This window comes from Streptomyces sp. PA03-3a (genome assembly GCF_033792735.1).
Lineage (GTDB): Bacteria > Actinomycetota > Actinomycetes > Streptomycetales > Streptomycetaceae > Actinacidiphila.
Genome location: NZ_JARAVM010000020.1, coordinates 1 through 170,572, shown reverse-complemented (window position 1 = coordinate 170,572; position 170,572 = coordinate 1). Strand labels below are relative to the sequence as shown.

Annotated in this window: 156 protein-coding genes and 2 pseudogenes; 77 read left to right on the top strand and 81 right to left on the bottom strand. The window is 73.5% G+C overall.

Features of this window, described 5'->3' with window-relative positions:
• The first annotated feature begins 254 nt into the window (after positions 1-254).
• Both PV342_RS24300 and PV342_RS24295 read left to right on the top strand, forming a co-directional pair.
• Complete coding sequence (locus tag PV342_RS24300; protein WP_500318673.1) at positions 255-1,709, top strand: glyceraldehyde-3-phosphate dehydrogenase; 1,455 nt, start codon at positions 255-257, stop codon at positions 1,707-1,709.
• Positions 1,710-1,835: 126 nt separating this feature from the next.
• The gene (locus PV342_RS24295) at positions 1,836-2,576 is read left to right on the top strand and encodes a GNAT family N-acetyltransferase (RefSeq protein WP_500318672.1); all 741 of its coding nucleotides are present in this window, start codon (positions 1,836-1,838) and stop codon (positions 2,574-2,576) included.
• A gap of 22 nt (positions 2,577-2,598) precedes the next feature.
• On the opposite strand, the gene PV342_RS24290 is transcribed toward PV342_RS24295, so the two are convergent.
• Positions 2,599-2,904 (bottom strand): TetR-like C-terminal domain-containing protein, encoded by a 306-nt coding sequence (locus PV342_RS24290; RefSeq protein WP_500318671.1) that lies wholly within the window; start codon positions 2,902-2,904, stop codon positions 2,599-2,601.
• A 252-nt stretch (positions 2,905-3,156) separates the two neighbouring features.
• Between PV342_RS24290 and PV342_RS24285 the strand changes: the two genes are divergently transcribed.
• The gene (locus PV342_RS24285) at positions 3,157-4,392 is read left to right on the top strand and encodes a serine/threonine-protein kinase (RefSeq protein ID WP_500318670.1); all 1,236 of its coding nucleotides are present in this window, start codon (positions 3,157-3,159) and stop codon (positions 4,390-4,392) included.
• An 11-nt stretch (positions 4,393-4,403) separates the two neighbouring features.
• Here PV342_RS24285 and PV342_RS24280 read toward each other — a convergent pair whose 3' ends face one another.
• Entirely contained in the window at positions 4,404-5,246 is an 843-nt protein-coding gene (locus PV342_RS24280) for an undecaprenyl-diphosphate phosphatase (RefSeq protein ID WP_018558665.1), read from the bottom strand.
• A 548-nt stretch (positions 5,247-5,794) separates the two neighbouring features.
• Between PV342_RS24280 and PV342_RS24275 the strand changes: the two genes are divergently transcribed.
• Positions 5,795-7,096, top strand: a complete 1,302-nt coding sequence (locus PV342_RS24275; protein WP_500318669.1) for a hemolysin family protein — start codon at positions 5,795-5,797, stop codon at positions 7,094-7,096.
• Positions 7,093-8,124 carry a hemolysin family protein gene (locus tag PV342_RS24270; RefSeq protein WP_386991694.1) on the top strand — a complete coding sequence of 344 codons (1,032 nt, stop codon included), beginning with the start codon at positions 7,093-7,095 and terminating at the stop codon, positions 8,122-8,124. Before PV342_RS24275 ends, PV342_RS24270 begins: the two co-directional genes overlap by 4 nt.
• A 155-nt stretch (positions 8,125-8,279) precedes the next feature.
• Here the strand turns inward: PV342_RS24270 and PV342_RS24265 are convergent, their stop codons facing one another.
• The 6 genes from PV342_RS24265 to PV342_RS24240 form a co-directional block, all read right to left on the bottom strand.
• Positions 8,280-8,519, bottom strand: coding sequence for a twin-arginine translocase TatA/TatE family subunit (locus tag PV342_RS24265; protein ID WP_361004872.1), 240 nt, complete (start codon positions 8,517-8,519; stop codon positions 8,280-8,282).
• 174 nt (positions 8,520-8,693) lie between these two features.
• Positions 8,694-11,291, bottom strand: a complete 2,598-nt coding sequence (locus PV342_RS24260; protein ID WP_500318668.1) for a Pls/PosA family non-ribosomal peptide synthetase — start codon at positions 11,289-11,291, stop codon at positions 8,694-8,696.
• A 259-nt stretch (positions 11,292-11,550) separates the two neighbouring features.
• Positions 11,551-12,975 (bottom strand): rifampin monooxygenase, encoded by a 1,425-nt coding sequence (rox, locus tag PV342_RS24255; protein ID WP_500318667.1) that lies wholly within the window; start codon positions 12,973-12,975, stop codon positions 11,551-11,553.
• 218 nt (positions 12,976-13,193) lie between these two features.
• Positions 13,194-13,781 (bottom strand): hypothetical protein, encoded by a 588-nt coding sequence (locus tag PV342_RS24250; protein ID WP_500318666.1) that lies wholly within the window; start codon positions 13,779-13,781, stop codon positions 13,194-13,196.
• 95 nt (positions 13,782-13,876) lie between these two features.
• Complete coding sequence (locus tag PV342_RS24245; protein ID WP_400808583.1) at positions 13,877-14,152, bottom strand: DUF2199 domain-containing protein; 276 nt, start codon at positions 14,150-14,152, stop codon at positions 13,877-13,879.
• Between the two features lie 441 nt (positions 14,153-14,593).
• Entirely contained in the window at positions 14,594-15,214 is a 621-nt protein-coding gene (locus PV342_RS24240) for an L-threonylcarbamoyladenylate synthase (protein WP_386991703.1), read from the bottom strand.
• A gap of 300 nt (positions 15,215-15,514) precedes the next feature.
• Between PV342_RS24240 and PV342_RS24235 the strand changes: the two genes are divergently transcribed.
• Positions 15,515-16,126, top strand: a complete 612-nt coding sequence (locus PV342_RS24235; RefSeq protein WP_400807758.1) for a PadR family transcriptional regulator — start codon at positions 15,515-15,517, stop codon at positions 16,124-16,126.
• Positions 16,127-16,274: 148 nt separating this feature from the next.
• On the opposite strand, the gene PV342_RS24230 is transcribed toward PV342_RS24235, so the two are convergent.
• The 3 genes from PV342_RS24230 to PV342_RS24220 form a co-directional block, all read right to left on the bottom strand.
• Entirely contained in the window at positions 16,275-16,892 is a 618-nt protein-coding gene (locus PV342_RS24230) for a PASTA domain-containing protein (RefSeq protein ID WP_500318665.1), read from the bottom strand.
• A 328-nt stretch (positions 16,893-17,220) separates the two neighbouring features.
• Positions 17,221-17,649 carry a type II toxin-antitoxin system Rv0910 family toxin gene (locus PV342_RS24225; RefSeq protein WP_500318664.1) on the bottom strand — a complete coding sequence of 143 codons (429 nt, stop codon included), beginning with the start codon at positions 17,647-17,649 and terminating at the stop codon, positions 17,221-17,223.
• Positions 17,650-17,821: 172 nt separating this feature from the next.
• Complete coding sequence (locus PV342_RS24220; RefSeq protein WP_400807751.1) at positions 17,822-19,117, bottom strand: ThuA domain-containing protein; 1,296 nt, start codon at positions 19,115-19,117, stop codon at positions 17,822-17,824.
• A 600-nt stretch (positions 19,118-19,717) separates the two neighbouring features.
• On the opposite strand from PV342_RS24220, the gene PV342_RS24215 reads away from it, so the two are divergent.
• The 3 genes from PV342_RS24215 to PV342_RS24205 all read left to right on the top strand — a co-directional run bounded on the left by PV342_RS24215 (position 19,718) and on the right by PV342_RS24205 (position 24,474).
• Entirely contained in the window at positions 19,718-21,949 is a 2,232-nt protein-coding gene (locus PV342_RS24215; protein WP_500318663.1) for a pectate lyase-like domain-containing protein, read from the top strand.
• 328 nt (positions 21,950-22,277) lie between these two features.
• Complete coding sequence (locus PV342_RS24210) at positions 22,278-23,705, top strand: RICIN domain-containing protein (protein WP_500318662.1); 1,428 nt, start codon at positions 22,278-22,280, stop codon at positions 23,703-23,705.
• A gap of 73 nt (positions 23,706-23,778) precedes the next feature.
• Positions 23,779-24,474: a pyridoxine/pyridoxamine 5'-phosphate oxidase gene (locus PV342_RS24205; RefSeq protein WP_400807746.1), complete on the top strand. Its 696-nt coding sequence runs from the start codon at positions 23,779-23,781 to the stop codon at positions 24,472-24,474.
• A gap of 4 nt (positions 24,475-24,478) precedes the next feature.
• On the opposite strand, the gene PV342_RS24200 is transcribed toward PV342_RS24205, so the two are convergent.
• On the bottom strand, positions 24,479-25,399 hold the full coding sequence (locus PV342_RS24200; RefSeq protein WP_433417480.1) for an AraC family transcriptional regulator: 921 nt from the start codon (positions 25,397-25,399) through the stop codon (positions 24,479-24,481).
• A gap of 153 nt (positions 25,400-25,552) precedes the next feature.
• Here PV342_RS24200 and PV342_RS24195 point away from each other — a divergent pair, with 153 nt between their 5' ends.
• The 4 genes from PV342_RS24195 to PV342_RS24180 all read left to right on the top strand — a co-directional run bounded on the left by PV342_RS24195 (position 25,553) and on the right by PV342_RS24180 (position 30,586).
• Positions 25,553-26,635 (top strand): aldo/keto reductase, encoded by a 1,083-nt coding sequence (locus PV342_RS24195; RefSeq protein WP_500318661.1) that lies wholly within the window; start codon positions 25,553-25,555, stop codon positions 26,633-26,635.
• Between the two features lie 152 nt (positions 26,636-26,787).
• Positions 26,788-27,345 (top strand): Clp protease N-terminal domain-containing protein, encoded by a 558-nt coding sequence (locus PV342_RS24190; RefSeq protein WP_400807737.1) that lies wholly within the window; start codon positions 26,788-26,790, stop codon positions 27,343-27,345.
• 12 nt (positions 27,346-27,357) lie between these two features.
• Entirely contained in the window at positions 27,358-28,350 is a 993-nt protein-coding gene (locus PV342_RS24185) for an EamA family transporter (RefSeq protein ID WP_500318660.1), read from the top strand.
• A 715-nt stretch (positions 28,351-29,065) separates the two neighbouring features.
• The gene (locus PV342_RS24180) at positions 29,066-30,586 is read left to right on the top strand and encodes an FG-GAP repeat protein (protein ID WP_500318659.1); all 1,521 of its coding nucleotides are present in this window, start codon (positions 29,066-29,068) and stop codon (positions 30,584-30,586) included.
• An 8-nt stretch (positions 30,587-30,594) separates the two neighbouring features.
• On the opposite strand, the gene PV342_RS24175 is transcribed toward PV342_RS24180, so the two are convergent.
• Both PV342_RS24175 and PV342_RS24170 read right to left on the bottom strand, forming a co-directional pair.
• Positions 30,595-31,233 carry an FMN-binding negative transcriptional regulator gene (locus PV342_RS24175; RefSeq protein ID WP_400807728.1) on the bottom strand — a complete coding sequence of 213 codons (639 nt, stop codon included), beginning with the start codon at positions 31,231-31,233 and terminating at the stop codon, positions 30,595-30,597.
• A gap of 14 nt (positions 31,234-31,247) precedes the next feature.
• The gene (locus PV342_RS24170) at positions 31,248-31,919 is read right to left on the bottom strand and encodes a pyridoxamine 5'-phosphate oxidase family protein (RefSeq protein ID WP_361004822.1); all 672 of its coding nucleotides are present in this window, start codon (positions 31,917-31,919) and stop codon (positions 31,248-31,250) included.
• A 26-nt stretch (positions 31,920-31,945) separates the two neighbouring features.
• Between PV342_RS24170 and PV342_RS24165 the strand changes: the two genes are divergently transcribed.
• Positions 31,946-33,286 carry an aminotransferase class I/II-fold pyridoxal phosphate-dependent enzyme gene (locus PV342_RS24165; RefSeq protein ID WP_400807723.1) on the top strand — a complete coding sequence of 447 codons (1,341 nt, stop codon included), beginning with the start codon at positions 31,946-31,948 and terminating at the stop codon, positions 33,284-33,286.
• 19 nt (positions 33,287-33,305) lie between these two features.
• On the opposite strand, the gene PV342_RS24160 is transcribed toward PV342_RS24165, so the two are convergent.
• Positions 33,306-34,295 carry a DMT family transporter gene (locus PV342_RS24160; RefSeq protein ID WP_018558644.1) on the bottom strand — a complete coding sequence of 330 codons (990 nt, stop codon included), beginning with the start codon at positions 34,293-34,295 and terminating at the stop codon, positions 33,306-33,308.
• Between the two features lie 68 nt (positions 34,296-34,363).
• On the opposite strand from PV342_RS24160, the gene PV342_RS24155 reads away from it, so the two are divergent.
• Together PV342_RS24155 and PV342_RS24150 are read left to right on the top strand one after the other, a co-directional pair.
• The gene (locus PV342_RS24155; protein ID WP_386991723.1) at positions 34,364-35,278 is read left to right on the top strand and encodes a LysR family transcriptional regulator; all 915 of its coding nucleotides are present in this window, start codon (positions 34,364-34,366) and stop codon (positions 35,276-35,278) included.
• Positions 35,279-35,290: 12 nt separating this feature from the next.
• A complete protein-coding gene (locus tag PV342_RS24150) occupies positions 35,291-36,136 on the top strand; it encodes a hypothetical protein (protein WP_500318658.1) in 846 nt (281 codons plus the stop codon).
• On the opposite strand, the gene PV342_RS24145 is transcribed toward PV342_RS24150, so the two are convergent.
• Entirely contained in the window at positions 36,133-36,603 is a 471-nt protein-coding gene (locus PV342_RS24145; protein WP_400807715.1) for a pyridoxamine 5'-phosphate oxidase family protein, read from the bottom strand. The genes PV342_RS24150 and PV342_RS24145 overlap by 4 nt on opposite strands.
• An 85-nt stretch (positions 36,604-36,688) precedes the next feature.
• Between PV342_RS24145 and PV342_RS24140 the strand changes: the two genes are divergently transcribed.
• The gene (locus PV342_RS24140; protein ID WP_500318657.1) at positions 36,689-37,381 is read left to right on the top strand and encodes an isochorismatase family protein; all 693 of its coding nucleotides are present in this window, start codon (positions 36,689-36,691) and stop codon (positions 37,379-37,381) included.
• On the opposite strand, the gene PV342_RS24135 is transcribed toward PV342_RS24140, so the two are convergent.
• Entirely contained in the window at positions 37,347-37,829 is a 483-nt protein-coding gene (locus tag PV342_RS24135) for a Rieske (2Fe-2S) protein (RefSeq protein ID WP_400807710.1), read from the bottom strand. The genes PV342_RS24140 and PV342_RS24135 overlap by 35 nt on opposite strands.
• A 202-nt stretch (positions 37,830-38,031) precedes the next feature.
• Here PV342_RS24135 and PV342_RS24130 point away from each other — a divergent pair, with 202 nt between their 5' ends.
• From PV342_RS24130 to PV342_RS24110, 5 genes are all read left to right on the top strand, one after another.
• On the top strand, positions 38,032-38,850 hold the full coding sequence (locus PV342_RS24130; RefSeq protein ID WP_386991731.1) for a HipA family kinase: 819 nt from the start codon (positions 38,032-38,034) through the stop codon (positions 38,848-38,850).
• Between the two features lie 47 nt (positions 38,851-38,897).
• Positions 38,898-39,239: a DUF3037 domain-containing protein gene (locus PV342_RS24125; protein ID WP_051102031.1), complete on the top strand. Its 342-nt coding sequence runs from the start codon at positions 38,898-38,900 to the stop codon at positions 39,237-39,239.
• 119 nt (positions 39,240-39,358) lie between these two features.
• A complete protein-coding gene (gene fabG / locus PV342_RS24120; RefSeq protein ID WP_018558636.1) occupies positions 39,359-40,120 on the top strand; it encodes a 3-oxoacyl-ACP reductase FabG in 762 nt (253 codons plus the stop codon).
• A gap of 22 nt (positions 40,121-40,142) precedes the next feature.
• A complete protein-coding gene (locus PV342_RS24115) occupies positions 40,143-40,904 on the top strand; it encodes an SDR family oxidoreductase (RefSeq protein WP_089224549.1) in 762 nt (253 codons plus the stop codon).
• 177 nt (positions 40,905-41,081) lie between these two features.
• Complete coding sequence (locus PV342_RS24110) at positions 41,082-41,762, top strand: uracil-DNA glycosylase (protein WP_089224550.1); 681 nt, start codon at positions 41,082-41,084, stop codon at positions 41,760-41,762.
• Positions 41,763-41,831: 69 nt separating this feature from the next.
• On the opposite strand, the gene PV342_RS24105 is transcribed toward PV342_RS24110, so the two are convergent.
• Positions 41,832-42,341: a DinB family protein gene (locus PV342_RS24105; RefSeq protein WP_400807705.1), complete on the bottom strand. Its 510-nt coding sequence runs from the start codon at positions 42,339-42,341 to the stop codon at positions 41,832-41,834.
• A 40-nt stretch (positions 42,342-42,381) separates the two neighbouring features.
• Positions 42,382-42,978 (bottom strand): TetR/AcrR family transcriptional regulator, encoded by a 597-nt coding sequence (locus tag PV342_RS24100; protein ID WP_400807704.1) that lies wholly within the window; start codon positions 42,976-42,978, stop codon positions 42,382-42,384.
• 589 nt (positions 42,979-43,567) lie between these two features.
• Between PV342_RS24100 and PV342_RS24095 the strand changes: the two genes are divergently transcribed.
• The gene (locus PV342_RS24095) at positions 43,568-44,779 is read left to right on the top strand and encodes an FAD-dependent monooxygenase (protein WP_386991741.1); all 1,212 of its coding nucleotides are present in this window, start codon (positions 43,568-43,570) and stop codon (positions 44,777-44,779) included.
• Between the two features lie 13 nt (positions 44,780-44,792).
• Positions 44,793-45,707, top strand: a complete 915-nt coding sequence (locus tag PV342_RS24090; protein ID WP_018558632.1) for a Gfo/Idh/MocA family protein — start codon at positions 44,793-44,795, stop codon at positions 45,705-45,707.
• Here PV342_RS24090 and lnt read toward each other — a convergent pair.
• On the bottom strand, positions 45,679-47,208 hold the full coding sequence (gene lnt / locus PV342_RS24085) for an apolipoprotein N-acyltransferase (protein WP_500318656.1): 1,530 nt from the start codon (positions 47,206-47,208) through the stop codon (positions 45,679-45,681). The two genes, PV342_RS24090 and lnt, sit on opposite strands and share 29 nt — an antisense overlap.
• Positions 47,209-47,448: 240 nt before the next feature.
• On the opposite strand from lnt, the pseudogene PV342_RS24080 reads away from it, so the two are divergent.
• A pseudogene (locus tag PV342_RS24080) lies at positions 47,449-48,067 on the top strand (ATP-binding SpoIIE family protein phosphatase); the annotation flags it as partial.
• 99 nt (positions 48,068-48,166) lie between these two features.
• Here PV342_RS24080 and PV342_RS24075 read toward each other — a convergent pair.
• On the bottom strand, positions 48,167-48,877 hold the full coding sequence (locus PV342_RS24075; protein ID WP_500318655.1) for a hypothetical protein: 711 nt from the start codon (positions 48,875-48,877) through the stop codon (positions 48,167-48,169).
• Between the two features lie 148 nt (positions 48,878-49,025).
• Between PV342_RS24075 and PV342_RS24070 the strand changes: the two genes are divergently transcribed.
• The 4 genes from PV342_RS24070 (at position 49,026) to PV342_RS24055 (ending at position 52,444) form a co-directional block, all read left to right on the top strand.
• Positions 49,026-49,901, top strand: a complete 876-nt coding sequence (locus PV342_RS24070; protein ID WP_500318654.1) for an Fpg/Nei family DNA glycosylase — start codon at positions 49,026-49,028, stop codon at positions 49,899-49,901.
• 63 nt (positions 49,902-49,964) lie between these two features.
• A complete protein-coding gene (locus PV342_RS24065) occupies positions 49,965-50,576 on the top strand; it encodes an NAD(P)-dependent oxidoreductase (RefSeq protein ID WP_386991749.1) in 612 nt (203 codons plus the stop codon).
• A 90-nt stretch (positions 50,577-50,666) separates the two neighbouring features.
• Positions 50,667-51,206: a DoxX family protein gene (locus tag PV342_RS24060; protein WP_400807695.1), complete on the top strand. Its 540-nt coding sequence runs from the start codon at positions 50,667-50,669 to the stop codon at positions 51,204-51,206.
• Between the two features lie 74 nt (positions 51,207-51,280).
• The gene (locus PV342_RS24055) at positions 51,281-52,444 is read left to right on the top strand and encodes a lactate 2-monooxygenase (RefSeq protein WP_400807693.1); all 1,164 of its coding nucleotides are present in this window, start codon (positions 51,281-51,283) and stop codon (positions 52,442-52,444) included.
• Positions 52,445-52,455: 11 nt separating this feature from the next.
• Here PV342_RS24055 and PV342_RS24050 read toward each other — a convergent pair whose 3' ends face one another.
• Complete coding sequence (locus tag PV342_RS24050; RefSeq protein ID WP_500318653.1) at positions 52,456-53,187, bottom strand: class I SAM-dependent methyltransferase; 732 nt, start codon at positions 53,185-53,187, stop codon at positions 52,456-52,458.
• Positions 53,188-53,323: 136 nt separating this feature from the next.
• Here PV342_RS24050 and PV342_RS24045 point away from each other — a divergent pair, with 136 nt between their 5' ends.
• The gene (locus tag PV342_RS24045; protein ID WP_400807689.1) at positions 53,324-53,746 is read left to right on the top strand and encodes a VOC family protein; all 423 of its coding nucleotides are present in this window, start codon (positions 53,324-53,326) and stop codon (positions 53,744-53,746) included.
• Here PV342_RS24045 and PV342_RS24040 read toward each other — a convergent pair.
• Complete coding sequence (locus PV342_RS24040) at positions 53,721-55,634, bottom strand: PAS domain S-box protein (protein WP_400807686.1); 1,914 nt, start codon at positions 55,632-55,634, stop codon at positions 53,721-53,723. The two genes, PV342_RS24045 and PV342_RS24040, sit on opposite strands and share 26 nt — an antisense overlap.
• Before the next feature lie 239 nt (positions 55,635-55,873).
• Here PV342_RS24040 and PV342_RS24035 point away from each other — a divergent pair.
• Positions 55,874-58,285: pseudogene (locus PV342_RS24035) on the top strand (phosphoketolase family protein); the annotation flags it as partial.
• Between the two features lie 22 nt (positions 58,286-58,307).
• Here PV342_RS24035 and PV342_RS24030 read toward each other — a convergent pair.
• The 8 genes from PV342_RS24030 to PV342_RS23995 are packed head-to-tail and all read right to left on the bottom strand — an operon-like array spanning position 58,308 to position 62,740.
• On the bottom strand, positions 58,308-58,478 hold the full coding sequence (locus PV342_RS24030; protein WP_500318652.1) for a hypothetical protein: 171 nt from the start codon (positions 58,476-58,478) through the stop codon (positions 58,308-58,310).
• Positions 58,475-60,352, bottom strand: a complete 1,878-nt coding sequence (locus PV342_RS24025; RefSeq protein WP_400807681.1) for a complex I subunit 5 family protein — start codon at positions 60,350-60,352, stop codon at positions 58,475-58,477. Before PV342_RS24025 ends, PV342_RS24030 begins: the two co-directional genes overlap by 4 nt.
• Before the next feature lie 11 nt (positions 60,353-60,363).
• Complete coding sequence (locus tag PV342_RS24020) at positions 60,364-60,708, bottom strand: sodium:proton antiporter (protein ID WP_386991763.1); 345 nt, start codon at positions 60,706-60,708, stop codon at positions 60,364-60,366.
• A complete protein-coding gene (locus tag PV342_RS24015) occupies positions 60,705-61,433 on the bottom strand; it encodes an MnhB domain-containing protein (protein ID WP_400807679.1) in 729 nt (242 codons plus the stop codon). The genes PV342_RS24020 and PV342_RS24015 overlap by 4 nt, the downstream gene beginning before the upstream one ends.
• Positions 61,430-61,705 carry a Na(+)/H(+) antiporter subunit B gene (locus PV342_RS24010; RefSeq protein WP_400807676.1) on the bottom strand — a complete coding sequence of 92 codons (276 nt, stop codon included), beginning with the start codon at positions 61,703-61,705 and terminating at the stop codon, positions 61,430-61,432. The genes PV342_RS24015 and PV342_RS24010 overlap by 4 nt, the downstream gene beginning before the upstream one ends.
• On the bottom strand, positions 61,702-62,004 hold the full coding sequence (locus tag PV342_RS24005; RefSeq protein WP_386991768.1) for a monovalent cation/H(+) antiporter subunit G: 303 nt from the start codon (positions 62,002-62,004) through the stop codon (positions 61,702-61,704). Before PV342_RS24005 ends, PV342_RS24010 begins: the two co-directional genes overlap by 4 nt.
• A complete protein-coding gene (locus PV342_RS24000) occupies positions 62,001-62,279 on the bottom strand; it encodes an MrpF/PhaF family protein (RefSeq protein ID WP_400807673.1) in 279 nt (92 codons plus the stop codon). The genes PV342_RS24005 and PV342_RS24000 overlap by 4 nt, the downstream gene beginning before the upstream one ends.
• A complete protein-coding gene (locus PV342_RS23995; RefSeq protein ID WP_386991772.1) occupies positions 62,276-62,740 on the bottom strand; it encodes a Na+/H+ antiporter subunit E in 465 nt (154 codons plus the stop codon). Before PV342_RS23995 ends, PV342_RS24000 begins: the two co-directional genes overlap by 4 nt.
• 232 nt (positions 62,741-62,972) lie before the next feature.
• Here PV342_RS23995 and PV342_RS23990 point away from each other — a divergent pair, with 232 nt between their 5' ends.
• Positions 62,973-63,728, top strand: coding sequence for a DUF4097 family beta strand repeat-containing protein (locus tag PV342_RS23990; protein ID WP_500318651.1), 756 nt, complete (start codon positions 62,973-62,975; stop codon positions 63,726-63,728).
• Positions 63,729-63,779: 51 nt separating this feature from the next.
• On the opposite strand, the gene PV342_RS23985 is transcribed toward PV342_RS23990, so the two are convergent.
• From PV342_RS23985 to PV342_RS23970, 4 genes are all read right to left on the bottom strand, one after another.
• Positions 63,780-64,619 carry a carbohydrate ABC transporter permease gene (locus PV342_RS23985; RefSeq protein ID WP_386991776.1) on the bottom strand — a complete coding sequence of 280 codons (840 nt, stop codon included), beginning with the start codon at positions 64,617-64,619 and terminating at the stop codon, positions 63,780-63,782.
• The gene (locus PV342_RS23980; protein WP_400807760.1) at positions 64,616-65,500 is read right to left on the bottom strand and encodes a carbohydrate ABC transporter permease; all 885 of its coding nucleotides are present in this window, start codon (positions 65,498-65,500) and stop codon (positions 64,616-64,618) included. Before PV342_RS23980 ends, PV342_RS23985 begins: the two co-directional genes overlap by 4 nt.
• A 145-nt stretch (positions 65,501-65,645) precedes the next feature.
• Entirely contained in the window at positions 65,646-66,920 is a 1,275-nt protein-coding gene (locus PV342_RS23975; protein WP_400807668.1) for an ABC transporter substrate-binding protein, read from the bottom strand.
• 9 nt (positions 66,921-66,929) lie between these two features.
• Positions 66,930-67,982, bottom strand: coding sequence for a carbohydrate kinase family protein (locus PV342_RS23970; RefSeq protein WP_500318650.1), 1,053 nt, complete (start codon positions 67,980-67,982; stop codon positions 66,930-66,932).
• A gap of 195 nt (positions 67,983-68,177) precedes the next feature.
• Here PV342_RS23970 and PV342_RS23965 point away from each other — a divergent pair, with 195 nt between their 5' ends.
• Positions 68,178-68,930 (top strand): DeoR/GlpR family DNA-binding transcription regulator, encoded by a 753-nt coding sequence (locus tag PV342_RS23965; RefSeq protein ID WP_400807666.1) that lies wholly within the window; start codon positions 68,178-68,180, stop codon positions 68,928-68,930.
• 13 nt (positions 68,931-68,943) lie between these two features.
• On the opposite strand, the gene PV342_RS23960 is transcribed toward PV342_RS23965, so the two are convergent.
• Positions 68,944-70,149, bottom strand: coding sequence for an RNA-guided endonuclease InsQ/TnpB family protein (locus PV342_RS23960; RefSeq protein WP_500318649.1), 1,206 nt, complete (start codon positions 70,147-70,149; stop codon positions 68,944-68,946).
• A 143-nt stretch (positions 70,150-70,292) separates the two neighbouring features.
• Here PV342_RS23960 and PV342_RS23955 point away from each other — a divergent pair, with 143 nt between their 5' ends.
• The 4 genes from PV342_RS23955 to PV342_RS23940 all read left to right on the top strand — a co-directional run bounded on the left by PV342_RS23955 (position 70,293) and on the right by PV342_RS23940 (position 79,444).
• Positions 70,293-71,636 (top strand): 6-phospho-beta-glucosidase, encoded by a 1,344-nt coding sequence (locus tag PV342_RS23955; protein ID WP_406262629.1) that lies wholly within the window; start codon positions 70,293-70,295, stop codon positions 71,634-71,636.
• Between the two features lie 14 nt (positions 71,637-71,650).
• Positions 71,651-74,770, top strand: coding sequence for an alpha-mannosidase (locus tag PV342_RS23950; protein ID WP_400807658.1), 3,120 nt, complete (start codon positions 71,651-71,653; stop codon positions 74,768-74,770).
• 272 nt (positions 74,771-75,042) lie between these two features.
• Complete coding sequence (locus PV342_RS23945; RefSeq protein ID WP_500318648.1) at positions 75,043-78,033, top strand: glycoside hydrolase family 2 TIM barrel-domain containing protein; 2,991 nt, start codon at positions 75,043-75,045, stop codon at positions 78,031-78,033.
• A gap of 133 nt (positions 78,034-78,166) precedes the next feature.
• Entirely contained in the window at positions 78,167-79,444 is a 1,278-nt protein-coding gene (locus PV342_RS23940) for a glycoside hydrolase family 18 protein (RefSeq protein WP_500318647.1), read from the top strand.
• A gap of 66 nt (positions 79,445-79,510) precedes the next feature.
• On the opposite strand, the gene PV342_RS23935 is transcribed toward PV342_RS23940, so the two are convergent.
• Positions 79,511-80,248: a CAP domain-containing protein gene (locus PV342_RS23935; protein ID WP_396347150.1), complete on the bottom strand. Its 738-nt coding sequence runs from the start codon at positions 80,246-80,248 to the stop codon at positions 79,511-79,513.
• 446 nt (positions 80,249-80,694) lie between these two features.
• Between PV342_RS23935 and cobF the strand changes: the two genes are divergently transcribed.
• Together cobF and PV342_RS23925 are read left to right on the top strand one after the other, a co-directional pair.
• Positions 80,695-81,462: a precorrin-6A synthase (deacetylating) gene (gene cobF, locus PV342_RS23930; RefSeq protein ID WP_018558612.1), complete on the top strand. Its 768-nt coding sequence runs from the start codon at positions 80,695-80,697 to the stop codon at positions 81,460-81,462.
• A gap of 101 nt (positions 81,463-81,563) precedes the next feature.
• On the top strand, positions 81,564-82,973 hold the full coding sequence (locus PV342_RS23925) for an MFS transporter (RefSeq protein ID WP_500318646.1): 1,410 nt from the start codon (positions 81,564-81,566) through the stop codon (positions 82,971-82,973).
• A 231-nt stretch (positions 82,974-83,204) separates the two neighbouring features.
• On the opposite strand, the gene PV342_RS23920 is transcribed toward PV342_RS23925, so the two are convergent.
• Positions 83,205-84,410: a hypothetical protein gene (locus PV342_RS23920; protein WP_500318675.1), complete on the bottom strand. Its 1,206-nt coding sequence runs from the start codon at positions 84,408-84,410 to the stop codon at positions 83,205-83,207.
• Positions 84,411-84,644: 234 nt separating this feature from the next.
• Between PV342_RS23920 and PV342_RS23915 the strand changes: the two genes are divergently transcribed.
• Positions 84,645-86,414, top strand: coding sequence for an RNA ligase family protein (locus PV342_RS23915; RefSeq protein ID WP_500318645.1), 1,770 nt, complete (start codon positions 84,645-84,647; stop codon positions 86,412-86,414).
• Position 86,415: 1 nt separating this feature from the next.
• Positions 86,416-89,253 carry a poly(A) polymerase gene (locus tag PV342_RS23910; protein WP_500318644.1) on the top strand — a complete coding sequence of 946 codons (2,838 nt, stop codon included), beginning with the start codon at positions 86,416-86,418 and terminating at the stop codon, positions 89,251-89,253.
• An 18-nt stretch (positions 89,254-89,271) separates the two neighbouring features.
• On the opposite strand, the gene PV342_RS23905 is transcribed toward PV342_RS23910, so the two are convergent.
• On the bottom strand, positions 89,272-90,276 hold the full coding sequence (locus PV342_RS23905; protein WP_500318643.1) for a methyltransferase: 1,005 nt from the start codon (positions 90,274-90,276) through the stop codon (positions 89,272-89,274).
• Positions 90,277-90,434: 158 nt separating this feature from the next.
• Here PV342_RS23905 and PV342_RS23900 point away from each other — a divergent pair, with 158 nt between their 5' ends.
• Positions 90,435-91,754, top strand: a complete 1,320-nt coding sequence (locus tag PV342_RS23900) for an acyltransferase family protein (RefSeq protein WP_500318642.1) — start codon at positions 90,435-90,437, stop codon at positions 91,752-91,754.
• Between the two features lie 41 nt (positions 91,755-91,795).
• Here the strand turns inward: PV342_RS23900 and PV342_RS23895 are convergent, their stop codons facing one another.
• The 5 genes from PV342_RS23895 to PV342_RS23875 form a co-directional block, all read right to left on the bottom strand.
• Positions 91,796-92,188, bottom strand: a complete 393-nt coding sequence (locus PV342_RS23895; protein ID WP_400807641.1) for a DUF4259 domain-containing protein — start codon at positions 92,186-92,188, stop codon at positions 91,796-91,798.
• On the bottom strand, positions 92,185-92,844 hold the full coding sequence (locus PV342_RS23890) for a response regulator (RefSeq protein ID WP_361011760.1): 660 nt from the start codon (positions 92,842-92,844) through the stop codon (positions 92,185-92,187). The genes PV342_RS23895 and PV342_RS23890 overlap by 4 nt, the downstream gene beginning before the upstream one ends.
• Before the next feature lie 2 nt (positions 92,845-92,846).
• Positions 92,847-93,794, bottom strand: coding sequence for a sensor histidine kinase (locus PV342_RS23885; protein WP_500318641.1), 948 nt, complete (start codon positions 93,792-93,794; stop codon positions 92,847-92,849).
• A gap of 61 nt (positions 93,795-93,855) precedes the next feature.
• On the bottom strand, positions 93,856-95,073 hold the full coding sequence (locus tag PV342_RS23880) for a cation:proton antiporter (protein ID WP_500318640.1): 1,218 nt from the start codon (positions 95,071-95,073) through the stop codon (positions 93,856-93,858).
• Positions 95,074-95,077: 4 nt separating this feature from the next.
• Positions 95,078-95,563, bottom strand: a complete 486-nt coding sequence (locus tag PV342_RS23875) for a cation:proton antiporter regulatory subunit (RefSeq protein WP_472975024.1) — start codon at positions 95,561-95,563, stop codon at positions 95,078-95,080.
• A 320-nt stretch (positions 95,564-95,883) separates the two neighbouring features.
• Between PV342_RS23875 and PV342_RS23870 the strand changes: the two genes are divergently transcribed.
• Positions 95,884-96,654 (top strand): CAP domain-containing protein, encoded by a 771-nt coding sequence (locus tag PV342_RS23870; protein WP_400808101.1) that lies wholly within the window; start codon positions 95,884-95,886, stop codon positions 96,652-96,654.
• Positions 96,655-96,693: 39 nt separating this feature from the next.
• On the opposite strand, the gene PV342_RS23865 is transcribed toward PV342_RS23870, so the two are convergent.
• Both PV342_RS23865 and PV342_RS23860 read right to left on the bottom strand, forming a co-directional pair.
• Positions 96,694-98,055 (bottom strand): sensor histidine kinase, encoded by a 1,362-nt coding sequence (locus PV342_RS23865; RefSeq protein ID WP_400808103.1) that lies wholly within the window; start codon positions 98,053-98,055, stop codon positions 96,694-96,696.
• Positions 98,052-98,762: a response regulator transcription factor gene (locus PV342_RS23860; protein WP_500318639.1), complete on the bottom strand. Its 711-nt coding sequence runs from the start codon at positions 98,760-98,762 to the stop codon at positions 98,052-98,054. The genes PV342_RS23865 and PV342_RS23860 overlap by 4 nt, the downstream gene beginning before the upstream one ends.
• Positions 98,763-98,798: 36 nt before the next feature.
• On the opposite strand from PV342_RS23860, the gene PV342_RS23855 reads away from it, so the two are divergent.
• Entirely contained in the window at positions 98,799-99,374 is a 576-nt protein-coding gene (locus PV342_RS23855; protein ID WP_400808109.1) for a hypothetical protein, read from the top strand.
• A gap of 86 nt (positions 99,375-99,460) precedes the next feature.
• Positions 99,461-100,243, top strand: coding sequence for a FadR/GntR family transcriptional regulator (locus PV342_RS23850; RefSeq protein WP_400808111.1), 783 nt, complete (start codon positions 99,461-99,463; stop codon positions 100,241-100,243).
• On the opposite strand, the gene PV342_RS23845 is transcribed toward PV342_RS23850, so the two are convergent.
• The 8 genes from PV342_RS23845 to PV342_RS23810 form a co-directional block, all read right to left on the bottom strand.
• A complete protein-coding gene (locus PV342_RS23845; protein WP_500318638.1) occupies positions 100,228-101,064 on the bottom strand; it encodes an amidohydrolase family protein in 837 nt (278 codons plus the stop codon). The genes PV342_RS23850 and PV342_RS23845 overlap by 16 nt on opposite strands.
• Positions 101,061-101,399: an L-rhamnose mutarotase gene (locus PV342_RS23840; RefSeq protein WP_386991821.1), complete on the bottom strand. Its 339-nt coding sequence runs from the start codon at positions 101,397-101,399 to the stop codon at positions 101,061-101,063. Before PV342_RS23840 ends, PV342_RS23845 begins: the two co-directional genes overlap by 4 nt.
• Complete coding sequence (locus PV342_RS23835; protein ID WP_500318637.1) at positions 101,396-102,577, bottom strand: mandelate racemase/muconate lactonizing enzyme family protein; 1,182 nt, start codon at positions 102,575-102,577, stop codon at positions 101,396-101,398. Before PV342_RS23835 ends, PV342_RS23840 begins: the two co-directional genes overlap by 4 nt.
• A 31-nt stretch (positions 102,578-102,608) precedes the next feature.
• The gene (locus PV342_RS23830; protein WP_220093355.1) at positions 102,609-103,511 is read right to left on the bottom strand and encodes a carbohydrate ABC transporter permease; all 903 of its coding nucleotides are present in this window, start codon (positions 103,509-103,511) and stop codon (positions 102,609-102,611) included.
• A 2-nt stretch (positions 103,512-103,513) separates the two neighbouring features.
• Positions 103,514-104,467 (bottom strand): carbohydrate ABC transporter permease, encoded by a 954-nt coding sequence (locus PV342_RS23825; protein ID WP_400808121.1) that lies wholly within the window; start codon positions 104,465-104,467, stop codon positions 103,514-103,516.
• A gap of 1 nt (position 104,468) precedes the next feature.
• A complete protein-coding gene (locus PV342_RS23820) occupies positions 104,469-105,818 on the bottom strand; it encodes an ABC transporter substrate-binding protein (protein ID WP_386991826.1) in 1,350 nt (449 codons plus the stop codon).
• 898 nt (positions 105,819-106,716) lie between these two features.
• Entirely contained in the window at positions 106,717-107,478 is a 762-nt protein-coding gene (locus tag PV342_RS23815) for an SDR family oxidoreductase (RefSeq protein WP_361007003.1), read from the bottom strand.
• Positions 107,475-108,494 carry a zinc-dependent alcohol dehydrogenase gene (locus PV342_RS23810; RefSeq protein WP_500318636.1) on the bottom strand — a complete coding sequence of 340 codons (1,020 nt, stop codon included), beginning with the start codon at positions 108,492-108,494 and terminating at the stop codon, positions 107,475-107,477. The genes PV342_RS23815 and PV342_RS23810 overlap by 4 nt, the downstream gene beginning before the upstream one ends.
• Before the next feature lie 153 nt (positions 108,495-108,647).
• Here PV342_RS23810 and PV342_RS23805 point away from each other — a divergent pair, with 153 nt between their 5' ends.
• The 3 genes from PV342_RS23805 (at position 108,648) to PV342_RS23795 (ending at position 113,268) form a co-directional block, all read left to right on the top strand.
• Positions 108,648-109,646, top strand: a complete 999-nt coding sequence (locus tag PV342_RS23805) for an aldo/keto reductase (protein ID WP_400808245.1) — start codon at positions 108,648-108,650, stop codon at positions 109,644-109,646.
• Positions 109,647-109,738: 92 nt separating this feature from the next.
• Positions 109,739-112,396, top strand: a complete 2,658-nt coding sequence (locus tag PV342_RS23800; protein ID WP_400808125.1) for a right-handed parallel beta-helix repeat-containing protein — start codon at positions 109,739-109,741, stop codon at positions 112,394-112,396.
• A 257-nt stretch (positions 112,397-112,653) separates the two neighbouring features.
• Complete coding sequence (locus PV342_RS23795) at positions 112,654-113,268, top strand: flavin reductase family protein (RefSeq protein WP_018558582.1); 615 nt, start codon at positions 112,654-112,656, stop codon at positions 113,266-113,268.
• 53 nt (positions 113,269-113,321) lie between these two features.
• Here the strand turns inward: PV342_RS23795 and PV342_RS23790 are convergent, their stop codons facing one another.
• Positions 113,322-114,350, bottom strand: a complete 1,029-nt coding sequence (locus PV342_RS23790) for an aldo/keto reductase (protein ID WP_018558581.1) — start codon at positions 114,348-114,350, stop codon at positions 113,322-113,324.
• Positions 114,351-114,518: 168 nt separating this feature from the next.
• Between PV342_RS23790 and PV342_RS23785 the strand changes: the two genes are divergently transcribed.
• The gene (locus PV342_RS23785) at positions 114,519-115,082 is read left to right on the top strand and encodes a TetR/AcrR family transcriptional regulator (RefSeq protein WP_329189269.1); all 564 of its coding nucleotides are present in this window, start codon (positions 114,519-114,521) and stop codon (positions 115,080-115,082) included.
• Between the two features lie 7 nt (positions 115,083-115,089).
• Here PV342_RS23785 and PV342_RS23780 read toward each other — a convergent pair whose 3' ends face one another.
• From PV342_RS23780 to PV342_RS23765, 4 genes are all read right to left on the bottom strand, one after another.
• Positions 115,090-115,764, bottom strand: coding sequence for a response regulator (locus PV342_RS23780; protein WP_400808132.1), 675 nt, complete (start codon positions 115,762-115,764; stop codon positions 115,090-115,092).
• Positions 115,752-116,924, bottom strand: coding sequence for a sensor histidine kinase (locus PV342_RS23775; protein WP_400808134.1), 1,173 nt, complete (start codon positions 116,922-116,924; stop codon positions 115,752-115,754). The genes PV342_RS23780 and PV342_RS23775 overlap by 13 nt, the downstream gene beginning before the upstream one ends.
• Positions 116,925-117,319: 395 nt before the next feature.
• Positions 117,320-118,159, bottom strand: coding sequence for an oxidoreductase (locus PV342_RS23770; protein WP_500318635.1), 840 nt, complete (start codon positions 118,157-118,159; stop codon positions 117,320-117,322).
• A 169-nt stretch (positions 118,160-118,328) separates the two neighbouring features.
• Positions 118,329-118,997 (bottom strand): TVP38/TMEM64 family protein, encoded by a 669-nt coding sequence (locus PV342_RS23765; protein ID WP_400808139.1) that lies wholly within the window; start codon positions 118,995-118,997, stop codon positions 118,329-118,331.
• A 55-nt stretch (positions 118,998-119,052) separates the two neighbouring features.
• Between PV342_RS23765 and PV342_RS23760 the strand changes: the two genes are divergently transcribed.
• The 4 genes from PV342_RS23760 (at position 119,053) to PV342_RS23745 (ending at position 123,084) form a co-directional block, all read left to right on the top strand.
• A complete protein-coding gene (locus PV342_RS23760; RefSeq protein WP_500318634.1) occupies positions 119,053-119,760 on the top strand; it encodes a DNA alkylation repair protein in 708 nt (235 codons plus the stop codon).
• Positions 119,757-120,404 (top strand): class I SAM-dependent methyltransferase, encoded by a 648-nt coding sequence (locus PV342_RS23755; RefSeq protein WP_500318633.1) that lies wholly within the window; start codon positions 119,757-119,759, stop codon positions 120,402-120,404. Before PV342_RS23760 ends, PV342_RS23755 begins: the two co-directional genes overlap by 4 nt.
• A gap of 497 nt (positions 120,405-120,901) precedes the next feature.
• Complete coding sequence (gene tuf, locus PV342_RS23750) at positions 120,902-122,074, top strand: elongation factor Tu (protein ID WP_386991844.1); 1,173 nt, start codon at positions 120,902-120,904, stop codon at positions 122,072-122,074.
• Between the two features lie 155 nt (positions 122,075-122,229).
• Positions 122,230-123,084, top strand: a complete 855-nt coding sequence (locus tag PV342_RS23745) for a spermidine synthase (protein ID WP_400808146.1) — start codon at positions 122,230-122,232, stop codon at positions 123,082-123,084.
• Here PV342_RS23745 and PV342_RS23740 read toward each other — a convergent pair.
• Together PV342_RS23740 and PV342_RS23735 are read right to left on the bottom strand one after the other, a co-directional pair.
• Entirely contained in the window at positions 123,024-124,358 is a 1,335-nt protein-coding gene (locus PV342_RS23740; protein ID WP_400808149.1) for an MFS transporter, read from the bottom strand. The genes PV342_RS23745 and PV342_RS23740 overlap by 61 nt on opposite strands.
• A 102-nt stretch (positions 124,359-124,460) precedes the next feature.
• A complete protein-coding gene (locus PV342_RS23735; protein ID WP_400808150.1) occupies positions 124,461-125,426 on the bottom strand; it encodes a DUF8017 domain-containing protein in 966 nt (321 codons plus the stop codon).
• A gap of 73 nt (positions 125,427-125,499) precedes the next feature.
• Here PV342_RS23735 and PV342_RS23730 point away from each other — a divergent pair, with 73 nt between their 5' ends.
• From PV342_RS23730 to PV342_RS23720, 3 genes are all read left to right on the top strand, one after another.
• Positions 125,500-125,952 (top strand): DUF4442 domain-containing protein, encoded by a 453-nt coding sequence (locus PV342_RS23730; RefSeq protein WP_386991851.1) that lies wholly within the window; start codon positions 125,500-125,502, stop codon positions 125,950-125,952.
• A gap of 167 nt (positions 125,953-126,119) precedes the next feature.
• On the top strand, positions 126,120-126,323 hold the full coding sequence (locus PV342_RS23725) for a hypothetical protein (RefSeq protein ID WP_500318632.1): 204 nt from the start codon (positions 126,120-126,122) through the stop codon (positions 126,321-126,323).
• 113 nt (positions 126,324-126,436) lie between these two features.
• On the top strand, positions 126,437-127,096 hold the full coding sequence (locus tag PV342_RS23720) for a DedA family protein (protein WP_500318631.1): 660 nt from the start codon (positions 126,437-126,439) through the stop codon (positions 127,094-127,096).
• Between the two features lie 19 nt (positions 127,097-127,115).
• Here the strand turns inward: PV342_RS23720 and PV342_RS23715 are convergent, their stop codons facing one another.
• Positions 127,116-127,649 (bottom strand): gamma carbonic anhydrase family protein, encoded by a 534-nt coding sequence (locus tag PV342_RS23715; protein ID WP_400808161.1) that lies wholly within the window; start codon positions 127,647-127,649, stop codon positions 127,116-127,118.
• 56 nt (positions 127,650-127,705) lie between these two features.
• On the opposite strand from PV342_RS23715, the gene PV342_RS23710 reads away from it, so the two are divergent.
• From PV342_RS23710 to PV342_RS23700, 3 genes are all read left to right on the top strand, one after another.
• Entirely contained in the window at positions 127,706-128,626 is a 921-nt protein-coding gene (locus PV342_RS23710) for a pseudouridine-5'-phosphate glycosidase (RefSeq protein ID WP_419196523.1), read from the top strand.
• 40 nt (positions 128,627-128,666) lie between these two features.
• Positions 128,667-129,443 (top strand): acyltransferase, encoded by a 777-nt coding sequence (locus tag PV342_RS23705; RefSeq protein WP_400808165.1) that lies wholly within the window; start codon positions 128,667-128,669, stop codon positions 129,441-129,443.
• Positions 129,444-129,531: 88 nt separating this feature from the next.
• Complete coding sequence (locus PV342_RS23700; RefSeq protein ID WP_500318630.1) at positions 129,532-130,605, top strand: NAD(P)/FAD-dependent oxidoreductase; 1,074 nt, start codon at positions 129,532-129,534, stop codon at positions 130,603-130,605.
• A gap of 18 nt (positions 130,606-130,623) precedes the next feature.
• On the opposite strand, the gene PV342_RS23695 is transcribed toward PV342_RS23700, so the two are convergent.
• Positions 130,624-131,196, bottom strand: a complete 573-nt coding sequence (locus PV342_RS23695) for a cupin domain-containing protein (protein WP_361006967.1) — start codon at positions 131,194-131,196, stop codon at positions 130,624-130,626.
• A gap of 114 nt (positions 131,197-131,310) precedes the next feature.
• Here PV342_RS23695 and PV342_RS23690 point away from each other — a divergent pair, with 114 nt between their 5' ends.
• On the top strand, positions 131,311-131,868 hold the full coding sequence (locus PV342_RS23690; protein ID WP_386991862.1) for a YbaK/EbsC family protein: 558 nt from the start codon (positions 131,311-131,313) through the stop codon (positions 131,866-131,868).
• The gene (locus tag PV342_RS23685) at positions 131,865-132,689 is read left to right on the top strand and encodes a GNAT family N-acetyltransferase (protein ID WP_500318629.1); all 825 of its coding nucleotides are present in this window, start codon (positions 131,865-131,867) and stop codon (positions 132,687-132,689) included. Before PV342_RS23690 ends, PV342_RS23685 begins: the two co-directional genes overlap by 4 nt.
• Here PV342_RS23685 and PV342_RS23680 read toward each other — a convergent pair.
• Positions 132,664-133,194: a GNAT family N-acetyltransferase gene (locus PV342_RS23680; RefSeq protein WP_500318628.1), complete on the bottom strand. Its 531-nt coding sequence runs from the start codon at positions 133,192-133,194 to the stop codon at positions 132,664-132,666. The genes PV342_RS23685 and PV342_RS23680 overlap by 26 nt on opposite strands.
• Before the next feature lie 64 nt (positions 133,195-133,258).
• A complete protein-coding gene (locus tag PV342_RS23675; RefSeq protein ID WP_400808176.1) occupies positions 133,259-133,666 on the bottom strand; it encodes a CoA-binding protein in 408 nt (135 codons plus the stop codon).
• A gap of 72 nt (positions 133,667-133,738) precedes the next feature.
• Here PV342_RS23675 and PV342_RS23670 point away from each other — a divergent pair, with 72 nt between their 5' ends.
• Entirely contained in the window at positions 133,739-134,368 is a 630-nt protein-coding gene (locus PV342_RS23670; protein WP_018558556.1) for a YigZ family protein, read from the top strand.
• A gap of 106 nt (positions 134,369-134,474) precedes the next feature.
• Here the strand turns inward: PV342_RS23670 and PV342_RS23665 are convergent, their stop codons facing one another.
• Positions 134,475-136,106 carry a serine/threonine-protein kinase gene (locus tag PV342_RS23665; protein WP_400808178.1) on the bottom strand — a complete coding sequence of 544 codons (1,632 nt, stop codon included), beginning with the start codon at positions 136,104-136,106 and terminating at the stop codon, positions 134,475-134,477.
• Positions 136,107-136,297: 191 nt separating this feature from the next.
• Here PV342_RS23665 and PV342_RS23660 point away from each other — a divergent pair, with 191 nt between their 5' ends.
• Both PV342_RS23660 and PV342_RS23655 read left to right on the top strand, forming a co-directional pair.
• On the top strand, positions 136,298-137,458 hold the full coding sequence (locus tag PV342_RS23660; protein WP_400808180.1) for an exonuclease SbcCD subunit D: 1,161 nt from the start codon (positions 136,298-136,300) through the stop codon (positions 137,456-137,458).
• Positions 137,458-140,460, top strand: a complete 3,003-nt coding sequence (locus tag PV342_RS23655) for an AAA family ATPase (RefSeq protein WP_500318627.1) — start codon at positions 137,458-137,460, stop codon at positions 140,458-140,460. Before PV342_RS23660 ends, PV342_RS23655 begins: the two co-directional genes overlap by 1 nt.
• On the opposite strand, the gene PV342_RS23650 is transcribed toward PV342_RS23655, so the two are convergent.
• Positions 140,425-140,874, bottom strand: coding sequence for an Lrp/AsnC family transcriptional regulator (locus tag PV342_RS23650; RefSeq protein ID WP_329189301.1), 450 nt, complete (start codon positions 140,872-140,874; stop codon positions 140,425-140,427). The two genes, PV342_RS23655 and PV342_RS23650, sit on opposite strands and share 36 nt — an antisense overlap.
• Positions 140,875-140,977: 103 nt before the next feature.
• Here PV342_RS23650 and PV342_RS23645 point away from each other — a divergent pair, with 103 nt between their 5' ends.
• Complete coding sequence (locus PV342_RS23645) at positions 140,978-141,532, top strand: rhodanese-like domain-containing protein (RefSeq protein WP_500318674.1); 555 nt, start codon at positions 140,978-140,980, stop codon at positions 141,530-141,532.
• Between the two features lie 18 nt (positions 141,533-141,550).
• On the opposite strand, the gene PV342_RS23640 is transcribed toward PV342_RS23645, so the two are convergent.
• The 5 genes from PV342_RS23640 to PV342_RS23620 all read right to left on the bottom strand — a co-directional run bounded on the left by PV342_RS23640 (position 141,551) and on the right by PV342_RS23620 (position 145,507).
• Entirely contained in the window at positions 141,551-142,357 is an 807-nt protein-coding gene (locus PV342_RS23640) for an ATP-grasp domain-containing protein (protein WP_500318626.1), read from the bottom strand.
• 42 nt (positions 142,358-142,399) lie between these two features.
• Positions 142,400-142,942: a GNAT family N-acetyltransferase gene (locus PV342_RS23635; protein ID WP_400808194.1), complete on the bottom strand. Its 543-nt coding sequence runs from the start codon at positions 142,940-142,942 to the stop codon at positions 142,400-142,402.
• Positions 142,939-143,226, bottom strand: a complete 288-nt coding sequence (locus tag PV342_RS23630) for an ATP-grasp domain-containing protein (RefSeq protein WP_400808196.1) — start codon at positions 143,224-143,226, stop codon at positions 142,939-142,941. The genes PV342_RS23635 and PV342_RS23630 overlap by 4 nt, the downstream gene beginning before the upstream one ends.
• A gap of 73 nt (positions 143,227-143,299) precedes the next feature.
• The gene (locus tag PV342_RS23625) at positions 143,300-144,976 is read right to left on the bottom strand and encodes a DUF885 domain-containing protein (RefSeq protein ID WP_500318625.1); all 1,677 of its coding nucleotides are present in this window, start codon (positions 144,974-144,976) and stop codon (positions 143,300-143,302) included.
• A gap of 48 nt (positions 144,977-145,024) precedes the next feature.
• The gene (locus PV342_RS23620; RefSeq protein WP_400808202.1) at positions 145,025-145,507 is read right to left on the bottom strand and encodes an Lrp/AsnC family transcriptional regulator; all 483 of its coding nucleotides are present in this window, start codon (positions 145,505-145,507) and stop codon (positions 145,025-145,027) included.
• Between the two features lie 59 nt (positions 145,508-145,566).
• Here PV342_RS23620 and PV342_RS23615 point away from each other — a divergent pair, with 59 nt between their 5' ends.
• Complete coding sequence (locus PV342_RS23615) at positions 145,567-146,742, top strand: trans-sulfuration enzyme family protein (protein WP_400808205.1); 1,176 nt, start codon at positions 145,567-145,569, stop codon at positions 146,740-146,742.
• Here PV342_RS23615 and PV342_RS23610 read toward each other — a convergent pair.
• Both PV342_RS23610 and PV342_RS23605 read right to left on the bottom strand, forming a co-directional pair.
• Positions 146,696-148,066, bottom strand: coding sequence for a GNAT family N-acetyltransferase (locus PV342_RS23610; protein ID WP_500318624.1), 1,371 nt, complete (start codon positions 148,064-148,066; stop codon positions 146,696-146,698). The genes PV342_RS23615 and PV342_RS23610 overlap by 47 nt on opposite strands.
• A 76-nt stretch (positions 148,067-148,142) precedes the next feature.
• The gene (locus tag PV342_RS23605; RefSeq protein ID WP_400808210.1) at positions 148,143-148,664 is read right to left on the bottom strand and encodes a DUF1990 domain-containing protein; all 522 of its coding nucleotides are present in this window, start codon (positions 148,662-148,664) and stop codon (positions 148,143-148,145) included.
• 302 nt (positions 148,665-148,966) lie between these two features.
• Between PV342_RS23605 and PV342_RS23600 the strand changes: the two genes are divergently transcribed.
• Complete coding sequence (locus PV342_RS23600) at positions 148,967-149,755, top strand: acetoacetate decarboxylase family protein (protein ID WP_500318623.1); 789 nt, start codon at positions 148,967-148,969, stop codon at positions 149,753-149,755.
• A gap of 51 nt (positions 149,756-149,806) precedes the next feature.
• Complete coding sequence (locus PV342_RS23595; RefSeq protein ID WP_500318622.1) at positions 149,807-150,208, top strand: tautomerase family protein; 402 nt, start codon at positions 149,807-149,809, stop codon at positions 150,206-150,208.
• 44 nt (positions 150,209-150,252) lie between these two features.
• Here the strand turns inward: PV342_RS23595 and PV342_RS23590 are convergent, their stop codons facing one another.
• Positions 150,253-151,065: a DUF3152 domain-containing protein gene (locus PV342_RS23590; protein WP_400808219.1), complete on the bottom strand. Its 813-nt coding sequence runs from the start codon at positions 151,063-151,065 to the stop codon at positions 150,253-150,255.
• Positions 151,066-151,408: 343 nt separating this feature from the next.
• Here PV342_RS23590 and PV342_RS23585 point away from each other — a divergent pair, with 343 nt between their 5' ends.
• Both PV342_RS23585 and PV342_RS23580 read left to right on the top strand, forming a co-directional pair.
• Entirely contained in the window at positions 151,409-152,065 is a 657-nt protein-coding gene (locus PV342_RS23585) for a response regulator transcription factor (RefSeq protein WP_026250890.1), read from the top strand.
• Between the two features lie 252 nt (positions 152,066-152,317).
• Positions 152,318-154,321 carry a SpoIIE family protein phosphatase gene (locus PV342_RS23580; RefSeq protein ID WP_400808222.1) on the top strand — a complete coding sequence of 668 codons (2,004 nt, stop codon included), beginning with the start codon at positions 152,318-152,320 and terminating at the stop codon, positions 154,319-154,321.
• Between the two features lie 31 nt (positions 154,322-154,352).
• On the opposite strand, the gene PV342_RS23575 is transcribed toward PV342_RS23580, so the two are convergent.
• On the bottom strand, positions 154,353-155,525 hold the full coding sequence (locus PV342_RS23575; protein ID WP_500318621.1) for a sensor histidine kinase: 1,173 nt from the start codon (positions 155,523-155,525) through the stop codon (positions 154,353-154,355).
• A gap of 305 nt (positions 155,526-155,830) precedes the next feature.
• Between PV342_RS23575 and PV342_RS23570 the strand changes: the two genes are divergently transcribed.
• From PV342_RS23570 to PV342_RS23555, 4 genes are read left to right on the top strand one after another with little or no spacing between them, the layout of a single operon-like run.
• On the top strand, positions 155,831-156,376 hold the full coding sequence (locus tag PV342_RS23570; RefSeq protein WP_400808228.1) for a hypothetical protein: 546 nt from the start codon (positions 155,831-155,833) through the stop codon (positions 156,374-156,376).
• Positions 156,373-157,440, top strand: coding sequence for a peptidoglycan-binding protein (locus tag PV342_RS23565; protein WP_500318620.1), 1,068 nt, complete (start codon positions 156,373-156,375; stop codon positions 157,438-157,440). The genes PV342_RS23570 and PV342_RS23565 overlap by 4 nt, the downstream gene beginning before the upstream one ends.
• A complete protein-coding gene (locus PV342_RS23560; protein WP_400808233.1) occupies positions 157,437-158,222 on the top strand; it encodes an ABC transporter ATP-binding protein in 786 nt (261 codons plus the stop codon). Before PV342_RS23565 ends, PV342_RS23560 begins: the two co-directional genes overlap by 4 nt.
• Positions 158,222-159,460 carry an ABC transporter permease gene (locus PV342_RS23555; RefSeq protein ID WP_500318619.1) on the top strand — a complete coding sequence of 413 codons (1,239 nt, stop codon included), beginning with the start codon at positions 158,222-158,224 and terminating at the stop codon, positions 159,458-159,460. The genes PV342_RS23560 and PV342_RS23555 overlap by 1 nt, the downstream gene beginning before the upstream one ends.
• Positions 159,461-159,583: 123 nt before the next feature.
• On the opposite strand, the gene PV342_RS23550 is transcribed toward PV342_RS23555, so the two are convergent.
• Together PV342_RS23550 and PV342_RS23545 are read right to left on the bottom strand one after the other, a co-directional pair.
• Complete coding sequence (locus PV342_RS23550; protein WP_500318618.1) at positions 159,584-160,786, bottom strand: sensor histidine kinase; 1,203 nt, start codon at positions 160,784-160,786, stop codon at positions 159,584-159,586.
• Positions 160,787-161,233: 447 nt separating this feature from the next.
• Positions 161,234-161,848, bottom strand: a complete 615-nt coding sequence (locus tag PV342_RS23545) for a TetR/AcrR family transcriptional regulator (RefSeq protein ID WP_500318617.1) — start codon at positions 161,846-161,848, stop codon at positions 161,234-161,236.
• A 238-nt stretch (positions 161,849-162,086) separates the two neighbouring features.
• On the opposite strand from PV342_RS23545, the gene PV342_RS23540 reads away from it, so the two are divergent.
• A complete protein-coding gene (locus PV342_RS23540) occupies positions 162,087-163,274 on the top strand; it encodes a PucR family transcriptional regulator (protein WP_500318616.1) in 1,188 nt (395 codons plus the stop codon).
• A gap of 324 nt (positions 163,275-163,598) precedes the next feature.
• Here PV342_RS23540 and PV342_RS23535 read toward each other — a convergent pair whose 3' ends face one another.
• The 3 genes from PV342_RS23535 to PV342_RS23525 all read right to left on the bottom strand — a co-directional run bounded on the left by PV342_RS23535 (position 163,599) and on the right by PV342_RS23525 (position 167,064).
• Positions 163,599-164,333, bottom strand: a complete 735-nt coding sequence (locus tag PV342_RS23535; RefSeq protein ID WP_500318615.1) for an ABC transporter ATP-binding protein — start codon at positions 164,331-164,333, stop codon at positions 163,599-163,601.
• Between the two features lie 553 nt (positions 164,334-164,886).
• Positions 164,887-165,414 (bottom strand): hypothetical protein, encoded by a 528-nt coding sequence (locus PV342_RS23530; RefSeq protein WP_500318614.1) that lies wholly within the window; start codon positions 165,412-165,414, stop codon positions 164,887-164,889.
• Positions 165,415-166,941: 1,527 nt separating this feature from the next.
• Complete coding sequence (locus tag PV342_RS23525; RefSeq protein WP_500318613.1) at positions 166,942-167,064, bottom strand: hypothetical protein; 123 nt, start codon at positions 167,062-167,064, stop codon at positions 166,942-166,944.
• A gap of 129 nt (positions 167,065-167,193) precedes the next feature.
• Here PV342_RS23525 and PV342_RS23520 point away from each other — a divergent pair, with 129 nt between their 5' ends.
• Entirely contained in the window at positions 167,194-167,775 is a 582-nt protein-coding gene (locus PV342_RS23520) for an FtsX-like permease family protein (protein ID WP_500318612.1), read from the top strand.
• Between the two features lie 324 nt (positions 167,776-168,099).
• Positions 168,100-170,572 (top strand): hypothetical protein (locus PV342_RS23515; RefSeq protein ID WP_500318611.1); only part of this gene is annotated, 2,473 nt, incomplete at its 3' end.

Sequence of the window (170,572 nt, the reverse complement as noted above, 5' to 3'; positions counted from 1 at the left end):
GTGGCGGTCAGCGGCTCGGCGCCGGGGGAGCGGCACGAGGCCGTCTCCCGCGCGCTGCCCACCGGGGCGCGGGCGACCGTGGCCCCGCGGGCCGGCGACGGGTACCTCTACGACGTCCTGCTGCGGGCGAAGACCGGCTCGGCGGCCGTGGGCGTCGTCGCGGTCTCCTGAACGACGACGGGCGGGACCCGCGGAAAGCACGAGGTGGCGGTGTGGTTAACATATGAGCACCGCCTAGCTCGAAAGATGCGCCTGTGACTGTCAATGACGACTCGTTCACCGACTGGAAGCACCGCGAGGAGATCGCGGAATCGATGATTCCGATCATCGGGAAGCTGCACAGGGAGCGGGACGTGACCGTCCTGCTGCACAGCCGCTCCTTGGTGAACAAGTCGGTGATCAGCATCCTGAAGGCCCACCGCTTCGTCCGGCAGATCGCCGGACAGGAGCTCTCCGTCACCGAGACGCTGCCGTTCCTGCGGGCCCTGACCACACTCGACCTCGGCCCGTCCCAGATCGACCTCGGCATGCTCGCCGCGACCTACCGGGCCGACGACCGCGGGCTGTCCGTGGAGGAGTTCACCGCCGGAGCCGTCGCGGGCGCCACCGGTGCCAACAAGATCGAGCGCCGCGAGCCGCGCGACGTCGTCCTCTACGGATTCGGCCGCATCGGCCGTCTCCTGGCCCGGCTGCTGATCGAGAAGTCCGGTTCCGGCAACGGCCTGCGGCTGCGCGCCGTCGTCGTCCGCAAGGGCTCCGGCCGGGCCGCCGAAGACCTCGTCAAGCGCGCCTCGCTGCTGCGCCGCGACTCCATCCACGGCCAGTTCCAGGGCACGATCACCATCGACGAGGCGAACAGCACGATCATCGCCAACGGCAACGCGATCAAGGTGATCTACGCCGACGACCCGGCGTCGCTGGACTACACGGCGTACGGCATCAGGAACGCCATCCTCATCGACAACACCGGCAAGTGGCGGGACCGCGAGGGGCTTTCGCAGCACCTGCGTCCCGGCGTCGACAAGGTCGTCCTGACCGCGCCGGGCAAGGGGGACGTCCCCAACGTCGTCCACGGCGTCAACCACGACATGATCAAGCCGGACGAGCGGATCCTGTCCTGCGCCTCCTGCACCACCAACGCGATCGTGCCGCCGCTGAAGGCGATGGCGGACGAGTACGGCGTCCTGCGCGGCCACGTCGAGACGGTCCACTCGTTCACCAACGACCAGAACCTGCTCGACAACTACCACAGCTCCGACCGCCGCGGCCGCTCGGCGCCGCTCAACATGGTCATCACCGAGACCGGTGCCGCCTCGGCCGTCGCCAAGGCCCTGCCCGACCTCAAGGCGAGGATCACCGGCAGCTCCATCCGGGTGCCGGTGCCGGACGTCTCGATCGCGATCCTCAGCCTGCAGCTCGCCCGCGAGACCACTCGCGAGGAGGTCCTCGACCACCTCCGCGAGGTGTCGCTGACCTCGCCGCTCAAGCGCCAGATCGACTTCATCAGCGCCCCGGACGCCGTCTCCAGCGACTTCATCGGCTCGCGCCACGCCTCGATCGTCGACGCCGGCGCCACCAAGGTCGACGGCGACAACGCCATCCTCTACCTCTGGTACGACAACGAGTTCGGCTACTCGTGCCAGGTCATCCGGGTCGTCCAGCACGTCTCCGAGGTCGAGTACCCGACCTACCCGGCCGCGCGGGTCTGACCGTCCCGCCCGCCGGTACGCCGCGGCGGACCCCCGCGGCAAATCGTTTGCGCGCACCGGCGGGCGGCCCGCAGCATGGGCCGCATGAGAGCGATGGCGACAGCGGCGGGCGGGTACTGAGTGGCCGTGCACGAGGAGGAGCGCCTGGTCCTGCGCGGGCCGGGGGGACTGCCGCAACTGACGTACGTCGAGGGGGTCAGGGACGGCCGTCCCTGGGCCGACCTCGCGGAAGCGGTGGGACCGGACCCGGTGCCGGCCGTGCTCGCGGGCCTGCCGGGGTGGGCGGTGTCGGGCTCCGTCGAACTCGGGGAGCAGCTCGTACGGCACGGTGCCAGGGTCCTCCGGCACGCCCACGGGATGGAGCGCGACCTCGTCGCCGACCCCCCGCGGGCCGAGTGGGCCTCGTGGCCCCTGCCCGACGGGCTGCGCGCCGTCCCCTGCGACCGCTCGGCCGAGGAACTGTTCCCCGCCTGGCGCGCCGCCTTCGCGCCCGGTCACCCCGACCACCACGAGGGCAATGACCAGGAGGCCCTCGACGCCCAGCTGGCCCCGGTGCTGTCGGGCGCCGTGCTCGGGCCGGTCCTGCCGTGCAGCGCCCTGGCGGTCGACGAGGCCGACCGCGTCGTCGCCGGGGTCGTCGTGACGGACCGCGACGGCCTCCCGTGGGTCGCGACGGTCTTCCGGCGGCCGGATTCGCGTTACGCCGGTCTCGGCTCCCGGCTGCTGCGCCGGGTGCTGGCGGACGCGGCGATCGGCGGTCTCCCACGGATCGGCCTGGCGGTGAGCGACGCCAATCCCGCCCGCGGGCTGTACGAGCGGCTGGGGTTCGCCGTGACCGACACCTCCCTCACCGTCCTCGTCCCCTGAGCGGGCGGGCTCGGCGCCGGGGTCAGACGGCACTGGTGGAGCGGGCGTTCGACAGGGCGAGGCGGCGCTCGTGCGCCTCCTGCGGCAGCCGGCCGCTGCGCATGAGGGTGACCAGACCGTGCGGCCCGGTCCAGGAGGTCTCCGTGAGGACGTCCGGTGCGCCGTCGGCGCCCGCCACCGGCCCGACGGCGCGCGGCAGTTCACCGAACGCCTCGCGCAGGGCCGCCGGGGCCTCGGGTGTGGCGAAGGGCAGACCGGCGTGCCGCGTGAACATCGCGTCACAGAGGGCCGGCCGCCGCCGCGCGAACGCCGTGTACGCGCCGCCCACCGCCGGCGCGCCGCGGGCAGCACGCGTGCGCCGGCCCCGTGCGGGAGCGGCCGACACGGTCGGCAGCCGGGTTCTGATGCATCAAGTCCCCTGAGTGGCAGGCGCCTTCGCTCGGCGTGCCCGCCCGGTCGTTCCGGGGTTCCCCGGTGAGGTGCGGGTCATCGGCGGTTGCGGCCGCAGGTCACCGCGAGTGTGCGGGTGAAGTACCTTAAGGGGGGTCTGGTTTGGCTCGCGGGATCGAGGTCGTACGACGTGCTGGTGGCGGATCGGTATCGCTTGGACGCGCCCATCGGCCGCGGCGGCATGGGCGAGGTGTGGCGGGCGACCGACGAGGTGCTGGGGCGTCCCGTCGCGGTGAAGCTCCTGCTGGGTGACGGCTCGGACGCCTCCGCGGCCGCCCGCTTCCGGCTGGAGGCGCAGACGGCGGCGCGTCTGGGGCATCCGCACGTCGTGGCGGTCTTCGACTTCGGAGCCTGGGACGGGCGGTTCTTCCTCGTCATGGAACTGGTCGAGGGCGACAGCCTGGCCCAGTTGCTGGAGGCCGGGCACGTACTGGGCGCCGAACAGGTCGCGGTCGTCGCCGCGCAGGCCGCCGCGGGGCTGGCGGCCGCCCACCAGCAGGGCATCGTGCACCGCGACATCAAGCCGGGCAACCTGATGCTCGACGCCGCCGGTTCGCTCAAGATCGGTGACTTCGGCATAGCCCGGTTCGTCGACGATCCGGCCGCCGCGCTCACCATGACCGGGCAGATCGTCGGCACCAGCCTCTACCTCGCCCCCGAACGGGCCCTGGGCCAGAACGCGGGACCGGCCTCCGACGTGTACGCCCTCGGGTGCGTCCTCTACCAGCTGCTGACGGGCCGTACGCCGTTCCAGGGCGACAGCCCGACGGCCCTGCTCTACCAGCACATCGACAGTGCGCCCGTGCCGCCCTCGCAGCGGGGCGTCGACCTGCCCGCGGCGTTCGAGGGCTACCTGCTCGGGCTCCTGGCCAAGCAGCCGGAGGACCGGCCGGCGGCCCAGGACGTGGCCGACTGGTTCCGCACCGACGCCTGGCGCGCGCGTCCCGTCCCCCTCCCCCCGCCCGCCGGCGCCGCGTCGCGCGGCGCGGGCAACGCCACCCCGAACGACGCCGGGAGCAGGGCCGGTACCTCGGCGCTCGTGTCGCCGCCGGCGACGCGGCCGGCGCGCGGCGCGCGAGCGGCTGCGCCCAGGCGGCGGGCGGCCCCGGCGCAGCGCCGCAGCCCCGGCGAGTTCATCCGCTACCGGCCGCGCGTCGCGAGCGCCATCGCCGGGGTGGTGGCCTTCGTGGTGGCCGTGATCCTCGGCATGATCTGGTTCTCGCCGGAGAGCAGCTCCGCCAACACCCCCACCGACGGTCCGAGCGCGACGCCGACCCAGGGGGCCGGGTCCTCGCCCCAGGCCGTCACACCGTCCGCGGACGGGGGCGACGACCAGGGCGACGACGACGCGCAGGACGAGGACTGAGCCGGGCCGGGTCAGCCCACGTCGCCCGCGCCGGGCGCGACCGCGCCGACGGCGACCAGCCCGATGATCAGCGCGCCGAGCAGCACGCGGTAGATCACGAACGGCGTGAAGCTGTGCGTGGAGACGTACCTGAGGAACCAGGCGATGGCCGCGTAGCCCACGGCGAAGGCGATCCCGGTGGCGAGCAGCGTCGGGCCCCAGGCGGGGGCGGTCTCGCCGCCGATCTCGAACAGCTCCAGGGTGCCGGACGCGAGCACCGCGGGGATGGCCAGCAGGAAGGAGTAGCGGGCGGCCGCCTCACGGCTGTAGCCGAGGAAGAGCCCCGCGCTGATCGTCCCGCCGGAGCGGGACACGCCGGGGATGAGGGCGAGTGACTGGGCGAAGCCGTAGCCGAGGGCGTGCGGGAGTGTCAGCTCGCTGATGGGCTTGGCCTTGCGGATCGCCCGGGTGCGGTCGGCGACGGCGAGGACCAGTCCGAAGAGGATCAGCACGGTGCCGGTGATCCGCAGATCACGCAGTGACGTCTCGATGCTGTGCTGGAAGACGGCGCCGAGGACCGCGATGGGGATCGTCCCGACGATGACGAACCAGCCCATGCGGGCGTCGGGGTCCTTGCGCCGGTCGGGGACGAAGAGTGAGGTCGTCCAGGCCTTGACGATCGAGACGATGTCGCGGCGGAAGTAGATCAGCACGGCCGTCTCGGTGCCCAGCTGCGTCACGGCCGTGAAGGCGGACCCCGGGTCCTTCCAGCCGGCCAGGGCGGAGAACACGCGCAGGTGGGCGCTGGAGGATACGGGCAGGAACTCGGTGAGCCCCTGCAGCAGGCCGAGGACGGCGGCTTCGAACCAGGACATCGGGGGGTGACTCCACGGATGGTCGGGGCGGCACGTCCCGGCGGCGGCGCCGCCCGGGGACGTGCGGGACATGAGCTCGGACGGTGGCGGTGGCCGGACGGACGGGGTGCGGCGCGCGGTGGAGCCGGCTCCGGTGGCGCGGGCCGTGCCGCCGGCCGCGGCACGGCCCGCCGGAGAGCCGGGGGCGAGCGGGTCAGGAATCCCTGTCGTCCGCCCGTGGCCGTTGGAACACCATTGCGGCGTTCGCTCCTTCACCCGCGGTTCCGTCGGCCCCCTGCGGGCCACCCCGGGAACTACCGCGTCAGGTAAAGAAGTTCCCAAGACACCCACTTGGCCGAGCGGGCTTCGTCCGGTCACGGGGCTCGCCGCGGCGGCGGCACAAGGCCCGTCTTCATTGACGGCCGCCTTTGCGTGTCCTTTACCATGGGTGGACCCTGCCGTACCGAGCAAGAAGAAGGAGCCGCGGTTCCCGCGATGGACCATCCCCCGAGTACCGACCGTGTCATCCCCCGAGGGGCCCGCCGAAGCGCGGCGACGGGGGTGACACGGTGACCGAAGTCCTGCTCCTCCTGCTGGCCCTGCTGCTGACCCTGGCCTGCGCGGTGTTCGTCGCGGCGGAGTTCTCCCTGACCACGGTGGAGCGCGGCGAGCTGGAACGTTCCGCCGCCGCCGGTGAGCGCGGCGCGGACGGCGCCCTCAAGGCCGTGCGGCGGCTGACCCTGCAGCTGTCCGGCGCGCAGCTGGGCATCACGGTGACCTCGCTGGTCATCGGCATGCTCGCCGAGCCGTCCCTGTCGGTGCTGCTGAGCGGCCCGATCGAAGCCGTCGGCCTGCCCGAGGGGGCCGCGTCGATGACCGGGACGGTTCTGGGCGTCGTCGTCTCGACCGTGGTGCTGATGGTGATCGGCGAGCTGGTGCCCAAGAACTGGGCGATCTCCAGCCCGCTGGCCGTCGCCAAGGTGGTGGCGGGGCCGCAGCGCGGCTTCACCGCGGCCTTCTCACCGCTGATCAACCACCTCAACGACACCGCGAACCGCCTGGTGCGCCGCTTCGGTCTGGAACCGGCCGAGGAACTGGCCTCCGCCCGCACACCGGACGAGCTGCGGGCCCTGGCCCGCCACTCCGCCGCCGAGGGCGTGCTCGAACCGGACTCCGCCGAGCTCTTCGTCCGCACCCTCCACCTGAGCGAGCTGACCGCGGAGAACGTCATGACCCCGCGCGTGGACGTCCGGGCCCTGGAGGCCCACGCGACCGCCGCCGACGCCGCGGCCCTGTCGCTGTCCACCGGCCTGTCCCGCTTCCCCGTCTACCGGGACAGCCTCGACGAGGTCGTCGGCACCGTCCACATCCGCGACGTACTGGCCCTCCCGGCCGGCGAGCGCGCCGGCACGCCCGTCGGAGCCCTGGCCACCGCCCCGCTGCTCGTCCCCGACAGCCTGCCGGTGAACCGGCTGCTGGACCGGATGCGCAGGCGCCGCACCATGGCCGTCGTCATCGACGAATACGGGGGCACCGCCGGTGTCGTCACCGTCGAGGACGTCGTGGAGGAGGTCGTCGGCGACGTGCGCGACGAGCACGACCCCCAGCAGCGGCCCGACCTCGCCCCCGCGGGCGACGGGTCCTGGGAGGCCGACGGCAACATCCGCATGGACCAGCTCGCCGGCATCGGCCTGACCGCGTCCGACGGCCCGTACGAGACCGTCGCCGGTCTGCTGGCCGCCACCCTCGGCCGGATCCCCGCCCGGGGCGACGCCGCGGAGGTCGGCGGCTGGCGCTTCACCGTGCTCAGCGTCGACCACCACGTGGCCGAGCGGGTCCGTGTCGCACGCATCCCGGAGGAGGCCCGATGACCGCGCTGCAGCTCGCCGTCGGCGCCCTCACATTGCTGACGAACGCCTTCTTCGTGGGCGGCGAATTCGCCCTGATCTCCGTACGGCGCAGCCAGATCGAGCCGCGCGCGCAGGCCGGTGACAAGCGCGCCCGCACGGTGCTGTGGGGCCTGGAGCACCTGTCCGCCCTGCTGGCCACCGCGCAGCTGGGCATCACCGTCTCCTCGCTGGTGCTGGGCGCGGTCGCCGAACCCGCCATCGCGCACCTGCTGGAGCCGGGCTTCGAGGCCGCGCACGTCCCGCACGCGCTGGTGCACCCGATCTCGTTCGTGATCGCCCTCACGGTGGCCACCTACCTGCACATGCTCGTCGGCGAGATGGTGCCCAAGAACATCGCGCTGGCCGCGCCCGAGCGCTCCGCGCTGCTGCTCGGGCCGCCGCTGGTGGCCGTCACCCGCGCGCTGCGGCCGGTGGTCTTCGGCGTCAACGCCTTCGCCAACGCCCTGCTGCGGCTGCTGCGCGTCGAACCGAGGAACGAGGTCGCGGCGGTCTTCACCGACGACGAACTGGCCCGGCTGGTCCAGGACTCCAGCGCCGCCGGTCTGCTCGACGCCTCGGGCGGCGAGCGCCTGCGGGACGCCCTGGAACTGGGCAGCCGTCCGGTGGGGGAGATCCTCGTACCGGCCGGCCGCATGGTCACCGTCGGCGAGCGGGTCACCCCGGACGAACTGGAGCGGACCGCCACCGCCTCCGGCTACTCGCGCCTGCCGGTCACCGGCGCCGACGGCGGCGTCCTGGGCTTCCTGCACATCAAGGACACCCTCGGCGTCGCCGAACGCGACCGCCCCTTCCCCCGGAGCTCCCTCCACCCCGTCATCCGGCTGCGCCCCACCACCCCGCTGGACGACACGCTCACCGCCCTGCGGGCCGCGGGCACGCACCTGGCCGCCGTCACCGGGGACGAGGGCAGGCTGCTCGGCTACGTCACCATGGAGGACGTCCTCGAGGAACTCGTCGGCCCCGCCACGGAGGTCGGGGAGGCGGCCTGAGCCCCCGGCGGGCGTCCCCGCTACGGGGGCCTCCGGCGGGCGGCGCGGCGATCCCCGGCGTGACGATCCCCGGCGCGTGGAGGGTCGCCAGCGGTTCCGGGCCGGTGTTCCCGTCCGGGCTTCGGCCGTGCTTCGGCCGGGCGGCCGGGGAGGGCTCAGCGGCCGGTGCCGTCCACCTCGTCGGTCCTGCGGATGACGTCCCCGGGAGCCGCGCGGATGACCTGCGGGGCGGGCCGTTCGGCGGCCGGGTCGTCGTCCGCCTTCATGGCCGCCGCCTCGCTCTTGAGGATGCGGGTGGCCTTCCCGGCGGAGCGGACGAGGTCGGGGAGCTTCCTGACGCCGATCAGGACGACGACCACGACGAGCAGCAGGGCGAGTTCGCTGAGGCCGAACATCGGGAGGTCTCCTCCGGCTGGACGGGGCGCGGTGCGCCCGTGGTGACGACCCTGTGGAAACTACAGCACCGTAGGTCTCGGCGGAGCCCGGGCCGCCTCCCGGACCGGGCTCCCTCGTCTTCCGCGGCGCCGCGGAAGACGAGGTGCGGCGCCCGGAGTCCCCGCGCCGCGGCTTCAGCCGGGCCCAGCGGCCACGGCGTCCCGCATCTCCCGTGCCGGGTTGCCGCCCCAGCGGGCCCGCTCGGGCACCTCCTCGCCCTTCATCAGGAAGGAGTCGGCGGCGAGGACCGCCTCGTCGCCCATCGTCACGCCGTAGTGGACGAGGGCGCCGACGCCGACGGTGCAGCGGGTTCCCAGCGTGGTGCGGTCCGACTTGAAGGTGCCGTCCTCCTGCGAGTGGCACTGGATCCTGGTGCCCTCGTTGAGGACGCACTCGTCGCCGATGCTGACGAGGGACCGTTCCGGGACGTAGCAGCCGTCGTCGAAGACCCGGCTGCCGATCCGCACGCCGAGCAGCCGCCAGACGAGGGTCTTGAAGGGCGTGCCGTTGAACACCGCGATCGCCTCGGTCGGGTTGGTGATCTTCCAGTAGCGCTCGTGCCGCCAGAAGGGGCGTTCGTAGATCGAGCAGTACAGCGGCCGGAGGCCGTGCGGGCCGGTGGTGGCGCGTTCGGTCAGCACCATGCCGGCGACGGCGAACAGCACGGTGAGGACGTTGGCGAGCGCGATCACCGCGGGCCCGAAGGTGTCGTAGAGGTCCGCGGCGGCCGACACGACCAGGGCGACCGAGAAGAAGAACAGCCACCGCGACCCCAGGTGCAGGGCCATCGTGGCGGCGTTGTGCCGGTTCTTGGCCGCCAGGCGCCGCCGGAAGGTCGCACGGTCCGCGACGAGGTGGTCGAACCTGCTGTCCCGCAGGACGGACCGGGGGATCTCGAAGCTGGGCGAGCCGAGCAGGCCCACGCCCTCGCGGACCTCCCCGTCGAGCGGCACCATCACCTTGGTGGCCAGGAGGCAGTTGTCGCCGGTCCTGCCCCCGGCGGGGAAGGCGATGTAGTTGCCGAGGAAGTTGCGGGGGCCGATCGTCACCTCGGAGGTCCGGAAGGACGTACCGGTGTAGTCGGTGTTGATGACCGACAGCCCGTCGGCGATCATCGTCCCCCGGCCCACGCTGGTCAGGCAGGGGGTGTCCTGCCGCACCGTGAGACCGAAGTTGGAGCCGGTCTGCTCGACCTCGCCCAGGTCGTACCCGAGCCGGCTCAGGAACGGCACGATCGCCGAGCTGTCGCCGAACAGAACCTTGTGGAAGCGCCGGTTGGTGAGGAAGCCCACGGCCCGGTGCGCACCGTAGCGGAAGCCGAACAAGGGGTAGTCGCGGTCCGGCCGGACGACGAGGTTCAGCACGCGCGGGACCGTCACCGAGAGCAGGGCCCCCAGGACGACGACGCCGAAGAAGAACATCGCGGACGCGGCCAGCGCGTCGGCGTAGAACACCCAGCTCGTCAGCGCCGTCGGCCCGGGCTGCAGCAGCGAGCGGAACTGCGGGACGGCGGAGACCAGCAGGACGACGCCGCCGACGGCCAGGGGCACGTACAGGATCAGGGCCGTCAGCACCTGCGTCACGGCGTAGAGGGCCCTGCGGAGGGCCCCGCACCGGGCGGGGCCGGCCTCGCGGCGGTAGTCGACCGCGGTCGGCTGCGCCGGCGAACCGTGCCAGTGCTCCCCGTCGGGCACGGACTGGCCGGCGTGCAGCGAGGAGGAGTGGCCGAGCTGGGTGCCGTCGCCCATGGAGGTATCGATGTCGAGCACCGTCGCCTCGCCGACCAGAACGTCCCTGCCGAGGGTGACCGGCCCGGTCCGGATCACCCCGGACTGCGCCCGGTAGCAGTTGAGGAAGGCGTCCTTGCGGATCACCGTGCCGTCGCCGACGGTGAGCAGATCGGTGCAGACCGGTACGTGGCGGGTGAGGACCGTGACGCGCCGCCCGATCCTGGCGCCGAGCGCCCGCAGATAGAAGGAGTAGACCGGGGACCCGGTGAACAGCGCCAGCGGATTCGCCCGGATCAGCGTCTTGGCGCACCAGAAGCGGACGTACGCCAGGCTCCAGAGGCGGATCTCCCGTGGTCGCCACCGGCCGACCAGCACCCACTTGCCCAGGACCGGGAGCACGCACATCCCGAGGAAGACGGCGGCACCGAACACGACCGCCCGCAGGTAGGTGCCGACCAGCCCCGAGCCGCCCGAGATCCACTCCACGCCGCCCGCGAAGACGAGGGCCGTCGCGAAGGAGTACGCGAGGAAGAACAGCAGTTGCAACGTCGCGCACAGCGCGTAACGCGGTGTGCCGGTCGGGCTCCCCGGCGCGTCCGGTCCGTACGGTGCCTGCGCCGGGGATGCGGCGGGCGGGACGGCGGCCGGGGGCGGGGCGTCGACGAGGGCCGCCGCCAGGCTCCTGACGGTGGGATGGCGGTAGACGTCCTTGATGGAGACGGGAGGCACGTCCTGGCGCTTCCTGAGCCGGGCGCAGAAGCGCGCCATCACCATCGAGTCGGCGCCGAGGTCGGTGAAGAAGTTGCTGTCGAGCGGGACCCGCTCGGCCTGTACGACCGGGGCCAGGACCTCGGCGAGGATCCGTTCGCGGCCGGTGGCCGCGGACCGGCCGGGACCGGGGCCCGGACCGGGGTCCGCATCGGGACCGGCGTCGGGACCGGCGTCGCGGTCGGGATCGGGGTCGGGTCCGGGTGTCAGGACGTCGACCGGGATGTCCGCCATGGCGGCTCCATGAGGGGTGCGGACCGCGTGCGATCGAGCCGGGCACCGAGGCGGCATCGCCTCGGCCGACGTCCGGGCGCGCGATCCGGAAACAGTGGGTGGGTCATGTGTCCGTGATCGGAAGATATGTGTGCCGTACTCGCAGTCTCGGCCCCGGGCGTCGCGGATGCCAGTCGGCCGACCGGTCACCTTCGGCAACTCCTCGGCGGCGCCACGTGATACCCCCTGGTGAGGTGGTGCCGGGAGCAGCCGCACCGGCTCAGCGCGCGGGGGCGCCGAACCAGCGGAGGAGGGCGGCGTGCAGCTCGCACCCGTCCGCGCCGGCCCAGGCCACGTGGCCGTCGGGGCGCAGCAGCACGGCGGGGACGTCGAGTTCCCCGCTGACGTCGACGACGCGGTCGACCCGGTCCTCCCAGCCCGCCGGCGACAGCGTCCCGCCCCGGTCGAGCAGCAGACCGCGGCCGCCGTGCATCAGCCCGTACAGCCGCCCCCGGGTCAGCCCGACGTCACGCAGCCGCCGGCCGAGCAGTTCGTGGCCCTCGCCGAAGTCGTAGCGGATCCCGATCCCGGTGATCTTCTCGATCAGGTGCCGGTTCACCTCCTCGAAGCCGGCCAGTTCGGACAGCAGCCGGCGCACCGCCCGCGGACCCGGCTCGGTGGACAGCAGCTGCATCTGCGCGCGGGTGTTGTCCAGCACGTCGGCGGCCACCGGGTGACGCTCGGCGTGGTAGCTGTCCAGCAGCCTCTCAGGCGCCCAGCCGTTCACCGCGGCGGCGAGCTTCCAGCCCAGGTTGAACGCGTCCTGGATGCCCAGGTTGAGACCCTGCCCGCCGGTCGGCGGGTGGATGTGCGCCGCGTCACCGGCGAGCAGCACCCGGCCCACCCGATACCGCTCGGCCTGCCGGGTGGCATCGCCGAAGCGGGAGAGCCAGCGCGGCGAGTGCACGCCGAAGTCGGTGCCGGCGACCGCCCGCAGCCGCTCCCTGAACTCCTCCAGGGTCGGCGCCGCCCGGTCCTCGGCCACCCCGTCGGCCGGCACGACGAGGCAGTACCGCCCGTCGGGCTCGGGGATGACGCCGAACCGCTCCCGCGTCCTGCGGACCTCGGCCACCACGGCGGCAACCGTATCCGGCGGCGCGGCCACCTCCATCTCGCCCATCAGCGTCTCGACCCTGGAGGGCTCGCCGGGGAAACCGACCCCGAGCAGCCTGCGCACGGTGCTGCGCCCGCCGTCGCAGCCGACGAGGTAGCGCGAGCGCAGGCACGTCCCGTCGGCCAGTCCGGCGGTCACCCCGTCGTCGTCCTGACCCAGCGCGGTCAGTTCGCAGCCGCGCCGGATCTCGACGCCGAGTCCGGTGACGTGCTCGGTCAGCAGGCGCTCGGTGTCGGTCTGCCGGATGGCGAGGACGTACGAGTGGGCGGTGTCCAGCCGGTCCGGCCACCGCGTGGCGAGGCCGGCGAAGAACCCGCCGGACGTGACCTTCCTGCCGAGCGTGAGGAACCGGTCGAGCAGACCGCGCTGGTCCAGCACCTCGATGCTGCGCACGTGCAGGCCGCGCGAGCGGGTCTGGACGCTCGGCTCGACCTCCCTCTCCAGCACGAGCACCCGCACACCCTGCAGCCGCAGTTCTCCGGCCAGCATCAGCCCGGTCGGCCCGCCGCCGACGACGATGACGTCGATCATCAACACACCCGACCCCGTAGGTTTTGGCTCAGGGCGGTGATTCTGCGTCACGGCGGGGGCCTTGCCGCAAGGCCCCCGGTGGGCTATAGCTTGAAAGTGGCAAGGAGCGGGCGCTCCTTGCCATTTGCGTTGCCTTCCGCCTCGGCGGCCTTTCGTCGGACGTGCCCTACGGGCCTCCCGAGGCCGCGCCGCCCCCGACCCGCGGCCGGGATCAGCGCCTACTGCTCCACGGAGTCGTTCTTCTCGGTGTCGGCTTCGAAGTAGACGTCGAGGATCGCGTCGAACTCATTGCTCCAGGACCGCAGTTGCCGGCGGCTGGGTGCGTCGGCCCACGCCTCGAACCAGCGGCGCTCGGACAGGTAGACCGTGACGCCGAAGCGGCGCCCCCACGTGGGGACGTCGACCTCGACCGCACGGATCTCCTTCCAGAGGAACTCGGCCTCGGTGTCGTCCAGCCGGAAGGTGAGGCCGCGCCGGTCCGCCCGGATGGCCCCCCTGCGGTCCGCCGCCTCGAACTCCCGGTTCTCGCCGGTGCCTTCGGCGGCTTCCTCGTCGTCATCGTCGGTGTCGGTGTCGGTGTCGGTGTCGTTGTCGGTGGCGGACTCATCCGCGGCCGTGGCGGGCGACGGCACGGTGCCGGTCGTCACGTCCGCCGCGGCGTCGGACGCGCCGCCGGTCCCGGAGGCTGCCGCGGCCCCGGTTGTGTCGTCGTCATCCGGTTCCGGTACGAGGATGCCGGGGACGTATGCCGGATCTGTGCCGGCGGCCTGTACGAGCGGGATGTTCTGACCTCTGCTCTGTTCCACGGCGGGCAGTATGGCTGATCCGCCTGTGCGTGTGACACTCGCCCCGCTGTTCGGTCCGCGCGGGACCCCGTGCGGGAAGCCGGCGCGGTGGTCACTCAGGACGGATGCAGCACGGCCATGGCGATCTCGCGGACGCGGTCCTGGGTGATTCCGGTGCGCTGTTCGACGGCGAGCGGATGGTCGGTGGGCTCCAACTCTATGAAGGGCCGCGTGCCGACCGGCCGTGTGTGGGCGTTGGTCCTGAGATTGGTGGTGCCGGGGGAGTAGAGCGCGAGTTCCGTGCTGAGCCAACCGAAGCAGGGCTTCTCGGCCTCGCGCCCCTCGGTGTTCAGTAGCTCATGGGGAGCTCTGCGTGGTGGTCGCCGCAGCATGAACAGGTGAAACCGGGATCGGTGGACATGGGGCGAGCCCAGTGGCCCCGTACATCGGCTCCCTTGGGCCGCGGAACCGGTGCATCTTCGCTGGGACGGGGCGGCTGTCCCGTCCCAGTGAAGTTTGACCGTTCTCACTGAAGTTTGACCGGTGCCCCGCGTTCGCGGCTGTTGATGCTGCGAGGGGCGGGGCGACGGTGGCCACACCTGCGCGGGCCATCGGTGATGAGGCCCCGCGTACCCTAGCTGGGCCTGACCTGCAGTGACTTCTACGCGTCGGGGGTGCCGTCCTCGGTCGTGATGTCGACGGCTGTCCCCTGTACGGCGGTCATGCCGAGAAGCCTCCCGAGGAATCAGCGGCGGGAGGCTGGTGCCGTCGGCGCGGCATGCGCGTCTCATGCTGCAGGCACGATCCATACCTTCGTGACCGGCCTCGCGGCCTCACTCGAACCGCGAGGTGTCTCCCGCGCCCCGCCGTACGATCTCTGCCACGCCGCCGGAGAAGTCGACCACCGTCGTCGGCTCGGTGCCGCAGTCCCCGGAGTCGACCACGGCATCCACCACGTGATCGAGCCGATCCTTGATCTCCCAGCCCTGCGTCATCGGCTCCTCCTCGTCAGGCAGCAGCAGTGTGCTGGACAGCAGCGGCTCGCCCATTTCGGCCAGCAGCGCCTGGGTGACCACATGGTCCGGGATGCGCACACCCACGGTCCTCTTCTTCGGGTGCAGCAGCTTGCGCGGCACCTCACGGGTGGCCGGGAGGATGAAGGTGTAGCTGCCGGGCGTGGACGCCTTCACGGCCCGGAACACGTCATTGTCCACCTGCACGAACTGGCCCAGCTGCGCGAAGTCCCGGCACATCAACGTGAAGTGGTGCCGGTCGTCGAGGTGGCGGATCGAACGGATCCGGTCCATGCCGTCCCTGCTGCCCAGCCGGCAGCCCAGCGCGTAACAGGAGTCGGTGGGGTATGCGATGAGTCCTCCCGACCGCACCGCGTCGGCGACCTGGGCGATGCTGCGCGGCTGGGGGTTCTCGGGGTGAACGTCGAAGTACTTCGCCATCTGCCGAGCTTATGCCGTACCCGGGTGCCGCACTCACGGGGCCGCGCCCCGTCGTCGCAACTACCGATGCGGACACGGACACGACCTGCCACCCACGCTCCTGGACGACGCAGCCGGCAGCTGTGTCAGGTGAACCTTCGATGAGACGAACGGCTCAGTCGTCAATCTTCGGTGAGACCGGACCGGTGCATCTTCGCTGGGACAGGACACGGCTCCGCAGGTCGAAGGGCCTTGCTCTGCGACCGTTGCCGATATATCGTTGAGGTATCGCGACCGTACGACGATGGAAGGAGCGTCATCATGCGTTCCCATGGACACGGACACGTCGGACCCGGCCATCACGGCCGCGGCGACCATGAGCAGGAGGGGCGGCGCGCGGCGTTCGGCCCGTTCGGACCGCCGTTCGGCGGCGGGCCCTGGGGGCCCGGGCCGTGGCACGGCGGGCGGGGCGGCAGGGGAGGGCCGCGGGGCCGGGCGAGGCGCGGCGATGTGCGAGCCTCGATCCTGGCGCTGCTCGCCGACCGGCCCATGCACGGCTACGAGATGATCCAGGAGATCGCCGAGCGCAGCGGCGGCGCGTGGAAGCCGAGCCCCGGCTCGGTCTACCCGACACTGCAACTGCTCGAGGACGAGGGCCTGATCACCAGCGCGTCGGAGGGCGGCAAGAAGCTCTTCACGCTCACCGAGGCCGGCCGCACCGAGGCCGAGGCGGGCGCCGACGCCCCCTGGGAGGAGGCCGGGCGCGGCATCGACTGGGAGGCCATGAACGAGATCCGCAAGGCGGGCGCCGGCCTGGTCGACGCCTTCCGGCAGGTCTGGGCGACCGGTACGCCCGAGCAGCGCGACAAGGCGCTGACGGTGGTCAACGAGGCCCGCAAGAAGCTCTACCTGATCCTCGCCGACGAGGACTGACCCCTTCGTACGCCGGTGGTCCGGGACGCACATGCGTCCCGGACCACCGGCGTCGTGATGCGGCGCCGCGGAGACGTCGTTCAAGGTGCGATCCGACCGCGTGAACCGGACGCCGGGACGGCGAACGATCAAGCCGGCACACCCGGGACTACGGACAGGCCTCACCGAACTTGACGGCCTTGAAGACGACGGGCTGTCCCGTGAGCCCGCCTCCGGCGGCGGGCGACTGCGAGCACACCTTCCAGTTGCTCTCCACGAGGATGAAGCGGTCCTGCCCCGAGGCGTCCTGCGCTGTGATGCCCGTCGCGGGGGTGAGCGTCGTGCGGGCCACCTTCAGCGACGTGCCGGTGAGGTCCGGCATCGTCGCTCCCGCAGAGGCGGGCGCCGAGGCGTCCTGGCCGGGGCAGGACTCGTCGCGCTTGACGGCACCGAAGTCGACGGTGGCGGTGGTGGTCCGGCTGCCTGGGGCCGGGCGCTGGAAGCAGACCTTCCAGTCGCGGTCCCAGATCTGGTCGCGGCCGCGGCCCAGCGCGTCGTGCGAGTCCAGGCGGTAGAAGCCGAGCGACTGGGCCTTGTCCTGGGCGGCCTGCAGGCCCATGCCGGCGAACGAGGGCAGGTCGGCCGGTCCGGCCGGTCCGGCCGTGGCGGGGGTGCCCGCGGGGGCCCGGCCGTCGCCGGTCGTGCCGGCGCCGGCGGGATCGCAGGCCGTTGCGGCGGTGGCGAGGGCGGCGAGCGCTAGAGCGGCGGCGGCGCGGGCGATCTGCATGGGCGGGGCTCCCCTGTCGGTCCGTCGGCCCCTCATGGCCGGCGCAAGCGCTACCGTACCGGGGCACAACGGATCAATGCTCCGTCATCCACCTATGGGTGACGCCTGATCAGGAACACTCTCCCGGCACGCGGGGCGGCGGGCCTGCCCAGCACGCCGGGCGGCATCGACGGTGCGGCAACTCCGCTGAGGCCGAGCGCGGGACGTACCCCTTCACGGTGGGGGAGAGAGTGCCGACGCGGTGCTGCGTCCGCGACGGGCGCCGGGGGCCGCGAAGGTCACGCCACCCGCGGCCCCCGGCCCCCGGGTCGTCCCGGCCGGTCCAGGGCTACAAGACGAGACCGGCGAGCTTGCGCAGCGACCCGTTGAGGGCCGCGGTGGCGGTGTCCTTGAGCTTGCCCGCCATGAGGGCGACGGCCGCGCCGTTGAAGGAGCCCTCGATGCGGACGTCGGTCCGGTCGCCGTCCGGCGTCAGGCTGTGGCGGGTGAGCAGGTCCACGGCCATCGGGCCCTTGCCGGCGATCTCGAACCCGCGGCCGGGGTCCACCGACGTGACCTCCCAGTTCACCACGACGGGGAAGCCCATCAGCTTCATGTCCTCCCGGTACGTCGCGCCCGCCTCCAGCGGCTCGGGACCGCCGTCGGGGAAGCCGGTGTGCGTGGTGCTCCACTGCGTGTGCGGGTTGGAGTCGGTGAGGGTGTGCCAGACCTTCTCGGCCGGAGCCGGGATGCGGGCCTGCGCGGAGACCTCGGCCATACGACCACACTCCCTTGCGTCGGCGGGTGAGCGGAACGTAACCGCCGCGACCGGAGGTTTCCATACTGATGAGCCGTCAGAAATGGTGGGGACGGGTACGCGGTGCCGGACGCGGAGGTGCCGCCCCGGCCCGTCGTGGGGGCGGGGCGGCACCGGGATCCCGTCGCCCGGGTCAGGGACGGACGACGAGCTGGAAGGACTGCGCGGCCGAGCCGTCGCAGGTGCGCTGGACCAGCTGGGTGCCGCTCGGGTCGCCGGTGGGGGCGGTGAGGCACTTGCCGCTGTGGCGGGCGGTGAAGTGGTAGCGGCCGCCGGACTCGGCGACGGGCTTCCACTGCTGGTTGCCGCCGCCGCCGTACGTCCAGAGCTGGAGTGCGGCGTTGTCGGCGGTGGATACGTCGGTGACGTCCACGGCCTTCGTGGTGTCGTTGCGGGCGGCCAGGCGCCGGTAGCCGCTGTCGGTGGACAGCACGCGGAAGTCCTGCGCGGTGGTGGAGTTGCAGGTGTACTGCTGGATCGCGGTGCCGTTGGCCGTGCCGGCGGCGCGGGCGTCCACGCAGCGGCCGCTGCCGGCGTTGACCAGGGAGTACCAGGAGGTCTCGGATATCGGGTCGGTCGGGTCGGGGTCACCCGTGGAGCCGGTGCCGAGCCACTTGAGTCCGTCGAGGAGGAAGGTGTTCTGGGTGGCGCTGGCGAAGGTCGACGACAGGCCGGTGTTCGTGTCGTAGTTCATGGCGTTGTGGCCGAAGTTGGCGTACAGCATGCGGTACTTGGTGTTGGTCCACAGGATCGGGTAGTAGCCGCTGTACCACGACTGCCCGGGGTCGGTGCCCAGCGGGAAGCTGACCGGGTCGACGGACGCCAGGATGTCGATGTCCGGGTTGGTGCGCAGGTCGTTGCTCCAGCCGTACCACTCGCTCACCGACGAAGTGAACGTCGCCGGCAGGCGCGAGGTGGAGGGGTGGGTGCGGTCCTCGACGCGCAGGGTGGCGGTCGTGGGGCCCCAGGTGTTGGAGCGGAAGTTCCCGCTGCCGAGGAACTGGTTGTAGTACCAGGGCCAGCTCTGCGCGTTGTCCGTCCAGGCCGAGACGTGGAAGCCCATCCAGCCGCCGCCACCGCGCATGTACGCCTCGAAGCCGGCGCGCTGGGCGGCGCTTGTCGGGGCGTCGTCCAGGAACAGGACGACCTGGTACTGCCCGAGCGCGCTCGCGTCGGTCAGCAGGTTCCAGTTGGTCGTCGAGGTGTACGTGAAGCCGTTGGCGGCCCCGGCCTGCGGGAACCACTGGTTGGCTTCCTTGACGAAGTCGATGTGGGCGGCGTCCCAGGTGCCGTTGTAGAACGCCAGCACCTTGAAGGGGGTGGCGGCGGGGGCGGCCGTGGCGGGAGCGGCGACGGCTCCGACGAGGACGGCGAGCAGCAGTAACAGGCGGGCGGCGACGCGCCTGGCGGCGGTCGTGGCACGGGTCATGGGGGGAGGTCCTTCCCGGTCGGCGGGCGCGTGTGGGGGGCGCCGGTGGGGGAGCGGAGAGGGGGAGAGGTGGGGGGAGGCGGTGGGGAGGCCTTCTTCAACTCGTGATTTAAGGAGTGAAGGAAGGGCGCAGTCAAGACTTTGGTACAGACCAGTAATGTCCGCGCAGGTGGCCTCCGTTGATCGGCGGTTCCGGACGAGGGGTCCGGGGGTGCGGATCGGGCACGGCGGTCCGGTGGAGGGGGCGCGTTCAAGTGTTGTCCGGCCCGGGTCCGGCGGAACTGCCGGCCGTGGGGTTCCGTACCGGTCGCCAACTGCGCGGATGCCCCTGCTCGCTGATGAGTTCAGGCCCTGCCACGCATCCGGCGGCCTTCGGAATCCGTAGCGCGACCTCTTGACGTGTCCGCTGCAGAAGCCTAACTTCACGCCGTGAAGAAAGGTCGTTCCGGCCTTTGAGCCGCTGTCGCACGGCCGGGCGCGTGCGCCCGGCGACCCCCACCCCCCACCTCCACCATGCCCGGTCACGCCGCCGCACGCTTCGGCATGCCCGCTCCCACCCCCCCCACGGCGCCGCGCCCCGCGCGGCAACAGGAGTCATCCATGAGAACCCTCGGAGCGCCGCCCCGCGGCGCCACCGGACGCGGCCGGGTCCGGCGCAGCGTCGTACCGCTCGCGCTCGGCGCGCTCCTGGCCTCGGGGCTGTCCGCCGTCGTGCTGACCGCCCCGCAGGCCCAGGCCGCGAGCCTCCCCACCGGCTGGGTGACCGTCGCCGCCAAGCACAGCGGCAAGTGCGTCGACGCCGCCGCCGCGGGCACCGCCGACGGCACCGCGGTCCAGCAGTACGCGTGCAACGGCACCACCGCGCAGCAGTGGCAGTTCCAGCCGACCAGCGACGGCTACGTCCGCGTCAACAACCGCAACGACGCGAGCAAGGCCTGGGACGTCACCGACGTCTCCGTGGCGGACGCCGCACCGGTCCAGCTCTGGTCGTACTCGAACGGCGCCAACCAGCAGTGGCTGCCGGTCGAGGAGGCCGGCGGGAGCTACCACTTCGTGAACCGCAACAGCGGCAAGTGCCTCGACGTGCCCGCCGCGTCGGCCGCCGACGGCGCCCGCATCCAGCAGTACACCTGCAACGGCACGAGCGCGCAGTCCTTCAGCCTGGGCTCCACCGACTCCCCGCAGAACCCGCCGGGCACCCCCGACTTCGGCCCGAACGTCTCGGTCTTCGACCCGTCGATGTCCTCGGCCGCGATCCAGGGCCGGCTCAACCAGGTCTTCGGGCAGCAGGAGTCCAATCAGTTCGGTGCCCAGCGCTACGCCCTGCTCTTCAAGCCCGGCAGCTACGGCGTCGACGCCAACGTCGGCTTCTACACGCAGGTCGCGGGCCTGGGCCTGTCGCCGGACGACGTGACGATCAACGGCGCGGTGCACGCCGAGGCCGACTGGTTCCAGGGCAACGCCACCCAGAACTTCTGGCGCTCGGCGGAGAACCTCTCCGTCAACCCCTCCGGCGGCACCGACCGCTGGGCGGTCTCGCAGGCGGCCCCGTACCGCCGGATGCACGTCCGCGGCAACCTGCAGCTGGACGACGGCGGCTGGTCCAGCGGCGGCCTGATCGCCGACTCCAAGATCGACGGCCAGGTGCGCTCCGGCTCGCAGCAGCAGTGGCTGTCGCGGAACAGCCAGTGGGGCAGCTGGACGGGCTCGAACTGGAACATGGTCTTCGTCGGTGACGTCAACGCGCCCTCGAACAGCTTCCCGAACCCGCCCTACACCACCGTCGCGCAGTCGCCGGTGACCCGTGAGAAGCCGTTCCTGTACGTGGACTCGGCCGGCGCCTACAAGGTCTTCGTACCGTCGCTGCGCACCAACACCCAGGGCACGACCTGGGCGGGCGGCAACCCGGCGGGCAGCTCCCTGCCGATCGACCAGTTCTTCATCGTCAAGCCCGGAGCGACCGCCACCGACATCAACGGCGCGCTCGCCCAGGGGAAGAACCTGCTGTTCACGCCCGGCGTCTACCACCTCAACCAGACGCTGAACGTCAACCGCGCCGGCACCGTCGTGCTCGGTCTGGGTCTCGCGACCGTGATCCCGGACAACGGCATCACCGCGGTGAACGTCGCGGACGTCGACGGCGTGAAGATCGCCGGACTGCTCATCGACGCGGGCACCACCAACTCGCAGACACTGATGCAGGTCGGCCCCGCCGGATCGTCCGCGCGGCACACCGCGGACCCGACCTCGCTGCACGACGTCTTCTTCCGCATCGGCGGCGCGGGCGTCGGCAAGGCCTCCCAGAGCCTGGTGGTCAACAGCTCGGACGTCATCGGCGACCACATGTGGCTGTGGCGGGCCGACCACGGCAGCGGGGTGGGCTGGAACAGCAACACCGCCGCCAACGGCCTGATCGTCAACGGCACGAACGTGACGATGTACGGGCTGTTCGTGGAGCACTACCAGCAGCACCAGGTGATTTGGAACGGCAACGGCGGCCGTACGTACTTCTTCCAGAACGAGATGCCGTACGACCCGCCCAACCAGTCCGCCTGGATGAACGGCTCCACGCGCGGCTACGACGCCTACAAGGTCAGCCCGTCGGTGACCGGTCACGAGGCCTGGGGCCTGGGCAGCTACTGCTACTTCAACGTCAACCCGTCCGTCGTCGCCGACCGGGCCTTCGAGGTGCCCGCGGTGTCGGGGGTCCGCTTCCACAACATGGTGACGGTCTCGCTCGGCGGAACGGGCACGATCAGCCACGTCATCAACAACAGCGGAGGCCCGTCCAACTCCGCGAACAACGTGGCCAACCTCGTCTCCGGTCCCTGACCCCGGCCGGACGACACCAGGCGGGGCCGCCGCCGTCCGCACGGTGGGCGGCGGCGACCCCGCCACCAGGCATGCCCGCAGGCCCGCCGGCGGTCGTCGCGGCCCCCAACGAACCCGTGGCGCCGGGGTCTTGACGCGGGGCTGGTCTGGTCCATAGCGTCTGCGGCCATCAGCTGTTCATGTAGTGAGGCGATGTTCACCTACATGAACGGCTGTCTCGATCCCCCCAACCCCCGGTACCACCCCCCCCGCTCACCTCGGTACCACCCCCTCAACGGCTTGCCCCCCACGACGCGCACCCCGGGTGCGCACACGAAGGAGCCGTCCCGTGCTGAAATCCGCCGTCAGAGCCCTCACCGCGGCCCCCGCCGTCCTCGCCATGGCCGCCACCGCCGTCGTCGCCACCGGCGGCTCCGCGAGCGCCGCCGCCAATCCCGGCCCGGGCTTTCCCGCCCACTACGCCGCGCCCTACGTCGAGACCTGGAACTCGCCCTCGGCGATGACCAACGTGCGCAACGCGACGGGCCTGAAGTACTTCACGCTCGCCTTCGTCATCGACGGCGGCGGCTGCAACGCCATGTTCAACGGCGACACGCCCGTGACCGACGCCGGCTGGACCTCCGCGGTCAACTCCGTGCGGGCCGCCGGCGGCGACGTCATCGTCTCCTTCGGCGGCGCCTCCGGCACCGAGATCGGCCTGTCCTGTTCCAGCGTGTCCGCGCTCAAGGCCCAGTACAAGAAGGTCGTCGACGCCCTCAACCTCACCCGCGTCGACCTCGACGTCGAGGGCAGCGCGATCGCCGACACCGCGGCCAACGACCGCCGCAACAAGGCGCTCGCCCAGCTCCAGCAGGAGTACGCGGCGGCCGGGCGCAAGCTCGACGTCCAGTACACCCTGCCGGCCATGCCCAGCGGACTGGACGACAACGGGACGAAGCTGCTCTCCAACGCCAAGAGCAACGGGCTGAACGTCAACCTCGTCAACATCATGACGATGGACTACTACGACGGGACCCGCGACATGGGCAAGGCGGCCACCGACGCCGCCACCGCCCTGCGCAACCAGCTCGGCGCCATCTGGCCGGAGAAGTCCGACGCCCAGCTGTGGGCGATGGAGGGCAACACCCCGATGATCGGGGTCAACGACGACACCAGCGAGATCTTCACCACCGGCAACGCCACCACGCTCGCCGACTTCGCCAAGTCCAAGGGCATCCAGGAACTCGCCTTCTGGGCGCTCGGCCGCGACAAGGCGTGCGCCACCAACGGGCAGCTCTCCGACAGCTGCAGCGGCACCCCGCAGAGCGCCTGGCAGTTCTCCTCCGTCTTCAACACCGTGACCGGCGGCGGCACCACCCCGCCGCCCACCGGCTCCACCGGCCAGATCACCGGCCTCGGCGGCAAGTGCGTCGACGTCGCCGCCGCGAGCAGCGCCAACGGCACCGCCGTCCAGATGTACGACTGCAACGGCACCACCGCGCAGCAGTGGACGGTCGGCACCGACGGCACCGTGCGCGCCCTCGGCAAGTGCATGGACCTCACCGCCGCCGGCACCGCCAACGGCACCAAGGTCCAGCTGTACGACTGCAACGGCACCGGCGCCCAGGTCTGGCAGCCCGGCACCGGGGACACCCTGGTGAACCCCGCCTCCGGCAAGTGCCTGGACGTCACCGACAAGTCCACCGCCAACGGCGCCCGGCTGCAGATCTGGACCTGCGCCGGCGGCACCAACCAGCAGTTCCACCTCCCGGCCTGACAGGCCCCACCGCCGCCGCCCGGCGCACCGCGGAACCGCGGTGCGCCGGGCGGCCGCATGCCAGGATCGTTGCGTGACCGACGACCAGGCCCCCGTGACCGCCGACGCCCTCCGGGAGCGCATGCGCTCCGCGCCCGTCCTCGCCGGGCCCCTTCCCTCCTTCGACCCCGACGGCGCGGGTCCGGAACCGGGGCCGCTGTTCGCCCGCTGGCTCGCGTACGCGCTGGACGACGGCGTCCCGGAGCCGCACGTCATGACCCTCAGCACGGCGGACGCCGGCGGCCGGCCCTCCGCGCGGGTGCTCATGCTGCGCGGCGTCGACCTCGACCGCCCCGCCTTCGACTTCGCCTCGGACGCGGCCAGCCGCAAGGGCCGCGACCTGGCGGAGCGCCCCTGGGCAGCCCTCACCTGGTACTGGCCGCGGCACGGCCGGCAGATCCGGGTGACCGGACCGGTGGAGACCCTGGGCCGCGACGCCACCCGCCGCGACTTCCTCGGCCGCCGCGAGGCCTCCCGAGTGGCCGGCTTCACGGGCGTGATGAGTGCCCCCCTGGAGGACCGTGCGGCGTACGAGGAGGCGCGCCGCCGGGCCGCCGGGCACGTCGCCGCCCACCCCGACGACGTCCCCGAGGGCCACACCGTCTACCGCCTCGCCGCCGAGGAGGCCGAGTTCTGGCAGGCCGCCCCCGCCCAGGGCCACGTCCGCCTGCGCTACACCCGCGACCCCGCCGTCCCCGGCGGCTGGACGCGCACGCTGCTCTGGCCCTGACGCCTCACGGCAGGTGCCGCACGCCGGCGGGAGTGGCGGCGGCGCGCACGCGGGCGGCGTCCTGCCCGGGCGGGGCGCCGAAGAGGCGGCGGTACTCGCGGTTGAACTGGGTGGGGCTGGCGTAGCCGACGACATGGCCGACGCCGGCGACGTCGTCGGGGCGGGCCACGAGGAGCGAGCGGGCCTCCTGGAGGCGGATGCGTTTCTGGAACTGCAGCGGGCTCATGGTCGTCACGGCGCGGAAGTGCCGGTGGAAGGCGGAGGGGCTCATGCCGGCGAGGCGCGCGAGGTCGTCGATCCGCAGGGACTGCGCGTAGTTGTCGCGGATCCAGTGGATGGCCCGGCTGACGTGGGACAGACCGCTGTCGGCCAGGCCGATCTGGCGGACCATGGCGCCGTGCGGGCCGGTGAGCAGCCGCCACAGGATCTCGCGCTCGATCATCGGGGCGAGCACGGGGGCGTCCGCCGGGTGGTCGAGCAGCCGCAGCAGCCGCACCACGGCGTCGAGGAGGTCGGGTCCGGCCTCGCCGGTGGCGATCGCGGGCGGGTTGGACGCGGCCCTGGCCCGGCGGCCGGGCGGTGTCTCCAGCAGCAGCGGGGCGATGGCGGCCGCGCGCAGGACCAGCCCCATGCCCAGCGCGGGGTCCTGCGCGCTGACGTCCAGGTAGTGGCCGGTGACCGGCAGAACCGCGGTGACCAGCAGATACTGCCCCGCCCGGTAGTCGTGCACCTCCTCGCCGAGCAGCAGGCGCTTGCCGCCCCGGGCCATGACGACCAGCAGCGGTTCGGTCAGCGAGTAGTCCGGCGGGGCCGTCGCGACCCGCGACAGCAGCAGGCCGTCGATGGGGGTCCGCAAGGAGGGCCGGGCATGGGTCGCGACGAGGTCGCCGAGCTCGTCCAGCAGGACGCCGGGTGGGGTGCGCACACCTCACCGAACCATCCGCACCGGAAGCCGGCAAGCTCGATCAGGGCGAAGTCGGCAGGATCGGGCAAGAGCCCGCGCGGATCGGTCTACCCCGCCGGAGCGGCCTCCCGTTGCATGGAGGGGACAGAATCCGGCGCACGAAGGAGCACGTCCATGCCGCTCGACCACTACGTCACCCTCGGCCGGTCCGGCCTGCGGGTCAGCCCGTTCGCGCTCGGCGCGATGACCTTCGGCGAGGACCCCGGCGGTGCCGGGTGCAGCGTCGAGGAGTCCGAGAAGATCCTGGAGACCTACCTGGACCGCGGCGGGAACTTCGTCGACACCGCGAACTTCTACACCAACGGCCACTCGGAGCGGATCCTCGGCGACTGGTTCGCGGCCCACCCCGGGCGGCGCGAACACGTGGTGCTGGCGTCGAAGTTCTTCACCAACCTCTTCCCCGGCGACCCCAACGGGGGCGGCGCGGGCCGCGGTTCGATCGTCGCCCAGCTCGACGAGACCCTGCGCCGCCTGCGGACCGACTACCTGGACCTGTACTGGCTGCACAACTGGGACCGCCACACCCCCATCGAGGAGACGATGCGCACCCTCGACGACCTCGTGCGCGCGGGGAAGATCCGCTACATCGGATTCTCCAACACCCCCGCCTGGCTGACCGCGCAGGCGCAGACCACCGCGCTGCTCAAGGGCTGGACCCCGCTCATCGCGCTGCAGGTCGAGTACTCGCTGCTGGCCCGCACCGTGGAGGGGGAACTCGCCCCGCTCGCCCTCGACCAGGGCATGGCGCTCGTGCCGTGGAGCCCGCTGAAGAACGGCTTCCTGTCCGGAAAGTACCGGCGCGGCGGCGCGGTCGCCGACTCCGCCCGCACGGCGTTCGTCGGCGGTCCCGGCGAGGACGAGTTCCCCGTCATCGAGGAGGTCGCCGCCGTCGCCGACGAACTCGGCACCACCTCGGCCGCGGTGTCCCTGGCGTGGCTGCGCGCCCGCGAGGGCACCGTCGTGCCGATCGTCGGCGCGCGCCGCCTGGAACACCTCGAGGACAACCTCGCGGGCCTCGACACCGTCCTCGCGCCCGAGCACCTGCGGCGGCTGGACGAGGTGTCCGCCCCGGTCCTGGGCTACCCGGCGCCTCTGCACGGCGCGATGCGGGCGATGCTGCAGTTCGCGGGAACGACGGTCGACGGCCAGACCTCCGCGGTGTACCCGCCGCTGCTGCAGAGCGACGTCCGCTACTGAGGCGCCCGCGGCGCCCGGCCCCGGACCGGCTCCGGGGCCGCCGTCATCCCTGAGGAGGACACGTCGCACGGGCGCACCCCTCCGGCGCAGGACGGCGGAACGGTACCGCGTGGCGATGCCGCGGGGCGGTGCGGCCTGATGGGGTGGAGGGCGTGCACTGGAACGACTCGCGGCTCGGGGCCGAGCTGCGCACGGTGACCGCCGCGGGCCGGCGGCGCGCCACGAGGGACGGGGACCGGCAGGTGGACACCGCCCACCTTCTGCACTCCCTCCTCGAGGCCGACCCGATGGCGCGCGAGGCCGTCGACGCCGCGGCGGGTACGGCGGGTACGGCGGGCGCGGCCGGCGGCGGGCGGGTGGCGCGCGTCCTCGGCTACCTCGCGCAGCGCACCATCGGATACGGCATCGCCTGGCGGGACGCGGTGGAGGACGCCGGCGCGAGGACCGTGCTCACCGCCGTCGAAGCGCCCGGCTGGAGTCCGGCCGCAGCCGCGGCCCTGCGCGCGGCCGCCGGCCACGCCGCGGAACGGGGCGCGCCGCGGGCCGGCGGCACGGACCTGCTGGCCGCGCTCGTCGCCGACCAGGGCAGCCGGGCGGCGCAGGTGCTGAGGTCGGCGGGGGTCGAACCGCAGGTCCTGGCCGTGCGGCCACCCCTGCCGCGCGGCGCGAACGACAGCCGCTACCGGGATGACGGTCCTGTCGCGAGCTGACATCATGGCCCGATGCATGTGTCTCAGGGGAGGAACGCCGGGCTCTGGCTCGCGCTGGTTTCCGCGTTCGCGTTCGGCGGTTCGGGGGTGGCGGCCAAGCCGCTGATCGAGGCGGGGCTCGACCCGCTGCATGTGGTGTGGCTGCGCGTGACCGGCGCCACGCTCATCATGCTCCCCGTGGTGCTGCGGCACCGGGCGCTCCTGCTGCGCCGCCCCGGCCTGCTGCTCGGCTTCGGGCTGCTCGGTGTCGCCGGTGTCCAGACGCTCTACTTCGCGGCCATATCCCGCATCCCGGTCGGTGTCGCGATCCTCGTGGAGTTCCTCGGCCCGGCGCTGCTGCTCGGCTGGGTGCGCTTCGTCCAGCGCAGGGCGGTCAGCAAGGCCGCCGCGATCGGTGTCGTGCTCGCCGTCGGCGGCATGGCCGCGGTGGTCGAGGTGTGGTCCGGGCTCGCCTTCGACCCGCTGGGCCTGGCCCTCGCCTTCGGCGCCGCCTGCTGCCAGGTCAGCTACTTCGTGCTGGCCGACCACGGCAGCGACGGCGACGACGCCCCGGACCCGGTCGCCGTCATCGCGTACGGCCTGGCCATCGGCGCCGTCGTGCTGACCGCGGTCTCCCGCCCCTGGTCGATGGACTGGTCGGTGCTCACGCGGCAGGCGGCGCTCGGCGAGACGGACGTGCCCGCGGTCCTGCTCGTCGGCTGGGTCGTGCTGGTGGCCACCGTGCTCGCGTACCTGACCGGCGTGGTCGCCGTACGCCGGCTGTCACCGCAGGTGGCCGGGGTCGTCGCGTGCCTGGAAGCGGTGGTCGGCACCGTCTTCGCATGGGTGCTGCTCGGCGAACACCTCGGCACGCCGCAGATCATCGGCGGCACGCTCGTACTGGCGGGCGCGTTCGTCGCCCAGACCGCCAAGAAGCAGGGCCCGACGACGGTCGTGGCCTCGGGCAGCCCAGTCGACACCGGCACCGCCGCGCCTGCCAGACCGGTGTCCGGCGTGGGGCAGTAGCGCCGGCAGTTCGGCTGTCCCGCCGTCTCGCGCCCTGCGGGCGCACAGCGCCGGCTGCGGACGGGGGGCGGCGGTCCGGGGCGCTCGGCGGTGTGCGGGTGGGCGGGTGGCCTGGGTACCCGGAGCGGGCCGCGTCTTCGGTGCCTGGGTCTCGTTGCCGTCCTCGGATGCAGACGGCCGCTTCCACGCCTCCTGCCGGTGCCGGGCGCGCCCGCCGTGACGCGCCTCCGCGGCTGCTTCGGGGTGCTGCCGGTGGCTTGAGGGAGAACGGGCCCGCTTTCAGCGGCATGGACGTCGAAACAGAGCCCGATGCCGGGGAATCACCCGCAGACGCCGCTCACGGCGGGCCCGCCACACACCAAGAGTGGGCGTGGTCACCGGCCATCTGCACGCGCGGGCGGCGACGGGACCGGTACCGGACGAACAACCCGCCCCGCTCCGGCGTCTGCACCCAGGCCACCCACCCACCCGCGCACGGCCGACCAACCCCGGCCCCCCCCAACCCTCCCGTCCGCAGCCCGCCGCTGTCCGCACGAAGGGCGCGAGGCGAACCCGCGCCCGCCCACCGGCGTCACCACGCCCGACCGGCGACTGTCTCGCGTCCCCCTACAACCCTTTCCTCTCACGGCGTGTCAAAGACGGTGCCGGAGAAGGAAACGGGCTCTTTCCGGACACCCCCGCACCGCCCGGTCGTTCTTGAGTGAAGGAGCCGCTCATGCGCAAGAACCGCTCGGCTGCGGTCACCGCGGCGTCATTTCTCCTCATCACGGGCGCGGCCATCGCCACCGCGTCCCCTTCCGCCGCCGGGACCCCCGGCGGCACCCACGCGAGCGATCGCAACCGGGACTTCAACGGCGACGGGTACGAGGACGTGCTGACCGGCGCGCCCGGCGCCACGGTCGGCGGCCGTTCCGGCGCCGGTGCCGTCACCGTGCAGTACGGCGGCCCCAAGGGGGTCACCACCAGCGCCGGTGTCTTCAGCCAGAACACCTCCGGCGTGCCCGGCGCCGCAGAGACCGGCGACGCCTTCGGCCAGGCCGTGGCCAGCGGGGACCTCGACGGGGACGGGTACGACGACGCCGTCGTCGGCATCCCCGGCGAGGACCTGGGCGGCGTCGGCGCCGACGCGGGGGGCGTCGTGGTCCTGTGGGGCTCGGCGAAGGGGCTGTCCGGCGCCGCGAGCGACTGGCTGCAGTCCGTCAGCGCCATGAAGGGCGACCGGTTCGGCAGCGCCCTGGCCGCCGGGCACTTCACCACCTACGTCCCGGGTGACCTGCTCGCCGTGATCGACAAGGTGGGGCTGTCGATCTTCCAGTACGAGTCCGTGCCGCAGGGTGCCGCCCGCAAGGGCGGGGACGCGGGGACCTTCACGCCCTTCAAGGACCGGCGGCGCACGCCGCTCGCCCGGCAGTCGGAGGGGCCCGGCATCGCGCCCACCTCGCTGACGACCGGCGACTACGACGACAACGGCCTGGCCGACGTCGTCGTCTCCGGTGTCAGCCTGGGGAACGAGCCGGGCCACGGCTGGTCGTACGTCATCCTGAGCGACGACGTCGATCCGCTGCCCATCACCGCCCTGCGCGGCGGCCCCGTCGTCGCCTCCGGCGACGTCAACGGCGACGGCTTCGACGACCTGGTCACCGGGGAACCGCACAGCCCCGACGACGGCGGCGAGTTCGTGAACGGTGGCCAGGTGGGCGTCTACCACGGCAGCCGGGACGGGCTGGTGGGCCAGGAGGGACCGGGCACCCCGCCGTACTGGTGGACGCAGGACAACCCCGGTGTGCCGGGCGTCGCCGAGCGCGGTGACGGCTTCGGCGCCGACCTCTCCGTCGGCGACGTCAACCGCGACGGTTACGCCGACGTGGCGATCGGCTCCCCCGGAGAGGACATCGGCAGCGTCGCCGACGCGGGGGCCGTGTGGGTGCTGCGCGGTTCGGCGCGGGGTCTGACCGCCGCCGGTGTCCTGGACGTCAACCAGAACACCGCGGGCGTCCCGGGCACCGCCGAGAAGGCCGACAAGTTCGGCGGCCAGGTCTCCTTCACCGACCCCAACCGCGACGGCTACTACGGTCTGCTCGTCGGGGCCCCCGGTGAGAACACCGACGACGGCGTGGTGTGGGTGTTCTCGGCCGGGGCCGGCGGCCTCAAGCTGCCGGGGAGCTGGACGTACGGCGGCGGCTCGGTCGGCGCGCCCTACCAGAACGCCCGGTACGGCGCGGCGATGGACGACTAGGCCGCGGCCTAGCCGCGCTGCCCGAGGCGGCGCAACTGCCGGGTCCGGGCGGCCTCGTCGCCCGGACCACCGCGCTCCGCCAGCAGTTCGGTCACCCGCCGCTGCGTCTCGAGCGGCCGGTTCCCGCCGAACTTGAACTTGGCGCGGACGTCGGCGACCTCCAGCCGCAGCCCGCGGATGCCGGGCAGCATCCGGCCGAACGGCGCCTCGCCGGGGACGACGGGGGCGTGGTCGCCGCGCGGCTGGAAGTGGGCGAGCTGCCGGTGCAGGAGGTCCGCCTTCTCCTGCGGGTCGTCCACGAGGTGGGCCACGCAGAGCAGTTGCACGGCGGCGTAGTAGCTGGTGGGCGTGCCGTGCTCGGGCGGGGTGCCCTCGGGGGCGTGCCAGGCGCCGGGGATGAAGGCGTGGTCGCCGACGACGCTGAGCGTCACCCGGGGGTGGGCCTCGATCGCGTTCCAGAGCGGGTTGGGCCGGGCGAGGTGGGTGACCGCCTCACGCCGTGCGGCGTCGTAGGCGAAGTGCACCGGCTGGACGAACGGGGGTTCGCCGCCGAGTCCGTTGACGGCGAGCTGGCCGAAGTCGTGCTCGGCCAGCCAGTCCTGCCACTCGGCCTCGTCGACGGCGGCGTCCCAGGGGTGGACGAGCATGCGCGGGGCTCCCTTCAGCGCGTGGTGAGGTAGTCCGGGGCGGCGATCGACGGGTCGAGGTCGTCCGCGGGTTCGGGTGTTCCGTAGGCGCGGGTGACGGGCAGCACGCCCGTCCAGTGGGGGAGCGCCAGGTCCTCGGGGTCGTCGCCGGGGCCGCCGGTGCGCACCTTGGCCGAGACCTCGTGCAGGTCGAGGGCGATGACGGCGGTGGCGGCCAGTTCCTTGGCGTTGGCCGGGCGGGAGTCGGCGACCCGGCCGGGCACGATGTGGTCGACCAGGGCGTCCAGGGCGGCGGAGCGCTCGGCGGGGTCGGTGACCTGGCGGGCCACGCCGTGCACCACCACGGAGCGGTAGTTGATGGTGTGGTGGAAGGCGGAACGGGCCAGCACGAGCCCGTCCAGGTGCGTCACGGTCAGGCAGACCGGGAGCCCGGTGTCCTCGCCGGCGCCGCGCAACGGACGGGAGCCGGTGGAGCCGTGCACGTAGAGCCGCTCGCCGACGCGGGCGTAGAGGGTCGGCAGCACGACCGGCGCCCCGTCGCGGACGAAGCCGAGGTGGCAGAGGTAGTCCGCGTCGAGGATCGCGTGCACCAGCTCGCGGTCGTACGAGGCGCGCTCGCGGCTGCGGGTGGGGACGGTGCGGTCGGTGGGAGCGTACGCGTCGGCAGCGGAGGGCGTGGCGGACATGGCACGATCCTTTGCACTAGTGCATAATGCTGTTTGTGCTAGGAGAGTACACGTTCACCGGCCGGGGCGCAGCGGACATCGCGGCGAGCGTCGAACGGGCCATCGGCGAGGGCGCGCTCGCCCCCGGCGCCGCGCTGCCGCCGCTGCGGGAGCTCGCCGCCGGACTCGGCGTCAACCCCAACACCGTCGCCGCCGCCTACCGCCTGCTGCGCGACCGCGGCGTCATCGAGACCGCGGGCCGCCGCGGCAGCCGGGTGCGGCGGCGGCCGGCGACCACGGCGCGCGACGAGATCCGCCCGGAGGTGCCGCCCGGGGTGCGGGACCTGTCCACCGGCAATCCGGACACCGCGCTGCTGCCACCGCTCGCGGAGGCGCTGGCCGAGGCCGCGGCGCGCAACGCGCGGCAGCCCATGCTGTACGGGCACGCCCCGGTCGAGGAGGAGCTCGCCGCCCTGGCGCGGGCCGCCTTCGACGCCGACGGGGTGCCGGCCGGGCCGGTCGGGCTCACCTCCGGTTCGCTCGACGCCATGGAACGCGCGCTTACCGCCCACCTGCGGCCGGGGGACGCGGTGGCGGTGGAGGACCCGGGATGGGGCAGCGTCTTCGACCTCGTCCCGGCCCTCGGGCTGCGCGCCGTCCCGGTGGGCGTGGACGACGACGGGCCGCTCCCGCACGACGTCGACGCCGCCCTCCGGCAGGGCGCGCGGGCGCTGATCGTCACCGACCGCGGCCAGAACCCGACCGGCGCCACGCTCTCCGCGGCGCGCGCCGGCGAACTGCGCACGGTCCTGGGGGGCCACCCGCGGGTGCTCGTCATCGACGACGACCATGTGAACGGACTGACCGAGCTGCCCCTGCATCCGCTCGCCGGCAGCACCCCGCACTGGATGCTGGTCCGCTCCACCGCCAAGGCCTACGGCCCGGACCTGCGGCTGGCCGTGCTCACCGGCGACCCGGTCACCGTCGACCGGGTCCGCGGCCGCTACCGGCTGGGGCCCGGCTGGGTCAGCCATCTGCTGCAGCACACCGTCGCCCACCTCTGGCGCACCGGTGCGGTCGACGTCCCGGCCGTCTCCGCCGCCTACGCCGCGCGCCGCGACGCGCTGGTGCGGGCGCTGGCCGACCGGGGTGTCGCGGCGCACGGCCGCAGCGGCATGAACGTCTGGGTCCCGGTGCCGGACGAGACCGCGGCCGTCGCCCGGCTCCTGCAGTCGGGCTGGGCCGTGGCGCCCGGCGCGCGCTTCCGGCTGGACTCCCCGCCGGGCATCCGCGTCACCGTCTCGCCGGTCACGGTGGACGAGGTCCCGGCCCTGGCCGAGGCGGTCGCCGGCGCGGTCCGCCCGCTCCGCGCGGGGCGCTTCGGCTGACCGGGCGCGGACCGTGCGGTCAGCCCGCGGGGCGGCGCTGGGTCAGCGCCGCGCCGGCGAGCACCACAAGGGCGCCGACCGGTTCGTTCCACGTCAGGCGCTCGTTCAGCAGGGCGACGCCGGCCGCGGTCGCGATGACCGGGATCAGGTAGGTGACCATCGTGGCGATCGTCGGGCCCTTCTCCGCGACGATCCCGTACTGCAGCAGGAAGGCGATCCCGGTGCCCAGCGCGCCCAGCGCCACCACCGACAGCGTCGGCCACAGCGGGAACGAGGCGGGCACGGAGGTGAACAGCGGCGTCAGCACGGCCAGTTGGACGGTGCCGAGGAGCAGCTGCGCGGAGGACATCGACAGCGCCGAGTTGCCGCTGCCGCTCAGGGTGCGGCGCACGTAGATCCAGCCCACCGCGTAGCTCGCGGAGGCACCCAGCGCCATCGCGGTGCCCGCCGGGTCCGTCCCGGAGAAGCCCTGCCAGGCGCCGAGCACGGTCAGCACGCCGACGAAGCCGATGCCGACCCCCGCGACCCGCTGCCGGGTCGGCTTGTCGTCCGAGAGCGCCACCACCGACAGCACCATGCTCCACAGCGGGGTCGTGGCGTTGCATATCCCCGCGAGCGTCGACGGGATCGTCAGCTCCGCGTACGCGAAGAGTGTGAACGGCACTGTGTTCAGCAGCAGCGCGGCGACCGCCATGTGCCCCCAGGCGCGCGCGCCGCGCGGCAGCCGCTCCCGCTTCAGGGCGAAGGCGGCGGCCAGCACCGCGGTGCCGAACGCCATGCGGCCGAGCGCGACCTGCAGCGGGGCGTAGGCCTCGGTGCCCACCTTGATGAACAGGAAGCTGAAGCCCCAGATGAGCGCGAGCACCGCCCAGCTGACGCGCCAGTCGACGACGAGGCGGCGGCGCGCGGTGGCGGAGGGGGCGCCGGTGACGGCGGCCGGTGGGGCGCCGGCGGTGGAGGGGGCGGCCACGGCGTCCGGGCGGCGGGTGCTGGGTGCGCTCATGGCCATCACGATGACGGATCGAACCTCTTAGGACAAGTGAGAAAACCTGCCGCTGATCGCGTAGTGTTGCTTACATGTTGAACCTCGAGCGCCTGCGCATCCTGCACGCGATCTCCACCTACGGCTCGGTGAGCGCCGCGGCGGACGTCCTGCACGTGACGACCTCCGCCGTCTCCCAGCAGATGGGCAAGCTCGAACGCGAGACCGGACAGATCCTGCTCGCCAAGAACGGCCGAGGGGTCCGACTCACCGACGCCGGCCGGCTGCTGTCCGGGCACGCCGACCGCATCCTCTCCCTCGTCGAGCTCGCCCACTCCGACCTGGAGGCGCACCGCGGCGCCGCGGTCGGCGAACTGCGCATGGCGGCCTTCCCCACGTCGGTGCGCGGGCTGTTCCCGCAGGCGCTCGCCGCGACGCGGCGCGACCACCCCAAGCTGCGCGCGATGGTCCACGAGATGGAGCCCCAGGACGCGCTGGCCCGGCTCGTCCGCGGCGACATCGACCTCGCGGTCGTCCTCGACTGGTACAACAAGCCGCTGTCGCTGCCCGGGGGCCTGGCCAAGGAGCCGCTGCTCGACGACATCGCCGACGTCGTCGTCCCCGAGGGCCACCACCTGGCCGGCCGTGCCGAGGTCGACCTCGGCGAACTCGCCGACGACGACTGGATCGCCTGGCCGGACGGCGGCTTCTGCCACGAGTGGCTGCTGTTCACCCTGCGCGGCAAGGGCGTGGAACCGCGCATCGCCCACCACGCCGAGGAGCACCCCACGGTGCTGGCCCTCGTCGCCGCCGGCCTGGGCGTCGCCGTCGTCCCGCGCCTGGGCCGCGGCCCCCTCCCGGCCGGGGTCCGCGCCATCCGCGTACGGCACACCATGAAGCGCCACATCTACGCCGTCTGGCGCTCCGACGCCGACCGCCGCCCCGCCATCCGCGCCGCCGTCGACGCCCTGCGCCGGGCGGGGGAGGACGTGGCGGCCGCCGACGTCTGAGACCATCCCCGCATGGCTGACTGGGCGACGTACGTCCTCGTGCGCGAGGACGGCGGGCACGAGGTGTACGAGGCCCGCTTCGGCGCGATCGGTCTCGACCTCGACCTGCTCGCCGGTCCCGACGTCCTGGTGCAGGTCCTCCGGAAACGCCCCCGGGCCGAAGGCTGGCGCGACGAGGTGTGGTGCCAGGCGGCGGCGCTGATCGACCTGCGGCAGAGGGTGCTGCTGTTCTTCGCCTGGGAGGGGCCCGTCGTCGAACTGGGCCACCGCGCCGCCGTGTGGCAGGCGCTGCGACGCGCCTGGCCCGGCTGGCAGCTGCGCTGGACCTACGACGGTCCCGCCGAACTGCGTTCCCACCTCGGCCTGGATCCCGAGGCCGTACGGGAGACCGGCGGCTCGACCTGTCCGGACGGCGCCCTCGCGACCGGTGACGGGGAACTGGCCGAGCGCGATCCCATGATCCGGGTCGTCACGGTCGGCGCCGACCGCTGCCATCTGCTGTCCTCCGCCAACCACCACCCGGTGGCCGAAGGCCCGGCGCTGCTCGACCGGCTCGCGGGGGCGCCCGACCACGGGCGATGTGTCCTCGCCGCGGACTCCGGCCTCCATGTGGACCCGGCGCGGCGCCGGGTGGGCTGGTGGCTGCTCGGTGCCCAGGCCGGGGCGCCGCGGATGGCCTCGCGCTGGCGGGGGTGGACGGTGGAGTTCTGGGCGGACCACTGGGAGGAGCACGTCCGTGCCTCCGGCGGCCGTTTCACGCCCCCGCTCGTCGACCGTGACCAGGCACTCGCCGAACTCCGCGACGCCGCACGAGGACGGCGCTCCGCCCTCGGGGACGCGGTCGTGCGCGTGCCCTAGCCAGGGTCCGGCATCTTGCGGAAGTCCCAGGAGACCACGGCGTCCGGGGTCAGGCGGAGCCAGGCGTGGCGGCCGTCGTGGGGCATGGACTCCAGGCCGAAGTTCTTGGCGGCGAACAGCCGCTCGACGGCCTCCAGGCCCGGGTGGGGCTCGCCGGTGCGGGGCGCCTCGCCCACGAACTCCACGGTGCCGGAGAGTTCGACGCCGCGCAGGTCCCCGTACTCCGTGCCGTCGTCGACGACGACCGCGACGCGCGGGTCGCTCCGCAGGTCGGCCCAGCGGCGGCTGCGGACGATCGAGTACAGCCACAGGGACGTGCCGTCCCAGGCGAACCACAGGGCGCCCACGTGCGGGCGGCCGTCGGGCGAGACCGTGGCCACGCGGCAGGTGCGCTGCGCGCCGAGGAAGGCGTCGACCTCCTCGGCGGTCATCATGATCCGGCGTCCGCGGCGCTGTGCGACGGCCATGTGCGCCCCCACTTCCCAGTCTGACGTTCCGTCAGATATGGTCACTCGGGACGACGGTAGGGCACCCGCGCGCGAGGGGGCAAGCATGGCGGACGGCACTCGGCACCGGCGGCTCGACGCGCTCCTGACCCCCCGGTCCGCCGCCGTGCTCACCGTCGAGTGCCGGCGCGGGGTGGTCGGCCCGGGCGGCGCGCTGCCGGAACTCGCGGCCGCCGTACGCGCCTCCGGGGCGCTGGAGGCCACCGCGCGGCTGGTCGCCGCCGCCCACGCGGCGGGCGCCACCGTGGTGCACGCGGTCGCGGAACGCCGCGCCGACGGCCGCGGGTCCAGCCGCAACGCGCGGATCTTCCGCGCCGCCGAACGGCTCCCCGTACTGCAGGTCGCCGGCACGCCCGCCGTCGAGGTGGCCGAGGAGACAGCGGTCGGTGCCGGCGACCTCGTGGTGCGACGGCTGCACGGGCTGTCGCCGGTCGCCGGCACCGGCCTCGACGCCGTGCTGCGCAACCTCGGCGTGCGCACGGTCGTCGTCACCGGGGTGTCGGCCAATGTGGCCGTCCCCAACGCCGTCTTCGACGTGGTCAACCTCGGCTACGAGGCGGTCGTGCCCGCCGACGCCATCGCCGGGGTGCCGCAGTCGTACACCGCCGACATGCTCCGGCACACCCTCGCGTTGGTCGCCACGGTCACCACCGCCGACGAGGTGATCGGCAGCTGGGAACGGTCCGGGCCGGGTCCCGGGGGACTCAGGCCAGGGCCACTGAGTCCCCCTCCACCTTGATGTTCGCCGCCGCCAGCGGCTGGGTCGCCGGGCCGTTGGCCACGCTGCCGTCCTTGATGCTGAACTTGCTGCCGTGGCAGGGGCAGTTGATCGTGCCGCCCGCGATCTCGTTGACCGCGCAGCCCTGGTGGGTGCAGATCGCGGAGAAAGCCTTGAACGAGCCCGCCTCGGGCTGGCAGACGACGACCTTCTTGTCCGCGAAGATCTTGCCGCCGCCGACCGGGATCTCCGAGGTCTTGGCCAGCGCCGCCTCGGCCCCGCCGCCGGCGGGCGCCGACCCGCCGGCCCCCTGGTCGCCGCCCTGCGGGGGCGCCGCGGGGCTGTAGGCGCCCGCGGAGTCGTTGGAGTCGCCGCAGGCGGCCAGCGCGGCCGCGAGCCCCGCCGCACCCACTCCGGCGACCACGGCGCGGCGGGTCGGAGCCCCTGCGATGCCAGTCGTCTCGGCCATGCGTCACACATCCTGTTGCCTCGTCCGTTCCGGACCGCCTGCCGGGGCCCGGGAGCGTGGGTCACGCCCTGCCCTGTCGTACGGACGAGATGGGTGGGCCGTTCAACCATCCCCTGAAAATTCCACCCGGGGGCAGGGACCAGGGCCGGGACGGGGTGACGGCGGTCCGCGGCCGCCGGAGGCCGGTCATTAGGATGCGTCCATGGAGGAAGTGACAGGTATCCGCTACGTCACGCCGTTGCGTGAGGGCGGATCGGTGCCCGGTGTCGTCGAGGCCGACGACCTGGGGACGTATGTGGTGAAGTTCGTGGGTGCCGCACAGGGCCGCAAGGCGCTGGTGGCCGAGGTGATCGCGGGGGAGCTGGCCCGGCGGCTGGGGCTGCGGGTGCCGCTGCTGGTGCGGTTCCAGTTCGACCCGGTGATCGGGCTGGGCGAGCCGGACCAGGAGATCCAGGACCTGCTGAAGGCCAGCGGCGGCCTCAACCTCGGCATGGACTTCCTCCCGGGCGCGCTCGGCTTCGACCCGCTCGTCTTCGAGGTGGGATCCGCCGAGGCGGGGCGGATCGTGTGGTTCGACGCGCTCGTCGGCAACGTCGACCGCTCGTGGCGCAACCCGAACATGCTGGTCTGGCACCAGGATCTCTGGCTGATCGACCACGGCGCCTCGCTGATCTTCCACCACAACTGGAAGGGCGCCGACCAGGCCGCCGACAAGCCGTACGACGCCGCCGACCACGCGCTCGCCCGGTTCGCCCCCGACGTGGAGTCCGCCGCCCGCGACCTCGCCCCGCGCGTGGACGAGGCGCTGCTGCGCGAGGTCACCGCCCAGATCCCCGACGAGTGGCTCGTGGACGAGCCCGGCTTCGCGGGCCCCGACGAGGTGCGGCGCGCCTACGAGCGGGTGCTGCTGGCGCGCGCCGGCACCGTGGGCGAGCGGATCGTCCTCGCCCCGAAGCAGCAGGAGAAGCAGGCGCCGCCGGAGTGGCTGCGCACCTGGGTCGAGGGGAAGGCCGCCAAGTGAGCACGGCGAGCGGGCGCGATGTGTTCGAGTACGCGCTGGTGCGTGTGATGCCGCGGATCGAGCGCGGCGAGCTGATCAACGCGGGCGTGCTGGTCTACTGCCGGGCCAAGTCCTTCGTGGGCGCCCGCGTCCACCTGGACGAGACGCGGCTGCGCTGCCTCGACCCCGACGTGGACGTCGCGGGGGTGCGGGCCGCGCTGCGCGGCTACGAGGGCATCTGCGCGGGCGGCGATCGGGCCGGGCAGGCGGCGGAGGACGATCCGGGGCGGCGCTTCCGGTGGCTGACGGCGCCGCGCAGCACCATCGTGCAGCCGGGCCCCATCCACACCGGGCTGACCGAGGACCCGGAGGCCGAGGTGGACCGTCTGCTGGATCTTCTGGTGCGCTGAGCCACATCGGCGCGGTGGGCGTTGACACAGGGTCACTGCGCTCCTACGGTTTCGGCTACGGGACGTACTAAGCGGTCGCTCACCTGCGCGACCGCTCCCCACAGGGCTGAGGAGAGCAGATGTCGACCACCGAGCAGCGCGTAGCGATCGTGACAGGGGCGGCGCGCGGCATCGGCGCCGCCACCGCCGTGCGCCTGGCCGCGGAGGGCCGCGCCGTGGCCGTGCTGGACCTCGACGAGACCGCGTGCAAGGACACCGTCGAGCAGATCACCAAGGCGGGCGGCCGGGCCGTCGCCGTCGGTGCGGACGTCTCCGACGAGGAGCAGGTCGCGGCCGCGGTCGCGCGCGTCGCCGAGGAGCTCGGGGCGCCGACGATCCTCGTCAACAACGCCGGCGTGCTCCGCGACAACCTGCTGTTCAAGATGAGCGCGGCCGACTGGGACACGGTCATGAACGTGCACCTGCGCGGCGCCTTCCTGATGACCCGCGCCGTCCAGAAGCACATGGTGGACGCGAAGTTCGGCCGCGTGGTCAACCTGTCCTCCTCCTCAGCCCTCGGCAACCGCGGCCAGGCCAACTACTCCGCCGCCAAGGCCGGCCTGCAGGGCTTCACCAAGACCCTGGCGCACGAGCTCGGCAAGTTCGGCGTCACCGCCAACGCCGTCGCGCCCGGCTTCATCGCCACCGACATGACCGCCGCCACCGCCGCCCGCATCGGCATGGGATTCGAGGAGTTCCAGGCCGCGGCCGCCACCCAGATCCCGGTGCAGCGCGTCGGCAACCCGGACGACGTCGCCAACGCCATCGCCTTCTTCACCGGCGACGCCGCGGGCTTTGTCTCCGGACAGGTGCTGTACGTGGCCGGCGGCCCGCTCGACTGACCCGCGACAGGAGACCCGCATCATGAGCACCCAGCCCGAGAACGGCCGCGTCGCGATCGTCACCGGAGCCAGCCGCGGCATCGGCTACGGCATCGCCGAGGCCCTGGTCGCCCGCGGCGACCGGGTCGTCATCACCGGCCGCAACGAGGAGGCGCTGAAGGAGGCCGTCGAGCGCCTCGGCGCCGACCGGGCCCTCGGCGTGGCCGGCAAGGCCCACGACGAGGCGCACCAGGCCGAGGTCGTCGAGCGCACGATGGAGGCCTTCGGCCGCGTCGACTACCTCGCCAACAACGCCGGCACCAACCCGGTCTTCGGCCCGCTCGCCGAACTCGACCTCGGCGTCGCCCGCAAGGTCTTCGAGACCAACGTCGTCTCCGCGCTCGGCTTCGCCCAGCAGACCTACAAGGCGTGGATGAAGGAGAACGGCGGCGCGATCGTCAACATCGCCTCCATCGCGGGCATCAGCGCCTCCCCGTTCATCGGCGCGTACGGCATGAGCAAGGCCGCGATGGTCAACCTCACGCTGCAGCTCGCCTCCGAGATGGCGCCCGGCGTCCGCGCCAACGCCATCGCGCCCGCGGTCGTCAAGACCAGGTTCGCCTCCGCCCTGTACGAGGGCCGCGAGGAGCAGGCCGCGTCCGCGTACCCGCTGGGCCGGCTCGGCGTGCCCGAGGACATCGGCGGTGCCGCCGCCTTCCTGCTCTCGGACGCGGCCGCCTGGATCACCGGCCAGACCCTGGTCGTGGACGGCGGCATCTTCCTCAACGCCGGTGTCGGCGCCTGAGGTTCGGCTTCGTCCGCACCCCGACGCTCACCGTCCCCGGTGTCTGCCGTCGCTTCGGCGGCAGACACCGGGGGCGCGCGGCGCCGTCCGGCTCGGCGGACCCCCGGCCGGGCGGATTGTCAGTGCGGAACGGTACGTTCGTCCCCAGTAACGGATCGCGTACCGGAGGTTCCCGTCGTGCCCATCACGCTGCCCGAGTCCTGGCAGGCCGTCCTCGGTGAGGAGCTGGAGAAGCCCTACTTCACCCAGCTGACCGAGTTCGTGGAGGAGGAGCGCGGGAAGCACAAGGTCTTCCCGCCGCGCGAGCAGGTCTTCGCGGCTCTGGAGGCCACTCCCTACGACAAGGTGAAGGTGCTGGTCCTCGGCCAGGACCCGTACCACGGCGAGGGCCAGGGGCACGGCCTCTGCTTCTCCGTGCAGCCCGGTGTCAGGACGCCGCCCTCGCTGCGGAACATCTTCAAGGAGATGAAGGAGGAGTACGGCTACCCGGTGCCCGACAACGGCTATCTGATGCCGTGGGCCGAGCAGGGCGTACTGCTGCTCAACGCGGTGCTGACGGTGCGCGAGGCGGAGGCCAACTCCCACAAGGGCAAGGGCTGGGAGAAGTTCACCGACGCGGTCATCAAGGCCGTCGCGTCCCGGCCCGACCCGGCGGTCTTCGTGCTGTGGGGCAACTACGCCAAGAAGAAGCTGCCGCTGATCGACACCGAGCGGCACGCGGTCGTCCAGGGCGCCCACCCGTCGCCGCTGTCGGCCAAGCTCTTCCTGGGCAGCCGCCCCTTCACCCAGATCGACGAGGCGCTCAAGGCACAGGGCCACGACCCGGTGGACTGGCGCATCCCGGACCTGGGCAAGTGAGGCCCGGTCCGGGCCGGGCGGCGCACGGGGGTCGTCGCCCGGCCCGGACCGAGGGGGGCGCTCAGGACGTCAGTCGCCCGTGACCCCGTCGATGCGCTCGCGGATCAGGTCGGCATGGCCGTTGTGGCGGGCGTACTCCTCGATCATGTGGACGTAGATCCAGCGCAGGGAGACCTCGTCCTTGCCGCGCCGCAGCCCGGCGTCGTCGAGCGACCGGCCGCGGGTCACCTCGCGGGCGTGCGCGATCTCTGCGCGCCAGGTGGCGAACGCCTCGGCGGTGTCGGCCTCGTCGAGGTCGTGGAACTCGCCGTCGGGGTCCGCGTCGGTGCGGTAGAGCGGGGGCACGTCTTCCCCGGCGAGGGCGTCGCGGAACCAGCCGCGTTCGACGCACGCCATGTGCCGGACCAGGCCCAGCAGGGTGAGGTCGGACGGGGGCGCGGCGGCCGTGCGCAGTTGTTCGTCGTCCAGGCCGGCGCACTTCATCGCGAGGGTGTCGCGATGGAAGTCCAGCCAGCTCTCCAGCATGGTGCGCTCGTCGGCGATGTAGGGCGGGTCGGTGCGCTCCGGTGACGTCGTCATGGCCGCCATGATGGCGGGGGCCACCGACACCGTCCACGGGTCAACCGCCGGAGCCGGCGCCGAGCATCCCCCGCAGCAGGTCGGCCGCCCCTGCCCGCAACTCGGCCTCCGGCGGCGGTGACGCGGACCCCGCACCGGCGACGGAGTGGAACAGGACGCCGTCGCACCAGGCGATGAGGGACCGGGCGTGACGTTCCGGCTCGGCGGAGCCCACGGCGCGCAGCATGGTTTCCAGCTGTTCGCGGAAGACACGGCCGGCGGTGTCGTAGACCACGCGCAACTCGGGGCGCCGGGTGGCCTCCAGGGCGAGCTCCAGCCGAGCGCGGGTGAGGTCGCGGGCCTCGGTGACCGAGCGGTGCAGGAAGAACGCGAGCAGCGCCGCCAGGCCTTCGGGTCCCGGTGCGGGTGCGGGGGTCCCGGAGTCGTAGGCGGTCTGCGACTCGCGGAGGGCCAGCCTGTGGACCGCCGCCTCCAGCAGGGCCGCCCGGGTCCGGGCGTGGTTGGACGTCGAGCCCTGCGGCAGACCGGCCGCCTCGTCGACCGCACGGTGGGTCAGCCCCCGCATCCCGCGCTCGGCGAGCAGCGCGAGTGCGGTGTCGGCGATCAGCTCGGCCCGGGACGTCTGCGCGGTGCTCATGACGGCAACCTACCGGCCCCGGCATCCCGCCCCGTCCCGACCGCGAGGGCTGAGCGGTGTGGGCCGCCGACCGGTCCCGGCGTGGCCGGGTGCACTCGGCCCCGGGCGCCGGCCGGACGGCTCGGCCGATGATCGGTCCGCCCTCCGGGGTGACGACGTTCCCGGCCCTCGATGACCGGTGACCGCCGTCGGCCCTCGCCTCTGCATGGATTCGCGTGATGCCGCTTCCGGGCAGCCCGGCTGGGCGCCACGCGGTACCCGTGACGCGTGGCGCGTCCTGCGCGGCGGAGGGACCCGGGTGGGCTGCCTGCGGGGTCTGGCGGCTCCGGGTGGAGGTCTCGGGCGGGCGCCCGCAGCGTGGCCGGGGAGTCCGCTCCGCGCGTCTGTCGGCGGTGGCGCGTCGTGGCCGGGCCCACCGCCGTCGGCAGGGGCGATCCGCGCGCCCCGCCTGCGCCGTCGCGGTCGTCGGACCTGCCGTCCCCTTCGTGCAGCCGGTCCGGTGCGGGGCACGGCGTCCTGCCCCTCCCGCCCACTACAGGTGTAGTACGGTAACAACTACACCTGTAGTGCCCGGGAGGGAGCGGACACCATGAGCCGTACATCGCAGCAGCCGCACGCCGTCGTCGTCGGGGCCGGGATCGGGGGCCTGGCCGCCGCCGTGGCGTTGCGCCGGCGCGGCTGGCGGGTGACCGTCCTGGAGCGGGCGACGGCGCTCGAGCCGGTCGGCGCCGGGATCGGCATCGCGCCCAACGCCCTGCGCGCGCTGGACGTGCTCGGGGTGGGGGACGCGGTGCGTGCGATGGCCGCCTTCCAGGGCGAGGGCGGGCTGCGGCGGCCCGACGGGCGCTGGCTGTCGCGGACCAGCGGTGAGGCCGCGGCCGAACGCTTCGGTGGGCCCGTGGTCGTCGCGCACCGGGCGGAACTGGTCGCCGTGCTCGCGGGTCTGCTGCCCGACGGCGCGCTGCGCACCGGAACCCGGGTCGTGTCGGCGTCCCCCGAAGGGAGGGTCACCACCGAGGACGGGACGATCGACGCCGATCTGGTGGTCGCCGCCGACGGGATCAACTCCGCCGTGCGCGGCGCGCTCTTCCCGGAGCACCCGGGGCCGGGCTACAGCGGGTTCACCAGCTGGCGCACGGTCGTGCCGGCACCCGCCGCGTACCTGCCGCACGAGACCTGGGGGCGCGGCCGGCTGTGGGGCACCGTCCCGCTCACCGGCGGCCGCGTCTACTGCTACGCCACCGCCGTGACCCCGCCCGGCGGCCGGGCCCCGGACGGGGACGAACGCACCGAGCTGCGGAGGCTGTTCGGCGACTGGCACGACCCCGTGCCCGGGCTGATCGACTCCGCCGCCCCCGGGACCGTGCTGCGCAACGACGTCCACCACCTCGCCCGCCCGCTGCCCGCCTTCCATCAGGGGCGCGTCGCCCTGCTCGGCGACGCGGCGCACGCCATGACGCCCAACCTCGGGCAGGGCGGCTGCCAGGCCCTGGAGGACGCCGTCGTCCTCGCCCACCTCGCCGCCCCCGAGGCGGGGGAGCAGGCCGTCGCGCGCGCCCTCGCCGCGTACACCGCGCAGCGGCTGCCCCGCACGACCCGCGTCGTACGCCGCTCGTGGAGCGTCGGGAGGCTCACCACCTGGTCGTCCCGGCCCGCCGTCGCCCTGCGCGGCGCCCTGTTCGCCGGCGTCGACCTGGTCGGCCCGCGCCTGGCCCTGCGCAGCCTCGACGGGATCGCCGACTGGCGCCCGCCGACCGGCCCGTATGCTGCCGACGGCACTGGTCAGGCACGGCAGGCGTAGGCGGGAGCGGCACATGGAACCCCTCAGGATCGGGGTCATCGGACTCGGCGACATCGCGCGCAAGGCGTACCTGCCGGTGCTCACGGCCCAGCCGGGGGTGGAGCTGCACCTGCAGACCCGCACCCGCGCGACCCTCGACACCGTCGGCGACACCCACCGCGTCCCGGTCGCGCACCGCCACGAGACCCTCGACGCCCTGCTCGACCAGGGGCTCGACGGGGCGTTCGTGCACGCCCCCACCGAGACGCACGTCGAGATCACCGAACGCCTCATCGCCGCGGGCGTCCCCGTCTACGTCGACAAGCCGCTCGCCTACGACCTGGCCGGGGCCGAGCACCTGGTGCGGCTCGCCGAGGAGCGGGGCGTCGGGCTCACGGTCGGCTTCAACCGCCGCCACGCGCCGGGCTACGTGCAGTGCGCCGACCACCCGCGCGACCTGATCCTCATGCAGAAGAACCGCATCGGGCATCCGGAGACCGCGCGTACCGTCGTCTTCGACGACTTCATCCACGTCGTCGACACCCTGCGCTTCCTCCTCCCCGGCCCCGTCGAGCACACCGACGTCCGGGCCCGGGTCCGCGGCGGGCTGCTCCACCACGTCACGCTGCAGCTGTCCGGCGAAGGCTTCACCGCGATCGGCGTGATGAACCGCATGAGCGGCTCCAGCGAGGAGGTCCTGGAGGTCATGGGCCAGGACAGCAAGCGCCAGGTGTTCAACCTGGCCGAGGTCGTCGACCACAAGGGCCAGCCCACCGTCCGCCGCCGCGGCGACTGGGTGCCTGTCGCCCGCCAGCGCGGCATAGAGGGGATCGCCCTCGCGTTCCTCGACGCCGTACGGCACGGCAGACCCCTCGACGCCCGCGACGCGCTGCTCACCCACGAGCTGTGCGAGCGCGTCGTCACCGCCGTGACCGAGCAGACCTCCTGAGCGCCGCCTCGTAGGCCCCCGCCCCGGCCAGCAGCAGCACCGCCAGCCGGGGCACCCAGTCCCCGAGCCGGTCGTACGGGCTGCGCCCGGAGTCCAGCGGCACGTCGTACACCTGCGCCGCGCTGCGCGACGTTCCCAGCACCGGGCCGAGCCGCTCGCCGCGGGCGTCGTGGACCGCGCTGATCCCCGTCAGCGTCGCGTGCACCATCGGCCGCCAGGACTCCGCGGAGCGCAGCGCCGCCAGCGAGGCGTGCTGCGCGGGCGCCCAGCTGCCCTGGAAGGAGGACGTGGAGGACTGCGCCACCAGCAGCTGCGCCCCGTCGTCCGCGAGGTGGCGGCTCATGTCCGGGAAGGCCGACTCGAAGCACACCAGGGGGCCCAGCCGCACCGGGCCCGCGTCCATGACCACCTGGTGCTCGCCCCGGATCCGGTCCTCACCGGCCGCCCTGCCCACCGACGTGGCCCAGCCCAGCACGGTGCGGGCCGGGACGTACTCGCCGAAGGGCACCAGCCGCATCTTGTCGTAGCTCGGGCCGGCCGGCCCGTCCGGGCCCATCAGCACCGAGGTCTTGGATATCCCGAGGCCGTCCGCCCGCCGGGCGTCGACGTTGACCAGGATGTCGGCGCCGACGTCCCGGGACAGCGCGGCCAGCCGGCCTGCCAGATCGGGGCGCGCCGACAGGTCGAAGCCGACGCTGCTCTCCCCCCACACCACCAGGTCCACGCCCTTGCCCGCGAGGGCACGGGTCAGCCGCTCCCCACGGTCGAAGCGCGGCTGCGGCCCGTCGATCACCCCCGGCTGCACCACCGCCACCCGCACGGACTCCCCGCCGCGGGCCGGGGCCGGTGCCCAGGCCCACACCGCTGTCGTGCCCACCGCCGCGGCCGCCAGCACCGAGCCCGCGGCGGCCCGGGACGAGGGCACGGCGAGGAGCGCGGCCAGCGCCGTGTTGACCGCCACCACCAGGAAGCTGACCAGCCACACGCCCCCGATCGAGGCCAGCCGCAGCGCCGGCGCGACCTGCCACTGGCTCGCCCCCAGCAGGCCCCACGGCCCGCCCAGGTACTCCCACGACCGCACCAGCTCGACCAGCAGCCAGGCGCACGGCACCAGGACCGTCGCCGCCACCACTGAGCGGCGGCCGGGCGTGCCGCCGAGCAGCCGCCGCACCAGCCACCCCCAGGGCGCCCACAAGGCGCCCAGCAGCAGCGCTATCAGCACGATGAAGACGTGCAGGCTCGGGATCAGCCAGTGGTGCACGGCCACCATGAACCCGGCCCCGCCCAGCCACCCGTCCAGGGCGGCCCGCCGCCCGGTCGGCGCGGCGCGCGCCAGCAGCATCCACGGCACCAGGGCGACGTACGCCAGCCACCACAGCGACGGCGCGGGGAACGCCAGCGCGGGCAGCGCCCCCGCCGCCGCGGCCGCCGCGCCGCGCGTCCAGGGCGAGGCGGCGGGCCGGGGGGAGGCCGTCGGCGGGTCATCGACCTTCAGCGTCACCTGCGCCACTCCTCACACTCGCCTGGCCTCAGTCTCGTCCGTCGGGGCGGCGTTGCCCAGAGGGCGACAGCGCGTGAGCCGGCGGTTCCGTGCGGTGCGCGCCGCCGCCCCGCGGCGCACGCCGGTTGAGAGTGCCCCTGCGGGGGACCGTGGTGAGCGGGAACGGCCATGAGGACGAGGACGTACCCATGGGAAGGCGCACCGGCCTCGGGGAGCGCGGGGAGGGGGAGGAGCGCCACGGGCGGACTGCCCTTCGAGTCGGCTGAGTCAGAACCGCCCGAGGGCAGCCTGCCGGCCCTCTCCACCGACGGCCTGATCGAGTCGGCCGGACACGACGTCGACGCGGGGCTCACGACGCTCGCCCGGACGCTCACCCGGCCTGCCGGGAGCCTGGAGGAACTCTGCGACAACGTGCTGTACGGGCCGCTGCGGGACCGGCCCGGCGACGACATCGCCCTGCTGATCGCCCGCACCCGGGCGCTCGACGCGCGTCAGGTCGTCACATGGGAACTGCCCGACGAACCGGTCGTCGTCGCCGACGCGCGCGGCGCGGCCGGGGAGCACCGCGGGAATGGGGGCTCGGGGAGGCCGTGTTCATCACCGGACTGGTCGTCAGCGAGCTGGTGACCGAAGCGATCCGCTACGCCGGTGGCGGCCCGATCCAGCTCCGGCTGACCGCGACGCCACCTTGATCTGCGAGGTCTCCGACACCAGCAGCACCGCCCCGCACCCGCGCCGTGCCCGGAGCTTCCACGAGGGCGGCCGCGGGCTGCTGCTCGTCGCCCAGCTCACGCAGCGCTGGGGATCCCGGCGGACGCCCACCGGCAAGACGATCTGGGCCGAGCAGGCACTGCCCTGACGTCCCTGAGCGCGCCCGGCCCCGGTGCGGCACCCCTCCCCGGTGCGGCACCCGCCTCGGTGCGGCGCCGCACTGAAGCCGTGTCAGCCCGCAAGCGGCTCAGCCGCCCCGGGACCAGTCCCCCTGCCGGCCGCCGCCCCACCGGTCACCGCCGGAATCGCCGTGCCGGCCGGAGCCGCCGCCGGCGCGGTGCCGGCCGCCGAGGTGCCCCTGCTCGCCCGAGCGGTGCGCGGCGACGGCGCGGGCCACGGCCTCCTGCCAGTCCTGGCTGTCCCAGTCGCCGCTGACGCGGGCGTGGCGTCCCGGGGCGGGAGGGCCGTCCGGGACGTCCGTGCGCGCGGCGTCGCGGGCGCCGGATCCCGTACCCGTGCCGCTCGTGGGGGCGCCGGTGTCCGTGCCCCTGGACGCGGACTTCGTGACCGCCTCGGGGCTGGACTTCGGGGTCTCGGCGGCGACGGCGGCGCCCGCCGCGGTCGGCACCATGGTCTCCCCGACGACCCCGTCCGGTACGGTCCTGACCGGCTCCTGGGCGGCTTTCGCGACGTCGCCGGAGCCGCCGTGCGGCATCAGCATGGACAGCCCCGCGACGGCGCCGGTCGCCGTCAGCACGGCCGTGCCCACCGAGCTGCGGCCGGGCCCGCGGCGCTGCCCGCGGTGGCGGCCGCCGACGACCTCTCCGCTGATCACCCGGACCTCCGAGGCCTCACCGGCCTCCACCGGCTGCGGCCGGGGTATCACCTCGGTGGGGTCCAGCGCACCCGGGTCCGGGTGGCTCGGTGCCTCGGCGGGCAGGGGGAGAGAATCGGCCATGGCTGCGATCATTCACATCCGGCGGCCCGATGTCCAGTTCTCCCGAAGATCCAACTGTCCGCTCACAGCGCGGCATTGAACGCCGATACCGGGTGGGGCCGTCCGGACGCCGCTCGCACCCCGCCGCCCCGGGGCGCACACTGGTCGCATGCCGGAACTGCCCGAAGTCGAGGCCCTGGCCGGGTTCCTCTCCGACCGCATAGCCGGGCACGCCATCGCCCGGATCCTGCCCGTGGCGGTGAGCGTCCTCAAGACCTACGACCCGCCGCTGGACGCGCTGCACGGCCGTACCGTGACCTCCGTGGGGCGGCGCGGCAAGTTCCTCGTCCTCACCACCGACGACGGCGCGGGCCCGTACCTCGCCGTCCATCTGGCCCGGGGCGGCTGGCTGCGCTGGAAGGACGACCTGCCCACGACGGCGCCCCGCCCCGGCAAGGGCCCGCTCGCGCTGCGGCTGCTGATGGCGGAACCGGAGGGAGCCGGCTTCGACCTGACGGAGGCGGGGACCCAGAAGCGGCTGGCCGTCCACTGCGTCCGGGACCTCCAGGACGTCCCCGGCATCGCCCGGCTCGGCCCCGAGCCGCTCGGTCCCGCCTTCACCCGCGAGGTCTTCGCGGCCCTCCTCTCCGGCGAACGCCGCCGCATCAAGGGCGTCCTGCGCGACCAGGGCGTCATCGCCGGTGTCGGCAACGCCTATTCGGACGAGGTGCTGCACGCCGCCCGGATGTCGCCGTACGCGCTCGCCGCGAACCTCTCCGAGGAGGAGGTCAGCCGGTTGTACGAAGCGCTGCGCACCACCCTCCTGGACGCCGTCGAACGCTCCCGCGGTCTTGCCGCGGGCGACCTGAAGGGCGAGAAGAAGACCGGGCTGCGGGTGCACGGGCGCACCGGCGAACCGTGCCCCGTCTGCGGCGACACGATCCGCGAGGTCTCCTTCAGCGACTCATCCCTGCAGTACTGCCCCACCTGCCAGACCGGCGGGAAGCCGCTCGCCGACCGCAGGATGTCGCGGCTGCTGAAGTAGCCGCCCGGCGGGCGGTGGACCAGGATGGCCGGTGACCCGTCCCCGACCCGGAGCCGTGCCGACATGCGTATCGCGATCTTCGGAGCCACCGGCCATGTGGGACGCGAACTCCTCGCGCAGGCGCTCGCCTCGGGCCACGAGGTCACCGCCCTGGCCCGCGACCCCGCCGCGCTCCCCCCGCACGAACGGCTGACGGTGGTGCCCGGCGACGTCCGGGACCCCGAGGCCGTCGGCCGCGTCGTGGCGGGCACCGACGGGGTGCTCAGCGCCCTCGGCACGCGTTCCCCGCGCGGCGGGACCGTCTGCGCCGACGCGATGCGGCGCATCCTCCCCGCCATGCGGGCACTCGGCGTACGGCGGCTGGTGGCCGTCGGGGCGTACGGGTCGGGACCCGGCAGGCGCGGCGCGTACCGGGTCGCGACCTCGCTGGTCATCCCGGCCATCATGCGGGACAAGGACCGGCAGGAGGAGGTGATCCGCGCCGAGGGCGACCTGTGGACGATCGTGCGTCCCGCGGTCATCACCGGCGGCCGCTACTCCGGCGTCTACCGCACCGGACCCGATCTTCGGCTTGGCCTCGCCTCCCGGGTCAGCCGGGCCGACCTCGCCGACTTCATGCTCCGCGCCCTGGGCTCCGAGGACTGCGTACGGCAGGCCGTGGCCATCGCCTCCTGACCGCCCGGACGGCCCATCGCGGGCGGCGTGCCCCGCGGCGGGCGCCGAGACTGGCCGTACGCGTCCGCACCGCCCCGGAAGGACCCCGTCATGCTCAACAGCCGCCGCAAGGACCTCGGACTGCTCGCGCTGCGCCTCGGGGCGGGCGCGGTGCTCGTCGCGCACGGCACCCAGAAGCTCTTCGGCTGGTTCGGAGGTCACGGCCTGGAGGGCACCGGCGAGGCGATGGAGTCCATGGGCTTCCGGCCCGGCCGGCGCAGCGCGCTCGCCTCGGGCCTCGCCGAGGCGGGCGGCGGAACCCTGCTGGCGCTCGGGCTGGCCACCCCGGCCGCGGGCGCGGCCGCCGCCGGGGGGATGGCCGGCGCGGTCTCCGTGCACCTGCCGGCGGGCTTCTTCTCCGCCTCGGGCGGCTTCGAGTTCCCGGCCTTCCTGGGCTTCACGGCGGCCGCGATCGGCCTCGCGGGACCCGGCCGGTACTCCCTGGACCACCTGACCGGCGGCGTACTGGACTGCCCCTGGACGGTCGCGGCCTCCTTCGCGGCCAGCGCCGCCGCCGCCGCGCTGGTGATCTCCCGCCGAAACGCCGCCGTACGCGCCGACATGGCGGCCGAGCTGCCGGAAGAAGCCTGACCGGACGGTGGACGCGGCGGCCAGGCCCTGACACAGTCCTGCTCTCGGCACCGACAGACGGGACAGGGACAGGGATGGGCGACCGGGCGGACCACCAGTACGAGATCTACCTCAACGGGCTCGCCGGCGTGCTGCCCGCGCTCCCCACGGATCTGACGCGGCTGGAGGCACTGGCCGCCGAGCGCCTGGCCCCCGGCCCCTTCGGGTACGTCGCCGGCAGTGCGGGAAGCGGCCGTACGGAACGCGCCAACCGGGAGGCCCTGGACCGGCTGCGGATCGTGCCGCGCATGCTGCGCGACGTGTCGTCGCGCGACCTGTCGGTGGAGGTCCTCGGCCGCACGCTGAGCGCCCCGCTCGCGCTGGGCCCGGTCGGCGTCCTGTCGATCGTGCACCCCGACGCCGAGTGCGCGGCCGCCCGGGCCGCCGCGGCGCAGGGGGTGCCGTTCGTACTCTCCTCGGCGTCCAGCACGCCCATGGAGGACGTCGCCGAGGCCATGGGCGACGCCGAACGCTGGTTCCAGCTGTACTGGGCCAAGGACCGGGAGGTGACGCGCAGTTTCCTGGGCCGCGCCAGGGCCGCCGGGTACACGGCGCTGCTCGTCACCCTCGACACCCCGCTGCTCGCCTGGCGGCCCCGCGACCTGGACCAGGCGTACCTGCCCTTCCTCAAGGGCATCGGCACCGCCAACTACTTCACCGACCCCGCGTTCCTCGCCGGACTCGCCAAGCCCGTCGAGGAGGACCTGAACGCCGCCGTACTGCACTTCGTCGGCATGTTCGCCGACCCCGGCAAGACCTGGCCCGACCTCGCCTTCCTGCGCGAGAACTGGGACGGCCCCATCGTCCTCAAGGGCGTCCAGCACCCCGACGACGCCCGCCTGGCCGCCGACGCCGGCATGGACGGCGTCGTCGTCTCCAACCACGGCGGCCGCCAGGTGGGCGGCGCGATCGGCGCCGCCGACGCCCTCCCCGCGGTGGCCCGCGCCGTCGGCGACCGCCTCGCCGTCCTCTTCGACAGCGGCATCCGCACCGGCGACGACGTCTTCAAGGCTCTCGCCCTCGGCGCGTCCGCCGTGCTCCTCGGCCGCCCCTACGCCTACGGCCTCGGCCTCGGCGGCAGGGCGGGCGTCGAGCACGTCGTACGCTGCCTGCTCGCCGAGTTCGACCTCACCCTCGCCCTGTCGGGCCACTCCCGCCCGGGGGAACTCGGCCCGCAGTCGCTGCAGCAGGTCCCGTAGGCGGCGGGGTGTCAGGCAGGCGCCGTCGCGCCGGCGTCCTCGGGTTTGCGGACGCGGAAGGCGAACTGCCCGCAGTAGGTGAGCTTGCGCAGGTTCGCCAGGGCGGCGCCGCGCTTGGTCCGATGCGCCCAGGTGTCGATCTCGGCGTTCAGGGGTGACGCCTCGTCCCAGTACCGGCCGTACTCCGGCGGCCGCCCGTGGTACGAGCGCATGATGAGGGTCACCCCGTCCAGCGAGGGCCGGATCTCCTCCATGGCGAGTCCGGCCTCCTCGACCAGCACCCGGAAGCCGTACGGCGTGTAGTTCCAGAGGCTGAAGGAGTGGTAGGGCTCGAACTGCGAGGTGCTGCCGATGAAGACCCCGCCCGGCCGCAGCACCCGTCCGATCTCGGCCAGCAGTTCCCTCGGGCGGGAGACGTGCTCGAACACCTGGTGCGAGTAGACCAGCGGGAGGGCGCCGCTGCGGAAGGGCAGCCGGACGCCGTCGTAGTACAGGACGGGGTCGTCGCCGGGGGTGCGCTGCCGTGCCTCGGGGGAGCCGCTGATGTCGACGCCCACCCAGCGCACCCGCGGGTTGTGCCGGCGGAAGTACGCGGCGGAGCCGCCCCGGCCGCAGCCGAGGTCCACCACCCGGTCCGGTGCCCGGGGGGAGGTCATGGCCTCGTCGAGGTAGAAGCGCGACGTGACCTGGCGGGCGTGGTCGTCGGGGATGCAGTCGCGCATGAGCTCCCACAGGGTTGCCATGGACCCGATGCTACGGACGGGCCCCGGAGCGGGACCGGCGGCGCGCGGCCCTGGGGCGGGCCCGCACCGCCGTCCGGGCGCCGGGACTCGCGCAATGCGGACCGGAACTGACCGCGAGCCGCGCGAGCATGACGGTATGACATCGACATTCCGCGGTCTGGCCACCATCCGCTACCACGCCGAGGACCTCGCGGCCGCGAAGGCCTGGTACTCCGAACTGCTCGGCGTCGAGCCCTACTTCGACACCCCGGACGACATCGAGTTCCGCCTCGGCGACCACAGCCAGGAGCTGGGCGTCTCGCGTACGCCCTCGGCGCCCGCCGGCGTGGTCGCCTACTGGCACGTCGACGACGTCGGGGCGGTCTGGGAGCAACTGCTCTCCCTGGGGGCCCGCGCGCACGAGGCGCCGCGCGACCACGGCCACGACTTCGTCGCGGGCGCGGCCGTCGACCCCTTCGGGAACCTGATCGGCATGATGTACAACCCGCACTTCGCCGAGATGGCCGCGGCGCCCCGCGGCGGCGCCCCCGGCGTCACCCCTGCGCCAGCCGGAGGGTGAACCACACCGTCTTGCCCTCGCTCGACGGCCGCGTGCCCCAACCCGTGGCCAAGGCCTCCACCAGCAGCAGGCCGCGCCCCGACTCGTCGCCGAGTTCGGCCGGACGGCGCTGCGGGATGTGGGTGCTGTGGTCGGTGACCTCGACGGTGATCTCCCGGTCGGTACGGTGCAGCCGCAGTCGCAGCGGCCCCTGGGCGTGCCGGACGGCGTTGGTGAGGACCTCCGAGGCCAGCAGGCAGGCGGCGTCCGAGACGTCCGCGCAGCCCCACTGCGCCAGGGTCTCGCAGACGAAGCCGCGCCCGTCGGCGACCGCCGAGGGGACGGCCGTCACCTCCATGGCGGTCGAGGCGAGCGGTGCCTCGGGCAGCCGGGCCAGCAGCAGGGTGACGTCGTCGGCGTGGCCGTCGGCGTCGGGGCGCAGAGAGGCCAGCACCATGTCGGCGGCCTCCTCCAGCCCGGGGGCGCGGGCGAAGGCGGTACGCAGCTCCGCGCCCAGGCGGCGCAGCTGCTCGTCGATGTCGGAGCGGGGCGTCTCGACCAGCCCGTCGGTGTAGAGCACGAGCGTCGACCCCGCCGCCACGGGCAGGCACACCTGCTGGTGCGGCACGTCGCCGACACCGAGCGGCACGCTGATCGGCGCGGGCAGCTCCCGCACGGCGGCGTCGGGACCGGGATCCACCAGCAGTACCGGCAGATGGCCCGCCGAGCAGACCGTCACCTCGCCCGCGTCCGGGTCCACCACCAGGTAGCAGCAGGTGACGAGCTGGTCGGGCAGGTCGGCGACGAAGGCGTCGAGGGCCTGTATCAACTGCCGCGGGGGTATCCCGGTCTTGGCCAGCGCGCGGGCCGCCGACCGCAGTTGCCCCATCACCGCGGCGGCCTCGAGGCCGCGCCCCATCACGTCGCCGATGAGCACGCCCACCTGGCCTCCGCCCAGCGGGACGAGGTCGAACCAGTCGCCGCCGACGCCCGCGCCCTGAGTGGCGGGGAAGTAGCGGCTCGCGGTGCGCATGCCGGGCGGCTCGGGCGGCGACCCCATGAGGCTGCGCTGCAGGGTCAGCGCGATGTGCCGCTGCTGCCGGTACAGCTCCGTCAGCTCCTCCTCGGCACGCTTGAGGTCGGCGATGTCGCGCACGATGGAGCAGGCGCCCACGATGGCCCCGTCCCGACCGCGGATCGGCCAGAGGGTCACGTCGACGTCCAGCAGCCGCCCGGCGCTGGTCACCCGCAGCATCTCGAAGTGCTCGACCCGCTCGCCGCGGGCGAGCCGTTCCAGCAGGGTCGCGATCTCCTCCTTCAGGTGCTCCGGGGCCAGCATCGACACGTGCCGGCCGATCGCCTCCTCAGCCGAGTAGCCGTACAGCCGCTGCGCCGCGGCGTTCCAGTAGGTGATGCGGCCGTCGAGGGTCTTGGCGAGGATCGCGTCCTGGGACGACTCCACGAGCACCGCCAGCTCGTTGATGCGCTCCTCCGCGGCCTTGCGCTCGCTGACGTCGCGCACCGCGGCGGAGATCAGCAGGCCGTCGGCGGTCTGCAGCGGGCTGAGGCTGATCTCGACGGGGAACTCCCGGCCGTCCTTGCGCAGTCCGTACAGCTCCAGTCCGGCGCCCATCGGGCGCACCTGCTGGTTGTGCGCGTAGCCGTGCCGGTAGTCGGGGTGGTGGCCGCGGAAGCGATCGGGGACCAGCACCTCGACGGGGCGGCCCAGCAGTTCATGCCGGGTGTGGCCGAACAGGGACTCGGTCTGCGCGTTGACCAGTCTGATGACACCGGTGCCGTCCACGATGACCATCGCGTCCGGGGCCGCCTCGAGCAGCGCGCGGAACATCTCCTCGGCGGCCGGGTCGCCGACCGCCGGGGCCGCCGAGTCGGTCCGGGTCTCGTGCATCGTGGTCTCCCTGTCGATCCGGGCGTCCTTACGGGGCCGGTTCCGGGACCGTAGGGCCTGGGGACGGGCCGTGCCGGGGATGCGCCGAAAGCGGTCCGGTTCGCCCGAAACCGCTCAACGGGCGATCTTCCCTGCGTCCTCCTCCGGCACGGGCACTTCGGATCACGGCCCGTGTCGGACATCCCCCCGTCGTCCGGACCGACGGAAGAGGCCCCATCCGGCCCTAGCGGACCGTTGTCGCACATGGCGAGTCTGGGAAGGAGAGGTCTCCTGTACCCGACGTTTCGGAGGAAGCCATGCACGACGAGGAGCTCCGTGCCCTCGACGCCCATTGGCGCGCCGCGAACTACCTGGCGGTCGGCCAGATCTACCTGATGGGCAATCCGCTCCTGGCCGAACCGCTCCGCCCCGAACACGTGAAACCGCGGCTGCTGGGCCACTGGGGCACCTCGCCCGGCCTGAACCTCGTGTACACCCACCTGAACCGGGTGATCAAGGCCCGCGGGCAGCGGGAGCTCGCCGTCTGGGGACCGGGGCACGGCGGCCCGGCCGTCCTGGCGAACACGTGGCTGGAGGGCACGTACGCGCAGACCTACCCGGACGTCTCGCGTGACGCCGCGGGCATGGGCCGGCTCTTCCGGCAGTTCTCCTTCCCGGGGGGCGTGCCGAGCCACGTCGCGCCGGAGACCCCCGGCTCGATCCACGAGGGCGGTGAGCTCGGCTACTCCCTCTCGCACGCCTACGGTGCCGCCTTCGACCACCCCGAACTCGTCGTCACCTGTGTGATCGGCGACGGCGAGGCCGAGACGGGGCCGCTCGCCGCGTCCTGGCACTCCAACAAGTTCCTCGACCCCGTCCACGACGGGGCGGTCCTGCCCGTGCTGCACCTGAACGGCTACAAGATCGCCAACCCCACCGTGCTCGCCCGCGTCCCGGAGGGAGAACTCGACGAACTGCTGCGGGGCTACGGCCACGAACCGCTGCACGTCACCGGTGACGACCCGTTGGCCGTGCACACCGCCATGGCCGAGGCGATGGACACCGCCCTCGACCGGATCGCCGGGATCCAGGCCGCCGCGCGCGAGGGCGGGGAGCGCGGGCGTCCGCGCTGGCCGGTCATCGTGCTGCGCACGCCGAAGGGGTGGACCGGCCCGGCCGAGGTCGACGGCCTGCCCGTGGAGGGCACCTGGCGCGCCCACCAGGTGCCGCTGGCCGCGGTCCGCGACAACCCGCAGCACCTGCGGCAGCTCGAGGAGTGGATGCGCTCCTACCGGCCCCGGGAGCTGTTCGACGAGGACGGCGCGCCCACCGCGCAGGTGCTCGCCTGCGTCCCCGAGGGCGACCTGCGGCTCGGCGCCACCCCGTACGCCAACGGCGGGCTGCTGCTGCGCGACCTGCCCGTACCGCCGCTGGAGCGGTTCGCCGTCGAGGTCGACAAGCCGGGCGTCACCCTGCACGAGCCCACCCGGATCCTCGGGGGCCTGCTGGAGCGCGTCATGGCCGACACCGCCGGGCGCCGCGACTTCCGGCTCGTCGGCCCCGACGAGACCGCCTCCAACCGGCTGGAGGCGGTCTACGAGGCCTCCGGCAAGGCATGGCAGGCCGAGGTCCTTCCCGTCGACGAGAACCTCGACCGGCACGGCCGCGTCATGGAGATCCTGTCCGAGCACACCTGCCAGGGCTGGCTGGAGGGCTATCTGCTCACCGGCAGGCACGGGCTGTTCTCCTGCTACGAGGCCTTCGTCCACATCGTCGACTCGATGGTCAACCAGCACATCAAGTGGCTCCGCACGACGAGGGCGCTGCCCTGGCGCCGTCCCATCGCCTCCCTGAACTACCTGCTGACCTCGCACGTGTGGCGCCAGGACCACAACGGCTTCTCGCACCAGGACCCCGGCTTCATCGACCACATCCTCAACAAGGCGCCCGAGGTCGTGCGGGTCTACCTGCCGCCGGACGCCAACACCCTGCTGTCGACCGCCGAGCACGTGCTGCACAGCCGCGACTACGTCAACGTCGTCGTCGCCGGCAAGCAGCCCTGCTTCGACTGGCTCGACCTCGACGCCGCCCGCGCCCACTGCGCCCGGGGCGCCGGCGTCTGGCAGTGGGCGGGCACCGAGGACGGCACCCGCGAACCGGACGTCGTCCTCGCCTGCGCCGGTGACGTCCCCACCCAGGAGGTGCTGGCCGCCGCCTCGCTGATCCGCCGTCACCTGCCGGAGCTGGCCGTACGGGTGGTCAACGTGGTCGACCTCGCGCGGCTGGTGCCCAAGGACGAGCACCCGCACGGCATGGCCGACCCGGAGTACGACGCGCTCTTCACCCGCGACAAGCCGGTGATCTTCGCCTACCACGGCTATCCGTGGCTCATCCACCGCCTCGCCTACCGCCGTACCGGCCACGCCCACCTGCATGTGCGCGGCTACAAGGAGATCGGCACCACGACCACGCCCTTCGACATGGTCGTCCGCAACGACCTCGACCGCTTCCGGCTGGTCATGGACGTCATCGACCGCGTACCGGGGCTCGCCGTGCGGGCCGCGCCGGTACGGCAGCTGATGGAGGACTCCCGGCTGCGGCACCACGCGTGGATCCGCGAGCACGGCACGGACCTGCCCGAGGTCGCCGAGTGGACGTGGCCGGGGCGGTGACCGGCTGACCGGCAGCCGTGCCTCACGGCGCGCCGCCCGCGGCCGACGCGGGCGGCGCGTCCTGCTCCGCCTCCCCGAACCGCGCCAGTGCCGGCGCCCCCGCGATCGACAGCACAAAGCCGAGCGCGGCGAGCGGGGCCCGGTCGTGCCGCATGGCCCGGGGCGGGCGGTCCGCGCGACCGCCACGCGTCATCCGCCGCCCGCCTGCGCGCCGAAGGCGACGAGCAGCGCCGCGACACCGACGGCGAGCCAGGCGACGGAGTCCCCGGGCAGTCCCGAGTGCAGCCGCCGCAGCGGCACGACGGCCGTCCGGGTCACCGCGCCCGCGGCGGCACGGGCGCGCCGCGCGAGGGCGCCCGAGGCACCGGGGCCCCACACGGACGCCGCGGCCAGGGCCGCGGCGGCGCCCGTGGACAGCAGGCCCAGCAGCACGCCCTCCGGCGTCCAGTCGGCCGCCGGAGGGGGCTCGGCGGGAGCGGGCGCACGCGCCGGGCCGAGCGTCGCGGCGGCGTAGCCCGCGTGGTCGGTGAACACCGTCGCGGAACGGGCGAGGCAGGCGCCCACCGCCGGGACCGTGCCGACCGCGAGGCTGCCGAGGAGCAGCAGCGCCGGGACGGCGACCATCATCACCGGCAGGACCCGGCGCGGCCCGCGGATCTCCGGCTCCTCGCCCTCGCCGCTGGTCTCCGGCTCCCACGGGTGGGACGCGGGAGGCGCCCCGGCGCCGTGGAAGACCCGCAGCGCGGCACGCAGCACGGCGCCGCCGGTCACCGCCGAGGCCACGAGGTACACGGCGGGCAGCCACCCCAGCCAGTGCGCCGCCGCGTCCTCCGCCAGCGCCTTCCCCAGCCCCGTGCCGAACGGCGGCAGCCCGGCGAGCACCAGCCCGGCGAGCAGGAACAGCACGCCGGGCAGCACCAGTTGACGGGCCCTGCCGTGCAGTCCGTGCTCGTCGACCGAGCCGTACCGGTCCAGCAGCACCCCGGTGAGGCCGAACAGCGCTGCCTTGGCGCCGGCGTGCCCGGCGACGTACACGGCCGTGCCCGCGGTGCCCAGCGGGGTGAGGGTGGCCACGCCCACCAGGAACAGGCCCACGTGCGAGACGGTGGAGAAGGCCAGCAGCCGCTTCAGGTGCCGCTGCTGCCAGCACATCACCGCCCCCACCAGCGCGGTCAGCACCCCGAACGCCGTCAGGGTGTAGCGCAGCGCGTGCGGCGGGACGCCGCCGGGACCTGCGAAGACCGCCCAGTAGACGCGTGCGACCCCGTAGACGCCCAGCTCGACCATCACGCCCGACAGCAGCATGCAGACCGGGGTCGGCGCGACGGCGTGCGCGTCGGGCAGCCACAGATGGAAGGGGATCATCGCGGCCTTCACCAGCAGCCCCGTCACGACCAGCACGAAGCCGCACACCACGAGGGCGTCCGGCCCGCCGTGCCGGGCCAGTTCGCGTCCGATGGCGGCGAAGCCCAGCTCGCCGGTGCGCGCGTACAGCAGGCCGATGCCCATCAGGGAGGTGTACGCGCCGAGCGAGTTGACGAGGCCGAAGGTCAGGGCGCCCTGCAGCGGACGGGGGTCCTCGATCCGGTACCCGGTGAGGGCGTACGCGACCACGCCCATCAGCTCGAAGAAGACGAAGGCGTCGAAGAGGTCGCCGGTCAGGGCGAATCCGCACATGCCCGCGTCGAAGAGCAGCAGCAGCGCCGGGAAGTTCCCCGCGTGGTCGCCGCCCTGCTCGGCGTAGTAGCGCCACGAGTAGACCACCACCGCCAGCACCAGCACCGCCGCGAGCAGTGCGATCCCGCCGCCGACCCGGTCCGCGGCGAGGACGATGCCGACGCCGTGGCCGCCCGGAGGCTGCGGCCGCCAGCCGCCGAGCCACGCAACGGACAGCCCGTCGCCCGCGCCCGCCCACAGCGCCGCCACGACGACGACCTCCGCCGCGGCGCAGACCGTCGCCAGCACGTCGCAGCCCAGCCGCGGCAGCCATCGGCCGCACACGGCCAGCAGCACCGCGCCGAGCAGCGGAACGGCGACGGCGAGCGGCAGCAGGGCGTCCGGCCCCACGGTCGGCGCCCTCAGCCCTTCAGCCCGGTCAGCGACTCCGGGTCCAGGGTGCCGTGCCGTTTGCGCAACTGGATGACGAGGCTGAGCAGCAGCGCGGTCACCACCGCACCCACCACGACGTCGGTCAGGGCCATCGCCTGGACGACCGGGTCGACGACCGGGGTGCGCACGGAGGTGTCGGAGAAGACGGGGGCGGTCCCGCCGCGCCGGTAGCCGACGGCCAGCAGGAGCACGTACGTCCCGGCCTGGGTGACGCTCAGGCACCCCACGGCCTGGATCAGGTCGCGGCTGGTCACCAGGCCGTACATGCCGGCCAGGAACAGCCAGCCGGCCACGAGGTAGGGGAGCACGCTCACTTGTCCGTCACCTCCACGGCCTGGTCGAGGAAGGAGGCGAGCAGGACGACGACGCCCGAGCCCACCTCCACCCCGACGGCGGCGTTGACCAGCGGCACGAGTCCGCCCGAGGCCAGGTCGCGGAAGGCGCCCAGCGGCAGTGGGTTGGCCAGGTAGGCGCCGGCCACCGCGAGCCCCACCAGGCCCAGCGCCGTGAACGCCGCCGCCGCGAGGGCGTCCGTCACCTCCAGGACGGCCAGCGGGCGCACCCGGCCCAGCACCCGGAAGTCGGCGGCCACGTACGCCAGGTGCAGGCCCGAGGCCAGCACCACGCCCCCCTGGAATCCGCCGCCGGGGCTCAACTGGCCGTGCGCGACGACGTACCAGCCGGTCAGCAGCGCCACCGGCAGCAGCAGCGCGCCCAGCAGCCGGGTGGCCGGCAGCACCGTCCGCGGCGCCGGGACCACCTTGCGCTCGTCGCGGGCCAGTCGCAGCAGCACCGTGGCCCCCAGGACCGCCGCGAACAGCACCGACTCCTCGCCGAGGGTGTCGAAGGCCCGCTGGTCGAAGTTGACGGAGGAGACCGCGTTCGCCGTGTGCCGGGTCAGCGCCGCGGCGACCGCGCGCTCCCCGTAGGGATGGACGTCACCGCCGAACGGAGGCAGTTCGGCACAGGCCAGCACCCAGCCCGCGAACAGCACCGCGGCGGCGACGGCGAACAGCCGGATCCGCGTGCCGCGCCTCATCCGCGGTCCCTCCGGGGCCGCCCGGCCGCGGGCCCGCGCCGGACCCTGCGGACGGTGAGCAGGATCAGCAGCGGCGTCAGCACCGAGCCGACGGCCAGCTGCGACAGCGCCACGTCCGGCGCCTGGAACACGGTGAACAGCAGCGCGAGTGCCAGGCCCAGGAAGGCCAGCACGACCGACTGCCGTACCGGGTCGCGGGTCAGCACGGCCGCGGTGGCGGTCACCGCCACCAGCAGCAGCGCGACCACCACCAGCACATCGGTGCCCGTCACGCGGTGGGTCCCCTTCGCTCGTCCATGCGTACGGTCAGCCGCCCGAGTGCCATCGTGGTCACGGTGCCGCCGGCGGCCAGCAGGAGTCCGACGAACAGCAGCTTCAGGGCGGCGCGTCCCGGTCCCGTCTCCACCGCGAGCGCCAGCGCCACCAGCGGTGCGCCGAGCGCGCCGGCGGGCGAGAGGGCGTGCAGCCGGCGGTAGGGGCCGGGCAGCAGGACCAGCGCCGCCGCCGACAGCACGAGCACGGCGCAGCCCGCGGCCAGCAGCGCCAGCGCGATCACATGACGGGCCGTCATGTCGCTGCGCCACCGCCCTCGTGCGGCTCCCCGGCCAGGAAGCGGGTGAACACCAGCGTCCCCACCGGGCCCAGCACGGCGAGCACCAGCGCGAGGTCGGTGTAGGAGGAACGCCCGAACCCCTGGGCCAGCAGCAGGAGGACCACCGCGACCAGCGTCGTCGCCAGGCTCGTGCCGGCCAGCCGGACGTGCGCCGGCCCGCGCAGCGCCAGCCAGGCGCACGGCCCGAGCCCGGCGGTCATGAGTGCGCCGGCCGCGATCAGCCAGGCGTTCATCCCCGCACCTCCTCGGCGCCCAGCGCCCGTTCCATCGCCGACGCGCCGGCACCCAGCCGGTGCACCGTGACGACGCGTTCGCCGCTGTCGTCGACGTCCACCACGAGGGTGCCCGGGGTGGCGGACAGCATCGCCGTCGCCCATCCCGCCCCGACACCCCGGGGCAGGCGCAGCGTGTGGAGGCCGCCCCGGTGGGCCCGACCTCCGAAGGCCGCGACGGCCAGCCGCCAGGTCTCCGCGAGCACCGCGCCCGGCCAGGCGCGCGCCGCCCGGGCGGCGTACCGGGCACCGCCCGGCGTCGCGCCCGAAGCCCTGCGCACCGTGCGCGCGGCGATGCCCGCCGACAGCGCGCCGGCCGCGCCGACGGCGACCTCCAGCGGCGTGACGGGTCCGATCAGCACCACGTACAGGGCGAGCAGCACGAGCAGCCACCCCGCCGTCTCGGCCGCAGTGCGCCCCATCCTGCCCTCCCGGATCCGTCCGCCCCGTCCGCCAGGTCTACCGGCCGCGGCGCCCGGGGCCCGCCCCGCGCGCCGCCCGCGTGGCCGCTGCCACCCGTTCGCCGCACCGCGGTCGAAGCGCGTGTACCCGCGCATCGGCGGGCCAGTCACCCCTTCGGAGGATCGGGAATGCCTCCTTTGCGGCGTTATGCTCCGCATGGGGTGATGGTCGACGACGTACAAGGAGAAGGCAGTGGTGAAGAGTTGGCGCGCGATGGCGGTCGTCCTGGCACTTGCGGCGGCGGGGCTCCTGCCGTCCTGCGACGCGGGCGGCGACGGAGCGCCCGGTGCCGATGCCACCGGGTCCGCCGTCCCCTCGAGTCAGGCGTCATCCGGCGGCGCGACCGACGGGTCCTCCCCGCGCTCCTACGAGATCTCCGGCGCGAAGGCGCTCGACGTGCGCAACGAGAACGGTTCGGTGCGGATCACCGTGGGGAGCGGGCCGATGTCGGTGACCGAGACCCTGGAGTACGGCGCCGTGAAGCCGGCCACCCGCCATCGGGTCGAGGGCGGCACCCTGCGGCTGGTCGGCTCCGGGTGCGGGAACAGCCGGCCGTGCAGGGTCGACTACGTCGTCAGGGTGCCCCCCGCGACGCCCGTCACCGTCAGGGTGGACAACGGGGAGGCCGAGGCGGACGGCGTCACCGGCGCGGTCGACCTCGGCACGGGCAACGGCAGCGTCACCGGCACCGCCCTCGGCGCCCGCCGGGCATCCCTGACGAGCGAGAACGGCACGGTCGAGGCGAGCTTCGAGGCCGCACCGGAGGAGGTCACCGCCACGACCGGGAACGGCATGGTCACCGTCACCGTGCCCCCCGGAACCGCCTACGACGTGCGGGCCCGGACCGGCGTCGGGATGAGGCAGGTCAGCGTGCCGACCGATGCGTCCTCGTCGCGCAGGATCACCGCCACCACCGGGAACGGCATGGTCACGGTGCAGACGGGCTGACCGCCCGCCCGGGGCACCGCGGCGAACGGCGGTGCCCCGTGAGCCGGGCGGTCAGCCCCGGACGGCCCCCTCGGTCGCGCCCGCGATGAAGCCCCGGGCGAAGAGCGCGAAGACCAGCACCAGGGGCGCCGAGGCGAGGAGCACGGCGGCCATCACGACGCTGTAGTCCGTGGAGCGGCCGACGTTGAGCTGGGCCAGGGCGACCTGGAGGGTGATGTGCTCGGGGTTGACCAGGGCGATCAGCGGCCAGACGTAGTCGTTCCAGGCGTTGACGAAGGCGTAGATGCCGAGGAACGCCAGCGCCGGGCGGATCATCGGCAGCACCACGTGCCAGTACTGGCGCAGGAAGCCGCAGCCGTCCATGCGGGCGGCGTCGAGGAGTTCGTCGGGGACGCCCCCGCTGACGTACTGGCGCAGCCAGAAGATGCCGAAGGCGTTGGCCAGCGCGGGCGGGATGAGTGCCTTGAGCGTGCCGAGCCAGCCCAGGTGCATCATGATCAGGTACTGCGGGATGATCGCCAGCTGCAGCGGCAGCATCATGAAGACGAGCAGCACCCCGAAGAGCCACCTGCGCCCGGGGAAGTCGAACTTGGCGAAGGCGAAGGCCGCGATCGAGTCGACGAGGAGCACGAGCACGGTCGAGACGCTCGCGACCGCCAGCGTGTTGAGCATCGAGCCGAAGAAGTCGATGCTGTCGAGCACCGTGCGGACGTTGTCCAGCAGGTGCGGGCCGAAGGAGACCTTCGGCGGCGTGCGGTAGATGTCGCGGGTGGTGTTGGTCGCCATGACGATCGTCCAGTAGAACGGGAAGACCGAGACGAGCACAGCGACGATCAGCACGAGGTGCGCGGTGAGCCCCTTGGGGCGCAGCGACCGTACGGTGCGCGTCATGACTTCCTCCCGCGCTGGACGAGGCGCCAGTTGACGACGACGAGCACGAGGATGAGCACGAAGAACGCCCAGACGATGGCGGCCCCGTAGCCGAAGTCGTTGTTGGAGAACGCCGATTGGTAGAAGTAGAGCAAGGTGGTCAGACCCGCCTGGCCGGGGCCGCCGAGATTGGCGTTGGCCGCGTTGCTTCCGAAGAGGACCTGCGGCTCGGTGAAGCTCTGCAGGCCGTTGACGGTCGAGATGACGACCGTGAACAGGATGATCGGGCGCAGGATCGGGACCGTGATGCGCAGGAAGGTGCGCACCGGACCGGCCCCGTCGATCCGCGCCGCCTCGTAGACCTCGCCGGGGATGGCCTGCATCCCCGCCAGGTAGATGATCATGTTGTACCCGGTCCACTGCCAGGTCATCAGCAGCGCGATGACCAGCTTGACGGTCCACGGGTTGCTCATCCACTGGACCTCGGGCAGGCCGGCCATGTGCAGGATCGCGTTGACCAGGCCGAAGTTGTTGCTGAAGACCGCCCCGAAGAAGATCGCGATGGCCACGATCGAGGTGACGTTCGGCAGGAAGAGCGCGATCCGGTAGAAGGACTTGAAGCGCCGTACGGAGTTGAGCAGCGTGGCCAGAACCAGCGCCCCGAGGAGCGTCGGCACCGTCGACAGCACCCAGATGGCCAGGGTGTTGCGGATCGACAGCCAGAAGACCGGGTCGTCCATCAGGAAGCGGAACTGCTGCAGCCCGACGAACTGCATCTCGCCGATGCCGTCCCAGCGGTGGAAGGCCAGGTAGAGCGAGTAGAACACCGGCCAGAGCATGAAGACGCCGAAGACCAGGTAGAACGGCGAGATCGCCAGGTACTGCCGCCAGAAGGACAGCACCCGGCGCCGGTCGGCCCGGGCCGCCGGCCGGGGCAGGTGGTGCGCGGGCGCGGAGCGGCGCGGACGGAAGCGCGGCCGCCCCGGGCCGCCGCCGGTGGCGTCCACCGTGACGGAACCGGGGCCGGTGGTCGAAGGCGCCGCCATGTCAGCGCACGCCCTGCCGCTGCGCGATCTGCCTGGCCTGGGCCACCGCGTCCTTCCAGGCGTCGTCCGGCTTCTTGCCCTTGGTCTCGACGTTGGTCAGCTCCGTCTTGTACGTCGCCATCAGGGCCGCGTCCGCCGGGGCCTCGTACGCCGCCGGGATCGCCTTGGCGGCCGGCCCGAAGACGTCGATGGTCTTCTGGCCGCCGAAGTACGGATCGCCGGCCGTCATCTGCGGCATCGCGTACGCCGCGGGGGCGGCCGGGAAGATCGCGGCGTCGGCGAAGCCGCGGGCGTCGTTGGCGGGGCTCAGCAGCCAGCTGACGACCTTGAAGGCCTGCTCGGGGTTGCGGCACTGGCGCGGCAGCGCCAGGAACGAGCCGCCGAGGTTGGACGGACCGCCCGGCATCGGGGCCACGCGCCACTTGCCCTTGGAGTCGGGGGCGGCGGAGGAGATGTCCAGGGCGTGCCAGGCGGCGCCGAGTTCGGTCGCCAGCGTGCCCTTGGCGATGGCCGCGTTCCAGCTGTTGTCGTTGATCTTGGCGTCGAGGCCGAGCTCGTACGGCCGCACGGCCAGGTCCCAGGCGGCGCGGATGTGGTCCTGGTCGCCGACGAAGTGGTTGCCGCTGTCGACGAAGCGCTGCGTGCCCTGGCCGACGGCGATGTCGAAGACCGCGCTCGCGCTGTTGATCAGCGACGCCGACGGAACGGCCTTGTGCAGCTCCCGTCCGGCGTCGAACCAGTCGTCCCAGGTTTTGATCTGCGCCGCGACCTGTTCCGGCTCGGAGGGCAGCCCGGCCCGCTCGAAGAAGTCAGCGCGGTAGAACATCGCGGTGGGCCCGATGTCGATCGGGAAGCCGATCTGCCGGCCGTCCTCGCTGCGCGCCAGCTTGGTCTTCCACTCCAGGTACTGCGGGGCCACCTCCTTGAAGCCCAGGTCGTTGAGGTCCAGGAAGCGGTTGGCGTTGGGCAGGAAGGAGGCCATGTCCTCGCCCTTGATGCCGGTGATGTCGGGCACGGACTGGCCGCCGGTCAGCGTCGTGAGCAGCTTCTGCTTGAAGTCGCCGCCTATCTGCGCGGACTTCAGGGTCACTTCGGTGAAGTGCGCCTCGGCGTCCTTGACAACCTTGTCACTCAGCCCGCCGCCCCAGTACCAGAGCGTGAGGTTCTTGCCGTTCCTGGTGCCGCCCGCTCCGCCGCCACCGCACGCGGCGGTGAGGCCGGCGGCCGCGGCGGTGAGCACGGTCGCCTGCAGGAATCGTCTGCGGGAAAGGTCCACGGGGTTCTCCTACTGCTCGGGCTGATCGGCGGGGTGCGGGCCGGCGGCGGTCGTCGCGGCGGCCGGCACGGCGTGGTCGAGGAAGGCGTACGCGGAGCGCAGGTCGTCGTTGCCGGGGGAGTCGCGCACGGACCGCCACCAGCGGTCGACGGCGGCCAGGTCCGGTGCGGCGGCGGCGCCCCCGATCCGCCGCACGGACAGCGCGGCGACGAGGTTGGCGAAGCGCAGCCGGTCGGCGAGCGGCCGGCCGGCCAGGGTGGCGGCGACGAGCCCGGCCCCGAAGACGTCGCCGGCGCCGGTGGTGTCGACGGCGTCCACCGGGAGGCCGGCCACCGACGCGCTCTCGCCCGTCGTGGAGTCCACCGCCAGCGCCCCCCCGGCGCCGTCGGTGACCACGGCGAGCGGCACCAGGTCGGCCAGCCGGGACAGCGCCGCCCGCGGGGTGCCGGTGCGGGTGTAGGCCATCGCCTCCTCGGCGTTGGGCATGAAGGCGTGGCACAGGGCCAGCTGTTCCAGCACCGCCGGGCTCCAGCGCTCCGAGGGGTCCCAGCCGACGTCGGCGAAGACCAGGGTGCCCGCGGAGTGCGCGCGCCCCACCCACTCCAGCGGCTCGGCCCCGATGTGGGCGATCGCGGCCCGGCTGGGCGGCGGTTCGCCGATCATGGCGTCCGGGCCCAGCGGGGGCTCCTGGCCGTGGGTGACCAGCGCCCGGTCGCCGTCGTACGCGAGCGAGACGGTCACCGGGGTCGGCCACCCGGCGAAGCGGCGGGAGCGGGAGAGGTCGACGCCCTCGGTGACGGCCAGCTCGTGCCACAGATGCGTGCCGAGCAGGTCCTCGCCGAACGCCGCGGACAGCGACGTGCGCAGTCCCAGCCTGCGCAGCGCGACCGCGAAGTTGGCGATCCCGCCGGGCGACGTGCCCATGCCCTTGGTCCACACCTCGGCGCCCGGCGTGGGAGCCGAGGGGAGCCCGGTGAAACCCAGGTCGAAGAAGAGCAGACCTGACAGGAAGACATCGGCTGCCTCCTCCCGGGTGCTGCCGGCCTGTACCGACCGCGGCATTGCGACCTACCTCTCCAGGGGCACCGGCGCGGGGCGCCCGGTGCTTCGTGTCCCCCCGGTCCAGGCCCGGACGGGGGGACGCCCCGGCCTGAAGTACGCAAGAGCTTGCATGCTGTGCAGTGGTTTGACAAGGGTCAATCACAAACCTGCTCGACTTTGATTGACTTTGCAGAGAGCCCGGGTAGGGTTCGTGCCATGCTCCCCGACCGACGACATGAGCTGATCCTCCGCGCACTGCGGTCGGACGGCCCCACCTCGGTGACCGTGCTGGCCGAGCGGATCGGCGCCAGCCAGGCCACGATCCGCCGCGACCTCATCCAGCTCGAGGACGAGGGCCTGCTGAAGCGGGTCTACGGCGGCGCGGTCCCGCTGACCGGCGAGGACGATCCGTTCCCGGACGTCGCCGCCGTCCGCGTCGAGGCCAAGGACGCCATCGCCGTCCGCTGCGCCGAGATCATCAAGGACGGCGAGACCGTGCTGCTGGACATCGGGACCACCGCCCTGCGGGTCGCCCGGCACCTGCGCGGCCGCTCGCTCACGGTGATCACCAGCAACCTCGCGGTCTACGAGGAGCTGCAGGACGAGAAGGACGTCCAGCTGGTGCTGCTCGGCGGGGTCGTGCGCCGAGAGTACCGATCCCTGGTCGGCTTCCTCACCGAGGACAACCTGCGCCAGATCCGCGCCGACCGGCTGGTCCTGGGCACCAGCGGCATCCGCCCCAACGGGCAGATACTGGACACGACCGCCGTGGAGGTGCCCGTCAAACGGGCCATGATCGCGGCGAGCGACCAGGTGGTGCTCGCGGCGGACGCCGGGAAGTTCCCCGGCACCGGCATGGCCCGCGTGTGCGGGCCCGAGGACATCGACGTCGTGGTGACCAACGCCCCGGCGGACACGACGACCCGGACCTCGCTGCGCGAGGCGGGGGTGGAGGTGGTCGAAGTTTGACTTGTCCGACCGCCTACAGGCAGTGGATTCCAGCGGTCGCCCGTTGGGTTTCCTGCTTCGTCGCCGACTGCCCCGTCCAGGAGGAGTCCCGTTGAGGTCTTACGTCTGCTCCACAGGCAGCTACCGCCAGTCCGGCGGCCAGGACGTTCCTTGCAGCGTTCACATCGCGGTCATGCGTCGCGCCGCACCCGCACGTCCAGGTCCGGACGTGCGGCGGGATCTTCGCCCTCAGGGCTCCGCATGCGGAACACATCCTGCTGCTGGGGAACCAGCGGTCGACGACGATGAGGTCACGCCCGTACCAGGCGCACTTGTACTCCAGCATGGAGCGCAGTTCCGCCCACGAAGCGTCGGAGATGGCGCGCGCGAGCGTGCCGTTCTTCAGCATGTTGCGGACGGTCAGGTCCTCGATCACGACCGTTTGGTTCTCGCGGACGAGTCGAGTGGTGAGCTTGGGGAGAAAGTCGCGCCTGCGATCGGTGATCCGTGCATGGATCCTGGCCACCTTGCGTCGGCACTTGTCGTGATTGCGGGAACTTCTGGCCTTGCGGGCGAGCTCTCGTTGGGCCCTCGCGAGGCGGGCTCGGTCCCGGCGCTCGTGTCGGGGATTGGGGATCTTCTCTCCCGTGGAGAGGGCGACGAGGGAGGTGATTCCCATGTCGACGCCGACCGAGAGATCAGTGTCGGGTCCCGGGGCAATCGCGTCTTCGCACAGCATGGACACGAACCATCGTCCCGCACGGTCGCGGGACACCGTCACCGTCGTCGGCTCTGCCCCCGCAGGCAGGGGGCGGGACCAGCGAATGTCAAGTGGTGTCGTCATCTTGGCCAGCGTCAGATGACCTTTGCGCCACGTGAACGCGCTGCGGGTGTACTCCGCCGTGGCGCGCGACCGCTTCCGCGTTTTGAGGCGCGGGTACCGCGCCCGCCCGGCGAAGAAGTTCGTGAACGCGGTCTGCAGATGACGCAGTGTCTGCTGGAGGGGGACGGAGGAGACTTCGCACAGGAAGGCGAATTCCTCGGTCTTCTTCCACTCCGTCAGGCGGGTCGAGGACTGGCCGTACGACATGCGGAGCCGTTCGCTGTTCCAAGCGGCGGTACGTTCCTCCAGTGCTTTGTTGTACACGAGGCGGACGCAGCCGAACGTGCGGGACAGCTCTGCAGCCTGCTCGTCCGTGGGGTAGAAGCGGTATTTGAAGGCCCGTTTGACCTGCGTCACGCGACGTATTCCATCAATTCAGCTAGAACGCATGCGATTTGTTGCGCGATCGCAGTAGTGCGCTCCGCCATTTCGCGACTCCGATTCATGGATGCGTTTCCAAGCCCGGTTACAGCCGGGGGCTCCCACGCAAGGAGTTTGCGATGAAGCTCACGATTCTCGGCGGTGGCGGGTTCCGCGTCCCGCTGGTCCACCGCGCCCTGCTGGAGGACCGCGCGGAGGGCCGGGTCACCCACGTGACCCTGCACGACCTCGACCCCGCACGCCTGGACGCCATCGTCCGGGTGCTGCGGCAGCAGGCGCAGGGGTACCCCGACGCGCCAGGGATCACCGTCACCACCGACCTCGACGAGGCGGTCACCGGCGCCGACTTCGTCTTCTCCGCGATCCGCGTCGGCGGCCTCGCCGGACGCGTCGTCGACGAGCGCGTCGCCCTCGACGAGGGTGTCCTCGGCCAGGAGACGGTCGGCCCCGGCGGCATCGCCTACGGGCTGCGCACCATCCCCGTCGCCGTCGACATCGCCCGCCGCATCGCGCGGCTCGCCCCCGACGCCTGGGTCATCAACTTCACCAACCCCGCCGGGATGGTCACCGAGGCCATGTCCCACCACCTCGGCGACCGCGTCATCGGCATCTGCGACTCGCCCGTCGGCCTCGGCAGGAGGGTGGCGCGCGCCCTGGGGGTCGACCCGGACCGCGCCTGGTTCGACTACGCGGGCCTGAACCACCTCGGCTGGCTGCGCGCGGTGCGCGTGGACGGGGTCGACCTGCTCCCGCGCCTGCTGGCCGACGAGACGGCGCTCACCTCCTTCGAGGAGGGCAAGCTCTTCGGCGCCGAATGGCTGCGCACCCTGGGCTCGGTCCCCAACGAGTACCTGAACTACTACTACTCCAACCGCGAGACCGTGGCCGCCGCGCGCGACGCCGAGCACACCCGGGGCGCCTTCCTCCTGGAGCAGCAGCAGCGCTTCTACGAGACGATGCGCGCCCCGGGCACCGAGCCCTTCGCGGCCTGGGACGCCACCCGCCTGGAACGCGAGACGACCTACGGCGCCGACGTGCGCGAGGCCGCGGGAGCCGGCGAACGCGACTCGTGCGACCTGGAGTCCGGCGGCTACGAGAAGGTCGCCCTCGCCCTGATGCGGGCCATCGCCCTCGACGAGCGCACCACGCTGATCCTCAACGTCCGCAACCGCCGCGCCCTGGAGCCGCTCGACGCCGAGGCCGTCGTGGAGGTGCCCTGCCACGTGGACGCCAACGGCGCCCGCCCGATCGTCGGCGATCCGCTGCCCGGCCACGCCGTGGGCCTGGTCAGCTCCGTCAAGGCCGTCGAGCGCGACGTCATCCTGGCCGCCACCACCGGCGAGCGCGCCGCCGCCCTGCGGGCCTTCGCGCTGCACCCGCTCGTCGACTCCGTCGCCGTCGGCCGGCGTCTGCTCGACGGCTACCGCAAGCACGTACCCGAACTCGCCTACCTCCGGGACTGAGGGGACCAGCACCCATGCACGACGACCGCAAGCAGGTCGAGGCGCGCCTCGACCGCGTCCTCGAACAGCGCATCCGCCCGGCGGTGTACGCCGCGTCGGTGCCGCTGACGCTCACCGCGTGGCACGTGGACGGCGAACCCGTACCCGTGGCCGAGGCGTTGGCCGCCGGGTACGAGCCCTTCGCGGTCGGCGACCGCTGGGGCACCCCCTGGTCGACCAGCTGGATACGCGCCCTGGGCACCGTCCCCGAGCAGTGGGCCGGCCGGCGCGTCGAGGCCGTCTTCGACCTCGGCTTCATCGGCGACTGGCCCGGCGGCCAGGCCGAGGCCCTGGTGCACGACGCCTCCGGCACCCCGGTCAAGGGCATCGAACCGCGCAACCAGTACGTGCCCGTCGCGAACCCCGCGGCCGGCGGCGAGCCGGTGGAACTGCTGCTGGAGGCCGCCGCCAACCCCGACATCCTGGCGAAGGGCTTCCTACCGACCCCGCTCGGCGACCGGCTCACCGCGCCCGCGGAACCGCTGTACACGATGGCCCGCGCGGACCTCGCCGTCCTCGACGAGGACGTGTGGCACCTCGTCCTCGACATCGAGGTCGCGGGCGAGCTGATGCGTGAGCTGTCCACGGCCGAGCCGCGCCGCCACGAACTGCTGCGCGCCCTGGAGCGGATGCTCGACGCCCTTGACATCGCGGACGTCGCCGGCACCGCCGCCGCGGCCCGCGCCGAACTCGCCGGGGTGCTGTCCCGGCCCGCCCACGCCAGCGCCCACACGCTGTCCGCGGTCGGCCACGCCCACATCGACAGCGCGTGGCTGTGGCCGCTGCGCGAGACCAAGCGCAAGACCGCCCGCACCTTCTCCAACGTCACCGCGCTCGCCGCCGACTACCCGGAGCTGGTCTTCGCCTGCTCCCAGGCCCAGCAGTACGCCTGGGTCAAGGAGCGCGACCCGGAGGTGTACCGGCGCATGCAGGAGGCGGCGAAGGCCGGCAACTGGGTGCCGGTCGGCGGCATGTGGGTGGAGGCCGACGGCAACCTGCCGGGCGGCGAGGCGATGGCCCGCCAGCTGATCCACGGCAAGCGCTTCTTCGCCGAGGAGTTCGGCGTCGAGTGCCGGGGGGTGTGGCTGCCCGACTCCTTCGGCTACACCGGCGCGTACCCGCAGATCGCCCGGCTGGCCGGGATGGAGTGGTTCCTCACGCAGAAGATCTCGTGGAACCAGACGAACAAGATGCCGCACCACACCTTCTGGTGGGAGGGCATCGACGGCACCCGCATCTTCACGCACTTCCCGCCCGTCGACACCTACAACGCGGTGTTCTCCGGCGAGGAGATGGCCCACGCCGTGCGCAACTACGCCGACAAGGGCGGCGGCACGCGCTCCCTGGTCCCCTTCGGGCACGGCGACGGCGGGGGCGGCCCCACCCGCGAGATGCTGGAGAAGGCCCGGCGCCTGCGCGACCTGGAGGGCTCGGCCAAGGTCGTCGTCCAGGACCCGGACACCTTCTTCCGCGAGGCCCGGGCGGAGTACGAGGACGCCCCGGTGTGGTCCGGCGAGCTCTACCTGGAGCTGCACCGCGCCACCTACACCAGCCAGGCCCGCACCAAGTCCGGCAACCGGCGGGGCGAGCACCTGCTGCGCGAGGCCGAGTTGTGGGCGGCCACGGCCGCGCTGCGCGACCCCTCGTACGCGTACCCGTACGAGGACCTCGACCGGCTGTGGAAGACGGTCCTGCTCCACCAGTTCCACGACATCCTGCCCGGCTCCTCCATCGCCTGGGTGCACCGCGAGGCCGAGGCGACCTACGCCGGCCTGAAGGAGGAGCTGGAGGCGATCACCGCGACCGCCGCAGCGGTGGTGGCCGGCGACCCCGGCACCGGGCCGTCGGCGCCGTGGGTGTTCAACACCTCACCCCGGCCCCGGGCGGAGGTCGTCGCCGTACCGGCGGCGCCGGACGGGGCCGAGGGCCAGCCGCTCGCCGACGGCCGGGTGGCGGTCTTCGCCGAGCTGCCCGCCTCCGGGGCGGGGCCGGTCGTGGCGGCCGAGCCGGGCGGCAAGGTGACCGTCACCGGCCGTGTCCTGGACAACGGGCTGGTCCGCGTCGAACTCGACGACGACGGCCTGCTCACCTCGGTGTTCGACCTGACCGCGGGCCGAGAGGTGCTGGCCCCCGGCGAGCGCGGCAACCTGCTGCGGCTCCACACCGACCTGCCCAACCAGTGGGACGCCTGGGACATCGACCGGCACTACCGGCGGCAGTACACCGACCTGACGTCCGCGGACGCGATCACCGTCGTGGAGGAGGGCCCGCTGGTCGGCGCCATCCGCGTCGAGAGGTCCTTCGGGGGCTCCCGCCTCGCGCAGACCGTACGGCTGCGCGCGGGCAGCCCGCGGATCGACTTCGAGACGGAGATCGACTGGCACGAGAGCGAGAAGATCCTCAAGGCGGCCTTCCCGCTGGACGTGCACGCCGACCGGAGCGCCGCGGAGATCCAGTTCGGGCACGTCTTCCGGCCCACGCACACCAACACCAGCTGGGACGCGGCCCGTTTCGAGGTCTTCTGCCACCGGTGGGTGCACGTAGCGGAGCCCGGGTACGGCGTGGCCGTGCTCAACGACTCCACCTACGGCCACGACGTCACCCGCGCCTCCCGCGAGGACGGCGGCACCACCACGACGCTGCGGCTCAGCCTCGTGCGGGCGCCCCGCGTGCCCGACCCGCACGCCGACCAGGGCACGCACCGGATGACGTACGCGCTGCTGCCCGGCGCGGCCGTGGAGGACGCCGTGGCGGGCGGCTACGAGCTCAACCTGCCGTTGCGTGTCACCGCCGGGACGGCGGGCACCGGGCCGGTCGCGCCCCTGGTGACCCTGGACGGCACGCGGGCCGCGATCGAGGCGGTCAAGCTCGCCGACGACCGGTCCGGCGACGTGGTCGTGCGGCTGTACGAATCGCTGGGCGGGCGCGCCGAGACCACCCTGCGCGCCTCGTTCCCGGTGGAGCGGGTGCGGGTGACCGACCTGCTGGAACGCCCGCTGGAGGGGGAGAGCGCGCAGCTCGGGCCCGACGGAGGCGTCCGGGTGTCCCTGCGGCCTTTCCAGATCCTCACCCTGCGTCTCACACCGCGCGCGTAACCGCCCCACCGCCCGGAACGGTCCGGCCTCCCCCCGCCCGACCGTTCCGGCCGTCGGGGGCGTGCGCACCACGCCCGCCCCCGACGGCGCGCCGCCCGGCCGCCGCCCCGTGCCGTCGCAACTCGTCCTCCCCGGCGCCGTTCGCGCCGCACCGCGGGCCCCGGCCCGCGGCCGCCGGGCCACCCGGGCGACGCCGCCCCGGACCTCGTCGCCACGCGGCCCGCCGTCACCGCGCCCCACCGCGAACCGACCGCTCCCGGGAGGGAACCCCCATGCAGGACCGCCGCCCCGCAAGCGCAGAGCCCGCCGTTCCGATCGACCCGTGGGACGCCCCCGAGCTGACCGGCTGGCGCCGGCTGCCCATGCACGCCGTCGTCCGTCCCGACACGCCGCGCGTACCGCTGGACGGGCGCTGGCGCTTCCAGCTGCTGCCCACCCCGCGCACCCCGCTCGCCGACCGCTGGGCGGAGACGGACGTGCCCGGCTGCTGGACCGTCCAGGACTTCGAGGACGTCCACGGCGTGCGCGACCTGCCGCACTACACCAACGTGACGATGCCCTTCCCCGACCTGCCGCCCTCACCGCCGGCGGGGCGCAACCCGACCGGGGTGTACGAGCGGGTGGCCGTGATACCCGCCGACTGGGCGGGGCGGCGGGTCGTGCTCCACGTCGGGGCCGCCGAGAGCGTGCTGATCGCGCACGTCAACGGCACCGCCGTCGGGGTGGGCAAGGACTCCCACCTCGCCTCGGAGTTCGACGTCACGCACGCGGTGCGCCCGGGGGAGCGCAACACCGTGCGGCTGACGGTCGTCAAGTGGTCCGACGCGACCTTCCTGGAGGATCAGGACCAGTGGTGGCACGGCGGCATCACCCGCTCCGTCCACCTCTACGCCACCGACCCGCTCCACCTGGCGGACGTGGGGATCACGGCCGTGCCCGGCGGCAGCCTCGACGTCGCGGTCACGGTCCGCGGCGGGGCGGGCGCGCTCCCGGCGGGATGGAGCGTGTCGGGGCTGCTCCGCACCCCGGACGGCATCCTGCGGCTCCCCGCCGACGAGGCCTTCGCGCGAGCGAACGTCGCGAGCGAGCGCGTCTCGGACTTCCTGGGAGAGGCCCGTATCCGGGCAACCGTGCCCGGTGTGCGGCCGTGGAGCGCCGAGACGCCGCATCTGTACGACCTGACCGTGCGGTTGCACCGTGCGGACGGCAGCGTGGCCGACGAGTCGTGCCACCGCGTCGGGTTCCGCCGCGTGGAGATCTCCGGGGCCGACCTGCTGGTCAACGGCGTCCGGGTCTACTTCCGCGGGGTCAACCGGCACGACTTCCACCCGCTGACCGGGCGCGTGGTCGACGCCGATGAGATGCGGGCCGACCTGTGCCTGCTCAAGCGGCACGGCTTCAACGCCGTGCGCACCGCGCACTACCCGCCCGACCCCGCGCTGCTCCGCCTCGCCGACGAACTCGGCCTGTACGTCGTGGACGAGGCCGACATCGAGACCCACGACCACGCCCACGAGCTGGCCGACGACCCCCGCTACCTGGGGGCGTTCACCGACCGCGTGGCCCGGATGGTGCTGCGCGACCGCAACCACCCCAGTGTCGTCGTCTGGTCGCTGGGCAACGAGAGCGACCACGGCGCCAACCACGACGCCGCCGCGGGCTGGCTGCGGCGCACCGACCCCACCCGTCCCGTGCAGTACGAGGGCGCGATCAAGGACGCCTGGGAGGAGCCGCAGTCCGCGAGCGACATCATCTGCCCGATGTACGCCTCCATCGAGGAGATCACGGCCGGTCCGCACTCCAAGCCCCTGATCCTGTGCGAGTACTCGCACGCCATGGGCAACAGCAACGGCTCCCTGGCCGACTACTGGCGGGCCATCGAGTCCACCCCCGGTCTGCAGGGCGGCTTCGTCTGGGAGTTCCGGGACCACGGCATCCTCCAGCGGCTCACCGGGGACGGGGCCGGCCGCCCGGCCGGTCCCGGCGCCCCCGCCGACGCGTACGCCGACGGGGTGACGGCCCCCGGCTACCGCTGGGCGTACGGCGGGGACTTCGGCGACACCCCGCACGACGGCGCCTTCTGCGCCGACGGCCTGGTCCTGCCCGACCGGACGCCCAAGCCCGCGATGGCCGAGCACCGTGAGATCGCCGCCCCGCTGCGGCTGGAGCTCACCCCCGACCGCCGCGAGGCGCGGATCGCCAACCGGCAGCACTTCGCCTCTCTGGCGTGGCTGAGCGCGCGGTGGCACATCGGCGACCGCGGTACCGCCCCCGCGCGGCTGCCGGACCTCGCGCCGGGGGAGAGCGCGGTGGTGCCGCTGCCCACCAGCCTGCTGCCGCACGGCGACTCGCACCTGACGCTGCGCGTCACGACGGCGCGGGACCTGCCGTGGGCGCCGCGCGGCACGCTGGTGTGCGCCCCGCAGGTGGTGCTCGCCGAGGACCACCGGGACCTGCTCACCCGGGCGGGCGCCGTGCTCGCCGCGGACGGGGCGGGGGCGGTGCGACTCGACGACGCCGGACTGCTCAGGCATCCGCTGCTCACCGCCCCGCCCGTGCTGACGCTGTGGCGGGCCCCCACCGACAACGACGAGTGGGGCGGCATCGCCGCTCGCTGGCGCGCCTGGGGTCTGCACGCGCTGGAACGCACCCTGGTGTCGGTCGGCCGGGAGGGCGCGAGCGTGGTGGTGCGCTCGGCGTACGCGACGGACGGCGCGGGCACCGTCGGCCACGAGCAGGTCATCACGCCGCTGGCGGACGGGGGCCTGCTCGTCGACGAGACCGCGGTGCTGCCGGAGGCGCTGACCGACCTGCCGCGGGTCGGCACCGTCTTCGAGACCGTGGCGGGGCTCGACACCCTGGAATGGTTCGGGCGGGGCCCCGGCGAGACGTACCCCGACCGGTGCGCGGGCGCGACGGTGGGGCTCCACCGGGCGGACGTGGACGCGCTGTTCACGCCGTACCTGAGGCCGCAGGAGAGCGGCGGACGGCACGACGTGCGGCGCTTCACCCTCACCGGGGCCGCGCCGGGGATCGCCGTCCACCTGGACGTACCGCGCCAGGTGAGCGTCACCCGCCACCGCGCCGCGGAGCTCACGGCCGCCGCCCACCACGACGAACTCGTGCCGCGTGCCACGTGCGTGGTCCACCTGGACGCCGCCCACCGCGGGGTCGGTACCGCCTCCTGCGGCCCCGACACCCTTCCGGCGTACCGGGTGGGCCCGGGCACCCATCGCTGGTCGTGGACGCTGCAGCCGCTCTGACGGGAGGTCACCGGCACGTGAGCAGCGGGGACTTCCGGATTGGTGCAGACCATTGACCTCATTGGTCTAGTCCTTCTAGGGTGTCCCCGCACCCACGCGCGCTCACGACCGCTTCCTCACCAGAGGTGACTCCATGCCCAGACAGCAGGGATCACGGTTCCGCAGAGCCATGGTCGGCCTCGTCGCCGCCGGCACCGCGCTGCTCACCGCGAGCCTGGTCACCGGCCCCGCCGTGGCGCAGCCGGCCCCCGCGGCGGCGTCCCACGGCCACCACGCCCCGCACACCGCGGGAGCCTCGCCGAAAGTCGTCGGCTACTTCATCGACTGGGGCGTCTACGCCCGCGACTACCACGTCAAGAACATCGTCACCTCGGGCGCCGCCTCCCGGCTCACCCACATCAACTACGCCTTCGGCAACGTGACGGACGGAAAGTGCGCCGTCGGCGACCCCTGGGCGGACTACCAGAGGCCCTACGACGCGGCTGGCAGCGTCGACAGCGTCGCCGACGGCACCGAGGAAGGCGCGCTGCACGGCAACTTCAACCAGCTGCGCAAGCTGAAGAAGAAGTACCCGCACCTCAAGATCCTCTGGAGCTTCGGCGGCTGGACCTGGTCGCCCGGCTTCACCGAGGCCGCGGCCGACCCGAAGGCCTTCGCCGACTCCTGCTACGACGTGGTCGAGGACCCGCGCTGGGCCGACGTCTTCGACGGCATCGACCTCGACTGGGAGTACCCCAACGCCTGCGGCATGTCGTGCGACACCAGCGGCCCGAGCGCGTACAAGGACCTGATGGCCGCCGTTCGCCACCGCTTCGGCAAGAAGAACCTGGTCACCGCCGCCATCACGGCCGACGCCTCGGACGGCGGCAAGATCGACGCCGCCGACTACGCGGGCGCGGCGAAGTACGTCGACTGGTACAACCCCATGACCTACGACTACTTCGGCACCTGGTCCGCCACCGGCCCGACCGCCCCCCACTCGCCGCTCACGTCCTACCGCGGCATCCCGGCGAAGGGCGCCAACGCGGCGGCGACCGTCCACAAGCTGCGTGGCCTCGGCATCCCGGCCCGCAAGCTCCTGCTCGGCCTCGGCTTCTACGGCCGCGGCTGGACCGGTGTGACGCGGACGGCGCCCGGCGGCGACGCCACCGGCCCCGCCCCCGGCACCTGGGAGGCGGGCAGCGAGGACTACAAGGTCCTCAAGACCCACTGCCCTGCCACGCGGGTGGTCGCCGGCACCGCGTACGGCCGCTGCGGCGACGAGTGGTGGAGTTACGACACCCCACTCACCCTCCGGGGCAAGGCGGCCTGGGCGAAGTCGCAGGGACTCGGCGGCGCCTTCTTCTGGGAGCTCAGCGGCGACACCGCCGACGGTGAGCTGATCAACGCGCTCGGCCGCGGCCTGCGCTGATCCCACCGCACGCACGTCGTGAGGTCCGGCCGCCACGGGGGCGGCCGGGCCTCACGGCGTTCTGCTTCAGCGCGCGGCGCCGAAGTCCTGCGTCCAGTAGTTGCCGGGCTGCGCCAGCGCGATCCCTATTTCCTTGAAGGAGCAGTCCAGTATGTTCCGCTTGTGGCCGGGGCTGGCCATCCAGGCGCTCATCACACTGGAGGCGGAGGAGTAGCCGTAGGCCACGTTCTCGCCGTAGCGGCTCCAGTCGTAGCCCACCGAGGAGATGCGGTCGGCGGGTGACGAACCGTCGGAGCCGGTGTGCGACATGTTCCGGTGCGAGGCCATGTCCTTGCTGTGGTCCTGCGCGGCCTCGTTCAGCTTGGCGTTGACCTTCAGGGCCGTGCAGCCGGCCTTGGCCCGCTCCTGGTTCACCAGGTCGAGCACGGTGGCCGAGGCTCCCGTCAGCGTGGCGCCCGAACCCGCGGCCGGCGCGGCGGACGGTGCCGAAGAGGGCGCCGACGACGGCGCGGAGGCGGGGGCCGAGGGCGCGGCGGAGGGAGCCCAGGACGGCTTCCCGCCCCCCTGGCCGCCCTTCGTCCACGTCCCGTCGGAGGAGCCGTTCGCGGATCCGTTCCAGGACCCGCCCCACGAGCCGTGGTTCCAGCGGCCCTGGCCCTGCGCCTGGGACTGGGACCCGTCGTGCCGCGGGCCCTGCTGGCCGCCGACACAGGCCATGGCCACCGAGGGCACACCCACGGCGGCGACGGCGAGGGCTGCGACCGTTGTCTTCCGGAAGCGCATCGTCCGGCGGTGCTTCGTCATTGCGTGACCTCACTCGAAGGTTCGGTGTGCGTGTTCACGACCCGCCTGACTGCCATGACGGCTGGCGGGCCCGCCCATTGTGTGGACCGTCCCGAACATCGGGCAATGAAAGATCGGTACTACGCGGACTCGTAGCCGCGACGGCTCTTGCGCCCGGCGGGTGGGCGTGCCGCGCCTTCGTGTCCCTGTCCCGGACAAGACCTGATGGACCCTCAGTTCGCTGTCCCCGCCCCGGAAGCAGCCCGTGACGCCGAACGGATCGGAGGCCGTCGCCCCCCTGTGCGAATAATGTCCCATTCCGTTCCGGATAGAGGTTATATGCCGCGTGGGAGCCGGCTACTAAGTCGCACCGTAACCACCCAATCCAGCGTGAGGGACCTCACAGGGCCTCCCGGGAACAGTGCCGCGGTGGCCGTCACGGAGGCACCGCAGGGCACAATCACCGCATGCGACACATCCTCGTCATCGGCATCGGCGCGGGCGATCCCGAACACCTCACCCTTCAGGCGGTCAAGGCGATCGGCCGTACGGACGTCTTCCTCGTCCTCGGCAAACCGGAGGAGCGCCAGGACCTGATCCGTCTGCGCCGCCGGATGCTCGACGAGCACGCCCGCCCCGGCCACCGCCTCGTCGAGGTCCCCGACGCCGAGCGCGACCGCGGCGCACCCGGCTACGCGGAGGCCGTCGAGGACTGGCGCCGCCGCCGCGCCGACCTGGTGGCGGGCCTCCTCGACGCCCACCTCGGCCCCGGTGAGACCGGCGCCTTCCTGGTCTGGGGCGACCCCTCCCTGTACGACAGCGTGATCGCCGTCGTCGAGGAGGTGCTCGCCCGCCGGCCCGGCTCCTTCACCCACGAGGTCGTACCGGGCATCAGCAGCGTCGCCGCCCTCGCCGCCCGCCACCGCCTGACCCTCACCCGGGTCGGCCGCCCGCTGCAGATCACCACCGGACGCCGCCTCGCCGAGGGCTTTCCCGAGGACGCCGACGACGTGGTCGTGATGCTCGACGGCCGCGCCGCCTTCGCCGGGATCGACCCCGAGGGCCTCGACATCCACTACGGCGCCTACCTCGGTACCGAGGACGAGATCCTCCTGTCCGGACCGCTCGCCGAGACCTCCGAACGCATCCTCCGCGCCCGTACCGAGGCCCGGGAGCGCAAGGGCTGGATCATGGACACCTATCTGCTGCGCCGCCGCACCGACGAGCCGGGCTGAACCACGCGCAGCGCGCGGCGTACGGTCCTGCGATACGGACGTATCAGCCCTTACTGTGACATCCGGTACTGAGCCCCTGTGTACGGGATGAGGTCGAGGACGTGCCGTTCGCGGAGGCGGCCGGCGGTGGCGGGCCCGCGTCCGCCGCCGTGCCGGGCCCCGGTGCCGGGCCGTGGTCGCGGGCGCCGCTGCTCGCGGTGTGCGCCGGCTACTTCATGGTCATCCTTGACGTGACCGTCATCAACGTCGCGGTGCCCGTGGTGGGCCGCGAGCTGTCGGCCTCCCTCACCGGGATCCAGTGGATCACCGACGGGTACACGATGGTGTTCGCGGGCCTGCTGCTCACCGGCGGGGCGCTCGGCGACCGGCTCGGCAACCGCCGGGTCTTCTGCACCGGCGTGGCCGTGTTCACCGTGTCCTCCGCGGCGTGCGCGCTCGCACGGGACGCCCCGGCCCTGGTCGCCGCTCGGCTGGCCGAGGGACTCGGCGCCGCACTCATCGTGCCCGGCTCCCTGGCGCTGCTCCAGCAGGCCTACCCGCTCCCCGCCGCGCGGTCGCGGGCCGTCGGGCTGTGGGGCTCGATGGCCGGCATCGCCGCCTCCGCGGGGCCGCTGCTCGGCGGGCTGCTCGTGTCCACGGTGGGCTGGCGGTGGGTCTTCCTGGTCAACCTCCCCGTCGGCGTCGCCTGCCTGGTGCTGACGCTGCGGCACGTGGCGCCCTCGCCCCGGCGGGCCGACCGGGCGCTGGACTGGCCCGCGCAGTGCGCCGTCGTGGCCATGGTCGCCCTGCTGACCGCCGTGCTCAACGAGGCCGGGCGGCGCGGGTGGACCGATCCGGCGGTCCTCACCGGCGCCGGCCTCGCCCTCCTCGCCGCGGCGGCGTTCACGGTGCGTGAGCGGCTGGCCCGCGCACCCGCGATCCCGCCCCGCATGCTGCGCTCCCGGGCGGTCGGCGGCGGCTCGCTGACCGGGCTGCTGTTCAACTTCGCCTTCTACGGCATGGTGTTCACCGCCAGCCTCTCCTTCCAGCACCAGCGCGGCTACAGCGCGCTGGGCACCGGCCTCGCCCTCTTCCCGGCCGTGGCGACGACGATGTTCGCCTCCGTCCTGTCCGGGCGGCTGGCCCGCAGGACAGGGGACCGCCCGCTGGTCGTCAGCGGCATGCTGCTGGGCGCACTCGGACTCGCCGGCTGGGCCGCGGCCGGCCCCGACCCAGCCTACCCGCTGCTCGTCGCCCCCATGATGGCCGCGGGCTTCGGCACCTCCTTCGCCCTCACCGGCACGACCACCACCGTGATGGCGGCCGCACCCCCCGGCTGCTCGGGCACGGCCTCCGCGCTGTTCAACACCGCCCGCCAAATCGGCAGTGCCGCAGGTGTGGCCTTCGGCGGCACCCTCCTGGCCACCGCCGCCGACCAGGGCAGGGGCCTGCGCCTGTCCATGGCCGCCGGCGCCCTCGCCTACCTGACCGCCGCCGCCCTGGCCCTGCGGTGCGTCCCCCGGAAGTCCTAGGCTCTCCCCGCGCACCTGGTCGACGAGGCGGGACCGCCCCCGACGCGCCCGGTCCACCTCTGTCAGAACGATCCCGGCACGCGCGAGGACCCGCGAAGGGCGAGACGCTGCTGGGCGGTCACCGCGCTGCGCCTCCCGCGCCGCGCCGATGACGCGCACGGCGCAGCCCGAGGAGGGAGCCGACCGCACGACCTCGGCGAACGTCGGCGAACTCCGGTGGCGGGGGCGCCGTTACGTCGTCGCCTGCCGGCCCTGCGGCGAGGCCGCGTTCGTCCTGCAGCCGACCGCTCCCCGGCCGTCGTCGGGTTCCGGCTGCGCGGAACGGTCCCCGCCTTCGCGCGGTCGACTCCGGGCGGAGGGCCGGTCGCCCGAGGACGTCACCACGGGCACCGGTGAGGCCGGGAGCGGTGCCGCGCCCGCGTACCGTGCGACGAGGCTCAGCGGCGCCGGCTCGGGCGGCGCCGGCCGGACCCCGGTCGCCGACGGCGCGGGCCCCAGGCGCGACCAGCTCCGCTCGTCGCCCCACACCGAGAGCGGATCGACGTAGGGGCGCAGCAGACCGGTCAGCACCGGGTCACCGCGGCCCGCGAGTTCGTCCGAAGCCAGCTTCCGCGCCACCCCGGCGAGGAAGTCGGCGAGCTGGATGCGCGCGTCATGACGCGACTCGGCCAGCCGGAGCCCCGCCAGACGACGGCCCGGGGGCAGTGACGCGCCGAGCCGCGTGATCCGTTCCTCGGTGAGCGTGTTCTGCCGGTCGTGCACGATGTGCACCGGCGCCCCGCCCTCACCCCAGCGCGCGACCGTGCGCTCCAGCGCGGGGAAGAGCGGATCCAGCGGTTCCACCGCCCCTGGCTCGGCCGCGAGCCGCGCCCGGAACGCCTCCGCCCGGGGCCTCGCCCGCCGCAGCACCGCGAGGACCCCGGACGAACCCGCGTCCCCGCCGGGTGCCGGACGCAACTCCTCCAGCGCCCGGTAGAAGGCGTCGACGGGTGCTTCCCCGTCCTCGTGGTTCCTGCGGCGCACCAGGTCGTTGCCGGCCCGGAGGAACGCCCGCCACCCCGAGGGCTCCACGGCGCCGCGCCCCTCGCGGTAGAGCGCCGCCGCCGTGGCCGCCGCGGCAGGGCCGCCGTCCAGCACGTCGAGGACCGCCAGGAGCACGAAGTACGACTTGTCGACGAGGTGCACGGACGCATGACCGTGCAACGGGCCCGCGGGTCCCAGCAGCCACTCCAGCACCGCCCGGTGCTTCTCCCGCAGCAGGTGGTTGGCCTTGTACTCCTCCGCGGGAGACCTGATGCGCTCCCGTATCTCCCGCAGCGCCCCGGCGGCGGCGTCTCCCGCGACGCACACACCCGCGTGGGCGAAGACATCCGTGTTCCCGCTGATCAGGTTCTCGCCGTCCGAACCCGACTCGTCGCAGGCGACCTCCAGGAACATCACGCGCCCATCATCGCGTCCGCCCTCCGTCGCCACCACGCATTTTGCGGCCCCTCCCGGCTCGCGGGGGCGGCGACATCGTGCGCGGGACTCGAAAGCGCCACGCCCGCATCGACCGTCGCGTCCCGGAGTCCTCCCGCTCCGCGCGGGCGCCCCCGATTAAGCGATGGCTCCGCTGGTTCCCGCGCTTCTACAGTGAGCGCGCACCAGAACGTCACGGGGGATTCCGGCACCATGCGCACGCACTATCCACGCACACCGCATCTGCCCTGGTCGCCAGGGGCCACTCCCGACGACGTACGCGCCGGGGACCCCGGCGCGCTGCGGGGCCGCGAGGTCGTCGTCACCGAGAAGCTCGACGGCGAGAACACCACCCTCTACCGGGACGGGATGCACGCCCGGTCGCTCGACTCCGCCCACCACCCCTCCCGGGCGTGGGTCAAGGCGCTCCAGGGACGGATCGGCCCGCTCCTCCCGCCCGGCCTGCGGGTGTGCGGGGAGAATCTGTACGCCCGGCACTCCCTCGCCTACGAGGGCCTGGACAGCTGGTTCCACGGCTTCTCCGTCTGGGACGGCGACCGGTGCCTGGACTGGGACCGCACGGTCCGCTTCCTGCGGGGGCTCGGGATCCCGGTGCCGCCCGTGCTGTGGCGCGGCACGTACGACGAACGCGCGCTGCGCGCCCTGCGCCTGGACACCACACGCCAGGAGGGCTACGTCGTCCGCACCGTCGAGGGCTTCCCCTACGAGGAGTTCGGCCGCCGTGTCGCCAAGTGGGTGCGGGCCGGCCATGTGACGACCGGCACCCACTGGATGCACGCCCCCGTCGTCGAGAACGGGCTGGGCCCCGCCGCCCCGTTGTGGGCGGTGCGCTCCGGCGCGGCTCCCGACGCCGGAGCGCTCGCCTCAGCGGTGGGCCTCGCCGTCACCGACTCCGACTCCGGCTCCGGCTCCGACGCCTACTGCGACCCCGGCTCCGCCGACCGCGCCGCCGACGTCTCCGCCCGGCTGGACGGCCTTCGCCGCACCGGGGACGCCCGCCTGTCCGGGGTCCTCGCCGCCCTGCTGCACGACATCCCCCGCGCCCGCCTGGCGGCCCGCCTCGCCGGACCGCTCGGCATGCCGCAGGCCCGGCGCGTGGCCGACCTGGCCGGACTCCACCCGGCGCTGCAGCGCCCGTACCCCGACGAGGACCGGGCGGCCGGTCTCGCCCGCATGGCGCTCGCCGCGGACCTCGGCGTCCTGCACGCCGTGGCGGCCGCGGCGGCGCCCGACCGCGAGGCCCGTGAGCAGACCGAGTGGTCGGCTCTGCACGCCGAGGAGGCGGGCCTGCTCGGCCCCGACCCGCTCGGCCCGCTGCGCCACGGACTGCGCGCGGCCCTCGCGGACCTCGACCACGAGGCCGCGGACCGCTGCTGGGCCGAGGCCCGCGCGGCGTACGCCGCCGGGCGGATCGGCGGCGCGCAGGAGGCCGTGGCCGCGACCTGGCGGTGGCGTACCGGGGAGTTCCCCCGCCTGATCCACCTGACGGGACCCGCGGGCAGCGGCAAGAGCACCTTCGCCGGCACCCTGCCCGCCGGCGTCGTCCGCATCGCCCTCGACGACCTGCGCCTCGCTCGCGGTTCCCGCGCCGACCAGCGCGCCAACGCCGACGTCCTGCGCGAGGGACTGCGCCGGCTCGACAGCGCTCTGGCCGGGCGTGCGACGGTGGTGTGGGACGCGACGTCCCTCACCCCGCACCAGCGCTCCCTGGTACACGCGGTGGCCCGCCGCCGCGACGCCCTGGTCACGCACGTGGTGAACCTGGCCGGCGAGGAGGAGCTGGCCCGGCGCAACGCCCGGCGCGCCCACCCGGTGCCGCCGGCCGTACTGACCGCGCAGGCCCGCCGGTTCGCCCCGCCGTACCCCGGCGAGGCCCACCGCACCTGGTACGTCGGCGCGGACGGCGCCGTCGGCGACACCGACGGCTCGCTCGGCGGCACCGCGACCGGACAGGAGGCGTGACATGCGCACCAGCGAGGAGATCTACCACCGGGTCCGCTGGGACGCCCGGTTCGACCCGGCGCGCTTCGTGATCGGCGTGCACCAGCGCAACGCCGCGCCCAAGCGGATCCCGCTGCCCGCCTTCGTGCCGGGCGGCGACATCCCCTGGCACCGCGTGCTGTTCGTCGAGGCGGACGGAGAACTCGTCTGGGACCGGGCCACCGGCACCGACCGCATCGACGCCACCGGCGCAGGGCGGATCCGCGACCCCCGCCTGCTGCGCCCGCCGTTCTTCGCCGCCCGTGTCCCGCACGCCTGGGACGAGGACGGGCAGACCTGGCGACCGGTCGAGCGGCCGGCCGCCGTCCGGACGGGACCGGCGGACGGCGGCCGACTGCGCGTCCTGACCTGGAACACCTTGTGGGACCGGTACGACGGCCACCGGATCGGCACCGCCCGCCGCCGCCCCCTGCTGCTGCGCGCACTGGAGGAGACGGACGCCGACGTCATCGCCCTGCAGGAGGTCGAGCCCGCGCTGCTCGACATGCTGCTGCGGGCCGGCTGGGTGCGCTCGCGCTACACCCTGGGCACCGACCCGGCCGGACGCGACACCGACGACACCGGGGTCCTGCTGCTCAGCCGGCTGCCCGTACGGGAGGCCGCCCAGCACGCCCTCGGCCCGCACAAGGCCGTCGCCGCGATCACCGTCGAGACGTCCGCCGGACCGCTGGTGGTCGCCGCCACCCACCTCAGCAGCGACCACTCCGACGACGGCCCGGCCCGCAGGCGGGCCGAACTCGCCCGGCTCGCCGAGGGACTCGCGGGTGTCGAGGGCGGTCTGCTGCTGCTCGGCGACTTCAACGACGGCGGCGACGCGCCGGCGCGCGCCCTCGGCCTGCACGACGCGTGGACCGAGGCGCACGGGCCGCACGACCGCACCCCCAGCTTCGACCCGGCGGTCAATCCGCTGGCGGCGGTCTCCTCGCTCAGCGGCCGCGCCTCCCGGCTCGACCGCGTCCTGCTGCGCGGCGGCGGACCCCGCGTCACGGGTGCCCGGCTGCGCGGCGACACCCCGGCCGAGGACGGCCTGTACATCTCCGACCACTACGGCGTGGAGGCCACCCTCGCCCTCACGACGGGCGCGCAGGACGAGGCCGAAGACGTCCTGGACCTGCCGCCCACCGCCCGCACCGCCGTGGCGTGGCTGCCACCGGACGAGCTGTGGCCCGCCGTCCAGGCGGTCCGCCGCGACCACGATCCGCAGATCCACCGCTGGCCGCCGCACGTCAACCTGCTCTTCGGCTTCGTGCCGGAGTCCGCCTTCGAGCGCGCCGCACCCCTGCTGTCCGAGGCCGCCGCCGGCGTCCCGCCCTTCACCGCCCGCCTCGACGGGGTGCACACCTTCGGGCACCGCGAGGACGCCACCGTCTGGCTCGACCCGGCGGCCGACGGCGGCACCTCCTGGGCGGCCCTCCGGCACGCCCTCGCGCGCCGCTTCCCCCGCTGCCGGGGACGCGCCGAGGGCTTCACCCCGCACCTGTCGCTCGGCCGCACCCGGGACCCGCTGCGGGTGGCCGCCGACTGCGCGGCCCGGCTGCGCGGGAGCACGGCACAGGTCGGCGCACTCGCCCTGCTCTCCCGGCGGGGGGACGAACCGATGCGGGTCCGGGCCACGGTCGCACTCGGCACGGGGGAGCTGCGCTGGGTGCCCGACGCCGCCGAGGCGGACCCCGTCACGAGCGAGGACGACCTCCCGCACGCCGAGGACACCGCGCGGCGCGTCGCCGGCGCCCTGGGCGACGGCGTGGTCCACCTCGCCGGCTCCCGCCGCATGGGCTGCGCGCTGCCCGGCGCCGACCTCGACCTCGTCGCGGCGCTCCCGGGCCCCGCCGACATGGGCGCGGTCACGGCCAGGGTGACGGCCGCGCTGCCGGAGGCCACCCGCGTACGGGAGGTGGCCGGAGCCCGCGTACCGGGACTGCGCTTCCGTGTCGGCGCGCTCGACGTCGACCTGGTGGTCGTCGCCACCGGCCGCCTCGACCCCGTCGAGGCCGTGGCCCGCCGCGCCGGACTCGGCGAGGCCGCCGCCGTCGCGCTGAGCGCCGTCAGCGACGCCGACGCGGTCCTCCAACTCGCCGGTGACCACGACCGCTTCGCGGGCCTGGCCCGGGAGGTGAAGGCGTGGGCCCGGGCACGCGGCCTGGACTCCGCCCCCTTCGGCGGCCTGCCCGGACTGGCCTGGGCGCTGCTCGCCGCCCGCACCGTCCACGACACCCCCGGCCTGGCCGGCGCCGAACTGCTGCGGCACTTCTTCGCCACCTGGGCGGCCTGGGACTGGCGTCGACCGGTGGGTGCCGCCGGGCAGCCGGGCCCGGCGGTCTCCATCGCGACCCCCACCGAGCCCTTCCGCCCGTGCAGCGCGCAGGTCGGCCCGGACGGACGCGACCTGCTCGTCCAGGAGCTCTACCGCGCCTGGGAACTGCTGGAGTCCGCGGCCGGAGAGGGCGCCGATCCCCGGCCGGCCCTCGCCGCCCCGCCCCCGCTCCACCGCCGCCACGCGGCCTGGGCGGTACTGGCCGTCCACGCGGCCACGGAGGCGGAGTTCGAGGCCACCCTCGGCCGGGTCCGGGGCCGGGTCCGCGCACTTCTCACCGCGCTGGAGGACGCCGGCACCGGCGGCGTCCACGCCTGGCCCCGTCCCTTCCGTACCAGCACCCGTTCCGCCCACTACGCCATCGGCCTCGGCCCCACCCCGCCGGACGCGGCCGGCCTCGCCCGGATCACGGGTGCGTGGAGCCGCGGCCTTCCCGGGGTCGAGGTGACCCGGGCGGAGGGCGGTGCCGTACCGACGCTGCGGTGAAGGGGGCACGCGGCGCGGTCAGGCGGCCGTGAACTCCACGATCCCGATGTCCCCCGCCGTGCGCACCGAGGCCACCTGCAGCCCGGCGTCCGCGCCGAGCGCGGTCAGCGCGGCCACTCCGCGCTCCCGGCCGCCGAAGTACACCAGCATGCGCAGGTCCATGGCGGCCACGGTCGACTCCCGGTCGGCGCCCACCTTCTCCACGACGAGCACCCGGCCGTGCTCCCCCGCGGCCTCGGCGCAACGGCGCAGGACGGTCCGCGCCGCGTCGTCGTCCCAGTCGTGCAGGATCGCGCAGAGCAGGTAGCCGCCGGCCCCCTTGGGCAGCGCGTCGAAGAAGCTGCCCCCGACCGCGTCACCGCGCCCGTCGAGCCCGGCCGCGGCCAGCGTCGCGCGGGCCGCGCCGGCCGTGGCGGGCTGGTCCAGCACCGTGCCGCGCAGCCCGGGGAAGGCGGTGAGCAGCGCCGCCAGCAGTGTCCCGTCGCCGCCGCCCACGTCGACCACGTGCCCGAGCGCGCCCCAGTCGTACGCCGGGACCAGCGCGGTCGCCCACCCTGCGACGTCGGCCCCCATCGCCCGGTCGTACGAGCGGGTCCGCTCCTCGTCGGCCGCCAGGTCCTCCCAGAACCCGCGGCCGTACTGGCGCGGGAAGGCGGCCGTGCCCGTGCGGACGCTGTGCGGCAGCTGCACGAAGGCCAGCTCGGCCCGGCCGAGGCCGCCCTCGGTGTCCAGCCACTCCCGCAGCCCGCCCGGATGGCCCGACCTCAGTTCCTCGCCCCGCGCCGTCAGCGCGTACCGCCCGCCGCCGTCCCGGGCGACCACCCCGACACCGGTGAGGTGCCGCAGCAGGCGGTCCAGCGCGCCCGACTCCGCCCCGGTGTCCTGCGCCAGCTCGGTGGCGGTACGGGGCCCCTCCATCAGATGGTCCGCCAGCCCGAGCGTTGCCGCGGTGCGCAGCGCCATCGGCGTCACCAGATCCGCCAACCGCCAAAGGGACACGTCCTGTTGCTCCTCGCCCGTCATCCGCGCCTTCCTCTCCTCGCGACCGGCCGGCCAGCCTTGCCCCGACGCGTGGGCCCTGCAAGCGATTTACCCCGGTCAGGTTGCGCCGCGGCCACGAATCGATTGCGGCCGGCGCCAATCGCGGCGCGGCGCGCCGGGGTCGGGCAGCATGACGCGGCATGGAGCGAGACCGGTACGTCGACTTCCTGCGCGCCCTGGCGATCTGCATGGTCGTGCTCGGCCACTGGCTGATCACCGCCCTCGTCCGCGAGCCCGGCGGCGTGATCGCGGCTCCCGAGCTCCTCGCGGAGATCCCCTGGACGCAGTGGCTGACCCTGGGCTTCCAGATCATGCCGCTGTTCTTCCTCGCCGGCGGCCATGCCGCGGGCGGCTCCTGGGCCCGCACCCGGGCGGCCGGTGGCACGGCGGCGCCCTGGCTGGCGCGACGGGCCCTGCGTCTGCTGCTGCCCGCGGCCGCCTACTGCGGGCTGGTGCTGCTCGCCGTCGGGATCTGCTCGGCGGCCGGAGTGGACCGGAGCACGCTCCGGCTCGCGGGATGGGCGATGGCCATGCAGTTCTGGTTCCTTCCGGTCTATCTGCTGCTCAGCGCCCTCACCCCGGTGCTGCACGCGGCACACCGGCGCTGGGGGCTGCGGGTCCCGGCGGCGATGGGCGCGGTCGCGGTGGCGGCGGGCACGCTGGTAACGGCGGGCGCCCCCGCCTCCCTCGGTCCGGTCGACTACGTGCTGGTCTGGGGCGTGGCCTACCAGCTCGGGTTCTGCTGGCGCGACGGGCAGTTGACGCGCCCGCTCGCCGCCGCGATGGCGGTCGGCGGTGCGCTGGCCTTCACGGCGCTGATCACCCTCGGGCCGTATCCGGTGAGCCTGATCAGGGTCACCGGGGAGACCGTCGGCAACACCGACCCCCCGTCGCCGGCCATGCTGGCCTGGGTGGTGGCCCAGGCCGGCGGATGCCTGCTGGCGGCGCCCGCCGCCCGCCGGGCCCTGCGGGGCGTACGCGTGGGGCGGGCCGTCGCCTTCCTGGGCGGCGCGAGCATGACCCTGTATCTGTGGCACATGCTGCCCGTGCTGCTCGCCGCTGTGTTCTACCTGGCCGGTCTCGCCCCCGGCGCCCCCTTCGGCAGCGCCGCGTGGTGGGCGCTGCGGGTGCCCTGGCTGCTGGTGCTCGCGGTGCTCCTGGCGGGCGTGCTGGCCGTACTGCGCCCGCTCGAACGCGCACTGGCCCGTCTGTCCGGCGCCCTGGCCCCGCCGCCCGGCGCCCGCCACGACCGCCCCGGCCTCCTGTGGGCGGGCCTCGCCTGCTGCGTGACGGCCCTCGCCTACTGGTCGGTGTACGGCCTCGCCCCCGACGGCCGTTTCCCCACCCTGCCGGCACTGGCCTTCGCCGTCGGCACGGCACTGGTGACGCTGCCCCACCGCCCCGCGGCGGGCACGCCCGGCGACGGCGGGACCGCGGCGCCCGTGCGGGAGGCCGCCTGACGCGACCCTCCGCGCGCCGGCCCGCGACCGAGCGCGCCCGGTCACGGCCGCGCCCCGCGCTCGGCGAGTTCCGCCAGCGCGTCGAAGGTGGCGACGAGGACCCCGCGCCGCTGCGCGCGGTACTCCGGCGAGGGGTCGAGGCCGTCGATCGCCCCGTCCCAGGCGGCGAGGAAGGCGGCCTTCCACTCCCGGACCCTCGCCGCGGCGGGGAGGACCGCGCCCGCCCAGCCCCGGGAGGCGATCAGGTGCAGCAGCTCCACGTTGCAGGGCACGGCCACGCCCCAGTACTCGTCCGGCTCCAGCGTCCCCGGGGCGCCGGCCACGGCGTCCTCGACCTCGCGGACCAGCCGCCCGGTGACCAGCGACAGATGGTCGGCCGCCGTGTCCTCGTCGAAGTTGCCGCTGCCCCAGCCGCCCATCGCTCCTCCGCTCACGGTTCGATCAGCCCGGCCCGGATCGCGTACCGGGTGAGTTCCAGCCGGTCGCGCAGCCCCAGCTTCTGGAGAATGTTGGCACGGTGGCGCTCGACCGTCTTGGCGCTGATGAAGAGGATGTCCCCGATCTCCTTGGAGGTGTGGCCCTCGGCGACCAGTTTGAGGATCTCCTCCTCCCGGTCGGTGACGGCCCGCGCCGGCAGCGGCTCGCCCTGCCGGGCGCGTTCCAGGAGGTTGCGCACCAGCGCGGTGAGCGCGCCCGGATAGATGAACGGCTCGTCGCGCACCGCTGCCCGGCAGGCCTCCACCAGGTCGCGGTCGGCGACGGACTTCGGGACGTAGCCGCTGGCCCCGGCGCGCAGCGCCTCGAAGAAGAACTGCTCGTTGTCGTGCATCGTCAGCATGAGGATGCGCAGCCCGGGCCGCAGCCGGGACAGTTCGCGGGCCGCCTGGAGGCCGGTGAGGCGGGGCATGGCGATGTCGAGGACGGCCAGGTCGAGTTCGTGGGCGCGGGCCTGCTCGATGGCCTCGGCGCCGTCCCCGGCCTCCGCCACGACGGTCAGGTCCGGTTCGTCGTCGAGGATCATCCGCACGCCGCGGCGCACCAGCGCGTGGTCGTCGGCGAGCAGGATCCGGGTCTTCGCCGCCTCGGGCACGGTCAGCGGTCCTCCTCGCGCACGGGGACGTCGAGCCGCACCTCGGTGCCGCCGCCGGGACCGGGACCGAGCGTGAGCCGCGCCGAGACCAGCAGGGCGCGTTCGCGCATCCCCCGGATCCCGGCGCCCTCCGGGGCCCCGCCCAGGCCCTTGCCGTCGTCGCGGACGGTCAGGCGCGCACCGCCGTCGGTGCGTTCCAGGCGGAGGTCCACCCGGCCCGCGCCCGCGTGACGCGCGGTGTTGGTCAGGCCCTCCTGCGCGACCCGGTACAGGACCAGCTCGGTCTGCTCGTCCAGGGCGGGCAGACCGGGGTCGAGACGGAGCCCCACCGCCAGCGCCGCGGAGGTGAACTCGGCGGTCAGCGCCCGCAGCGCGCTGTGCAGCCCGAGTTCCTCCAGCACCCCGGGCCGCAGCCGGCGCGCGATGCGGCGGATCTCCTCCAGGCTTCCGCGGGTGGTCTCGCGGACCTGGTGCAGCTCCTCGCGCAGCGGGCCGGGCGCCAGTTCGCTCACGTGCCTGAGCTGGAGCAGCACGGCGGTGAGCGTCTGCCCGACCTCGTCGTGGAGTTCCTGGGCGACGCGCTGGCGCTCGGCCTCCTGACCGGACAGCACACGGGCGCTGCCGGCGGCCTGCTCGCTCTCCAGCCGGTCGAGCATGGTGTTGAACGTCGTGATGAGCTCGGTGATCTCCCCGTGCCCGGTGGCCGCCGGCCGGCTCCCCGGCCGCACCAGGTCCGCCGCCGCCATGGCCCGGGTCAGCCGGCGCAGCGGCGCCAGCCCGACCCGGAGCAGTACGGCGTTGGCGACCAGCATCGCGACCAGGCCCGCCACGACCACCGCCGCCTCGGCCGGCAGGACGGGGGAGGAGACCGTGACCGGCCCCAGCAGCAGCATCGTCGCCACCATCAGCACGACGGCGTTGAGCAGGAAGATCCGCCAGAACAGCGACACGGCTCAGGGCCTCCTCTCCGGGTGACGCGCGGGAACGGGTGCCCGCCGGGGGGCCGGGCGGTCAGTCCCCGGCGACGGGGGACGGGGTCCGTTCCAGCTCGGCTCCGCTCGTGGGCGCCGGGGCGCGGCGCCGGGTCAGGGCGCGCGCCAGCGGCTCGGTGTAGCGGGCCGTCAGCGGGCCGAAGACCACCAGCAGCAGGACGTACGCCGTGGCCAGCGGGCCCAGCGCGGGCTCGATCCCCGCCGTGACCCCCAGTCCCGCGATGACGATGGAGAACTCGCCGCGTGCGACGAGTGCCCCGCCCGCCCGCCACCTGCCGCGCACCGCGACCCCGGCACGGCGGGCCGCCCAGTACCCGGTGGCGATCTTGGTCAGGGCGGTGACGACCGCGAGCGCCAGCGCCGGCAGCAGTACCGGCGGGATGCTGGCCGGGTCGGTGTGCAGACCGAAGAAGACGAAGAACACCGCCGCGAACAGGTCCCGCAGCGGACTCAGCAGCGAGTGCGCGCCCTCGGCGACCTCCCCGGACAGCGCGATGCCGACCAGGAACGCGCCCACCGCCGCCGACACCTGCAACTGTTGCGCGATACCCGCCACCAGCAGCGTCAGCCCGAGGACCACGAGCAGCAGCTTCTCCGGGTCGTCGCTGGAGACGAACCGGGAGATCACGCGCCCGAAGCGGACCGCGAGCAGCAGCACCAGGCCCGCGGCGGCCAGCGCCACCGCCAGCGTCACACTGCCCGCCGCCCAGCCGACCCCGGCCAGCAGGGCGGTGAGGATCGGCAGGTACACCGCCATCGCCAGGTCCTCCAGGACCAGGATGCTCAGGATGACCGGCGTCTCGCGGTTGCCGAGCCGTCCGAGGTCGCCCAGCACCTTGGCGATGACCCCGGACGAGGAGATCCACGTCACACCCGCCAGGACCACCGCGGCCACCGGGCCCCAGCCGAGCAGCAGCGCAGCCGCCGCGCCGGGCAGGGCGTTGAGCGCGAGGTCGACCAGGCCCGACGGATACTGCGTCTTCAGGTTCCCGATCAGGTCGCCGGCCGTGTACTCCAGGCCGAGCATCAACAGCAGCAGGATGACGCCGATCTCGGCGCCGATCGCCACGAACTCCTCGCTGGTGCCCAGCGGAAGGATCCCGCCCTCGCCGAAGGCGAGGCCGGCCAGCAGGTACAGGGGGATGGGGGAGAAGCGCAACCGTCCGGCGAATCTGCCGAGCAGGCCCAGACCGAGGATGATGGCGCCGAATTCGATGAGGAAGACCGCGGAGTGCAAGGGCTCACTCCCGCCCGAGTATCGCGGCGGCGGCCTCGACGCCCTCGCGGGTGCCGATCACGATCAGCGTGTCGCCGCCCGACAGGCGGAAGTCCGGTGCGGGGGAGGGGATCGCGTCGGCCCTGCGCAGCACGGCGACGATGGAGGCGCCGGTGTCGGTGCGCATCCGCGTCTCGCCGAGCAGGCGGCCGTTCCAGTGCGAGGTGACGGGCAGTTCGATGCGCTCGGCGACCAGGCCGAGGTCGGTCGTGTGCAGCAGGTTCGGGCTGTGGTGCGTCGGCATCAGCGCGTCGACCAGCGATGTCGCCTCGGGCCCCGTCAGCCGCAGCGACTGCGCGCACGCGTCCGGGTCGTCGGCGCGGTACACGTTCACCGTCCGCGATCCGTCGCGGTGGGCGACCACCGACAGATGGCGCCGGTCCCGCGTGGTGAGGTCGTACCGGACACCGATGCCCGGCAATGGTGTCGTGCTCATCCGCGGAGCAGGCACAGCTCGAATCCCTTCACGGATGGCGCGCAGCCGCCCGGTTGCTTGTCCGTTTCGCCCCCTGTGGATCCTCATCCTTTCACCCGGGCGAACCGGGCCGGTATGGGTGCTGACACCCATCGCGGGCCCGTGTGACGGTTCCCACACCCCGGACGGAAAAGGCCGGTGGAACCGCGGTCGTACCTGAGCGCAGCCTTATGTGTTCTTGAAGATCCGCTCCCGACCGGGGAGTTCTCCGCCCGGGGCGCCTAGGGTCGCAGTGCCCGGCACGTCACGTTCGGACGTGCCCGGTGGAGTTCCCGTCGTCCGGAGGTACCCCGCGCATGAGTTCCCACAGGAAACGACCCCGCGCCCGCCGCGCCCCCTCGGCGCGGTCCTGGCCGCTGGCCGCCGCGGTGGCGACGGTCGCCGCGGGCGCCCTGGTCGGGGCCGGAGCGCAGTTCGGGAACAACGCCGGCAAGGACAAGGCGTCGCTGGCGGCCGGCGACCGGGAGAGCGACGACCCCGTCGCCTCCGACGTACGTCCGGAGACCGCGAGTCCGAGCCCGACGACCGCGAGCCCCAGCACTTCCGCCACCCCGGAACGGCGCAAGCCGTCCTCGCGGCCCACCCGCACACCCCGGCCCTCCGCCACGCCGACCCGCACGGCGGTCCCCTCACCGGCCAGGACGACGATCGCGGCGCAGCCCCCGCGGTCCGACGACGGCGAGGATTCGGTGGTCGAGCAGATCGTCCGGCTGGTCAACGAGGAACGGGCCTCGGCCGGATGCCGTCCGGTGACGCTGGAGGAGCGGCTCACCGACGCCGCCCAGGACTACACGGACGTGATGGCCCGCTCGGGTGTGCTCTCCCACACCGGGCCCGACGGGTCCACCATGGCCGGTCGCGTCGAGGCGGCCGGCTACCAGTGGTCGACGCTCGGCGAGAACATAGCGGTCGGCCAGCGGACCGCCGCCGCGGTGATGGACGCCTGGATGAACAGCGAGGGCCATCGGGCGAACATCCTCAACTGCAGCTTCGAGCAGATCGGAGTCGGCGTGAACACGTCGTCCAACGGTCCCTGGTGGACCCAGGACTTCGGCACGCCCCGCTGAACAGCCGACCGGCCGGTCAGCTGGGGCGGCCGGTCGGCCTCAGGCGGGGTGCGGGTGACGCCTCGCGCGTCGGGCCGCTTTCCTTCCCCCCACAGGCGGCCCGCCGGCGAGCCCGAGTGTCACCCGCACCCTGGCCCCGCCCAGCGGGCTCCCGGTGATCTCCATGCCGCCTCCGGCGGCGGACGCCGCCCGCTGCACGATGTCCAGACCGAGGCCCGTGGAGCCGCCGACGCTCACCCCGCGGGCCCGGGCGGTGTCCGGATCGCCGATCCCCGGCCCCGCGTCGTCCACGGTGAGCAGCACCGCCCGGTCGGTCCGCTCCACCGTCACCGCCAGCGCCGTGCCCTGCGGCGTGTGCCGGAACACGTTGCCGATCAACGCGTCGACGACCGCTGCGAGGTCGTCCTCGCCGAGCGGGACCGCGGTCGCCTCGCCGGCGGCCTCCAGGCGGCACTCCCGCCCCTGCTGCGCCGCCAGGACGGACCAGAACTCGACCCTGCCGCGCACCACGGCCGACGCGTCGCACTCCTGCGGGCGGCCCGGGCCCTCGGGCGAGGCCGACAGCGGTGTGCGGGCCGCGTCGATGATCGAGTCCAGCTCGCTCTCCAGGTGCGCGATCGCGGCCTCCATGTCCTCGCCCCGGTGACCGGGGACCTCGGCGGCGATCCGTTCGGCCTCCAGCTGCAGACGGGTCAGCGGCGTCCGCAGGCGGTGCGAGAGGTCCGCGACCAACTCCCGTTCCATGGCAAGCAGTTCGACGACCCGGTCCGCCATCGTGTTGAAGGCCGTCCCGGCCTCCTGCAGTTCCGGCGGCCCAGCGGGCTCGACCCGGATGTCGAGTTCCCCTGCGCCCAGTGAGCGCGACGCGCGGGACAGGCCCCGGGAGGCGCGCACCACGCGCGCGCCCAGCCGGTCCGCGACCAGCACCGACCCCGCCACCAGGCCCAGTGCCAGCAGCGCCATCATCGCCCAGGACGCCTTCACCCCGCGGTCCAGGTCGGCGCGAGGGACGAACGCCTCCACCACCGCCACCCGGTCCCGGGCCAGGATCACCGGCTGCAGGTAGACCCAGCCGGCGGAGGTGTCCGAGGCCATGGTCCGGCGCCCGTCGGCCGCCCGGTCCAGGGCCTCCTGGGAGGCGTGCACCGTACCGACCAGCTGCCCGTCGGGCAGGCGCACGCTCAGGTGGTCCCCCGAGTCCAGCCCGGCCACCGCCTGCTGGACGTCCGCGGGACGGGTGGTGAGGGCGAGCACCGGCGCCAGCGCCGCGGCCCGCTGCTCGGCCACCGTGGTCGCCCGCGTACGGGCCTCGGACTGCACCAGCAGCGCCAGCGGGATCAGGAAGGACAGCGCCACCATCGACGTCACCGCCAGCGCCACCCCGGCCAGGGCGCGTCTCATCGCGGCGTCACCAGTTTGATGCCGACGCCCCGGACGGTGTGCAGGTAGCGCGGATGCGAGGCCCGTTCGCCCAGCTTGCGGCGCAGCGCCGACAGATGGACGTCGATCGTCTGGTCCTCCACGTAGGCCTGCTGCCACACGTCCGCGAGGATGCGGCTGCGCGCCACCACGCGGTCCACGTGCTCCGCCAGATAGACGAGCAGGTCGAACTCGCGGCGTGTCAACCGCAGTTCCCGCCCGTCGTGGTACGCCGCCCGGGCCGGTACGTCGATCAGCAGACCGCCCACCCGCAGCGCGCCGGCCGTGCCCTCCGGGGCCGCCGGGCCCTGCGGCTGCGCGGGCGCCATGGCCGACCGGCGCAGCACCGCCGTCAGCCGGGCCACCAACTGGCCCCCGGAGAACGGCTTCACCAGGTAGTCGTCGGCACCCGCGTTGAGCAGCCGGATCACCTCGCTGTCGTCGTCGCGCGCGGTGGTGACGAGGACCGGGACCCGCGAGATGCCGCGCAGCATCCGCAGCACGTCCACCCCGTCCAGGTCCGGCAGTCCGAGGTCGAGCACCACGGCGTCCGGTGGACGCTGCGCGGCCTGCCGCAACGCCTCGAAGCCGTAGGCCGAGCTGTGCACCATGTGGCCGTGCGCGGTCAGCACCTCGACCAGCCTCGCGCGTATCGCGGGGTCGTCCTCGACCAGGAGTACGGATGCCATGTGGAGGGACAGTAGCCGGTCGGGAAGGATGACGGGGTGCCCCGGTACCTGCGCTACGTCGTCATATGGCTCTCGTGCACCGCGGTCAGCGTGACCGCGGTCATGCTCACCGTGGGCTTCGTGGTGGGCTCGACGCGCCCGACGCCGCCCGTCGCGCGGGACGTCCCCGAGAACGCGCTCGCCACCGCCGCCCCGTCCGCCGCGAAGCCTTCCCCCTCGCGTTCCGCGCCGGCGTCCCCCGCCGCGAAGCGCACCCCCAGCCCCGCCTCCACCCCCACCACCGTCCGCCGGCCCACCCGGACCCCCGTCCGGCCGGCCACCACCGCGCCGCCCGCCCGCGCCCCCCGCCCGTCCGCCACGCCCGTGGACTGCGGGACCGGCGGCGCCGGCGTCCACACCCTGCAGTCCCAGGGCGGCCAGGCCGCGGTGCGCTTCGGAGAGGACGCCGTCTGCCTCGTCTCGGCCGTGCCCGCCAGCGGGTTCACCGTCTCCACCCGGCGCGACGGGGCGCAGCAGCTGACGGTGACCTTCTCCGGTGACCGGCACCGCTCCGAGATCGTCGCCACCGCCACCCCGCAGAGCAAGGCGACCATCCGCGAGGTGTCCTGGTGACCGGGCGCGGACGGCGACCGGACTCTTGACATGTCGTGGACCGGAACCTTTCGACCGCGGATGGATCGAGCGATAAGGTCATACGTATGCCAGCCGAGCCGCAGCCCGCAACCCGTCTGTTCCCGCCACGTCTGCCCGCCGGCCGCTTGGGTGTCGCCGTCGTCGCCGAGCTCGTCGACCTGATCGTGACGGGCCAGTTGGAGGAAGGCCAGCTGCTGCCCCCGGAGGGTCCGCTGAGCGAACACTTCGGCGTGAGTCGCACGGTGCTTCGTGAGTCGGTGAAGCGGCTCGAGGAGAAGGGCCTGGTGATCGTCGCCCAGGGTCGCGGCACCCAGGTGCGGGCGCCGGGCTACTGGAACATGCTCGATCCGGTGGTGCTCTCCGCGTTGATCGACAACGATGAGACGCTCGGTATTCTCGACGAGCTGACGATCGTGCGGGCGAGCCTCGAGTCGGCGATGGCGGGCGCGGTTGCCGCCTCCCGCAGCGCGGACGGGTTGAGGAGGCTGGAGAACGCCCTCACCACGATGCGTGAGAGCGAGTTCGAGACGGACTCCTTCCGGCAGGCGGATGTGCTGTTCCACTACGCGCTGATGGATATCTCCGGCAACCGGCTGGCGGAGAACATCGCCAAGCATCTGTACAAGCGAGCCGTGGAGTCCAGCCGCTACCAGGGCATCGACCCGCCTGACGCGTTCGCACTGACGATGAAGGAACACGCGGCGATCGTCGATGCGATCTCGAGGAAGGACGTCGCCGGGGCCCAGAAGGCGATGCACGACCACATCCACATCTCGTGGGAGCGCCGCCGGCTGCCCGACCACGCGCCACGGGCGCGTGGTCGGGCGCTCGATCAGAAGAGCGAGTAGACGCCGACGGCGTTGCCGCCGAACACCCGCGCGCGTTCCGCGGCGGAAAGCCCGTCGAGCAGGGCTTCCAGGGCGGACTTCCACGGCGCCGCTCCGCCGCCGAGCTCAGCCAGCGGCCAGTCGGAGCCGTAGAGCAGACGCTCGGGGCCGAAGGACTCCAGGGCGGTCGCCACCGGGGCGGCGAGATCGGCCGCACGCCACGATCCGGGGGCGAGGCCCGACGTGAGCCCCGAGACCTTCGCGACGACGTTCGGTCGCCGGGCGAGCTCCCGCAGGTGCGACGTCCACGTGCTCCTGTCCTGCCCGGCCCCGGGTGGACCGCCCAGGTGATCGAGCACGAAGCGGAGCCCGCCGTGGCGCGCGGCCAGGCGGGTCGCCTGGGGGAGCTGCCACTCACGCACGACGAGGTCGAAGCAGAGGCCCTGACGCTCGAGTTCGGCCAGGCCCGCGCTGATCTCCTCGCGTGTCATCCACTCCGGGTCCGGGTCGATGTGGGCCAGATGCCGCACTCCGACGACGGGGACAGCGGCGTTCTCGCGGATCTTGTCGAGCTGAGGTCCCACCTCGGCCGCGAGATCGACCCACGCGACGAGGCCGGCGATGGCGGACGATTCCAACCCGGCGAGCCGGATGCTCTCGTCGAGGCTGTTGCTCGACTGCACGACCACGGCGCCGCCGAGTCCGGTCGAGGCCAGCATCCCGCTCAGATCGCGGGGCCCGAAGTCGCGGGCGATCGGCGCCATGGTCTCCGCGTCGATCCAGTCCTGCGGGTCCACGGCCCGGTCCCACAGGTGCACATGGGCGTCGATGCCTGCGTTCATGCGAGGTGCCACACTTCCTCGACGGGCTGCCACAGCGCCCCGGGATCACGCTCCTCGGCGATCCTCATCTGGCACGGGTCGGTGTGCGTCCACCACTCCTGCGACACCGGGTCCTCGGCGATCCGGCGCATGTCCGCCTCGTGGTCCTCGCCGACGTACTCGTAGTAGGCGAACAGGATGTCGCCGAAGATGAAGATGCTGTAGTTGCGCACGTTGCACTCGGTGAGCTTCCGCTCGACGCCCGGCCACACGGCACGGTGCAGCGCGAGGTACTCCTCGCGCTTCTCGGGCCGCACACCCACGACGAGGGCCCTGCGCTCAGGTCGACGCGTCACGAGGTTCGGCCTCCGTTGTGCAAAGGGTCGTCCATCACGTCCGGCTCGGCCACCATCCGCAGGGCGGCGCGCTCGGGCCGGATGTGCGGTCCGGTCGCCGCGGGCAGGGCCGCCGCGGCGCCGGCCGGTGACATCCGGGACTCGTCCACCACGATCCCGATGCCCGGGCGATCGCCCAGGACGATGCCTCCGTCGTCGAACTGCTGGTCGACGTCGAGACCGACGGGAAAGTGGAGATCCTGGACTTCGAAGGTCAGGAGGTTCGGCACGGCGGCGGCGGCGTGCGCCACCGGGTTCGCGTTGTACGCGACGGGGCTCACCGGCAGGTCGTGGGCGTGCGCGAGCGTCGCGACGCGCAGGAAGTGGGTGATCCCCCACACGTTGCCGACCTGCACGATGTCGACCGCGTTGGCGTCCAGCAGGGGACGGTACTGCTCCAGTCCGGTGAGGTTCTCGCCGGTCGCGATCGCCGCGCGCACCTTCCCGCGCAGCGTGGCCATGCCGGCCGCGTCCCAGCGGCGCAGCGGTTCCTCCACCCAGGTGAGGTCCATGCGCTCCTCGATGGCCGCGACGTACCGGGCCGCCTGGGCTTGGTTCCACGACTCGTTGGCGTCGAACATGAGCCCCGGACGGCGGGAGTTGCGGCTGAGGACATCGCGCATGATCTCCAGCCGGGGCAGGTCGCGGTCGAGGTCGCGGCCGCCCTTGAGCTTGCCGGCCTTGAACCCGCGGTCCGCGAACCGGCCGTAGAGGCCGGCGAGGTCGTCGTCGTCCAGACCGTACTCGAGACCGGACGCGTACCCGGGGACGAAGCGCTCGCGGCCACCTAGGGTCCGCCAGAGCGGCTCGTCGGCGGCCTTGGCCTTGATGTCCCACAGGGCCATGTCGACGGCGCCGACGGTGCCGAAGGTGGATCCCGAGTGACCTGCCTTGAACACCCAGTCGAGCATCCGGTCGTAGAGGGCCACGACCGACCGCGGGTCACCGCCCTCGATCGCGGGGAAGACGCGGGCGATGTCGGCGTGGGACCCGAGGCCGACTCCCTCGATTCCGGCGTCGGTCTCGATGACGAGGACGGGGACCGGCGTGGTGTGGCCGGACTGGACACCGTTGACGTCCCCGGTGATTCTGCCCCAGTCGTGAACGGTGCTCAGACTGCGGTACCCGGTGATCTTCATCGGCGGTGGTTCTCCTTGCATGTGCGAGAGGTCATTCCTTGGTTCCTCCTGCTGTCATTCCCGCGACCAGGAATCGCTGGGAGAACAGGAAGACGACCAGGACGGGCAGGATCGACACGATCGTCCCCAGCGCCAAGGTCGGCAGCTGAACGGAGTCGGATCCCGCGGAGCTGGGATTGAAAGCCGGGGTTGACGCCAGGAGCGAGGTGAGCCCGACCTGGACCGGGTAGCCGTCGCTCGACGGCAGCATCACGAACGGGAGGAAGAAGTTGTTCCAGTTCTGCACGAAGCTGAAGAACGCCACCAGGGCGACGATCGGGGCGGCCAGCGGGAGGGCGACCTTGGTGAAGACCTGGAACCCGGTGCAGCCGTCGATGCGCGCGGCCGCGAGGATGTCACGAGGGATGCTGGTGGAGAAGTAGATGTAGGTGAGATAGACGCCGAACGGGAAGAACGACATGGGCAGGATCACCGACAGCGGGCTCCCGATCAGACCGACGCTGTTCAGCTCGAGGAAGATGGGCAGCACCAGCGCGGTGTTGGGGATCAGCATGACGACGAGTGTCAGCACGAGCAGTGCCTGCCGAAGCCTGAACTCCGTGAGCGCGAGCGCGTAGCCGGCGGGGATGCTCACGAGCAGCGTGATCACCAGAGCGCCGATCGCGTACAGCGCGGAGTTGCCGATCCAGGTCGTCACCGCGCCGTCCTGGAAGTCGAACAACTGGTGCCAGTTGGTGACGAGGTCCGACCAGGACCCGATCGAGAACGGGTTGGCCACGACGAGCGTCTTCGAGGACTTCGTGACCGCGAGGAGCAGCCAGACGATCGGGACGGCGAAGAACAGGACGAAGACGGCGAGCAGGACGCCGATGATGGACCGGCCGCTCCACCCGCTCAGACTCGGCCGGCGGCGTTCGGCGGAGAGTGCTGCCATGGTCATTCCTTCTCGAAGAGGCCGCCGCGGGTCACGAACACCCAGGACAGCAGGAGTGCGACGACCAGCAGGATCAGCGAGATCGCGGCCGCGCCGTTGAAGTCGTTCTGCTGGAAGGCGTACTGGTAGGCCAGCTGGTTGAGCGAGTAGTCGTTGGGCACCACCGCGTTGCTCGCCTGGCTGAGCAACTGAGGCTCGACGAACAGCTGGGTGCCGGCCGCGAGCGACATGACGCCCATGTACGCCACCCACTTGCGCAGCATCGGGAGCTGGATCCGAAACGCGATCTGGACGGCGTTCGCACCGTCGATGCGGGCGGCCTCGATCACTTCGGTGCTGATGTTGTTGAGCGCGCCGTACATGATGAGGATCCACCCGCCGGCCCCGGTCCAGAACGCGATGATCGCGAAGATCACCGGAAGGTGCCCGGGTTGGATCACCTGCACGAAGCTGTCGAACCCCATCGCCCCGAGCAGACCGCTGACCGGGCTCGCCGTCGGATCGAGGACGAAGAGCCACAACAGGACGCTGGACGCGCCCGCGAGCGCGCCGGGCAGGTAGTAGACGAAGCGCAGCGTCGTGCTCAACCACCGCACACTGACGGCGTGGACCACCAGCGCCAGACCGACGACGAAGACGAGCAGCCCGAGGAGCCAGATGACGAGATAGACGGTCACGTGGGACACGGCCGGCCAGAACCGGAAGTCGCCGACGACCTTGGTGAAGTTGTCGAAGCCCGCGAATCCGCCGTTCGCGTCGGTGAAGGCCAGCAGCACCGCGTAGAGCGAGGGGACGATCCCGAAGGCGAGGGTGAGCAACGCGTAGGGCGAGACGAAGAGATAGCCGATCGGAGTGCGGGCGAACGCGCGGCCGGGCGGCCGGCCGCCGCCCCGGCCCGACCGCCGGCGCCCGGAGGCGTCGACGGCCGGCCCACCACTCGGAGGAGCGAGGGTCATGTCACTTCACCTGGTATCCGTTGACCTTGGCCTGGTTCTCGATCGCCGTCTGCCAGTCCGGAAGCAGGTCCACGATCGACTTGCCGCCCGTGACCCCCGGGGTGATCGTCTTCGCCCAGATCGCCTCCTGGCTGAACGTGGGGTAGCCCCAGCCGTCCCAGACCTGCGACGCCGCGGTCACCACCGGCTCCAGCGGGGTGGCGTAGTACTTGCTCGCCTCCTGCTTGGCGACCCACTTCTGCGCGGCGGGCGCGTACGCCGGGTAACCCGGTGCGACGTCGACCTGGTACTCGTCGGCCGTGGTGGCGAACTCGACGAACTTCTCGGCGGCCTTGAGGTTCTTCGAGTGGCTGGAGATGAACCAGGTTCCGCCACCCACGTTGCCCGTCGCGGCCTGGCTCTCGCCCTTCCACGGCAGCGGCGCGGCGACGCCGAGCTGCCCGGCCTTCACATTGAGCGACTGCGGGTTGTTGAAGATCGCGCCGGCGTACCAGGCAGGACCCGGCATCATGAGCACCTTGCCCGTGTACTTCTTCAGGAACTCGGGAGTGAACACGCTGACCACCGGCACCGTCCCGTTGCCGCGGAGGGTGTCGAGCATCGAGGCCGCCCGCTTGCACTCGGTCGAGTCCGTCTTCACGGTGACGGACTTGGGGCCGGTCACGTCATTGGCCTGGCACTTGCTCCCCCACATGAACACCTCGGGCGTCCAGGCGTCCCCGGCCGTCCCGACGATGTAGCCGGGGTGCTCCTTGGCGACCTTCTCCCCGAGGGCCTGGTACTCCTCCCACGTGGTGGGGAGGGCGTAGCCGAACTGCTCCAGCAGGGACTTGTCGTACCAGAGCACCGCCTGCGCGAGGTCGTTGCGCAGGCAGTACACGCGGCCCTCCACCGTGCACGGGTTGAGCGAGCCCGCGGTGAAGTTGCCGAGCGTCTCCTTCGGGACCAGGCCCTTGTCCAGCACGGCCGCGAACGCCTGCTTGCCGGCGCTCTTCTGGCTGGCCCATGACGCGTCGTTGTTCTGGCTGGAGAAGACGACGTCGGGCCAGCCGTCACCGGCGCGGTCGAAGAGCTGCATCTTCGTCCGGAAGGAGTTGGACCCGTTCGCCGAGCCGTCATAGGTGACGACCTTGATCTTGGTGTCCGGGTTGGCCGTCTGGAACGCCTTCGCGGCGGCCTGTCTGTCCGCGTCCACCCAGACGGTGATCGTCGAGGAGGCCTCCTGCTTGGCCTCGGGAAAGCCGTACGACCCGTTCGCCGAGCTGCCTTGGCCGCCGCAACCGGCGAGCGTCAGCAGCGCCGTTGCGGCGCATATCACGGCGATGGTCGACGCCTTACGGCGCGAACGCATCACAGTATGAATTCCGGCCATGGGATGTCCTTGTCTTGTCGACTTCTTTGACGACTCCGCGCGAGGACTGTAGAGCATACGTATGATGTTTGTCACGAGCTGGAGCCGCATCATCTTGAGCAGTTGCCGTCGGGTGCCTGGTGATTCGGGGTCTTGAAGCCGGACGAGGTCCGGGAGGAACCGCTGCCGCCGCGCCGCGGGTGCTTCCGCCGGCGCGGTTCAACTCGGCTGAATCATGCGGTGATCGAGTGCCCGGCAAGGGCGGGCGGCCAAAGGCGTACTCCTGCCGGGCGATACCGGCTCCGACTTCCCGCCCCGGGATCGGGACCGGGTCCGTGCGTCCTCCGCCGATGGCGCGATCGGCGGCCGGAGGGGGAGTTGCACGTCACGTCCGGTTGCGCGCCGAGCCGCGAGAGGGAGGGGAACGTACCGGGCCGGCGCCCCCTCGGTGAACCGCCGCGCACGACCGAGTGCTTCGGCCTCGACCGCGGTGTCTTCCCCCGCGCCGGCACCGCGCCCATGCCGACCGCGACGACCATGTCCCGCAAGGTCAAGGGTCCTTGACGGAGCCGGAAGCGGTCCGGGAGCGCCTGTGGAACGAGCGGGTGGTGCGCCGGCACCGTGCCCTCCGATGCCGTCGACGACCGCCGACCGAGGGGGTCGGCGCCGGCGCCTCCCACCCGCACCGGCTCATGCCGCGCAGGCGCAGGCCCACGGCACCGTCGCCGCCCGCGCACCGGTCGAGGCGCGGGCGTCGGCCACCTCCGTGAGGTCGCCGACGCCGGCGGCGCGGAAGAGCCCCGCCGTCACCCCGAGGGGCGGCGCGTGCCCGTGCGTCAGCCTTCCCGCACCGCCCCCCGCAGGAGCGGTGCCACCACCGTCGGGGGCCGGAGAACCCTCAACGGCCTAGCCAGCCGCCGTCGACCGGCACGATCGTCCCGGAGACATAGCGCGCGGCGTCCGACGCCAGGAACACAGCGGCGCCCGCGATGTCCTCCGCCGTTCCCCACCGCCCCGCCGGAATGCGCTCGAGGATGGCGCGGGACCGGTCGGGGTCGTCCTGGAGCGCCTGCGTGTTGTCCGTCGCGATGTAGCCCGGGGCGATGCCGTTGACGGTCACGCCGTGTCCGGCCCATTCGTTCGACAGCGCCCGGACCAGTCCCGCCACGCCGGACTTGGCTGCCGCGTAGCCCGGCACGTTGATCCCGCCCTGGAACGAGAGCAGGGAGGCGGTGAAGACGACGCGCCCGTACCGCGCGTCCAGCATCCGCCGCCCGAGGGCCTGGCTGAGCACGAACGCGCTCGTGAGATCGACTTCGAGCACCTCGTCGAACCATTCCAGGGGGTGCTCGGCGGCGGGAGCGCGGCGGATGGTCCCGGCGTTGTTGACCAGGATGTCCACCGGGCGGTCACCGGCGGCGAGTTCCTCGCCGAACCGGGTCACCTGCCGCCGGTCCGCGAAGTCGACGCGGTGTCCGGAGAACTCACGGCCGAGCCCGCGCACGCGGTCGCCGATCGCCGACGACGCCGGATCGAGGGTGGCGGAGACCCCGACGATGTCGGCACCGGCGGCGGCCAGAGCCTCGGCGACGGCGAACCCGATTCCACGCTTGGCCCCCGTCACGACGGCGAGGCGCCCGGTCAGGTCGAACGGGTTCATGACGCGCTCACCTCGACGAGCAGCTTCATCGCCTGCCCGGCCTCCAGGACGCCGAAGGCCGATGCGACCTCACTCAGGGGCACGATGCCCGTGATGAGCTTCCCGGCCGGGATGGCGCCCTCGGCCAGGAGCTCGACGGCGCGCTCGAAGTCGTGGCGCTGGTAGACCCGCGCACCGAGCAACCTCAGCTCCCGCCAGAACACGCGGTGCAGGTCGATGGGTCGCGGTTGCGAGTGGATGGCCACCACCACGAGCGTGCCGCGGACCTTGGCCAAGCCGGTGGCGGCGAGCACGGCGGCGGCCGAGCCGGAGACCTCGAACACGACGTCCGCTCCGGCGCCGTCCGTCCACTCGTTCACCCAGGCGACCTGATCGACCGACGAGGGGTCCAGCGTCGTCAGCCCCATCTCCTCGGCGGCGGCCCGTCGGTTCGGGTCGATCTCGGCGATCACGACCTCGGCACCGGCCGCGGCGGCGACGCTCGCTATCAGAACGCCGATCGGGCCCGCACCGATGACGACGGCCTTGTCGCCCGCGGCGAGTTCGGAACGACGTACGTCATGGACCGCCACCGCGACGGGCTCCACCAGCGCGGCGTCCCGCAGGGAGATCTCGGGGGGCAGCCGCACGAGTGTCGACGCCGGTACGTTCCAGTACTCCTGGAGGGCTCCGGGGCTGTCGATGCCGATGAAGTCCAGGTTCTGGCAGATGTGCTCGTTCCCCGCGCGGCAGGCCGGGCACGTGCCGTCCCAGGCCAGCGGCATGACGGTCACCGCGTCACCCACCGACCAGCCCTCCACGCCGGCGCCGAGGGCGACGATCGTGCCCGACATCTCGTGCCCGATCGTCGCCGGCCTGCTGACCCGGCCGTCCATGTCCCCGTGGAAGACATGGAGGTCCGTGCCGCAGATCCCGACGTACGCCACGGCGACCCGGACCTCCCCCGCCCGCGGCTCAGCCGGTTTCCGCTCCTCGACCGTCATCGTGCGTGCGCCCACGTAACTCGCCGCCAACATACCGATCGGCCCCTCCTCGCTCTGTCGCGGGCCGCGCCGGCCCACAGCCCTGCGCACCCTAGCAGGAAACATCATACGTATGCTGTCGCCGCTATAGTCGGCCCCGTGACCAGCAAGCCGCCATCGCGCGACCACACATCCACGAAGCAGACGCTGCCGACCCGGGCCTTGCGAACCGGGCACCGGCTCACGGAACTGGGCCTGGGCGCGGCCCAGTTCGGCAACCTGTTCATCGAGACGACCGACGACGAGGCGCGTCACGCCGTCGGAGCCGCGGCCGAGGAGGGGATCCGCTACTTCGACACCGCGCCGCACTACGGCCTCGGGCTCTCCGAACGCCGCCTGGGGGACGCCCTGCACGGGACCGCTCGGCAGGGCGCCGTCATCTCCTCGAAGGCCGGCCGCCTGCTCGTGGACAGCCCGGAGACGGCTCACCGGCTCGACGACGACGGGTTCGTCGTGCCGGCGGCGAAGAGACGGGTCTGGGACTTCAGCCGCGACGGGGTCCTTCGTTCCGTCGAGGAGTCGCTGGCGAGGCTCGGGACGGACCGGCTCGACATCGCGTATCTGCACGACCCGGACGACCACTGGGGGCCGGCGTCGTCGAGCGGGATCGCCGCTCTGGCCGAGCTGCGGGACCAGGGTGTCGTGGGTGCCATCGGCGTCGGCATGAACCAGGCCGCGATGCCGGCCGAGTTCGTGAGGAGGACCGACGTCGACGTGGTGATGGTCGCCGGGCGGTTCACCCTTCTCGACCAGTCCGCGCTGGACGATCTGCTGCCCGTCGCCGGCGCCCGCGGCGTCGGCGTCGTCGCCGCGGCGGTGTACAACTCCGGACTGCTGAGCAGTGCGGCCGTGGACGGCTCGGCGCCCTACGACTACGGGGTGGCGCCGCGGGCCGTCGTCGAACGTGCCGCCCGCATCGCCGCGGTCTGCGAGCGGCACGGCGTGGAGCTTCCCGCGGCCGCCGTCCAGTACCCGTTGCGCCATCCCGCGGTCGTCTCGGTGGTGACGGGGATGCGCACTCGGGAACACGTGCGAAGCAACGTCGCGCGGTACCGGGCGGTGATCCCGGAGGCGCTGTGGGAGGAGCTGCATGTCACCGGGCTCGTCCCCGACCCGGTCCGGACAAGTCGCTTCTCCAGGACCTGAGGTTAAACATCATACGTATCTTGTAACAAACATTATACGTATGCTAACTCTGTGGCGGGCATCAACGCCCCCATCACAGGAAGCGATCGAACATGACATCGACGTCAGACTCGACACGCTCGGTGAGCAGACGATGGAGACGGCGGACGGGCACCCTCGCGGTCCTCGGCGCCTGCGCCGTCATCGCATCGGCGCTCATTCCTCTCCAGGCTCAAGCCGCGCCCCGGGCCGAGTACTTCGCGGCGCCGGACGGCAAGGACGCCGGGCACTGCAGTCAGTCGCAGCCGTGCTCGCTGGAGCGGGCGCAGCATGTCGTCCGCCCCGCCGTCAAGCACGGTGACGTGGTCGTCCACCTCGCCGACGGCACCTACCGGCTCTCCGAGCCCCTGCGGTTCGGACCCGGTGACGACGGCGGCGACCACACGGTCCACTGGACCGCCGCACCCGGCGCCCATCCCGTCGTCACCGGTGCCTCGAAGGTCTCCGGCTGGTCCAAGTCCGAGGCGGGGTCCGGCATCTGGGAGGCGGACACCCCCAGCGGCCTCGACACCCGCCAGCTCTATGTGAACGGCGTGATCGCCCCTCGCGCCGCCATCCGCCTGGCCAACGCGGACGTCACTCCCACCGCGACCGGTCTCACGATCAAGAACCCGGCCCTGAGCTATCTCGCCACGCTCCCCGACCAGGGGCGCATCGAGTTCGAGTCCCTCGGCGACTTCACCAACCGCTACTCGCCGGTGCAGAGCATCAGCGCCACCGAGATCACGATGGCGCAGCCGGCCTGGGACAACAACACGTGGGGCTGGGACACCGTCCAGAACTCGTTCCTGGCCGGTCCGAGCTGGTACCTCGACAACTCACTGAGCTTCCTGACCCAGGTCGGCCAGTGGTACATATCCCCGGACGCCGGGAAGCTCTACTACAAGCCGGCGGACGGGGTCGACCCCAACCAGCTCGACATCGAGCTGCCCCGCCTGGAGACGCTGGTCAGCATCGGCGGGACGTACGACGAGCCGGTGACCGGTCTCGCCTTCGAGGGCATCCAGTTCTCCGGGACCTCCTGGCTCGGCCCCTCGACCGACGGGTACGCGGACCAGCAGAACGGCCTGTTCATCAAGGGCGCCTACGACTACCGCCCCGCCGACGCCTTCACCAACTGCTCGCGCGGCTGCGAGATGTTCGAGCGAGCGCGCACCAGCTGGTACCAGGAGCCCGCCGCCGTGCAGGTCTCCGCCGCGAGCCGCGTCTCGTTCACCGGCAACACGTTCACCAACCTCGGCCAGTCGGCGCTGGGCATCGGCAACGACGCCAACGCCGCGGCGACCGGCGTCGGGCTGGGCGCGAGCGACATCGACGTGGTCGGGAACCGGTTCATGGAGAACAGCGGGCACGGCGTCGCGGTCGGCGGCGTACTGCCCGACGCGCACCACCCCAGCGACCCGAGGATGACCAACCGGGACATCCTGATCGAGAACAACACGATCAACCGCGTGGCGGTGGACTACAAGGACAACAGCGGGATCCTCAGCACCTACGTCACGGGCGCCCGCATCCTGCACAACGAGGTCTCCAACGTCCCCTACGACGGCATCGACACCGGCTACGGCTGGGGCATCAACGACGCCGGGGGATCGAACGACTACGTGGACCGCGGCTACTACAAGTGGAACACGCAGTACACGACGCCGACGACGCTCAAGGACAACCGGGTCGAGGGCAACCTCGTGCACAACACCAAGGCCCGCTTCGCCGACGGCGGATCGGTCTACAACCTCTCCGCGAGCCCCGGAACCGTCGTCTCCAGGAACTACCTGTTCAACATCTCGGGAGTCGGCCTCTACCTCGACGAGGGCACGCGCTCCACGACGTACGAGAACAACGTGGTCCAGGGCGGTTCCTTCCTCTTCACCAACGCGTACAGCCTCCGCAACAACACCAGTGACAACGTCATCCAGAACAACTGGTACAACTCGGGCGGAGCCTCGACGCCGAACGCCGCGGCGCACAACAACCAGCTGATCAACAACGTGAAGGTCGCCGGTGCCGGTTGGCCCGCGGGCGCACGGGACGTGATCTGCCAGGCGGGTGTCGCGCCGCAGTACCGCACGTCGCTCAACGCGAACCAGTTCGGCTTCAGCGGGTGCCCGGCCGGCGGACCGGTCGCACCGGGCCTGCGCACCGCGGGGGGCTCGGCCGTCAGCTCATACTTCGGTCAGAGCGGCAAGGCGTTCGGGATCGCGGCGGCCGGCGCCGACGTGTGGGGTGCCGGCGGTCAGCGCGACGACCAGTTCGGCTCGATCTACCGGTCCGGCTCGTTCAAGGCCGACTCCAGCGTGTCCACCCGGGTCGTGTCGGTCAACGACGCCAACGCCTGGGCCAAGTCCGGGGTCATGGTCCGCAACGACATGACCAAGGCGGGGCAGTCGGCCGGGTACGCCGTCGTCGCGGTGACCGCCCGCAACGGCGTCGTGTTCGAGTGGGACGCCAACGGCGACGGTTACCTGGACACCGACGCCCGCGCCGCCGTCGACGTCTACCGCCCGATCTGGGTGAAGCTCACCCGGTCGGGCACCGCGTTCAGCGCCTCGTACTCCTACGACGGCGCCAACTACGTCCCGATCGGTCAGCCCGTGACGCTGGCCTCGGCCGCGGCGACGCAGGACGCGGGCATCTTCTCCACGTCCCACGACACCACCCAGTCGGCGATCAACCAGTTCGACTCGGCCTCCTTCCAGGCCGCAACGATGTAGCAGCGGCCGCGAGCCGTGCGGGGTGGGCTTGCGCCCGCCCCGCACGGCCTTCCGGCCCGGTGCGGTGGGCCGCATGCGGCCGAAGTCGCGACCTGCGCCCCCGAAGCGTTCGTGACGGCGGGTCGGCCGAGGACGCAGTTCCCTCGCGGGGGCGCCCGGCCGCGGCGGATCCGCTCATCGGCGGCTCCCGCGGCGCGTGCTCGCATCGGATGGTGCCACGACAGCGGCCGCACCCGCCGAGGGGGATACTGGGCGCCATGCGTATCGACTTCGATCCCGAGGCCATGGGCCGGACCCCGTTCTACAAGCTCCTGACCTCGGTGGTCGTCCCGCGCCCCATCGCGTGGGTCTCGACGCTCAGCGAGTCGGGGACGGCCAATCTCGCACCGCACTCCTTCTTCACCGTCGCCTGCGTCAGCCCGCCGGTCGTGCAGTTCACCTCGGTAGGGCGGAAGGACTCGCTGCGCAACATCGAGGAGACCCGGCAGTTCGTGGTCAACCTCGCGCCCGAGCACCTCTTCGAGCAGATCAACGCCACCGGCACCGACTTCCCGCGCGGCGTCAGCGAGTTCGACGCGGTCGGCATCGCCCGTGAGCCCAGCCGCGCGGTCAAGCCGCCCCGCGTCGCCGCCTCGCCCGTCGCCCTGGAGTGCGAGCTCCACAGCACGGTCACCCTCGGCGACTCGACCGTGGTCTTCGGCCGTGTCGTCCACGCCGCGGTCTCCGAGGCCGCGATGGTCGAGGGCCACCCCGACGTCCGCAGGCTCCGCCCGCTGGCCCGCCTCGGCAAGGACGAATGGGGCACGACCGGCGAGGTCCTGGAGATCTCCCGCATCCGCTACGCCGACTGGCCCGGCGTCACCCAGGGCTGACCGGCGCACCGGCCGGCCGGCCGTACGGGCCGGCCGGGCCGGAACGGCGGGCGTCAGGCGCGGTGCCGGCGGCGGAGGGACGGGTCGAGCAGGGCCGGCGGCGTGTCGAACTTCTCGTGCGGCGCGAGATCGAGGCCGGGGGCGACGATCGCGTCGATCGCGTCCAGCACGTCGGCGGTGAGGACCGTGTCCGCGGCGGCGAGGTGCGCCCGCAGGTGGTCCGGGGTGCGGGGGCCGATGATCGCGGCGGTCACGGCGGGGTGCGCCGTCACGAAGCCCAGAGCGAGCTGGATCATGGTCAGGCCGGCCTCGGCGGCGACGGCGGCCAGCCGTTCCACGGCGTCGAGCCGGGCCCGGTTGGCGGGGAGCGCGGTGTCGAAGCGTTCCGGCATGAACGCGGAGCGGCTGGTGGTGATCTCCCTACCCTCGCGGATCGCGCCGGACAGCCAGCCCGAGGCCAGGGGGCTCCACGCCAGCACGCCGAGGCCGTACTCCTCGGTCACCGGCAGCACATGGGTCTCGGCACCGCGCTGCAGGATGGAGTAGCCGGGCTGCTCGGTGACGTACCGGCCCAGGTGGTGCTCGCGGGCGGCCCACTGCGCCTGCACGATCCGGTACGCGGGGAAGGTGGAGGAGCCGAAGTAGCGGATCTTGCCCGCGCGTTGCAGGTCGGTCAGGGCCGACAGGGTCTCCTCGTCGCCGGTCGCCGGGTCCCACCGGTGGATCTGGTAGAGGTCGACGTGGTCGACGCCGAGCCGGCGCAGGCTGCCCTCCAGGGCCGTGACCAGCCAGCGGCGCGAACCGCCGCGGTGGTTGAGCCCGTCGCCCATCGGCATGGCGGCCTTCGTCGCCAGCACGACGTCGTCGCGGCGGCCGGCGAGGGCCTTGCCGACCATCTCCTCCGACTCCCCGGCGCCGTACATGTCGGCGGTGTCGATGACGTTGATCCCGGCCTCGAGGGCGGCGTCGACGAGGGCGGTCGCCTCGTCCTGGGTGGTGCGCCCGATGCTGCCGAAGTTCATGGCGCCGAGCGCGAGGGAGCCGACCTGTACGCCGGTGCGGCCGAGGGTGCGGTACTGCATGACGGTGTTCTCCCTTGCGGGTGGGGTGTGGTGGCACTGCGCGGCACAAGCGCGCGACTTGGTCCCGGGGCGTGCGCCCTGGCATCATGAGGAAGCGGAACCTTGTTCCGTTAACGATACGGAACGCGGTTCCGTTTAGCAAGGGCGGATCGTGGAAGGAGCGGCAACGTGGTGGAGCGGTCCAGGCGGGCGGACGCCCGGCGCAACGAGGAGAGCCTGCTCGAGGCCGCCGCGGCGGCCTTCGTCGCGTCGGGAGTGGAGGCCCCGGTGCGCGACATCGCGGCCCGCGCGGGCGTCGGGACGGGCACGATCTACCGCCACTTCCCGACCCGGGCGGATCTGATCATCGCCGTCTACCGGCACCAGGTCGACGCCTGCGCCGAGGCCGGCCCCGCCCTGCTGGCGGGCGGCGCGACCCCGCACACCGCGCTGGCGCGGTGGATCGACCTCTTCGTCGACTTCCTGGTGACCAAGCACGGGCTCGCCGCCGCGCTGCAGTCCGACAACACCGGCTTCGAGACGCTGCACGCCTACTTCCTCGACCGCCTCCTGCCCGTGTGCGCCGAACTGCTGGACGCCGCCGCGGCTGCCGGGGAGATCCGCTCCGACGTGGAGGCGTACGCGCTCATGCGCGGCGTCGGGAACCTCTGCATCGGCGCGGACAGCGATCCCCGCTACGACGCGCGCCGCCTGGTCGGCCTCCTCGTCGCGGGCCTGCGCCAGGCGGACTGAGCCGCTGTCAGACCAGGCCCGCCCGGTACACCACCAGGGCGATCTGGACCCGGTTGTTCAGGTCGAGCTTGGTGAGGATGTGCGAGACGTGCGCCTTCACCGTGGGGACGCTCATGTAGAGCGACGCCGAGATCTCGGCGTTGGTCCTGCCCAGCGCCACCGCGAGCGCCACCTCCCGCTCCCGGTCCCCCAGGAGGCCCAGCAGCCGCTCCGCCCCGCCCCGCTCGTCGGGGCGCGCCCCGGCGTCGTCGCCGGCGGCCGTGACGGCCCCGATGAGCTGCTTGACGGCGGCCGGTGAGAGGACCGGTTCGCCCGCCACGACGTTCCGCACCGCGGCGACGATCTGGGCGGGGGGCGTGTGCTTGAGGACGTAGCCCGCCGCCCCGGCCCGCAACGCCTCCAGGACGTAGCCGTCCGTGGTGAACGTGGTCAGGATCAGCACCTCGGGCGGCCGCGGCCCGCGCCGCAGTTCGGCGGTGGCCGCCAGACCGTCCATCCGCGGCATCCGGATGTCCATCAGGACGATGTCGGGCCGGTGCGCTTCGACCAGCGGCAGGACCTCCGTACCGTCCGCCGCCTCGGCGACCACCTCGATGTCCTCCGCCCCGGACAGCATCATGCGCAGGCCGGAGCGCACCAGCGGGTCGTCGTCGACGATCAGTACGCGGGTCACCGGGTCCATGGCAGCCAGATCTCCAGGGAGAAGCCGGTGGCGGTGCGGGTACGGCGCATGCTGCCGCCGGCCAGGGCCGCCCTTTCGTTCATCCCGACGAGGCCCTGGCCCGCGGCGCCGGGGCGCTCGGGGTGGTCCTGGCGCACCGGGTTGCGGGCGGTGATCGTGAGCCCCGCACGGGCCCCGCCGGTCAGGGACAGCCGCAGCGGGCCGTCCGGCGCGTGCTTGCGGTGGTTGGTCAGGGCCTCCTGCAGGATGCGGTACGCGGCCCGGCTCGTGGCGGGGTCCATGGTCGTCAGGTCCTCCGTGTCGCGGTGCACCTCCACGGTGGCGCCCGCCGCGCGCGACTCCTCGACCAGCCGGTCCAAGTCGGCCACGGCCGGCTGCGGGGGTTCGGCGTGCGCGTTGACCGTGGGGGTGCGCAGCACCCGCAGCACGTCCTGGAGGTCCTCAAGGGCCTGGCCCGCGCTCTGCCGGATCACCCCCGCCGCCTCGGCGACCTGGTCCGCGGACGCGGTGGGATGGAACTCCAGCGCCCCCGCGTGCACGCTGAGCAGCGTCAGCCGGTGGGCCAGCACGTCGTGCATCTCCCGGGCGATCTCCTCCCGGGCGTGCTGCCGCGCCCGCTCCGCCCGCAGGTCCGCCTCCCGCTCCGCCCGCTCCGCCCGCTCCCGCACCCCGGCCACGTACAGGCCCCAGCCGACGGCGCCGCCCACGAACGCCACGGCGGACACGGCCGTGGCCGAGAGGAGCGGCCCGGAGTACGAGGTGAACACGAGCTGCGCCGGCACCGGCAGCAGTGCCACGCCGGTGACCTGGACGGTGGTGCGCGGCGGACAGGTGGCGGCCACGGTGAACAGCGCCACCAGCAGGGGGACGACCACGGGCCAGACAAGTGCCGAGGCCACGAGGGCCAAGGCCAGCGCGACCGGGTGACGCCGGCGCCAGAACAGGGCCGCGCACGCCAGCAGCGGGATCAGGGACGCCCGGAGCGGCCAGACCGGCGGCAGCAGTGACAGGACGTAGGCGCCGCTGGAGAACCGCGGGTACACCTGCAGGCCGGTCTGCTGGACCCGGATGACGAAGAGCGTCAGCCCCGCGGCCGCGGCGACCACGCCCGCGTCCGCGACCCGCGGATGCCCCTGCAGGGCCCGTCTCACCTCGATCACGCACGCAACCGTAAGCGCCCCTCCCGGCCCGCGACAAAAAACACGGGCCACCTCGGAGGACTTCTATACCAAAGTATAGGGAGGCCGGGCGCGCATCGTTCTTCGGAACGGGAAATCCCGCTGCCGCCGCCGAATTCGGGAATTCACCGTGCCTTTCATCCGCGCCGGATCTCCGACGGCCGGGGATCCGCGGCTCCGTCACGGACGCCAGGTGCGGAGATATACCGCGCTCACCTTCGGCGGCGGGCCCCGGCGCGCACCGCACCGAAACTGCCGGACATTCTCGTGGAAAAGAAGGCCCTCGTCGACGCCACGTTCTTTGTCCGGCGAAAGGCCGGCGGCCGGCGCGGGAAAGCCGTGAAATTGCCCGAGGTGCCGGCCGGCGGTTCGGCGGGTCAGGCGTCGGCGGGGAAGTCGGTGGACGCCGTCACGTCGGCCCACGCGGCCAGGTCGCCGGTCAGTCGCCGCTGCCCCTGCTCGACCAGGCGCAGGGCGTCGGTGCCGAGAACGAGGTGGAGCGGCGGGTCGTCGGACTCCAGGACCCGGAGCACGGCGCGGGCGGCGCGGGCCGGGTCACCGGTCTGCTTGCCGCTCTTGGCACGGCGGGCGGCGCGGATCGGCTCGAAGAGGGCGTCGTAGTCGGGGACGGTGCGCGGCGCGCGGACCATCGAGCGGCCGGCCCAGTCGGTACGGAACGAGCCGAGCGCCAGGGAGGTGACGTGGATGCCGAAGCCCGCGACCTCCTGGGCCAAGGACGCGGCGACGCCCTCCATGGCGAACTTGCTCGCCCCGTAGAAGGCGACGCCGGGCAGTGCGGTCAGGCCCGCCATGGACGACACCGAGAAGATGTGGCCGCCGCGGCGCCGGCGCATGTGGGGCAGCACGGCCTTGATGACCGCGACGCTGCCGAAGACGTTGACGTCGAACTGGTGCCGCAGGTCGTCCATGGAGGACTCCTCGACGGTCCCCTCCAGGCCGTAGCCGGCGTTGCTGATCAGCACCTCGATGGGGCCGATGTTCCGCTCGGCCTCGTCGACCACCGAGACGACGGCGTCCTCGTCGGTGACGTCCAGGACCCTGCCGGTGGCGCGGCCGGGGGCGAGGGCCTCGAACCCGGCGACCTGGTCCGGCCTGCGGACGGTGCCGATCACCCGGTGCCCGGCGCCCAGCGCCTCCTGGGCGAAGGCGCGGCCCAGGCCGCTGCCGACGGCGGTGATGAAGAACGTCCGGTGCACAGCGCAACTCCTCGGCGACGACGGATGTGCGGGGATCCGTCCGGCCGGGTGCCGGCCCGCGCCGGAGTGCCCCGCGCCGGAGTCCGCGTGCCGATCATGGGCCGGGGGGCGGCACCGGTGCCACGACCGGCTCCCTCCCTGCTGGGAGGCGGAGCCTCCCAGCCCGGGGTCACCGCCTGCGGCGGGTGCGGGCGGCGACGACGACGGCGGCGAGGCCGGTGACCGCGATGAAGCCCATCGCGACGAGGAAGACCGGTGACGTCGGCGTCGCGGCGCGGCTGCCGGCGATGACGTAGGCCCCCGTGTTCGGCACGCTGCCCAGCGCCGTGGCCAGCAGGAAGGGCGCGAGGCGCATCCGCGAGAGCGAGGCGCTGTAGTTGGCCGCCGCGAAGGGCACGCCGGGGAAGAGCCGCATCGCCAGCATCGTGCGGAAGCCGTGCACGCTGAGCTGGCGGTCCGCGGCGAGCAGCACCCGTCCTCGCAGCAGCGGACGCAGCGCGTCCCGCCCGAGGATGCGGCCCAGCACGAAGGCGAGACCGGCGCCGAGCACCGTGCCGGCGAGGGCCGCCGGCAGTCCCGCCTGGGCGCCGAAGAGCGCCCCGGCGCCGACGTTGAGCAGCGGGCGCGGCACGAAGGCGAGGGCGCAGAGCCCGTAGCCCGCGGCGAAGAGCACCACGGCGGCGGCGCCCGTGAGTTGGGCGGGCCAGCCGTGCGCGAGCAGCCGCTGCGGCTCCCAGACGAGCACCGAGGCGGCAGCCCCGGACAGGAGGACGACCAGCAGCGCCAGCCGGGCCCACGACGCCGGGCGCGGGCGCGAGAGGGTGGTGACCTCGGACATCCCGCGAGCCTAGCGGAGGAGATGTCGCTCCGGTGCCGCCGCGTACCGTAGGGCCATGGCCCCTGACGCCCCGGTCGTGCCGGACAGCGCCCTCGCGGACCTCGTGCTGCCGCGTCTGACCTCGGCGTACGGCGCCGCCGCCGATCCGGAGCGGGCGGCCTCGGCGGCGGCGTACATGCGGGACGCGTTCCCGTTCCTCGGCATCCCCACGCTCGCCAGGCGTACCCTGTCCCGCGCCGTGCTCACCGGCACACCGCGGCCCGACGAGGCCGACTGCACGGCCGTCGGCCTGCGTTGCTGGGCGCTCCCCGAACGGGAGTACCGCTACTTCGCCGTCGACTACCTGCGCCGCCACGTGGGTCGCTGCTCCTCGGACTTCCTCGCCACGGCCCGGCACCTGATCACGACGGAACCGTGGTGGGACACCGTCGACCTGCTCGCCGCGCACGTCGTCGGACGGCTCGTCGCCGCCGACCCCGCCCTGGTGGGCGCGATGGACGAGTGGATCGAGGACGAGGACCTCTGGCTCGCCCGCACCGCGCTGCTGCACCAGTTGACGTACAAGGCGGACACCGATCCCGGGCGGCTGTTCCGCTACTGCCTGCGGCAGGCGGACCACCGGGACTTCTTCGTCCGCAAGGCGATCGGCTGGGCCCTGCGCGAGTACGCCCGCACCGATCCCGGCGCCGTTCGGGCGTTCCTCGCCGAGGCGGGGGAGCGGCTGTCACCGCTGTCGGTGCGGGAGGCGGGCAAGCACCTGTGAACGAGACCGGCGGGCGCGGCCGTCTGCGCCGCAGCTACGACACCGTGGCCGAGGAGTACCGGGAGCGCGTCGGCGGCGAGCTGGCCCACAAGCCCCTGGACCGGGCCCTGCTGGCCGCCCTCGCCGAACAGGCCGCGGACGGCGCGCCGGTGGCGGACCTGGGCTGCGGCCCCGGCCACGTCACCGTGTGGCTCGCAGCGCGCGGGGTGCGGGCCGTCGGGATCGACCTGTCGCCGGGGATGGTCGCGCTCGCCCGCCGCGAGCACCCCGGGGCGGACTTCCGCGAGGGCGACCTGCTGCGTCTCCCCGCGGCGGACGGCGAGTTCGGGGCGGTCGCCGCCCTGTACTCGGTGATCCACCTGACGCCGGGTGAACTGGGCGCCGCCTTCGGCGAGATGCGGCGCGTGCTGCGGCCCTCCGGCCGGGCGCTGGTGGCCTTCCACACCGGGGAGGAGACCCGGCGGGTGACGCAGTGGTGGGGGCACGAGGTCGACGTCGACTTCCACTTCCACGACGCCGCGACGGTCTCCGGGGCGCTGACCGGGGCCGGGTTCGAGATCGAGGCGAGGATGGAGCGGGCCCCGTACCCGCAGGAGGCGCAGACCCGGCGCGTCTACGTCCTCGCCCGCGCCGGCGGGGCATGAAGCGGGCCTTTTCGCCGGCCTTCTCCCGCAGCGCGACGTCCCATGGGTCGCCCTGCGCCCAGGGCGCCCGGGCGTCCCCGAGCAGGGCGTCGGCGAACCCGCCGAAGACCACCGGGCCGGTCTTCGCCTCGTCGTCCTCCATGGGCCCGATGCCGTAGGGCGGGCCCGACTCGCCCTCGGCCGGCGCCGGGTGGCACCGGAGCATCGCGGACGCGCGGTTCACCGGGCCGGAGCACGTCCCGCCGGAAAATCGTTCGACCAGCGGCTGTGGTGTGCCCGATCATCGACGGCATGTTCCGGTACGCCCTCAGCGCAGATACGTCCGCAGTCGCGGACGCGCTGCGGGCTGCCCCGGCACCGGCTTTCTCGGCCGACGCGTTCGACGGCGCCCGAATCTGACCCTTCCCGGACAGTCCGGCGGACCCCGCAGGGGGAGGGTCGGCGCGGTCCAGGGGTCCCGCACGCAAGGCGATGAATCGACTTACCGAGGAAGCAGCATGCCCAAGCAGGCGTATGTGCGCACCAAGCCGCACCTCAACATCGGGACCATGGGTCACGTCGACCACGGCAAGACCACGCTGACCGCCGCCATCACCAAGGTGCTCAGCGCCCGCGGCTCCGCCGCGTTCGTGCCGTTCGACCGGATCGACAAGGCCCCGGAGGAGGCCGCGCGCGGGATCACGATCACCATCGCGCACGTCGAGTACGAGACGGACACCCGGCACTACGCGCACGTCGACATGCCGGGACACGCCGACTACGTGAAGAACATGATCACCGGCGCGGCCCAGCTCGACGGGGCGATCCTCGTCGTCTCGGCCCTCGACGGCGTCATGCCGCAGACCGCGGAGCACGTGCTGCTGGCCCGCCAGGTCGGCGTCGAGCACATCGTCGTGGCGCTCAACAAGGCCGACGCCGGCGACCCCGAGCTCATCGACCTGGTCGAACTAGAGGTGCGCGAGCTGCTGTCCGCCCAGGGCTACCCGGGCGAGACGCTGCCGGTCGTACGGGTGTCGGGGCTGCGGGCGCTGGAGGGCGACCCGCGGTGGACGGCGGCGATCGAGGCGCTGCTCGACGCGGTCGACACCCATGTGCCGATGCCCCACCGCTACACCGACGCCCCGTTCCTGCTGCCGGTCGAGAACGTGCTGACCATCACCGGGCGCGGCACGGTCGTCACCGGCGCCGTGGAGCGGGGCACGATCCGGGTCGGCGACCGCGTGGAGGTGCTCGGCGCGGACACGGCGAGCGTGGTGACCGGTGTGGAGACCTTCGGCAAGCCGATGGAGGAGGCCCAGGCCGGTGACAACGTGGCGCTGCTGCTGCGCGGCGTGGCCCGGGACACCGTCCGCCGGGGCCACGTGGTGGCCGCGCCGGGCAGCGTCACGCCGAGCCGCCGCTTCCGGGCCCGGGTCTACCTGCTGCCGGCCGCCGAGGGCGGGCGGCGCACCGGGATCGCCAGCGGGTACCGGCCGCAGTTCTACGTCCGCACCGCCGACGTCGTCGGCGACGTGGACCTGGGCGGGGCGGGGGCGGCCCTGCCGGGGGCGACCGTCGAGATGACGGTCGAGCTGGGCCGGGCGGTGCCGCTGGAGCCGGGGCTCGGCTTCGCGATCCGCGAGGGCGGCCGCACCGTCGGCGCGGGCACGGTGACGGCGCTCGCCGAGTGAGCCGGGCCCGCTGAGCAGCGCTCGCTGAGCCGGGCCCGCTGAGCAGCGCTCGCTGAGCCGGGCCCGCTGAGCCGGGCCCGCTGAGCCGGGCCGCCCGAGCGCGGGGGTCCGGGGTTCCGCCCCCGGACCCCCGCGTGTGCTGGGAGAATCACCGCGTGGAGGACGACGGACGCATACCCGTGACCCAGGACGTGGACTTCGGCGCGGCCAGGCTGCTGCCCGACGTGGACCGGCCCGCGGGCTGGCTGCTCACGGTCGACGGGGCCCCGCAGTCGTACGTGGACCTCGACGACCCCACCCACCTGGAGTTCGAGTACGTCCGGCGGCTCGCGTACGTGCTGGACGAGGCCGCGCCCGAGGGCGCGCCGCTGGACGTCGTCCACCTGGGCGGCGGCGCTCTGACGCTGCCCCGCTACACCGCCGCCACCCGGCCCGGTTCGCGGCAGCGGGTCGTGGAGGCCGACCGGGCGCTGGCGGCGCTGGTGGCCGTGCGGCTCCCGCTCGGGCGCGGCGGGGACGGCGTGGCGATCACGACGGACGACGCCCGCGCCTGGCTGGAGGGCGCCCCGGACGCGTCGGCGGACGCCGTCGTGGCGGACGTCTTCGGCGGTTCCCGGGTGCCGGCGCACCTGACCTCGTACGAGTTCGTCGCCGAGGCGGCCCGTGTCCTGCGCCCCGGCGGGCTGTACCTGGCGAACCTCGCGGACTCGGCGCCCTTCGACTTCCTGCGGCCGCAGATCGCGGGCCTGCGCGAGCTGTTCGGCGAGGTGTGCCTGATCGCCGAGCCCGGGGTGCTGCGCGGCCGCCGCTTCGGCAACGCCGTGCTCGCCGCGAGCCGCGCCCCGCTGCCCGTGGACCGGATCGCCCGGCGCACCGCGTCGGACGTCTTCCCCGCACGGGTGGTGGACGGCGACGCACTGGAGGTGTTCGGACGGGGTGCGCGGCCGGTCTACGACAGGGACGCGGTGCCCTCGCCGATCCCGCCCGACGGCTCCTTCGGCGTCGGCTGACCGCCCTGGGCGACCGTCCGGCCGCCCCCGGTGTCGTCCACGCGCCGCAGCCGCCGCACCTCGGGCACGGTGAGCACCGCGCCGGTCAGCAGCACCGTCAGTCCCGCGCAGCCCCACAGCGCCCCGTACAGGCCGAAGGCGTCCGCGGCCGGGCCGGCCAGGGCCGTGCCGATCGGCATCATGGAGACCGAGCCGAACCAGTCGTAGGCCGCGACGCGGGAGAGCTTGTCCTCGGGGATCTCCTGGTGCAGCGCCATCATCCAGGCCACGCCGAACACCTCGATCGACATGCCCGCCACCAGCATCGCGCAGGCCAGCAGCGGCACCGGGACCGCCAGGGCCAGCGCGGCGGCGGGCAGCGAGAACGGGAAGACGCAGAGCACCCCGGCGAGCAGGATGCGGCGCGGCCGCCAGCGGAGCATCAGCAGCCCGCCCAGCAGGTTCCCGGCGCCGAAGGCGGCCAGGGCGGCGCCCCACGGCCCGGCTCCGCCGAGGTGCTCGCGGGCGACGAGCGGCCCGTACACCGCGTCGGCGGCCGTGAACACGGCGTTGACCACGGAGAACTGCACCACGATGCCCCACAGCCAGCGCCGTGAGGCGAACTCCCGCCAGCCGTCGCGCAGATCGCCCAGCAGACCGCCGCCGCGGTGTTCCGCCCGGTCGCGCAGCGCCGCCGGGGACACCCGCAGCAGGGAACGCAGTCCCGCCGCCACCGCGAAGCACGCCGCGTCCACCGCCAGCACCCAGCCGGGTCCCGCGAGGGCGACCAGGGCTCCGGCGAGCGCGGCACCGCCGACGTTCGCCCCGTTGACGCCGAGCCGGAACACCGCGAACGCGCGGGCCGCGTGAGTGGAGTCGACGGTCGACAGCAGCATGCCCTCGTTGGCGGGGGCGAAGAAGGCCTGCCCGGTGCCGCCGAGTGCGGAGAGCACCGCCATGTGCCAGATCTCGGCCCGTCCGGTCAGCACCAGGACCGCGAACAGCCCCTGTGAGACGGTGTTGAGGCAGTTGGCCGCGACCATGACCCGGTGCCGCGGCAGCCGGTCCGCGACCGCGCCGCCGATGAGCAGGAAGACGACCAGCGGCACCGTCCGCGCGGCGGCCACCACTCCGATCTCCGTGCCGCCGCCGCCCGCCTGCAGCACGGCGAACGCCGACGCGACGACGGCGCCCGAGGCGCCGAGCCCGGTCACGAAGGCGGCGGCGGCGAGGAGCCGGAAGTTGCGGCCGGCCCAGTCCGGGAAGTGCGGCCGGTGCGAGATGTTGCGTTTCACCCGGGGACTATCGTCGCTCGCCCGGTCCTTGGCAAACCGGTTTCCGGCCGGTGACCGGGGCGGGCCCGGGCCGGGGCCGCGGCCCCGGCCGGAGCGGGGGCCTCAGCCGACCAGCCGGACGCTGTCGCGGATTCTCGCCACCGTCGCGGCGTCGGTCGCGCCCGCGTAGCCGCTGTCCACGAGCAGCACCCAGGAACGGACCTCCTTGTCCTTGCCGAGGAAGGTGAAGCTGTACGAGGTGCCGTCGGCCGCGCACTTCCCCTTCATCCCGGTCGCGCGCGTGGAGGCGATCCAGCCGTGCAGGCCCTGGGCGTTGGTGTAGGCGCGCGGCGCGGACTCGGTGAGCTTGGTGCCGCCCTCCTTCTTGTACTTGCCGTACGCCCAGTTGTAGGCCTCGTTGACTGCCTCGGTCTTCAGGCTCTTGGCGCCCTTGCCGCCCTTGACGCCGGCCAGTCCGCGTTCGTCGGTGCCGCACCACTTCTCGTCGAGGACGGCCGCGCCGCCGGTGACCACCCGGTTGCCGTCCCACTCGTAGCCGATGAGCAGGCCCGGTGCCTTGGCCGTCCAGTCCTTGGGGAGGTCGTAGGCGACGCCCATGTCACTGCGCACGACGGTCTGCCAGCCGGGCACCACGGGCTTGATCGTGTCCTCGCCCGGGTTCCCGCGGGCGTCGTCGGGGCCGGGGCCCTCCTCGCTCACGGTGGCGGACGGCGTGGGGGTGGTGGATGCCGGCGCGCTCGACGAGGCGACCGGCGAGCCGCCGGTGGACGGGCCGGCCTGCGGGTCCCCGTCGTCCCCGGTGAGTTTCACGGCGACCAGCGCGCCGGCGGCGACCACCGCGACCGCCGCCACCACCGACACCGCGACGACCGCGCCCCGCCGGCCCCCGGGCGGCTTCGGCGGCCCGCCCGGCCCGGGCGGCGGCCCCCACGTCTGCGGAGGCTGCTGGTAGGCGGGGTGCTGCTGCGGCTGGTACGGGGAGGGCTGCTGATGCCCCCACGGGGGCTGGTTCTGCGGGGGCTGCTGCGGGTACTGCGGTCCCCCCGGTTCCTGCTGTCCTGGCCACATGGCTCGAAACACTAGGGGCTGAGCCGCCGAGGTTCCACGGAAGCGTTGATTACTTGCTGGTAACATCCGTTCCATGCCCGAGAACCAGCCGCAGATAGGCGAACTCATGGCGGCCACCGTGCCGATGGCCGCCACCCTCAGCATCGAGTTCCTGGAGACCACCGCGGAGCACGCCGTGGTCCGCCTCCCCGACCGGCCCGCCTATCACAACCACGTCGGCGGCCCCCACGCCGGCGCGATGTTCACCCTGGCCGAGACCGCCAGCGGCGCCGTCGTCCTCGCGGCCTTCGCCGACCGGCTCTCCCAGGCCGTACCCCTCGCCGTGCGCGCCGAGATCGGCTACAGGAAGCTCGCCATGGGCCCGGTCACCGCCACCGCCCGGCTCGGCCGCCCCGCGGCCGACGTCATCGCCGAACTCGACAGGGGCGAGCGCCCGGAGTTCCCCGTCACCGTCGCCATCCGGCGCGAGGACGGCGCCGTGACGGGCGAGATGAGCATCGTCTGGACCCTGCGCCCCAACGGCTGACCCCTGACGCGTTCGGCGCCCCTGGTGCAACTGCCGGTGATGCCCAGCCTGTTCGGTTCGAAGATCGTGGATCTTGTGGTCTTCGCGCGGCCGGAACGGTTCCGGCTCCTTGCCCCGGCCGTGGCCGCCGGGCTCACGGAGACCCGAGAGCCCGGCGGGCCGCCCAAATGTCGTACCTGATCGCCGGTTGCGCCGGCCTGTACGCCGGCACCCGGGCACTGGTGCTCCGACGGCGGCAACGCGGCACCGAGGCGGCACGCTCCTCGTCGGTGATCCTGCGGCCGGGGGTGCTCGCCGTCCTCGCGGGGCTCTGCTCCGCCTGCGGGGCGTTCCTGCTCGCGGACGGGACCCTCGTCACGGCGCAGGGCTGAGCCCCTGGCCCCGGGCGACGGCGACGGGCCGGCCCGCACGTCGGCTACGCTGCAACGACGCGCGCACGTGCGCGCGTCCTCACATCCGACCGCCCTAGGGGGAGGAAGCGGCCTTGCACGTCCAGGAGTGGCTCGGCACGATCCCGCCGGTCAGCGTCTACCTGCTGGTGGGCCTCGTGATCGGCCTGGAGAGCCTGGGCATCCCGCTGCCGGGCGAGATCATCCTCGTCAGCTCGGCTCTGCTCGCCTCCCAGGGGCATGTGGACCCCTGGGTGGTCGGCGTCTGCGCCTCGGTCGGCGCGATCGTGGGCGACTCGATCGGCTACGCCATCGGCCGCCGCGGCGGCCGGCCCCTGCTGGACCGCCTGGGCAGGCGCTTCCCCAAGCACTTCTCGGCGGCGCACATTGCGACCGCCGAGGCGTCGTTCACGCGCTGGGGCATGTGGGCGGTGTTCTTCGGGCGCTTCGTGGCGCTGCTGCGGATCTTCGCCGGCCCGCTGTCGGGCGTGCTGAAGATGCCGTACTGGAAGTTCCTCACCGCCAACGTCCTCGGCGGCATCGTGTGGGCCGGCGGCACCACGGTCGTCATCTACTACGTGGGCATCGTCGCCGAGCCGTGGCTCAAGCGCTTCTCCTGGCTCGGCCTGGTGGCCGCCGTCCTGATCGGCCTCGGCTCGTTCCTCGTCGTACGCCGCCGGGCCAAGGCCGCCGCGAAGGCCCACGAGGCGGCCGCGCCCGAGGCGGACGCCGTGGCGGCGACCGCCGCCGACTGAGCGGCCGGGCCCGGGGCGGTCAGTCCCGGGCGAAGGCCGCCCGGTGGACGTCGGCCAGCCGGACGTAGTGCTCGGCGTTGATCCGCACCATCTCGCGCTCCTCCGCCGTGAGCTGGCGGCGCACCTTCGCCGGCACGCCCGCCACCAGCGACCCCGGGGGCACCCGCATGCCCTGGGGGACGAGCGCGCCCGCCGCGACGAGCGAGCCGGTGCCGATGTGCGCGCCGTTCAGGACGGTGGCGCCCATGCCGACCAGCACGTCGTCCTCGACGACGCAGCCGTGCAGCACCGCGTTGTGCCCCACCGTGACGCCCGCGCCGATCACCGCGGGGAACCCGGGATCGGCGTGCACCGTGGAGTTGTCCTGGATGTTGCTGCCCTCGCCGACGCTGATCGACTCGCAGTCGCCGCGCAGCACCGCGTGGTACCAGGCGCTCGCGCCGGCCGCCATCGTCACGTCGCCCAGCACCACCGAGGTCGGCGCGGTGAAGGCGGCGGGGTCCAGCCGGGGCGCGCGTCCGGCGACGTCCGCGATCAAGGCTCTCTCCGTCATGGGGATCACCGTAGTCCGGTGATTGCGCCGATCGCGTGGCGGGTAGCGCGTAGATCGTGCTGAAGTTCTCCGATGACGTGATCATCGCGCTGGAAACGGGAGCCCCGATCGTCGCCCTCGAGTCGACGATCATCTCCCACGGCCTGCCCCGCCCCCGCAACCACGCGGTGGCGCTGGAGCTGGAGGCCGCCGTGCGCGAGGCCGGCGCCGTCCCCGCGACCATCGCCGTGCTGGACGGCGTGCCCCGCATCGGGCTCGACGGCAAGGGCCTGGAGCGCATCGCCGGCGACGAGGGGATGCGCAAGCTCGGCCACCGCGACCTGCCCGTCGCGGTCGCCACCGGGGCGAGCGGCGCCACCACCGTCTCGGCCACCGCCTACCTCGCCGCCCGTGCCGGGCTGCGGGTCTTCGCCACCGGCGGACTGGGCGGCGTGCACCGCGGCTGGACCGACGAGCAGGACGAATCCGCCGACCTGCGGCTGCTCGCCGGGACCCGGATCACCGTCGTCTGCGCCGGGGTGAAGTCGATCCTGGACGTGCCCGCCACCCTGCAGCGCCTGGAGACCCTGGGCGTCACGGTCGTGGGCTACGGGACGACGGAGTTCCCCGGCTTCTACCTCAGCGGCTCCGGGCAGCCCGTGGACTGGACGGTCCGCACGCCCGACGAGGCCGCCTGCGTCATGGCCGCCCAGGACGACCTCGACGGCCCGCCGTCCGCGGTGATCCTCGCCAACCCCGTGCCGGAGCACGAGCAGCTCGACCCGGCCCTGCACGACCGGGTCCTCGCGGAGGCGCTGGCCGCCGCCGAACGCGAGGGCGTCACCGGGCAGGCCGTCACGCCGTTCCTCCTCGGGCACCTCGTGGAGCACACCGGCGGCGCCAGCCTGGAGGCGAACCTGGCCGCCGTCCGCGGCAACGTCCGCCTGGCCGCACAGGTCGCCGTCGCGTGGACGGAACGCGGCGCACATCACATCTGATCGCCCGGCCGCGCCCCCGCCCCCTCGGTACGGTGAGCGGGTGCCGAAAAACGAGAACCTGTTCTCCTCCGCGGCGGCCTGGCGCCGCCGTGCCGTCTCGCGAGTGGTGCACCGCGCCTGGCGGTGGGCCCAGAACGCGGGTTCCGTCTCCGCGGACCGCCCCGGCCCGCTGCGCTTCGGCCGGATCGGCGCGGGCACCCGGCTGGCGTTCCCGCAGGGCACGATCTTCGGCGAGCGGTGGATCCACCTCGGCGAGTGCTGCATCATCGGCGAACAGGTCACCCTCACCGCCGGGATGATGCCCGGCCTCGACCTCGGGCCCGATCCCGTCGTCCGGCTCGGCAACGGCGTCGTCCTCGGCCGCGGCAGCCACGTCATCGCCTCCCGGCCGGTCGTCTTCGGCGACGACGTCTACTGCGGGCCGTACGTGTACGTCACCAGCGACAACCACTCCTACGACGATCCGCACGAGCCCATCGGCCGCCAGTGGCCGCGCTCGGCGCCCGTCGAGATCGGCTCGGGGAGCTGGCTCGGCGCGGGCGCGGTGATCCTGCCGGGGGCCCGGATCGGGCGGAACGTCGTCGTCGCGGCGGGCGCCATCGTGCGGGGCGAGGTCCCCGACCACTCGGTGGTGGCGGGCGCTCCGGCCCGGGTGGTCCGGCGCTGGACGCCCGAGCGGGGATGGGAGCCGCCGCTGCGGACACCCGCGCCGCGTCCCGTCCCCGCCGGGGCGACCCATCAGCAGCTGGCCGCGCTCGCGGGTCTGGAGCCCGAACTCATCGCGGGGCTGGAGGAGAAGCTCGCCTCCGAGGCCTGACCGGCCGGGCGGGCGGCGCGCGCGGCGCATCTTGCCGAAACGGCATGGAATGTTGCCTCCCGCCGGCGGCCGGAGTGATCGTGCCGCCATGGACGAGAACAACAGCGACATCGGCGGCAACGCGATCGACGCACCGGGCGGCGTGTGGGACGTGGTGGTCGTCGGGGGAGGCGCCGCCGGACTGTCCGGCGCGCTGACCCTGGCACGGGTACGGCGGCCGGTGCTGGTGATCGACGCGGGCGAGCCCCGCAACGCCCCCGCCGCCGCGGCACACGGACTGCTGGGACGCGACGGCATCGCCCCCCTGGAACTGCTGCGGAAGGGGCGGGACGAGGTCGCCGCCTACGGCGGCCGCGTCGTCGCCGGACGCGTCACGGCGATCCACCGCGAGGGCGGCCGCTTCCTGGTCGAGTGCGCGGACGGACGGCGCACGGCGGCCCGGCGGGTCCTGGTGGCCTCCGGTCTGGTCGACGAACTGCCGGACGTGCCCGGCCTGGCGGAGCGATGGGGCAGGGACGTGGTGCACTGCGTGTTCTGCCACGGCTGGGAGGTCCGCGACACCGCGGTCGGGGTGCTGGGCAGCTTCCACCAGGCGCTGCTGTTCCGGCAGTTGTCCGAGGACGTGACGCTGTTCCTGCACCCGGGCACGGATCTGACGGACGATCAGTGGGAACAGCTCGCCGGGCTGGGCGTCGGGGTCGTGGAGGGCGCCGTGAGCGGCCTGGCGACCGACGACGCGGGCCGGCTGGCGGGGGTGCGCCTCACCTCCGGGCGCACGGTGCCCGTCCGCGTGCTCGCGGTGGCCCCGCGCTTGACGGCCCGGGCGTCCTTCCTCGGCGGCCTCGGCCTGGCCGTGCGGGAGCATCCGGCGGGCTTCGGGGAGCAGCTCACCGTGGACGCCTCGGGCTTCACCGGCGTCGACGGCGTGTGGGCCGCGGGGAACGTCGGCGACCTGACGGCGGGTGTCCCGGCAGCCGCGGCGGCCGGCACGACAGCGGCGGCGGCCATCGTCATGGACCTGCTGGCGGACGACGCCCGCGCGGCGGCCCGGTCCCGCCGGGCCGGTGACGCCGAGGTGTTCGGCGCGGGGATGGAGGCGGAGGTGACGCGGCGCGTGCTCGGTACGCGGGCGCACGGTGTGGACCCGCTGCCGGGGAGGTGACCCGCGGGCGCGCCGGTCTCAGGCGGTGCGGGCCCGCAGATGGGCCCGCTCGCCCTGCCGCCCGAACAGGACGAGCAGTTCGACGGGGTCCTCGCCGTCGGGACCGAGCCAGTGCGGGACGTGGGTGTCGAACTCCGCGGCCTCGCCCGGCTTCAGGACCACGCGCCGGTCGCCGAGGAGCAGCAGCAGCCGGCCGGCGAGGACGTAGACCCATTCGAAGCCCTCGTGGGTCTTCAACTCGGGCTCCGTGCCCGGCTGCGGCGGGATCAGCAGCTTGTGCGCCTGGATCCCGCCCGGTCTGCTCAGCGGCACGTACGTCAGGCCGTCGCGGGTGACCGGGCGCAGGTGGATACGGGGATCTCCGGTGCGGGGCGCGCCGACGAGCTCGTCGAGCGGCACCGCGTGGACCTCCGCCAGGGTCAGCAGCAACTCCAGGGTCGGCTTTCGCCCGCCGCCCTCCAGACGGGACAGGGTGCTCTCGTTGATCCCGGTCCGCTCGGCCAGTTCGGCCAGGGTCATGCCGCGCCGGCGCCGCAGCTCGCGCAGCCGGGGCCCGACCGCGTCCAGCACCTCTTTCCTCGTGGCTCCCACGTCCCCAGGTTGCCGAAACGGCACGGGCCGGCGCAACCGAGGCGACCGCCGCCCCGCTCACGCCTCCCCGAGACGGCCCGCCGCCGGCTCCGTGGATTTGTTAGCGTGCCGGACATGCGCGCACCCATCGGCACCTTCACCGACGTCCACCCCGCCGTGGAACGGCTCGACCTGCTGCCGGCCCCCGTCGCCGCCGCGCTCACGGCGTGGAGCGGGCAGGTGCCGGTCGAGGAACTGCTGCTCGTCGACACCGACCCGGAGAAGGCCGACACCGCCGTCTTCGCCGAGACGTACGGGGTCGCCCTGGAGCAGTCCGCGAACTGCGTGGTCGTCGCGGGCAAGCGCGGCGGGGAGGTCACGCTCGCCGCCTGCGTCGTCCTCGCCACCACGCGGGCCGATGTGAACGGCCTCGTGCGGCGTCATCTCGGGGTCCGCAAAGCCTCGTTCGCGCCGATGGACACCGCCGTGGGCGAGAGCGGCATGGAGTACGGCGGCATCACCCCGATCGGGCTGCCCGCCGCCTGGCCGCTGCTGGTGGACGCGTCGGTCGCGGACACCCCCTACGTGATCATCGGCAGCGGCCGGCGGCGCGGCAAGCTGCTCGTGCCGGGCAAGGCGCTGGCGTCGCTGCCCGGTGCGGAACTGCTGGAAGGGCTGGGACTCCCCGCGTGACGGAACTGCTGGACCGCCTGGAGCGCTACTACGACGCCGTGCCCCGGGCGGGCGCGCGCGCCGAGGAGCACGGCCCGCTCACCCTCTTCGTGCGCGAGGGCGTCGGCTGGCCCTTCTACGCCCGCCCCGCGCCGGCCGCGGACGGCGGCCCCGTCGGCCGGGCCGACGTGGACCGGGTCCGGGCCCGCCAGCGGGAGCTGGGCGTGCCCGAGAGCTTCGAGTGGATCGCGGAGACCAGCCCCGGGCTGCGGGAGGCGGCGCTGGCCTCCGGCCTCGCCGTGCACGAGCACCCGCTGATGGTGCTCGATCCGCTCGTCCCGCCCCCGCTGCCGCCGGAACTCCCCGCGGGCGTCGGCGTACGGACGCTGGGGCCCGGCGACCCGGCGCTGCCCAGCGCCCTCACCGTCCCGCACCTGGCCTTCGCGCAGCCCGGCACCGCCATCGGCACCGCCGGCCGGGCGGAACTCGCCGCCGCGCTCCCGCTGCACGCGGCCCCCGGTCTCGTCGCGACCGCGGAGGCACGGGTGCGGGCCGGGCTCACCGTGCACGCCGCCGCCGTCGAGGGCGGCACCGCGCTGTGCGCGGGCCAGTACAACCCCGTGGGCGCGGTCTGCGAGATCGTCGGCGTCGGCACCCTGCCCAGCGCCCGCCGGCGCGGTCTGGCCCTCGCGGTCACCGGGGCGCTCGTCGCCGACGCCCGCGAACGCGGGCTGACCACGGTGTTCCTCTCGGCCGGCGACGAGGACGTCGCCCGGATCTACGCCCGGCTCGGCTTCCGCCGGGTCGGCACGGCCCTCATCGCGGAGCCGCCCGCCCCCTGACGGGGCCACCGCCCGGCTGCTGGGACAGGTCCAGCGACAGCGGGATCGAGTGCTCGGCGAAGCCGAGGCTGCGGTACAGCGGCTCGGCCTCCGGGGTCGCATGCAGATCGACGCGGGTCACGCCCTGTTCGGCGAACCACGCGAGCAGGGACTCCGTCGTCGCCCGGGCGTACCCCAGGCCCCGGTAGCGGGTGTCGGTGCAGACGTTGAAGACGAAGCCGAACCGGCCCGCCGGGTGCCCGGGGGCGGGCAGCCGTTCCTCGATCCGGCCCACCGCGCACGCCGCGAGGTGCGGGCCGTCCGCGGCCGCCGGATCGCCGTCCACCACGAACGCCCCCAGCCACCGCGCACCGCCCACGGCGAGCTGTTCGCGCGCCCGCTCCTCGGCGGCCGCCTCCCAGGGACCGGGCTCGTCCCGTCCGCTCATGGCCAGGAACATCAGCCGCCGCAGCCGTACCAGCTCGGCGGCGTCATCGGGTCGGGCGGGGCGTACGGGACCGGGCATGCGCGCACGCTACAACAGGGGGCCGGACCGTACGCGGCCGGTTTCCCGCCCGGCGGCCGGGGGCCTACCCGAGCCGGGGGATCTCGATCGCGGGGCAGCGGTCCATGACCATCAGCAGCCCCGCGTCCCGGGTGCGCCGGTACGCGTCCTCGTCGATCACTCCGAGCTGGTACCAGACCGCCTTCGCACCGATCGCGACGGCCTCGTCCGCGACGGGGCCGGCCAGGTCGGAGTTGACGAAGACGTCCACCACGTCGACCGGGAACGGGATGTCGGCCAGCGAGGCGTAGCCCTGCTCCCCGTGGACGGTCTCGGCCTTCGGGTGCACCGGCACCACGCGCTTGCCGTAGCGCTGCAGCACCGCGGCGACGCCGTACGCCGCCCGCGAGGCGTTGTTGGACAGTCCCACCACGGCCCAGGTGTCCCCGAGGCCGGTCAGGATCTCCCGAACCGCCGCGTCGTCTCCGTGCACGTCGTCCTCCCTCAATCCGGTCCGCAGCAGTCAACCAGAGGACGCACCTGACTGTTCCCGTAGGGTGGCGGGGTGGTGGAGCGGTATCTGACGATCGGGCGCGAGCACGTCCACGAGAGCGAGATCAAGCGCTCGCGGTTCCTGTGCGCGCTGGCGCCGGTGTCCGGTGAGGAGGCGGCGCAGGAGTTCATCGCCCGTGTCCGCAAGGAGCACGCCGGGGCGACGCACAACTGCTTCGCGTACGTGATCGGCGCCGAGGGCCGGATCCACAGGGCCAGCGACGACGGGGAACCGGGCGGCACCGCGGGCACCCCCATGCTGCAGGTGCTGCTGCGCCGCGAGGTCAGGGACGTCGTCGCCGTCGTCACCCGCTACTACGGCGGCGTCCAGCTCGGCGCGGGGGGCCTGGTCCGCGCCTACGGGGGCGCCGTCTCGGCGGCCCTCGACGAGGTCGGCACCGTGGAGCGGCAGAAGCTCGCGCTGGTCACCGTCGTCGCCGGCCACCAGCGGGCCGGGCGCATCGAGAACGACCTGCGCGCCGCCGGCCGCGCCGTGCGCGGCGTCGCCTACGGCGCGGCGGAGGTGCGCATCGAACTGGGCGTGCCGCAGGAGGAGCTGGCCGCCTTCCGGGCCTGGCTCGCCGACGCATCCGCGGGGACCGCGGGCGTGGAGGTCTCGGGCAGCGCCTTCGTGGACGTCTGACCGGGGCCGTAGCCGGGGCCGGGGCGGGCGCCCGGGCCGGGACGCACCCGGCCGTCGCGGGCCCGGCCGGTCACCCGAACACGATGCGGTTCCCCCGTCCGGGAGGTCAGCTCTCGTCTATGACGTTGGTGACTTCGCCCTCGAGGGTGGCCTCGAGGAAGCAGGTGCGGTAGCTGTCGACTCGGTAGTAGTACAGGGACGGTTCGTTGCTGATGATGTCGGGCTTCACGACCGCGTAGCTGGTCTTCGGGTGCTTGACCGTGCACTCCGTGTCCGCCTGGCTCATCAGGGCCGGCAGTGCCTCCCAGTTGACGGCCTTGAGGTCGATGACCGTGTCGTCGGCGTCGATGGTGCCCTTGATGATCCCGTCCTCGAGTTTTCCGTCGCTGTACGAGTAGCTGTCGAAGACGGTCTTGTCCGTCTTCTTGGGCGCCTTGAAGCTCGCGTAGTCCTCGTAGAGGGTGAGTTCGACCACCTTGGTGCCGCCCGAGACCGACTTGACGACGTCCGCCATCGAGCGGCCCCCGGCCACCGAGAGCAGGTTCTTCGGCGCCGCCGTGCTCGGGGCGCCGGAGGATCGCGTGCTCTTCCGTGTGCCCGTGCCGCCCTTCCCGGCGGCGCCGGCGTCCCCGTCGCCGTGGAGCTGCGGGAGAAGGGTCCACAGCAGGACGCCCGCGACACCCACCGCCGCGACCGCGGTGGCGGCGGCCAGGACCCGGCCGGCCCGCCCCGCGCGGGGGGCCGCGGGGAGCGGGGTGGGCCGGGTCGCGGGCTGCGGCGGGTGGTACGGCTCGGGCGCCATGGGCCGGTACGACGCCGGGGCGGGCCCGAAACCGGGGGGCGCCGCGTCCACGGGTCCGGGCGCGGGGAGCACAGGGGGGAGGAGCGCGGGCGCAGCGCCGCGCTCCGCGTCGGCGAGCATCCGGTCGAGCGCGTCGGCGCCGGGCCGCGCGGCGGCGTCCCGGACGAGCAGCGCGGTGAGCACGGGGGCCAGCGGTCCCGACCGCGCCGGGGGCGGCAACGGCTCGTCGAGGACGGCGACGAGCGTGGCGATGCTGGTCTCGCGGCGCAGCGGATGGACGCCCTCCACCGCGACGTACAGCAGCATGCCCAGCGACCACAGGTCGGAGGCGGGGTTGCCCTCCTCCCCGCGGATGCGCTCGGGGGCGATGTACTCGGGCGAGCCGATCAGGCCGCCGGTGGTCGTCAGCCGCGTCGAGTCGCGGAGCGTGGCGATGCCGAAGTCGGTGAGCACCGGAGTCATGTCGGGCCGCAGCAGCACGTTCGCGGGCTTCACGTCGCGGTGGTGGACGCCGACCGCGTGCGCGGCGCGCAGCCCCGCCAGGACGCCGCGGCCGACCGTGGCCGCCTCCGGCGGGGTGAGCGGGCCGCGGGCCAGCCGGTCCTGGAGGGAGCCGCCGGTCACCAGCTCCATCACGAGCCAGGGGTGCGGGAGGTCCGCTTCGTCCACGATGTGGTGGATCGTCGCGACATTGGGGTGGTGCACCCGGGCCAGCGCGCGGGCCTCGCGCAGCACGCGCTCGCGCATCTTGGCCGCCGCCTCGGGGTCGGCATCCGCCAAGTCGGTTTCGGGCGGGCGTACTTCCTTCAGGGCGACCTCGCGCTGCAGAACGGTGTCGCGGGCCCGCCACACCAGGCCCATGCCGCCGCCGCCCAGTCGTTCCAGCAGCTCGAAGCGGCCGTCGATCAGTCGTCTGCCGGAGTCGCTCGCCGTCATGGCGGTCATCGTACGGGTGGGCGGGGACACGGCTTGACCGACCTTGCCCGAGTTCGGACTCCCGCGACGCGCTGACAGTGGTGGCCGATAGCCTGCTACCGGAGCGCACGGGACCGGTGGGGACACCGGGGCCCGCGCGGAGCATGCGGAACGTGAGGCGGAGGACGGAACATGCGGGCGGGAGAGCCGCGGTGAGGCTGCTGCACACCTCCGACTGGCATCTGGGGCGGTCCTTCCACCGGGTCGGACTGCTCGACGCCCAGGCGGCGTTCATCGACCACCTGGTGGCGACGGCACGGGCGGAGCGCGTCGACGCCGTCCTCGTCGCCGGTGACGTCTACGACCGGGCGCTGCCGTCGCTGCCCGCCGTCGAGCTCTTCGACGACGCGCTGCACCGGCTCGCCGCCCTCGGCGTGCCCACGGTGATGATCTCCGGCAACCACGACTCCGCCCGCCGGCTGGGGGTGGCCTCCGGCCTGATCGACCGCGCCGGGATCCACCTGCGGACCGACCCGGCCGGCTGCGCGACGCCTGTCGTCCTCGCCGACGAGCACGGGCCGGTCGCCCTCTACGGGCTGCCCTACCTGGAACCCGCCCTGGTGCGCGAGGAGTTCACCCTCGACCGGGCCGGGCACACCGAGGTGCTGAGCGCCGCCATGACGCGGGTCCGCGCCGACCTCGCCGCCCGCCCCGCGGGCACCCGCTCGGTCGTGCTGGCGCACGCGTTCGTCGCGGGCGGCGCGCCCAGCGACAGCGAGCGGGACATCACGGTCGGCGGCGTGGCGGCCGTGCCCGCGGACGTCTTCGAGGGCATCGACTACGTGGCCCTGGGCCACCTCCACGGCTGCCAGACGATCTCCGACCGCGTGCGCTACTCCGGCTCGCCGCTCGCGTACTCCTTCTCCGAGGCCGACCACCGCAAGGGCACGTGGCTGGTCGACCTCGGCGCCGACGGCTCCGTGGCCGCCGAGCGGGTCGACTGCCCCGTGCCCCGGCCGCTGGCCCGGCTCCGCGGCCGCCTCGGGGAACTGCTGGAGGACCCGGCGCACGCACGGCACGAGGGCTCCTGGGTCGAGGCCACCCTCACCGACCCGCACCGCCCGCACGAGCCCATGGCCCGCCTGCGCAAGCGGTTCCCGCACGCCCTCGCGCTGGCCTTCGAGCCGGAGCGCACCGACGCCGGCGCCCACGCCTCGTACGCGCAGCGCCTGCGCGGCCGCACCGACCGGCAGATCGCCGAGGACTTCGTGACCCACGTGCGCGGCACGGGCCCCGACACCGCGGAGCGGGGCGTCCTGCGGGACGCGTTCGACGCGGTCCGCAGCGACGCCGCACGGGCGGAGACCGACTGATGCGCCTGCACCGTCTGACCCTGACCGCCTTCGGGCCGTTCGCCGGCAGCCACACCGTGGACTTCGACGAGCTGTCCGCGGCCGGGCTGTTCCTGCTCCACGGCGCGACCGGCGCCGGCAAGACCTCCGTCCTCGACGGGGTGTGCTTCGCCCTGTACGGCGGCGTCCCCGGCAGCCGGCAGGGCAACCGGCTGCGCAGCGACCACGCCGGACAGGACACGCTCACCGAGGTCGTGCTCGACCTGACCGTGGGGGGCCGGCGGCTGGAGATCACCCGCCGGCCCGAGCAGCCGCGCCCCAAGAAGCGCGGCAGCGGCTGGACGATGGAGAAGGCCGTCACCCTGCTGCGCGAGCACACCGCCGGCCAGTGGCGGGCGCTCAGCAAGTCCCACCAGGAGGCGGGCGAGGAGCTGAGGCAGCTCATCGGCATGAGCCGGGAGCAGTTCTGCCAGGTCGTGCTGCTGCCCCAGGGCGAGTTCGCCACGTTCCTGCGGGCCACCGCCACCGAACGGGCCGCCCTGCTCGGCAGGCTCTTCGACACCCGCCGCTTCAAGGCCGTCGAGGAGTGGCTGCGGGCCGAGCGGCGGGCCGCCGAGCAGCGGGTGGCCGCCGGGGACGGCGAACTGCTGCGGCTCGCCGAACGCATGGGCCAGGCCGCCGGAGACGACCCCGAGGCCCTCGCCGGGCCGTTGCCCGAGGGCGCCGCCGCCGGCGACCCGGAACTGGCCGCACACATCCTGAGCTGGGCGGCCGTCCTGGCCGCCACCGCCCGCGAACGCGCCGACATCGCCGACCTGGCGGTCGCCGCCGCCGAAGGCGCGCACGAGCAGGCCCAGCGCGAGGCCGAGGCGGTACGCGAACTCGCCGTACGGCAGCGCCGCCACGCCGCGGCCGAGCGCCGGGCCCGCGACATGGCCGGCGAGCGCGAGGCCCGCGCCCGCGAACAGGAGCTGCTGGCTACGGCGGAGCGGGCCGCCACCGTGGCGCCCGCCCTGGAGCTGCGCGAGCGCGCCGCCGGCCGGCAGGCACGTGCGGCCGCCGAGGAGCGCACCGCCCGCGCGGGCCTGCCCGCCGAGCAGTACGAGGCGGGCGCCGAGCAGCTCGCCGAGTACGAGAACCGGCTCCGCGAGGAGCTGGGCGGCCTCGCCGACGCCGACCGGGACGAGCGGCGGGCCGCGGAACTGGCCCACGACCGCGGGCGCGTGGAGCGCGAGGCCGCCGAGGACGAACGGCTGACCGCCGACACCGCCGCCTGGCTCGACGGCTGGGAGACCGAACGCCTCGGCCGTGAACGCGCCGTGGACACCGCCCAGTCCGCCGCCACCCGCGCCGCCGAGCTCTCCGGCGCCCTCGACCGGGCCCGGCGCCGCCATGACGCCGCCCGCGAACGCGACACGCACGCCGCCGCGCTGCTCGCCGCGCAGGACCGGCTGCGCGCGGCGCGCGACGCGGCCGCCGACGCCCGCGACCACTGGCAGGACGTACGCGAGGCCCGCATCAGCGGCATGGCCGCCGAACTGGCCGCACAGCTCAGCCCCGGCGAGGGCTGCCTGGTCTGCGGTGCCACCGAGCACCCCCACCCGGCCCGCCCCGCCGCCCGCCAGGTGGGCCGCGCGGACGAGGAGGCCGCGCAGGAGGCCCAGCAGCGGGCTGCCGGCGCACGGGACGCCGCGCAGGAGCAGGTCGTACACCTCGCCGCCGCCCGTGACGCCGCCCTCGCCGCCGCGGGGCCGGAGCCGGCGGCCGAACTCGCCGCCGCGCAGGCCGCGCTGGAGGAGGAGTACCAGGCCGCCGTCCGCATCGCCGCGGGAGCGCCCGAGGCGCGCCAGGCACTCGACCGGGCCCTCGCGGAGCACGCCCGGCGCACCGCCGACCGCAGCGAGGCCGAGAGCCGGCTCGCCTCCCTCACCACCCGCCGGGAACTCCTCGACCAGGAGGCCGCCGAACTCACCGCCCGGCTGGCCCGGGCCCGCGGCGCCCACGCCACCGTCGCCGAGCGCCGCGCCCGGCTCACGGCGGACGCCCGGCTCGCCGCGGCCGCGGCCGGGGCGGCCCGCGCGGCCCAGGAGTCCGCCCGCGCGCTGAAGGAGGCCGACTCCGACCTGGCCGACGCCGCCTACAAGGCCGGCTTCCCCACGCCCGAGGCCGCGGCCGACGCCGTACTGCCCGAGACGGAAACGCGGCGGCTGCGGCAGCGGGCGGAGGAGTGGCGCCGCGAGGAGGCCGCGGTCACCGCGGAACTCACCGCCCTGGACCTTGCCGAGGCCGCCGCGCTGCCCCCGGCCGACCCCGACGCGGCCCGCCGGGCCGTCGAGACCGCGACCGCACGGCTGCGCGGGGTCACCGCCCGGCAGTCCGCCGCGCACACCGCCCGCGAGGCCCTCGACCGGCTGCGGGCCGAGGCCTTGCGCGGTACCAGGGCGCTCGCCCCGGCCCGTGAGGAGTACGCGCGGCTGCGGCGCCTCGCCGACCTCGCGACCGGCGCCGGGGAGAACACGCTGCGCATGGAGCTGGAGACCTATGTGCTCGCCGCCCGGCTGGAACAGGTCGCGGCCGCGGCCAGCGTCCGGCTGCACCGCATGTCCTCCGGGCGCTACACCCTCGTCCACACCGACGCCCGCGCCTCACGCAACGTCAAGTCGGGCCTGGGGCTGATGGTCGTGGACTCCTGGACGGGCACCGAACGCGACACCGCCACGCTCTCCGGCGGCGAGACCTTCTTCGCCTCCCTGGCCCTCGCCCTCGGTCTCGCCGACGTCGTCACGGACGAGGCGGGCGGCGCCCGCCTCGACACGCTCTTCGTCGACGAGGGCTTCGGCAGCCTCGACGAGCAGACCCTCGACGAGGTGCTGGACGTCCTCGACGGGCTGCGCGAACGCGACCGCGCCGTCGGCATCGTCAGCCACGTCGCCGAGCTCAGGCAGCGCGTCCCCGCCCAGCTGCAGGTCGTCAAGGGGCAGCGCGGGTCAGCCCTCCGCCACCGCACGGCGGGGGAGCGGTGAGGAGTAGACGACACTCGTCGTCACCGAACCCAGGCCCGAGACGCGGCCGGTGATCTCCTCCAGGTGGCGCATCGAACGGGCGGTGACCTTGAGCACGAAGCAGTCGTCACCCGTCACATGGTGGGCCTCCAGGATCTCCGGGGTCGACTCCAGCAGATCGTGGAACGGCTTGTAGTTGCCGTGCGGATACCGCAGCCGGACGAACGCCAGGATCGGGCGGCCGGTCCGCTCCAGGTCCACCACGGCCGTGTACGCCGTGATCACCCCCGCCTCCTCCAGCCGCCGGACCCGCTCGGTCACGGCGCTCGGGGACATCGACACGGCACGCGCCAGCTCCGCGTAGCTGGCCCGGCCGTCGCGCTGCAGGGCGTCCAGGATGCGCCAGTCGGTGGCGTCGAGGGAATCCACGGTCATGCCCCCTGGCTACCAGGGATTTCCCCGGCCGGGCAAGGCGGACGCCGGGGAACGGCCCTTCAGGCGACCGGCCGGCGCTCATAGATTTGCCGCCATGACGACGATGACGAGCAAGACGAGCAAGACGAGCAAGACGAGCAAGACGACCACGACGACACAGACCGCCGCCACCCCCGCCCCTGCCGGCCACCCCGTGCTGCGCGTGCCGCCCGCCGCGCCGGCCGACGCCGCCGCGTACTTCGCCGCGAGCCTCGCCTTCCACACCGACGTGTCCGACGTCGCGGCCGCCCTCGCCACGGCCGCGGAGACCGGCGCCGGGCCAGGCTTCGCCGTCGTCGACTCCCGCTCCACCCGGGCCTGGGAGCAGGGCCACGTCCCCGGCGCCGTCCACCTGCCCAGCGCGGACGTCCCGCGGCTCGCCGGCGCCCGCCTCGACCGCGACGTACCCGTCGTCGTGTACTGCTGGGGCCCCGGCTGCAACGGCGCCACCCGCGCAGCGCTCGCCCTGGCGAGCGCCGGCTACCAGGTCAAGGAGATGCTCGGCGGCATGGAGTACTGGATCCGCGAGGGCTTCGCCCACGAGACGGCCGACGGCACCGAACGGCGCCCCGCCGACCCGCTGACCGCACCCGTGGGCGCGGACGACTGCGGCTGCTGAGGCCGCCGCGGATCGGCCTCAGCGGACGACGGAGACGGCCGGCCGCAGGAACCGGCGGTCCCGGGGCCCGAACCCGGCGAGCGGCGCCGCCGCCCGCAGGACGACGTCCAGCACGGCGTCGGCGTCGCAGGCGTAGTGCCCGCTCGCCCAGGCCGCGTTGGCCTCGACCACCGCCCAGCCGTCCCCGGTCCGGCCGACGTCGACCACGATCGCGCCCGGCAGCTCCGGCACGCCGGACGCGAAGAGCCGTCCGGCGAACTCCCGCACCTCGCGGGCCGCCGGGTCACCGTCCAGCGGCGCCACGTCCAGGCCGCCGCGGGTCGCGTAGCGGCTGCCCGTCACCACCTCGCCGTCCAGCAGGAACAGCCGGTACTCGACGGCGAACGCCACGATGTCGCTCACCAGCACGGGAGCGTCGTCGTCCACCGCGTCCGGGCCGGGCAGACCGCTGCCGTCGGGGTACACCCTGGCCGGGAAGCTCTTGTCGTTCGGCGGCTTCACGAAGGCGGGCCGGCGCAGCGCGCGGGCCTCCGCCAGGGTCGTGAACCGGACGTCCCGCCCGACGAGTTCGAACGGCAGCCGGGCCAGCCAGTCCTCGTCGGCCTCCAGCAGCCCCAGGCCCAGGTCCGCCGCCACGGCGCCGGCGAACAGCGGCCCCGCGTACAGCGACGGGCCCACCGCGTCCGCCGCGTCCTGCGGCGCCCGCCACGTGGAGAGGGTGCGCGCCGCCATGCCGCGCCGGTGGGCGGCCGCCGCCAGCGCGTGCCCGGTCTCGGTGACGCGAGGGGAGAGGAAGAGGGTCCGGGACGGGGGAACGGTGTTCACGGTCCCGATGGTGGCCGAACCGGCGGGTGAAGCGACAGCGAATTACGCCCTCACACCCCGCCCGACCGGCCCCAACTCGTAGGCCCACTGGGCGTCCCGGTCCGCGATGCGCCCGAAGCCGGCCCGCTCCAGCACCCGTTGCGAGGCGCGGTTGCCGGGGTCGGTGGTCGCCAGCACCGTGCGCACCTCGGCACGGCTCAGTGCCCACCGGGACAGCACCAGCACCGCGTCCGTCGCCCAGCCCTCGCCCCGCGCGGACTCCGACAGGTCGTAGCCGATCTCCACCCGGCCGTCGACGGCGGAGGGCGGTCCGTGGAAGCCGATACCGCCGAGCGCGAGGCCGTCGTCCGACCGCTGGATCACGAACAGCCCCCACCCCGGGGCGTACACCTCGGCGGCCGCCGCGATCGTCATCATCCCGGCCGCGATGATCGTGCCCTCACCCGGCCCCCCGTCGATCCACGCCAGCCCGGCCCGCTTCCCGTCGGCCAGCTGCGCCGCCTCCCCCGGGAGCTGCTCCCGCAGGGTCAGCCGCCCGTGCGTCAGCACCAGACGGCCGTGGAGGTGGGAGGCCTGAGGGATCATCGAGAGGCACCGTTTCGCAGCGGGGGTCGGTCGGGTCGGCCGGGTCGGTCGGATCGGTCGGACGCGGCGTAACCGCCGGGTTCGCCGGCCAGGGCGCGGAGCGCCGCGGCGAGCGTCTTCGGGCAGGCGCCCGCGGGCAGGTCCGAGACCTGACCGTCGCCGACCTCCACCACCCGCCACCGGCCGTCCGCGTGCGGCGCCGGATCGGTGGTGACGAGGGGGCGGTCCAGGCCGCGTACCAGGGGGCGCGGCGCGTCGGCGCAGAAGACGAACAACACCCCCATACCGGAACCCTATCCGGCCGGCTCGCCGGCGGCGGGGCCGGCCGCAGCCCCGCCGCCCACGGGCACCGCCCGCCTAGAGCTTGGAGAGCTCGTCGACGAGGTCGTCCAGGCCCAGGGAGCCCTGCGACAGCGCGGCCATGTGCCAGGCCTTCGGGTCGAAGGAGTCGCCGTGCGCCTTGCGGGCGGCCTCGCGCCCGGCGAGCCAGGCGCGCTCGCCCAGCTTGTAGCCGATGGCCTGGCCCGGCATGCCGAGGTAGCGGATGATCTCGCTGTCGAGCATGGCGTCGCTGAGCCCGTTGAAGCGCCCGAAGAACTCGCGTCCCAGCTCCGGCGTCCAGGTCTCGCCCGGGCGGTACGGGCTGTCCTGCGGGATCTCCAGCTCCAGGTGCATGCCGATGTCCAGGATGACGCGGGTCGCCCGGAGCATCTGCGCGTTGAGGTAGCCGAGACGGCGGCCCGCGTCCGTCAGGAAGCCGAGCTCGTCCATGAGGCGCTCCGCGTACAGCGCCCAGCCCTCCGCGTTGGCGCTGACCTGGCCCAGCGTGGCCTGGTAGCGGCTGAGCCGGTCCGCGACGTACACCCACTGCGCGAGCTGCAGGTGGTGGCCGGGGACACCCTCGTGGTACCAGGTGCTGACCAGGTCCCAGACGGGGAACCGCTCACGGCCCAGGGTGGGCAGCCAGGTGCGGCCCGGGCGGGTGAAGTCCAGCGAGGGCGAGGTGTAGTACGGCGCGGCGGCGCTGCCGGCCGGGGCGATGCGCGACTCGACGCGCTTGACGGGCTCGGCCAGGTCGAAGTGGGTGCCGTCGAGCGCCGCCATGGCCTCGTCCATCACCTCCTGAAGCCACTCGCGGACCGCGTCGACGCCCTCGATGGCCTCGCCGGCCTCGTCCAGGTGCGCCAGGGCCTCCATCGGGGTGGCACCGGGCAGCACCTTCTCCGCCTCGACGCGCATCTCGGCCTCGATGCGCCGGAACTCGTCCCAGCCCCAGGCGTACGCCTCGTCCAGGTCGAGGTCGGAGCCCGTCCAGTAGCGGGCCCAGCGGGCGTACCGCTCGCGGCCGACCGCGTCGGAAGTGCCCTCCACCGCGGGCGCGTAGGTGTCGCGCAGCCAGTCCCGCAGGCCCCCGACGGCCGCGGTGGCCTCGGCGGCGGCGCCGTCGAGCTCGGACCGCAGGGCCTCGGGACCCTCCGCGACGAACTGCGCGAACCAGCTCGCTCCCGCGTCCTCGCCCAGCCACTCGCCGAGCTGCCCGACGACCGTGTCGACCTGGCGCGGCCCGGCCGGCAGCTTGCGGGCGACGCCCTCCTCCAGGGAGGCCCGGTAGCCCGCCAGGGCCTGCGGGACCGCGCGCAGCCGGGCGGCGACGGCGGCCCAGTCCTCATCGGTCCCGGTCGGCATCAGCATGAACACACCGCGCACCGAGTGGACGGGGGAGTGCAGGTTGCTGACGGCCCGCAGGCCCTCACCGGCCTCGTGCACGGCCAGCTCGGCGGTGAGCCGCTCGCGCAGCAGCCGCGCGCAGCGGCGCTCGTCGTCGTCCGGCACCTCGGCCGCGTCGATGTCGGCCAGGGTGCGGCGGGCGAGTTCGGCCTGGGCCTCCAGCCCGGCGGGGCTGAAGTCGGGGAGCCGGTCCTGGCCGGTCCGCACCCCCAGGTACGTGGCGGTGATGGGATCGAGTTCGGTGACCGCGTCGACGTACGCGTCGGCGATCCGGCGGGGCAGCGCGCTGCCGGTGGTGTCGGGCATGGTCACATCCTGGTACGGAGCGGCCCGCTCCGTCATCACCATTGACGATCATATTGCTGACGTGGGCGGGAGCAGTGGTCCGCAGTCCCAGTGCTGGAAGATCAACCGGGTTTCCACACGGGCGACTTCGGGCCGCGAGGTGAACTCGTCGACGACGAGGCGCTGGAGGTCGCCGGTGCTCGCGACGGCCACGTGGACGAGGTAGTCGTCGGGCCCGGTGAGGTGGAACAGCGCCCGCGACTCCGGCAGTGCCCGCACCCGCTCCACGAAGGGGCCGATCAGCTCCCGGCGGTGCGGCCGCACCTGCACCGCAAGCAGCGCCTCCAGTGGCCGCCCGATCCGGGCCGGGTCGACCCGCAGCTCGTGGCCGAGGATCACCCCGGTGCGGCGCAGCCGGCCGACCCGGTCCAGGCAGGTGGACGGGGCCACGCCGACGGCGGCGGCGAGGTCCTTGTAGGTCGTCCGTGCGTCGTTCTGCAGGAGTCGCAGAATCTCGAGGTCGACCGGATCCAGAAGCACAGAATCGGACATCGGCCGAAGTTAACACGGGTCTTTCCCGCTACGGCCCGGTAGCTGTTCAGCATCGGGCCATGGACACGACAGCATCGGCGCCCACCCGCGCCCTCGCCACCGAGGCCGTGCACGCCGGCCGCGAAGACCTCGCCGACCTCGGCCTGCACGCCGTTCCCCTCGACCTGTCCACCACCTACCCCTCGCGCGACAGCCGAGCCGAGGCCGCCCGCCTGGACGACTTCGCCGTGACCGGTGCCGCGCTGACCGGCCCGCCGGTCTACTCCCGGCTCGACAACCCCACCGTCGCCCGCTTCGAGACCGCGCTGGCCCGGCTGGAGGGCGCCGAGGCCGCCGTGGCCTTCGCCAGCGGCATGGCCGCCCTCACCGCCACCCTGCTGGCCCGCGCCTCCATGGGGCTGCGCCACGTGGTGGCCGTCCGCCCGCTGTACGGCTGCAGCGACCACCTGCTGACCGGCGGCCTGATCGGCACCGAGGTGACCTGGACCGACCCGGCCGGCATCGCCGACGCCATCCGGCCCGACACCGGCCTGGTGATCGTGGAGACCCCCGCCAACCCGACGCTCGCCGAGGTCGACCTGCGGGCCGTCGCCCACTCCTGCGGCGAGGTGCCGCTGGTCGTCGACAACACCTTCGCCACGCCCGTCCTGCAGCGCCCCCTGGAGAGCGGCGCCAGGATCGTGCTGCACAGCGCCACCAAGTACCTCGGCGGTCACGGCGACGTCCTCGGCGGAGTCATCGCCTGCGACGAGGAGTTCGCCCGTGTGCTGCGCAAGGTGCGCTTCGCCACCGGCGGGGTGCTGCATCCGCTGGCGGGCTACCTGCTGCTGCGCGGGCTGTCCACGCTGCCGGTCCGGGTGAAGTCCGCCTCGGCGACGGCGGCCGCGCTGGCCGAGCGGCTGGCCGCCGACCCGCGGGTGGCGAAGGTGCACTATCCGCGGCTCGGCGGCGCCATGGTCGCGTTCGAGGTCCAGGGCGACCCGCACGAGGTGATCGCCGGGGTCCGGCTGATCACCCCGGCGGTCAGCCTCGGCAGCGTCGACACCCTCATCCAGCACCCGGCCTCGATCAGCCACCGCATCGTCGACGAGGGCGACCGGCACAGCGCGGGTGTCAGCGACAAGCTGCTGCGCCTGTCGGTCGGCCTGGAGGACGTCGAGGACCTGTGGGAGGACCTGGACATCGCGCTCAGCGCAGCCGAGCGCTCGCGTCGGCCGGTGACAGCGTCGCGGTGATGACCAGCGTGCCGTCCTCGACCTGGTAGTCCAGCGGCAGACCCAGGCGGCGCATCGTCGCGACCATCGCGGTGTTGGTCGCCCGGGTCACCGCGTACACGCTCTCGCACCCGGCGTCGGCGGCCTGCGCGGCCAGGCGGCGCAGCAGTTCCAGGCCGATGCCGCGGTGCTGCCAGGCGTCCTCGACCAGGAGGGCGACCTCGGTCTCGTCGCCGTCCCACAGCAGGTGGCCGAGGGCGACGAGCCGGCCGGAGACCGTCTGCACGGCGAGCGTCCGCCCGAAGCGGGGGCTGAGCAGGTGGGTCAGATAGCGGTCCACGTCCGCGACCGGGCCGTGGTAACGGCGCGCCAGGGTCGCGGGGGAGCACCGGTCGTGGAGCTCGCGGGCGGCCTCGAGGTCCTCGGGGCCCACCCGTCGGACGGTGAACTCCTTGCCCTCGGGCAGGGTGAGCACCGCCCGGCCCTCCGGGACCCTGGTGCCCAGCTGCGCGTCGAGCTCGACGAGCGCGCGGGCCCGCGCGAACTCGGTCGGGGTGAACGGGAGGTAGGCCCGTTCCACGGAGATGGTGCCCCCGGCCGGATCGCGCAGCCGCATGATCATGCCCTCCAGGGTGTCCTCGGCCGGGTCGGGGCCGGCCGTACCGGGCGGGGTGGACCTTATGGTGCAGCGGCCGAACAACTGGCGCAGGGTCATGGGAAGTTCGGCGGCGTCCATGGCTGTGCGGGTGGCGAGGCTGAGGACCCGGGTCGGGGTGTCGACGAGGTCGTGGGCGTCGGCCCGCTCGATCCAGGTGTCCCGCCCGCCCCCGTCGGCGGCGGCCCGCGTCAGCTCGCCCGGTGCGAGTGCGGCCGGGGCGCGGACCAGGAACTCGTCCACGGTGCCCTCGGCCAGCGGGTGCGTCTGGAGGGTGAGGATGTCCACGCCCCGTCCGGCCAGCGCCGCGCAGAGTGCGGCGAGGCTGCCCGGAGTGTCGCGCACGGTGGTGCGCACCCGCCACAACGCGGTCCCGGCGTCGGGTCCGTGGGCGGCGGAGCCTTCCCCCGGCTCCGTCGTACGGTCCCGGGCGTGGCTCCCGGCGGGTGGGGGCGAATGAACGTGCCGGCGTGCCCACCATGTGTGGAAGCCGGCGGTCGCGGCGAGCGCGGCGGCCGACAGGCACAGCAGGGCGGGGCCGTCGGGGGCGTGCCCGACGAGGTTGGCGATGAGGTCGGCGGTGGCCACGGCCACGAAGAGCGCGGCGAGTTCGATGACGTCGCGGCGCCAGTGGTGCTGCCGCCGCGCGAGGGCGGCGGGGGCCGTCGTGGCGGAAGTCAGGTCTCGCATGCAAACACCATGCCGAACGGGTGTTGCGTGATCACGAACGCGTTGTGACCGACGGGTAAAGCGTGGTCCATGTCGCTTAACTCCCCCTTTCAACAATTCCATCCTGCGACAACCGGCGCAGGCACCGGCCGTAGCGGCGCGCGATGCCACGCTGAGTGACGCGTCCCAGCGGGCCCAGTAGACCCACGTACCACGCCCCCGGTCCACTGAAGGCCGTGACATCAAGCCACACGGACCCGTCCGGCGCGAGGCTGACCACGAACGCCTCCTCCCCGCGCTCCGGGTGACCGGGGAGCGTCCCGTACGCGAACCCGACGCGGTCCGGGCCGTGTTCCGCCCACACCACCTCGCACGGCGCGCGCAGCGGGCCGATCCGCAGGGGCACCCGCACCCCCGGCGCCGCGTCCGGGGTGCCGGCGGGCACCCGCAGTCCGGTCGCCCGGTGCATCCGCCACCCCGTCAACGCCCGTCCGGCCGCGGCCAGCACCTCGGGGCCCTCGCCGATCCGGATCCGCTCGTGCAGGTGGTGGAACCCCGGCGGGGTGGGCCCGCCGGTCCGGGTCACCCCGACCTGCTCGTAGCTGAAGCCACCCGTCATGGCGCCGTCCTCCCGGTCCGTCGGGACGCCGCGGAGCACCCGCCCCGGCCGCCCCACGAGGTCTCGAAATCGCCGTATTGCCCGGCTGATTTGCACATGCTAAGCCCTCCGGGACGCCGCCCGCCCGCCGCTGCCCAGGACATCCATCGCCGTGTCGAGGATCTTTGAAGCATGCGGCGCCCGCCGGCAGGGGGGCGAAACGATACGTATCGTTTTACTTCTCGACGGACGTCTGCTAGCGTCGTGGCATGGATCGAAACGATACGTATCGTTTCGTTGAGTCCCGTGAAGGAGTGCGCGTCATGAAGGGTTACACCGTTCCTCTCTCGCCCCGCGGCATCGCGAACCTGGCGCCGGCCCCGCCGTGGCACTACGCGGGGACCGCGGTCGCCGTGGAGTTCTTCACCGACCCCGACGCGGCGGCGGCGACCCTTCCCGAGGGTCTGACGCCCGACCCGGACTCCGCCGGCCGCGGGGTCGCGTTGTTCATCGACTGGCAGTACTCCTCCACCGGCCTGGAGTACCTCGACCCCGCGCGCTCCCAGTACCGCGAGTTCTTCGTCACCCTGGACGCCCACCACCGCGGCACGCCCGTCTCCTGGTGCCCCTACATCTACGTCGACAACGACTCGGCCATGGCCCGCGGCTGGGTCCAGGGCTTCCCCAAGAAGCTCGGCGCCGTCCACCAGACCCGCGCCTACTCCGTGGGCGGCCCGGGCACGCCCGTCCTCGGCCCCGGCGGACGATTCGCCGCCACGGCCTCGTCCGCCGGGCAGCGCATCGCCGAAGCGTCCGTCACCCTCCAGCAGCCCGTCCCCGACCCCGCCGCGCTCATGGGCCGCCCGCTGGTCAACCTCCGCCACTTCCCCAACCTGACCGCCGGACAGCACGACAAGCCCGCCGTCCACGAACTCGTCATGGCCGTCCTCGACGATGCCGCCGTCAGCGACGCCTGGGCCGGCACCGCCGACCTCGCCTTCCTCCCCGCCCACGGGGAGGAACTCGCCGACCTGCCCGTCCGCCGCACCGGCAGGGGCTTCCACTTCGACCTCGCCTACACCGTCACCGACCTCACCACCCTCACCGACTGACCCCCGACCCCCGCGGGCCCTGTCCGCGGCCCTCACACCTCAGGAGCCGACGTGCCCATCTACACCTGCACCACCGCTCAGGGGACGCTGGCAGTCGCGACGAAGGCGGAACTGGCCGCGGAGATCACCCGGATCCACTCGGAGGTCAACCATGTGCCGCCCGGGTACGTGAACGTGGTCTTCACCGAACCGCCCCGGGAGAGCGTCTACGTCGGCGGAGAGCCCGGAGCGCCGTTGCTGATCACCGGATGGGCGCGACGAGGCCACCCGCAGGAGGAGACCACCCGCCTGGCGCTGGAGCTGTCGGCGGCCGCCTCCCGCGTCACCGGGATTCCCGAGCCCCGTGTTCTGGTGGTGATCCAGGACAGCCCCGCGCGGTCGGCGGTCGAAGGCGGCCGTGTCCTGCCGGACCCCGGCCACGAGAAGGAATGGATGAGCCGGCAGGAGAGGTAGCGGCACGGGCTCCGCTGCGGTCGCCACCGCGGGCCGCTCGCGGTTCAGGGGTACACGCGCGGCCCGGTGACCAGGTTTCCCAGGCGGTCGTAGGGCCATGGGTTGGCGACGCAACCGTGCAGCCCCTTGATCTGCTGCATCATCACCGGGGCCGGCATGCCCGGTCCAGGACATCCCCGGTGTCCCCGTTCGAGGAAGTGCCCCACCTCATGGTTGATGATCATCGCGTGATAGTCCGCGGGCCTGCCCTCGTACTGGGGGCTGAGCAGGATCCAGCGCCTGATGTTGACCACGACGGTCTGGGCGACGTTGCAGTTCAGCTCACCCTGGGTGTCCAGACCGTATTCGGCGCACAGGGCGTCCGCGGTGTCGGGCGTCGCCGCCCGTACCCGGAAGTCGTACGGCGGCTCCTCCACACGCCGGAACGCGACACCGCTCGTCGTCCAGCCCCGCTCGTCGGCCAGTACGCGCTCGACCTCGGCGGCCACGGACGCCGCGGTGAGCCCACTGCCGTCCTCGGTCTGCACGACGTACCGCAGTGTCCTGCCGTGCCCGACGGTCTGCGACGAGCCACCGGCGGAGGTGAACGTGCCGGCCCCGCGCCGCGGTATCCGCGGGGGCGGCGGACTGCGCCGGGGACTGGGCGGTGCCGTCGGAGGCCGTGAGCCCTGCGGAGACCCCGAGGTGGCCGCGGGGGGCGAGGGACGGCTCTTGTGCGCCGCGGGGACGGCCGGCTTCGAGGGGTTCAGGTGCGCGACGGCGAACACCCCCGCGGAGCACACTCCCAGGATCACGAGGCCGACAAGAGGCCCGCGCCGCCTTCTCGCCCGGCGATGGCTGCTGCGACGGTGCTTCATGCCCCGAACTGAACAAGGCCCGCGGTGAAGCAGCGGTGAGCACCTGGACTCACGCGGTCCTCACGCGGCGCGGTGCATAGTGGCAGCGGAGCGCCGGAACCGCTGCCGGCTTCCACACGACCTCTCCGGGTCCGGGACACGGGCCGCGGCAGGCGGTGAACCCGGACGCGTCGCACAGGCACTCCTGTACGCCCGGGCCGCACCGCCGGCCGCCCTCGATCCGGCGCACGAGGGTGGCTCGGGGCCGCCGCCGGTGAGGCCGGGGAAGCGCCGCCGGCGCAGACGGAGAAACGGCCGCTGCGAGGCAGACGGTTCAGAAAAGGTCTGATGGGAGAGACGCAAGGTGCGGGTGCTGGTCGTGGAGGACGAGGAGATGCTCGCGGGTGCCATAGCCGAGGGTCTGCGGCAGGAGGCGTTCGCGGTGGACGTCGTCCACGACGGTGAGGCGGCGCTGGAACGGCTGGCGGTCAACGAGTACGACGTGATGGTGCTCGACCGCGACCTTCCGAAGCTGCACGGCGACGAAGTGTGCCGGCGCACCGCGTCAGAAGGGGCCGAGACCAAGATCCTCATGCTGACCGTCTCGACCACGGTCGCCGAGCGCGTCGCCGGGCTGAGCCTCGGGGCCGACGACTACCTGGTCAAGCCCTTCGCGTTCGCCGAGCTGGTGGCCCGGATCCGGACGCTTGGCCGCAGGGTGCGGCCACCGGCACCGCCGGTCCTGGAGCGCGCGGGGATCCGTCTCGACCCGCACCTGCGCGAGACCTACCGCGACGGCCGCTTCGTGCAGTTGTCGCGCAAGGAGTTCGCGGTCCTGGAGGAGTTGCTCCGGGGGCAGGGCGGCCCGGTCTCGGCCGAGCAACTGCTGGAACGGGTGTGGGACGAGAACATCGACCCCTTCACCACGATCGTGCGGGTCACCATCCGCAGCCTGCGGCGCAAGCTGGGCGAGCCGGCCGTGGTGGAGACCGTCACCGGAGTGGGATACCGCATCCGCTGACCGCGCGGCGGTGGTGCCCGGCGGACGCCTGCGCGCCGGCGACAGCCGGGAAGGAGCACACCTCGGGCCGCCTGCCCGCAGCGGACGCCGTACGCCGCCGATCCCGGTGGCCCATCGCCGCGGAGGCGGGTTTACTGACGGTGTCGAGGAAAGATGAGGTCGACCATGCCTCGTGGACACCGACACGCCCAACCCGGCCTGAAGGCGCCCTCGGAACGGGAAGCGGAGGCCTTCGAGAAGGAACTGTTCGGCATGGCCCGAGCAGGCCTCGAGGTGTACGGTCCGGATCTGCGCGTCCTGCGCTCCAACGCCGCCCTCCTCGCCCTGCGGGGCCTGCCCGAGGCGCAAGTGGTCGGAGCGCGCCTGGGTGATCTGGACACCCGGATCGCACTGTCGCCGATCATGCGCGAGGTCCTGGACACCCATGACGTGGTCCGGGAGCGTACCGTCGCCGCGGTCCCGGCCGACGACCCCGGCAACCGGCACCTGTACTCCGTCACCGGCTACCCGCTGCGATGCGACGGTCCCGTGCCGGGCGCCGTCGCGGCGATGGTCGACGATGTCACCGAGCAGGTCCGCAGGCAGAAGGCGACGGATCTGATGGCCGTGGCCCGGTCCAGGATCGGCACCACACTCGACGCGGGTCGCACCGCCCAGGAACTGGCCGACATGGCGGTCCCCGGCTTTGCCGACGCCGTCGCCGTCGACCTGGCGGAGTCCGTGTTCGACGGCGACGCCCCCATAGGGCCCGTCACGACACACCTTCCGATGCGGCGTGCCGGCTTCGCCTCCCACGAGGGGCAGTACGGGGCCTATCCGGTGGGCGGCGCCAGCCAGTTCACCTCCCACACGCCCTATACGCGAGCTCTGGCGGACCTGCGGCCGCGGCTGGTCGACCTGGCCAAGGAGTCGGGTGCCTGGCTGGTGCACGACCGCATGCGGGCCGAGTTCATCGTCCGTTCCGGGGCGCACTCGATGATCGTGGCACCGCTCACCGTGCACGGCCTGGTCCTGGGCCTGGCGGGCTTCTACCGGACCCGCTCCACCCTCGAGCCCTTCGGCGAGGACGATCTGTCGCTGGCGACGCAGCTCGCGTCCTGCACGGCGGTCTGCATCGACAACGCGCGCCGCTTCACCCGCGAGCACGTGGTCGCGACGGCACTCCAGCGCACCCTGCTGCCCCGCGAGACACCGCGGCTCACCGCCGTGGAAGCCTCCCACTGCTACCGGGTCGGCCGTTACGGCGCCCACTGGTTCGAGGTGCTCCCGCTGTCGAGCTGCCGGGTGGGTCTGATCATCGGATACGTGCCGGGAGAGGACCTGCAGGCGTCCGTGGCCATGGCACGTCTGCGGACGGCCGCCTCCACCCTGGCCGCGATGGACCTGCCGCCGGACGAGTTGCTGGCACATCTCGACGACGTCGCCCAGCGACTCGCCGACGAGCAGGAAGCGGACCCGGCCACACTCCACCGTGCACGCCCGCCGTTCACCGCGTCCTGCCTGTACATGACCTACGACCCGGTCACCCTCCGTTGCACGGCTGCGTCCGCCGGTCATGACAGCCCGCTGATCACCAGCCCCGAGGGCGTCGTCGCCACGTTCGAGGTGCCCCGGGGAGCGGCTCTGGGCAAGGGCGAGCCGCACGAGGTGGTCAGCGTGGAGCCGGCACCGGGCAGTCTCCTGTCGCTCTACTCGGACGGCAGCGCCGACCGCCATCCGTCGGAGGCCAGGGACCGCGTCGACCGGCTCCGCAGCACGGTGGCCCGACCCCTCGCGGACCCGGACGAGGTCTGTGACCAGGTGTCGTACCAGGTCCTGCGTGGCAGCACTCCCCAGGACGGTGCGGCGCTGCTGGTGGCCAGAACCCGGCCCATCGACGCCGGCAGCGTCGCTTCGTGGTCCCTCCCCGCCCGGGCGATCTCCGTGCGAGAGGCACGCCGGGCCGCCCGGGACCGGCTGGCGCAGTGGGGACTTGAGGAGTACTCCCCTCTCACGGAGCTGATCGTCAGCGAACTCGCGACCAATGTGATCGAGCACGCCGAAGGAGACATCAGGCTCCGCCTCATACGAGACCGCGTGCTGACCGTGGAGGTCGCGGACGACGCCGACACGACCCCCCGTCTGCGTCACGCCCGCCTGCAGGACGAGGACGGCCGCGGGGTGTTCCTGATCGCCTCCCTCGCCGACCGCTGGGGCACCCGTTACGAGGACGTGGGCAAGACGATCTGGGCCGAGCAGATGCTGACGGCCGCCTGACGGCCGTTCGGGCAGTCGTGCCGGAGACGGCTCATGCCTGCCCGGCCTGTCCGAGTTCCGGGTCGGGCCGTCCAGCCGGAGCGGGCTGCTCTTCCTGGTTCCGGACCCGCCGATGGGGGAGGGTGACGGTGACGGTCAACCCGCCCTCGGGGCGCGGGGTGGCGCCGGCCTCGCCGCCGTGCGTGTGGGCGATCGCCTGGACGATGGACAGGCCCAGGCCGCTTCCCTTGGCGGAATCGACGCGGTCGGTGAGCCTGCGGAAGGGCTGGAAGAGGGTGGGCACCTCGTGCGGACCGATCGTGGGCCCTGTGTTGGTGACGGTCAGCACCGCTGCTTCGGGGGTGGAGCGGGTGGTGACGCGGACGGCGCCGTCGTGGTGGTTGTAGCGGATGGCGTTGTCGACGAGGTTCCGCGCGAGCTGCTCCAGCAAGGTGGGGTCACCGTGCAGTGGTGCGGCGTCGAGATCGCCGGACAGGGCGATCCCGGCCTCTCGTGCCGTTGCCGCGGCGGCGTCGACGACCGCCTCGGCGACCCGGCCGAGGTCGGTGGGCAGGTGCTCCGCGGTGCCGTTGTCCGAGCGGGCGAGCGCGAGGAGGGCGTCGATCAGACGCTCCTGGCGGGCGTTGACCTTCAGCAGGTCCTCACCGAGGTGGCGCAGAGGTGCCGTGACGTCGCGGCGGTTCATGGCCACTTCGACGAGCGTGCGGTTGACCGCGAGCGGTGTCTTCAGCTCGTGCGCGGCGTTGGCGATGAAGCGGCCCTGACCGGCGAACGACTCGTCCAGACGTTCCAGCATGCGGTCGAATGAGTCGGCGAGGGTCTTGACCTCGCCGGGCGGTGCGTCGAGGGAGATGCGCCGGTGCAGCGTGCGCCCGGCTATCCGCTCGGCGGTGTGCGTGATGCCGGTGAGCGGGCGCAGCAGCCGTCCCGCCACCACCCACCCCGCGGCGGTGGCCGAGACACCGACGAGCGTGACGACCAGCGATCCCCACCTGAGCATCCACAGCATGTCCTCGTTCATGTCGTGCGGATTCACCTGCGGCGACGGAACGGCGTGGTTGAAGTGCCAGTAGCGGACGACCAGCAGCACCGTGGCCGCCAGTACGGCCGAACCCGCGATGAAGAACATCAGGCCGAACACCGCCGTCAGCCGCAGCCGAAGGCTGCCGCGGTGCGCGGCGATCCATCGGACAGGGAGCGGCATCGGCCGTCGGCTGCGGGCGCCGTCGGGCGCGGACCGGCCGCGCCTCGGGGTGGGCGCAGGGCCGAGCGGGATCGACCGCCGTCGTGCCGTGAGAGGGCGCATCCCGTCTGCCCGCCTTCGCTCGTGGATCCGCTGTCACCGCCCCAGTGTCCGCCTTCGCCGGTGAGCCGGAGGTGAGCACTCGTGCTCACCTCCGGCTCACCGGCGTCCTGCTCGGATGGCACCGGCAGCGTGACCGGGGACTTCGCGGGTCACGCCTGGGCCGCCGTCCGTCATCGGTCATGGGAGAAACAGCAATGCGAGCAATGGCAACGATCACAAAGGTGTTCGGCACCTCGGCGCTTGTCGTCGCCACCGTGGCGACCCTGACGGGATGCGGCGGTGGTGGCGCGAACGGCGCGCAGGTGGCGAACGTGCCGGACGGTACGCCGAGCGTCAGCCCCTCGGCAGGCGATGACATGGCCCGTTACAAGCCTGTGGTGGAATGCCTCCGCGAGCACGGATTCGATGTCAAGGACCCCGACCCGAACGATGAACACGGGATCGTCTCCATGGCCGACGGGCGTGCCCTGCCCATCACGGACCCCGGCTTCAAGGCGTGCGATTCGAAGTGGCCGGCGGACGAGAACACGGGACCACTGTGGAACGCGGAGGAGATCGGGCTGCTCAAGCAGTACGCCGTGTGCATGCGTGAGCACGGGGCCTCCGACTACCCCGATCCCGACCCGGAGACCGGCGAGCAGCCCGCCGACTCGACGTACAACCTCAAGCTCGATCCGAAGGCCAAGAAGGCCCAGGAGGCGTGCTACAAGCTGTACCCGCAGTCCGAGAACGACGGCGTCGCCGGATGAGCCGGCGCAAGGAGCGGGGCAGGGGACGCCACGCACGGCTCGCCGCGGGCGGTGCGGCCGGCGCGGCTGTGGTCGCGCTGGCCGGTGCCGCCTCGCTGGGACATCTCGGAGGCCGCTCCACGAGTTCCGAACCCGCCGCGTCCCCTCCGGCGACCGCGGAGGTGACACGGAAGACCATGGAGCGCTGGATCACGGTCGAGGGCACCGTGACGTACGGCGCCGCCCGGCCCCTGACCGGGCACGCGCAGGGCACCGTCACCTGGCTGCCCGCGCCTGGCACCGTGCTGCGCCGCGGCGATGAGCTGGCCCGGATCGACGACCGCCCCGTTGTCCTGCTCTACAGCGACCTTCCCGCCTACCGGGAGCTGGCGCGTGGTGTGAAGGGTGAGGACGTCCTGGCGTTCACCACCAACCTCGCTGCCCTGGGCTACGGGGGCTTCACGCCCGGCGAGACGTACACCGAAGGCGTCGAGGCGGCCGTCAAACGCTGGCAGAAGGCCCTGGGCGTACCGGAGTCCGGGAAGATCAGCCTCGGTGACGTGGTGTACGCGGACGGGCCGCGCAGGGTCGCCCGGCGAGGCGCCACGGTCGGTGGCGCCGCCGTACCCGACCTGCTGACGGTGACCGGCACCACCCCGCGGGCCAGATTCGCCGTCCCGGCCGAGGACTCCGAGCTGGCCGTCAAGGGCGTACGCCTGAAGGTGTCCGCTGCCGACGGGAAGAGCACCGACGCCACGGTCACCACGGTCGGCATTCCGCACACCGACGAGAGCGGCGAACAAGTCCAGGACGTCGCCGCCTCGCTGACCCGTCCCTCGGCTGTGACCGGTGGCGGCGCCGGCGGCCTGACAGGCCGGTACCTCGCCGGACGGCACGAGAAGGTCCTGACCGTCCCGGTGTCGGCGGTCCTGGCGCTGGCAGGCGGCGGCTACGGGGTGGAGGTACTGGACGGGAACGGAAGGAGCCACGTCGTCGCCGTACGTCTCGGGCTGTTCGTCGACGGACGCGTCGAGGTGAGCGGAGACGGGCTGTCTCCCGGCACCAGGGTCGGAGCCGCACGATGAGCAGCGAACCCGTCGTGGTCCTGGACGGGGTGAGCCGCAGCTACGCCGGAGGCGTCGCCGCCGTACGGGGCGTCAGCCTGACGGTGGGGCCGGGTGAAGCGGTGGCCGTCGTCGGTCCGTCGGGATCCGGGAAGTCCACGATGCTCAACCTCATCGGCACGCTGGACCGGCCCACCTCGGGCCGGGTCGCCATCGCCGGGCACGAGGTGTCCCAGCTCAGCGACCGCCGCCTGTCCGCGCTGCGCGCCAGGTACATAGGGTTCATCTTCCAGCAGTTCCACCTGCCCGCCGGATTCCCGATCGTCGAGGCGGTGGCCGACGGCCTGCTCTACGGCGGCGTGCCGCCGAGGGAACGGAACCGTCGTGCCTTGACCGCCCTGTCCCGGGTCGGGCTCGGTCATCGCACCGACCACCGTCCGCACGAACTGTCCGGAGGCGAACGGCAGAGGGCGGCGATAGCCCGCGCCATCGTCGGTGAGCCTCCGCTGCTGCTCGCCGACGAACCGACCGGAAACCTCGACACGGCCTCCGGCGCAGCGGTGATGGGGCTCCTCGACGAGCTGCACACCTCCGGCACGGCCCTGGTGCTGATCACCCACGACGCCGAGGTCGCGGCGCGGCTGCCGCGCAGGATCGAGTTCCGGGACGGCGTCATCGTCAGTGATCGAGCGACCGGCCCGGGCGGTTCGGCCTCGCGAGGGGACCGACGGCTCACCGGCCGGGAAGCCGGCGCCGATGACGGCGACTTCGGCCGCCCCACCGCCACGGAGGTACCTCAGTGATGCAGATGACCCGCCCCCCGCTGACTCCGTTCAGACTGCGGCCCCGCGACGTTCTGCGAGTCGGCGGGACCGGACTGCGGTACCGACCCGTGCGGGCGGTCCTGTCCGCACTGGGCATCGCCATCGGCATCGCGGCGATGATCGCCGTCGTCGGGATCTCCAGTTCCAGCCGCACCGCACTCGACCAGGAGCTGGCCGCCCTGGGAACGAACCTGCTCACCGTGGGTCCGGGCAAGGACCACGCTTCCGGGCGGACAGTGGCGCTCCCGGACACGGCCCCGGCCATGATCCGCAGGGTCGGCCCCGTGGAGTCGGTCGCCGCGGTCGCCCGGCTGCCGCGAGCCGGCGTGTACCGCAACGAGCACATCCCCACGGCGCTCAGCGGCAGCATCGCCGTGTACGCGGCGACCCAAGGGCTGCCCGAAGCACTCCACGTCCCCTTGACCGTCGGAAGCTGGCCCAACGCGGCGCAGAGCGAACTGCCCGTGGTGGTCCTCGGCGCCGGCACCGCCGACACCCTGGGAATCCACCGGTTGCGCGGCGCATCGACCGCGGACGGCCCGAACGGCGTTCAGGTCGTGCTGGGCGGCAGCCGCTTCACGGTGGTGGGCATTCTCGCCCCAGCCCGTCTCGCGCCCGAACTCGACCGGGGCGCGCTCGTCGGCTGGGACGTCGCCCGAGCCGGGCTGGGCTTCGACGGCCACCCGACGACCGTCTACGCCCGGGTCCGGGACGACGCGGTCACCGCCGTGCACGGGGTTCTCGCTCCCACGGCCAACCCCGAGCACCCGGAACTCGTGTCCGTCTCAAGGCCCTCCGACGCCCTTGTCGCCAAGACCGCGTCCGAGCGGGCCTTCACGGGGCTGCTGCTGGGCCTGGGTTCGGTCGCGCTCCTGGTGGGCGGGATCGGAGTGGCCAACACCATGGTCATCTCCGTGCTGGAGCGCCGCACCGAGATCGGCCTGCGCCGCGCCCTGGGCGCCACCCAGGGGCAGATCCGACTGCAGTTCCTCGCGGAGTCGCTCCTGTTGTCCGCACTCGGCGGGGTGGCCGGCGTACTCCTCGGCATCATCGTGACCGGTGTGTACGCGACGACCCAGGGATGGCCCACGACGGTACCGGTCTGGGTCTCCGCCGGAGGAACCGCCGCCACGTTGGTCATCGGCGGCCTGGCGGGCCTGTACCCGTCCGTCCGTGCGGCGCGCCTGTCACCGACCGAGGCACTGGCGGGCACGTGACAGCCGAGCCCGAGACGGAAGGCTCCCGCGAGGCCGGACGGGTGAGCCGAACGATGGAGCCCGGCCGGGCGCGCCGGCCCGGTGGGAGGCGGGAGCCAAGGCATGCGGAGGTTCGATGAGCCGTCACACGTGGGGTCCCGCGCTGCTGCCCGGGACCCGCGTCGGCAAGGTCACGGTCACGGTGATGCCGCCGCCGGAACGGGGTGCGGCGCCCACGTCTCCGCCGTGGGCGTGGGCGACGGCCCGGACGATCGACAGGCCGAGACCGCTGCCCTTGGCCGCGCCGACCCGGTCGGTCAGCCGCCGGAAGGGCTGGAACAGGACGGGCACCTCATGAGCGTCGACGACGGGCCCCGTGTTGGTGACGGTGAGCCGCACCCCGCCGGGAACCTGTGCCGTGAGGACGTCGACCGTGCCGCCGCGGACGTTGTAGCGGACGGCGTTGTCGACGAGGTTCCGGGCCACCTGCTCCAGCAGCAGCGGGTCTGCGTGCAGTGGCGCGGGACGCAGATCCGCTCGGACCGTCACCGCGGCCTCTCCGGCCGCTCGAGCCGAGGCCTCGATGACCGAGGCGGCTGCCTCGGCCAGATCGCAGGGCAGGCGTTCCACGGTGCCGTTCTCGGAGCGGGCCAGGGCCAGCAAGGCGTCGATCAGCCGCTCGTGGCGGGCGTTGACCGCGAGCAGGTCCTCGGCCAGGTGGCGTATCTCCGCGGGGGCGTTGCGCCGGTTCATGGCGACTTCCACAAGGGTGCGGTTGATGACGAGCGGGGTCTTGAGTTCGTGTGCCGCGTTGGCGATGAAGCGGCCCTGGCCGGCGAAGGACTCGTCGAGTCTCGCCAGCATCCGGTCGAAGGAGTCGGCCAGTCTCTTGACCTCGCCGGGTCCGGCCTTCAGCGCGATCCGCTGGTGCAGCGTGCGCTCGGCGACGCGTTCGGCGGTTCCGGTGATCTGCATCAGCGGCCGCAGCAGCCGGCCTGCCGCCACCCAGCCCGCCGCGGTGGCCGTGGCTCCCACCGCGGCGGCCACGAGCGATCCCCACTTCAGCATCCACATCATGTCTGCGCGGGTGTTCATACCCTGGGCCACCGCGAGCCAACGGGCCTGCTCCTGGACCTGTGCCAGCTGATCAGGGGTGAGTGCCGGACGCACCTTGAGGTAGGGGGGGACGGACACGTCGGGGTGGGCCTGCCGGAAGCGGTGGACCAGCAGCACCGTGACGCCCAGCACCACAGCGACGGCCAGGAAGAACATCACGCCGAAGATGCAGGTCAGCCGGAGGCGCATGCTCCCCCGGTGTTCGGCGAGCCAGCGGGTGGCAACGTTCACGGGTTCCGGCCGGGGGCGCCGGCCGGGATCGCCCGAGCCGGGTTGAGGCCGCGGAGGAAGGGGGGACATGCACCTGCTCCCGGTTCGACTTCTCTGGCGTGCCCTCCCGGATTCGGTCGCACCGGTGGATCGGGCGGAGAACCCGATCGCCAGGACCGACAGACGGCCGTGCATCCGACGCGAATCCGGAAAGGCGGCCGTCGCGATGGTGAAAGCCACCGGCGGTATCGCGACAGGGGGAAGCCGAAATTCCCGGCCGCCGGTCCCAGGGGGAAACCGGCAGTCAGGTGGAAAAGGGCTTCCACCTCATTTTTTCGCACCCCCCGTACCGGGGATAGAGGGAGGAGCGAGGAATCCCGGCACCTGTTCCTGTGGAAATCACAGGGCCTCGGGAGCCCCCGGCTTCGGGGGGCGTCGGCATCGGGGTGCGTCGGCATCGGGTGGGGCTCACGTGGAGGTCTTGCTCCCGCGGGGGGCGAAGCCGGAGCCGTTCTCGGTGACGAGCCGCGTGAGGTGCTCGGCGAGAGCGGTGTCGGTGGGGGTGTCGGTCATCAGGCGCCGGTAGAGGATGGTGCCGGCCCAGACGTCCTGGACGAGGTCGGTGTCGAGGTCGTGGGGGAGGTCGCCGCGCTGTACGCCGCGGCGCAGTGCGGCGGCGATGTTCTCCCGTTTGCGGTGGAGGAAGGTCTCGCGGAAGCGGGACATCAGCTCGGGGTGGGGGAGCAGGCCCGCCGCGAGGGCGGGCAGGGAGGCCGCGATGTCCTCATTGGTGTAGTTGTCGATGGTCATGTCGACCGCGTGGCGCAGTTCCGCGTGGGTGTCGCCGAGGTCGGGGATCTCCTCGGCGCGGAAGATCTCGGCGAGCGCGTCGGCGATCAGGGCTTCCTTGTTCGGCCACCAGCGGTAGATGGTCGACTTGCCGACGCCCGCGGCGGCCGCGACGGCTTCGATGGTCAGTGCCGGGTAGCCCTGTGCCGACAGGACGTCCCGTGCCGCGTCGAGGATCTTCGCGGCGGACCGCGGCCCGCCGGCCGGCGGGCCCGAGGAGAATGCCAGTGCCATACAAGGACGATACGTATCGTTTCGTTTGGCGTCAAGGACACGCGCCGCAGCCGTGGTGCCCGGGGACCGTGCTCAGGGCCCCGGCCCGAATGCCGGGATTCGTTTTCGGTCCCTCGGATTCTCCGGACGGATTCACACGAGGAATCGGAGACGGATTGTGCATTTCCGCTGCGGGGAGGGAACGTGTGGCGCTGCGGTACCGTGGAAAACGTCATCCGTTCGAAGGGTCAGGATTCTCGTGAGCGCACGACAAGCGGATCACCCGAGCACTGATGACGCGGTTGCCGCGGAGCTCTCCGCCCTCTACCGGTGGGCGGCTCGGGAGACGGAGGCGCTGGTGCCCGCCATCGTGGACGACATCCGCGGCCAAGTGGGGTGGTTCGAAGCGATGCCGCGCGCCGACCACGAGAACATGGTGCTGGAGCAGTACCAGGCGTTCCTCGCCTCCCTTCAGGAGGAACGGCCGCCCACCGGACGCGAGATCGAGGCCGCGCGGGAACTCGGACGAAGGCGGGCCCGGCAGTTCGTCCCCATGGAAGCGGTCATCACGGGCTTCCACATCGGCTACCGGCATCTGTGGGGCAGGCTGCGCCGCGAGGCCGGCGGCCGGAACACGGCGGCCCTGCTCGCCCTGCTCGAATCGGTGGACCGGACCTGGGCGTGGGTGCAGCACATGTGCGGCGCCGTGGCCGACGGCTACTCCGAGACGAGCCGGGTCCGGGAAACGGCGCTCGTCGAACTCCGGCACCGGTTCATCGAAGCCCTCCACGCCGGCGGTGCGCAGGGCGAGGACGGCCTGTGCATGGCGCGGGCGCTGGACTTCGATCCCCACGCCTCCTTCCAGGCCGTGTGCGCCCCCGTCGAAGCCTGGTCCGACAGCCACTTCGACCTTCTGCGGCGGAAGCTTCGCACGGACGGCGGCACGCTGCACGCGGTGATCCACGGCGAGCGCGTCGTGATCCTGGTGCAGGGCGTGGTCATCGCGGACGCAGGGGACCTGCTGCCTCCGGGAGTTGCTCCGGTTGTGGGGATCGGCATGCCCAGGGCCGGGCTGGCGGGCGCCGCGGAGAGCATCGGCGACGCCGAACGAGCGCTGGTGGTCGCCCGGGAGCGGGGACGCCCCGTGTCCTTCGACGACAAGTGGCTCATCGCCACCCTCCTGCCCCAGCGCGACCGGTTGGCTCCTCTCGTGCGTTCCACGGTGCCGCGCAGCCATCCACGTCTCGCCGATGCCGTCCTGGCCTTCGCGCACAACGGCTTCTCGATCAGCGCGAGCGCGGCGGTCCTGCATCTGCACCCCAACACCGTGTCCTACCGGCTGGATCGCTGGCACCACCACACAGGCTGGGACCCCCGCAGCTGGGACGGACTGGCCCGTTCCCTCGCCGCCATCGTGCTGTACCCGCCGGAGAACCCCGGGCCCTGACCCCCGCGCCCTGACCCCCGCGCCCTGAACCCCGGGCCCTGGTCCAGCGGCGCGCACCGCGGCTGAGCTGGGCAGGTCGTTCGTCGCTCACGCCCTGCTCACATATGCCCTGCTTAGGTTCGGACGAAGTGCGCCGGGAAGCACGCGCACTCGTGGAGGGCGGGTCGCATCGGTATGTCCGGTGGTCGGCCCGCCTTCTCGGTCCCGCTGTCCTCGGAAGGTCCGGCCTTGCTCTCAGTCAACGCCCGGCGGCATGCGAAACGCGCCGCCCCTCAGCCTCGCGGCCATGCCGTAGAGGCGGCTCGTTCCCTCTCCGGCCGGGTGTCAGTCGGTGGTGAGGATGTGGCCGTCGCGCAGTTCCAGGACGCGGTCGGCCAGGGCCAGGAGTTGGGGGTCGTGGGTGGCGACGAGGGCGGTGACGCCTTCGCTGTGGACGACGGCGCGCAGGAGTTCCATGACGGCGCGGCCGGTGTCGGCGTCGAGTTGGCCGGTGGGTTCGTCGGCGACGATCAGGGCGGGCCGGTTGGCCAGGGCGCGGGCGATGGCGACGCGTTGCTGCTGGCCGCCGGACATCTCGCCGGGGCGCTGGCCGGCGTGGCCTTGCAGGCCGACGAGGGAGAGCAGGAGGTTGACGCGTTCCTCGCGTTCGTGGCGGGGGGTGTTGCGCAGGCGCAGGGGGACGCCGACGTTCTCGGCGGCGGTGAGGATGGGCAGCAGGCCGAAGGACTGGAAGACGAAGCCCATGCGGTCGCGGCGCAGGGCGAGCAGTTCGCGTTCGGCGAGGTCGTTGAGTGTGGTGCCGTCGACGGTGACGGTGCCGGCGTCGGCGCGGTCCAGGCCGCCGATGATGTTCAGCAGGGTCGTCTTGCCCGAGCCGGAGCGGCCCTTGAGGGCCACCAGTTCCCCGCGGGCCACGGAGAAGGACACTCCGCCCAGGGCGTGCACCGCGGTGTCCCCGGTGCCGAAGGTGCGCACCAGGTCCTCGACCACGACCATCGCCTCGGAGGCAGCCCCGTCGCCCGCTGGGCCCTCACGCCGTTCCATCACTATCTCAGTCATACCGCGCAGCATAGTCAAAGTGGTAGAAATAGCAACAAACTTGACGAGGCTGAAGGTTGCCAGGAGCACGGGGCCTCGCGTCGCCCCGTCGGCGGGGTCGCGACCGGGGCGGGGCTGAGATGAACGGGTTCGTCCTTGCGCGCCTGCGCGCGCACCGTCTCCTGATCGGCGCCGCGGTCCTGTCCGTCCTCCTCACCACCTGCGCCGTGACGGCACTCGTGACGTTCAGCGACGCCGTCGGCGAGGCCGGCCTCAGGCGCGCGCTCCAGGAGCAGTTCGCCGCCAGGACGCTGATCGAGGTGACGGCCGACGTGGAGGGCGAGGACCGTGCGGCCGTCGACCACGCGGTGCGCGCGACGGTCGCCGGCGCGTACGACGGCCTGCCGGTCGCGGTGGAGGCGGTCACGCGCTCGCGTTCGTACGGGTTGCCCGAGGGGCCGCGGTCATCGGGTCCGGCGCGCGGCGACGACCTGGAGCTGACGCTCCTGTCCACATTGGACCGTGCCCGAGTGAGCATGGTGGAGGGCGTCTTTCCGGGACGGCCCACCGCCGGTCAGCCGCTTCCCGTCGCGCTGCCGGAGACCGCGGCGGCGGCGCTGAAGGTCCGCCCCGGGCGCGTCGTGACCCTGTCGGACCGGCTCCGTGATTCCACCCTCAGGGTGCGGGTGACGGGCGTCTTCCGCCCCGTCGATCCGACGGCGCCGTACTGGCGTATCGACCCCACGGGAGGACGCGGCCTTCGGACGCTGTCGTTCACCACGTACGGGCCCATGCTCGTCGACCCGCAGGTCTTCGCGTCCGGGGCGGTCCCCGCCGCGGAGATGGCCTGGCAGGCACACGCCGACTTCTCCACGGTCACGACAGCGCGCTTCGGTCGCATGAGCGCCGGAGTCCGGGAGGCGACACGGCGTCTGGAGCACATGTCGACCGATGGGTCGATCGCGGCGGGCAGCGAGTTGCCCGGGCTGCTCCAGGAGTTGCGCAGGACACTTCTGGTCACCCGGTCGACCCTGCTGATCAGTGCTTCGCAGCTGACGCTGCTGGCCGCGCTGTCGCTGCTGCTGGTCGCGCGGCTGCTCACGAGGGAGCGCGCCGAGGAGACCGCGCAGTTGCGGGCTCGCGGGGGCTCACGTGCCCGCATAGGAGGCCTGGCGGCGGTCGAAAGCCTGGCGCTGGTCGTACCGGCCGCGGTGCTGGCCCCGTTCCTGAACGGGCCGCTCATGGAGTTGCTGTCCGGGTACGGCGCTCTGGGCCGGACCGGAATACGGCTGGAAGCCCGGCCGGCGACCGCCTGGGCCGTGGCGGTGCTGACCGCTTCGTTGTGCGGGTTGGCCGTTGTCGTGCCCGCGTTGAGGGGATCGGGTTCCCGCGCTGATGGGGGTGCGGCGCGCAAACGGCAGCGTGCCCTTCCGGGAGTTGTGCGGGCCGGCGCCGACCTCGGGCTCGCGGTCGTTGCGGGACTGGCGTACTGGCAGTTGTCGCGCAGAGGCGCGCAGACAGGGGCGCTGACCACCGACACCGCCGGCGAACTGGGACTCGACCCGGTGCTCGTCGTCGCTCCGGCGATCTGCCTGCTGGCGGGCGCGGTACTCGTCCTGCGCCTGCTGCCGCTCGCCGCACGCCTCGGAGAGCGGCGGGCGGCCAGGGCCCGTGGCCTGTCGGCGTCGCTGGTGGGCTGGCAGCTGGCACGCCGGCCCGGCCGGGGCGCGGCCCCCCTTCTGCTGCTCGTCCTGGCCCTGTCGATCGGCATGTTCGCGATCGGCGAGAACAGCAGTTGGACCCGTTCGCAGAAGGACCAGGCCGACTTCGCGGCGGGCTCCGACATCCGCGTCACGGGCTCCACGACCCCGCCGTTCGGGCAGGGCGGCGTGTACGACCGTCTGGCCGGCGCCGCGGCGGTGACACCGGCCTCCCGTACCCAGGTGGCGCTGCCCCGTGACAGGGCGGCCACGGTGCTCGCCATGGACACCACGCAGGCGGCCCGCGTCATGCGGCTGCGTGGTGACCTGTCGGAACGCCCCCTCGCCGAGACCCTGCGGACGCTGCGTCCCGAGGACGACGGCCGTGCGCGTGACGCCGGACTCCTGGTGCCGCCGGGCACGGACCGCCTGCGGTTCGCCGTCCGGCTGGAGTCGCGGGACCCCCGCGGCCGGACGAAGCCGGCCGGGGCCGCTGACCGGCTCTGGGCGACCCTCACGGACCGCTACGGGGTGCTGTACACCTTCGAACTCGGCGAAGTGACCGGCGACGGCCGGGTGCACGTCCTGGAAGCGGATCTGGGCGCCGAGACGGGCCGGGCGCGTGGCGCCGGACCTGCCGGACCTCTGCGGATCACCGCCCTGAAAGCCGAATACCGCATGCCGAGGTCCGCGGCGCTTCACCGTCTGACGATCGCCGCGGTGGACGCCGTGGACGCCGAGGGCGGAACCGGGCGTCTCGCGCCGCAGGCCGGCGCGACATGGACGTCCCGGATACGCCGGTTCATGGACGTCACCGACATCGGGGCGGGGCACGAGGCCGGCTCGCCCGGAGAGACCCCGCGGTCCGGCCGTGACCCGCTTCTCTCCGTCGACTACGACACCGGTGCGAGCCGCGATCCGTTCGTGTCCTACAGCGCGTCGGTCACGGTGTCCGCGGCCCCGCCGCCTCCCGACACGGTGCCGGCGGTCGCCACCGATGCCTTTCTGAGGGCCACCAACGCCGAGGTCGGCAGCAAGGTGCTCCTGGACATGGGGTGGACGAAGCTCGACGTCCGCATCTCGGCGGCCGTGCGCGCACTGCCCACCACCGCGGCGGGGTCTCCCGCCGGCGACGGAGGCGCGGTCCTCCTCGGCGCACCGCGAGCCGGGTCCTGGGCGCCATGGACCTGCCGGGTCTGGAGCCGGACGAATGGTGGATCGCCGTACAGCGTGACTCGTCCGCCCGGGTCGCCGGCGCGCTCCGCGACCGGGGCGACATCTCTCGCGTCACCGTCCGCGCGGAGCAGCAGGCCGAGTTCCAGGACGACCCCCTTGGTGCCGGTCCTCTCTCCGCACTGCCCGCGGCGGTGCTCGCCGCGGTCGTACTCGCCCTGGTCGGCTTCGGCGTGGCCGCCGTCGGCGCGGTCGGAGAACGGCTGCGGGATCTCGCCAAGCTCCATGCCCTGGGGGCCTCACGCCGGTCGCTCATCCGCGTGGTGGCTGCCGAGCAGGGGCTGCTGGTGCTCATCGCGGTGGGCAGCGACGCGTTGCTCGGCGGCCTGCTCACCACGATGGTCGTTCCGTCGATCGTACTGGCCTCGCGGGCGCAGAGCCCGGTGCCCGGCGTCCTGGTCGAGCTTCCTCCAGGCCCGGTCGGCGCGCTGCTGCTCCTGGTCACAGCCGTGTCCCTGCTCCTCGCCGTGCTGATGGCCGGGCGGTCCGCCGACCCGGTTCGGACGCTCCGCGGCCAGGGGGAGGAGTGACGTGACCCCGTTCGCGGAAGCGGACCTCGGCTGCCGGCGCCGGTGGCCACGTCAAGCGGCGCGGGTGCAGCGGACCGTCCCCTGCGAGAACGTCCACCGCGTCGTGAGCAGCGCGGGTTCGTGCGCGCCCTCGCGGGCCCGGCGAACCCGCCGGCCACGACCACGCGGCGGACGCCCGGACGCCCGCCGCGCAGCAACCCCAGGCTCCGAAGCCCACGTTGGCGTGCGAGGTGTGTGCCTCCCGGCAACGCCGGGGCGCTCCCCGAGGGCCCTCGATTCCCTAGCCGGCGCGGCCGGTGCACCCTTTGAAGGAAACCGATGTCCATGTCCCACGTTCCGCGCGGCGGCGACGTGTCCCTGATCCGCTCAAGGCTGCGGGCCGCGCCAGGCACGGCACTGGCCATGGCCGTACTGGTGCTGGGAACCGCCTTCGTGACGGCGGTTCTGCCTCGCGCCGTCGAGGCGTACGAGAACGCGGCGCTGCTGCAGAGGCTGTCCCAGGCGTCGGTGGCCGGCCGCAGCGTCAGCGCGTCGTTCGACGTGAACGGGGGAGAGACGGGCCTCGTCAGCGCCGCGTCACTGGAGAGTGACGAGGAAGGGCTCCGGAGCGTGTTCCGCCCTCCGCTGTCCTCCGTCCTCAGGACGAGGGACACGGTCAGCGGTGTGCGGTCTCTGGAGCCCCTCGATGCCGGCGACAGGGCGCTGCCCCGGCCCACGGGGACCGTGGACCCGCAGAGCACCGTGGTCGCCCAGTTCGACCTGCCCCGTCACGCCCGGCTGGTCGACGGCCGGTTCTCCCGCCGGTTGAGCGACCCCCGCCGCGTCGAGGCGGTGGTCACGGACCGCACCGCCGGCACCATGGGGCTGCGCGCCGGATCGGAACTCCATCTGCGCTCCTCGTACGGCTCGGAGCTGACGGTCGGGATCACCGGGATCATCCGCCCCGACCGGCCGGAGGGGCCCTACTGGAACGCGGAACGGGATCTGCGTGCGCCGACGCTGAACAGCCGGGCGGGTCCACGCGGTGGTGGTCCCGAGGAGTACTGGCACTTCACGGTGCTCATCGCTCCCGAGGACGCGTGGCGGATGACCGCGTACGGCGACGGCGTCCGCGTCTACTTCCACCACCCCGCGGACCCCGAGCGCACGAAGGTCCGCGACGTTCCCGCGCTGCGCGACCAGCTCGACTCGCTCATCACCGGCCCCGGCGCGGCGGAGTTGCGCGACAGCCGTCCCCACATGGGGGAGATCGCCGAAGACGGCCTGTCGGCACTGCTGGGCTCCTTCGACGAGGAACGCGTGGCGGCCCGACCCCTGGTCCTCGTCGCGACGGTGGGCGTGGCCGCGGTCGCCGGGATCGTTCTTCTCATGGCCGCGGGGCTGCAAGCCGTTCGCCGGCGGTCCGAGTTCGCGTTGCTGCGGGCCCGGGGCATCAGCCTGCCGGCGCTCGCGGGCCGGCTGCTGGCCGAGAGCGCGCTGCCGGCGATTCCCGGTGCCGCGGCCGGTGTGCTGCTCGCCCTGGCTGCCGTACCGTCGGAGAACCACGTGCTGCCGGTACTGCTGGGGTCGCTGGTCGGGGTGTTCGCCTCGCTGGCCCTGCCGTTGCGCGCGGTGGCCGTCTCCGCGCGTCCCGTGCCCGACCGGCGCGCGGACCTCACCGCGGCACGCCCCTCCCGGAGGCGTGACGTGGCGGAACTCACCGTCACAGTGATCGTGATCGGCTCGGTGGTGGCCTTGCGGCGCCGTGGCACGGCGGACGGCGGTGCGGACGTGCTGACCGCCGCGGCGCCCGTGCTGGTGGCGGTGGCCGCCGCGCTGGTGCTGCTGCGGCTGTACCCCTGGCCGTTGCGGCTGCTGGCCCGGCCCTTCGCCCGGCTCGACGGGGCGGTGCTGCACCTGGGCCTGGCACGGGCCGGTCGAGCCCCGTCGATGTCCGCTCTTCCGCTCATGGCGCTTCTGGTGGCGCTCGCGGTCACCTCCTTCGGCGGGTCCGTCCTCGCCGGTGTCGAGGGCGGCCGCGACAGGGCCGCCCTGCGGGTGGTCGGCGCCGACGCGCGCGTCGACTCGTCCACCGGCCTGCCGGCGGCCCTGGAGTCGCGGGTACGCGGGCTCCACGGCGTACGGGACACGTCGGCGGTACGGATCGAGAAGGGCCTGTCGACTCCGTCGGGTGTGAGGTACAGCCTGGTCATCGCCGATCCCGCAGCGTACGGACGCGTGGTGTCGAGCACCGGCACGGGCGCTCCGTTCCCGTCGCTCGCCGGCGACGGGCGGGAGCCGATGCCGGCCGTGGTGTCGCCGGGGCTGGCCCGTGCCTTCGAGCGGGACGTGCTGATCGTGCGTTCTTCCGCCGGCCGGACCCCGGTACGGGCCGTCGCCACCCGGGACGTCACACCGGCGCTGGGCACCGGCGAGTTCGTCGTCGTGTCCGCGACGGACATGGCACGGAGGCACGCGCGGGCGGCCCGGGAACTGTCGGCATCCACGACCCTGCTCGTCACAGGATCGGACCTGCGTGGCCCGCAGTTGCGTGCCGTCGTGCGGCAGGTCTCGCAGCACGCGCAGGTCACGCTCCGGTCGGAGGAGCGGGTCTCCTACGGCACCTCGGCGCTGCAGTCCGGAGCACAACGCGTCTACCTGGCCGCCGTCGCGGCGGGCGCGGGGTACAGCGTGCTGGCGTTGCTGCTGTCGTTGCTGCACAACGCGCCGCAGCGCAAGGCGCTGCTGGCCCGGTTGCGGACGATGGGTATGACGGGACGCGGGCGGCAGTGGCTGGCGGTGCTGGAGATGCTGCCGC

Excerpts from the sequence above, each read along its gene's own strand:
- PV342_RS24280 (WP_018558665.1), bottom strand. The coding sequence starts at position 5,246 with ATGTCCTGGTTCGAAGCCGCCGTCCTCGGCCTGCTGCAGGGGCTCACC.
- PV342_RS24270 (WP_386991694.1), top strand. The coding sequence starts at position 7,093 with ATGACCGCGCTGCAGCTCGCCGTCGGCGCCCTCACATTGCTGACGAAC.
- PV342_RS24265 (WP_361004872.1), bottom strand. The coding sequence starts at position 8,519 with ATGTTCGGCCTCAGCGAACTCGCCCTGCTGCTCGTCGTGGTCGTCGTC.
- PV342_RS24260 (WP_500318668.1), bottom strand. The coding sequence starts at position 11,291 with ATGGCGGACATCCCGGTCGACGTCCTGACACCCGGACCCGACCCCGAT.
- rox (WP_500318667.1), bottom strand. The coding sequence starts at position 12,975 with ATGATCGACGTCATCGTCGTCGGCGGCGGGCCGACCGGGCTGATGCTG.
- PV342_RS24245 (WP_400808583.1), bottom strand. The coding sequence starts at position 14,152 with ATGCTGCGGCGACCACCACGCAGAGCTCCCCATGAGCTACTGAACACC.
- PV342_RS24240 (WP_386991703.1), bottom strand. The coding sequence starts at position 15,214 with ATGGCGAAGTACTTCGACGTTCACCCCGAGAACCCCCAGCCGCGCAGC.
- PV342_RS24235 (WP_400807758.1), top strand. The coding sequence starts at position 15,515 with ATGCGTTCCCATGGACACGGACACGTCGGACCCGGCCATCACGGCCGC.
- PV342_RS24230 (WP_500318665.1), bottom strand. The coding sequence starts at position 16,892 with ATGCAGATCGCCCGCGCCGCCGCCGCTCTAGCGCTCGCCGCCCTCGCC.
- PV342_RS24225 (WP_500318664.1), bottom strand. The coding sequence starts at position 17,649 with ATGGCCGAGGTCTCCGCGCAGGCCCGCATCCCGGCTCCGGCCGAGAAG.
- PV342_RS24220 (WP_400807751.1), bottom strand. The coding sequence starts at position 19,117 with ATGACCCGTGCCACGACCGCCGCCAGGCGCGTCGCCGCCCGCCTGTTA.
- PV342_RS24215 (WP_500318663.1), top strand. The coding sequence starts at position 19,718 with ATGAGAACCCTCGGAGCGCCGCCCCGCGGCGCCACCGGACGCGGCCGG.
- PV342_RS24195 (WP_500318661.1), top strand. The coding sequence starts at position 25,553 with ATGCCGCTCGACCACTACGTCACCCTCGGCCGGTCCGGCCTGCGGGTC.
- PV342_RS24185 (WP_500318660.1), top strand. The coding sequence starts at position 27,358 with ATGCATGTGTCTCAGGGGAGGAACGCCGGGCTCTGGCTCGCGCTGGTT.
- PV342_RS24180 (WP_500318659.1), top strand. The coding sequence starts at position 29,066 with ATGCGCAAGAACCGCTCGGCTGCGGTCACCGCGGCGTCATTTCTCCTC.
- PV342_RS24175 (WP_400807728.1), bottom strand. The coding sequence starts at position 31,233 with ATGCTCGTCCACCCCTGGGACGCCGCCGTCGACGAGGCCGAGTGGCAG.
- PV342_RS24170 (WP_361004822.1), bottom strand. The coding sequence starts at position 31,919 with ATGTCCGCCACGCCCTCCGCTGCCGACGCGTACGCTCCCACCGACCGC.
- PV342_RS24165 (WP_400807723.1), top strand. The coding sequence starts at position 31,946 with ATGCTGTTTGTGCTAGGAGAGTACACGTTCACCGGCCGGGGCGCAGCG.
- PV342_RS24160 (WP_018558644.1), bottom strand. The coding sequence starts at position 34,295 with ATGGCCATGAGCGCACCCAGCACCCGCCGCCCGGACGCCGTGGCCGCC.
- PV342_RS24155 (WP_386991723.1), top strand. The coding sequence starts at position 34,364 with ATGTTGAACCTCGAGCGCCTGCGCATCCTGCACGCGATCTCCACCTAC.
- PV342_RS24150 (WP_500318658.1), top strand. The coding sequence starts at position 35,291 with ATGGCTGACTGGGCGACGTACGTCCTCGTGCGCGAGGACGGCGGGCAC.
- PV342_RS24145 (WP_400807715.1), bottom strand. The coding sequence starts at position 36,603 with ATGGCCGTCGCACAGCGCCGCGGACGCCGGATCATGATGACCGCCGAG.
- PV342_RS24140 (WP_500318657.1), top strand. The coding sequence starts at position 36,689 with ATGGCGGACGGCACTCGGCACCGGCGGCTCGACGCGCTCCTGACCCCC.
- PV342_RS24135 (WP_400807710.1), bottom strand. The coding sequence starts at position 37,829 with ATGGCCGAGACGACTGGCATCGCAGGGGCTCCGACCCGCCGCGCCGTG.
- PV342_RS24130 (WP_386991731.1), top strand. The coding sequence starts at position 38,032 with ATGGAGGAAGTGACAGGTATCCGCTACGTCACGCCGTTGCGTGAGGGC.
- PV342_RS24125 (WP_051102031.1), top strand. The coding sequence starts at position 38,898 with ATGCCGCGGATCGAGCGCGGCGAGCTGATCAACGCGGGCGTGCTGGTC.
- fabG (WP_018558636.1), top strand. The coding sequence starts at position 39,359 with ATGTCGACCACCGAGCAGCGCGTAGCGATCGTGACAGGGGCGGCGCGC.
- PV342_RS24115 (WP_089224549.1), top strand. The coding sequence starts at position 40,143 with ATGAGCACCCAGCCCGAGAACGGCCGCGTCGCGATCGTCACCGGAGCC.
- PV342_RS24105 (WP_400807705.1), bottom strand. The coding sequence starts at position 42,341 with ATGACGACGTCACCGGAGCGCACCGACCCGCCCTACATCGCCGACGAG.
- PV342_RS24100 (WP_400807704.1), bottom strand. The coding sequence starts at position 42,978 with ATGAGCACCGCGCAGACGTCCCGGGCCGAGCTGATCGCCGACACCGCA.
- PV342_RS24095 (WP_386991741.1), top strand. The coding sequence starts at position 43,568 with ATGAGCCGTACATCGCAGCAGCCGCACGCCGTCGTCGTCGGGGCCGGG.
- PV342_RS24090 (WP_018558632.1), top strand. The coding sequence starts at position 44,793 with ATGGAACCCCTCAGGATCGGGGTCATCGGACTCGGCGACATCGCGCGC.
- PV342_RS24075 (WP_500318655.1), bottom strand. The coding sequence starts at position 48,877 with ATGGCCGATTCTCTCCCCCTGCCCGCCGAGGCACCGAGCCACCCGGAC.
- PV342_RS24070 (WP_500318654.1), top strand. The coding sequence starts at position 49,026 with ATGCCGGAACTGCCCGAAGTCGAGGCCCTGGCCGGGTTCCTCTCCGAC.
- PV342_RS24065 (WP_386991749.1), top strand. The coding sequence starts at position 49,965 with ATGCGTATCGCGATCTTCGGAGCCACCGGCCATGTGGGACGCGAACTC.
- PV342_RS24060 (WP_400807695.1), top strand. The coding sequence starts at position 50,667 with ATGCTCAACAGCCGCCGCAAGGACCTCGGACTGCTCGCGCTGCGCCTC.
- PV342_RS24055 (WP_400807693.1), top strand. The coding sequence starts at position 51,281 with ATGGGCGACCGGGCGGACCACCAGTACGAGATCTACCTCAACGGGCTC.
- PV342_RS24050 (WP_500318653.1), bottom strand. The coding sequence starts at position 53,187 with ATGGCAACCCTGTGGGAGCTCATGCGCGACTGCATCCCCGACGACCAC.
- PV342_RS24045 (WP_400807689.1), top strand. The coding sequence starts at position 53,324 with ATGACATCGACATTCCGCGGTCTGGCCACCATCCGCTACCACGCCGAG.
- PV342_RS24040 (WP_400807686.1), bottom strand. The coding sequence starts at position 55,634 with ATGCACGAGACCCGGACCGACTCGGCGGCCCCGGCGGTCGGCGACCCG.
- PV342_RS24030 (WP_500318652.1), bottom strand. The coding sequence starts at position 58,478 with ATGACGCGTGGCGGTCGCGCGGACCGCCCGCCCCGGGCCATGCGGCAC.
- PV342_RS24015 (WP_400807679.1), bottom strand. The coding sequence starts at position 61,433 with ATGAGGCGCGGCACGCGGATCCGGCTGTTCGCCGTCGCCGCCGCGGTG.
- PV342_RS24005 (WP_386991768.1), bottom strand. The coding sequence starts at position 62,004 with ATGACGGCCCGTCATGTGATCGCGCTGGCGCTGCTGGCCGCGGGCTGC.
- PV342_RS24000 (WP_400807673.1), bottom strand. The coding sequence starts at position 62,279 with ATGAACGCCTGGCTGATCGCGGCCGGCGCACTCATGACCGCCGGGCTC.
- PV342_RS23995 (WP_386991772.1), bottom strand. The coding sequence starts at position 62,740 with ATGGGGCGCACTGCGGCCGAGACGGCGGGGTGGCTGCTCGTGCTGCTC.
- PV342_RS23985 (WP_386991776.1), bottom strand. The coding sequence starts at position 64,619 with ATGACGCGCACCGTACGGTCGCTGCGCCCCAAGGGGCTCACCGCGCAC.
- PV342_RS23970 (WP_500318650.1), bottom strand. The coding sequence starts at position 67,982 with ATGCCGCGGTCGGTACAGGCCGGCAGCACCCGGGAGGAGGCAGCCGAT.
- PV342_RS23965 (WP_400807666.1), top strand. The coding sequence starts at position 68,178 with ATGCTCCCCGACCGACGACATGAGCTGATCCTCCGCGCACTGCGGTCG.
- PV342_RS23955 (WP_406262629.1), top strand. The coding sequence starts at position 70,293 with ATGAAGCTCACGATTCTCGGCGGTGGCGGGTTCCGCGTCCCGCTGGTC.
- PV342_RS23950 (WP_400807658.1), top strand. The coding sequence starts at position 71,651 with ATGCACGACGACCGCAAGCAGGTCGAGGCGCGCCTCGACCGCGTCCTC.
- PV342_RS23945 (WP_500318648.1), top strand. The coding sequence starts at position 75,043 with ATGCAGGACCGCCGCCCCGCAAGCGCAGAGCCCGCCGTTCCGATCGAC.
- PV342_RS23940 (WP_500318647.1), top strand. The coding sequence starts at position 78,167 with ATGCCCAGACAGCAGGGATCACGGTTCCGCAGAGCCATGGTCGGCCTC.
- PV342_RS23935 (WP_396347150.1), bottom strand. The coding sequence starts at position 80,248 with ATGACGAAGCACCGCCGGACGATGCGCTTCCGGAAGACAACGGTCGCA.
- cobF (WP_018558612.1), top strand. The coding sequence starts at position 80,695 with ATGCGACACATCCTCGTCATCGGCATCGGCGCGGGCGATCCCGAACAC.
- PV342_RS23920 (WP_500318675.1), bottom strand. The coding sequence starts at position 84,410 with ATGTTCCTGGAGGTCGCCTGCGACGAGTCGGGTTCGGACGGCGAGAAC.
- PV342_RS23915 (WP_500318645.1), top strand. The coding sequence starts at position 84,645 with ATGCGCACGCACTATCCACGCACACCGCATCTGCCCTGGTCGCCAGGG.
- PV342_RS23910 (WP_500318644.1), top strand. The coding sequence starts at position 86,416 with ATGCGCACCAGCGAGGAGATCTACCACCGGGTCCGCTGGGACGCCCGG.
- PV342_RS23905 (WP_500318643.1), bottom strand. The coding sequence starts at position 90,276 with ATGACGGGCGAGGAGCAACAGGACGTGTCCCTTTGGCGGTTGGCGGAT.
- PV342_RS23900 (WP_500318642.1), top strand. The coding sequence starts at position 90,435 with ATGGAGCGAGACCGGTACGTCGACTTCCTGCGCGCCCTGGCGATCTGC.
- PV342_RS23870 (WP_400808101.1), top strand. The coding sequence starts at position 95,884 with ATGAGTTCCCACAGGAAACGACCCCGCGCCCGCCGCGCCCCCTCGGCG.
- PV342_RS23865 (WP_400808103.1), bottom strand. The coding sequence starts at position 98,055 with ATGAGACGCGCCCTGGCCGGGGTGGCGCTGGCGGTGACGTCGATGGTG.
- PV342_RS23860 (WP_500318639.1), bottom strand. The coding sequence starts at position 98,762 with ATGGCATCCGTACTCCTGGTCGAGGACGACCCCGCGATACGCGCGAGG.
- PV342_RS23850 (WP_400808111.1), top strand. The coding sequence starts at position 99,461 with ATGCCAGCCGAGCCGCAGCCCGCAACCCGTCTGTTCCCGCCACGTCTG.
- PV342_RS23845 (WP_500318638.1), bottom strand. The coding sequence starts at position 101,064 with ATGAACGCAGGCATCGACGCCCATGTGCACCTGTGGGACCGGGCCGTG.
- PV342_RS23835 (WP_500318637.1), bottom strand. The coding sequence starts at position 102,577 with ATGAAGATCACCGGGTACCGCAGTCTGAGCACCGTTCACGACTGGGGC.
- PV342_RS23830 (WP_220093355.1), bottom strand. The coding sequence starts at position 103,511 with ATGGCAGCACTCTCCGCCGAACGCCGCCGGCCGAGTCTGAGCGGGTGG.
- PV342_RS23825 (WP_400808121.1), bottom strand. The coding sequence starts at position 104,467 with ATGACCCTCGCTCCTCCGAGTGGTGGGCCGGCCGTCGACGCCTCCGGG.
- PV342_RS23820 (WP_386991826.1), bottom strand. The coding sequence starts at position 105,818 with ATGCGTTCGCGCCGTAAGGCGTCGACCATCGCCGTGATATGCGCCGCA.
- PV342_RS23815 (WP_361007003.1), bottom strand. The coding sequence starts at position 107,478 with ATGAACCCGTTCGACCTGACCGGGCGCCTCGCCGTCGTGACGGGGGCC.
- PV342_RS23810 (WP_500318636.1), bottom strand. The coding sequence starts at position 108,494 with ATGTTGGCGGCGAGTTACGTGGGCGCACGCACGATGACGGTCGAGGAG.
- PV342_RS23800 (WP_400808125.1), top strand. The coding sequence starts at position 109,739 with ATGACATCGACGTCAGACTCGACACGCTCGGTGAGCAGACGATGGAGA.
- PV342_RS23795 (WP_018558582.1), top strand. The coding sequence starts at position 112,654 with ATGCGTATCGACTTCGATCCCGAGGCCATGGGCCGGACCCCGTTCTAC.
- PV342_RS23790 (WP_018558581.1), bottom strand. The coding sequence starts at position 114,350 with ATGCAGTACCGCACCCTCGGCCGCACCGGCGTACAGGTCGGCTCCCTC.
- PV342_RS23780 (WP_400808132.1), bottom strand. The coding sequence starts at position 115,764 with ATGGACCCGGTGACCCGCGTACTGATCGTCGACGACGACCCGCTGGTG.
- PV342_RS23765 (WP_400808139.1), bottom strand. The coding sequence starts at position 118,997 with ATGTCCGAGGTCACCACCCTCTCGCGCCCGCGCCCGGCGTCGTGGGCC.
- PV342_RS23760 (WP_500318634.1), top strand. The coding sequence starts at position 119,053 with ATGGCCCCTGACGCCCCGGTCGTGCCGGACAGCGCCCTCGCGGACCTC.
- tuf (WP_386991844.1), top strand. The coding sequence starts at position 120,902 with ATGCCCAAGCAGGCGTATGTGCGCACCAAGCCGCACCTCAACATCGGG.
- PV342_RS23735 (WP_400808150.1), bottom strand. The coding sequence starts at position 125,426 with ATGTGGCCAGGACAGCAGGAACCGGGGGGACCGCAGTACCCGCAGCAG.
- PV342_RS23730 (WP_386991851.1), top strand. The coding sequence starts at position 125,500 with ATGCCCGAGAACCAGCCGCAGATAGGCGAACTCATGGCGGCCACCGTG.
- PV342_RS23725 (WP_500318632.1), top strand. The coding sequence starts at position 126,120 with ATGTCGTACCTGATCGCCGGTTGCGCCGGCCTGTACGCCGGCACCCGG.
- PV342_RS23715 (WP_400808161.1), bottom strand. The coding sequence starts at position 127,649 with ATGACGGAGAGAGCCTTGATCGCGGACGTCGCCGGACGCGCGCCCCGG.
- PV342_RS23700 (WP_500318630.1), top strand. The coding sequence starts at position 129,532 with ATGGACGAGAACAACAGCGACATCGGCGGCAACGCGATCGACGCACCG.
- PV342_RS23690 (WP_386991862.1), top strand. The coding sequence starts at position 131,311 with ATGCGCGCACCCATCGGCACCTTCACCGACGTCCACCCCGCCGTGGAA.
- PV342_RS23680 (WP_500318628.1), bottom strand. The coding sequence starts at position 133,194 with ATGCCCGGTCCCGTACGCCCCGCCCGACCCGATGACGCCGCCGAGCTG.
- PV342_RS23665 (WP_400808178.1), bottom strand. The coding sequence starts at position 136,106 with ATGACGGCGAGCGACTCCGGCAGACGACTGATCGACGGCCGCTTCGAG.
- PV342_RS23655 (WP_500318627.1), top strand. The coding sequence starts at position 137,458 with ATGCGCCTGCACCGTCTGACCCTGACCGCCTTCGGGCCGTTCGCCGGC.
- PV342_RS23650 (WP_329189301.1), bottom strand. The coding sequence starts at position 140,874 with ATGACCGTGGATTCCCTCGACGCCACCGACTGGCGCATCCTGGACGCC.
- PV342_RS23645 (WP_500318674.1), top strand. The coding sequence starts at position 140,978 with ATGACGAGCAAGACGAGCAAGACGAGCAAGACGAGCAAGACGACCACG.
- PV342_RS23635 (WP_400808194.1), bottom strand. The coding sequence starts at position 142,942 with ATGATCCCTCAGGCCTCCCACCTCCACGGCCGTCTGGTGCTGACGCAC.
- PV342_RS23630 (WP_400808196.1), bottom strand. The coding sequence starts at position 143,226 with ATGGGGGTGTTGTTCGTCTTCTGCGCCGACGCGCCGCGCCCCCTGGTA.
- PV342_RS23625 (WP_500318625.1), bottom strand. The coding sequence starts at position 144,976 with ATGCCCGACACCACCGGCAGCGCGCTGCCCCGCCGGATCGCCGACGCG.
- PV342_RS23620 (WP_400808202.1), bottom strand. The coding sequence starts at position 145,507 with ATGTCCGATTCTGTGCTTCTGGATCCGGTCGACCTCGAGATTCTGCGA.
- PV342_RS23615 (WP_400808205.1), top strand. The coding sequence starts at position 145,567 with ATGGACACGACAGCATCGGCGCCCACCCGCGCCCTCGCCACCGAGGCC.
- PV342_RS23610 (WP_500318624.1), bottom strand. The coding sequence starts at position 148,066 with ATGCGAGACCTGACTTCCGCCACGACGGCCCCCGCCGCCCTCGCGCGG.
- PV342_RS23605 (WP_400808210.1), bottom strand. The coding sequence starts at position 148,664 with ATGACGGGTGGCTTCAGCTACGAGCAGGTCGGGGTGACCCGGACCGGC.
- PV342_RS23600 (WP_500318623.1), top strand. The coding sequence starts at position 148,967 with ATGAAGGGTTACACCGTTCCTCTCTCGCCCCGCGGCATCGCGAACCTG.
- PV342_RS23590 (WP_400808219.1), bottom strand. The coding sequence starts at position 151,065 with ATGAAGCACCGTCGCAGCAGCCATCGCCGGGCGAGAAGGCGGCGCGGG.
- PV342_RS23580 (WP_400808222.1), top strand. The coding sequence starts at position 152,318 with ATGGCCCGAGCAGGCCTCGAGGTGTACGGTCCGGATCTGCGCGTCCTG.
- PV342_RS23575 (WP_500318621.1), bottom strand. The coding sequence starts at position 155,525 with ATGCCGCTCCCTGTCCGATGGATCGCCGCGCACCGCGGCAGCCTTCGG.
- PV342_RS23570 (WP_400808228.1), top strand. The coding sequence starts at position 155,831 with ATGGCAACGATCACAAAGGTGTTCGGCACCTCGGCGCTTGTCGTCGCC.
- PV342_RS23565 (WP_500318620.1), top strand. The coding sequence starts at position 156,373 with ATGAGCCGGCGCAAGGAGCGGGGCAGGGGACGCCACGCACGGCTCGCC.
- PV342_RS23560 (WP_400808233.1), top strand. The coding sequence starts at position 157,437 with ATGAGCAGCGAACCCGTCGTGGTCCTGGACGGGGTGAGCCGCAGCTAC.
- PV342_RS23555 (WP_500318619.1), top strand. The coding sequence starts at position 158,222 with ATGCAGATGACCCGCCCCCCGCTGACTCCGTTCAGACTGCGGCCCCGC.
- PV342_RS23545 (WP_500318617.1), bottom strand. The coding sequence starts at position 161,848 with ATGGCACTGGCATTCTCCTCGGGCCCGCCGGCCGGCGGGCCGCGGTCC.
- PV342_RS23535 (WP_500318615.1), bottom strand. The coding sequence starts at position 164,333 with ATGACTGAGATAGTGATGGAACGGCGTGAGGGCCCAGCGGGCGACGGG.
- PV342_RS23525 (WP_500318613.1), bottom strand. The coding sequence starts at position 167,064 with ATGTCCAGGAGCACCTTGCTGCCGACCTCGGCGTTGGTGGCCCTCAGA.
- PV342_RS23520 (WP_500318612.1), top strand. The coding sequence starts at position 167,194 with ATGGACCTGCCGGGTCTGGAGCCGGACGAATGGTGGATCGCCGTACAG.